Annotated in this window: 159 protein-coding genes, 8 tRNA genes, 6 rRNA genes, 2 other RNA genes, 22 pseudogenes and 1 other annotated feature (2 of these 198 only partly in view); of the genes and pseudogenes, 81 read left to right on the top strand and 116 right to left on the bottom strand. The window is 39.6% G+C overall.

Annotation, left to right across the window (positions count from 1 at the left end):
• The 3 genes from map to AAFX60_010905 all read left to right on the top strand — a co-directional run.
• Positions 1-103: the 3' portion of a type I methionyl aminopeptidase gene (gene map / locus AAFX60_010895; GenBank protein XDF77203.1), read on the top strand. It extends 725 nt beyond the left edge of the window; only the last 103 of its 828 coding nucleotides appear in the window; the start codon falls outside the window, past its left edge; its stop codon occupies positions 101-103.
• Positions 104-166: 63 nt separating this feature from the next.
• Entirely contained in the window at positions 167-2,782 is a 2,616-nt protein-coding gene (gene glnD / locus AAFX60_010900) for a bifunctional uridylyltransferase/uridylyl-removing protein GlnD (protein ID XDF78931.1), read from the top strand.
• A 139-nt stretch (positions 2,783-2,921) separates the two neighbouring features.
• Positions 2,922-3,302, top strand: coding sequence for a DUF3461 family protein (locus AAFX60_010905; protein ID XDF77204.1), 381 nt, complete (start codon positions 2,922-2,924; stop codon positions 3,300-3,302).
• Between the two features lie 69 nt (positions 3,303-3,371).
• Here the strand turns inward: AAFX60_010905 and secF are convergent, their stop codons facing one another.
• The 5 genes from secF to queA all read right to left on the bottom strand — a co-directional run bounded on the left by secF (position 3,372) and on the right by queA (position 9,069).
• A complete protein-coding gene (gene secF / locus AAFX60_010910; protein ID XDF77205.1) occupies positions 3,372-4,322 on the bottom strand; it encodes a protein translocase subunit SecF in 951 nt (316 codons plus the stop codon).
• A gap of 12 nt (positions 4,323-4,334) precedes the next feature.
• Positions 4,335-6,191, bottom strand: coding sequence for a protein translocase subunit SecD (gene secD, locus AAFX60_010915; GenBank protein XDF77206.1), 1,857 nt, complete (start codon positions 6,189-6,191; stop codon positions 4,335-4,337).
• Positions 6,192-6,244: 53 nt separating this feature from the next.
• Positions 6,245-6,580 (bottom strand): preprotein translocase subunit YajC, encoded by a 336-nt coding sequence (gene yajC / locus AAFX60_010920; GenBank protein XDF77207.1) that lies wholly within the window; start codon positions 6,578-6,580, stop codon positions 6,245-6,247.
• Between the two features lie 94 nt (positions 6,581-6,674).
• On the bottom strand, positions 6,675-7,802 hold the full coding sequence (gene tgt, locus AAFX60_010925; protein XDF77208.1) for a tRNA guanosine(34) transglycosylase Tgt: 1,128 nt from the start codon (positions 7,800-7,802) through the stop codon (positions 6,675-6,677).
• A gap of 214 nt (positions 7,803-8,016) precedes the next feature.
• Positions 8,017-9,069: a tRNA preQ1(34) S-adenosylmethionine ribosyltransferase-isomerase QueA gene (gene queA, locus AAFX60_010930; GenBank protein XDF77209.1), complete on the bottom strand. Its 1,053-nt coding sequence runs from the start codon at positions 9,067-9,069 to the stop codon at positions 8,017-8,019.
• Positions 9,070-9,301: 232 nt separating this feature from the next.
• Between queA and AAFX60_010935 the strand changes: the two genes are divergently transcribed.
• Complete coding sequence (locus AAFX60_010935; GenBank protein XDF77210.1) at positions 9,302-9,745, top strand: CBS domain-containing protein; 444 nt, start codon at positions 9,302-9,304, stop codon at positions 9,743-9,745.
• Between the two features lie 80 nt (positions 9,746-9,825).
• On the opposite strand, the pseudogene aceA reads toward AAFX60_010935, so the two are convergent.
• From aceA to AAFX60_010950, 3 pseudogenes are all read right to left on the bottom strand, one after another.
• Positions 9,826-11,153: pseudogene (gene aceA, locus AAFX60_010940) on the bottom strand (isocitrate lyase).
• A gap of 14 nt (positions 11,154-11,167) precedes the next feature.
• Positions 11,168-12,771 (bottom strand): annotated as a pseudogene (gene aceB / locus AAFX60_010945) (malate synthase A).
• Between the two features lie 574 nt (positions 12,772-13,345).
• Positions 13,346-14,243 (bottom strand): annotated as a pseudogene (locus tag AAFX60_010950) (hydrogen peroxide-inducible genes activator).
• Positions 14,244-14,387: 144 nt separating this feature from the next.
• On the opposite strand from AAFX60_010950, the gene AAFX60_010955 reads away from it, so the two are divergent.
• Together AAFX60_010955 and AAFX60_010960 are read left to right on the top strand one after the other, a co-directional pair.
• Positions 14,388-14,996, top strand: coding sequence for a peroxiredoxin C (locus tag AAFX60_010955; protein XDF78932.1), 609 nt, complete (start codon positions 14,388-14,390; stop codon positions 14,994-14,996).
• Between the two features lie 281 nt (positions 14,997-15,277).
• Positions 15,278-16,021 (top strand): copper homeostasis protein CutC, encoded by a 744-nt coding sequence (locus tag AAFX60_010960; protein XDF77211.1) that lies wholly within the window; start codon positions 15,278-15,280, stop codon positions 16,019-16,021.
• A 57-nt stretch (positions 16,022-16,078) separates the two neighbouring features.
• Here the strand turns inward: AAFX60_010960 and AAFX60_010965 are convergent, their stop codons facing one another.
• Together AAFX60_010965 and AAFX60_010970 are read right to left on the bottom strand one after the other, a co-directional pair.
• Complete coding sequence (locus tag AAFX60_010965) at positions 16,079-16,441, bottom strand: NirD/YgiW/YdeI family stress tolerance protein (protein ID XDF77212.1); 363 nt, start codon at positions 16,439-16,441, stop codon at positions 16,079-16,081.
• 56 nt (positions 16,442-16,497) lie between these two features.
• Positions 16,498-17,133 carry an AcfA family outer membrane beta-barrel protein gene (locus AAFX60_010970; protein ID XDF77213.1) on the bottom strand — a complete coding sequence of 212 codons (636 nt, stop codon included), beginning with the start codon at positions 17,131-17,133 and terminating at the stop codon, positions 16,498-16,500.
• 307 nt (positions 17,134-17,440) lie between these two features.
• On the opposite strand from AAFX60_010970, the gene AAFX60_010975 reads away from it, so the two are divergent.
• Positions 17,441-18,370 (top strand): LysR family transcriptional regulator, encoded by a 930-nt coding sequence (locus AAFX60_010975; protein XDF77214.1) that lies wholly within the window; start codon positions 17,441-17,443, stop codon positions 18,368-18,370.
• 529 nt (positions 18,371-18,899) lie between these two features.
• Complete coding sequence (locus AAFX60_010980) at positions 18,900-19,394, top strand: hypothetical protein (protein XDF77215.1); 495 nt, start codon at positions 18,900-18,902, stop codon at positions 19,392-19,394.
• Positions 19,395-19,641: 247 nt separating this feature from the next.
• On the opposite strand, the gene AAFX60_010985 is transcribed toward AAFX60_010980, so the two are convergent.
• From AAFX60_010985 to phoB, 9 genes and pseudogenes are all read right to left on the bottom strand, one after another.
• Positions 19,642-20,202 (bottom strand): phaC PHA synthase, encoded by a 561-nt coding sequence (locus AAFX60_010985; protein ID XDF77216.1) that lies wholly within the window; start codon positions 20,200-20,202, stop codon positions 19,642-19,644.
• A gap of 188 nt (positions 20,203-20,390) precedes the next feature.
• A complete protein-coding gene (phoU, locus tag AAFX60_010990) occupies positions 20,391-21,089 on the bottom strand; it encodes a phosphate signaling complex protein PhoU (protein XDF77217.1) in 699 nt (232 codons plus the stop codon).
• Between the two features lie 39 nt (positions 21,090-21,128).
• Positions 21,129-21,947, bottom strand: a complete 819-nt coding sequence (gene pstB, locus AAFX60_010995) for a phosphate ABC transporter ATP-binding protein PstB (GenBank protein XDF77218.1) — start codon at positions 21,945-21,947, stop codon at positions 21,129-21,131.
• Between the two features lie 4 nt (positions 21,948-21,951).
• Positions 21,952-23,473, bottom strand: a pseudogene (gene pstA / locus AAFX60_011000) (phosphate ABC transporter permease PstA).
• A gap of 22 nt (positions 23,474-23,495) precedes the next feature.
• Positions 23,496-23,693, bottom strand: a complete 198-nt coding sequence (locus tag AAFX60_011005) for a hypothetical protein (protein ID XDF77219.1) — start codon at positions 23,691-23,693, stop codon at positions 23,496-23,498.
• Positions 23,675-25,702, bottom strand: coding sequence for an ABC transporter permease subunit (locus AAFX60_011010; protein XDF77220.1), 2,028 nt, complete (start codon positions 25,700-25,702; stop codon positions 23,675-23,677). Before AAFX60_011010 ends, AAFX60_011005 begins: the two co-directional genes overlap by 19 nt.
• A 109-nt stretch (positions 25,703-25,811) precedes the next feature.
• Positions 25,812-26,800, bottom strand: a pseudogene (locus AAFX60_011015) (phosphate ABC transporter substrate-binding protein PstS family protein).
• Between the two features lie 14 nt (positions 26,801-26,814).
• A pseudogene (phoR, locus tag AAFX60_011020) lies at positions 26,815-28,109 on the bottom strand (phosphate regulon sensor histidine kinase PhoR).
• A 26-nt stretch (positions 28,110-28,135) separates the two neighbouring features.
• Complete coding sequence (gene phoB / locus AAFX60_011025; GenBank protein XDF77221.1) at positions 28,136-28,828, bottom strand: phosphate regulon transcriptional regulator PhoB; 693 nt, start codon at positions 28,826-28,828, stop codon at positions 28,136-28,138.
• 214 nt (positions 28,829-29,042) lie between these two features.
• On the opposite strand from phoB, the gene rdgC reads away from it, so the two are divergent.
• Positions 29,043-29,954, top strand: coding sequence for a recombination-associated protein RdgC (gene rdgC, locus AAFX60_011030; protein ID XDF78933.1), 912 nt, complete (start codon positions 29,043-29,045; stop codon positions 29,952-29,954).
• Between the two features lie 94 nt (positions 29,955-30,048).
• Here the strand turns inward: rdgC and AAFX60_011035 are convergent, their stop codons facing one another.
• Positions 30,049-31,590 (bottom strand): sodium/solute symporter, encoded by a 1,542-nt coding sequence (locus AAFX60_011035; protein ID XDF77222.1) that lies wholly within the window; start codon positions 31,588-31,590, stop codon positions 30,049-30,051.
• Positions 31,591-31,927: 337 nt separating this feature from the next.
• On the opposite strand from AAFX60_011035, the gene AAFX60_011040 reads away from it, so the two are divergent.
• The 5 genes from AAFX60_011040 to AAFX60_011060 all read left to right on the top strand — a co-directional run bounded on the left by AAFX60_011040 (position 31,928) and on the right by AAFX60_011060 (position 37,509).
• The gene (locus AAFX60_011040; GenBank protein ID XDF77223.1) at positions 31,928-33,223 is read left to right on the top strand and encodes an MFS transporter; all 1,296 of its coding nucleotides are present in this window, start codon (positions 31,928-31,930) and stop codon (positions 33,221-33,223) included.
• A 127-nt stretch (positions 33,224-33,350) separates the two neighbouring features.
• A complete protein-coding gene (locus AAFX60_011045; GenBank protein XDF77224.1) occupies positions 33,351-34,367 on the top strand; it encodes a nuclear transport factor 2 family protein in 1,017 nt (338 codons plus the stop codon).
• A 243-nt stretch (positions 34,368-34,610) separates the two neighbouring features.
• Positions 34,611-35,624, top strand: coding sequence for a LacI family DNA-binding transcriptional regulator (locus AAFX60_011050; protein XDF77225.1), 1,014 nt, complete (start codon positions 34,611-34,613; stop codon positions 35,622-35,624).
• A 238-nt stretch (positions 35,625-35,862) separates the two neighbouring features.
• Entirely contained in the window at positions 35,863-37,251 is a 1,389-nt protein-coding gene (gene yegQ, locus AAFX60_011055) for a tRNA 5-hydroxyuridine modification protein YegQ (protein ID XDF77226.1), read from the top strand.
• A gap of 3 nt (positions 37,252-37,254) precedes the next feature.
• Complete coding sequence (locus tag AAFX60_011060; protein XDF77227.1) at positions 37,255-37,509, top strand: YfhL family 4Fe-4S dicluster ferredoxin; 255 nt, start codon at positions 37,255-37,257, stop codon at positions 37,507-37,509.
• Positions 37,510-37,592: 83 nt separating this feature from the next.
• On the opposite strand, the gene AAFX60_011065 is transcribed toward AAFX60_011060, so the two are convergent.
• The 5 genes from AAFX60_011065 to grpE form a co-directional block, all read right to left on the bottom strand.
• Positions 37,593-38,687, bottom strand: coding sequence for a DUF3541 domain-containing protein (locus tag AAFX60_011065; GenBank protein ID XDF77228.1), 1,095 nt, complete (start codon positions 38,685-38,687; stop codon positions 37,593-37,595).
• Positions 38,688-38,865: 178 nt separating this feature from the next.
• Positions 38,866-40,005, bottom strand: a complete 1,140-nt coding sequence (gene dnaJ, locus AAFX60_011070; protein ID XDF77229.1) for a molecular chaperone DnaJ — start codon at positions 40,003-40,005, stop codon at positions 38,866-38,868.
• Between the two features lie 323 nt (positions 40,006-40,328).
• Complete coding sequence (gene dnaK, locus AAFX60_011075; protein XDF77230.1) at positions 40,329-42,233, bottom strand: molecular chaperone DnaK; 1,905 nt, start codon at positions 42,231-42,233, stop codon at positions 40,329-40,331.
• 220 nt (positions 42,234-42,453) lie between these two features.
• On the bottom strand, positions 42,454-43,413 hold the full coding sequence (locus tag AAFX60_011080; protein ID XDF77231.1) for a hypothetical protein: 960 nt from the start codon (positions 43,411-43,413) through the stop codon (positions 42,454-42,456).
• A 226-nt stretch (positions 43,414-43,639) separates the two neighbouring features.
• Positions 43,640-44,224, bottom strand: a complete 585-nt coding sequence (gene grpE, locus AAFX60_011085) for a nucleotide exchange factor GrpE (GenBank protein XDF77232.1) — start codon at positions 44,222-44,224, stop codon at positions 43,640-43,642.
• A 177-nt stretch (positions 44,225-44,401) separates the two neighbouring features.
• On the opposite strand from grpE, the gene nadK reads away from it, so the two are divergent.
• The 3 genes and pseudogenes from nadK to bamE all read left to right on the top strand — a co-directional run bounded on the left by nadK (position 44,402) and on the right by bamE (position 47,646).
• Positions 44,402-45,286 (top strand): NAD(+) kinase, encoded by an 885-nt coding sequence (gene nadK / locus AAFX60_011090; GenBank protein XDF77233.1) that lies wholly within the window; start codon positions 44,402-44,404, stop codon positions 45,284-45,286.
• A 122-nt stretch (positions 45,287-45,408) separates the two neighbouring features.
• Positions 45,409-47,075: pseudogene (gene recN / locus AAFX60_011095) on the top strand (DNA repair protein RecN).
• A gap of 215 nt (positions 47,076-47,290) precedes the next feature.
• Positions 47,291-47,646, top strand: a pseudogene (gene bamE, locus AAFX60_011100) (outer membrane protein assembly factor BamE).
• Positions 47,647-47,726: 80 nt separating this feature from the next.
• On the opposite strand, the gene AAFX60_011105 reads toward bamE, so the two are convergent.
• Together AAFX60_011105 and AAFX60_011110 are read right to left on the bottom strand one after the other, a co-directional pair.
• Complete coding sequence (locus tag AAFX60_011105; protein ID XDF77234.1) at positions 47,727-48,038, bottom strand: RnfH family protein; 312 nt, start codon at positions 48,036-48,038, stop codon at positions 47,727-47,729.
• Complete coding sequence (locus AAFX60_011110; GenBank protein XDF77235.1) at positions 48,025-48,462, bottom strand: SRPBCC family protein; 438 nt, start codon at positions 48,460-48,462, stop codon at positions 48,025-48,027. The genes AAFX60_011105 and AAFX60_011110 overlap by 14 nt, the downstream gene beginning before the upstream one ends.
• 99 nt (positions 48,463-48,561) lie before the next feature.
• Between AAFX60_011110 and smpB the strand changes: the two genes are divergently transcribed.
• The 11 genes and pseudogenes from smpB to AAFX60_011165 all read left to right on the top strand — a co-directional run bounded on the left by smpB (position 48,562) and on the right by AAFX60_011165 (position 60,524).
• Entirely contained in the window at positions 48,562-49,047 is a 486-nt protein-coding gene (smpB, locus tag AAFX60_011115) for an SsrA-binding protein SmpB (protein ID XDF77236.1), read from the top strand.
• A 73-nt stretch (positions 49,048-49,120) separates the two neighbouring features.
• Positions 49,121-49,487: a transfer-messenger RNA gene (ssrA, locus tag AAFX60_011120) on the top strand.
• 77 nt (positions 49,488-49,564) lie between these two features.
• Positions 49,565-49,864 (top strand): annotated as a pseudogene (locus tag AAFX60_011125) (methyl-accepting chemotaxis protein).
• A 422-nt stretch (positions 49,865-50,286) separates the two neighbouring features.
• Positions 50,287-51,420: an extracellular solute-binding protein gene (locus tag AAFX60_011130; protein XDF77237.1), complete on the top strand. Its 1,134-nt coding sequence runs from the start codon at positions 50,287-50,289 to the stop codon at positions 51,418-51,420.
• Positions 51,421-51,532: 112 nt separating this feature from the next.
• A complete protein-coding gene (locus tag AAFX60_011135) occupies positions 51,533-52,831 on the top strand; it encodes a sugar ABC transporter permease (protein ID XDF77238.1) in 1,299 nt (432 codons plus the stop codon).
• Positions 52,831-53,745 (top strand): sugar ABC transporter permease, encoded by a 915-nt coding sequence (locus AAFX60_011140; protein XDF77239.1) that lies wholly within the window; start codon positions 52,831-52,833, stop codon positions 53,743-53,745. The genes AAFX60_011135 and AAFX60_011140 overlap by 1 nt, the downstream gene beginning before the upstream one ends.
• Positions 53,745-54,881, top strand: coding sequence for an ABC transporter ATP-binding protein (locus AAFX60_011145; GenBank protein ID XDF77240.1), 1,137 nt, complete (start codon positions 53,745-53,747; stop codon positions 54,879-54,881). The genes AAFX60_011140 and AAFX60_011145 overlap by 1 nt, the downstream gene beginning before the upstream one ends.
• A 91-nt stretch (positions 54,882-54,972) precedes the next feature.
• Positions 54,973-55,596, top strand: a complete 624-nt coding sequence (locus tag AAFX60_011150; protein ID XDF77241.1) for a hypothetical protein — start codon at positions 54,973-54,975, stop codon at positions 55,594-55,596.
• An 89-nt stretch (positions 55,597-55,685) separates the two neighbouring features.
• Positions 55,686-57,653, top strand: coding sequence for an amylo-alpha-1,6-glucosidase (locus AAFX60_011155; protein XDF77242.1), 1,968 nt, complete (start codon positions 55,686-55,688; stop codon positions 57,651-57,653).
• Between the two features lie 33 nt (positions 57,654-57,686).
• On the top strand, positions 57,687-59,519 hold the full coding sequence (locus AAFX60_011160; protein XDF77243.1) for a glycoside hydrolase family 13 protein: 1,833 nt from the start codon (positions 57,687-57,689) through the stop codon (positions 59,517-59,519).
• Positions 59,520-59,588: 69 nt separating this feature from the next.
• A complete protein-coding gene (locus AAFX60_011165) occupies positions 59,589-60,524 on the top strand; it encodes a LysR family transcriptional regulator (GenBank protein ID XDF77244.1) in 936 nt (311 codons plus the stop codon).
• Positions 60,525-60,568: 44 nt separating this feature from the next.
• On the opposite strand, the pseudogene AAFX60_011170 reads toward AAFX60_011165, so the two are convergent.
• Positions 60,569-61,194, bottom strand: a pseudogene (locus tag AAFX60_011170) (magnesium transporter).
• Between the two features lie 368 nt (positions 61,195-61,562).
• On the opposite strand from AAFX60_011170, the pseudogene AAFX60_011175 reads away from it, so the two are divergent.
• Positions 61,563-62,611: pseudogene (locus AAFX60_011175) on the top strand (hypothetical protein).
• Positions 62,611-63,684 (top strand): hypothetical protein, encoded by a 1,074-nt coding sequence (locus AAFX60_011180; protein ID XDF77245.1) that lies wholly within the window; start codon positions 62,611-62,613, stop codon positions 63,682-63,684. The pseudogene AAFX60_011175 and the gene AAFX60_011180 overlap by 1 nt, the downstream one beginning before the upstream one ends.
• A gap of 46 nt (positions 63,685-63,730) precedes the next feature.
• Here the strand turns inward: AAFX60_011180 and AAFX60_011185 are convergent, their stop codons facing one another.
• From AAFX60_011185 to cadB, 4 genes and pseudogenes are all read right to left on the bottom strand, one after another.
• Positions 63,731-65,116 carry a cytochrome-c peroxidase gene (locus tag AAFX60_011185; GenBank protein XDF77246.1) on the bottom strand — a complete coding sequence of 462 codons (1,386 nt, stop codon included), beginning with the start codon at positions 65,114-65,116 and terminating at the stop codon, positions 63,731-63,733.
• A 318-nt stretch (positions 65,117-65,434) separates the two neighbouring features.
• A complete protein-coding gene (gene pdxY, locus AAFX60_011190; protein ID XDF77247.1) occupies positions 65,435-66,304 on the bottom strand; it encodes a pyridoxal kinase PdxY in 870 nt (289 codons plus the stop codon).
• A 76-nt stretch (positions 66,305-66,380) separates the two neighbouring features.
• Entirely contained in the window at positions 66,381-68,519 is a 2,139-nt protein-coding gene (locus tag AAFX60_011195; protein ID XDF77248.1) for a lysine decarboxylase CadA, read from the bottom strand.
• Positions 68,520-68,639: 120 nt separating this feature from the next.
• A pseudogene (gene cadB / locus AAFX60_011200) lies at positions 68,640-69,973 on the bottom strand (cadaverine/lysine antiporter).
• Between the two features lie 658 nt (positions 69,974-70,631).
• Here cadB and AAFX60_011205 point away from each other — a divergent pair.
• Complete coding sequence (locus AAFX60_011205; protein ID XDF77249.1) at positions 70,632-72,101, top strand: alanine/glycine:cation symporter family protein; 1,470 nt, start codon at positions 70,632-70,634, stop codon at positions 72,099-72,101.
• Between the two features lie 93 nt (positions 72,102-72,194).
• Here AAFX60_011205 and cadC read toward each other — a convergent pair whose 3' ends face one another.
• The 3 genes from cadC to AAFX60_011220 form a co-directional block, all read right to left on the bottom strand.
• Positions 72,195-73,820: a lysine decarboxylation/transport transcriptional activator CadC gene (gene cadC, locus AAFX60_011210; protein ID XDF77250.1), complete on the bottom strand. Its 1,626-nt coding sequence runs from the start codon at positions 73,818-73,820 to the stop codon at positions 72,195-72,197.
• A 522-nt stretch (positions 73,821-74,342) separates the two neighbouring features.
• Entirely contained in the window at positions 74,343-74,768 is a 426-nt protein-coding gene (locus AAFX60_011215; GenBank protein XDF77251.1) for a YeeE/YedE family protein, read from the bottom strand.
• A 10-nt stretch (positions 74,769-74,778) separates the two neighbouring features.
• Positions 74,779-75,192: a YeeE/YedE family protein gene (locus AAFX60_011220; protein XDF77252.1), complete on the bottom strand. Its 414-nt coding sequence runs from the start codon at positions 75,190-75,192 to the stop codon at positions 74,779-74,781.
• Between the two features lie 203 nt (positions 75,193-75,395).
• Between AAFX60_011220 and metA the strand changes: the two genes are divergently transcribed.
• Positions 75,396-76,337: a homoserine O-succinyltransferase gene (gene metA / locus AAFX60_011225; GenBank protein ID XDF77253.1), complete on the top strand. Its 942-nt coding sequence runs from the start codon at positions 75,396-75,398 to the stop codon at positions 76,335-76,337.
• 264 nt (positions 76,338-76,601) lie between these two features.
• Positions 76,602-77,930: an anaerobic C4-dicarboxylate transporter gene (locus tag AAFX60_011230; GenBank protein ID XDF77254.1), complete on the top strand. Its 1,329-nt coding sequence runs from the start codon at positions 76,602-76,604 to the stop codon at positions 77,928-77,930.
• A 72-nt stretch (positions 77,931-78,002) separates the two neighbouring features.
• Here AAFX60_011230 and AAFX60_011235 read toward each other — a convergent pair.
• Positions 78,003-79,216, bottom strand: a pseudogene (locus AAFX60_011235) (NupC/NupG family nucleoside CNT transporter).
• A 387-nt stretch (positions 79,217-79,603) separates the two neighbouring features.
• On the opposite strand from AAFX60_011235, the gene AAFX60_011240 reads away from it, so the two are divergent.
• The gene (locus AAFX60_011240) at positions 79,604-80,167 is read left to right on the top strand and encodes a DUF2301 domain-containing membrane protein (protein ID XDF77255.1); all 564 of its coding nucleotides are present in this window, start codon (positions 79,604-79,606) and stop codon (positions 80,165-80,167) included.
• 138 nt (positions 80,168-80,305) lie between these two features.
• Here the strand turns inward: AAFX60_011240 and rpoS are convergent, their stop codons facing one another.
• The 14 genes from rpoS to rlmD form a co-directional block, all read right to left on the bottom strand.
• Positions 80,306-81,271 (bottom strand): RNA polymerase sigma factor RpoS, encoded by a 966-nt coding sequence (gene rpoS / locus AAFX60_011245; protein ID XDF77256.1) that lies wholly within the window; start codon positions 81,269-81,271, stop codon positions 80,306-80,308.
• Between the two features lie 54 nt (positions 81,272-81,325).
• Entirely contained in the window at positions 81,326-82,315 is a 990-nt protein-coding gene (locus AAFX60_011250; GenBank protein ID XDF77257.1) for a peptidoglycan DD-metalloendopeptidase family protein, read from the bottom strand.
• 13 nt (positions 82,316-82,328) lie between these two features.
• Positions 82,329-82,955, bottom strand: a complete 627-nt coding sequence (locus AAFX60_011255; protein XDF77258.1) for a protein-L-isoaspartate(D-aspartate) O-methyltransferase — start codon at positions 82,953-82,955, stop codon at positions 82,329-82,331.
• Positions 82,955-83,728, bottom strand: coding sequence for a 5'/3'-nucleotidase SurE (gene surE, locus AAFX60_011260; GenBank protein XDF78934.1), 774 nt, complete (start codon positions 83,726-83,728; stop codon positions 82,955-82,957). Before surE ends, AAFX60_011255 begins: the two co-directional genes overlap by 1 nt.
• Before the next feature lie 7 nt (positions 83,729-83,735).
• A complete protein-coding gene (gene truD / locus AAFX60_011265) occupies positions 83,736-84,782 on the bottom strand; it encodes a tRNA pseudouridine(13) synthase TruD (protein ID XDF77259.1) in 1,047 nt (348 codons plus the stop codon).
• Positions 84,783-84,793: 11 nt separating this feature from the next.
• Complete coding sequence (ispF, locus tag AAFX60_011270; GenBank protein XDF77260.1) at positions 84,794-85,270, bottom strand: 2-C-methyl-D-erythritol 2,4-cyclodiphosphate synthase; 477 nt, start codon at positions 85,268-85,270, stop codon at positions 84,794-84,796.
• The gene (gene ispD, locus AAFX60_011275) at positions 85,270-85,986 is read right to left on the bottom strand and encodes a 2-C-methyl-D-erythritol 4-phosphate cytidylyltransferase (protein XDF77261.1); all 717 of its coding nucleotides are present in this window, start codon (positions 85,984-85,986) and stop codon (positions 85,270-85,272) included. Before ispD ends, ispF begins: the two co-directional genes overlap by 1 nt.
• Positions 85,987-85,989: 3 nt before the next feature.
• Complete coding sequence (ftsB, locus tag AAFX60_011280) at positions 85,990-86,274, bottom strand: cell division protein FtsB (GenBank protein XDF77262.1); 285 nt, start codon at positions 86,272-86,274, stop codon at positions 85,990-85,992.
• Positions 86,275-86,446: 172 nt separating this feature from the next.
• Positions 86,447-87,745, bottom strand: coding sequence for a phosphopyruvate hydratase (gene eno / locus AAFX60_011285; GenBank protein XDF77263.1), 1,299 nt, complete (start codon positions 87,743-87,745; stop codon positions 86,447-86,449).
• Between the two features lie 78 nt (positions 87,746-87,823).
• On the bottom strand, positions 87,824-89,464 hold the full coding sequence (locus tag AAFX60_011290) for a CTP synthase (protein XDF77264.1): 1,641 nt from the start codon (positions 89,462-89,464) through the stop codon (positions 87,824-87,826).
• 131 nt (positions 89,465-89,595) lie between these two features.
• Positions 89,596-90,417 (bottom strand): nucleoside triphosphate pyrophosphohydrolase, encoded by an 822-nt coding sequence (gene mazG, locus AAFX60_011295; protein XDF77265.1) that lies wholly within the window; start codon positions 90,415-90,417, stop codon positions 89,596-89,598.
• A 93-nt stretch (positions 90,418-90,510) separates the two neighbouring features.
• Positions 90,511-91,644 carry a flagellin gene (locus AAFX60_011300; GenBank protein XDF77266.1) on the bottom strand — a complete coding sequence of 378 codons (1,134 nt, stop codon included), beginning with the start codon at positions 91,642-91,644 and terminating at the stop codon, positions 90,511-90,513.
• A gap of 193 nt (positions 91,645-91,837) precedes the next feature.
• Complete coding sequence (gene relA / locus AAFX60_011305; GenBank protein XDF77267.1) at positions 91,838-94,075, bottom strand: GTP diphosphokinase; 2,238 nt, start codon at positions 94,073-94,075, stop codon at positions 91,838-91,840.
• Positions 94,076-94,141: 66 nt separating this feature from the next.
• Positions 94,142-95,458, bottom strand: coding sequence for a 23S rRNA (uracil(1939)-C(5))-methyltransferase RlmD (gene rlmD, locus AAFX60_011310; protein XDF77268.1), 1,317 nt, complete (start codon positions 95,456-95,458; stop codon positions 94,142-94,144).
• Positions 95,459-95,621: 163 nt separating this feature from the next.
• Here rlmD and barA point away from each other — a divergent pair.
• A pseudogene (barA, locus tag AAFX60_011315) lies at positions 95,622-98,416 on the top strand (two-component sensor histidine kinase BarA).
• Between the two features lie 58 nt (positions 98,417-98,474).
• Here the strand turns inward: barA and acpS are convergent.
• The 11 genes and pseudogenes from acpS to rpoE all read right to left on the bottom strand — a co-directional run bounded on the left by acpS (position 98,475) and on the right by rpoE (position 107,719).
• A complete protein-coding gene (acpS, locus tag AAFX60_011320; GenBank protein ID XDF77269.1) occupies positions 98,475-98,855 on the bottom strand; it encodes a holo-ACP synthase in 381 nt (126 codons plus the stop codon).
• The gene (gene pdxJ / locus AAFX60_011325) at positions 98,855-99,586 is read right to left on the bottom strand and encodes a pyridoxine 5'-phosphate synthase (protein XDF77270.1); all 732 of its coding nucleotides are present in this window, start codon (positions 99,584-99,586) and stop codon (positions 98,855-98,857) included. Before pdxJ ends, acpS begins: the two co-directional genes overlap by 1 nt.
• Positions 99,583-100,297 (bottom strand): annotated as a pseudogene (gene recO / locus AAFX60_011330) (DNA repair protein RecO). The gene pdxJ and the pseudogene recO overlap by 4 nt, the downstream one beginning before the upstream one ends.
• 172 nt (positions 100,298-100,469) lie before the next feature.
• Positions 100,470-101,435, bottom strand: coding sequence for a GTPase Era (gene era, locus AAFX60_011335; GenBank protein ID XDF77271.1), 966 nt, complete (start codon positions 101,433-101,435; stop codon positions 100,470-100,472).
• Positions 101,435-102,106, bottom strand: a complete 672-nt coding sequence (gene rnc, locus AAFX60_011340) for a ribonuclease III (GenBank protein ID XDF77272.1) — start codon at positions 102,104-102,106, stop codon at positions 101,435-101,437. The genes era and rnc overlap by 1 nt, the downstream gene beginning before the upstream one ends.
• Positions 102,107-102,116: 10 nt before the next feature.
• On the bottom strand, positions 102,117-103,019 hold the full coding sequence (gene lepB / locus AAFX60_011345; protein XDF77273.1) for a signal peptidase I: 903 nt from the start codon (positions 103,017-103,019) through the stop codon (positions 102,117-102,119).
• Positions 103,020-103,141: 122 nt separating this feature from the next.
• Positions 103,142-104,935 carry a translation elongation factor 4 gene (gene lepA / locus AAFX60_011350; GenBank protein XDF77274.1) on the bottom strand — a complete coding sequence of 598 codons (1,794 nt, stop codon included), beginning with the start codon at positions 104,933-104,935 and terminating at the stop codon, positions 103,142-103,144.
• A gap of 89 nt (positions 104,936-105,024) precedes the next feature.
• On the bottom strand, positions 105,025-105,510 hold the full coding sequence (locus tag AAFX60_011355; protein XDF77275.1) for a SoxR reducing system RseC family protein: 486 nt from the start codon (positions 105,508-105,510) through the stop codon (positions 105,025-105,027).
• 5 nt (positions 105,511-105,515) lie between these two features.
• On the bottom strand, positions 105,516-106,493 hold the full coding sequence (gene rseB / locus AAFX60_011360; protein XDF77276.1) for a sigma-E factor regulatory protein RseB: 978 nt from the start codon (positions 106,491-106,493) through the stop codon (positions 105,516-105,518).
• The gene (locus AAFX60_011365; protein XDF77277.1) at positions 106,494-107,111 is read right to left on the bottom strand and encodes an RseA family anti-sigma factor; all 618 of its coding nucleotides are present in this window, start codon (positions 107,109-107,111) and stop codon (positions 106,494-106,496) included. It abuts the gene before it with no gap.
• Between the two features lie 29 nt (positions 107,112-107,140).
• Entirely contained in the window at positions 107,141-107,719 is a 579-nt protein-coding gene (rpoE, locus tag AAFX60_011370) for an RNA polymerase sigma factor RpoE (protein XDF78935.1), read from the bottom strand.
• A 312-nt stretch (positions 107,720-108,031) separates the two neighbouring features.
• On the opposite strand from rpoE, the gene nadB reads away from it, so the two are divergent.
• Positions 108,032-109,651 (top strand): L-aspartate oxidase, encoded by a 1,620-nt coding sequence (gene nadB / locus AAFX60_011375; GenBank protein XDF77278.1) that lies wholly within the window; start codon positions 108,032-108,034, stop codon positions 109,649-109,651.
• Between the two features lie 30 nt (positions 109,652-109,681).
• Here the strand turns inward: nadB and AAFX60_011380 are convergent, their stop codons facing one another.
• Together AAFX60_011380 and AAFX60_011385 are read right to left on the bottom strand one after the other, a co-directional pair.
• Entirely contained in the window at positions 109,682-109,963 is a 282-nt protein-coding gene (locus AAFX60_011380; GenBank protein ID XDF77279.1) for a hypothetical protein, read from the bottom strand.
• A 79-nt stretch (positions 109,964-110,042) separates the two neighbouring features.
• Complete coding sequence (locus tag AAFX60_011385) at positions 110,043-110,303, bottom strand: succinate dehydrogenase assembly factor 2 (protein XDF77280.1); 261 nt, start codon at positions 110,301-110,303, stop codon at positions 110,043-110,045.
• 183 nt (positions 110,304-110,486) lie between these two features.
• Here AAFX60_011385 and ygfZ point away from each other — a divergent pair, with 183 nt between their 5' ends.
• The 3 genes from ygfZ to AAFX60_011400 all read left to right on the top strand — a co-directional run bounded on the left by ygfZ (position 110,487) and on the right by AAFX60_011400 (position 112,525).
• Positions 110,487-111,443: a tRNA-modifying protein YgfZ gene (gene ygfZ, locus AAFX60_011390; GenBank protein ID XDF77281.1), complete on the top strand. Its 957-nt coding sequence runs from the start codon at positions 110,487-110,489 to the stop codon at positions 111,441-111,443.
• Positions 111,433-111,915 carry a YbaK/EbsC family protein gene (locus AAFX60_011395; GenBank protein XDF77282.1) on the top strand — a complete coding sequence of 161 codons (483 nt, stop codon included), beginning with the start codon at positions 111,433-111,435 and terminating at the stop codon, positions 111,913-111,915. Before ygfZ ends, AAFX60_011395 begins: the two co-directional genes overlap by 11 nt.
• 406 nt (positions 111,916-112,321) lie before the next feature.
• A complete protein-coding gene (locus AAFX60_011400; GenBank protein XDF77283.1) occupies positions 112,322-112,525 on the top strand; it encodes a DUF1107 domain-containing protein in 204 nt (67 codons plus the stop codon).
• A 44-nt stretch (positions 112,526-112,569) separates the two neighbouring features.
• Here the strand turns inward: AAFX60_011400 and AAFX60_011405 are convergent, their stop codons facing one another.
• The 3 genes from AAFX60_011405 to AAFX60_011415 are packed head-to-tail and all read right to left on the bottom strand — an operon-like array spanning position 112,570 to position 115,549.
• Positions 112,570-113,778, bottom strand: a complete 1,209-nt coding sequence (locus tag AAFX60_011405) for an FAD-dependent 2-octaprenylphenol hydroxylase (GenBank protein XDF77284.1) — start codon at positions 113,776-113,778, stop codon at positions 112,570-112,572.
• 2 nt (positions 113,779-113,780) lie between these two features.
• Entirely contained in the window at positions 113,781-114,968 is a 1,188-nt protein-coding gene (gene ubiH, locus AAFX60_011410; protein ID XDF77285.1) for a 2-octaprenyl-6-methoxyphenyl hydroxylase, read from the bottom strand.
• Between the two features lie 11 nt (positions 114,969-114,979).
• A complete protein-coding gene (locus tag AAFX60_011415) occupies positions 114,980-115,549 on the bottom strand; it encodes a YecA family protein (GenBank protein XDF77286.1) in 570 nt (189 codons plus the stop codon).
• A gap of 253 nt (positions 115,550-115,802) precedes the next feature.
• Between AAFX60_011415 and zapA the strand changes: the two genes are divergently transcribed.
• The 5 genes from zapA to serA all read left to right on the top strand — a co-directional run bounded on the left by zapA (position 115,803) and on the right by serA (position 119,145).
• Positions 115,803-116,129, top strand: coding sequence for a cell division protein ZapA (gene zapA, locus AAFX60_011420; protein ID XDF78936.1), 327 nt, complete (start codon positions 115,803-115,805; stop codon positions 116,127-116,129).
• A 31-nt stretch (positions 116,130-116,160) separates the two neighbouring features.
• Positions 116,161-116,341: non-coding RNA, 6S RNA (ssrS, locus tag AAFX60_011425), on the top strand.
• A 1-nt stretch (position 116,342) separates the two neighbouring features.
• The gene (locus AAFX60_011430; GenBank protein XDF77287.1) at positions 116,343-116,924 is read left to right on the top strand and encodes a 5-formyltetrahydrofolate cyclo-ligase; all 582 of its coding nucleotides are present in this window, start codon (positions 116,343-116,345) and stop codon (positions 116,922-116,924) included.
• 140 nt (positions 116,925-117,064) lie between these two features.
• Positions 117,065-117,721: a ribose-5-phosphate isomerase RpiA gene (rpiA, locus tag AAFX60_011435; protein ID XDF77288.1), complete on the top strand. Its 657-nt coding sequence runs from the start codon at positions 117,065-117,067 to the stop codon at positions 117,719-117,721.
• A 194-nt stretch (positions 117,722-117,915) separates the two neighbouring features.
• Positions 117,916-119,145: a phosphoglycerate dehydrogenase gene (serA, locus tag AAFX60_011440; protein XDF77289.1), complete on the top strand. Its 1,230-nt coding sequence runs from the start codon at positions 117,916-117,918 to the stop codon at positions 119,143-119,145.
• A gap of 60 nt (positions 119,146-119,205) precedes the next feature.
• Here the strand turns inward: serA and AAFX60_011445 are convergent, their stop codons facing one another.
• The 4 genes from AAFX60_011445 to AAFX60_011460 all read right to left on the bottom strand — a co-directional run bounded on the left by AAFX60_011445 (position 119,206) and on the right by AAFX60_011460 (position 123,457).
• Positions 119,206-119,898 carry an oxidative stress defense protein gene (locus tag AAFX60_011445; GenBank protein ID XDF77290.1) on the bottom strand — a complete coding sequence of 231 codons (693 nt, stop codon included), beginning with the start codon at positions 119,896-119,898 and terminating at the stop codon, positions 119,206-119,208.
• 130 nt (positions 119,899-120,028) lie between these two features.
• Entirely contained in the window at positions 120,029-120,889 is an 861-nt protein-coding gene (mscS, locus tag AAFX60_011450; GenBank protein ID XDF77291.1) for a small-conductance mechanosensitive channel MscS, read from the bottom strand.
• Between the two features lie 240 nt (positions 120,890-121,129).
• Positions 121,130-121,909 carry a peroxide stress protein YaaA gene (yaaA, locus tag AAFX60_011455; protein XDF77292.1) on the bottom strand — a complete coding sequence of 260 codons (780 nt, stop codon included), beginning with the start codon at positions 121,907-121,909 and terminating at the stop codon, positions 121,130-121,132.
• A 114-nt stretch (positions 121,910-122,023) separates the two neighbouring features.
• Entirely contained in the window at positions 122,024-123,457 is a 1,434-nt protein-coding gene (locus AAFX60_011460) for a sodium:alanine symporter family protein (protein XDF77293.1), read from the bottom strand.
• Positions 123,458-124,175: 718 nt separating this feature from the next.
• Between AAFX60_011460 and AAFX60_011465 the strand changes: the two genes are divergently transcribed.
• Complete coding sequence (locus AAFX60_011465) at positions 124,176-124,355, top strand: DUF3545 family protein (GenBank protein ID XDF77294.1); 180 nt, start codon at positions 124,176-124,178, stop codon at positions 124,353-124,355.
• A 48-nt stretch (positions 124,356-124,403) separates the two neighbouring features.
• Here AAFX60_011465 and AAFX60_011470 read toward each other — a convergent pair whose 3' ends face one another.
• The 3 genes from AAFX60_011470 to nfo all read right to left on the bottom strand — a co-directional run bounded on the left by AAFX60_011470 (position 124,404) and on the right by nfo (position 126,543).
• On the bottom strand, positions 124,404-124,931 hold the full coding sequence (locus tag AAFX60_011470; GenBank protein ID XDF77295.1) for a hemerythrin domain-containing protein: 528 nt from the start codon (positions 124,929-124,931) through the stop codon (positions 124,404-124,406).
• An 89-nt stretch (positions 124,932-125,020) separates the two neighbouring features.
• Complete coding sequence (ung, locus tag AAFX60_011475; protein ID XDF77296.1) at positions 125,021-125,695, bottom strand: uracil-DNA glycosylase; 675 nt, start codon at positions 125,693-125,695, stop codon at positions 125,021-125,023.
• Positions 125,695-126,543 carry a deoxyribonuclease IV gene (gene nfo, locus AAFX60_011480; GenBank protein XDF77297.1) on the bottom strand — a complete coding sequence of 283 codons (849 nt, stop codon included), beginning with the start codon at positions 126,541-126,543 and terminating at the stop codon, positions 125,695-125,697. Before nfo ends, ung begins: the two co-directional genes overlap by 1 nt.
• A gap of 362 nt (positions 126,544-126,905) precedes the next feature.
• Between nfo and grcA the strand changes: the two genes are divergently transcribed.
• On the top strand, positions 126,906-127,283 hold the full coding sequence (gene grcA, locus AAFX60_011485; protein ID XDF77298.1) for an autonomous glycyl radical cofactor GrcA: 378 nt from the start codon (positions 126,906-126,908) through the stop codon (positions 127,281-127,283).
• Between the two features lie 191 nt (positions 127,284-127,474).
• On the opposite strand, the gene thrC is transcribed toward grcA, so the two are convergent.
• The 4 genes from thrC to AAFX60_011505 form a co-directional block, all read right to left on the bottom strand.
• Positions 127,475-128,758, bottom strand: coding sequence for a threonine synthase (gene thrC, locus AAFX60_011490; protein XDF77299.1), 1,284 nt, complete (start codon positions 128,756-128,758; stop codon positions 127,475-127,477).
• The gene (gene thrB / locus AAFX60_011495) at positions 128,755-129,711 is read right to left on the bottom strand and encodes a homoserine kinase (protein XDF77300.1); all 957 of its coding nucleotides are present in this window, start codon (positions 129,709-129,711) and stop codon (positions 128,755-128,757) included. The genes thrC and thrB overlap by 4 nt, the downstream gene beginning before the upstream one ends.
• A gap of 1 nt (position 129,712) precedes the next feature.
• Positions 129,713-132,172 (bottom strand): bifunctional aspartate kinase/homoserine dehydrogenase I, encoded by a 2,460-nt coding sequence (gene thrA / locus AAFX60_011500; GenBank protein ID XDF77301.1) that lies wholly within the window; start codon positions 132,170-132,172, stop codon positions 129,713-129,715.
• A 115-nt stretch (positions 132,173-132,287) separates the two neighbouring features.
• Positions 132,288-132,404, bottom strand: a sequence feature (Thr leader region).
• Between the two features lie 169 nt (positions 132,405-132,573).
• The gene (locus tag AAFX60_011505) at positions 132,574-133,050 is read right to left on the bottom strand and encodes a putative 4-hydroxy-4-methyl-2-oxoglutarate aldolase (GenBank protein ID XDF77302.1); all 477 of its coding nucleotides are present in this window, start codon (positions 133,048-133,050) and stop codon (positions 132,574-132,576) included.
• Positions 133,051-133,498: 448 nt separating this feature from the next.
• On the opposite strand from AAFX60_011505, the gene arcA reads away from it, so the two are divergent.
• Positions 133,499-134,218, top strand: a complete 720-nt coding sequence (gene arcA / locus AAFX60_011510) for a two-component system response regulator ArcA (protein XDF77303.1) — start codon at positions 133,499-133,501, stop codon at positions 134,216-134,218.
• A gap of 77 nt (positions 134,219-134,295) precedes the next feature.
• Here the strand turns inward: arcA and AAFX60_011515 are convergent, their stop codons facing one another.
• The 3 genes from AAFX60_011515 to AAFX60_011525 are packed head-to-tail and all read right to left on the bottom strand — an operon-like array spanning position 134,296 to position 138,113.
• The gene (locus AAFX60_011515) at positions 134,296-134,742 is read right to left on the bottom strand and encodes a membrane lipoprotein lipid attachment site-containing protein (protein ID XDF77304.1); all 447 of its coding nucleotides are present in this window, start codon (positions 134,740-134,742) and stop codon (positions 134,296-134,298) included.
• A gap of 8 nt (positions 134,743-134,750) precedes the next feature.
• Positions 134,751-137,117 carry an aerobic respiration two-component sensor histidine kinase ArcB gene (gene arcB / locus AAFX60_011520; protein ID XDF77305.1) on the bottom strand — a complete coding sequence of 789 codons (2,367 nt, stop codon included), beginning with the start codon at positions 137,115-137,117 and terminating at the stop codon, positions 134,751-134,753.
• A gap of 54 nt (positions 137,118-137,171) precedes the next feature.
• The gene (locus AAFX60_011525) at positions 137,172-138,113 is read right to left on the bottom strand and encodes a TIGR01212 family radical SAM protein (GenBank protein XDF77306.1); all 942 of its coding nucleotides are present in this window, start codon (positions 138,111-138,113) and stop codon (positions 137,172-137,174) included.
• A gap of 565 nt (positions 138,114-138,678) precedes the next feature.
• Between AAFX60_011525 and gltB the strand changes: the two genes are divergently transcribed.
• The 3 genes from gltB (at position 138,679) to AAFX60_011540 (ending at position 145,461) form a co-directional block, all read left to right on the top strand.
• The gene (gene gltB / locus AAFX60_011530) at positions 138,679-143,226 is read left to right on the top strand and encodes a glutamate synthase large subunit (GenBank protein ID XDF78937.1); all 4,548 of its coding nucleotides are present in this window, start codon (positions 138,679-138,681) and stop codon (positions 143,224-143,226) included.
• A complete protein-coding gene (locus AAFX60_011535; protein ID XDF77307.1) occupies positions 143,226-144,698 on the top strand; it encodes a glutamate synthase subunit beta in 1,473 nt (490 codons plus the stop codon). The genes gltB and AAFX60_011535 overlap by 1 nt, the downstream gene beginning before the upstream one ends.
• Before the next feature lie 331 nt (positions 144,699-145,029).
• Positions 145,030-145,461 carry a DUF1499 domain-containing protein gene (locus AAFX60_011540; protein XDF77308.1) on the top strand — a complete coding sequence of 144 codons (432 nt, stop codon included), beginning with the start codon at positions 145,030-145,032 and terminating at the stop codon, positions 145,459-145,461.
• A gap of 286 nt (positions 145,462-145,747) precedes the next feature.
• On the opposite strand, the gene AAFX60_011545 is transcribed toward AAFX60_011540, so the two are convergent.
• From AAFX60_011545 to AAFX60_011565, 5 genes are all read right to left on the bottom strand, one after another.
• Positions 145,748-145,824, bottom strand: a tRNA-Asp gene (locus AAFX60_011545).
• Positions 145,825-145,868: 44 nt separating this feature from the next.
• Positions 145,869-145,984 (bottom strand): 5S ribosomal RNA (gene rrf / locus AAFX60_011550).
• 92 nt (positions 145,985-146,076) lie between these two features.
• A 23S ribosomal RNA gene (locus tag AAFX60_011555) occupies positions 146,077-148,965 on the bottom strand.
• A 273-nt stretch (positions 148,966-149,238) separates the two neighbouring features.
• Positions 149,239-149,314, bottom strand: a tRNA-Glu gene (locus tag AAFX60_011560).
• A gap of 67 nt (positions 149,315-149,381) precedes the next feature.
• Positions 149,382-150,933, bottom strand: a 16S ribosomal RNA gene (locus AAFX60_011565).
• Together the 16S, 23S and 5S rRNA genes with 2 tRNA genes alongside form the textbook arrangement of a ribosomal RNA operon.
• 414 nt (positions 150,934-151,347) lie before the next feature.
• Here AAFX60_011565 and mtnN point away from each other — a divergent pair.
• From mtnN to AAFX60_011585, 4 genes are all read left to right on the top strand, one after another.
• A complete protein-coding gene (gene mtnN / locus AAFX60_011570) occupies positions 151,348-152,043 on the top strand; it encodes a 5'-methylthioadenosine/S-adenosylhomocysteine nucleosidase (GenBank protein XDF77309.1) in 696 nt (231 codons plus the stop codon).
• A gap of 66 nt (positions 152,044-152,109) precedes the next feature.
• A complete protein-coding gene (locus AAFX60_011575; protein XDF77310.1) occupies positions 152,110-153,063 on the top strand; it encodes a cobalamin biosynthesis family protein in 954 nt (317 codons plus the stop codon).
• 42 nt (positions 153,064-153,105) lie between these two features.
• The gene (locus tag AAFX60_011580) at positions 153,106-153,717 is read left to right on the top strand and encodes a TRIC cation channel family protein (GenBank protein ID XDF77311.1); all 612 of its coding nucleotides are present in this window, start codon (positions 153,106-153,108) and stop codon (positions 153,715-153,717) included.
• A gap of 187 nt (positions 153,718-153,904) precedes the next feature.
• Positions 153,905-155,215, top strand: coding sequence for a peptidoglycan DD-metalloendopeptidase family protein (locus tag AAFX60_011585; GenBank protein ID XDF78938.1), 1,311 nt, complete (start codon positions 153,905-153,907; stop codon positions 155,213-155,215).
• A gap of 40 nt (positions 155,216-155,255) precedes the next feature.
• Here AAFX60_011585 and AAFX60_011590 read toward each other — a convergent pair whose 3' ends face one another.
• From AAFX60_011590 to erpA, 3 genes and pseudogenes are all read right to left on the bottom strand, one after another.
• Positions 155,256-158,354 (bottom strand): efflux RND transporter permease subunit, encoded by a 3,099-nt coding sequence (locus AAFX60_011590; GenBank protein XDF77312.1) that lies wholly within the window; start codon positions 158,352-158,354, stop codon positions 155,256-155,258.
• Between the two features lie 9 nt (positions 158,355-158,363).
• Complete coding sequence (locus tag AAFX60_011595; protein ID XDF77313.1) at positions 158,364-159,476, bottom strand: efflux RND transporter periplasmic adaptor subunit; 1,113 nt, start codon at positions 159,474-159,476, stop codon at positions 158,364-158,366.
• 133 nt (positions 159,477-159,609) lie between these two features.
• A pseudogene (gene erpA, locus AAFX60_011600) lies at positions 159,610-159,950 on the bottom strand (iron-sulfur cluster insertion protein ErpA).
• 227 nt (positions 159,951-160,177) lie between these two features.
• Here erpA and hemL point away from each other — a divergent pair.
• The 14 genes and pseudogenes from hemL to AAFX60_011670 all read left to right on the top strand — a co-directional run bounded on the left by hemL (position 160,178) and on the right by AAFX60_011670 (position 182,512).
• Positions 160,178-161,473 (top strand): glutamate-1-semialdehyde 2,1-aminomutase, encoded by a 1,296-nt coding sequence (gene hemL, locus AAFX60_011605; protein XDF77314.1) that lies wholly within the window; start codon positions 160,178-160,180, stop codon positions 161,471-161,473.
• Between the two features lie 307 nt (positions 161,474-161,780).
• The gene (locus tag AAFX60_011610) at positions 161,781-162,866 is read left to right on the top strand and encodes an AI-2E family transporter (GenBank protein XDF77315.1); all 1,086 of its coding nucleotides are present in this window, start codon (positions 161,781-161,783) and stop codon (positions 162,864-162,866) included.
• A 117-nt stretch (positions 162,867-162,983) separates the two neighbouring features.
• Entirely contained in the window at positions 162,984-164,003 is a 1,020-nt protein-coding gene (gene rsmC / locus AAFX60_011615; protein XDF77316.1) for a 16S rRNA (guanine(1207)-N(2))-methyltransferase RsmC, read from the top strand.
• 165 nt (positions 164,004-164,168) lie between these two features.
• Positions 164,169-167,549: a response regulator gene (locus tag AAFX60_011620; protein ID XDF77317.1), complete on the top strand. Its 3,381-nt coding sequence runs from the start codon at positions 164,169-164,171 to the stop codon at positions 167,547-167,549.
• A 620-nt stretch (positions 167,550-168,169) separates the two neighbouring features.
• Positions 168,170-169,842: pseudogene (locus AAFX60_011625) on the top strand (ABC transporter substrate-binding protein).
• A 148-nt stretch (positions 169,843-169,990) separates the two neighbouring features.
• Positions 169,991-170,976: pseudogene (locus AAFX60_011630) on the top strand (ABC transporter permease).
• Positions 170,977-170,978: 2 nt separating this feature from the next.
• Entirely contained in the window at positions 170,979-172,004 is a 1,026-nt protein-coding gene (locus tag AAFX60_011635) for an ABC transporter permease (protein ID XDF77318.1), read from the top strand.
• A 1-nt stretch (position 172,005) separates the two neighbouring features.
• Positions 172,006-172,989: an ABC transporter ATP-binding protein gene (locus AAFX60_011640; GenBank protein XDF77319.1), complete on the top strand. Its 984-nt coding sequence runs from the start codon at positions 172,006-172,008 to the stop codon at positions 172,987-172,989.
• A gap of 22 nt (positions 172,990-173,011) precedes the next feature.
• Entirely contained in the window at positions 173,012-174,007 is a 996-nt protein-coding gene (locus tag AAFX60_011645) for an ABC transporter ATP-binding protein (GenBank protein ID XDF77320.1), read from the top strand.
• Between the two features lie 48 nt (positions 174,008-174,055).
• Positions 174,056-175,774 (top strand): glycoside hydrolase family 9 protein, encoded by a 1,719-nt coding sequence (locus AAFX60_011650; protein XDF77321.1) that lies wholly within the window; start codon positions 174,056-174,058, stop codon positions 175,772-175,774.
• A 2-nt stretch (positions 175,775-175,776) separates the two neighbouring features.
• The gene (locus AAFX60_011655; GenBank protein ID XDF77322.1) at positions 175,777-176,652 is read left to right on the top strand and encodes an N-acetylglucosamine kinase; all 876 of its coding nucleotides are present in this window, start codon (positions 175,777-175,779) and stop codon (positions 176,650-176,652) included.
• 20 nt (positions 176,653-176,672) lie between these two features.
• On the top strand, positions 176,673-178,577 hold the full coding sequence (locus AAFX60_011660) for a family 20 glycosylhydrolase (protein ID XDF78939.1): 1,905 nt from the start codon (positions 176,673-176,675) through the stop codon (positions 178,575-178,577).
• A 43-nt stretch (positions 178,578-178,620) separates the two neighbouring features.
• Entirely contained in the window at positions 178,621-181,020 is a 2,400-nt protein-coding gene (locus tag AAFX60_011665; protein ID XDF78940.1) for a N,N'-diacetylchitobiose phosphorylase, read from the top strand.
• A gap of 80 nt (positions 181,021-181,100) precedes the next feature.
• Positions 181,101-182,512, top strand: a pseudogene (locus AAFX60_011670) (phosphoglucomutase/phosphomannomutase family protein).
• 89 nt (positions 182,513-182,601) lie between these two features.
• Here the strand turns inward: AAFX60_011670 and AAFX60_011675 are convergent.
• From AAFX60_011675 to AAFX60_011700, 6 genes are all read right to left on the bottom strand, one after another.
• Positions 182,602-183,636 (bottom strand): ABC transporter ATP-binding protein, encoded by a 1,035-nt coding sequence (locus AAFX60_011675; protein ID XDF77323.1) that lies wholly within the window; start codon positions 183,634-183,636, stop codon positions 182,602-182,604.
• Positions 183,636-185,267, bottom strand: coding sequence for an iron ABC transporter permease (locus AAFX60_011680; protein ID XDF77324.1), 1,632 nt, complete (start codon positions 185,265-185,267; stop codon positions 183,636-183,638). The genes AAFX60_011675 and AAFX60_011680 overlap by 1 nt, the downstream gene beginning before the upstream one ends.
• A gap of 67 nt (positions 185,268-185,334) precedes the next feature.
• A complete protein-coding gene (locus AAFX60_011685; protein ID XDF77325.1) occupies positions 185,335-186,348 on the bottom strand; it encodes a Fe(3+) ABC transporter substrate-binding protein in 1,014 nt (337 codons plus the stop codon).
• A 168-nt stretch (positions 186,349-186,516) separates the two neighbouring features.
• Positions 186,517-187,746, bottom strand: a complete 1,230-nt coding sequence (locus AAFX60_011690) for an ammonium transporter (protein ID XDF77326.1) — start codon at positions 187,744-187,746, stop codon at positions 186,517-186,519.
• A 17-nt stretch (positions 187,747-187,763) separates the two neighbouring features.
• Positions 187,764-188,102: a P-II family nitrogen regulator gene (locus AAFX60_011695; GenBank protein ID XDF77327.1), complete on the bottom strand. Its 339-nt coding sequence runs from the start codon at positions 188,100-188,102 to the stop codon at positions 187,764-187,766.
• 162 nt (positions 188,103-188,264) lie between these two features.
• On the bottom strand, positions 188,265-188,633 hold the full coding sequence (locus AAFX60_011700; GenBank protein XDF77328.1) for a YacL family protein: 369 nt from the start codon (positions 188,631-188,633) through the stop codon (positions 188,265-188,267).
• Between the two features lie 141 nt (positions 188,634-188,774).
• Here AAFX60_011700 and AAFX60_011705 point away from each other — a divergent pair, with 141 nt between their 5' ends.
• From AAFX60_011705 to AAFX60_011715, 3 genes are all read left to right on the top strand, one after another.
• Positions 188,775-189,920, top strand: coding sequence for a sugar diacid recognition domain-containing protein (locus tag AAFX60_011705; protein ID XDF77329.1), 1,146 nt, complete (start codon positions 188,775-188,777; stop codon positions 189,918-189,920).
• A 127-nt stretch (positions 189,921-190,047) separates the two neighbouring features.
• A complete protein-coding gene (locus tag AAFX60_011710) occupies positions 190,048-191,313 on the top strand; it encodes a GntP family permease (protein XDF77330.1) in 1,266 nt (421 codons plus the stop codon).
• A gap of 12 nt (positions 191,314-191,325) precedes the next feature.
• Positions 191,326-192,456 (top strand): glycerate kinase, encoded by a 1,131-nt coding sequence (locus AAFX60_011715; GenBank protein XDF77331.1) that lies wholly within the window; start codon positions 191,326-191,328, stop codon positions 192,454-192,456.
• A gap of 66 nt (positions 192,457-192,522) precedes the next feature.
• Here the strand turns inward: AAFX60_011715 and acnB are convergent.
• The 8 genes and pseudogenes from acnB to AAFX60_011755 form a co-directional block, all read right to left on the bottom strand.
• A pseudogene (gene acnB / locus AAFX60_011720) lies at positions 192,523-195,110 on the bottom strand (bifunctional aconitate hydratase 2/2-methylisocitrate dehydratase).
• Positions 195,111-195,329: 219 nt separating this feature from the next.
• A complete protein-coding gene (locus AAFX60_011725) occupies positions 195,330-197,600 on the bottom strand; it encodes a patatin-like phospholipase family protein (GenBank protein XDF77332.1) in 2,271 nt (756 codons plus the stop codon).
• Positions 197,601-197,826: 226 nt separating this feature from the next.
• Positions 197,827-197,903: transfer RNA gene (locus AAFX60_011730), tRNA-Asp, on the bottom strand.
• A gap of 31 nt (positions 197,904-197,934) precedes the next feature.
• A 5S ribosomal RNA gene (rrf, locus tag AAFX60_011735) occupies positions 197,935-198,050 on the bottom strand.
• Between the two features lie 114 nt (positions 198,051-198,164).
• A 23S ribosomal RNA gene (locus AAFX60_011740) occupies positions 198,165-201,051 on the bottom strand.
• Positions 201,052-201,336: 285 nt separating this feature from the next.
• A tRNA-Ala gene (locus tag AAFX60_011745) sits at positions 201,337-201,412 on the bottom strand.
• Between the two features lie 37 nt (positions 201,413-201,449).
• A tRNA-Ile gene (locus tag AAFX60_011750) sits at positions 201,450-201,526 on the bottom strand.
• A gap of 69 nt (positions 201,527-201,595) precedes the next feature.
• Positions 201,596-203,144: ribosomal RNA gene (locus AAFX60_011755) — 16S ribosomal RNA — on the bottom strand.
• Between the two features lie 665 nt (positions 203,145-203,809).
• On the opposite strand from AAFX60_011755, the gene AAFX60_011760 reads away from it, so the two are divergent.
• Positions 203,810-205,435, top strand: a complete 1,626-nt coding sequence (locus AAFX60_011760; protein XDF77333.1) for a methyl-accepting chemotaxis protein — start codon at positions 203,810-203,812, stop codon at positions 205,433-205,435.
• A gap of 140 nt (positions 205,436-205,575) precedes the next feature.
• Here AAFX60_011760 and AAFX60_011765 read toward each other — a convergent pair.
• The 5 genes from AAFX60_011765 to hrpB all read right to left on the bottom strand — a co-directional run bounded on the left by AAFX60_011765 (position 205,576) and on the right by hrpB (position 210,982).
• Positions 205,576-205,651 (bottom strand) — tRNA-Asn (locus AAFX60_011765).
• Positions 205,652-205,680: 29 nt separating this feature from the next.
• Positions 205,681-205,756, bottom strand: a tRNA-Thr gene (locus AAFX60_011770).
• Between the two features lie 52 nt (positions 205,757-205,808).
• Positions 205,809-205,884 (bottom strand) — tRNA-Phe (locus AAFX60_011775).
• Positions 205,885-206,119: 235 nt separating this feature from the next.
• Entirely contained in the window at positions 206,120-208,492 is a 2,373-nt protein-coding gene (gene mrcB, locus AAFX60_011780) for a penicillin-binding protein 1B (protein ID XDF77334.1), read from the bottom strand.
• 24 nt (positions 208,493-208,516) lie between these two features.
• A complete protein-coding gene (hrpB, locus tag AAFX60_011785) occupies positions 208,517-210,982 on the bottom strand; it encodes an ATP-dependent helicase HrpB (GenBank protein XDF77335.1) in 2,466 nt (821 codons plus the stop codon).
• A 59-nt stretch (positions 210,983-211,041) separates the two neighbouring features.
• On the opposite strand from hrpB, the gene sfsA reads away from it, so the two are divergent.
• The 7 genes and pseudogenes from sfsA (at position 211,042) to panC (ending at position 216,952) form a co-directional block, all read left to right on the top strand.
• Positions 211,042-211,749 (top strand): DNA/RNA nuclease SfsA, encoded by a 708-nt coding sequence (sfsA, locus tag AAFX60_011790; protein XDF77336.1) that lies wholly within the window; start codon positions 211,042-211,044, stop codon positions 211,747-211,749.
• Positions 211,750-211,914: 165 nt separating this feature from the next.
• Positions 211,915-212,364, top strand: a complete 450-nt coding sequence (dksA, locus tag AAFX60_011795; GenBank protein XDF77337.1) for an RNA polymerase-binding protein DksA — start codon at positions 211,915-211,917, stop codon at positions 212,362-212,364.
• A 64-nt stretch (positions 212,365-212,428) separates the two neighbouring features.
• Positions 212,429-213,322 (top strand): tRNA glutamyl-Q(34) synthetase GluQRS, encoded by an 894-nt coding sequence (gene gluQRS / locus AAFX60_011800; protein XDF77338.1) that lies wholly within the window; start codon positions 212,429-212,431, stop codon positions 213,320-213,322.
• A gap of 20 nt (positions 213,323-213,342) precedes the next feature.
• Entirely contained in the window at positions 213,343-214,770 is a 1,428-nt protein-coding gene (pcnB, locus tag AAFX60_011805) for a polynucleotide adenylyltransferase PcnB (GenBank protein XDF78941.1), read from the top strand.
• Entirely contained in the window at positions 214,767-215,252 is a 486-nt protein-coding gene (gene folK / locus AAFX60_011810) for a 2-amino-4-hydroxy-6-hydroxymethyldihydropteridine diphosphokinase (GenBank protein XDF77339.1), read from the top strand. The genes pcnB and folK overlap by 4 nt, the downstream gene beginning before the upstream one ends.
• A 15-nt stretch (positions 215,253-215,267) precedes the next feature.
• Positions 215,268-216,067, top strand: a pseudogene (gene panB / locus AAFX60_011815) (3-methyl-2-oxobutanoate hydroxymethyltransferase).
• 9 nt (positions 216,068-216,076) lie between these two features.
• Complete coding sequence (panC, locus tag AAFX60_011820) at positions 216,077-216,952, top strand: pantoate--beta-alanine ligase (GenBank protein XDF77340.1); 876 nt, start codon at positions 216,077-216,079, stop codon at positions 216,950-216,952.
• Positions 216,953-217,035: 83 nt separating this feature from the next.
• Here the strand turns inward: panC and AAFX60_011825 are convergent, their stop codons facing one another.
• The 3 genes from AAFX60_011825 to AAFX60_011835 all read right to left on the bottom strand — a co-directional run bounded on the left by AAFX60_011825 (position 217,036) and on the right by AAFX60_011835 (position 220,531).
• Positions 217,036-217,806: an ABC transporter permease gene (locus AAFX60_011825; GenBank protein XDF77341.1), complete on the bottom strand. Its 771-nt coding sequence runs from the start codon at positions 217,804-217,806 to the stop codon at positions 217,036-217,038.
• Positions 217,806-218,723 carry an ABC transporter ATP-binding protein gene (locus AAFX60_011830; GenBank protein ID XDF77342.1) on the bottom strand — a complete coding sequence of 306 codons (918 nt, stop codon included), beginning with the start codon at positions 218,721-218,723 and terminating at the stop codon, positions 217,806-217,808. The genes AAFX60_011825 and AAFX60_011830 overlap by 1 nt, the downstream gene beginning before the upstream one ends.
• Before the next feature lie 152 nt (positions 218,724-218,875).
• Positions 218,876-220,531: a SulP family inorganic anion transporter gene (locus AAFX60_011835; GenBank protein ID XDF78942.1), complete on the bottom strand. Its 1,656-nt coding sequence runs from the start codon at positions 220,529-220,531 to the stop codon at positions 218,876-218,878.
• A 292-nt stretch (positions 220,532-220,823) separates the two neighbouring features.
• On the opposite strand from AAFX60_011835, the pseudogene can reads away from it, so the two are divergent.
• Positions 220,824-221,479 (top strand): annotated as a pseudogene (gene can / locus AAFX60_011840) (carbonate dehydratase).
• Between the two features lie 120 nt (positions 221,480-221,599).
• Here can and AAFX60_011845 read toward each other — a convergent pair.
• Both AAFX60_011845 and hpt read right to left on the bottom strand, forming a co-directional pair.
• The gene (locus AAFX60_011845; GenBank protein XDF77343.1) at positions 221,600-221,851 is read right to left on the bottom strand and encodes a DUF1127 domain-containing protein; all 252 of its coding nucleotides are present in this window, start codon (positions 221,849-221,851) and stop codon (positions 221,600-221,602) included.
• 534 nt (positions 221,852-222,385) lie between these two features.
• Positions 222,386-222,916: a hypoxanthine phosphoribosyltransferase gene (gene hpt, locus AAFX60_011850; protein XDF77344.1), complete on the bottom strand. Its 531-nt coding sequence runs from the start codon at positions 222,914-222,916 to the stop codon at positions 222,386-222,388.
• A 374-nt stretch (positions 222,917-223,290) separates the two neighbouring features.
• Here hpt and AAFX60_011855 point away from each other — a divergent pair, with 374 nt between their 5' ends.
• Positions 223,291-223,896 (top strand): TetR/AcrR family transcriptional regulator, encoded by a 606-nt coding sequence (locus AAFX60_011855; protein ID XDF77345.1) that lies wholly within the window; start codon positions 223,291-223,293, stop codon positions 223,894-223,896.
• A gap of 113 nt (positions 223,897-224,009) precedes the next feature.
• Here AAFX60_011855 and lpdA read toward each other — a convergent pair whose 3' ends face one another.
• The 4 genes from lpdA to pdhR form a co-directional block, all read right to left on the bottom strand.
• Positions 224,010-225,437 carry a dihydrolipoyl dehydrogenase gene (gene lpdA, locus AAFX60_011860; protein ID XDF77346.1) on the bottom strand — a complete coding sequence of 476 codons (1,428 nt, stop codon included), beginning with the start codon at positions 225,435-225,437 and terminating at the stop codon, positions 224,010-224,012.
• Between the two features lie 275 nt (positions 225,438-225,712).
• Complete coding sequence (gene aceF, locus AAFX60_011865; GenBank protein ID XDF77347.1) at positions 225,713-227,611, bottom strand: pyruvate dehydrogenase complex dihydrolipoyllysine-residue acetyltransferase; 1,899 nt, start codon at positions 227,609-227,611, stop codon at positions 225,713-225,715.
• A gap of 27 nt (positions 227,612-227,638) precedes the next feature.
• Positions 227,639-230,302 carry a pyruvate dehydrogenase (acetyl-transferring), homodimeric type gene (gene aceE / locus AAFX60_011870; GenBank protein ID XDF77348.1) on the bottom strand — a complete coding sequence of 888 codons (2,664 nt, stop codon included), beginning with the start codon at positions 230,300-230,302 and terminating at the stop codon, positions 227,639-227,641.
• A gap of 55 nt (positions 230,303-230,357) precedes the next feature.
• Positions 230,358-230,686, bottom strand: partial view of a pyruvate dehydrogenase complex transcriptional repressor PdhR gene (gene pdhR, locus AAFX60_011875; GenBank protein XDF77349.1) — the 3' portion only. Its footprint extends 442 nt past the window's final position; only the last 329 of its 771 coding nucleotides appear in the window; its start codon lies beyond the right edge, outside the window; the stop codon is at positions 230,358-230,360.

The raw sequence follows: 230,686 nt of genomic DNA on the forward strand, positions 1-230,686 counted from the left end.
TACCGCTCAATGGGAACACACTATTTTAGTAACCGAAACGGGTTGTGAAGTGTTAACTTTACGTGCTGAAGAAACCATTCCTCGCCACATGAACAACAAATAACAAATCGCAAATAAACAGAAGGCTTCGGTCTTCTGTTTTTTTATCAGCAAGGATTGCTATGAAATATCTATCCCCCTATCCTTATCCGATACTCAGCTTAATATTACCGAACTAAAGCAACAACTTACTCTTTTCTCCCAATACCAAATTAACGCTTTTCATCAGCACAAAACCGTTTCAGATTTAGTACTTGAACGATCTCACTATTTTGATCAATTACTCTCTCGACTGTGGCAATTTTTTAAATTTGATGACATCGCAAATACATCCCTGATCGCCGTCGGTGGCTATGGACGGGGTGAACTTCATCCTCTTTCAGATATTGATATTCTCATTTTAACTGAGAACAATACCAATGATGCATTTTGCCAAAAAGTAGGAGAGTTAGTCACTCTACTTTGGGACTTAAAATTAGAAGTTGGCCATAGTGTTCGTTCAATAACAGAGTGCATAGAAATAGGTCAGAATGATTTAACTGTAGCGACTAACTTACAAGAAGCTCGCTACATCAGTGGTAATAAAGAACTGTCCCACCAACTAAAATTAAAAATACATTCAGACAGTTTCTGGCCAAGTGAGTCGTTTTATCAAGCTAAAATTGATGAACAGAAAAAACGTCACAGCCGTTACCATGACACCACATACAACTTAGAACCTGACATAAAATCAAGTCCAGGAGGCTTGAGAGACATTCATACCCTAAGCTGGGTTGCTCGACGCCACTTTGGAGCAACGTCCCTACTTGAGATGAGTCAAGCTGGTTTCTTAACCGATGCAGAATATCGCGAATTATTAGAATGCCAAGAGTTCTTATGGCGCATTCGCTTTGCGTTGCATATTGAACTGAAGCGATACGACAATCGACTCACCTTTGGTCACCAAGCTTCCGTTGCTGAGCATTTAGGTTTTATTGGTGAAGGAAATCGCGGTGTAGAGCGTATGATGAAAGAGTTCTATCGAACTTTACGTCGTGTTGCTGAGCTAAATAGCATGCTGCTCAAAATTTTTGACCAAGCAATCCTTCATCAAGGTGAGCAAGACGATGCCATTATCATCGATGATGATTTTCAACGCCGTGGACGATTAATTGAAGCTCGAAAGCCTGCTCTATTTCAAGCTCGTCCAGACACCATACTAGACATGTTTTTATTAATGGCGAACGACTCAACCATTGACGGAGTTGCTCCTCCTACAATGCGTCAATTACGAACCGCTCGACGTCGCCTTAATCGTTTTTTATGTGAAATACCTGAAGCCAAAGAAAAATTTCTACAATTAACTCAGCACCCAAATGCATTAAACAATGCCTTTAGTTCCATGCATAAATTAGGGGTTCTTTCTGCTTACTTACCTCAATGGAGCCATATTGTAGGACAAATGCAATTTGATTTATTTCATGCTTATACAGTTGATGAGCACAGCATTCGTCTGCTTAAGCATATTAATAAATTTTCGGATACTACAAACCGAGATAAACACCCTATCTGCTGTGAAATCTTCCCTAAAATAATGAAAAAAGAGTTACTTATCATAGCTGCCATTTTTCATGATATAGCAAAAGGCCGTGGGGGCGATCACTCAGAACTGGGTGCCGTAGATGCCTATGATTTTTGTATTAGCCATGGACTATCAAAACCGGAAGCCAATTTAGTTTCTTGGCTCGTAAAAAGCCACTTGCTCATGTCTGTTACGGCACAACGTCGTGATATTTACGATCCTGACGTGATCACTGAGTTTGCAAAACAAGTTAGAGATGAAGAACGTTTAGATTACTTAGTGTGCTTAACTGTTGCAGATATCTGTGCGACTAATCCGGATTTATGGAACAGTTGGAAACGCTCACTTATCGCAGATTTATATAATGCCACCCAACGAGCACTGAGAAGAGGGCTAGAGAACCCGCCAGACTTACGAGATCGTATTCGTCATAATCAACAAATGGCTTCTGCACAACTTCGTAGTGAAGGGTTCACGCAATGGGAAGTCGATGCTCTGTGGCGTCGATTTAAAGCGGATTATTTCTTACGTCATACTCATAAACAAATTGCATGGCATGCTAGCCATCTGCTTCGTCATCAAGATAAAGAAAAATCATTAATACTCATCAGTAAAAACGCCTCTCGTGGCGGAACTGAAATTTTTGTTTACAGTAAAGATCAACCGCATCTTTTTGCAACTGTAGCAGCAGAGTTAGATAGACGTAGTATTACGATTTATGATGCTCAAGTTATGTCCAGTAAAGATGGGTATGCGCTCGATACCTTTATGGTTCTTGATCAAAATGATGACCCTATTGATGAAGAACGACAACAAAGATTAATTGATCAACTTTACGACGTTAAACTAAATGACCAAGCAACGCACATTAAAACCCGCCGACCGCCACGCCAGCTTCAACATTTTAATGTAAAAACACGCATGGAGTTTTTACCAACTAAAACAGGGAAAAGGACGTTAATGGAGTTTGTTGCATTAGATACTCCAGGGTTATTAGCGACGGTTGGGGCCACATTTGCTCAATTAGGAATCAATTTACATGCCGCAAAGATCACCACAATTGGTGAGCGAGCTGAAGATTTATTCATCCTAACATCAGATGTTGGTGGTCGACTTGACGACGAAAAACAAGCAGAGCTTGAATTAGCATTAGTTAAAAATGTAGCGAGATTAAGCTCATAATACAAATAACTAAAAACAATAAGTGGGATGGATAAGATCTATCCCACAACTTTCATTCACAGCAGTTGTGATATCGACTCTCATCGTTAATGCTCATTTAGAGGAATCAGATAACTATATAATAATATTGGAGTAAGCCATGTACCCACACCTTGTTAGCCTTGGAATTTCAGAACCAGAAAAAATTGAACGTTATTCTCTACGACAAGAAGCCCATAAAGACATATTGAAGATCTATTTTTCTAAGCAAAAAGGTGAGCTCTTTGCTAAAAGCGTAAAATTCAAATACCCTCGCCAAGTTAAAAATGTGCTTGTAGATAGCGGTAGCCATCGTTATAAAGAAACAACTGAAATCAATCGAAATTTAACCCTTATCATTGATGAATTAAACAAAATTACTCGCCCAGAAAAAGAGACTCCCACCGATGTGAAAAAGAAAATTCTAAAAGATTTAAAACATTTAGAAAAAGTAGTAGCGAGCAAAATAGAAGAAATAGAAAAAGATTTAGAGAAACTTTAAAGCTTTTAGGCAGCATAAAAAAATGGACCGTAGTGGTCCATTTTTTATTCTATGATAAACAAAATACCGTTAAGGCATCTGTTCAAACTCTTCTTCGCCTTCTTTATCAATAGGCGTTGGCATTAAGTGTTCACGAGTGATACCTAATTTCAGAGCCAATGCTGATGCTACATAGATAGAAGAATACGTACCAATAGTGATACCTAACAACAATGCAAGAGCAAAGCCATGGATCATAGCCCCACCTTGAGTAAATAGAGCGATAACTACAAATAGCGTCGTTGCTGATGTAATTAATGTACGACTTAATGTTTGCGTAATCGCATCATTAATAATCTCGTTAGAATCACCCTTACGCATTTTCAAGAAGTTTTCACGAATACGGTCAAATACAACAATGGTATCATTCAAAGAATAACCCACCACCGTTAGTAGTGCTGCAATAATCGTTAAATCAACTTCAATTTGTAAGAAAGAGAAAATACCTAACGTAATAATGATATCGTGCGCCAAAGCGAGTACCGCACCAGCAGCTAAACGCCATTGGAAACGCATCGAAACATAAGCCAAGATACATAACAAAGAAACTAAGATAGCTAAACCACCCGCTTCTGTAAGTTCATCACCCACATTTGGACCAACGAACTCAATACGACGCATCTCTACTTGCTCACCAGTACCTTCTTTAATTGCACTGATGATTTGGTTGCCTAACTCTTCACCTTTTACGTTTTCACGAGGTTGTAGACGAACAATAACATCACGTGCTGTACCAAAGTTTTGAACCGTAGCATCACCAAAACCTTTCGCTTCTAATGCACTACGGATATCTGGTAATTGTGCAGGCTGTTCAAAACCAACTTCAATCAGTGTGCCACCCGTGAAGTCTAAGCCCCAGTTTAACCACTTTGTCGATAACGTTACGATAGAAGCAACAATCATCAACATTGAAAAGAAGAAGGCAGCTTTAGACCAACGCATGAAGTCGATCGTTTTCTCTGCTTTCATTAATTGAAACATAATAATGAGTCCTTAGATCGACAGCTTGTCTACGCGCTTACCGCCGTAAACTAAGTTAATCACACAACGAGTACCAACAATCGCAGTAAACATTGATGTTAAAATACCGATAGATAACGTAACAGCGAAACCTTTAATTGCGCCAGTACCAACAGCAAACAAGATAATAGCTGTAATTAGCGTTGTGATGTTCGCATCGGCAATGGTACTAAAGGCATTCGCATAACCTTGGTGAATTGCTTGTTGTGGATTACGTCCATCACGCAACTCTTCTCGAATACGCTCGAAAATAAGTACGTTAGCATCGACCGCCATACCAACCGTTAATACGATACCGGCAATACCTGGAAGCGTCATTGTTGCACCTGGGATCATCGACATAACACCAATGATTAATACCAAGTTTGCCATTAAGGCTAAGTTTGCAACAAGACCAAAACCACGGTAATAAACCAGTGTAAAGATCATTACAGCAACCATACCCCAAATACACGCCTGAATACCCATATCGATATTCTGTTGACCCATTGATGGACCAATCGTACGTTCTTCAACAATCGAGATAGGCGCAATTAGAGCACCAGCACGAAGTAGAAGTGCTAGGTTATGAGCTTCAGCTTGAGAGTCGATACCAGTAATACGGAAACTACGACCAAGAGCCGATTGAATCGTTGCTTGGTTAATCACTTCTTCCGTCTTAGAAAGAATAACGCGACCTTCAGGTGTACGACGACCACTGTCTTTGTACTCTGTAAATACCGTCGCCATTAGCTTACCGATATTTTTACGAGAGAACGCAGTCATCTTGCTACCACCTTCACTATCTAGTGAGATGTTTACTTGAGGACGACCATATTCATCAGCACTTGAGCTTGCATCTGTAATGCTTGCACCGCCAAGAATAATGCGTTTTTTAAGAACAACAGGACGACCATTACGATCTTCTTTGATTTCGCTACCCGCAGGTGCTCGTCCGCTTGCTGCTGCAGCCAAATCCGCTTTATCATCCACTTCACGGAACTCAAGTGTCGCTGTTGCACCTAGAATTTCTTTAGCACGCGCAGTATCTTGAACACCTGGTAGCTCAACAACAATACGGCTTGCACCTTGACGTTGAACTAATGGTTCAGCAACACCTAATTCATTAACACGGTTACGAATAATCGTGATGTTTTGCTCAACTGCGTAATTACGAATTTCTTGTAAGCGTTGCTCAGTAAACGTTGCAATTAACTTAAATTGACCGTTTGACTCTGATTCAACAAATGTCATATCACGGTGAGCATCAGATAACACTTTTTTCGCTTCAGCTAATTGCTCTTCATTACGAAGAACCACTTCTACAGAATCCTTACCTGAGTCACGAATGGCACGGTAACGGATCTTAGCTTCACGTAAATCAGTACGGAATGATTCTTCTTGTTGACCAATCAACTTACTCATTGCCGCATCCATATCCACTTCCATTAAGAAGTGAACACCACCACGTAAATCAAGACCTAATTTCATTGGCGCAGCACCAATAGAAGTTAGCCAATCAGGAGTTAATGGTGCAAGGTTTAATGCAACAACGTAATCTTTACCTAAAGACTCATTAATAATATCACGAGCACTGATTTGAGCATCAGTATCGTTAAAACGAACAAGAACAGAGCCATTTTCAAATGCAATTGACTTATAAGCGATGTCATTATTCTTTAAATTTTCAGCGACAACATCCAGCGTAGAGGCTTGAACCTCAGTACCACGGCTACCCGTGATTTGAACTGCTGGATCTTCACCATAGAGGTTTGGAAGTGCATAGAGAGCAGAGATTAGTAGTACAGAAACTACCATCAAATACTTCCATAAAGGGAAACGGTTTAACACAGCGATGTCCTTAACGAAAAATACCCCCTAACCGAAGTTAGAGGGTATAATTTTTATAGTGATTTCAGGGTGCCCTTTGGCAGAACAGCTGAAACAAAATCTTTCTTAATTGTTACTTCGTTGTTTGCGTTAAGCTCAATTACGATGTAATCATTTTCTTCAGATACTTTAGTGATTTTACCTACTAAGCCACCTGCAGTAAGAACTTCATCACCTTTGCTCATAGAAGCCATTAGGTTTTTGTGCTCTTTTTGACGTTTCGCTTGTGGGCGGTAGATCATAAAGTAGAAGATAACAGCAAACATACCAAGCATGATAAACATTTGCATACCACCGCCTTGTGGCGCTGCTTCACCAGCTGCGTGAGCTTGAGAGATGAAAAAACTCATTTAATAACGTCCTCGTATCTAAGTTTCTAATTTCCAGTTTCTAAAATGTGACCATACACATATCTCATTAGATATATGGGTGATTACTCTGCTTTTAAAGGTCTTTTAATGGTGGAACTTCACGATCACGACGTGCGTAGAATTCTTCTACGAACTGCTCAAAACGATCTTCTTCCAACGCCTTACGAATACTCGCCATAATACGTTGGTAATAACGTAAGTTATGAATCGTATTTAAACGAGCACCTAAAATTTCATTACAACGGTCTAAGTGATGTAGGTAAGACTTGCTGTAGTTTTGACAAGTATAACAATCACACTCAGGATCTAGTGGTGTTGTATCTGTTTTATGTTTCGCATTACGGATCTTGATCACACCACCAGTCACAAATAAGTGACCATTACGTGCGTTACGTGTTGGCATTACACAGTCAAACATATCAATACCGCGACGAACACCTTCAACCAAATCTTCTGGTTTACCAACACCCATTAGGTATCGTGGCTTATCTTCTGGTAGTTGTGGACATGTATGCTCTAAAATGCGGTGCATGTCTTCTTTTGGCTCACCAACAGCTAGACCACCAACGGCATAACCATCAAAACCAATCTTAGTTAATGCTTCAACAGACACATCACGTAGATCTTCGTACACACCACCTTGAACAATACCAAACAATGCATTTGGGTTTTCTTGGCGATCGAACTCATTACGGCTACGCTCAGCCCAACGGATTGAACGTTCCATTGAAATACGAGCTTCATCGTGAGTTGCTGGGTATGGAGTACATTCATCAAAAATCATAACCACATCAGAACCAAGATCGTATTGGATTTGCATTGATTTCTCTGCATCCATAAAGATCTTGTCACCATTTACAGGGCTACGGAAATGAACCCCTTCTTCAGTGATCTTACGTGTTTTACCAAGACTAAATACTTGGAAGCCACCTGAATCCGTTAAAATTGGACCTTTCCAGTTCATGAAATCGTGTAAATCACCGTGTAATTTCATGATCTCTTGACCAGGGCGTAACCATAAATGGAACGTGTTACCTAGTAAGATTTCAGCACCGGTGCCTTTTACTTCTTCAGGAGTCATACCTTTAACAGTACCGTAAGTACCAACAGGCATGAACGCAGGAGTTTCAACCGTACCACGGTCAAATTGAAGTTGACCACGACGAGCGCGACCTTGTTTTTTGATCAGTTCGTATTTCACGAAACCTCCAATAAGCCAGAGAAACAATCTGACGACTTGTTTAATTTGCTACATTAATAACTACAAGTTAATGCGGCACCTCCATGTAAACTGATAAAGCAGTTTACATGGTCGAAAACGTCCTGTTTTCCTTAATATTTCACTGGCTCCGTGAGTGAAATGAATAAATTATTTACCAGCCATAATAAACTAGCTGTGGCTGAAACAAGAATAACTAGGCTGTTTTTTTCGTGATGAACATTGCATCACCATAACTAAAGAAACGATATTTATTATTTACCGCTTGCTCATACGCTTTCATTGTATTCTCGTAGCCTGCAAATGCACTTACTAGCATGATAAGTGTAGACTCAGGTAAGTGGAAGTTTGTCACCAAAGCGTCAACCACTTGAAATTCGTAACCTGGGTAGATGAAAATTTCAGTATCGTCAAAAAACGGCGCTAACTCTGTACCTTGTTTTAAAGCATGCTGCGCAGCACTTTCTAAAGAACGTACTGATGTAGTACCCACAGAAACTACTCGGCCACCACGCGCTTTTGTTGCGTTGATAGCATCGATAACTTCTTGGGAAACTTCTGCGTATTCAGAGTGCATGTGGTGCTCTAAAATATTGTCCACACGAACGGGCTGGAATGTACCAGCACCAACATGAAGGGTTACGTAGGCAAATTCTACCCCTTTTGCCTTCATTTTCTCTAAAATCTCTGTATCAAAGTGTAAACCAGCGGTTGGAGCTGCTACAGCACCAGGCTTTTTGTTATAAACCGTTTGGTAGCGTTCTTTATCCGCATCTTCATCAGGACGATCGATATAAGGAGGAAGTGGCATGTGGCCAATTTCATCTAAAATATCTAAGACTTTCTTATCTGAAGTAAAACGAATCTCAAACAAGGTATCGTGACGAGCAACCATTTCAGCTTCATGTTCTTGGTTTTCACCCAATAAAAGCATGGTGCCTGGTTTTGGCGATTTAGAACAACGTACATGAGCCAAAACTGAATGTTCATCAAGAACACGTTCAACCAATACTTCTAATTTACCACCAGAAGCCTTCATACCGAACATACGAGCAGGGATCACTCGAGTATTGTTGAATACCAATAAATCACCAGCCTGAACTAAATCAAGAATATCAGTAAACTGCCCATCATTAAGTTCGCCACTATTGCCATTCAATTGTAATAGTCGGCTTGCTGTACGCTCAGGTTGCGGATAACGCGCAATAAGTTCATCAGGTAATTCAAAATGGAAATCGGATACTTGCATGGTTTACTTCTTCATCAAAAATGGCAGACAGAGTAGTATATTCACGCCCAGAGCAATAGCAAGGGATGAAGCTATATACCTCTCACTTTTTCAAAAAATAGGTCAAAATTGACCTCAAACAGAGAAAGTTTCATCAGTCTCTTTATGTAGTAAAAAATCTAGCTAGCTCGCACTTTTTTATTCTTTAGCATTCTATATTTAGATAAGGACAAAGAAATAGCAGGAGCATACTATGTTTACCGTAAAAGACATGATGACGACACATCCTCATACCCTGCTTCGTTCACACTCTTTAGAAGATGCCAAAGCGTTAATGGACGAGCACTGTATTAGACACATTCCTATCGTCGATACTGACGGCGCTTTAATTGGGCTTGTTACTCAACGAGACTTACTTTCAGCTCAATCGTCATGCTTAGAAAAGCCCACTTTTGAAGAAGTATCTACCCTCGATATCCCATTAAACAGCATCATGCATGAAAATGTCATGAGCATTGCTCCATATGGCGGATTAAAAGAAGCGGCGCTGTTTATGCAAAAACATAAAGTTGGTTGCCTACCCGTTGTGGAACGTGGCAAGTTGGTGGGAATTATTACTGATTCTGATTTTGTTTCTATCGCTATCAATTTATTAGAGTTACAAGAAGAGGTTGATCCATTAGAGCTTGACGAATAACAGCCAAAAAGAAAGGGAGACTCCATTCTCCCTTCAAATCCAGCTAGTGCTATTTATTTTAATTATTAATTACTTAATTCCTATGCACTGGTTTTAAATTGCTCTTCTTCTGTCGATCCCGTGAGTGCGGTTACTGATGATTGACCACCTTGAATGGTATTTGTCATTTTATCAAAATATCCGGTACCTACTTCTTGTTGGTGCGCTACAAAAGTATAGCCTTTCTCTGCTGCTTCAAATTCTTTACGTTGAACCATTTCAACATAGTGACGCATGCCTTCACCTTGAGCATAAGAGTGAGCCAATTCAAACATGTTAAACCACATATTATGAATACCAGCGAGCGTGATGAATTGGTACTTATATCCCATATCCGCCAACTCTTGTTGGAATTTCGCAATCGTCTCTGAATCCAGATTTTTCTCCCAGTTAAATGATGGAGAACAGTTATAAGCTAATAGCTGATTTGGGTATTTTGCATGAATTGCTTCTGCAAATTTACGTGCTTCTTCCAAACAAGGTGTCGCCGTTTCACACCACACAAGATCCGCATAAGGAGAGTAAGCTAGCCCTCTCGATATCGCTTGATCAATCCCTGCTGTTACCTTATAAAAACCTTCAGGTGTCCGCTCACCTTCAATGAACTCTTGATCGTATGGATCACAATCTGATGTCAGCAAATCTGCTGCATTAGCATCGGTACGAGCAATTACGAGGGTTCGAGTTCCGGCTACATCAGCAGCAAGACGGGCTGCCACCAACTTTTGCACCGCTTCTTGCGTTGGTACCAACACCTTACCTCCCATATGACCGCACTTTTTCACTGATGCTAACTGATCTTCAAAGTGAACGCCTGCAGCACCAGCTTCAATCATATTACGCATCAATTCGTAACCATTAAGTACACCACCAAATCCCGCTTCTGCATCCGCTACAATAGGCAAAAAGTAATCAATGCCCTCCTCAGGTGTTCCACCTGTAGACCATTGAATTTGGTCTGCTCGGCGAAATGCATTATTAATTCGTTTCACTACCGATGGCACTGAATCTACGGGATACAAAGATTGGTCTGGGTACATGGTTGATGCGGTATTATTATCCGCAGCTACTTGCCAACCTGACAGGTAAATAGCCTCAATTCCTGCTTTTGCTTGCTGGACTGCTTGTCCACCAGTCAGCGCACCAAGACAATTCACATACCCTTTTTTAGAAGAACCATTGACTAGGTCCCACAATCTGTCTGCACCCTTTTGTGCGATGGTATTTTCTGGAGCAAAAGACCACGAAGATTAATCACTTCTTCAGCCGTATAAGGACGAGTTACCCCATCCCAACGTGGATTTTCAGCCCAATCTTTTTCCAGTGCATCGATTTGCTGTTGGCGAGTTTGTGGTTTAAATGTCGTCATAATCGTTCCCTCTCTTATAGGTATTGGTAGCCAGGTAGTGTTAAAAAGTCCGTAAGTTGGTCACTGGTGGTTAGTTGCTCCATCAGCTTTGCAGCTTGAGTAAATTGGCCAGAATCAAAACGCTCTGTTCCCAATTCTTTCTCTATTACTTTCATCTCTTCCAGTAACATGGTTCTAAATAGTTCAGCAGTAACAACTGCACCACTATCTAGTGTTTTTCCATGTTGTATCCATTGCCAAATAGACGTTCGTGATATTTCTGCGGTAGCCGCATCTTCCATTAATCCGTAAATAGGCACGCAGCCATTTCCTGATATCCAAGCTTCAATGTATTGCACTGCAACTCGAATGTTATGACGCATTCCTTCTTCTGTTCTTTCTCCTTCACATGGTGCCAGTAATTCCTCTGCAGTAATTGGTGCATCAGTATCTCGTGTAATATCCAATTGATTCATTCGTTCACCTAGTACTGAATCAAACTCTGCTCTTGCTGTATCAGCTAAGCCGGGGTGAGCGACCCAAGTACCATCATGCCCGTTATCGGCTTCTAATGATTTATCGGTTTGAATTTTATTTAGTACCAGTCATTTTTTACTGGATCTTTTGATGGGATAAAGGCGGCCATTCCCCCCATCGCAAATGCGCCTCTTCTGTGGCATGTTCGAATGAGTAATCGTGAATACGCATTGAGAAACGGTTTTTCCATGGTCACCACTTGGCGATCCGGTAATACACGGTCTGGGTGATTTTTTAATGTTTTGATGTAACTGAAGATATAATCCCAACGTCCACAATTCAGACCAACAATATGTTCTTTTAAGCTATATAGAATTTCATCCATCTCAAATACAGCAGGTAATGTTTCAATAAGAACAGTGGCTTTAATTGTTCCCTGCTTTAATCCGAATTCACGTTCAGCAAAACTGAACACATCACTCCACCACGCCGCTTCTTGATACGCCTGTAACTTAGGTAAATAAAAATATGGACCGCTGCCTTTTTTTAAAGACGTTTGATAGTTGTTATAAAAATAAAGAGCAAAATCAAACAAAGCTCCAGGTATTGCAACACCATTAAATAGCACGTGCTTTTCAGGAAGGTGCAAACCGCGAACTCGACAAATCAATACCGCAGGATCTTGCTTTAGTTGATACACTTTTTGAGTTTTGGGGTTGGTATATTGAATCGTGCCATTCATGGCATCTCTTAGATTAATCTGACCATTAAGTACTGCCTCCCATGATGGTGCTAATGAATCTTCAAAATCTGCCATGAACACTTTTACATTGGCATTAAGTGCGTTAATCACCATTTTTCTATCTGTTGGACCAGTAATTTCTACTCGGCGATCTTGTAAATCTGCAGGAATGCCTTGAATACTCCACTCTGATTCTCGAATAGAACGCGTTTCACTTAAGAAATTAGGCAATTTCCCTGCGTCTATTTTTTTCTGACGCAGCTGACGAGTTTCTAAAAGCTCAGGAACCCGGTGTGCAAATTTTTCGACAACATGAGTAAGAAATCGAACAGCTCCTGCAGTTAACACCTCTTCAACTTGAGGCAAATGCGGCTTAGTAATGGTTATTTGTTGTTCTTTAATTGTCATGGTATCAGTCATAGTTTGCGCCTCCGGCAAAATTACATTTGTAACTAAAACACTACGATTTAGTATTCATGTATCATCCTGTGGGTTACTTTTCTTGCTTACGCTTATTACATTCTCGAAAGTCGGAATCAATTACAACCCCGACTAAAGGCTAATAAAGACTCGAAAAACCGATAAAATATCAGTAAAAATCCGTAAATTGAATTATGAGTAAATGCTCTATAGATATAATTGTCAAAATTTAATTTTTACAATCAAGCAACATAAAAATGGTCGCAAGATCTAAAAAATACGTAATTAAATTACAAAAAATAAAGTTGTAAAATTTAACATGTAAAATTCACAGTTTTAATTTCACAAGTAAAACAGCAGGATAGAAGTGAATATTATAAAAGGAGGTGTCACAACCTAAGCGCACAAGCCAGAAGTGATGACTGACAACAAGAAGAGATAAAACAAACTGATTTAAAGTAATATTATTTAAATATAAAGAAGTGAGAATGCGATCACGATTTTCTTTCATTATTCAAAAGTAGAAAGGCGACTATTTATAAAAATAAATAATCGCCTTGTATCAAGAAATTCACTATAAAATATCTTCTACAATATCAGCTAACTGATGAAACGCCTGCAAACGAGAAGAACTTGGGCGCCATACTAAACCAATATCACGTGATGCTTCTTGGCCTGGCGGCTCAACGACAACTAAATTTTGATTATCGAGTAATCCATGCTTAATCGCCATTTGAGGAATAAAAGTAGTACCCAACCATTAGCAACCATCTGTACTAATGTGTGCAAACTTGTCGCGGTGAATGGATTGATTTTTTCTCGCTTCGTTAACTTACACGCTGAAACCGCATGTTCTGTTAAGCAATGCTCTTTCTCTAGTAAGAAACAAACTCATCAGGCAAATCATCATAGCGAATAGGCGTAGAAATAGAACTCGCTTGGTCTTTACTAATTACCATTTTAAATGGGTCTTGACCAACAACCAGACTTTCCATTCCAGCGATATCAACAGGAAGAGCAAGAATCAATACATCTAATTGCCCTTGTCTTAATGCCGCTAATAGATTCGTCGTCGTATCTTCTCTTAGTAATAGAGTGAGTTGAGGGTATTTTTCATTCACCTCTTGCACTAAGTCACATAATAAAAAAGGCGCAATAGTCGGTATGCAACCAACACGCAATTGACCTTGCATTGAATCACCTTGACATAAAGACCCTAGCTCAATCAGGTCTTGGCCTTTTGCCAACAATTCTCGTCCTTGCTCTACGACTCTTTCACCTACTGGGGTAAAAACAAGTGTTTTTTTATCTCTTTCATATAATGTACAACCGATCAACTCTTCAAGGTTTTGTATCCCTTTACTCAGGGTTGATTGGCTAACAAAACATTTTTCTGCAGCTTCACCAAAATGACGCGTTTCGTGCAGAGTAATGAAGTAGTGTAGCTGTTTTAATGAGGGCCATTTATTCATCGCTTTTCTCGATTACATCAATCTATTTAATTCGCTTTTTTCAATCATACCTTTTGTACTATAGTTTGTCCCGTCGAAACATTTGTTATGAAAAACAAAGCCAAACAAGAAGTTTGGATATCTAACTTTTTAGGAGATTCAAAAATGGTACTAGTAGGTCGTCAAGCACCAGACTTTACTGCTGCAGCTGTTCTAGGTAACGGTGAAATCGTTGATAACTTCAACTTCGCAGAATTCACTAAAGGTAAGAAAGCGGTAGTATTTTTCTACCCACTAGACTTCACTTTCGTTTGTCCATCAGAGCTAATCGCTTTTGACAACCGTCTAGAAGATTTCCAAGCGAAAGGCGTTGAAGTAATCGGTGTTTCTATCGATTCTCAATTCTCTCACAACGCATGGCGTAACACTGCTATCGAAGATGGCGGTATCGGTCAAGTTAAATACCCTCTAGTTGCTGACGTTAAGCATGAAATCTGTAAAGCATACGACGTTGAGCACCCAGAAGCTGGTGTTGCTTTCCGTGGTTCTTTCCTAATCGATGCAGATGGTCTTGTTCGTCACCAAGTAGTTAACGACCTTCCACTAGGCCGTAACATTGACGAAATGCTACGCATGGTAGACGCACTAAACTTCCACGAGAAGAACGGTGAAGTTTGTCCAGCACAATGGGAAGAAGGCAAAGCAGGTATGGACGCATCTCCAAAAGGTGTTGCATCGTTCCTATCTGAACACGCTGACGACCTAAGCAAGTAATTCTATTAGAGCTCTTACCACAAAGAGCTCGATGCACCTAATGCTCAACGGTGCATGTGGCTAGAATATTAAAAGCATATAAATGCGACAGCCAAAAATCAGAAAGTTTGCCTAATACTAAAAGCCCTAAAGTTATCTTTAGGGCTTTTTCTTTGTTTTCAGCAAAATTACATATTTATCCCTTATTAACTCTAATATAGATTCAATTCTGACGCCCTCTTCACACTACTTTCTTGGTTTATCCCTTACACTACAAGTATCTTTCTTTATCTTTTTATATCATGTCTATTCAAATTGAAGTCTGTATCGACAACCTAGAATCTCTACATAACGCAATAGCAGGTGGAGCAGATCGTATTGAACTTTGCTCTTCTTTAGCTCTTGGTGGCTTAACTCCAAGCTTTGGTTTTATGAAAAAAGCCGCTGAAATCTCCCCTATTCCTGTCTATGCAATGATAAGACCTCGCCAAGGTGATTTCTTATATGATAACGATGATATATCAGCCATGATTTCTGATATCCAAGCGGCTAAATTAGCAGGCTTACAAGGCGTTGTATTTGGCGTATTAAAAGCCAATGGCGACATTGATATGCCACTTTCAGCTCGTTTAATGAAAATAGCCAACGATAATGATTTAGGCGTGACTTTTCATCGTGCTATAGACCAATGTTCTAACTATAAAAAAGCGATTGAGAATATTGCAGAACTTGGCTGTGAACGCATTCTGACCTCAGGATTAGCAGCGAATGCCTATGATGGGATAAATGTATTAGCAGATATGGTTAAACTCACCAATGGACGTTTTGATATATTAGCTGGCGCAGGTGTCACCGCAGAAAATGCAAAAGAAATAATAGAGAAAACAGGTGTGAAAGAGATTCACTTATCAGGTAAGTCCACACGACCAAGTAAAATGAAACTGGTTTTAGATGGCGTGAAAATGGGTGCCGGTGATTTGGATGATTTTATTGTCCCAGTGACTGACTCTAAAAAAATTGATGCCGTTAAGCAGCGCATAAAATAAAAACAAAAAAGCCAGAGTACAAAAAACTCTGGCTTTTATAAGTAAAATAACGAGTAATTATTTAGCTAATTGAACTGTATTTACGTCAATAGTTGTCTCAGTCCACTCTTTATCCACTTCACCATGAATAACTAATTTCGTTTCTGGTGTAGCTTCAATACCATTCCAGTCTTTATTATCAATCTCGATTCTCACTTCACCCGTCGCATCTTTAAATTGGTATTCTTCATTACCTAAAGAAGACGTAATGTAGCCAGTTAATACAACCGCTGCATCATCATCAGAATCAAGTGCAGCTCGAACCGTACTAACAGAAACTGAACTAGGGCCAGTAAAACCACCTTTAACTGGTGCGTTCTGAGCAGCAAAAACACTTGAAGAAGCGAAAACTAATGCACTAACTAATACGATTTTTTTCATTTTATTATGTCCAATTAACTTAGATTTGTAATCTTTAACTATTCGATGGAGCTATATTAAAAGTAGTAAGCTGAACTCAACATGAACGAAGTAGAATTAGCAATACTATCTACTTGATAGCTTGCTGAAGCACCTAAAGCAAGGTTAGGAATTACCATGTATTCAATGCCTACGCTTGCAATACCGCCGAATACGCTTTCAGATTTTGAATCACCAGCAACATAATCTTGTGTGAATTCATGATCTGTTAGGTCATTTTCATATTCAGTATTCGCAGATGAATCAAATTTATATTGAGTATAAGTCAAACCTAAGCCTGTTTTTAATTGTACTTTTTCATTGATGTTATAAAAATACACAGGTTTAAAGGTAAATTGAGTTGCATCTAAATCAGCATCCCACTCACGCTCTTTAGTATAACCAGGTTTATCAGACACTAGCATTTGACTACGAGAATCATCACTCTCAAATTTTTTGTAACCTAACTCAAGGCCAAATTCATTAAAACGATAGCCAACAAAACCACCAAAAGCAGAACTAGAATCATCAGGAGTTAATGACACATTGTCATTTGAAAAAGTTGTTGAGTAATCATGACTCATGTTTGTTAGGCCGTATTCTAAACCTACGTATGGAGCAGCAATTGTTGCTGTTGAAGTGGCAGCCATTAGCAAAAATAAATACTTTTTCATTGTAATTCAATCCTATAGTTATGATGTTGAGCTTGGTGTTAATTCGTTAATGTCGCTACTATAAAGAAGAGATCGTGAAGAAAGTGTGAAGAGCGCTTTCATATAAATTTACAGCTCATAATTACATTCATTCTGAATACTTTTACAACTGTAATAACTTACAGGTCATAATGGGGTAAAGGTTATTTTCTCTACTAATTCAATACGATAGTAATAAATTTAATCTTGGTCTTACATGATAATATAAGTACTATAGAAAGAGACCTAAAGGAAACACACCAAATTATTTATAAGGAAATAAGTAAATATGGCAAAAGATCTATTCGCAACATTGGATTTAAATTTGCTGAGGACATTTTTAATTCTTTCCCAAGAATTAAATATGCGAAAAGCCTCTGAGCGCTTATTTGTCTCTCAACCGGCAATTAGCCAAGCATTGCAAAAATTGCGAAACCACTTCAATGATGAGCTGTTTATTAAAGTTCGCCATGGCCTTAAACCAACCCCCTTTGCCGAAGAATTAGCGGAAAATATCCAACCTTATTTAGATGGTCTATCGTCGGTATTAAATGCATCACAAGAATTCCAACCAGAAAATTTAAATAAGACATTGAAAATTGCTTTAGCACCTCAAGTATTAACCTGTTTATCTGGTGCTTTATTTCATGAGGTCAGAGAAAAAGCACCCAATGTTGATTTACAACTGGTCAATTGGTCAGAATCTACTTTTGATGATTTGAGCAAGGGTAAATTAGATATCGCAATCAGTTACGAATATGACAAATTTCCTAAAGAGTTACTTTCAAAAAGTCTAATAACAATAACTGGATGCGTCATTGTTAGAAAAGATCACCCAATAGAAAAAATGATTGCAACACCATATGACTTTGAAGGATATGAACTGGCTTCTTTAATTATTCCTGGTTGGAACGATAACAAAAGTTTAGCAAGTGAGCTTCTAACCAAGATGAATATTGAACATAAGATAGGGTTTCGTTCAGAGCTACCAATGGCGCTAGTTGATGTTGTTCAGCATACAGACATGTATTTCCCTTCCACCTCCTTATTTCCAATTCATCAATACTCAGGCTTAAGACGAATCGATTTATCTCTTGATGATGTGCCATTAAATTACCCAATCTATAGCTATTTCCACCAAAGACATAAAAAAAATGCACTACACGCTTGGGTTAATCTGCTTATTACAAATTTATTATCAGAAGCAAATATCAAATAAGTATGCCTTATGAGCTACATAATGAAAGATGATTGGTTCACTCTCATCAGTACTTATATTATCTAAACCAGTCAACAGAAATGATATTCAAGCGTATTACTACTGTTACTGCGACATTTACTTTATCAAGGAGTGATGAAGTTTTTAGAATAGGCTTTATTGCAACTCTACTTTCCGTCTTTGACACTTACCGTTAGGTAACTTCGCCTCTGTTCTCTCATCCAGAGGCTTTTTTTATTCATTTCATCTAGCGATCTAATTGATTAGAACTACTAAAAATAAACTAAGATATTCAAACTATTCATTCATTTCTTTCATCTTATTTCCTGCTATTTATTCTTCTAATTTTAAGTATCAAATCAACAATAAAGAATAGAACTAATTATTTATTAATAACTAGTGATTATTACTGAAATAACGACATGTAATTAGTCTCAAATGAACAATTTTCTTACTATACCCCCATCAAAACACATTACATAAACAAAGCACGGATGCTTTTTTTAAAACAATTATGAGAGTATCCAAAATGAAAAAATTACATCTAGTTCTTACTATTGCAACCCTGTTTAGTGCCAACACTTTTGCTAACAATATCCACCTATCTCCTGAAGTTAAAATCGGCCCTTATGGCGGCTTTGGTATTCAAGCTGGTGTTACTGATGCTTTAGGTTTTGATGCTGCTTACCTTAGTTACGGTCGTACCGTTTACAGCAGTTCAACTTATGATGAAACAATCGACTCATACCGTTTTGGTGTTCAACATATGTTTGGAGCATCTCAAATTCACGGTTTACAACTTGAAGTTGGTTTTGCTGATTACGATGGCAAAAAAACGAGTAAAGGCGCAACAACAAAAGAAAGAGCTTTAGGCTCAAGTATTGGAGCATCTTATGTATTTCAAGCTACTGACCAATTAGGATTAAGAGCAGGAGTAGATCTTAACTACTTCCCGATGAGCGATACGTATATTCCTTATGACTTAGCAACTAACTTTAATCTTGGTATGACATTCACTTTTTAATGAATATCACCGTGATTAGTTATACCAATCGTAGTAAATAACTGATCGCTCTAACTTGTTAAAATGCTCGATAACTACGTTAGAATTTTTGATTGTAGAGTAACTACTTATCAAAAAATTCTGCCTTGTTCTCAAGCATTTTTCCTTCGCTATTTCTGATCACTTACTTACTGTGATTGGTATTAGATACAAAAATGGCGCTGTTTTTAAACAGCGCCATTTTTATTTAATTAGATTTTAAATCAAATTACATCGCAAAGTTTACGATTGGGAAACAAGGTAGGAAACCATTTTCAGCACAGTTAATAAGACCTACTTGAACCCCTTTAATATCAGACGTCATGTTAAAGAAACCAACTTGAACATGAGAGTCATTTGAAAGGTTAGCAACACCAACATCAACCATTGTGTAACCTTCAGAATAGTTAACTGCTGATACGTTTGCACCTTTCACGTTATTAGTCAGGTTAACAAAACCTAGGTTAGCACCTAAGTCATCACCTTTGTGCCAGTTAAACAGACCAAAAGATGCACCAGTCATATTACCGTTAACTTTGTTAGCACCGATAAATAGCGGGAAGTTTACACCTGTTAGGTTATCACTTTCAGACATACCGATTGCAAAGTCTACACCAGTTACATCACCCGTTTTACCGTAAAGAGCAGCTAGACGTACACCTTTTACTTCACTTGCTGCTGGAGCATTAAAGCCATTAAGTGATGAAAACATAACAGGAGTGCTATCTGCCATCGCAAATGATGAAACCATAGATAGAGCAGCGCAAGTACCAACTAAAATCTTTTTCATAATATTTCCTTTATTACTTAGTTTATGATTCTTTGAATCAATTGTTTTATCTATTATTAATCGCACAGTAAATGCAATAACTCACAATATACTCGTATTAAGTAATAAATAAAGCATAGTTCAAAAAGTTAGTATGTGATTACTATTTTTAAGTCAAACGCTTATCTAACCTAAATCTAGAATAAAAATCATTTAATTACATCATCAATATTTTGCTCACCAATATGACGGACGTCCTTTCCTTTCACAAAATAAATGATGTATTCACAAATATTCTGGCAACGGTCCCCGACTCGTTCAATAGCGCGAGCGGCCCACATCACTTTCATAACACTAGGAATTGAGCTTGGGTCTTCCATCATATAAGTCATTAGTTGACGCACAACCGCTTCATATTCTGCGTCGATTTTATCATCAAATTTATACGCTTCAGTGGCTGCTTTTACGTCCATACGAGCATAAGCATCTAAAACTGAATGCATCATCTTAACGGATTGACGTCCTAACGACTCTAAAGATACCAATAACGAATGCTGTTTATTCGTGAAATTCTCCAGTGATACTTTTGCAATTTGAGATGCTACATCACCAATTCGCTCTAAATCAGTAATCGTTTTAATTATTGCCATTACAAGGCGTAAATCACTCGCCGTAGGCTGACGTTTGGCGATGATGCGGGTACACGCTTCATCAATAGCAACTTCCATTGCGTTGACTTTATGATCTTCATGCATGACACGTTTAGCTAGCTCTGCATCGTGATTATGCAAAGCCTCTAAAGCATAAGTAAGTTGTTGCTCTACCATTCCTCCCATAGTTAAAACATGAGTACGAATCGCTTCAAGCTCAGAATTGAATTGGCCAGAGATATGTCGACCAAGATGCATGATATATCCTTATCTTATAAATGGCCTATCATAGGAAAATTACCCATAACGACCTGTAATATAGTCTTCTGTTTGTTTATGTATTGGAGAAGTAAAAATGGTATTTGCATTACCATATTCCACTAACTTACCTTGGTTAATAAAAGCGGTGTAATCACTAACTCTTGCAGCTTGCTGCATGTTATGTGTAACAATAACAACGGTATATTTACTTTTTAATTCGTAAATAAGCTCTTCAATAGTTAATGTTGATATTGGGTCCAAAGCTGATGTAGGTTCATCAAGTAATAACACTTCAGGCTCAATAGCGATGGCTCTGGCAATAACTAAACGTTGTTGCTGACCACCTGAAAGACCAAATGCATTTTCATGTAAACGATGTTTTACTTCATCCCATAACGCCGCAGCTTTCAGAGCTTCTTCAACGGCTTCATCTAATACTCGCGCTTCTTTAATCCCTTGTAAACGTAAACCGTAAACTACGTTTTCATAAATTGACTTAGGAAACGGATTTGGGCGCTGAAATACCATTCCAACTCTTCGACGCAAGGAAGGAATATCCGTATCAGGGTGATAAATATCATCACCAAATAGCTTAATTGAACCTTTAATTTTGCAGTTATCTACCAAATCATTCATTCGATTAATACAGCGTAATAATGTTGATTTACCACAGCCGGATGGCCCAATGAAAGCCGTTACCTGCCCTTTTGGTATTCGCATATCTATATTTGATAGTGCCGATGTCTTGTCATAATTTAAGCAAAGATTATTAATTTCTATCGCGGTATTCTCATCAGACAGGTGATTAACATCCATCGGTGATAGAAAAGAAAGATCAGGAGATAATGAATACATATAACTATAACTCCAAAGTTCGGTATTTTTCTCGTAAGTTATTACGAATAGCAATAGCCGCAAGGTTTAATCCGATGATCACTGTGACAAGTAAAAAAGCCGTTGCATACACAATTGGACGAGCAGCTTCTACATTTGGACTTTGAAAGCCCACATCATAAATATGATAACCAAGATGCATGAATTTTCTATCTAAATGCAAATATGGTGCGACACTATCAACAGGTAAAGACGGCGCTAATTTAACAACACCAACCAACATTAAAGGGGCAACTTCTCCAGCTGCACGAGCAACCGCTAAAATTAATCCAGTCATGATAGCTGGACTTGCCATAGGTAAAACGATCTTCCATAAAGTTTCAAACTGTGTAGCACCTAATGCCAGTGAACCATGTCGAACCGAGTTTGGAATACGACTTAACCCTTCCTCAGTGGCAACAATCACAACCGGTAAGGTTAATATTGCTAATGTTAATGCTGACCACAATAAACCAGGTGTACCAAATGTTGGGGTTGGTAATTCATTAGAATAGAACAATTGATCAAGAGTTCCCCCCACCACATAAACAAAAAGCCTAATCCAAATACACCATAAACAATTGATGGTACACCTGCTAAGTTAATTACAGCGATACGGATCAATCGAGTTAATACATTTGGTTTGCGTATTCATGTAAATATATGGCTGCGATTACCCCTAGAGGCATGACAATCACCGACATTAACAACACTAATAAAATAGTGCCAAATATTGCAGGAAATACTCCGCCCTCAGAGTTTGCTTCTCGCGGAGGTTCGGATACAAATTCATAAACAGACTCAAGCCAATGATATACTTTCTCTTTAACCGTCATTGCATTTGGAAACCAAATATCCAATACATTATCACTGCTTAATTGATAACGAGAACCTTGGCTATCTTCTAGTACTAAATAACTATGACTCAATTGCTTTGAAATGGCATTAACTTCATTGTTCAATGCTTTTTCTTTAATTAATATTTCATCTTTAGAGAGTGTTGATTTTGGCAGAGCATCTAATAAACGATAAAGTTTATATCTTTCTTGCTCAAGCAAATCGATTTTCGCCTTTTCACTACGAACCCAAGACTCTACTTGCTGTCGATTTAATTCAAGACCATTTGATGTTTCTACAATTTTACCGAAATACTTACCATGCTGAACTCGATCGACAACAACCAATTCATCAGGTTTACTCACGGTTTTAATTTGGTCTTGATCGATATTAATAAAATCGAAACCATTAATATCTCGATTACCGACCTTAATAACTAATCGTTCTTTTTTATCTGCATTCGCATCATGTACTTTTTGTACATCATATAACTGACCAACAATGACCTTACCATCAACAGTTTGCCATTGCTGTAATGGCGTTGGCCAAAAATAAGAGAGGCCTTTCCAACCAATAAGCAATAATATCCCGAGTACCGAGATCATACTGATACTTACGGACCCTGCTGTAAGCCATATCCATGGTGAACCTGATTTAATCCATGTTTTCATTTTTATTTTCATTCAGATACACCTACAAACTACGATACTTTTCACGTAACCCTTGGCGGATCCATTCCGCCAATGAGTTAACAAAAAAGGTGAAAACAAACAATAAAAATGCAGCTAAAAACAACATTCTAAAATGCGTACTACCCATTTCCGATTCAGGCATTTCAATAGCAATATTTGCAGCCAGCGTTCTCATGCCCTCTAAAATATTACCATCCATAATTGGGGTGTTCCCGTGGCCATTAATACAATCATGGTTTCGCCAACAGCACGACCTAGCCCCATCATCACAGCAGAAAAAATACCAGGACTTGCAGTTAATAACACAACTTTAGTTAGCGTTTGCCACTGAGTTGCCCCTAAAGCTAATGATCCTTCAGATAAATGTTTTGGTACAGAAAAAATAGCATCTTCAGCAATAGTATAAATAGTTGGAATGATTGCCGCTCCCATTGCAATGCCAACAACTAGCGCATTCCTTTGATCGTACGCAACGCCTTTATCACCTAAATAATTACGTAAATCACCGCCAAACAACCAATCTTCAATTACATAACCATATTGAAAAGTAAAATAACCTATAACAATCAGTGCCGGTATTAATAAAATAGCATGCTGCCCACGAGGCAACTTACGCATAATATGAGCAGGTAAAATGTGCCATACAAACGCGATAATAATCATACTAAATGGGAAGAACACCAATATACTAAAGACCGCAATTAAGTTATTTTCGACTATCGGGGCTAACCAAATACCAGCTAATAACCCAATAATAACTGTCGGTAACGCTTCCATAATTTCAATGGTTGGTTTTACATAACGACGCACATTGGCAGACATAAAATAGGCGGTATAAATCGCACTGCCAATGGCAATAGGCCCAGCAAAAATCAACGCATAAAACGCCGCCTTTAATGTACCAAACGCCAAAGGCATTAAACTAAATTTTGATTCAAAGTCATCGTTTGCAGCTGTTGATTGCCAAATATAAGCAGGTTCTGGGTAGCCTTCATACCACACCTTTCCAAAAACAGATTGCATACTGACTTCTGGGTGAGGGTTTGTGACGTTAAAACACTGCCATCCAGATTGAGTCAGTACAATTAATTTTTCACCATTGGGTGGTTGTGTCGCCGCCAAAACAGAATCATTAAATACATGCTGAGTAAATAATGCTTTTTCGGTCGTAGTATGAATTAACGTTAAATTGCCTTTTTCATCAATCACACTTACCCCTTTCCGGTAAACTTCAGGAGAAAGTAACTCGATAGGTGCATCAAAATTAAACGTCCTAATTAAAGTGAGTGAACGTTTTTCATTATTAATGGTATCGAACCATTGAGAAAAGCTGCCATTATCAAACTGAACAAGTACCGAATGAGCACCAGCTAATAACGTGAGTTTTTGTGCCGATTCTTTCAAAGGGATACTTTCACGTAATGAAGCCTGATGATCATTTAAGCTCCACACTTGCAATTCATGTTGGTACAGTAAATAAAGAAAATCATTATTTGGAGTGATCACCATAGATAATAAATTCTTCACTTTATTTGTTCCATTAAAGTGAATAGGAATTGCTTCCCAAAGTGTCTCACCCGTCATCTGATTTATACTGGCATCTAACTCTAAACCAAGAAGACGATTATCTTCTGTTTTCCCTAATACCACCCCCTCATTCGGAGTCAAACTTAATGCTAGCTGGGTCAAGGCTTTCTTATCTTCATCAAGTTGAAGTGAAGGGAAAGGAACAAATGACTCTACATAAGGAATAAGTTGACGATTTCCTTTGGAATAATTTGTTTGAAATCCAATTTGAGCAAATTGAACACGACCTTTTTCATCACCAAATGCAAACCAATCTTGGCTTTCAATTGTCGTGGTAAAGGCGGTTGGATTACTTATTATTTGCTGCTCACTCACCTGTCGTTTATTAAGAAGATCAATAAACTGCACTTTTCCTGATTCATCAATACGATAAACCATTTTACCTTGCTCATCAGAGCCGATAGCAAGAGTGGCGTGAGTGTACTTTGTTTTATATTGATTTATTGGCTCAACATTAACAGAGGTGAAGATAGGAGAGATCACCGCCAATAAATAAAAACAAATAAGCAAAAGGGCTGCAATGATCCCAACCCCACTAGACTTAACCCAGACACGCATAATCAGATCAACAACACGACGCTGTTTATCTCGAGCTCTCTGATTAGGTTTGGCGTATGCCATGATGGGTTAACCTCTATTTTTATAATGTGGATAAAATGTATTCTTCATTATAGGAGTGACACTATAATGACAAACAAAATCAACCGACTTAAATCGGCCAAGTTTCATATTAGTGCAAATCTAATTTAGATAATTCTTGTAAAACAAATCGTTCAGGCAAAGCAATATAGCCATCTTGCTCAACCCTATCTTGCCCTTCTCTAGATAACATATAGCGAATAAACTCAGCATCAAGAGGGGCAACTTTGCGGTTGGCGGTTTATTTATGTAAATATATAAGAAACGCGCTAATGGGTATTGCCCGTTAATAATATTGTCTGTGGTTGGTTCAATATAATCGGTTCCAATTCTACTTATAGGTAAGAGTTTTACCCCTGACATTTGATAACCAACACCAGAGTAACCAATACCATTTAAAGAGGCTGAAATTCCTTGAACCACAGAAGCTGAACCTGGTTGCTCATTAACGTTAACTTTAAAATCACCATTACATAGTGCGTTATTTTTAAAGTATCCATAGGTGCCAGAGACTGAGTTTCGACCAAATAGCTGAATTCGATGTTTTGCCCAACTGGTATGTATCCCAAGCTCTTGCCAGCGGCTGATCGACTTTAAAGCACCACAACGCAAAGTGGCAGAAAAGATAGCATCAAGCTGAGAAAAATTGAGTCCTTTAATTGGGTTATCCTGATGAACAAAAATTCCGAGGGCATCAATTGCGACTCGGATTTCAGTTGGAGGATAACCAAATTGTCTTTCAAATGCGGCTTTTTCGCTTTGCCGCATTTTTCGGCTCATGGGTCCAAATTGCGCAGTACTTTCAATAAGAGCTGGCGCTGCGGTCGAAGAACCTGATGCTTGAATTTGTATATGAACTCTAGGGTAAATACGTTGAAAATCTTCAGCCCATAGCGTCATCATATTTGCTAACGTATCAGAACCAATTGAAGATAAATTGCCAGAAATACCCGACACTCTCTCATAAGGAGCAAGTTTCCCATCATAAGCCAAACCATTATTTGCAAAGCACAACCAAAGTAATCCCACAGGGAAGAATCCCTTAAACCACTTTGTAATTCTACTTTGCATATTAATCATGATTCTGTACTTACTTAAAGAATGAGTTTTTTAGGTAATGTAAATGAGAAAGTACTGCCTTTTCCTAACTTACTTTTTATTTCAAGCTGAGAGTCATGATGACTAAGCGCATGCTTAACAATTGCTAGCCCTAATCCACTACCACCTGTTTCTCTAGAACGTGCTTTATCTACACGATAGAAACGTTCCGTCAAACGAGGAATATGCTGCGGCTCTATTCCTTGTCCACTATCGTAACTTTTAACTCAGCACCACTGAATGTTGATTGCCAATCAACAATAATTTCAGCACCATCTGTTGTGTGTTTTACGGCGTTATACACTAAATTTGAAATAGCACTACGTAATTGATCTTCATCGCCTTTAACTTTGAGATTATGATCAACATTAAAGGTGATTTTATGATTTCTTTCGCCGCTTAGCGCTACGGCTTCTTTCTCTAAAATATCCAACATTGAAGGAACATCTACACGATCTTCTAGCATTGATGTTGCTGCTGCTTCTATTTTAGATAAGGTTAATAGTTGTTCGACTAAGCCTTCCATACGAGACAGTTGCTCAGTCATTACACCATGCGCACGATTCCACATAGGCCCAACTAACATGTCAGGATCTTCCGACATTTCCAAATAACCGCGAAGAACCGTCATTGGTGTACGTAATTCATGAGATACGTTAGCAAAGAAGTTACGACGCATACCTTCAAGTTGCTTAATTTGAGAAACGTCACGTACCACCATTAAATATTCACCATCACTGTATGGTGCAATACGTATTTCTAACGTTTTATCACTATTGATTGGTGATTTCATATCCAATGGAAAATCAAAATGTTGATCCATCAAATACTGCACAAAATCAGGCGTTCTAATTAAGTTAGTGATCGGTTGACCAGAATCATCAGGCCAACGGAAACCAAGAAGAGATTGTGCTAATGTGTTACACCAAACGATATTTCCTTCGTGGCGAAAAACCACTACTGCATCGGGTAAGGCTTCTGCACCTTGACGGAATCGACGGATCAAACCGGATAACTCTTTGCGACGCTTCTTATGTCTTTTTTGCAGACGATACGTCTCATCAAAAATAGGTTCCCAACTACCAGATGCTGATGGAGGTGTCGCCTTTCGGCCTTCATGTAACCAACGTGACATCTTAATTTGGTTATGAAGATGCCAAATTAATAAAATAAAGGAGGCAAGGAACAGCAATGGCCATAGCGCATCAAATAGATACCCTACAATAACCCAAGGAACATAGAAAAAAACCAATTCTCCAATCAATTTTTTCCATGAAAGACGCTCAACCATTACCTTTATACCTTACAAAAATTAAATTATGACGCTTGTACAGAGAAGCGATAGCCCGCACCACGAACCGTTTGAACTAAACGATCATGACCTTCTACTTCCAACGCTTTACGTAAACGACGAATATGAACATCTACCGTTCTATCTTCTACATACACATTCGTGCCCCATACGTTATTTAATAACTGTTCACGACTGTATACACGTTCTTGGTGTGTCATAAAGAAATGCAGCATTTTAAACTCAGTCGGTCCCATATCTAGCGGCTTATCATTTGCCGTCACACGATGAGATACAGGATCAAGTTTAAGACCTTGTACATCAATCAGCTCTTCGATTGATGTTGGAGAGACACGACGAATTACCGCTTTTAAACGTGCCATTAATTCCTTTGGTGAAAATGGTTTGGTGATGTAATCATCCGCGCCCACTTCTAGGCCACGAACCTTGTCTTCTTCTTCACCACGAGCGGTTAACATGACCACAGGGATCTTTTTTGTAAACTCATCACGCTTAAGGTGTTTTATTAAATTAATGCCTGAACCACCAGGTAGCATCCAATCTAGCAAGATTAGATCAGGATAAGGTTCACAAAGTAGGGATAGCGCAGAGTCATAATCTTCTGCTTCGATAGGTTCATAACCTTTTTGCTCTAGTACAAAACACAACATTTCACGAATTGGTGCTTCATCTTCTACAACAAGGATCCTTCTAGCCATTCTCTTTTACCTAAGTTAACCAACAAAAATTGTGAAGCTATTATTAAAGCTAATTATGACACTTTTGTGACTATTGAAAAGAAAAGTTCATATTCTATGCAATGAAAAGTCACTTCGTAGGGATTTATTTAAGATCCTAAAAACTCTACAAGCATAATTGTTCAAAATTTCATATCATAGGCACACTAAAAAAAGATAGGAATTCAGCATCATGATGTGGTTTAAAAATTGTTTAATTTATCGTTTTACTAAAGAGATTGACCTCAATCCAGAACAACTTGAAAAACAACTGAACGATTTTCGTTTCACGCCATGTGGCAGCCAAGATATGCAAAAATTTGGCTGGGTGACAGCAATGGGCCGACACGGTGATATGCTGACTCACGTAGCAAGCAATAATATTCTTATCTGTGCCAAGAAAGAAGAAAAAATGCTTCCTGCATCTGTCATTAAAGAGTCAATGAATGCAAAAATTGATGCGCTTGAAGCAGAACAAAGTCGCCCACTAAAGAAAAAAGAAAAAGACGCAATTAAAGACGATATCGTGGTTGATTTGCTTCCTCGCGCATTCAGCAAACACCAACAAACGTATGCGTTAATCCTCCCTGAATCTGGCTTTATCATTATCGATGCTGGCAGTTACAAAAAAGCAGAAGACGTTTTAGCACTACTTCGTAAATCTATTGGTAGTCTACCTGTTGTTCCTCTAACATCGACTCAACCAATTGAGAATGCATTAACGGAATGGGTGAAAACAGGCACTTGCCCTCAAGGCTTTGAAATGGGTGAAGAAGCCGAACTAAAAGCAATTTTAGAAGATGGCGGCGTGATCCGTTGTAAACAACAAGAACTTGTATGTGATGAGATCCATGCTCACATTGATGCGAACAAAGTAGTTACAAAATTAGCGCTAACTTGGCAAGAACGTTTAGAGTTTATCCTTGCCGATGACCTGTCTCTAAAACGTTTAAAATTCAGCGATGAAATTAAAGATCAAAACGAAGATATTGGTTTTGAAGACAAAGCTGCACGCTTTGATGCAGATTTCTCTCTAATGAGTTCTGAGCTTGATGCACTTCTACCTGATCTTTTCAAAGCACTTGGTGGCATTGAAGAGAAAGAGTAAAAGTTGATAGTGCCAAATAAGTAAATCACTTAATTGGCACTTACTTTTTCTATATAATAAAAATAACAAGCTAAACCACTTAGTTTGTTTTCACCTAAGAAAGAACAGCATAAAGCCAATCAGGTATAACAATACAAGCAGCAATCGTCACACTAGCAAACACCAACAAACCGTAGTGACTTACGGTTGGCTTAGCGAACAAATCTTTTTGCTTATCTATAAATTCATTTTGCTGTTGTGTCACCTCTCCCCAAAAGCAACTCACAACAACACCTAAAACTAAAAAAGCAACCGTACCAATCAAAGCAAACCACGGCCAAGCAATACCACTATATTTAGCAATAAACACCACAACTACGCTACCAATACTACCTACTATCACTCCTTTTTCATTTGCTTTTTTGAAGAATAAACCAAGAAGGAATGACCCTAGACGAATACCAACAAAAATGGAGGTTAGACTAGCAATGGTTTTAAGTACCGACTCATTAGATACTGCAAGCAAGGCAGGAACAACAACCGAAGCCGCGGCAACAAGACTCATCTTTCTTGCCACTGATTCATAATGTGCATCAGAAGCAGATTTGCGGAAAAAGCGTTTATAGAAATCGAATGTCGCAACGGTTGCCATTGAATTGTAGGTTGAATCCAATGTAGACATTGCTGCCGCCGATAACGCAGAGATCACCAATCCAACAATTATTGGATTAGTGTGGTTAAACACGAAATCGAGAATAACTTCATTACTGTTTTCAAAACTATGATCTTGATAAAAGATGCTTAATAACACCCCCATTACAGCAAAAAACAGATAGATAAAGAATGCACCATAACCGCAAAGCAGCATGGATTTTTGAGCGGTTTTAACGTTTTTAGTCGCTAATGTTCTTTGGATAATCAGTTGGTTAGTACCGTATACACTCAAGTGCAAGAAGCTTACCGCTACCACCCCCGCCCATAATGTAGTGTCTACGCCCAAATCAAAGTCGAGATCGATAATATTTAAATGCTCTGGAGACAACACCTCTCCAGCATCAATCTTTATCAGCAATAAACAAAAGATCGCAATGCTACCGATAATTAGCACTGCCGACTGCAGCATATCTGTCCATATAACCGTTGAGATACCGCCGGCATAAGTATACAGAGCGGTAAATAGAGTGATGTAGATAATTGCCTCTGAAATACCAATAGGTAACACTTGTACCAAAATCAATGCCACCGCATACAAAATTACCCCCGCAGAAATACACTGCACAACAATGAATACGATAGAGTTGATCGTGCGAGCAACAACGCCAAAACGGAACTCTAGATATTCATAAATTGAGGTTAAGCCAAGTTTGTAAAAAACTGGAACAAAGAAAACCACAGCGAAGAAGATCACTATCGGATAGTTTAAATGAACGCTCATCGCTTCCATGCCAGAGCTATAAACCCAGCCAGGCATACCCACGAACGTCATAGCACTAATATAAGTTGCTAGGATCGACACACCTGCCGTAAACCAGCCAAATTGTTTTCCACCTGTTGAAAAATCGCCACTAGCGCTATAGCGATTATTAACTAAGTAACTGATAAATATGGTAGCTAGCACATAAAGAGCAATAACAACAAAGCTTGAGTACGTAACCATTTTTAGATTCCGTTTATTATATTATGCACTGCTAATATTACTCAAGATTGGATATTTTCCTTTAAAAACTCCCTGCAAGTGTGAGTATTGTCACTAAGATAAATAAATAACGTTAAAAATAGTTGTATAAATGTAAATCACGCACCAATGAGATCAAGATCACCAAAAATAACCAAATGGGTACGCATTCATTTTAAATTCGACATTGATCACGGATCTTTTAACCAAAAAAACTCTATTATCTTTCGAGATATAAAGGTGGCGTGCTAACTAATAATAAGTACTACACTGCAATAAAAACCAAACATATTTCATATAAAACAAAGGCTTATTATTCATGAATACAAAAAAACACATGAGTGAGGTTCCTGTAGTTCAAAGGGTAGCTGCTTACCTTGCAATTTTAGTAGGCTACTTTTTTTATTGTTACAACTTTGTAATTATTGACTACGTACGCCCATACATCATTGAAGCATATGACGGTATTAGCTTAGCGGATACCGCTCAATTCTATACATGGCAGTCCGTTGGTGCACTTATTGGTGCCCTAAGCTGTGCATGGGTGGCATCAAACTTTGGTAAGAAATCAACTCTTATTGTCATCACTGCACTAAACGGCGGCGCAACCATCATCAACATGATGTTTACTGACTACGCAATGTGGGCAGCCATGCGTTTCATCATAGGTATTTCTTTAGGTGGTTACTTCACGGTAGCAGTAAGTCTAATGATCGGCCTATTCACGCCAACGGTTCGCGGTAAGTTAACAGCATTCGCTTCTTCTATGTTCTCAGTTGCCCTGATGGCAATGGGTGCCTACGCAGCGTTTATCTCAAGCATTGATGCTCCTTGGCAGAGCCTAATGTGGGTTGGTGGTATACCTCCTTTAGTAGCTGCTGCACTGATGGTCTTTATTCTTCCAAGCGACAAAAAAGTGATCGCTTACGGTGAAGAAGATCAAGCAGAAGCTGAAGCATCAAATGCACCTTCGAAGAAAGGTTCTTGGGGCGAGATGCTTAGCGCACCATACCGCAAGCTAACCATCACTTGTCTATTACTGGCTGGTCTTAACTTCTATGGCTATCAATTTTTCTCTGGCTTCGTGACAACATATCTAAAAGAAGTTCGTCAATTTGACGGTGCAACTATCGGTATCATCTTCTCTATCTCGGCATTCGGCTCTCTATTCGGTGCTTGGGTGTGGGGTGCAATCGCGGATAAATACGGTCGAAAGGTAAACGCATTCGGTTTCATCCTTGCAGGTGTTATGGCTTCAGTATTCTTCGTAGCTCCGAGCGACGTGATGATCGGCAGCCTTAACATGCTGGCTATCCTAGGTCTTATCTACAACTTCGGCCTATCAGCTTCAGCGGTATGGGGTGGCTACTTCTCAGAACTGTTCCCAGCTCACCTACGTAGCTTCGGTGCAGCTCTATTCCACGGTGGTCGTATCATCGGTATGTGGGCACCAATGGTGTTGGTATTCATCCAAGAGCACAGCGACCTTGCAACAGCAATGTGGGGCTCACCAATCGTATGGATTGTAGCTGGTCTACTGTGGCTATCTCTACCAGAAACATTGAAAGGCGGCATCTTCGACAAGAGCAAAAAAGCGGAAGCAGCTAAGGCTTAATCCCCTTTCGCTAAAGGTCTTTCAAGACAACGAATAAACACTATTCCGGCTGAACAGTCAGCCGGTAACAAAATCCAAATCGAGTCCTGTTCCGAATGTTGACTCGACAACAAAAAGAGAATGAATTATGTCTAAATATCAAGAAGCTAAACGCATTGTTCGCGAATACTTTGATGCAATGGAAAACGCAACTCATGAGAACGTTGCTGAAGTACTAAAAGCACACACTTCTGAAGATTACTTGTGGCGCGGTGTTTACCCATTCCGTGAGCAAGAAGGCGCTCAAGCGGCAGCTGACGTATTCTGGGTTCCAATGATGAAATCAATGACTCGCATGCAGCGTCGTCAAGACATCTTCATCGGCGGTAACAACGAAATCAACCCAGATGAAATTTGGGTAATGAGCATGGGTCATTTCATGGGACTATTCGACGCTGAATACCTAGGCATGCGCCCTACAGGAAAAATCATGAACGTTCGCTACGCAGAATTTAACTGTGTTGTTGACGGCAAAATCACTAAGACAGGTCTATTCCTAGACCTACTAGGCATGATGGACCAAGCGGATTGCTACCCACTACCACCGTCAACAGGTAAGCACTTCGTATACCCTGGCCCACGTAACCACGACGGCCTACTGTTTGAAGATGCAGCGCCAGAAGAAGGCGTTGCTACGCTTGCTCTAGTGAACAAAATGGTTGATGACCTATCTGCACTTAACGACAGTGGCGCTATGGGTTGCCCACCTGAAGTGCTAGAGAAAAGCTGGTCTAAAGATATGATCTGGTACGGTCCTTGTGGTATCGGTGCATCTTACACCATTCCTCGTTACCAGAAGCAACACCAACTTCCTTTCCGTAATAACCTAAAAGACAAGAAGTTTAATGGTCACGTTTGTCGTTTCGCTGAAGGCAACTTCTCTTGCTTCTTCGGTTGGCCAAACCTGTCAAATACGCCAACAGGTGGCTTCCTTGGTATGACTGGTGGCGAAGTTCGTGCAGACATGCAAGTGGTTGATGTTTACTACCGTGACGGCGACAAACTATCTGAGAACTGGGTACTAATCGACCTTCCTTTCTGGCTAAAACAACAAGGCTTAGACGTATTTGAACGTACTTCTACCATCATGAACCCAACCCTGTAGAACAAATTATTTAAACCGAAAAATAAAAACAAACGGTAGTATTCAAAGTAAGACCTTACTTTGGGGCTATGACTTGCTAGGAGGATCTTTTCTTCTCCTAGCAAGTACATCTACCAATAATTAACTGTTCAATAAATAGTATTTATATCCTTAATTTTCATAACATTCTAAGCATTGCTTTATTGAATACCTACCCATTCATGATATCCTGTAAACAGTTTACTTGGCTAAAAAGCATGCTCTATGAATTCACCAAAACAAACAGTAACTTCAAAAGATGTCGCTAAATTAGCTGGCGTTTCTCAATCTACCGTTTCTCGTGTATTTATCCCGGGTAGTTCTGTATCTGAAAAAACTAAACAGAAGGTATTTGAAGCCGCAAAAGCATTAAACTATCGTCCTAACGCATTTGCAAGAAGCCTTACGACTAATGAATCTAAGTTGATTGGTTTAGTTTTCCCTGATGCTGACTACCCAATTCATATGAAAACCCTTCAACTCATTTCTACTGAGTTACAAAAGCAAGGATATTCAGCAGTACTTATTCCTTGGCAAATAGACGATAACGATAACCATTCTATTCCTAACATCTTCCAATATCGTGTTGATGGTGTCATTGCTGCATCTGCTACATTTAACAAATCTCTTTATGAAGAATGTGAAGAATTCAATATCCCAATAGTTCAATATGCACGTGTAGTTAAAGATACTAAGAGTAGTCATGTGGTTAGCGATAATTACGCAGCAGGCCAACTCGCAGCTCAACACTTTTATCATGTAGGAACGAAATCAGTTGTTTACTTAACGGGCAACGTGCCTACTTACACCAACGGTGAACGCGAAGCAGGTTTTTGCTCAGAATTCGAAGAGCTGACCGGCAAACAAGCTCGTGTTATTGAAGCTGATTATGATTATCTTGATTCACTTGACACTATTCGAGCTCTCTTTTTAGAATCGACACAACCTCAAGCGATTTTCTGTGCGACAGATAATTTAGCTATGGCTGTAATGGATATTGCACGCTTAGAATTCAATCTTCGAATTCCAGAAGATCTTCAAGTTATTGGTTTTGATGATATTCCACAAGCCCAATGGTTAAACTACCAGCTCACGACTTTCAAGCAAGATTTCAAACGACTTGCTCGTGAATCAGTAAAAATTGTGGTTAATCAGATTCAAGAGCGAAATACCAGCTTAGTTAAGTTAATGATCCCCGTTCAATTTATAGAGCGTAACACGACACAAAAGATTAAGTAGAAAGATCAATTTAGCCTAAATCTAAAACAATATATTTTTGACAACTAACCATAGCCTATAAAAAACATACGTTAATTAATCATGTACAAATAAGTAGGCTTGAATCATAAGTAAATATTTATAAGGTTCTTCCTCAACCCTAGCACTTCCCTCACTTTCCATGTAAAATCCGGCCTCCTTCATATCTTCAGTGATATGAACTGACTTGAGATCAGAATACTAAAATTGGGAAGCAATCATGTTTAAACCAGAACTACTTTCGCCTGCGGGCAGCCTTAAAAATATGCGTTATGCGTTTGCCTACGGTGCAGATGCGGTATATGCAGGCCAACCACGTTACAGCCTTCGTGTTCGTAACAACGAATTCAACCATGAAAATCTGCAAATCGGTATTAATGAAGCGCACGCATTAGGTAAAAAACTGTATGTGGTATGTAATATTCAGCCGCACAACTCAAAGTTAAAAACCTTCATTCGTGACTTAAAACCAGTTGTTGATATGGGCCCAGATGCTCTAATCATGTCAGATCCTGGTTTAATCATGATGGTTCGTGAAGCATTCCCTGAAATGCCTATCCACCTTTCAGTACAAGCAAATGCTGTAAACTGGGCTACGGTTAAGTTCTGGGCTACTCAAGGTGTTGAGCGTGTGATCTTATCTCGTGAATTGTCACTAGAAGAAATTGAAGAGATCCGTGAACACTGCCCTGATACTGAATTAGAAATTTTCGTACACGGTGCATTATGCATGGCGTACTCAGGTCGTTGTCTGCTATCTGGCTACATGAACAAGCGTGACCCTAACCAAGGTACATGTACTAATGCATGTCGCTGGGAATACAAAACAGAAGCAGCAAAAGAAGACGAAAATGGTCAAATCGTTGAAGCTAATCCAACTGGTGTTGAGATCCAAGACGTTGAAGTTCAAAACGAACGTCCAGACAACACTCTAGGCTTAGGTAAACCAACAGACGAGGTAGTTCTTCTTTCTGAATCTCACCGTCCTGAAGAGAAAATGGCTGCATTTGAAGATGAGCATGGTACTTACATCATGAACTCTAAAGATCTTCGTGCAATCCAACACGTTGAGCGTCTAACTAAAATGGGTGTTCACTCTCTTAAAATTGAAGGTCGTACTAAGTCTTTCTACTACTGTGCTCGTACAGCTCAAGTTTACCGTAAAGCGATTGATGATGCCGTTGCAGGTAAACCATTTGATGAAAGCCTAATGGGTACGCTAGAAAGCCTAGCTCACCGTGGCTACACAGAAGGTTTCCTACGTCGTCACACACACGATGCATACCAAAACTACGATTACGGTTACTCTATCTCTGATTCTCAACAATTCGTTGGTGAATTCACAGGTAAACGTCGCGGTGATTTAGCTGAAGTTGATGTTAAGAATAAATTCCTACTAGGTGACTCTGTTGAGATCATGACACCACAAGGTAACCTAACACTGACTCTAGATGTAATGGAAAACCGTAAGAGTGAAGCGGTTGAAGAAGCAAAAGGCAATGGCCACTTTGTTTTCATTCCAGTACCTGCAAATGTGGATCTAGAATACGGTCTTCTAATGCGTAACTTACATACGGGTGAAGATACTCGTAACCCACACGGCAAGTAAGTAATGGCGTTATTGATCAATAAAAAATGCATTAACTGCGATATGTGTGAACCTGAATGTCCAAACGAGGCAATCAGTATGGGTGATGAGATTTACGAAATTAATCCAGACCTTTGTACTGAATGCAAAGGCCACTACGATGCGCCAACGTGTCAGTCAGTTTGCCCTATCAGTAACTGCGTTATTTCAGATCCAGATAATGTAGAAACAGATGAAGAGTTATTAGAAAAATTCGTTAAGATCCAAGGTCTAGCGTAAATCAAATAATCTAATTTGTTCCCAATAAAAAATACCCAAAGATATCGCTATCTTTGGGTATTTTTGTATCAGGCTTACAGAACTTACTTTTTCACAAGACCGTATGGTTTATTAATGAATATTTTGGGTTGATTTTGAATCGTTGGTGCAGCATTAGGTGTCTGCCAATCCAGTAACATGATCGCTAATACGTTCCTATGCTCACCCTCTTTAAGATTAGTGCTGTTCGACGTTGATGGCACCATGTTCTTTTCACGATTAATCGCATTTTGAATGTGCTTTTGTGTTTTATAGACCACAGGATCATCTTCTAACCCTGCAAGTAAAAAAGTAATACCAACTTCAGCAATAATATCTTCTTTCGCTCTTTTTAAAATCGTATCGGCATTTTTACGCAGATAATCGTATATCCATTGATGATCGGACTCTTTAATTGAATGCTGATAATACTGAGAATCAGCTAATAAGATATGAGTTAATCCATAAATCTTATTGCCAAATTGCTGAGCAGATAGTTGCTCATCTTGAGCATCAGGATAAGTTAATCGAAACGCATCAACAAAGTCATTCACCACATCCTGCTCACCCAATTGGCGTAGCCAGTATACTTGATTAGCTAACTGAGCCGCCCACGCTTTAATCATCGCAGGATCCGTTGCATATTTTTTAAAATCGTAACGACGAATGATATCTCTTAGCTGTTTATCATTCTTATGCTTCAACCCATACTCATCTGCTCTAGCCATAGAACCCAGTAAATCGACACCTAAGTATAAATATTCCGGCATCACTTTAGTTGCGTTATAACGCAAAACACTTCGCTCATCCGTATCATCAATATACGTATTTAAACGTTTTTGAGCATAAACTTGGATTTGCTCTGGTGTATGAACTTCTGAAGAAAATAGATTCAAACGACTTGCGACACGAGCCATATCTGACCAAATTGCAGCAGTATATTTTGGATCCATGCTTTGACGGTACATACGCAACCCATAATGACCCGATTTAAAAGCGGGTAATGTATAGAGTTGAGTCTCATAGGTATAGCGGATTGAAGCAGCATCTTGAGCAAAACTAGGGACGGTTTTACCACCTTCCATGATTTCAGCATTTACAAATGTTGAGCTCAACAGCACCAACATACATAAATAAATCGTTCTTTTGAATAACGTCATATATCCCTCTTTATTCAATTCCACCATAACTTACTGGTTAGATATTAAGCTAAAGAGAACAAAAATAGTCAATTTGGTGTCAAAGAATTGAGACGTTAATTAATAGTAGGCATAAAAAAAGAGCAATGATACTGACTAGCATCATTGCTCTTTTTTAGTATTTAACTAATAAACTGAATTATTTAGTTAAATCATCAAAGAAGTTTTTCACTCCAGATAAGAAGCCTTCTGATTTTGGATTATGCTTTTTCGCATCTTTACCATCAAAAGATTCTTGGAACTCTTGCAGTAATTCTTTTTGGCGTTTAGTTAACTTAACTGGCGTTTCAACAATAAGTTTAACGATTAAGTCACCCGCGCTGTGTGTACGAACACCTTTTACACCTTTACCACGCATACGGAACATACGGCCCGTCTGTGTTTCTAGTGGCACTTTTAAGCTTACGCGACCATCAAGAGTAGGAACTTCAACTTCGCCACCTAATGCAGCCATCGTAAAGCTTACAGGTACTTCACAGTATAAGTTGTTGCCGTCACGCTCAAAAATATTGTGCTCTTTTACGTGAACTTGTACGTATAGATCACCTGCTGGAGCGCCGTGCTCTCCCGCTTCACCTTCGCCAGATAGACGAATACGATCACCGGTATCAACGCCAGATGGGATCTTAACGTTAAGTGTTTTCGTTTTGTGTACTCGACCTTCACCATGACATGAATTACATGGGTCTTTAATGATCTTACCTTTACCGTGACACGTTGGACATGCTTGCTGTACAGCAAAGAAGCCTTGACGCATCTGAACTTGGCCTTGACCGTGACAAGTACTACATGTTGTTGATGATGTGCCTTTCTTAGCACCTGTTCCTTCACATGGATCACAAGAGACTAAAGTCGGTACTTCAATTTCTTTATCACAACCACGAACTGCTTCTTCTAAAGTCAGTTCCATGTTGTAACGTAAATCAGAACCACGCTGTGCACGTTGCTGGCCACCACGGCGACCACCACCGAAGATATCACCAAATACATCACCGAAGATATCACCAAAATCTGCACCGCCGCCACCAAAGCCGCCGCCGCCCATACCACCTTGTTCAAAGGCTGCATGGCCATATTGATCATAAGCTGAACGTTTTTGAGCATCAGTTAAGATTTCATATGCAACTTTAACTTCTTTAAACTTCTCAGCAGCTGTATCGTCACCCTGATTGCGGTCAGGGTGGAACTTCATTGCTAAGCGCTTATAGGCTTTCTTAATATCACGCTCTGAAGCATCACGGCTTACGCCCAACACTTCATAAAAATCACGTTTAGACATGCTTTGGTCACCAATTCTTTTGATACCGCCGGTTACAAGCACCATCGGCATGAGTTCAATCTAGATAATCAGGTTCAGGTTCGAGAATGATTATCTAGATTGACCTAATAATTACGAATTTGCGGGCGGTAGAGAAAACTCCAACGCCCGCAATATATTTTCCATTCGAAGCATTCAAGATATAGGGCTTTTGCTCTTTTCTTAAATGGCTAAGGCAATGATTTCTTTAAGCTAGAAGTGTTAAGTTCAAGGAGAAAGCACGGAGTTTACGTTAGTAAATGAGTACTTTCGACGCAGGAATTAACCCTTCTAGCGACAAGAAATTACTTGTCTTTTACTTCTTCGAATTCAGCGTCAACAACATCGTCATCTTGCTTAGGTTGCTCACCTGCGTCAGCACCTTGTTGTGCTTGAGCTTTCTGTTGAGCAATTTCCATTAGCTTTTGCGCTGCTTGCATTAGCTCTTGAGTTTTCGCATCAATCGCTTCTTTGTCGTTACCAGATTTAACTTCTTCTAACGCTTTGATTGCTGCTTCAATTTTCTCTTTCTCATCAGCTGGAAGTGCATCACCTGCTTCTTCGATTTGCTTTTGAGTACCGTGAATCATTTGGTCTGCTTGGTTACGTGCTGTTACTAGCTCTTCGAACTTTTTGTCCGCGTCTTTGTTAGCTTCAGCTTCTTGTACCATTGCTTCGATTTCTTCGTCAGTTAGACCGCCTGAAGCTTGGATAGTGATCTTCTGCTCTTTACCTGTCGCTTTATCTTTTGCTGATACGTTTAGGATACCATCTGCATCTAGGTCGAATGTTACTTCGATTTGTGGCATGCCACGTGGTGCAGGTTGGATACCTTCTAGGTTAAATTGACCTAGAGACTTGTTGTAAGTCGCTTGCTTACGCTCACCTTGAAGTACGTGAATAGTTACCGCACTTTGGTTGTCTTCAGCTGTTGAGAACGTTTGATCTGCTTTTGTTGGGATTGTTGTGTTCTTCTCGATTAGCTTAGTCATCACGCCACCCATCGTTTCGATACCGAAAGATAGAGGAGTAACGTCTAGTAGTAGAACGTCTTTAACGTCACCAGCTAGTACACCACCTTGAACTGCAGCACCCATTGCTACTGCTTCATCAGGGTTTACGTCACGACGAGCTTCTTTACCGAAGAACTCAGCAACTTTAGCTTGAACCATAGGCATACGTGTTTGACCACCAACTAGGATAACGTCAGTGATTTCGTCTACTGATAGGTCAGCATCTGCTAGAGCTACTTTTAGAGGCTCAAGAGAACGCAATACTAGGTCTTCAACTAGAGATTCTAGTTTTGCACGAGTAACTTTAACGTTCATGTGCTTAGGACCAGTTGCATCAGCAGTAACGTAAGGTAGGTTTACGTCAGTTTGTTGTGCAGAAGAAAGCTCGATTTTTGCTTTTTCAGCAGCTTCTTTAACACGTTGCATCGCAAGAGGATCGTTCTTAAGGTTGATGCCTTGCTCTTTTTCAAACTCAGATACTAAGTAATTGATTAGACGGTTATCAAAGTCTTCACCACCTAGGTGTGTGTCACCGTTAGTTGCAAGAACTTCGAACGTTTGCTCGCCATCAACATTGTCAATTTCGATGATAGAGATATCGAATGTACCACCACCAAGGTCGTAAACAGCGATAGTGCGATCGCCACCTTTTTTGTCTAGACCGTAAGCTAGTGCTGCTGCTGTTGGTTCGTTGATGATACGTTTAACATCAAGACCTGCGATACGACCAGCATCTTTAGTTGCTTGACGTTGAGCATCGTTAAAGTAAGCAGGAACAGTAACAACTGCGCCAGTTACTTCTTCGCCTAGGAAGTCTTCAGCTGTTTTCTTCATTTTCTTAAGAACTTCAGCAGATACTTGAGGAGCAGCCATTTTTTGGCCTTTCGCTTCTACCCATGCATCACCGTTGTCAGCTTTAACGATTTTGAATGGCATGATTTCGATATCACGCTGTACTTCTTCATCTTCAAAACGACGACCGATAAGACGCTTAATAGCAAATAACGTGTTTTGCGGGTTAGTTACCGCTTGACGTTTAGCTGGTTGACCTACAAGAGTTTCGCCATCTGTGTATGCAATTACCGATGCCGTTGTACGTTCACCTTCTGCGTTCTCCAAAACACGTGGCGTATCGCCATCAAGAACAGCAACACAAGAGTTAGTAGTACCTAAGTCAATACCAATGATCTTACCCATCAGGTTATCTCCAAATTTATCTATTCAAACTTACCCAAAACAACTTGAGTAAGGGTTGGGAGTGAATCCCATAATTCATTCTATGACTAATTAATAAGGGCGCTAAATCACAATTCAAGGGATGAAATAAAAAAAATTCAATTTTATTTCCATCTGAACAAAAAAAAGCCTAACAATCATATCAGGCTCAATCATTCTAGATATTTTCAGTTCATATTAACTAATAAGAATCATTACAACTCATTGGTTCAAAATGAATGGGAGGCGGATTTTTATGCCATTCTTCTTTTGTTAAATAGGTTTTACCACCAGATTTAATGTATGGACTGTTATCATCAACAATGGATAAATCATCAGGAGCTACCGTGCCCATATAATACCAAGTTGGTGTTGTGGTTAAATATTGGAAACGGCTTCCACCAGCACCTGGAAGGTAATTGGCATTTGATAAATCGCCATGTGAAACTGAAGTGTTTACTGTTGGATAATAATCGGCACCAGTACTAATCAATACTTTTGCTGTAGCAACATCTTGTTTGCCTTGCGGCTTATCAGGTACAAGCCAAGCTTTCATTCGAACAAATGCAGCAAGAACGTTTTCTCCATCAATTTCAACTTTACTGGTTCCACCGTGTAATGGGTAATGCTCAGTGTGTAATTCATATTCTTTAAACCCTTCAGCATTACGACGATAAGGCACATCTTCAATATACTTAATGATGTTATGAGAATAGTAAGCAGCCCAGTTAACTTGTGCTTTAGTTACCGTAACATTTACCCACTCAGCAGTCAGTGGGTCCATCGAACCATCGGTAGATTGAAGCAGCCACATGTCCGCATCACCAATCACCACTCGAACGTTTCTTGATGTGTTTTTTTGGTCTTCAAAAACCGTAAACCATTGAGTCATTCCACTCCATGGCTCAGACGTTGTCATGCTTTTATCTATGATCTCATCAGCCCAATACGAAGGTGCAGCATCACCTCTAGGGATCCCTTGAACTATCGTTGCCCCATTTGCCCACCCAGAGGTTGTAGGTGCATTGTATAATTTAGCATCATTGGGTAATGCCATTGATGAATAGGTATCAGACGCAACAACATGCTCAGCCAAGCTCAATGGGCTATATAAGCATAATGCGCTAAGAAATATCGATGCTAATTTCATATTCTTTTTCATATCCTTTAGGTTAACTCATATCATTCCATGATGATTAAAATGTAGTAAAAAACAAAAGAAATAACGACACCAATAACGACAAATATACAAACCTTTGAAGCTCATTCCTTATTTATAAGGCACATTCTAAAAACAGAGACGTCACATCTTAAAAAAAACAAAAAAAAGCGATCCCAAACTCGGAACCGCTTGATTTTTAATCATAATTTGAATTACAAAATGATGATTATTGAGCAACCATTACCATTGCTGGACGTAATACTTGATCATTTAATGTGTAGCCTTTTTGCATCACGATCATAACTGTATTTGATTCATGATCTGGGCTTGCTTGCATACCAATCGCTTGGTGAAGTTCAGGGTTAAACGCTTCACCCATTGGGTTAATTACCGTTAAGCCGAATTTCTCAACCGTCGATACAAACGTTTGAAGTGTCAGTTCAACACCTTCAAGTAATGCTTTTGCAGCTTCGTTTTCTTTATCACCGCTTTCAAGAGCACGCTCTAAGTTATCTAGAACAGGAAGAAGCTCACCAGCAAATTTCTTCAGTGCGTATTTACGCGCTTTATCAACGTCTTCTTCAGCACGACGACGAACATTTTGCTCTTCAGCTTTTGCTCGTAGAACCGTATCTTGTTGTTCTTTAACTTGTGCTTGGCTAGCAAGTAGTGCTGCTTCTAGTTCTGCAATTTTTGCTTCTTGGCTGTCTTCAGCAGATTCATTCCATTCCACATCGGCTTCTGTGCCAACTGCTTCAACTTGCTCTTCTACTACTGCTTCTTCGTTTACTTTGTTTTCTTCGTTACTCATTACTGCTTTCTCCAGAATGCTAATGACTAGCTATATAAAGCGATCTTAATACAAACCAAGGCGTCGCTCTATACGCAAATTAAAACTTTGACATTATTATGGGGACTAAATAGTGCGATTCAAGCATAATAGTACGAATTGTAACATTTGTTCCCCATTTCATGATGGATGATGGATATGAAAAGAGCCTTTAACGTTATTGCTATCATTGGTAAACCAAGAGATCCTAATGCGATAAAAACGCATTTATCGATTTATCACTGGCTTACTGAACAAAATTATACGGTCCTTCTCGATGACCGTTTACGTGAAGCCCTGCCTGAAATTCCAGTTGATCGTTTCAATCATCTATTAAAATTAGGGGAATTAGCTGATCTTGCCATTGTTGTAGGTGGTGATGGCAATATGCTAGGTGCTGCGCGTGTACTCTCTCGATTTGATATTTCAGTCATTGGCGTTAATAGAGGTAATCTTGGTTTCTTAACTGATCTTGATCCAGATAACTTTGAAGAACCTCTGCAAGCGGTATTAAATGGTGACTTTGTAAAAGAAGAGCGCTTTTTATTAGAAGCTGAAGTTCATCGCCATGGGCAAGTTAAAAGCCATAATTCAGCCTTTAATGAAGTGGTACTTCACCCTGGCCAAGTCGCACACATGATTGAATTTGAAGTGTATATTGATGACACTTTTGCTTTCTCTCAACGCTCAGATGGTTTGATTATCTCAACACCTACAGGATCAACGGCCTATTCACTCTCTGGCGGCGGCCCTATTCTGTCTCCAAACTTAAATGCCATCTCAATTGTACCAATGTTTCCACATACACTTTCAAGTCGCCCCTTGGTGGTCGAAGGAAAGCGTCACATTAAGTTGTATATATCTCCAGAGAACCGCACCACGTTAGAAGTAAGCTGTGATGGGCAAGTTTCTCTGCCTGTTAGTCCGGGTGATGAAGTGCATATTTTCCAAAGTCCATCAAGACTAAAGCTGATTCATCCTAAAGATTACAGCTACTATCATATACTTAGAAATAAGCTAGGGTGGTCAAGTAAGTTGTTCTAACGAGTAAAGTAAAGTTAAGTTAGTCACAAAAAATTTAAATTCACTTTACTGTATAAAGAAACAGTATATACTGTGTCTATATACAGTGTTTTTCGTATTTTAAATTTCGCAGAGACTGACTTATGTTGGCACATATTAAAATTACTCATTTTGCTATCGTAAAATCTTTAGAGCTTGATCTAACCAAAGGCATGACAACCATCACTGGTGAAACTGGTGCAGGTAAATCCATCGCCATTGATGCCCTTGGTTTGTGTCTTGGTGATCGTGCAGAAGCTTCCATGGTTCGCCAAGGGGAAGAAAAAGCGGAAATCACCGTTCTTTTTACTCTAGAAAACAACATTAATGCCAAACGTTGGTTAGAAGATAACGAACTTTATGATGGCAATGATTGTATTTTACGTCGTGTCATTACCAAAGAAGGCCGCTCTCGTGGTTTTATCAATGGTAGTCCTGTCCCTGCAGCTCAGCTAAAAACATTAGGCCATTTGTTGATTAACATTCATGGCCAACATGCTCACCATGAACTAATGAAACCTGAATACCAACTCAATATGTTGGATCAATATGCAGGACATGTTTCATTATTAAATAAAACTCGCAGCCGTTATCAAGCATGGCGACAAGCTGACAATGCGTTAAAACAAATGATTAAGCATAGTCAACAAAACGAAGCTCAAAAACAGCTGATCGAATATCAAATAAAAGAGCTGAATGAACTTGCATTAGGTGAAGAAGAATTCACTCAATTAGAAGAAGACCACAAACGCCTTTCTAATTCTGGTGAATTAGTTGAATGCAGCCAACAAGCCATCTCTATTTTGTATGAAAATGATGAAGTGAATGCGCTTCAATTACTGCAATATGCCAATAATCATATTCAACAATTAGGTCAATTAGATCCTCAACTTGCTCCTTTATCTGAAATGTTGAATGAAGCCATGATTCAGGTTGAAGAAGCCAATCATGAAATCAAAAACTACCTTGATAATATTGATGTTGATCCTGAGCAAATTGCTTTTGTTGAAGAGCGCTTTAGTCGAGTAATGTCGATGGCAAAAAAACACCATGTTCTTGCTGACGAATTATATGAACATCACCAACAGTTATTAGCAGAATATGATCGCCTTGATTGCTCTGATGAAAAACGTGAACAGCGTGAACAAGAAGTAGAAGAACTAAAACAACACTTCTTAGAAGCAGCACATAAGTTAACGAAAAGTCGTCAACGTTATGCAAAAGAATTAAACAACAAAATTACCGACAGCATGCAAACTTTAAGCATGGAAAAAGCGGTATTCGATATTCAAATTGAAAGTGATGCACATACGAAGATTTCACCTCTCGGCATCGATACCTTGTGCTTTAAGGTATCCACAAACCCTGGGCAACCACTACAACCAATTGCTAAAGTGGCTTCAGGTGGTGAGTTATCACGTATTTCACTGGCTATCCAAGTGATTACGGCGCAAAAAGTTGATACACCAAGCCTGATTTTCGATGAGGTTGATGTAGGTATCAGCGGACCAACTGCAGCAGTAGTAGGTAAAATGCTACGCACTCTAGGAGAATCAACTCAAGTGTTATGCGTAACTCACTTACCTCAAGTTGCAGGTTGTGGTCATAACCAATTGTTTGTTGCTAAGCATACAAAATCAGGTAAAACTGAAACCAAATGCGAGCATTAAACTTAGAAGAACGTGTAGAAGAGCTAGCTCGCTTACTTGGCGGAACTCAAATTACTGCTCACACATTAGCCAACGCAAAAGAATTACTAAACGCAGCTTAATATCTACAGCACTCGTTTATCGACTCAAAAAGCCAATATTATTTTATTAATATTGGCTTTTTTAATGAAAGTAATCACTAAAATCGAAAGAATCAATGCAACTAGATTCAAAATTTAGGGTCAAAACACACTAGAACACGCTTAACCTTTTTACTTCTTAGGTCAGCTTGTTTATCATCTGTTTAATTATTTAAAAGGCTAAAGCTGTACGAACTATGCAATTCAAAAAATGGATCATTGCTCTACCCCTCGCTGTTGGACTACTGGGTGGTTGCTCGTTATTAGAGCCATTGGTATATCGAATCGATATTGCCCAAGGTAATTACGTTGAACAAGAAGCTGTCGACAAACTGCGATTTGGCATGACCAAACAACAAGTACAGTTTGTAATGGTTCACCAATGCTTGTTGAGTCTGGTTATCCAAATACGTGGTACTACATTTATCACTTTACTCATGGCCACGAAAAAGCCATTCAAAAGAACTTAATCGTTCACTTTGATGACAATGGTAACCTAACCAATATGGAAGGCGACTTCCCGATGAGTGACAGTTTCTTCGAGAAACTTTAATTTCCTCACCGTATTTCAAACACAAAAAAACCGGATCTCGTTTAACGAAATCCGGTTTTTTATTTTCTTTAACTAAGAGATTACTTTTTTGCCGCTTCTTTCTTAGCTTGCTCAGCTCTTTTACGACGAATTTCTTTTGGATCAGCTAATAGTGGGCGATAGATTTCAATGCGATCTTTATCTCGAATTGTCGAATCTAGTTTAACGTTACGGCTAAACACACCGACTTTATTCACTTTTAAATCAATCTCAGGGTAACGTTCTAATACGCCAGATTGAACAATGATCTCTTCTACGGTTTGTTCTGCTTTTACCGCTAATTTAAATACAACTTGTTCCGTTGGCAGAGCATAAACAACTTCTACGTGGATCATTTCGTTAATTACAGTCATATACTTGCTTCGCTCTTTGAGTAAATGAATTCACCATATTATTAGTTAATTCTTGAAACACTTTCCCAAATGCCATCGCAACTAACGCATTGGAAAATTCAAAATCTAACTTTAACTCAACCTTACAAGCGGTTTCATCGAGTGCCATAAAATGCCAACCGCCGGTTAATGATTTAAATGGGCCATCAACAAGATTCATTCCAATCATTTCAGAGTCAATTAAGGTATTTTTGGTTGTAAATGTTTTCTTTATGCCCGCTTTTGCGACATCAACAGACGCTACCATTGTACTTTCTGTTTGCTCTAAGATCTTAGAACCTGAGCAACCAGGTAAAAACTGAGGGTATGACGCAACATCATTGACTAAATCGTACATCTGCTTTGCGCTAAACGGCACTAATGCAGATCGGCTAACCTGAGGCATAAATTATCCTTTACATTATAGAGGTAAGCATCATACCATCTTGAATTAGCTTGAGTATATATAGTCAAACCACTTCCCTATCAGTATAATGTGGGCATTATGGCAAAGAAAAAATCAAAAGATAAAGCGGGCAGTAATACCATTGCTATGAACAAGCAAGCTCGCCACGAATATTTCATTGATGATGAAATCGAAGCTGGGATTGAACTCCAAGGCTGGGAAGTTAAATCTCTTCGTTCTGGTAAAGTGAACATCGCTGAAAGTTACGTTTACGTACGCGATGGCGAAATTTTTATTAGTGGTATGACAATCACACCGCTACAAGCAGCATCGACTCACGTTATTGCGAATCCAACTCGTATTCGTAAATTACTAATGAGCCGTAAAGAAATTGATAACCTTATTGGCCGTGTAAATCGTGAAGGTATGACACTGGTTGCAACGACAATGTATTGGGTTCGTTCTTGGGCGAAAATCAAAGTTGGCGTAGCTAAAGGTAAAAAACTGCACGATAAACGTACAGATTCAAAAGAAAAAGACTGGAACCGAGATAAAGCACGAATTATGAAGAGTAGTTTGCGTTAATTTCAACCAGTTAGATTGATACTAACTAGACAGACGCTGTTTTTCTGTTAGTATCATCTGGTAACAAAACTTTGGGGCTGATTCAGGATTCGACGGGAATTTTGAAACCCGAGGAGCATGTCGTGGGGCGGTTGGCCACGTAAAAAGCCGCAAAAAAATAGTCGCAAACGACGAAAACTACGCACTAGCAGCTTAATAACCTGCTGAGAGCTCTCCTGCCCTAGCTTCCGCTTGTAAGACGGGGAATAACAGGGGATCAAACCCAAACGAGCTAGAACGGATTCTCCCGCCTGAGAGATGAACTTCGAATTATAATTCAGGATAGCCATAAGATAGCGTGTCGGTTCGCAGTTTTACGGTGAAATTAAAGATCGACTAAACATGTAGCGCCAACGGTGAACGATTTTCGGACGGGGGTTCAAATCCCCCCAGCTCCACCAAACGTTTGGAAAAGCCCAACTTCGAAAAAGGTTGGGCTTTTTTGTATCTGTAAGTTGACTCCTCTAGCATCTTTCACGGTATTACAGAGCAAACTAACTTACTTGCACTTAATGCGGCTATTGAAGCTGCTCGAGCGGGTGAACAAATCAGTGAGATTGAACATACCGTGGATAGTATTGCTGAAATGAGCACTCACATAGCAACCGCATGCAGTGAGCAGAACTCAATGTCAGAAGAATTAAATAGAAGTGTTGAGTACATTAATACGGCCTCTTCTGAAATGACAGAAGGTGCGTCACAAACGGCAATTGCTTGTCAGGACATCAGTCGTTTAACTCATAATCTAAAAGCCAGACTTGAACAGTTTCAGCTGTAATTAAGTTGATTTTTCACTTATAAAAATTAAGCCCAACCGATTATCGAGTTGGGCTTTTTTCATCTCACCCTACAATCTGTTATAACCTTCACGTTTTTTAACTTATCTAACCGCTGAAATACCTCTCTTATCGTTTAGTAGATAACATTTATCTATGTGATATGCATTTTATCTATGGTTGACTCGTATAAATAGCATTTCACCCTATCACAACGACCTCCTATTATTAGCCTCAATAAACATTCAGTCGACGCTCTCAACACTCTTTTATAGATAGCGTTTAGGCATGAAATACATCGCAGGGAGCACTCTGGGGAGTATCGATTAAATCAAAGGTAACTCATTGATATAACAATAAAGCTACCTTTACTCACGTAATTTTATTGATTCAAAATACTTTATCCCTTTTCAGGAGAAATCAAATGATTAAGAAAATATCGCTTGCCGTATCAGCTGCACTACTCTTTTCAAGCACTGCAATGGCTGCAGATAATATCGTTATCGGCGTAGAAAAAAGTTATGTACCTTACTTCACTGAATTAGCTGAGCAGTTCAACAAAGGTAAAGACTTTAAAGTAGAAGTTGCTGCAACAAGTATGTTCGATTTACTGGCAGCACTACCAACGCAAAAAGGCAATATTGCTGATATTTTCATGATCCCAAATGACCGTATAGGTGAGCTTGCGGACCAACATTTGATCACTCCTGCTAACTTTACTATCAATGGCTTTACTAAAGCAGCGACGGATGCTGCAACGTATAACGGTCAAACGTACATGCTACCAATGTCGACAGATACGACTCTGTTCCTTTACAACAAAGACATGGTGACTGAAGTACCAAAAACATTAAAAGAAATCCCGCCATCAGAATGGGCTGCTAAGTTCACAGACTTCTACTTCACTGGTGGTCTATTCATGACTAACGGTGGTTACATTTTCCAAGACAATAATCCTGAAAATATTGGTCTGAACAACGAAGGCTCAATTAAAGCCGGCCTTGCAGCTCAAAGCCTTTACAAGAGTGGCGTAGGCCACTGGACACTAATGCAAGATGACACGGTTGCTTATGACATCATGATGAAATACTTCATGGAAGGTAAACTAAAAGCCATCATCAATGGTCCTTGGGCAATTGCTGATATTGAAAAATCAGGGGTAAACGTTGGTGCAGCTCCAATTCCTAGCTGGGATGGCAGTCATCCATATAAAGCCCTTACCGGCACAAAAGGCATGACAATTAACGGCTACAGCAGCAACAAAGATGGTGCAAATGCCTTTATTAAGTTTATGGCAACACCAGAAAATGCACAAAAATGGTACTCAATGACTCGTGAAGTATCACCTAGCCTTTCTGTTAAGTACGAAGAAGGCTCACTGCATAAAGCCATTTTCGATGCAACGAACATTGGTCAACCTATGCCAAGCATTCCTGAGTTCATGAAAGTATGGGGCCCGATGAAAACGGCTCTAGCTCAAATCGCTCAAGGTCAAGATACCAAAGCAGTACTTGATGCCGCGGTTGAGACAATCGAAATCGACATTGAAGATATGTAATTCACTCTTTTCAACGTACCAACCTCAACGGTGTCCCTATTAAATTAGGGCATCGTTGTCCCCTAAATCCGTTACATATCTACACTAACTTAATAAAAAAGTAGGTTATAACATGAGTCAACAGTTTGTTTTCTGGCTCTCTATGGCAATCCCAGGCAGTGGACACCTTCTGCTGCGTCGAATGCGCGAAGCCGTATTTGGTTTCTCGATGCTTGCCTTAGAGATATTGGTTTATATCCAATTTATTCTACCTAATTTCCGTCTATTAGCTGTTGAGCAGCCTAATGGAAAAATCACAATTGGTGCTGAGCGCTTTGTTGACGACTCTTTCCTTATTATGGTCGGTTCAACAATTGGCGCTTTAATGCTATTGGTCTTTTTAGCTCTACACTATGCCTTTGCTCGTGATGCAAAAGATGTGAAACGCCAAATAGAAGAGTCTGGTTTTGCGATTACCTTTACAGAAAAGGTTCGTGGTTTATCGCACGAAATCGTTCCTAATTTAATTACAGCCCCTAAATTCATTCTTCTGTTCATCTTTGCCTTACTACCTGCAATTGTGTCGATAGTGGTAGCTTTCACCAACTATAAACGCCCGATTTTACCTCCAGCGTTTTTAATTGAATGGAAAGGATTAACCAACTTCGAGCGTCTGTTTACCAGTGAACGAACAGCAGCAGCGTTTCAGGAAACATTAACTTGGACACTCACGTGGACTTTCTGTGCTTCGGCATTAACCATCATCTTAGGTACTTTACTGGCTGTTGTGGCAAACAATAAACACATTCGTGGTAAAAAGTTTTTCCGCACCGTTTACATTTTACCTTGGGCTGTTCCTGCGTTTTTAACCATCTTAGTTTTCCAACTCTTTTTCTCAAAAGTAGGCGGAATGAACACCATGGTGATTCCTTTCTTTACGGGTAATGAATATGACATTAGTACCGCTATTGGGTTCTTCCTTAATGCGGACTACGCCAAAATCACCATTATTTTGATTCAAGCGTGGTTGGGATTCCCATACGTGTTTATTTTAGTAACGGGCGTACTACAAACCATCCCAGATGATCTTTATGAAGCCAGTGGCATTGATGGTGGTAACGCTTGGACTAACTTCTTTGATATTACTCTGCCATTGATTTTAATCAGTGTTGCTCCGGTATTCATCACTCAGTTTACCTTCAACTTTAACAACGTCACCATTGTTTACATGCTAGGTGAAGCAACGGTTCAAACCGTCGGCTCTATCTACAAACCATTGGATACCATTTCATCTCTTGGTTTCCGTTTAATGATGGATGCGAAATACAACGAAGCGGCAGTTTACACCTTGATTACCAGTACGGTTGTGGGTGCGGTCGTTCTGTATTCATGGCTAAAAGCGGGCGCATTTAAAAATGAGGAAGTGATGTAATGGATAAGGCAATCAATCTTAATCATCAAACAAAAGCAACTAAGTTCAATCGCCATGTCATCACAAAAAACCTAGGGCTATTCTTTAGCTATGCGTTTTTAATTTCGATGGTAATCGTCATTATTTACCCTATTTTGGTTACGTTAATGAGTGCGTTTAACGTCAGTAACTCACTCTATTCAACCTCATTTTTTCCTGAAAACTTCAGCTTAACGGAAAACTTTGTTTCGCTGTTTACAGATATTCCTTACTTAAGCTGGTATCGAAATACCTTCTTAGTATCGATTATTACTATGGTGCTTTCTACCGCAATTGTAACCGTGTCTGGCTTTGTTTATTCACGCTACCGTTACCAATCACGTAAAAGTGCATTGATGTCACTATTAATCATTCAAATCATCCCATCGGGTAGTGGTTTGATCGCGCTTTACGCTATTGCAAGTTCGATTGGGATCTACAGCTCTGAGAATGCCACGTTATATACCTACATCTTTATGATCCTTATTTACACCACTGGTGGGATAACCATGAACACCATTTTGATGAAGGGTTACTACGATTCCATTCCTCGAGCTTTGGATGAATCAGCAAAAATTGATGGCGCAACACAAATGCAGATCTTCACTGAGATTCTACTGCCGTTAGTAAAACCGATGATCATGGTTATTGCGATCTTCTGTTTCTTAGGTCCGATTGGCGACATCATCATGCCGAAATTCCTGATCGCAAGTATGAGTGCAGAAGCGAAAACATTGGCCGTTGGTCTCATGGGGCTTATCAACAATATTAAAGAATCAAGCTACAACGTGTTTGCTGCAGGGGCGGTCTTGGCTGCAATTCCTCCTGTGGTTGTATTTTATAAATTTCAAGATTATATCGTAGGCGGCTTAACGTCTGGTGGAGTAAAAGGATAATGAGCAAGATTTCACTAAGAAACATCAATAAAAAATACCCTAATTCTGATACCTACTCAGTAAGTAACTTCAACATCGATATTGAAGAAGGTGAGTTTATTGTACTTGTTGGCCCATCGGGGTGTGGTAAGTCCACCACGCTTCGTATGATTGCAGGGTTAGAAGATATTACCGAAGGCGAGTTCATCATTGATGGCAAAGTCGTTAACAGCGTAAGCTCTAAAGATCGTGATATTGCAATGGTATTCCAAAGCTATGCACTCTACCCACACATGTCTGTTCGCGACAACATTGGTTATGGATTAAAACTGCGTAACTACCCAGCAAGTGAGATTAAAGATCACGTTGATAATATTTCAAAAGATCTGTTCTTAACAGAATACCTAGAACGCAAACCAAAAGAGCTGTCAGGTGGCCAACGTCAACGTGTCGCCCTTGGTCGTGCCATGGTTCGTACTCCAAAATTATATCTAATGGATGAGCCGTTAAGTAACTTGGACGCCAAACTTCGCACCACTACTCGTACTGAGATTTCACGTATGCATCGTGATAAAGGTGCGATCACTATTTACGTAACGCATGACCAAGTTGAAGCAATGACAATGGCTGATCGCATTGTATTAATGTCGATGGGCGAAGTTCAGCAAATTGGTACGCCAAAAGAGTTGTTTACTAACCCTAAAAATAGCTTCGTTGCGACCTTTATGGGCATGCCTTCAATGAACATTATTGAAGGGGTTTATGAGGGGGGTCAGTTCACTTGTCACTCTTTCACCATCACATTAAGTGAAGAAGACCAACGCATATTAAATAACGCTGGTTACAACGGTAAATCTGTCTGCTTGGGCGCACGCTCTAGTGCGATTCGTTCAGGCAAGAAATACGAAGAAGCCTTCCCTGATTGCTGCTTTGAAACCACGGCATTAAACAGCGAATATCTAGGTGATAGCGTCAATGTTTTCTTCGATGCGGCACCAATGAATATGTTTGTTGGTACTTTGGGTACGGGTGAACCTGACGTTGATATTGATGAAAAAATCACGTTAGTTATCGATAACACCAAACTTCACTTTTTTGATAGTGACACTCAAGAGTCGATTAAATACCCAATCAAAGCGGCTGAGTTCCAAAAATAATTGATCCCATAACCCTTCCCTCTTACGTCACATTACGACGTAGTGAGGGAAGTTCTTCACACATTTCGCCTTAACAAAAAGGAGGCATACCTTGATTTTTCGCGGACAACTTCAACGCATTCACGACTACATGTTTCATATTGCGGTTGCCATCGTTATTTTTATTTCGGGGTTTATTATCGCCTATAGCAACCTGCCAAAGCCTTCGTTTGAATTCAGCACCTTTGTTGAACAACAAGAAAAGTTCAAACAATGTGTAAACAATGAGGCGCTTTTTCTTTCTGCTAAAGGGTTTGAAAATAGCTATGCAACCCTTTCGCTCGAATCCATTCAAAACCAATTTAAAGCACTGCGTGATCAAATCCCAAGTGACTGTGGATCATTTCATGTAGAAAGCAGCTATGAACAACTTGAAGAGATGGCCTTACCAGTATTAGCAGAAGCCCAACGCTTTTATGGCTCAAAAGAGGTCAAAGCGGTCAATGCCGTTTACACCACGCCATCTCAATACAATGCATTACTTGAACAACCACAACCGTATTTATTTTTTATTTCAGATAAGCACCAAGAGCGCATTGTCGCCATGAAGGTAACACCAACCAAAGAGAGCCTTCACATCACACCACTTTGGGAATATGGACAGAGCCAAGATCTCGCGTATACCCAAGGTGAAGTACAAAAGTTATTACTCGTTTACAACGAAATTAAAAGCTAACACCAATCGCTATTTAACTTATTGGCCTATCGTAGGCCAAAAAGGCACAAGCTAGCCGATTAGGTATTTTTTGTCATAAAGGATTTCACATGAAAATCTCTCTTTCTAAAGCTAACTTTCGCGATATGAATCGCCTTGAAGAATCAAATTACTTACTAACCAACGGGTTAGGCGGTTATTCATCATTAACTCTTGCTGGTTCTTGTAGCCGAAATGATCATGCGCTATTTATGGGAAGCCTAGTGGCTCCTAATAGTCGTTTTTGTTTTGTTCGCCATTTAGATGATCGCCTTACACTGGTAAATGGCACATCACACCCACTCTCTTCTCAAGCAAAAGTGAACCCATACGATACGGTTGATTCATCCCTTTTATTTGATAATTTTAGCCAGACTTACTTACCTCAATACACCTATCGTATCGATGGTATTGAAATCACAAAGACCATCGTGATGGCACAAGGCCTGAACCGCTTAGGGGTTGAATACCGTGTATTTAATCCGTTAAAACACCCATTCACTTTAGATATCACACCGAAATATCATTTCTGTGCGAAAGGTGAGGCATTATCAAAAGAACAAGCTTTCATTCATCAAGAAGGCAAAGTGAGCAGTAACAGACAAACCCTGCATTACCGTCATAACGGTTCAAATACGGCCCTATCAGCACCAAGCTATGAGTCAGGATTGTATTTCTCTTATGACGCTCGAGACGGACGTTCGGCAAGCGATGTTCAAGTGGCGCTGCATACCATTACCTTTGATGGTACAGAGAGTAACGAATCCTTTTTTGTTATCTTCGAGGCAGAAGAAGAACGAGCGCATTACTTAGCACCAAGCTCTATTGAAACCATGATCAATGATGAAGTTCAACGTCAGCAAGCGTGTATTACACAATCAGGTTTAAAGAGTACGTTTGCTCAGCAATTGGTTCGAGCGAGTGATCAATTTGTCGTCATGCGTGATTCAACCGAATCGAAATCCATCATTGCTGGCTACCCATTCTTTGCCGATTGGGGACGCGATACCATGATTGCACTTTGGGGATGTAATTTATCCACCAACCAATTTGAAGATGCAAAACAAATATTCAGAACCTTCATCCGTTATGAGCATAAAGGGATCTTACCCAACTTATTCCCTGAAGCGGGTGTCGAGCCTATGTACAACACCATTGATGCCGCTCTTTTATTTGTGGTGAGCCTGTATGAATATTACCAAGCCAGTAACGATCTCGATTTTATTCGTGATGAAGCTTACGACTGCATGGTGAATATTTATCAGCATTATCGCAATGGCACCGATTTCGATATCAAAATGCTAGATAACGGCTTAATTAGCGGCGGCAGTGGTTTGGATCAACTGACATGGATGGACGTTCGTTATGGCGATATTCTTCCAACGCCTCGCCAAGGTTGCGCCGTTGAGATCAATGCGCTTTGGTATAACGCGTTATCTATTCTGCATTTCTTTAACCAAAAGTTAGGGAAATCAATGCCAGAATTACCGGCTCTGACTGAGCAAGTAAAAGAAACATTTAATCACGCTTTCTACAATGATAAAGGCTATTTAAACGATTGGATTAAAGGTGAGGAAGTGAATCAACAAATTCGTCCAAACCAAGCTTATGCTGTTGGTCTTCCTTTCCCTATTTTAAGTGAAGAAAAAGCGCGTTCGGTTATTTTAAATATCTACCAGCACCTTTATACCCCGCTTGGTTTACGCTCTTTAGCGATGCAAGATCCCGAGTTTAAATCGGTACATACTGGGTCTCATTATGATCGTGATATGGCTTACCACCAAGGTACCGTCTGGGGCTTTATGATTGGTCAGTTCCTGATGGGTATTTTACGTCACTTCCCTAATGACGCGTCACTCATACACATTGTCGAGCAGTTCATTACTCATAACCAAGATGCGCTATCTGAAGGGTGTATTGGTCAATTAGCTGAGATTTATGATGGCTATTCACCTAACCAATCTCGTGGCTGTTTTGCTCAAGCTTGGAGCGTCAGCGAAGTGTTACGTGTTCTTAAACATTATGAAGAACGTATCTAACCATTACGAACTTAACGCTAAACGGTATTAATAATGATTACAAAAGCAGCGATTTATCATCGATCTCACTCTAGTTATTCTTATGCATATAATAAGGACACGCTTCATTTGCGAATTCGTACCGCAAAAGGAGAAGTGGACAATGCGACACTAAGAATTGGCGACCCATACGATTGGACTTTTGGTGGCGGTGGCGGCAATTTAAATGCAGAAGACGCAAGCGGCTGGACAGGTGGAAGCAACTTACCCATGATAAAAGAGTGTGAAACAGAACTATTTGACTACTGGTTTTGTGAAGCACAACCTCGCTTTTATCGTGCACGTTACGCTTTCCTTCTTGAAGGCAAAGACAGTGAAAAATTACTGGTAAGCGAAAAACTCATCACTCAAATAACCGATGATGCCGATCCAATACTCAGTCAATTACTGAATTTTTATTGCTTCCCATACATGAACCCAACCGATGTGTTTACTGCACCTGACTGGGTTAAAGAAACCATTTGGTATCAAATTTTCCCAGAGCGTTTTGCTAATGGTGATCCATCTATCTCACCAAAAAATGTACTGCCTTGGGGATCTGAAGATCCAAAAACCAACAGTTTCTTTGGTGGCGATTTACAAGGGGTTATTGATCATCTTGATTACCTGCAAGATCTTAGTATTACTGGTATTTATTTCACACCTATCACTCAAGGTGAAACGAACCATAAATACGACACCACCGATTATTTAAAAGTAGACCCTGCTTTTGGTAGTGATGAAACGGTTCATACTTTAATAGATGAAGCACATAAACGTGGCATGAAAGTCATGCTAGATGCCGTATTTAATCATATCGGTGCTAATTCAATTCAGTGGCAAGATGTCATTAAACATGGAAAAGACTCTCAATACATCGATTGGTTTTATGTCGAGCAATTTCCACTGATCGATAAGTCAAAAAAAGCGTACCACAGTAAAGAGCAATTAAATTATCGTGCCTTTGCTTTTGCGCAAAACATGCCAAAACTCAATACAGAAAATCCAGAAGTGATTGAATACCTAATTGAAGTTGGCCGCTACTGGGTGAAAAACTTTGACATTGATGCATGGCGTTTAGATGTAGCAAACGAAGTTGATCAACGTTTTTGGCGACGCTTCCGTGATGAACTAAAAGCCATCAAACCTGAGTTATATATTTTAGGTGAAGTGTGGCACGACTCAATGAACTGGCTAGGTGGTGATCAGTTTGATGGCGTAATGAATTACCCATTAGCGGATGCCATGTTAGGCTTTTTTGCCCATGACAACCTAAGTGCAAATCAGTTTAAATTTGCGGTAAATGACGTTAATGCCAACTACCCTATTAACGTGAATGAAGTGGCCTTTTCATTACTTGATAGCCACGATACACCACGCATTATTAACCGATGCAACGGCAATAAAGAGAAAGCGAAGTTAGCCTATTTATTCCAATTCACTCACAGTGGTACGCCTTGTATTTATTACGGTGGTGAAATTGGGCTAGATGGCGGTGCTGATCCGCTTAACCGAAAATGCATGATTTGGGATGAACGTCAGCATGATATGAACATGAAACATCACATAATGCAGCTCATCAAACTACGTAAAGCTCACCCAGCGTTACGTGCTCATGCCATAAACTGGCTTGTGGTTGACGATGAACACCAGTGCTTTATCTACCAAAAAGAATATCAGGGTGAACGTATTATTATTGCTATGAACAACAGTAATGCCCCCGCTTGTATGACGCTTCCTAGTGAGTGGCGTGATCAAGAGGTCACCGATATTTATCATGAAACCGCCGTTAAATTAACGCAAAGTTTGACGGTACCTGCATTTGGCTTTGCTGTTTATCAGATTTAAACGCTATAAGTAGCAATGTATTGATAAGAAACATAAAATAGCTCTTTTCGATTAGTCTGAAGAGCTATTATGTTTAAATTAATGCTTCAATTCATACAAGTTGCAAAAGCACAAAACGTTACGCAAGCGGCGAACACCTTATGCTTAAGCCAACCGACGTTAAGTCATAATATGCAGAAGCTAGAGGAAAAGTTGGGAAGCAAGCTGTTTTATCGCAATTCAAAAGGGATCACCCTCACCTCCAGTGGCGAAGTGCTCTACGAGCAAGCCAAAATGATGCAGCATTTATACGAAAATACCCTTCATAAATTAGAAAAAAATAAGTTACGGCACCAAACGGAATTAAAAATTGGTTGCGGTGATGCTTGGTGGCATCTATTTGTTCGTGACTGTGTTCAAGATTTTAGAGATACCAACCCTCACAGTAATATCACCATTGATGTTGGTGACCATTTACAGTTAATGAACTTGCTCCTCAGTGATGAAATCAGTATTTTTGTCGGCCATGAAATATTAGGTCTGGCTCAATACGAAGATATCCTTTTCCACCCTCTATTTAGTAGTCATGAAGAAGTGTATGTTCGAAAAGATCATCCACTCTTAGAGCGAGTATGTAGTGACGAAGATATTGCCCGTTTTCCTTCAGTTGATTTAGGGGCATCAAAAAAACGCTATGCGCATCTCGTGCAGCAACAAAATAATGAATTAAGTACCTTTCAAAAACGACACTACCTGCAAGAAAAAGTGATTTACAACACCAACTCCTTATTAACGGCTCTTGATTTACTGCAAAATAGTGACGCTATTTTACCTTACCCAGTAGGCATGAAAGCGTATTTTGAAGGCTTTGGGATTGTGCCGTTAAAAATGAAAAAATGCTTTGGTAAAGCGACGATTGGCGCTTATCTGCATAAAGATGGGCAGCAAAATAAACAAAGTATTGCGCTATTAGAACAATTTAAAGAGTTAATAAAAAATAATCCTCAAATTAAAGGCAAAGAATAGAAACAAGAAAGCCCAGAGCAGTAAATCTCTGGGCTTTTACTAGATCAACCGATATCTAATAGTGCAGAAGCGATAGCAAAATAAATCAATACACCAGAGATATCAGCAATGGATGTGATCATAGGGGCACTGGCTGATGCAGGGTCCAAGTTCAGTTTATGCAAAACAAAAGGCAGAACCGTTCCAACCAAACTACCAATCAACACAATGGCTACCATACTGATGCCGACGACCATCGCGATTTCATAACCACCACGATATAGCCCCAAAAATAAACAGCGATTGCCATACTAAAACCAAGGCCTAAAGCAACAAACACTTCTCTTGCTAACATTCGCCCCCAATCATTGGGATGAACATCGCCAGTGGCCAGCGCTCGAACCATTAATGTTGCTGATTGCGATCCCGCATTACCACCGCTATCAATTAATAGTGGTAAAAAGAAAACCAACGCAACATAAGAGGTAATGATCTCTTCAAAATACGCGATTCCTGCTCCAGAAAAAATATTTCCAAAAACTAAAATAACGAGCCAAAAAACACGCTTTTTATAAAGTAAACCAATAGAAGCATTCTTGATGCTGCTCCCCAAGTTTTCTGCATGTGTTTCTTTATGCATCATCTCTGAAGTATCAGTGTGTGAAGTCGAATTTTTTTGTACAAATTCCATAATACGTCCTCTGCTCTGAAGACGTAATTATCCTCAGAACATCATTTATTTAATAGGTTAAACCACCAACTTGGAGGTTCCTGTAGATGTGTGTTCATGAGGTGTTCCTTATAGAAACGAGAAATAATCTGACCACTCTTGATTGGTTGAGTGATCTTGACGGGGGGACTCTAACGAATTCACTCTGTGGTTACCATTACGGACTGTAAGAAGAAATGTCAGAGTTTGTATTTAGTTACATTATTTGTTCTATCTTGTTGATGTTAAAGTTCATCTTATAAATGAGAACGCAATCGATTGATTGGTTTGCTTAATAAAGGTAGAGCTTATACTCTATAAACATAATTACTAAAAAAAGAATTACTTTTATGAAATTACTTTCTCAATTGTTGCTATTCACTTCATTAACCTTCCCATTAAGCAGCTTTGCCGCTCTTGGTGAACATCCGATAATTTTGATCCATGGTTTCCAAGCAGGACAATTACAAACCAAACCTAATCATGACGCTGTTGTTGCTGATGGTAAAAATTACTGGCAAGACTATTGGCTAGCCAAGGCCGATGACCGTATTGATTGGCCATCTCAAGAACGCGTAGCTGGAAAAATATCTACCGATTACATCTGGCCAAAACTCCAGGAGCTATCTAAAAATAACACCTGTAAAAATGGTTGTATTTTAGTTACTCACTCTACTGGCGATTTGGTTGCTCGTCATTTGTTAGATAATCAAGAAAATTGGCTGACTAATGCAGGCCTAACACCTTTAAAATCATTGCGACATTTGATTTTGCTGGTGCTGGCGGAGGTTCTGAATTAGGTGATCTTGCAATTAATATTTCAGAAGGCAGTGGGTATTTAAACGCCCCTCTAAAATACGCAATGTCACTATGGCTTGGGGAAGTACCATCACCTAAAAATACGGGAGTCCTTAATGATTTAAAAGTAGCGAATGCTCGTCAAATAGCAGCGCTACCTGACAACCGTATACCCAGAATTCGCTTTGTTGGTAAAGGCAGTGATTATGTTGGTTCAACAAGTCCATTTTTATTAGGTAAAGATGATGGCGTAGTAGCGAGCCACTCTTCATGTGGAGCCAGTGAAGTTGGTAACTTTAATAGTTGCTCTATCAATGTCGCTTTTGATGGGAAACTCTCACCACAAGCAAACGCAGTGACTCAATTTATGCCGTTTCATTACCCAATGCTAATGGGAGATGATTATAGTCATAGCGGTCTAATTAGCAGTAAACATCAAGGTAAAATCACGGCAGTTAATCCTACACTAACATTACAAGATGGTAGCGTTATCAAAGTAGAAACCACAGATTCTGCATACTGGTTAACAGGAAATGTCTATCGTTACGTCAATAATTCAGAAAACGCCACCATGTCAGAATTAGTCAGTGAGCTACTATAATGAATAAAAATGCGTTTGTAATTGGAACACTGCTGACTTGTTCAGCAGTGTTTTACCATTGGATAATCCAAGAAACGACACCGACCCCAGCGAAAGCTTCTCCTTTATCTCAAACGGAGAGTGAATCTGCATCGGCAACCACCTTGCTGCCAAAACCACTCCACCAAAAGCAAGAGAGCCGCACCATAAAATCAATAACACCTGAACCTATCGATTCAGAATCAACACCAGAAGAAGTGAGTCAACAGTTCGCATTATTATCTCAAATATACGAACAAGAGCTTCAATACCCTAGCTACTCTTTGCCATTAACCCCTAATAGCCATAGCTACCTTGAACCCAATCACTTCACTGAAATAGCCTTGCCTGTATTAGATGGAAGTCACTCAGCCTCACTAGGATTAAGTAAATATCGTTTTAGTTACCCTGAGCCTATTAGTGTGACCTTAAATTCTGACCTTAATGTTGACCATATTGAATACCAACTGATTGATATTGAAAATCAAAAGACGCTTTCTAACCTATATACTCAAGAGCTAAGCGTTGAATTTTCACCTAAACAGGATTGGCCACAAGAAATTCGTATAAAAGCAAATATCTCTTTTGACCAAGGTGATGACGTATTAACTGCAGATTTTCAGTTCTCTAACCCAATAGCCTTTGTTAACCAAGTATCAGCCCCTTACTCACAAGGCAGCGATATGATCATTCCTTTACAAGTTGATGTGAAAGAATCTGGTTTGTACCGAATTCGAGCTAACTTATATCAAAGTAATGGGAAACCAGTCGCTTCTCTTATGAATAAAATGCCTCTTACAACGGGTGAAGTGACATTTGAACTAAAAGCGCACCATTCTGTATTAAAAGAGAAAGGAAGTGATTTTGAGTTACGCAGCATTACCGTAGAAAAAATGTCAGGGTTTCCTGGTGAGAAAACACATTACGGTATAAGTAAAGAGCAGAACTACCCTCTCTCTTCTTTTGACGTATCTAGCTTAAATAATCAGCCTTATAAAATGTCAGAAGAAGAAAAGGAACGATTGGATTTTCTCGATGAGATCGCCCACCAATAAAAAAGGAGATCGTACGATCTCCTTTTATCATTTAATGAATCCCGAATTAATTCAGCATTTCACCTTTGTACTCACCAGTTAAGGTTTTCAAATAAGCGCTAATATCTTCAACTTCACTTTTAGATAAAGTCACACCAACTTGGTATTGCGCCATTGCAGCAACTGCGTCATCTAGTGTTTCGGCACTACCATCATGGAAATAAGGTGCTGTTAGTGCAATATTTCTTAACGTCGGAACTTTAAAACGGTTCATATCATGTGCTTTACTCGTCACATTAAAACGACCATTATCCACCTCAGATACATTACCTCGCTCACCAAAGTAATCCGCTTTTAATCCCATGACTTCAAACGTTTGTCCACCCATTGCTTGACCAGCATGACACGTCGAACATTTGTTTTGTTTAAATAATTCATAGCCGTGTTGCTCTTGCTCATTTAATGCTAATGCATCGCCTTTTAAGAATTGGTCAAATCGGCTATTCGGAGTGATCAAGGTTTTCTCAAACTCAGCAATCGCATCGGTGATGTTTTCACCCGTGATCCCATCAGGGTAAATCTTAGCAAAGGTCGCTTTCATCTCTTCATCAAGTTCAAGCTTACCTGTAATTTGCTCCCATGATGCAGAACCCATCTCGATAGGATTCATCGGTGGTCCACCCGCTTGCTCTTGTAAGTCATTCGCACGACCATCCCAGAATTGGTGGATATTATAAGATGAGTTAAACACCGTCGGCGCATTAATTGGGCCTTTTGAACCATTAATACCAGTTGATGTAGTTAATCTATCTACTCCGCCCGTTGACAGTGAATGACAGCTAGAACAAGCTACCGTGTTATCACCAGAGAGACGTTTATCATGGTATAACGCATCACCTAATGCCACTTTTTGCTCATCTACAGTGACATGTGCGTTAATCGGTTGAACCGCTTCGTATTTATATTCACTACTAGCCAATGAGTGTTTATTCTTTTGTTCCTGCTTTATCCAAGCGCGTAGAGTATGTTTTTCTTCATTAGATAAACTTGATCTCCAGTGCATCGACAAATACGCTTTTGGTGGCATTGATTCATCATTCAATACACCACTGATTTTAGCTAAGGCAACATCTGAAACTTCATTGCCAACTTGAAAACTATTTAATACATCATCAAATTGGAAATGACGTAGTCCACTCTCCACATCTTTTTGCATGATCTGTTTAGCGATTGGAAAGTTAGCATAAAAAGGCATTTCGCTATTTTCAGTATGGCAGTAACCACAGCCGTTCTCTGTTAATACTTTAAACGCAGCAGAAGAGATTGGGTCATCTTTAATCTGTGCTTGAGCTAATTTTCTTTGGCTAAGCGCTTCATCTGATGAATCAACAATGTAAACCGTTCCAAGATAAGCAACGACGCCTAAACCAACTACTAATCCTATTTTTTTCATTATTATCTCCTGCAATACGAATATGCGCACACGATAAAGTGAAAAAAAGAGGCTTACCAAGGAAGAAATATCATGAGAATCATCGCTTTAATCGATACTTCAAAAATGCAACATTAAATAACCTTACTTTTCATCATGATAAATTACACTCGGCTTTTATATGTGTAATTTTTGTTAAATTATTAGCAACCAATTCCTTATTTTAGATCAATTTTATAAATTCATTTTTTAAACTAAAAATACACAAAAAAGCCCATGATATGCATATTACACATCATGGGCTCTTCTATTTTATTTGTGATTTTTATATCGAGCTAATTACGCGACTTTTTCTGCTTTTACGATAATTTCAGGAGCATTAAAACGTTCTTGTGATGCGATAAGTTGCAGTTCATACGCGCCGCGATTGAAGGTTTCTTGCATAACAGAATCAACTGCAGCATTAGTACGTTCAAACGCATCAATTGGAGAGTAACCAGCCATTAAATTCGCAAGCATCACACCACTGATTAAGTCACCTGCACCTACTGGTTGACGCTTTGCATCAAAATCATATAAAGGACGAGAAACATGGTAGCTTCCATCTTCAGTCGTTAATAACATTTCAAAACGATCTTTTTGAATACCAGCACGGCTTAAATGTTTAACCACCACCATTTTAACGCCCTTCTCAAGTAATTGATTATTCGCTTCAATCACTTGCTCTAAGGTGTTAATTGTCATGCCAGTTAAGCTTTCTAGTTCTAATAAATTAGGCGCGATAATATCCGCAGAACTTAAAGCTGATTCTTTAAAGAAGGTTTCTACTTCAGGAGCAACAATGCAGCCTTTTTCTGGATGACCCATTACCGGATCACAGAAGTAAATTGCGTTTGGATTATCTTGTTTGATTTTGTTTACCGCAGTGACAATCTCCTGACCTTGTGCTGCTGATCCTAAGTAACCACTTAACACGGCATCACAAACTTGAGTCGCTTCAATTGCTGATAAACCATCAACTAATTCTGAAATGTGGCCAGCAGGCATTGCGATGCCTTTCCAACCTTGTTGGTATTGTGTGTGATTTGAAAACTGTACCGTATTAATAGGCCATACTTCCATTCCCATTCTTCGCATTGGAAAAACCGCAGCACTGTTGCCTGCGCAACCAAATACCACATGAGACTGAATGGAAAGAATACGTTTCATAACATCACCATAATTTAAAATAGAGTAAGGGCTTCCGTGCCCTAAAATAAACGATATTCCATCAAAACCCTAGGGCTTAATTTTGTTTTAGTACTTTCACTGTGTAACTGCCATCTTTTTGAGCATATACACCGTGAATATCAGTCTCAAAACCTGGGTAGTGAGCGCCGATTTCACATAGCATTTCTAAGAAATCAAGTACTGGGCGAGATTCAGCTGTTACCATTTCACCTGGAAGTACTAGAGGCACACCCGGTGGGTAAGGCAGGATCATATTCGCACTTACACGGTCTACCAAATCAGCTAGAGGCACTTCTTCTACGTTACCGCGAAGCTCTTCTTGCCATGCTGCATGTGGTGTTACTTTTAGTTCAGGAAGTACATCGAACGCTTTGAACATCAGCTCTGGTAAACGGTATTTACGAGTTAAATCGTGAATGCCTTGTGCCAGTTCTTGTACTCGCATACCTTCATAGAAACTTGGATCTTCGTTGTACAGTGAAGGAAGGAAATTTTTCACTGTTAAGTTAAGATCGAAGCCACGTTTAAAGTCCGTTAATGCACGTAGTAATTGCATTGCTTTTGATTTATCAATACCTATAGAGAATAGGAACAATAGGTTATATGGACCTGTTTTCTCTACTACGATACCGCGTTCATCTAAGTATTTAGCAACGATTGATGCAGGAATACCAGTCTCGCCCATTTCGCTATTTTCGTTCATTCCTGGAGTTAATAGCGTTACTTTGATTGGATCAAGGTACATGTGATCATCATCGATGTCCTTGAAGCCGTGCCATGAATCTTTTGGATCCAGTTTCCAACATTCAGTTGTATCGATGTTTTCTGGTTGCCATACATCAAAGAACCAGCTGTCACTTTCACTTTGAAGACGTTTGATCTCTTTACGGAAACGAATCGCACGGTCAATTGAGTCTTGGATCAGTTTCTTACCTGTATTACCACGCATCATTGCCGCAGCAGTTTCAGTTGATGCAACAATACCGTATTGAGGTGATGTTGATGTGTGCATCATGAACGCTTCATTGAATGATTCTTTATCAAATTCACCTTTTACGTGGATCATTGATGCTTGAGAGAACGCAGCCAGTAATTTATGAGTTGATTGTGTTTCGTAGAACACTTTACCTGGAATTGCTTCGCCACTCATACCACACTTACCTTCATAAATTTTGTTGAAGTTAGTGTAAGGAACCCAAGCACTATCAAAGTGGATGTATTTAGTATCTAGCGTTTCTTTAATGTATTGAGTGTTATACAGAAGACCATCGTAAGTTGAGTTAGTAATAACCGCATAACCTGGCATGGTTGCGTTTGGTGTTGCTGCTACTTTTTGCTCAATCACTTCACGAGTAAATTCGCTTTGTGGGATGCCACCTAAAATACCGTAAGCATTACGTGTTGGACGGAAATAAATAGGTGTTACATCACTCATCATCATCATGTGAGTCAGTGATTTGTGACAGTTACGGTCAACAAGCACTGTACTTCCTGCTGGTGCTGAGTACATGCCTACAATTTTGTTTGATGTAGAAGTACCGTTAGTTACGATGTAAGAGCTATCTGCATTAAACGTACGAGCAATGTACTCTTCAGCTTCTTTATGAGGACCAGAGTGATCAAGTAATGAACCTAGTTCAGGCATTGAGATTGATACGTCCGCTTTAAATGCGTTTGGACCGTAGAAATCATAAAATATGCTGCCCGCAGGACTTTTTTGGAAAGCCGTACCGCCCATGTGGCCAGGAGTACAGAAAGTATATTTACCCTCTTCTACGTATTTGAATAATGCCTTAGTAAACGGAGGCATGATCTGATCTTTGTACTCTTCAGTCGCTTGATTAATTTTCAGAGCGATGTCGTCAGCCATATCTAACGCATATTCGAAGAAGTGCAGATTTAGACGTAAATCAGTTAATGAAATATCTAATGTTGAATGTTGGTTTGCAAATGCATATAGCGGCAGTTTTTCATTCAACGCATTAATTTCAGAACACAAATCTAGTGAGTATTTATCCCAGTCAAATAACACACCACAAATACGTGGGTTCATTTCAATCATTTTATATAGATCTTGTGCATCTACTGGGTAAACCACTTTGTAGCCTGCTTTTTCTAAAGAAGCATGCAATTCGCGAACTGGCTCTTCTTTAAAGAAAACACCTGAGTGATTTAGGATAGCAAAAATATTCATTTTATATCTCCAAGACGAAGAGAGGCGCTCCCCATCATTTTGATGGTGAGGTAGTGGAGCGCCGCTAGGGGTAAAACTTACTAAGTTGGTAGCGTTAACTGTTTACGCTATCGAGTGACATTAATGGGCTACTGCTTCTGCAGTTACATGTTGCTCTGATTGTTTCAGACCCATTTTTTTTGCGTAGAACATAAGGATGACAAGTGACACGATAAAGGTTGCAGTTAGTGTTGCACCTTCTGCACCAGCCAGTGCAATCATGCAGAACACACAAGCAATACCTGAGAAGAACATGGTAAAGCCGCTGCGTGTTGTCATACCTTCGAAACGAATTAAGTTAATGCTTGAGTAGAAGTAAGGAAGCATTGTTAGTAGTACGGCATCAGTCGTTAACTGATTAAATAAGTCAGCAGTGTGAGCTGATTGAGAACTGAATACAGTTAGTGCAACCATCAGTGCTGTCATTTTAAGTGAAGCTAGGATTAGACCTTTTTTCGCTACACCATTTTTATCTGTTTCGCCGTAGATTTTAGGGAAGTTACCATCGTGAGCTGCACGTTTACCGGCTTCACCTACCAACATCATCCAAGAACCTAGAGAAGTGAAACACGCTAATGCTGTGAATGCTGCAACAAATGGCGCTGACCAGCTACCGAAGATCTCAGTGGTTGCTAGCGCAAATGGAGCACCAGATGCAGCTACTTCTGCAGCAGGAAACATACCGCTGATTACTTGAGTTGATAGAATGTAAATCACACCGGCAATCGCTGTACCTAACATTGTTGCTAGAGGAACGGTGCGTTTTGGATTTTTAACCATACCTGATGATACTGCTGCTGATTCAACACCAACAAATGACCATAAACAGATAAGAACAGCACTAATAATAGCGTGAGTACTTGTACCTGAAGATACATTCCAGTTTTGACTATATAGTGTCGGGTCAAAGTGTCCCCAACCAACAATCGCCGTACCAACAACAGGAATAAGGATAAGACCTAAACCTAATGTACATAGACGACTTACCCAGCTACCACCTAGTAAATTAACTAAGGTAAATAACCATACCGATGCAATCGTCGCTGCAGCTGCAGGGATAGGGTCATTCAACGCAGGGAAGAAAACGGATAAGTAAGATACACCAGTAATAGCGATAGCTAAGTTACCAATCCAGTTTGCGTGGTAGTAAAGCACACCAGTTTGGAAACCAAATACAGGAGACACTTCACCAGCATAAGCGATTGGACCACCCTCTTGAGGGTTTTTCGTTGCTAAGCGAGCAAAAACAAATGCCAAACTTAACGCACCAACCAAACAGATAATCCAACTAAAAATAGATACTGAACCAACCGCTGCTAATGAAGAAGGTAATAGTGCAATACCACTCCCATCATGTTGCCGGCAACAACACCTGTACAGGCAATTAAGCCAATTTTTTTTGTATTCGATTCCATAACATCTCCAAGGATCATCGAATGGGCAATTTTTTTACCCGTTATACGAAATTTTTTCTTTAAGGAAGCGAGATGTTATTTGAAGCAGGTCATGCAAACTCTGCTGGGGTAGATAAACAGCATCTCGCTCAAATTCTGAGGAGAAGACTACGCCCAACAAAGCGAAAAAAAATCAGGATAAAATTATCAATAAAATAATGATAAAAACATAAGCCTATTGACCTTTATTTTTTTACCCAAAATGAAAAACACACTTAAATTCAAGTGGTTAATGTTTCATTTTTATATTTATGGTGGTTTTTATAAAAAATATAAATTTATCAAGAAGGGAATTTGCGACGGGATTATAGTGAGGTTTATCTCATCATTATAAGAATATAAAACCAATTTTTGGTGCTTAACTTCTTATTGGCTACTGAAAGAAAAAGCACAACGATTATTTTGTAAATCTTTATGCTTATACGTAAAAAAAGTACGACATATTGTTTCATTATTATTGACTAATCAAACTTCGCTGAACTATATTAATCGCCGCAAATCCTTAGCAAACGATATTTTATACAACTTTATAACAAAGTTACTTATATTTCTTAAAGGATGGCGCTCGTTATCCATTATTTAAGAAAAATAAATTAACGATTAATAATAAGGAAATTTCATGACAAACACAGATTCAACGCTTATTGAATCGATGAACGAAGTATTACTTTCGATTATCGGTAGTATCAATGGGCTTCTTTGGGGACAAGTCCTTGTTTATTTATTAGTTGGTGTGGGTGTCTACTTCACTCTGCGTCTTGGCTTTATTCAAATTCGCCAACTAGGACACTCAATCAAAATCTTACGTAGCGGCCAAGAAATCGAAAATGGCATCAGCTCTTACCAAGTATTCTGTACCTCTATGGCAGCCCGCGTGGGAACGGGTAACATGGCAGGTGTTGCAGTTGCATTAACTGTTGGCGGCCCTGGTGCTATCTTCTGGATGTGGCTAATTGCTCTATTTGGTATGGCAACAGCTTTCATTGAATCAACACTAGCACAAGTTTACAAAGTAAAAGATGTTGATGGTCAATACCGTGGTGGCCCAGCTTATTACATGGAAAAAGGTTTAGGCCAACGCTGGATGGGTACGCTTTTCTCTATCTTCTTAATCATCGCTTTTGGTCTAGTATTCAACGCTGTTCAAGCAAACACTATTACTGATGCTCTTAATCACTCATTTGGTTTTGATAAAACCATTATGGGTATCGTAATTGTTGTTATCTCTGGTTTCTTTATCATGGGTGGTTTACGTCGTGTTGCTAACGCATCATCGAAAATCGTTCCTGTTATGGCGATTGGTTACTTAGCCATTGCTCTTATCATTGTAATAATGAATATCACAGATGTACCGGCAGTATTGGTTCTTATCGTTAAAAGTGCATTTGGCTGGCAAGAAGCGGCTGCTGGTGGTGTGGCGTACACTATTGCACAAGCTATGCAATCAGGTATCGCTCGTGGTCTATTCTCAAATGAAGCGGGTATGGGTTCTGCAGCTAACATCGCAGCAAGTGCTACGCCAAACCCTAACCACCCTGCATCACAAGGTTTTGTGCAAATGCTAGGTGTGTTTGTAGATACATTAGTTATCTGTACAGCCTCTGCGGCGATGATTATGCTTTCTGGCGTAATGGATCAACCAGATGCAACGACAGGTATCAGCCTACTTCAACAAGCACTAACTAACGAGTTAGGCGGTTGGACAAGCTACTTTATGGCACTAGCTATTCTTCTGTTCTGTTTCACATCTATCATTGCAAACTACAGCTACGCTGAAACAAACGTAATGTTCTTGAATGGTAATTCTAAGAAAGGCTTGTTTGGCTTCCGTATGTGTGTGCTAGCAATGGTTATGTTTGGTTCAGTTGCGTCTCTGCCAGTAGTATGGAACCTTGCAGATGCTTCTATGGGTATGATGGCTTTAATCAACATTGTTGCTCTAGTTCTACTATCTAAACTAGCAATCAAAGTTATCAAAGATTACGAAGTTCAACTTAAAGCAGGAAAAACACCTGAATTTGACAGAACTAAGTTCCCTGAACTTGATGATTTAAAAGGTGCGTGGCACCCAAAGAAAAAACAACACTAATTTAATCCACAATTAGTTAAAAAAAAGCCCGTCGAACTAAATTCGACGGGCTTTTTTATTACACCAATATACTGCATGAATCGTTAATCACGATTACCCCATCAAGCGAACTTCACTTGGATTAACGGCTCGATACATAAAATAAGCAACGGTTTCTAAATCACTGTAAAATGCAAGATTTTCAGCAAGCATATAAGTTTCAAGTGACGTATCCATAAAGAAAGCCTTGCTGTATGACTCCCCTGCTTGATCTAAGTCGCCATCTAACTCAGCAAGTTTCCCTTCTAATATATAAGAGAATGCTGACTCTCTATTCTTAAATGCTAGGTTAAGATAAGCTCTAGCATCTTCTTTGTTATCTTGCTTAATCGTTATCATAGCTAATGCTTCATAGATACGAGAAGGCAATACACCGACATCCGATAAAGCATATCTAGCTTGAAGATCCTGACTTAACTTTTCAATTTTAGCGGTGTTTTCGTCCAACTCTAATTCAGGGTTAAGCGCTGAATATGCGTTATAAGCAATGTATAACTCTGAAAGCACATAATCATTATTCGGCTCTGCTAATGCAATGTTCTCTAACAGATCTATCCCTTTTTCAAAGTTTTTTTGATCCGTTTGATTAATGAAGTGATTAGCTCGAACTAACATCTCTAATAAACCATGCTCCTTTGGTAAACCAAGCATTAATCTATTCATATCTTGTTCGGATGCCTGAACCCCTAACGCTCGCATTAAATCTTGAGATGATTGGCGCAACACATGTTCTAAATTGGCATTGGTCATTAAATATTGACGACTAAACAGCACTCGATTTGAAATATTACTGCGATACTCTACATCTAAATACGTTTTATTTTGTTGTTCTTCTACTCGTACATTCACCGCTTTTCCAGGCAAAATACCGGTAGTAAATGCGGTTTTATTTAACTGAACTCGGTAATGGCCAACACTGGCTAAATCTGCCATCAGTTTTTGACTAATGCCATCAGCCAAATATTCAGTTTCATTATTCGAGTTACGGCTTGCGTGATAGGTAAATTCAATTAAATCAGTATCAACAGCCTTGGTTATATGAGTGGTTGTTTGCTGATAAGTAACTGAAAAAATAACCGCAATTAATACGCCAACGAGAAAAAAGTCGAACGCTAATAGCTTCCAACGATGTAAAAAGCTAAAACTCTCACCCTGCTTTTTCTTTTCGTTTGATACTTGATTAGAAATATTAGTTACAGCACGAGTTAATGGACCTGCTGGAAAAGAGAGTTGTGCAGTCTCATCTTGTTCTTTTTCTTGCTCTTCGGTGTTCAATTCAACATTATGATTCTGATTTTCATCAGCTTCTGTTGAGGTAAATGTATCGCAAGGTTTCCAATAAGGCGTATCTTCTAATCTTATTTGCTTGGTTTCTGCAACCAACTTATACCCACGTTTTGGTACCGTAACTAAATAACGAGTGTTATCTAAACGACCATCACGCAATACTTTTCGCAGTTCAAATATTGATTGTGTTACCACTTGATCGGTAACAAACGCACCATCCCATACATGTTTAATTAACTCATCTCGACAAAATACTTCACCTGAATGCTGTGCTAAAAAGCGAAGTAAATTAATTAAACGTGGTTCAACCGACACTTCCCTATCTTGGCGATATAACTTATTTTCCTCAATAACTAGAGTCCAGTCATTAATTTGAAAACAGATCCCGACCATAAGATACTCATTTGTATGAATTGATATAAATATAAAAGAAGAAAGGCCTCAAAAATAATAAGGTTTATCTTATTTTCAAGCTCTCCTTTTGAAGAAGTTGGGATTATAGATAACCCTTCTTCTCATTTATATGATATTCCCATTTCAAAAATGGAATCTTAGGATCCAACCACTATCCAACGAATGAGAAAATCTCGTAACCATATGAATATAAAGATAACTGACTAATATGAAACGCACTAAAAATGGCCTAATAATTCCATTAACCATCAACAAAAATAAATGAACAGCTAGGCAATTTTCATTAATATTTAACGCGTTATATGAATACAACATAAATAGAGTATAAATAGATCAATAAATCTCAACCTATTACTTTTAAATCAACAAAAATAATATTGATATAAAAAACCTAAAACACTATTAATATCTTTATCAAATAATATCAATATACGTACTGCGATGAGATAGAAATAAAAAAGGCCAACCACTTGGTTAGCCTCTAAGAAAACGGATGAATATTTATTTTTTAACTAAAACATTGGTCATTGCTAATCCAAACATCATGGAAAATAGGAATATAAATACATCGGTATTTCCTAAAGCAATACTTGAAACGACCGGTCCTGGACAAATTCCAGCAAGCCCCCACCCAAGACCAAAGATAGCAGCTCCTGAAATCAATTTACTATCAATATGCTTATTCGTGGACAAACAAAACTCTTCCGCATTCAATGGCTTTGTTTTTGGTTTAATAAATAAGAAGTAAGCAGGCATAAATACCAACAATGCCCCTCCCATTACAAACATTAAACTTGGATCCCATACTCCTGAAACATCCAAAAATCCAATCACTTTTTCAGGGTCAGCCATTCCTGATGTTGTCATTCCAAGACCAAACAATCCACCAGAGAGTAAAGCAATAATTCGAAACATAAGATTATTCATGATCACTCCCTTAAAGAACGTGTAATCGGATAAAAACAGTTATTCCAGCCACTAGCATAAATACACAAGTAGCGACAATTGAGCGAACAGACAATCGTCCAATCCCGCAAATTCCATGTCCACTAGTACAGCCATTACCTAGGCGAGTACCAATACCAACCAGTAAACCAGCAATAATCAACAACGGTGTGTTGGTTGTATATTCAGTAGGAACATGTGCGCCAAAAAAATAAACACCTGCAACACCACCTGAAATCATGCCTAGAACAAACAACCATCGCCAAGCATAGTCCTTTTTTTTCGGTGTCATTAATCCTGTTAATACACCACTTATCCCAGCAATTTTTCCATTTAACAAAAGAAGCAGCGTAGCAGATACACCAAGAAGCATACCGCCAAATAAAGAGAGCCATGGAATCGTCATTTATCAACACCTGTCAGCTTATTTTTTGAACATACGAGATAGATTACGCAACAGTAAAAAATTAGTCAACACTTATTTAGTGTAAGCTAATTTAATTAATCCTTAAATAGCTTCAAAGGAAATAATGAACCTCGACACTCTGACCATTATGAGGTAAGTTTAGAAGTATAGACGTATGGAAACCCAAAACTTAAGGATAAGTTGTGCCGATCAAGATACCAGACCAACTCCCTGCAACTGAAGTATTACGTGAAGAAAATATCTTTTTCATGCAGGAATCTCGTGCCACCACACAAGCGATTCGACCTCTTAAAGTTATCATTTTAAATTTAATGCCAAAAAAAATTGAAACTGAAACTCAATTTTTACGTTTGCTCTCTAATAGCCCATTACAGGTAGATGTAGAGCTATTACGCATTGATAACCGCACCAGTAAAAATACCCCAACCAAACATTTGGACACTTTTTATCGTCAGTTTGAAGGTATTAAAGATCGTAACTTTGATGGACTGATCATAACAGGGGCACCTTTAGGCTTAGTACAATTTGAAGATGTTATTTATTGGGAGCATTTACAAACTATTATGACGTGGGCAAAAAACCATGTCACTTCAACTCTTTACGTTTGTTGGGCTGCGCAAGCTGGCTTAAAACTGCTTTATGATTTGCCAAAACGAACACGTAAAGAAAAGCTTTCTGGGGTTTATAAACATACTAACCTTGACCAACACCATCCTATTTTGCGTGGCTTTGATGATCAATTTTTAGCACCTCATTCTCGTTACGCTGATTTCTCTGCTGATTACTTAAAATCGCATACCGATTTAGATATTCTTGCTACCTCCAAAGAAGCCGGTGTCTATTTGGCTGCAACCAAAGATAAGCGAAATGTCTTTGTCACTGGTCATCCAGAATATGATTCATTCACATTACATAATGAATACGTTAGAGACTTAGGGGAAGGAATGGAGCCAACGATTCCTGTTAATTACTATCCTGACGACAACCCAGATATCACGCCTAAAGCAACATGGCGTAGTCATGGTCACCTGCTCTTTTCTAATTGGCTCAACTACTGTGTTTACCAACAAACACCGTATGATCTTGAGCATTTCTCAGAGCAAAATTTCACAAGAGATGAGTAACCTTAACTCATTTTGATTAGCGGGTATTATTCTTCATAAATACCCGCTATAAGCACAAAACCACCACTACAATCTGATAAATAGAGCACATTTTGTCCTTTTTTGATAAAAAATGAGCTTTGGTTTAATTCAGATCAACCCTGCATCTATTTATAAAATCAACAACAATCTAAATGAGAACAAGCTCAATAAAACCCTATGAAATGTAAGGTATTAATAGCCTTAGTTGATTTTAATTATAATTGCGTTAACGCAGGTGGTTGTATGTTGTATTTTGAATTTCTCTTTTTATTACTCGTTCTCTATATCGGTTCTCGATATGGAGGAATTGGATTAGGGGTTGTATCTGGTATTGGTTTGGTGATTGAAGTATTTATCTTCAAAATGCCACCTACCTCTCCGCCCGTTACGGTAATGCTGATCATCTTGGCGGTTGTTACCTGTGCTTCTATATTAGAAGCCGCCGGTGGTTTAAAGTACATGCTGCAAGTTGCTGAGCGGATTTTAAGAAAGAATCCAAAACGCGTCACCATCATTGCTCCATTTGTTACTTATGCGATGACATTCTTACTTGGTACAGGTCATGCTGTTTATTCAATTATGCCTATCATTGGTGATGTTGCATTAAAGAATGGTATTCGTCCTGAGCGTCCTATGGCTGCCGCATCTGTTGCGTCTCAAATCGCAATTACTGCTTCACCATTATCTGCCGCAGTTGTGTATTACCTAGCTCAACTGGTTGATATTGATGCTTCTATTACATTAATGTCGATTTTAATGGTTACTGTACCTGCAACGTTATTCGGTACTTTAATGCTGTCTCTTTATAGCTTACGTCGCGGTAAAGAATTGGAAGATGATGAAGAGTATCAAGCACGTTTACAAGATCCGGTTTGGCGTGAAAAAATCCTAAATACAACATCAACATCTCTTGATGAAGAGCTACCAACAACAGCTCGTAATGCTGTTCTGATCTTCTTAGGTGCCATCGTTTCTATCGTGATTATAGCGATGTGGCCAGAAGTGCGCACCATTACTGATGGCGGTGCACCAATCAAAATGTCCGTTGTTATTCAAATGATGATGTTGGCTTTTGGTGGTGTGATTTTACTTGCAACGAAAACCGATCCTCGTGATGTTCCAAATGGCGTTGTGTTTAAATCAGGAATGGTGGCGGCAATTGCTATTTTTGGTATCGCATGGATGTCAGATACCTATTTCCAATATGCCATGCCTCAATTTAAAGCTGGTATTGTAGATATGGTAACGCTTCACCCTTGGACGTTCGCTTTATCACTATTTATTGTATCTGTTGTGGTTAACTCACAAGCGGCAACGGCTCGTATGATGCTGCCTGTTGGTTTAGCTCTTGGTTTAGAACCTGCACTTGTTATTGGTTTAATGCCAGCAGTATATGGATACTTCTTTATTCCTAACTACCCATCAGATATTGCAACCGTAAACTTTGATAGTTCAGGTACCACCAAAATTGGTAAGTACTACTTTAACCACTCATTCATGTCAGTCGGTTTAATCGGTGTAGTTTCAGCCTGTATTCTTGGCTATGTCTTAGGCCAAATTGTGATTGGTTAATTCCACTAACCAATACAAAAAAAGCCCATGCAAATACCATTGCATGGGCTTTTATTTTCAATAAACGATGTTTTACATTGCTAAGCTAAAGAATAAGCCTGCTAAACATGCACTCATTAAATTAGCTAGTGTACCCGCTAATACCGCTTTAAAGCCCATGTTTGCAACATCAGCACGACGTTCTGGAGCCATCACACCAATAGAGCCTAATTGCACAGCGATTGAACTGATATTTGCAAAACCACACAGTGCAAAAGTAATAATTACTTGGCTGTATGCTGATAACTGATCTTTATGTTGAACAAAGTCGATAAATGCAACGAATTCATTAAGAACCACTTTTTGGCCAATGTAAGAGCCAGCCATTACCATTTCAGCTTTTGGAATACCAATAACCCATGCGATTGGAGCAAATAAGTAACCAAATACGGTTTGCAGTGTAATGCCAGCAAAACCAAACCACTCAGCAACCATTTCTAATCCGCTGTTAAGCATTGCAATAACACTCACAAAGGCAATCAACATCGTACCTACAGCAACCGCAATCTTCATACCATTCATTGCACCACTTGCAAGAGCATCAATTACGTTGCTTTGCTCACTTTTATCAATGGTTACATCATGTTGGTCAACAGGGGTTTCTTGCTCAGGAATTAAAATCTTAGCCATTAATAAGCTACCAGGAGCCGCCATAAAACTTGCAGCAATCAGATACTTAAGTTCCACACCTAAACCGGCATAACCCCCAGTACGCTACCAGCAACCGATGCCATACCACCAGCCATTACAGCGAACAGTTCAGAACGAGTCATTTGAGCTAAGAATGGGCGAATAAGAAGAGGAGATTCACCTTGAGAAAGGAAGATGTTACCTGTTGCGACGAGAGATTCTACTTTGCTGGTGCCTAAGAATTTTTGAATTCCGCCACCAAGAACAGAAATCACTTTTTGCATAATACCTAGATAATATAGAGCGGAGATTAGAGCACTGAAGAAGATAATAATAGGAAGGACGCGAATAGCAAAAATAAAACCAGAAGAAGCAAGATCACCAAAGAGGAATGCTATCCCTTCATCAGCAAAACCAAGTAAGCTAGAAACACCACTACTTAATCCCGCTAACGCTTTTTGCCCCAAAGGAAAATACAATACTAAAGCAGCAAAAGAGAGTTGTAATAAAAAGGCTTTAAATACTAATTTCCAGTTAATTGCTGAACGCTTCTCTGAAAATACCCAAGCACAAAAAATCAGTGCGCACATGCCTAATAGGCTAAATAAAATATTCATAATTATGCCTATGAGATTTTAGAATAAAATGAAGAAACAAAAGGAGCCGCCATCGTAGATGACGAGATCGGTGAAGAATGACTACACCAAGAGGAAGTTATAATAGAAATAAAGATATTCATTGTTTACCCTTTACAAGCTGTTTAACAGTAGCTGGTCCTAATCCTTGGGGTCATTCACTGTATCCCTGTGACGGCTTGTATTGGGAGAAGGAGTATACATATAGATGATTTAAAATCACGAAATATGTGACATAAATCACTAAATTTTACTTATTTGAAAAAATAGCAGCATCTATTTACTACAAAAAAATAAATTATTTTTCTCCACAGTATCCAAAAATACACATAATCAACTAAATTAATACAATAAAATAAAGGAAATATTATGGCGAGTATTGATCATATCGAAAAACTGGATGCGCTAGATAAGCTGAGTGTGGTGACATATCGTACAGGGATTACCCTTTTTGGTATCGCACTTATCCTTTTTAGTCTTGCGATAGCTGATGATATTGGATTAATCATTATAGAAAACGTCCACTTAATGGATTTTTCATTAACTTTAATCGCAATATCATCTGCGATGAGTGCGGCTAATCTTCATGTTTATGATAAAAAAGTAAGGCTGATTATTACTTGGGCTGCGTGGATAGGCTTAGTTTTACTCATCACTATTGATAGTGAACAACTGGTTTGGCTTCCTATTGGGTTTCTCTGTGCTTGCTTCTCAGGCATTGCTCTTAAAGAATCCTTTTGTTTTAAGGTTATTGGCCTAAAAGCCATCCCTTTTCTATTGTGTATATCCATTTTAATGTTAGCTATCGAAATATGGTTAATCGTTATTATTTGCTTATTTCTATCTGGAATTATCTTTATTTTTCTTGCTATTCAAAAATGGAAAATGCCCCTTCATTTTGATATCGGCAACAAAGCAAATTACCAGATTTAGTCGAACATCAACCATCAATTACCATACAAAGCGAAATTACGCCTCTCTCATGCATATCTATAAGGTTTATATCAATAAAAAAGAGCTCTAGATAAACTAGAGCTCTTTTACTAACTAAAACGGATATTAAAAAGTGAGTTAGTATTCTTCAACTGCAAATAGTGTTTCCATATTCAAGCCTTGATTCGTCATGATCTCTCTTAAACGACGTAAGCCTTCTACTTGGATCTGTCTTACACGTTCACGAGTTAAACCAATTTCAATACCAACTTGTTCTAATGTTGCAGCTTCATAACCAAGTAAACCAAAACGACGGGCAACAACTTCTTTTTGTTTAGGATTTAATTGACCTAACCAGCCCACCAATGACGTATTAATATCATCCTTTTGTGTTTCTGACTCTGGGTCACTATTTTTAGTATCAGGAAGGATATCTAATAACGCTTTATCTGATTCACCAGCCACCATAGAATCGACTGAAGCGACACGCTCATTTAAACGTAGCATTCGACTAACATCGCTCACTGGCTTATCGAGCTTTTCAGCTATTTCTTCTGGTGTTGGTTCATGATCAAGCTTTTGAGAAAGTTCACGTGCTGCACGCAAATAAACGTTAAGCTCTTTTACAACATGAATAGGTAAACGAATGGTACGCGTTTGGTTCATAATGGCACGTTCAATGGTTTGACGTATCCACCATGTGGCGTAGGTAGAGAATCGGAAGCCTCTTTCTGGATCAAACTTTTCAACGGCTCGGATCAGACCAAGATTTCCCTCTTCAACCAAATCCAATAAAGCAAGACCACGGTGATTATAACGACGAGCAATTTTCACAACCAATCGAAGGTTACTCTCAATCATTCGAGCTCGAGCGGCTTCATCACCTTTTAAGGCTAAGCGACTAAAATAAACTTCTTCTTCTGCTGTTAATAGTGGAGAAAAGCCAATTTCACCAAGATACAGTTGCGTTGCATCCATAACTTTCTGTGAACTGCTTACTTCAAGACGTTCAGACTCTTCCTCAATACTGGTTAATTCAGCATCATTAATTGTGTCTAAATCGAACTCTTCAACTTCTTTAGTTACTGCATTGCTTTTACTCATAGCGCCTCCCCATGGCGAGCCAGCAAGACATTACAACTCAGCTATGTCATCCTTTTATGGTAAATACCTCTGTGGATTTACCGATTTCCCTCTAAAGCGGATCTCAAAATGCAAACGTACACTGCTCGTACTAGAGCTTCCCATCGACGCGATTTTTTGTCCCGCTGTGACGTTTTGGCCTTCTTTCACAAATAATGCTTCGTTATGAGCATAAGCACTTAAGTAATCATCGTTATGTTTAATGATAATTAAGTTACCGTACCCTCTTAATGCATTACCTGCATAGACCACAGTTCCTTTTGCTGTTGAGATGATATCTTGACCACGTTGGCCGGCAATATCGATCCCTTTGTTTCCTTGGTCTCCTGTAGAGAATTTAGCGATGATTCGACCTTTTGTTGGCCATAACCAAGAATCCACCTTGTCCGATTTTTGTTGTACTGGTTTCGGCTTCGGTTTAGGAGTTGGTTTTGGCTTAGCAACCGGTTTAGGTTTCGAAGATGTTATCGTTTTGTTAGAATTAACATACTCCTTAGGTTTGCTGTTTTCAACCTTTTTTGTGCTTTCTTTTTGTACACTTGATGTTTTTTTAGCACTCGTTGTGGTTGGTTTTGGCTTAGGAGCAGGCTTATTTGTTGCGACAGGAACAACGGCAACCGCTGTCGCCGTCGAGCTTGAAGACGAATTAGATGGTGTGACTGAATGACCGTCACTCCCATAAGCAGGAGCAATATATTTAGGCCCCCACAATTTTATTTTTTGGCCAGGATGAATCATATAAGGCGCTTTAAGCTCGTTATATGCAATGAGCTCTTTTACGTCTTTATTTGTAACATAAGAGATAAAATAAAGAGTATCACCTTTCTCTACGGTGTAATAACTGCCGCGATAACTGCCTCGCTCGGCTCCGTTATATGCCGAACTAGAGCTATTAACACTCGACACTGGTGCAGGGCGATGTGGTCCCATAGAACAACCAGAAAGTAATAAGCTAACAACAGCAGCCATTAACCATAAGCGTATAGAAATAAGGTTGATAATCATTTTTCTCATTATATTATGCTAATTCACCCGCAACTAAAGGCACAAAACGAACCTCTTCAATCACTTCAGAGAAAAATTCCTCTCCCTGACGAGTAATTCGTAATAACTGCTGTGACTCTTCCCCTATAGGGATCACTAAGTGTCCATTATCTTTTAATTGAAATAACAAGTCATTCGGAATAGATTCCGCTGCTGCAGTAACAATGATGGCATCAAATGGACCTTTTGACTCCCATCCCTTCCAGCCATCACCATGCTTTGTTGAGACATTATATATATCCAATTGTTTCAACAATCGTTTCGCATTCCATTGTAACGATTTTATACGCTCAATAGAGTTAACATGCTCAACTAATTTAGCCAATACAGCCGTTTGATAACCAGAGCCTGTCCCCACTTCAAGTACATTTGATGTAGGTGTTAGCTCTAATAATTCAGTCATTTTCGCTACAATATAAGGCTGTGAGATCGTTTGACCCTCACCAATAGGAAGTGCGTTATTTTGATAAGCTTGATGTGATAAAGCTTCTGGGATAAAACGCTCTCTTGGTAATTCTCGAATAGCCGCTAAAATAGCTTCGTCTCTAATGCCTTGTTGGCGCAAAAATTGATCTAGTAATTCAGAACGCGAATTAAGCATTATTTAGAACTCTCTAATGATAACCAATCAGTAATCATACCTAATGAATCATGAGCCGTTAAATCGACTTGTAATGGTGTTATTGATACTCGGTGCTGCTTTACAGCAAAGAAGTCCGTTCCCTCACCTGCATCTTGTTTTTTTCCTGGAGGACCTAACCAATAGATGGTCTCACCACGAGGATCAGTATCTTTAATCATGCTCTCTGCATGATGCCTTGCACCAAGTCGTGTCACTTCCCAGCCCGTTAATTGCTCATACTCGCAATCTGGCACATTCACATTTAATACTTTTTGTGTGGTTAGTGGGGAAACTAAATGGTTATTAACTATTTTCAATGCTACTTGAGCTGCCGTATCAAAATGCTCGCGTCCAACCAGAGAGATTGCAATGGCAGGCAAACCTAAAAAGTGCCCTTCAGTAGCAGCCGCGACGGTACCTGAGTACAAGGTATCATCACCTAAATTTGCTCCATGATTGATACCTGCAATAATCAAATCAGGCAAGTTATCTTTCATTAATTCATTCAATGCAAAGTGAACACAATCGGTTGGTGTCCCTTGCACTGAATGAATGTGTTCATCAATTTGACGAACACGTAATGGGGATTCAAGAGTTAAAGAATTTGATGCACCAGAACGATTACGATCAGGGGCTACTATCGTAATATCGGCAATATCAGCTAATACACGAGCTAACGTATTTATCCCTTCAGCAAATACACCATCATCGTTACTAAGCAAAATGCGTAACTTCTTCACTCTTGTCTCCATATTAATATTAATCGTTTGAGCTATAAGTACGCTCAACTTCAATTTCTTGTAGCAATTCACGTACGATTACCGTAGCAAAACTGCCTGAAGTTAATGAGAAGTTTAGCGTTAACGTATCGCCTTCAGCTGACCATGTTAGGTTTTCAGGATGCAGTTCAATAGCACGACGTTCATGACGCATACGGTTACCACGAATTAGCGCCATTAAATCCGGTTCAGCATCTAAATGAGGTTGTTCTAATGTAAGAGCTGTGCCTGTCGTTGGTAATTGATTATCTCCAGCTAATGCTGCCGTGATAGATAATTCACCATTTTGAATACTCTCTTCAGACGTCACATTCTCATTTACGATACGATCATTGCGATCAAGTAGAATATCACCATCAACAGGTTGAGAGAAGTAACCCTCTGTTATTCTTTGAGAAACAATGTGGTTAAAAATCCAAGAACGAGCTGCTGATAAATAAAAGCTACGCTTGCTGTTATCACGAGTACGAACATTATCTCGTCCCCAACGACGAGCTTCGTTAACGTTATTACCTTCATGTCCAAAACGTTGTGAACCAAAGTAATTAGGAACACCAGTCAATTTTACTTTTTCTAGACGCGCTAACACATCTTCAATATCGGTGACTTCCGTTGCGATAACTTGAAACTGATTACCTTGTAAATCACCAGGACGTAACTTTTTGTTATGGCGAGTAACTTCTAAGATCTCAACACCTGGATGTGTAGCTTCAAATTTAGCAAAGTTTAATTCATCACTGTTAGCAACTTGAACACTTAGCCATTGCTCAGTCACGGCATGGCGATCTTTCAACCCAGCCCAACTAACATTTTTAGATTTAACACCACAGAATTTTGCCAATTCATTAGCAACATATTTGGTATTTTCACCCGTTTTACGGATTTTAACCATTAAGTGTTCACCGCTACCAGTGAACTCAAAACCTAAGATCTCTTTTACAATAAAGTGCTCAGGAAGTTGTTTTAATTTACCTGTTGCTACTGGCTTTCCGTATAACCACGAAAAATTAGACATGATGTCTGACATAAATCTATCTCTTAAGATGCTTTAACTAACAGCACTACTGCTTCACAAGCAATGCCTTCTTTTCTACCGGTAAAACCCAAACGCTCAGAAGTCGTGGCTTTTACATTAACGTTATCTAGCTCTGTTTCTAAATCTTCTGCGATTGCATTACACATCGCTTGAATATGAGGAGCCATTTTAGGCGCTTGAGCAATGATAGTGACATCAGCATTTCCCAATGCAAAACCTTTCTCTTTTACACGGCGATATACATCTCGCAGTAAAGCACGACTATCTGCCCCTTTCCACTTATCATCAGTATCTGGAAAATGGCGACCAATATCACCTTCAGCTATGGCACCAAGTAGCGCATCACATAACGCATGCAAAGCAACATCACCATCTGAGTGAGCAATTAGGCCTTGTTCATAAGGAACGCTCACTCCACCAATAATGACCGGGCCTTCGCCGCCAAATTTATGTACATCAAATCCATGTCCAATTCTCATTATTTGGTTTCCTTTTTCATTTTTTGAAGATAAAACTCAGCCAAATTGAGATCTTCTGGTTGGGTGATTTTTAAGTTATCGGCACGACCTTGAACCAGTTTAGGTTGATATCCCATTAACTCAATTGCTGAAGATTCATCAGTAATAGATAAATTTTGTTCTAACCCTGTTTGCAGGGCTGAGAACAACAACTCTGTTGTAAATAGTTGTGGTGTTAACGCATGCCACAGCACGCTACGATCAATCGTTGTTTCAATGCATTGTTCTTGAGTAGCATGTTTCATCGTATCTCGAACTGGCGATGCTAAAATGCCACCAATGTGTTCGGGGATCACTTCTGCAATTAATTTATCAATGTCAGAATGGCGAATACAAGGGCGAGCAGCATCATGCACCATCACCCACTCACTTAATTGGTGCTCTTGAACGTACGATAGACCAGACAACACCGAATCTGCACGCTCTTTACCGCCAGAAACTCGAATCACTCGGCTATCATGAGCAAGAGTTAATTCTGGAAAATAAGGGTCACCATCAGTAATAGCAACAACGACTTTATTAACTAAAGGGAAAGCTAATAACTGTTCGATTGTATGTTCTAAAACGGTTTTTCCATTTAATAATAGATATTGTTTAGGGCGGTCGGCTTTCATTCGGCTTCCTACCCCTGCGGCAGGAACAATTGCAGTAATCGACAAAGGTGTAGTAAGAGTCATTAATTACCCCTCACTATTTTCATCAATAATTCGATAAAATGTTTCGCCTTTTTTTATCATTCCCAATTCATGACGAGCTCTTTCTTCAATAGCTTCAGAACCTTTTTTTAAGTCATCAATCTCAGCAAACATCTGTTCATTACGGTTACGTAAACCTTGATTAACTTCTTCTTGCAAAGCGACGTCATTTGATACTTGCGCATAATCGGACATTCCATTCTTTCCAAACCATAAGGTGTATTGCAACCACCCTAAAGCAATCAATAAGAAAATGGCAAATGTACGCATAATGGCTCCGAAAATAGGAAATGATAAAAGAAAGCTAACTATATCAATCCAGCATTAGAACTTCACTAGCTGTCTGACAGAAATAAAAAAAACCGCCTCAAATGAGACGGTTTTATATCGAAATTCTAATCGAACGATTAAGAATTAAAAATCAAATCTTCAAAAATTGAGATTATTGACCTTTAACTTCTTTAAGACCGTTGAAAGGTGCTTTTTCACCTAGAGCTTCTTCGATACGGATTAGTTGGTTGTACTTAGCAACACGGTCAGAACGGCTCATAGAACCAGTTTTGATTTGACCTGCAGCTGTACCTACTGCTAGATCAGCAATAGTTGCATCTTCAGTTTCGCCAGAACGGTGAGAGATTACAGCTGTGTAACCTGCATCTTTAGCCATCTTGATTGCAGCTAGAGTCTCAGTTAGAGAACCGATTTGGTTGAACTTGATAAGGATAGAGTTAGCTACGCCTTTCTCGATACCTTCAGCAAGGATCTTAGTGTTAGTAACGAATAGATCGTCACCTACTAGTTGAAGTTTGTCACCTAGTAGTTCAGTTTGGTGCTTGAAGCCAGTCCAATCAGACTCGTCTAGACCATCTTCGATAGAAACGATTGGGAATTGGTTAGCTAGCTCAGCTAGGTAATGGTTGAACTCTTCAGAAGTGAAAGTTTTACCTTCGCCCTTCATGTTGTAGATGCCAGCTTCTTTGTCGAAGAACTCAGATGCTGCACAGTCCATAGCAAGAGTAACGTCTTTACCTAGTTCGTAACCAGCAGCTGCAACAGCTTCTGCGATAACTTCTAGAGCTTCAGCGTTAGACTTAAGGTTAGGAGCGAAACCACCTTCGTCACCAACTGCAGTGCTGTAGCCTTTAGACTTAAGTACTTTAGCTAGGTTGTGGAATACTTCAGCACCGATACGTAGGCCTTCTTTAAGAGTTTTAGCGCCAACTGGTTGGATCATGAACTCTTGGATGTCAACGTTGTTATCAGCGTGCTCACCACCGTTGATGATGTTCATCATTGGTAGAGGCATAGAGAATACGCCTGGAGTGCCGTTTAGTTCAGCAATGTGAGCGTATAGAGGCATAGATTTAGCAGCTGCAGCAGCTTTAGCATTTGCTAGAGAAACAGCAAGGATTGCGTTAGCACCGAAGTTTGCTTTGTTGTCTGTACCGTCTAGGTCGATCATGATTTGATCGATTTCAGCTTGGTTTTTCGCGTCTTTACCAACTAGAGCTTCAGCGATTGGACCATTTACAGCTGCAACAGCTTTAAGAACACCTTTACCTAGGAAACGTGCTTTGTCGCCATCACGTAGCTCAAGAGCTTCACGAGAACCTGTAGATGCGCCAGATGGAGCAGCAGCCATACCTACAAAACCACTTTCTAGGTGAACTTCAGCTTCAACTGTTGGGTTACCACGAGAATCGATGATTTCACGACCTAGAACTTTAACGATCTTAGACATTGTGTTTCCTCTTTACTTTTCTTTAATTTAAAAGCTAAAAATAGCCGCCCAACATTGGACAGCTACTCGTAAATCCTATTACTTTTCTAATTCACCGCGCACGCTTTCGCCTGCAGCTTTAACAAAACCTTCAAATAATGGGTGACCATCACGAGGTGTTGATGTGAATTCTGGGTGGAATTGAGCTGCCACAAACCATGGGTGGTTAGGGATTTCAATAATTTCCACCAGCTTCTTATCAGCAGATAAACCAGAAACCTTAAGGCCTGCTTTTTCTAACTGAGGAAGTAAGTTGTTGTTTACTTCATAACGGTGACGGTGACGCTCTTCAACTGTTGCATTACCGTAAAGCTCACGAGCTTTTGAACCTTTAGCAAGATGACATAGTTGAGAACCAAGACGCATTGTACCGCCAAGATCTGATTTCTCAGTACGCTCTTCAACATTACCTTCGCTGTCAATCCACTCAGTGATAAGACCAACAACTGGGAATTTCGTGTCTTTAGAGAATTCAGAAGAGTGTGCCCCTTCCATATTAGCAACGTTACGCGCATATTCAATTAACGCAACTTGCATACCTAGACAGATTCCTAAATATGGTACTTTGTTTTCACGAGCGTATTGTGCTGCAAGGATCTTACCTTCAACACCGCGGTCACCGAAACCACCAGGAACTAGAATTGCATCTAGACCTTCAAGGATTTCAGTACCTTTAGATTCTACATCTTGTGAATCTACATACTTAATAGTGACGCTTAAACGATTTTTCAAGCCCGCATGTTTTAATGCTTCGTTTACTGACTTATAAGCATCTGGTAATTCAATGTATTTACCAACCATACCGATAACAACATCACCAGTTGGGTTAGCTTCTTCATAAATTACTTGTTCCCACTCAGAAAGATCAGCTTCAGGTGCTGTAATACCAAAGCGTTGACATACTAAGTCATCAGTACCTTGTGCTTTGATAAGTTGTGGGATTTTGTAGATTGAATCTACGTCTTTCATTGAGATAACTGCTTTTTCTTGTACGTTACAGAAAAGAGCAATTTTCTTACGTTCATTTGCTGGGATAACACGGTCAGAACGACAAACTAAGATATCAGGTTGGATACCGATAGATAGTAGTTCTTTAACTGAGTGTTGAGTTGGTTTCGTTTTCACTTCACCAGCAGCGGCTAGGTAAGGAACCAGTGTTAGGTGCATAAACATTGCACGCTCACGGCCTAGTTCTACTGCTAGTTGACGAATCGCTTCCATGAAAGGTAGAGATTCGATATCACCAACTGTACCACCAACTTCTACGATTGCGATATCGTGGCCTTCAGCGCCAGAGATAACACGTTCTTTAATCGCATTAGTAATGTGAGGGATAACTTGGATAGTCGCACCTAAGTAGTCGCCACGACGTTCTTTACGTAGAACATCTGCGTATACTCGACCAGCGGTAAAGTTGTTACGCTTAGTCATTTTGGTGCGGATGAAGCGCTCGTAGTGACCTAAGTCTAGATCCGTTTCTGCGCCGTCTTCCGTGACGAATACTTCACCGTGTTGAGTTGGGCTCATTGTGCCTGGATCAACGTTGATGTATGGGTCAAGCTTCATCATAGTGACTTTTAAGCCACGAGCTTCAAGAATAGCTGCTAATGATGCTGCTGCAATACCTTTACCTAGTGAGGATACAACCCCGCCAGTTACAAAAATGTAATTCGTCGTCATACGTTACCTGAAATTGGTGTAATGAGGAATAAAAATGGATTTCATCTGGACGGGAAGTGAATATACCAGAACCGCTTTATCGCCACAACGTGAAAAGTATCACAGTTAATTGATTTATTTTTTGCTCCAAATCAATTCCGCTCACTTCGTTTAATTTTTTCCCACTCCAAATCTAGCTCATTTAAATCACATTGCTCTATTTTTTTGCCTTTTTTAGCGACGTTCGCTTCAATTTGACGAAAACGACGCTCAAATTTGTTATTTGCTTTGCTTAAAACTTGCTCTGGATTTTTTTCTAAATGACGCACTAGATTTACCGTAGCAAAAAGTAGATCGCCTAATTCTTCTTCTACTTTTTCTTCATTTCTGGGTACTTTATAGACCTCTTCTAGCACTTCCGCCACTTCTTCATTTACTTTATTTGCAACAGGTTGTAACTCATCCCAGTCAAAGCCAACTTTAGCACACTGTTTTTGTATTTTATTTGCTCTTAACAAACTTGGTAAAGCCGTTGGGATCGTATCTAAGATACTTTCTTGAGCGGTCGTTTGTTGGTTGCTTTTCTCTTTATCTAAACGCTCTTGCTGTTTTACTTTATCCCAATTAGCTGCAATTTCAGCATCAGATGAAAAATTCTCTTCACCGAACACGTGTGGATGACGACGGATCAATTTTGCGTTTAATGTTTCTAGTACGTCATTAAAATCGAACAATTGCTCTTCTTGTGCAATTTGAGCATAGAAAACCACTTGAAACAGTAAATCTCCCAACTCTTCTTTTAAATTGCTCCAGTCCTTTTTATGAATCGCATCCACCACTTCGTATGTTTCTTCTATGGTATGCGGAACAATAGAATCAAAGGTTTGTTTTTTATCCCAAGGGCACCCTTTCTTTTCGTCTCTTAGTTGAGCCATGATAGAGAGTAACTGTTCAATATTATTTGGGGTGGTCATATTTATTCCCTGTGATTGGTATAAAAACAAAAAAGCTGTGACCATTATAGTCACAGCTTTCTTAATCTCGATGAATTTTAATTTTTTGGCAAATTAGCCTAATAGACTTACTGCCGCATTTGGCGCTTGTTTAGCTTGTGCCAAAATAGATGAGCTTGATTGGCTTAAGATCTGGCTCTTAGTTAAATTTGTTGTTTCTTTAGCGAAATCAGTATCTTTAATCTGACTATTAGAGTCAGAGATATTTTCGTTGATGTTCGTTAAGTTTTTAATCGCACTATCAAAACGGTTTTGGATTGCACCTAATGAAGCACGGTTGCTATCTACGTATTCTAGAGCTGCATCGATAACGTCAATTGAACGCTGTGCACCGCCAACGGTCGTTAAATCCATTGATGCTACTGTATCATCAGATTCGCCACCCATTTTTAGTTCATTAGCTAATGAACCGCTAAATTCTAATGGAGAAGAGATCGTCTCACCTGACATGAATACTTGAAGTACACCATCTTCAGTAACAGACGCGCTTAGCTCATTTGTTTGACCGTTAATGTAAGTCGCTAACTCTTCAATATCATCACCTGTTTTTGCTGTGATATTGATTTCTTGAGCGTTACCATTCTTATCATTGTAAGACACATTGAATTGCGTATTCTCTGCACCTACTTTCCAGTTAATGTCACGACCTTCTTCAGCAAAGTAAGATTTACCGCCCATTGTTGCTTCATCAGCACGCATGTTATTAAGTGTTACTGCAACTGCTTCACCTGAATCTGCACCAATTTGGAATGATTTAGTACCAAATTCGCCGTTAATTAAGCGTGTACCCGCAAAAGATGTTGTTTCAGCAATACGGTTTAATTCATCAGTTAATGAACTTGCTTCTTCTTGCATTGCGGCACGATCAGCATCAGTGTTTGAACCGTTCGCAGATTGAAGAGATAAGTCACGTAGGCGTTGAAGAACGTTAGTTGTTTCCTTCATTGCACCTTCAGCAGTTTGCGTAATAGACATGCCTTCATGTGCATTTCGTACTGCCACGTTTAGACCACGACTTTGCGCAGTCATACGGTTTGAAATTTGTAGACCAGAAGCATCATCAGCAGCACTGTTAATTTTCGAACCTGAAGACAATTTTTCCATTGAATCAGTTTGGGCAGCAGTTGCATTGTTCATGTAACGTTGTGCTGTCATTGCCGAGATATTTGTATTTACTGAAATTGCCATTGTATTTGCTCCGGTCAGGCTTCATTTATTGTTATAGGGTTGAAGCCTATAATTCATCGTTGATACACATATTTACGGCCTACAATTTCAGAACTTGAGATTTTTTTTCAATAAAAAAGCCGAATATTTTAAAAAATATCCGGCTTCAATCTATCTTATTGATAAAACAGTTAATTTATTTTATCTATGACGATTATGACAAGCGAATGGCTTCCATCACATCTTTAACTTGTTCAACCCGTGTAATCAATCGACCAACAATATCCGCATTAAAGACCTCAAGATCAAAGTCCATGATGGTTAACTGCTTCTTGTAATCATTACGGCTCTTCATGCCTGACACTTTGACTTTTTCATTAGCAAATAGAGTCGTTAGATCCTTTAACAGCCCAGTTCGATCCATTGCTGTAATACGTAAAGTCAGGATATAAGAACCAACAAAACCACTTCCCCATACCGTATCAATAATACGTTCTGAAGCGTGATGACGAAGCTCGTTTAGCTGATCACAGTCACTGCGGTGAACTGAAATACCACGACCTTGTGTAATATACCCTGCAATTGGGTCACCAGGAATTGGCTGACAACAACGCGCTAAATGCGTCATTAAGTTATCAACCCCTTCAACAACAACCGCATCTTTACGTTGTTTGCTCTGTGCTTGTGCCTGAGCTTGCGCTTTTGCTTCTGATTCTTGAAGTTGCTCAAGCGCCTTTTGATCTTCTTGCTCTGCCGTTGGTTTATTTACTAGCGCATTGATGTGATTTACGATCTGGTTAATACGAAGATCACCACTACCAATCCCAGCAAAAAGCTCATCGGTTGAATTTACATTGAAACGCTTAAGAGCATAACGCTCAGCATCTTTCAATGTTCCACCAATTTTAGCTAATTCAACTTCAAGGATCTCTTTACCTGCGTCTAGGTTTTTCTCACGACTTTGCTTTCTAAACCACGCATTAATCTTAGCGCGAGCACGACTTGAGTTAACAAAACCCAATGTTGGATTTAACCAATCACGTGATGGGTTTGGTTCTTTTTGAGTGATAATTTCAACTTGATCACCCATTGATAATTGATGCGTGAAAGGAACAATACGTCCACCAACCTTAGCACCAATACAACGATGTCCTACTTCTGAGTGAATATGATAGGCAAAGTCGAGTGGCGTTGCTCCCATGGGTAAATCGACCACATCACCGCGAGGGGTAAAGGCATAAACACGGTCATCAAATACTTGGCTACGAAGTTCATCCAGCATTTCACCCGAATCAGACATCTCTTCTTGCCAATCAAGTAACTTACGTAACCATGTAATTTTTTCATCATAACCACTACGGCTGTTACTACCCGGACCTTCTTTGTATTTCCAGTGAGCAGCAACTCCTAACTCAGAGTCTTCATGCATGTCCTTGGTACGGATCTGAATTTCTATGGTTTTACCTTCAGGACCAAGAACAACGGTATGAATTGATTGATAACCATTGGGTTTTGGGTTTGCCACATAGTCATCAAACTCACTTGGTAGGTGTTTAAATTTGGTATGAACAACACCTAAAGCCGCATAACAATCTTGCAGTTTATCAGCAATAATTCGAACAGCTCGAACATCAAAAAGCTCATCAAAGGCTAAGCTTTTCTTCTGCATTTTTCGCCAAATGCTGTAGATGTGTTTAGGTCTACCGCTTACTTCAGCATTGATATTGCATACTTTCATCTCATCACTTAAATCAGTGACAAAATCATGGATGTATTGCTCACGAACAATTCTTCGTTCTGAAAGTTGTTTCGCAATTTTTTTATAGGTATCCGGTTGTTGGTAGCGGAAAGAGTAATCCTCAATTTCCCACTTTAATTGACCAATACCTAGACGGTTAGCAAGCGGAGCATAAATATTATTACACTCTTTCGCAGCAGCACGACGCACTTCATCTGGCTCATTTTTCACTTCACGTAAGTTACAAATACGCTCCGCTAATTTAATGATCACACAACGAAAATCATCCACCATAGCCAGTAGCATACGACGAATATTATCGACTTGGTTTGATGCTGACTCAGGCCCTACAGTAGCATTAAGTTGTCCAATTGAGTCCATCTCTTCGACGCCTTCAATTAACTTTTCAATTTCTTTACTGTAATGCTCTGTGAGGGTTTCTTTATCAAGAAGACCACTCGACACTAATGGGAAAAGTTGTGCAGCAACTAGTGTGGCTTTATCCATACTTAGAGTGATTAAAATTTCAATCATCTCTCGGCCACGCCATAGCAATAGCTGACCATTTTCATGGGACGCCACTAACTCCTGACAATGCTGGTAAACCTCTGTCAGTTTTTTTGAAGTGGGTTTATCTTGTTCGAGGCTGTCTATCCATTCAGCTAACTCGAACGTTTCATTTTCCTTTAGATGTGCTCCGCGAACTGCGACCATGTCCGTTTCCTATTAATTCTCTAATCTGTAATTCTTTTGATCCCGCCTAACGAACTCAAGAGCGAGTTAACGTTCAAACAATGCCATTGATTCTAAATGCCCTGTATGAGGGAACATATCAAGCATACCTAGCCTAGTTAGCTTGAAACCGTGTTGAATAAGTAATTGGCTATCGCGTGCAAGTGTTGCTGGGTTACACGAAACATAAACCACGGTTTGAGGTTTTAATTTTGCCACAGTTTCCATCACACCTGCAGCCCCTGCTCTAGCAGGATCCAGTAAAATTTTTGTAAACTTTGTGCTAGCCCACACTTGTTCACTCACCTCTTCTTCTAAGTTAGCTTGATAAAACGACACATTAGAAAGTTGATTTCTTTCTGCGTTCAGTTTTGCTCGCTGAACCATTTCATCAACACCTTCAATTCCCACCACTGTTTTTACTTTTTTAGCTAATGGCAGACTAAAGTTTCCTAAACCACAAAACAGATCCAAAACGCTGTCGTTTTCATTTAAATCTAACCAAGATAAAGCTTGCTCAACCATTTGCTCATTCACATTACGATTTACTTGAATGAAATCTTTCGGCGTAAAATAAATTTTGGTGCCATCAATAAGATAAAATGGTTCTTCTCCACGAACATGATTTAATACATCCGCTTCAGGCATTAGGTATAGGATCAAATTGCGTTCTTCACAATAATTAACTAATGCTTGCTGATCCTTCTCATTAAAATCTGCAACATGACGAATAAGTAAAACACTGCCATTATCTGCTTGTACAAGCTCAACATGACCTAGGTGCTTTTTACCTTTTAACTGATTTAATAAAGTAAATAATGACTCTAAATGTTGGTCTAACTCTTGAACAAGAACAGGGCAATGGCGAACATTTACAATTGCTTTGCTCTGTTTTTTACGAAAACCGAAATCAAGCTGATTGGTTTGTTTATTGAGCATCAAGCTAATGCGAGCTCGACGGCGGTAACTCAGTTCCTCACCCATAATAGGCTGAACCATCTCACCTTGTGAGACTCCTTGCTTTTTCATCAGTTCTTGCAGCTTTTCATTTTTCGCTACAATTTGTTCTTCATGTTGTAGATGCTGTAAGTTACACCCACCACATTCATGATAATGCTGGCAAATCGGTGTTTGGCGTTTTTCACTTTTCTGCGCTAGCTTAATCAGTTTTGCACGAGAAAATTGTTTCTTTTGCTCAATAAACTGAATGATCGCTTTTTCACCAGGCAATGCTCCCTCGATAAACACGGGTTTCTTATCAACAAAAGCAATTCCAGCTCCGTTGTGATCTAATCGAACCACATCAACTGATTGATGTTTTGTGTTTACAGAAGCTTTCTTTTTCGGTTTGAAGAATTGCGCCATTATTACTGCCTGGTTTACAAAAATTAGCTCCATTATACCGAAACTATATGAAGATGCAGTCTTGATTTACGTTCTATCTTGCGCTTTCGACAGAGAATAATTGAGCTTAGCCTCTAAGTTGATTAAGCTACGCCCTCAAGGAAGTTAAACGAATCGAATTTATATGAAAAAATACGGCCTACGTGCACGAGTCATAACGCTAACATTAGCGCCTACATTAATTATCGGGTTACTGCTAAGTGGCTTCTTTACCATGAACCGATACAATGACTTAGAGAATCAATTAATCTCTAGTGGCACAAGTATTATTGAACCTCTTGCTATTTCTAGTGAATACGGAATGACAGGAAAAAACCGAGAAGCGGTTCGTCGTTTAATTAGTTACGCTCACAGAAAGCATTCCAATATTGTTCGTAGTATTGCCGTATTTGATGAACATCATGAGCTTTTTGTTACCTCTAACTTCCATCCAAACTTTGAAAGCTTAACGTTTCCTAAAGATAAACCCATTCCATTACTTCTTGATATTTCCTTTCAAGAAGAATCTCTGATTTTAAGAACCCTATTCTTCCTGAAGGTAAGTTCTCAGCCAACTTCGATTCATCTCATATCAATGAGCCATTAGGTTATATTGCCATTGAACTTGATCTTTCTAGCTTACGCTTACAGCAATACCAAGAGATATTCTCTGCGTTACTTGTTCTTGCTTTAGGTTTAGGTCTATCCGGTATCTTTGCTTATCGTTTAATGCAAGATGTGACTCAACCTATCTCACACATGGTCAGTGTGGTTGATAGGATCCGCCGTGGCCACTTAGATGTTCGTATTGAAAATAAACTGCATGGTGAATTAGATACCCTAAAAAATGGTATCAACGCCATGGCTATCTCACTATCTGAATACCATGTCGAAATGCAACAAAGTATCGACCAAGCAACCTCTGATCTTCGAGAAACCTTAGAACAGTTAGAGATTCAAAACGTTGAGTTAGATATTGCGAAAAAACGTGCTCAAGAAGCAGCTCGTGTGAAATCTGAATTCTTGGCAAACATGTCACACGAGTTAAGAACACCGCTTAATGGTGTAATTGGTTTTACTCGACAAATGCTAAAAACCTCATTGTCTGAGAATCAGCAGGATTATCTACAAACGATTGAACGTTCAGCGAATAACTTACTGACAATCATCAACGATATTTTAGACTTCTCTAAACTGGAAGCCGGTAAATTACTGTTAGAAAACCTACCATTTGATTTCCAAGATAGTCTTGATGAAGTCGTTAGTTTATTAGCTCCAAGTGCTCACGAGAAAGGATTAGAGATCACCCTAAAAATTGATCAACGTGTACCATCTGGCTTAATCGGCGATCCACTACGTATTCAACAGGTTCTCAATAACTTAGTAGGTAATGCGATCAAGTTTACCGAAAAAGGCAACATTGATATTTCTGTTGAGTTAAAACACTTAACTGACGATTACGTTGACCTACAGTTTGTGGTTCGTGACACCGGTATTGGTATTTCTGAGCGTCAACAAGCGCAACTTTTCCAAGCATTTAGTCAAGCGGATGCCAGCATTTCTCGTCGCTACGGCGGTACAGGTTTAGGCCTTGTTATTACCCAGAAACTGATTTCTCAAATGGGCGGCGAGATCGGCTTAAGCAGCCGTCTGCACCAAGGTTCTACTTTCTGGTTTACGATCAGAATGAACCCAACGGATCTGCCTATGCTGAATGAACATGATATCACTCAGCTTGAAAGGAAAAAGCTGTTGCTTATCGAGCCAAATATGCAATCGGCTTCTATTTTGCAGCAACAATTTATTAGTCATGGTGTCTTTGTTACTTATCGTTCAACACTACCTGAGATTATAGAGCCACATGACTACGCGTTGATCAGTTTAAGCTCGAACTCAAAACCGAGTATTGAAACGATCCAAGAGATGACATCTCAACTTTCAGCTAACTGCTCAACGATCATCGTTGGTCTACCAAGTACAGAGCTTGCTTTAACTGACGAACTAAACCAGTTCTCGCATATTACGTGTCTATCCAAACCGTTTGCGAAGAAAAAGCTATTAGACGCTCTACTTGTTGAGAAAGATCTGCAACCCGTTCCTGAGTTGCCTGATTTAATGGCACATGCTTCTGAAGAGCAAAAATTACCAATTAAAGTCATGGCTGTTGATGATAACCCAGCTAACTTGAAACTGATTTCAGCACTATTAAGTGAGCAAGTAGAAACCGTTATTACCTGTGATAATGGTTTAGATGCTGTTCAACAAGCCACAGAGCAGCACTTCGACATTATTCTTATGGACATCCAAATGCCGAAAATGGATGGAGTAATGGCATGTAAAGAAATACGTAAAACAGCACTGAATGCACAAACACCAGTTGTTGCTGTTACTGCCCATGCAATGGAAGGAGAGCGTGAACGCTTAATTAGTGAAGGGATGGATGACTACCTAACTAAGCCAATCGAAGAGCATGTTTTACAACAAGTGATCATTCACTGGAGTCCATTAACGGACAACAGCGACGTTGAAAAAATCACAATATTAGCTGATGCAATCCCTGAACTTCATGTTGAAGAAGCCAATGATAAAGTCATGGGCAGTATCGATTGGGAAGCGGCATTAAAACAATCTGCGGGAAAAGAAGATCTTGCACAAGAGATGTTACAGATGTTGGTTGATTTCATCCCAGAAGTGAATGAGTGGATTGATAAGGCGCTAGAAAGTGACATTTCAGAAGAAGAGCTTTGTCATTATATTCATAAGCTACACGGCAGTAGTTCATATTGCGGTGTTCCACGCTTAAAGCAACTGTGTAATTTAATTGAAACGTCATTACGACAACATCAAACTATCTCAGATATTGAACCAGAGCTGTTTGAGCTGCAAGATGAAATGGAAAAAGTAACTAAAGATGCCAATCTGCTATTGAGCAATACATAACTGAGTATCTAATTAAATAATAAAACCAACCTGAGCGTAACGTTAGGTTGGTTTTATTTTAAGATTCGAAAATCACGGTTGCTACTGCATAATGACGTTCATCAGAAATAGTAAGATGAATATTCGCAATATCACTTTTTTTAGAAAGTTCTAACGCCTTTCCTGACAAAGTTAACATTGGTTTGCCATTTTCATCGTTTGAAATCGTAAAATCATGAAAAGTAACACCATGAGCAATACCTGTGCCTAATGCTTTTGATGCGGCTTCTTTAGCAGCAAACCGCTTAGCTAAAAAACGCCCTTTCTGTTTTAACTCTTGATATTTTTCAAATTCAGACTGACTTAAAATGCGCTCTGCAAACGCATCTCCTGAACGTGAAAGGGCTTTTTCAACCCTTTCAATCTCTGCTATGTCAGTACCTAAACCAACAATTGCCATTACTTGCGAGCACCTAGCATAATACGATGCATATCAGCGACTGCTTTTTCTAAACCATCAAACATCGCTCGTCCCATAATTGAGTGACCAATGTTTAGTTCGTAGATCTCTGGCAATGCTGCGATGGCTTCTACATTATGATAAGTCAAACCATGACCAGCATTTACAATAAGCCCTTTACTTGCTGCATAGCTTGCACCAGCTGCAATCTTCTTCAGCTCATCTTGCTGTGCTTCTTCTGTCTCTGCATCTGCATAAGCGCCAGTATGAAGCTCAATGAAAGGTGCACCACATTCAACAGCCGCATCAATTTGCTCTTTATCGGCATCAATAAATAGAGACACCTTAATTCCAGCTTCTGTCAGCTTTTGAGTTGCAGCTTTCACTTTTTCAAGCTGTCCTGACACATTCAGGCCGCCTTCTGTTGTTAACTCTTCACGTTTTTCAGGAACAAGGCAAACAAATTCAGGTTTGGTTTCTAGTGCGATCCCAACCATTTCATCTGTAACAGCCATTTCTAAATTCATTCGAGTTTGCAGCGTTTCACGTAGAATACGTACATCTCGATCTTTAATATGACGGCGATCTTCACGTAGGTGAATCGTAATACCGGCAGCACCAGCACGCTCAGCAATTTCTGCAGCGTGTACAGGATCTGGGTATTTAGTACCTCGCGCATTTCGAAGGGTTGCTACGTGATCGATATTAACGCCAAGTAAAATTGAACTCATTTTAGAATACTCCTTGTTCTAGGAAGAAACAGTTCCCTACTTTTTAGGGCTTACCGCCAAGATACGGCTTTAAGGCTATACGTGTAAAGCGTTTTGCCGCTTTTAATTGTTCTGGTGTTGTAAATCGTCGCTCACTAATGGCAATAAGCTCATTACCTTTAAAGCTCATTAAAGGATCATGACGAATAGACGCCATAAAACCTTGTTGCTCACGGTAACGATAAGTCATTTCAGGAGAAACCATTTCACCACTGCCTGCACAATGTAAGAAATCAACGCCGTAACCCATTGCTGATAATAAAGCCAATTCAAAACGTCGTAGTGCTGGTTCTGGTTGGTACTCTGAGCTAATTCAGTTAAAGCGGTAAGATAATCAAGAAAAAGAGCTGGATATGGGGTTTCTTGCTCTACAACTCGCACCAATAATTCATTGATATACATTGCTGAGTAAAGATTTATACCGGTAAGAGGGATGCCTAAGCTGATGGTTTCAGCTTGTCGCAGTGTACGCATGGAGCCTTTACCTGACCATTTCATGAGTAATGGCGTGAAGGCTTGTAGTACGCCTTTTAAATTAGAGCGTTTACTTCTCGCCCCTTTAGAGATAATAGATAAACGGCCATACTCTTCGCTAAACACATCTAAAATTAGACTGCTTTCACTATATGGTCTACGGTGCAGGACAAAACAGCGTTGTAAGCCTTCTTCCACGTTTCTTACCTATTTAATTAACTATACGCTTCGCTAACGATAAAGCTTCTAGAGACTATAAAAGATCTCTTTCGTTATAACAAAAAAATCCCAAACAACTTAAATTAATTCACTTAAGTTATTCAGGATCTCACTCTAGCTCTTATAGTTTCTAGTTTCTAGTTTCTAGAAATTATAAATCGTCAATGTAACCTAGAGAACGAAGTGCTCGCTCATCATCAGCCCATCCAGATTTCACTTTAACCCAAAGCTCTAAATACACTTTGCGGTCAAACAAACCTTCCATATCGATTCGAGCTTCACGACCAATAGTTTTGATCTTCTCACCGTTCTTACCAATAACCATTTTTTTCTGGCCATGGCGTTCAACAAGGATCAAACCATTAATGTGGAAACCATCCATTTTTGGATTGTAATCAAAACGTTCGATTTCAACGGTTACAGAATAAGGTAATTCTTCACCAGTAAAACGCATCAGTTTTTCACGGATAATTTCTGATGCCATGAAACGTTGAGAACGGTCTGTTACGTATTCTTCAGGGAAGTGGTGAACCGCTTTAGGTAAGTATTCACGAACTAACTTATGAACTACATCTACGTTCGAACCTGTTTTTGCTGAAATTGGCACAACATCAACAAAATCCATTTTTTCAGTCATCTCTTGTAAGTGAGTCATAACGTCTTTTTTATCTTTAACGTTATCAACTTTATTCACTAACAATACCGTTGGAAATTCAGATTTCTTCAGCTTGTTTAGAACCATTTCATCATCAGGAGTCCAGTGAGTACCATCCACAAGGAATAATACTAGGTTCACATCACTTAACGATGAGTTTGCTGCACGGTTCATCAAACGGTTAATAGCACGTTTTTCTTCGATATGAAGCCCCGGAGTATCAACATAAATCGCTTGATAATCACCATCAGTATCAACACCCATAATACGGTGACGAGTAGTTTGTGGCTTACGTGACGTAATCGAAATCTTCTGACCTAAGATTTGGTTAAGAAGCGTTGATTTACCTACGTTCGGACGACCAACAATCGCAATGAAACCACAGTGTTGGTTATCACTTACTTCTGATTTTTTTTCTGATGCGAAATACGCGTCTAAATCAAATTCTTTTTCATCTGACATTAGTTAAGTTGTCCTAATGCAATGTCAGCAGCCGACTGTTCTGCCTTGCGGCGACTGCTTCCTTTTCCGATAACCGGCTTATCCAAGCCAGCCACGATACATTCAATAGTGAACTCTTGATTATGAGCTTCACCTTTAATTTTCGTTACTGTGTACGTTGGTAATGGCTTACGACGACCTTGTAAGTACTCTTGAAGACGTGTTTTCGGGTCTTTCTGAGATACGCCAGGTTCAATTGATTCAAGGCGAGTGTTGTACCAAGATAAAATAATGCCACGTACTGTTTCAGTATCACTATCTAAATAGATAGCACCGATAATTGCTTCTACCGCATCCGCTAAAATAGAATCACGACGGAAACCACCACTTTTTAATTCGCCAGGGCCTAAGTATAGGTAATCACCTAGCTGAAACTCACGACCAAGCTCTGCTAATGTATGACCACGAACTAATGTTGCACGCATACGACTCATATCACCTTCATCCACTTTAGGGAAACGGTGGTACAAATCATCTGCAACAACAAAGCTCAAAATCGAGTCGCCTAAAAACTCTAGACGTTCATTGTGTGTACCATTAGCGCTACGGTGAGTCAGTGCTAACTTAAGAAAACTTTCATCTTTAAATTGATAGCCAATTTTCTTTTCTAAGCGTTGTAGTGAAGAATTCATATATTTTTAATCAGTCTATGCCACCGATGCGATTAAAACGAACACCAGTAGGAATAAAGGAAGGCAGCATGCTATCGCTACCACGGTCAAATTCAAAGCTGATCCAGATCCCGACCGCTTTACCAACCAAGTTCGCTTCAGGAACAAATCCCCAATAACGACTGTCAGCACTGTTGTCACGATTGTCGCCCATCACAAAGTAGTTACCTTCTGGTACTACCCATTCGTTGTAACCTGATCGAGGTTGATACATCGACACACGATCTGAACGCATAGGGTTAACCAAAATATCATGCGTTGTATCTTTTGCTAACTGTTCAGTATATTGAACTAAATTAGTGCGATCTTGCATGAATTCACTGTCTTTCATATTCGTTAATGGAATAATTTTACACTGGTCTTCACCTTTTGGCTTCACACACAATTGCTTCGATGAGCTATAAATAACGGTATCGCCAGGTTCACCTACTACACGTTTAATATAGTCGATATTTGGTTGTGGTGGATATTTAAATACAACAATATCACCACGTTCTGGTTTACCAGTTTCTACAAGTTGTGAACGCCAAACAGGATCTTTAATTCCATAAGAGAATTTTTCAACCAAGATAAAATCACCAACCAATAACGTCGGCATCATCGAACCGGATGGGATCTGGAACGGCTCATAAATAAATGAGCGCAACACTAAAACAATACCAATTACAGGAAAAATAGAGACAGACTGCTCAATCCACGCAGGTTGTGGCGCTACTTTTTCAAGTGTCGCTTCATCAACTTGTCCGTTCGCTTGTTCACGTGCCGCCGCAATTTTTTGCTTACGCTTAGGTGCCCATACGAACTTATCAATTGCCCAAATAACACCAGTAAACAGTGTTACTAGAACCAATATCAGTGAAAAAGTGTTAGCCATTACATTCCCTTAAGTTATTTAGTGTTGCATAACAAAGAAAGCGAAGACCATTGATCATCGCTTTCTTTGAGCTGTAATAAAGCTTAAATTTACAGAACTCTGAGGATTCAGAAATCAGAAAATTAATCTTTACCTACATGAAGAATCGCAAGGAAAGCTTCTTGTGGTAATTCAACATTACCAATTTGCTTCATACGTTTCTTACCTTCTTTCTGCTTCTTCAACAGTTTCTTCTTACGACTTACGTCACCGCCATAACATTTAGCGATTACGTTTTTACGTAGTTGTTTTACTGTTGAACGAGCAATAATGTGGTTACCAATCGCTGCTTGAATTGCAATATCAAACATTTGACGAGGGATAAATTCTTTCATCTTCTCAACTAATAGACGACCACGAGATTGTGAGTTGTCTTTGTGAGTAATGATAGCTAAAGCATCCACTTTGTCGCCGTTTAATAGAACATCAACACGAACCATGCTTGATGCTTCATAACGTTGGAAGTTGTAATCAAGTGATGCATAACCACGAGATGTTGATTTCAAACGGTCAAAGAAGTCTAAAACTACTTCAGCCATTGGAACATCATAAGTTACCGCTACTTGGTTACCGTGGTACTGCATGTCCACTTGTACGCCACGCTTCTCAACACAAAGTGTGATTACATTACCTAAGTAGTCTGATGGTACTAAGATATTACAACGAGCAATTGGTTCACGGATCTCATCAATATCATTAACTGCTGGTAATTTCGCAGGACTATCTACATACAGAATTTCACCATCAGTTTTTGCTACTTCGTAAACTACTGTTGGTGCTGTTGTGATTAAGTCAAGATCGTATTCACGCTCTAGACGCTCTTGGATGATTTCCATGTGAAGCATGCCAAGGAAGCCACAACGGAAACCAAAACCAAGTGCAGCTGAACTTTCTGGTTCATAGAAAAGTGAAGCATCGTTTAGGCTTAATTTACCAAGTGCATCACGGAAGTTTTCGTAATCATCAGAAGATACAGGGAATAAACCTGCATATACTTGTGGTTTTACTTTTTGGAAACCAGGTAAACGCTCTTCACACCCGCCTTTCGCGTGTGTCAATGTATCACCTACTGGCGCACCAAGAATATCTTTGATACCACAAACAACCCAACCTACTTCGCCAGTATTCAATACATCAGTATCGATTTGTTTTGGAGTGAAGATACCAATACGGTCGATACCCCAAACTTGGCCAGTACTCATTACTTTGATCTTGTCATTTTTCTTCAGTGAACCATTTTTGATTCGAACTAGAGAAACAACACCTAAGTAGTTATCGAACCATGAATCGATAATAAGTGCTTGTGTTGGTGCTTCAGGATCACCTTCTGGTGCAGGAATAGATTTAACGATAGTTTCAAGAACTTCATCAACACCTAAACCCGTTTTTGCTGAACAGCGCGTTGCGTCTGTTGCATCAATACCAACGATCTCTTCGATTTCTTCAGCTACACGATCTGGATCTGCCGCAGGTAAGTCAATCTTGTTTAAGATTGGAACTACTTCTAGGTCCATTTCGATAGCTGTATAACAGTTTGCTAGAGTCTGTGCTTCTACACCTTGACCCGCATCGACAACCAATAGCGCACCTTCACAGGCAGCAAGTGAACGCGATACTTCATAAGAGAAGTCAACGTGTCCAGGTGTGTCGATAAAGTTTAGTTGATAAGTCTCACCATCTTTAGCCGTGTAGTCGAGCGTCACACTCTGGGCTTTGATGGTGATACCACGTTCACGTTCTAGATCCATTGAATCAAGAACTTGCGCTGCCATTTCACGGTCTGACAGGCCACCACAAACTTGGATTAGGCGGTCAGATAGTGTCGATTTACCGTGATCGATATGGGCAATAATAGAAAAATTACGAATGTGCTTCATGAATGATGTGACAAACTCAATTAGTTAATAGGATTGGATCGTGAGATCAAGTTGTGGGATTCTACCCAATTTCTGAGCAAGTCGCTATCTTATCGTGCAGCATTTCCCAAGTTTGTGTCGGAAACGGGTTCTCCTAGCACTCTAAGCAAGCTAACTTGTTGCTCTGTTTTTTGTTCAATATGATGAGAAAGTCTTTTTGCTAATTGGTAACCACCAAGAGCAAATAAAACCGATACAACAATTGTTGTTAACTCTCCAAGCCCAATCATTGGACTTAAAAACCACTCGGACAATAACGCACCAAACAATAAAAACAGAAGTGGTGTTAAATAAACAATAGCAGCGGACTGCAATAAATTCTTCTCTGGTAGGCCAATTTCAACCAATTGGCCTACTGATAACTTTTTCTCAGTATGAAATGCCCAATGATGGACTTTTCCAGGTAGCGCTTTAGAAACAATCCCTGTTCCACAAGAGTCTTTTGATGAGCAGTGGTTACAACTTGTTTTTTGTTGGCATCCCACCACTACAATATCTTCTTGTACTTCAAGAACGGTAGCTAATGCAGTCATCATTTCGCTTACTTATCCTCAATAATAGGTTTTGATTCACTAAACACCACTGATTCAGCAATTCGTTTAGCCGTTAATGCTGGAATATCACCAACAACACTTATTTCATAATCGCCTTTAATATAACTATGTAATGAGCGGCGACCTTGGCGAACAAGTTGTTCTTTATGACTGAGTTTATCGGCTTCTGAGATATAAACCGAAAAATTAAATAGACCATCAGAATACATCTGACTTTCTACCGCTCTTTGATTCATCGCTAAACGATAACGGTTGAAGTGAATATTTTTAAATCCACTTGGTATCCATGTCACTTCCCATGTTGCTTTATCACTTGTCGAGCTTGGAATAGAAAGTACTTTAGGTAGCTCAGCATCACCTAATCGCTGTGTCATATACGTCGCAATTTGATCATTTACGGTATATGAAATGACACGATATTGCTCAATGATATCACCTTCTCGACTGACTAAATCAGTTCTCATAGGTAGATGACTACGCTCATCAATCCAGACAATGTAAGAATATCGATTACCGTCTTTTGAAACAATTCGCACCACTTGAGATGCCGTACCTGCTTCTCTTGCTCTACCTACAGATACAAAATCGTAATACTGTTTTAATTGTGCAATATCTTTATGTAGAAGAGGAATAATCGGAGCGACAATAGCTTCAGATTTTATAGTAAATGGCTTGCTACCTTGCTCTAAGTAACTAATTTCGTTGTTTCGACGAATCACTTCACGCATAGAACCGCTCAAATAAACTAAATGAGACAGTGTCATATCCTCTGAATGTGAATGACGATACATAAAAGGTTCTATGCTACTTTTCTTAACTAAAATATAAGAAAGTTCATAATTTAAATTATGGCTAGCCTCTCCCATCAGATGCAACAAAGCCTCAGCAGAAGGTTTTTCTTCAGCTGAGGCCATTATTGGAAAGAAGCTGACCAATGCAATAAAGCTGATCAGGATACGTTTCATCTATTCTGCCAATGTTGAATTTTGTTCTAACAGCTCTCTATCAATCGAACCATCGTGAGCATTCAAACGAAGTTGTAATTCATAATCTTGTAGCATCGCATTAATACGTTTACGTTGCTCCATTACATCAGCTTCATTCGACGTTTTATTCACTAAGGAATCACGCGTTAAACTCACAGGTTCAGCACTGCCGCTAAACGGAATGGTATCAAGCACTTGAATATCCCCACTAGCAGGAATTGCACTTGGTTCTGAACCGTTATATTGCTGAACACCAACAATAACAACCAATGAGAAGCAGGCTGCCATGGCTACTTGGCCAAATTGAGTTAACCAACTAGGTAATGTCTTCTTTGCTTCACTTGGTGTAGGTTGCGACGGCATAAATTCCGTCACCGTATCATTCATAGAATGAGCGGGTTCATCCTCAAGAGCGAGAGCAACGTTGGCAGCAATATTCCATTCTTTGCTGTCAGGCGCATCGCCTCTCATAACATCACCAATTAAATGGTAATTTTTCCAAGTCTCTGCATTTTCAGTGTTTGATAAGGATTCAATGAACGCGTTGTCCATCTCTTCATTATCTATAAACGCAGATATTTGTTCTTTATCAGTCATTGTCTTCACCGTTTGACCGTTGGAAATAATTAACGCTGCATTAGCGGTTGGATTTTTTTCTCAACAACTTCACGAGCTCGGAAAATACGCGAACGAACCGTACCAACCGGACACTCCATTACAGCAGCAATTTCTTCATAACTTAAGCCCTCTAGCTCGCGTAATGTAATTGCTGTTTTTAAATCTTCTGGCAATCCATCAATTGTTGAAAAGACGATCTCTCTTAACTCTTCTGACAACGATAAATTCTCTGGGTTCGTGATTTCCTTTAATGCACTCGCCCCTTCATAATATTCCGCCTCTTCTGCATCAACATCTGATGCTGGCGGCCTGCGTCCTTGAGCAACAAGGTAATTCTTAGCTGTATTGACTGCTATGCGATACAACCAAGTATAAAATGCACTGTCCCCACGAAAGGTTGGTAACGCACGATACGCTTTAATAAACGCTTCCTGGGCTACATCAGGCACATCACCACTGTTCTTTACGTAACGAGCAACAAGGTTACATACTTTGTTTTGATATTTTACAACAAGATGATTAAATGCTTGTTTATCGCCACGTTGAACACGCTCAATTAAAACTTGATCTGTTAACTGCTCACTCATTGGAGCGGGTACTCCCATGTTATTCTTCTTAGATGCGCATTAAGTCTACATAACGCAATAGCTTATAATGAACCAGCTATACCACGATTAACTTGAGCACTATGTATGAGTTTCTAATTCTTAGAAAGTTCCTTTATTATTACATTTTTTTATCAATTTAATATATCTATATCAATCCATGGGACTTTAAAATCCTTTTTGCTGATATTTACGAACTTTTATTCTTGATATTTAAGATTCCATTCCAAAATGTGACGCAACCGGATAGATTCTGGTAAAATGATCGGATTATCACAGGAAAATGATGAATATATGAACATAACCAATGAACACAGTTGTGACGTTTTAGTCATAGGCAGTGGTGCTGCTGGTCTTTCTCTTGCCCTTAGAGTCGCACCACATGGAAAGGTGATCGTCTTAAGTAAAGGCCCTCGAAATGAAGGCTCAACCTATTACGCTCAAGGCGGCATAGCTGCCGTATTTGATGAAAGTGATACCGTTGAATCACATGTTGAAGATACCCTTGTAGCAGGCGCGCACATATGTGACCGAGATGTCGTTACATTTATTGCAGAAAACGCAAAACATTGCGTTCAATGGTTAATTGATGGCGGCGTTCCTTTTGATCACGATGATGAAAAAGAAACCGATATCTCCGATCCTAAATTCCATTTAACTCGTGAAGGTGGACATAGCCACCGTCGTATTTTGCATGCTGCGGATGCGACAGGTAAAGCCATGCAAAATTCACTGCAAGAGAATGTGCTTAACCACCCAAACATTACGATTTTTGAGCGCCACAATGCGTTGGATTTAATCACCGAAGATAAAATTGGTGGTGATGCGGATAAAGTTGTTGGTGCTTATATTTGGAACCGTGATGCAGAACACGTTGAAACTGTTCGTGCCAAATTTGTTATTTTAGCCACTGGCGGTGCATCTAAAGTATACCAATACACATCAAACCCAGATGTATCTTCAGGTGATGGTATTGCAATGGCATGGCGTGCTGGTTGTCGAGTTGCTAACTTAGAATTTAACCAATTCCATCCAACCTGTCTTTTCCACCCTGACGCACGAAACTTCTTAATGACAGAAGCATTACGTGGTGAAGGCGCTTATTTACGCCGTCCTGATGGTACTCGTTTTATGCCAGATTTCGACGAGCGTGGTGAGCTTGCTCCTCGTGATGTTGTCGCTCGAGCTATCGATTACGAAATGAAGCGTTTAGGGGCTGACTGCATGTATTTAGACATCAGCCATAAGCCTGAAGACTTCATTCACCACCATTTCCCTACCATTAATGAAAAGCTGCTTTCATTTGGTATTGATATGACAAAAGAACCAATCCCTATCGTACCTGCTGCTCACTATACCTGTGGCGGTGTAATGGTTGATAAACAAGGCCAAACCGATATTGATGGTCTATTTGCTATTGGTGAAGTAAGTTACACCGGTCTTCATGGTGCAAACCGTTTAGCATCAAACTCACTATTAGAGTGCGTTGTGTATGCGTGGTCAGCGGCTGAATATATTATTAAAGATATGGATAAACGCGAACTGCCACCAACGCTGCCAGCATGGGATGAAAGCCAAGTTGAATGCTCTGATGAAGAAGTAGTTATTCAGCATAACTGGCACGAACTACGCCTATTCATGTGGGATTACATGGGTATCGTTCGTACTGACAAACGTCTAGAGCGTGCACTGCGCCGTATTCAATTACTAAAACAAGAAACTCATGATTATTATAGTAATTTCAGAGTTTCGAATAACTTAATTGAATTACGAAATCTTTTAGACGTATCAGAATTGATGGTACGTTGTGCAATGAAACGTAAAGAAAGTTGTGGTTTACACTATACGCTTGACTATCCAGAGGCATTGGAAGAGTCAGGTCCAACTATTTTAGTGCCAACCAACTTTAAGTAGGCGAAACCTTACTTAATAACGACAACACGACTACTTTAAGAGCACCATTAATTGATGGTGCTTTTTTTTATCTATCGCATCTGAGAATAAATAAAAGAACTGCTTAGTATAAGCATTTTCAGCATAGATGATACTTAATGAGCGACTGCTCCACAGCATCCGTTTAACCACCCAATCACGATGGTCATCGGTATCCTTCTTTGAAAAAGTATAACTGCCTTGCTGTTCTAATAGCTGATAATAAGTGGCGTTTAGTTGTTTATAAATGAGGAAGAAAAATGAGGGAAGAAGTGGAAATGGAATAATATCCATCAATAATATCGCCCACCCAAAGCAGAAGTAACTGCCATTCAATCCAAGATAGGCGATATAAGAGAAGTTCAGCGTTATTTTAACGTAACTTACTGAGGTTGTGCTCAACGATTTTATCTACCATAGATGCATGAGCAAGATTATCGCTGCGACCATGCCCCATAACCCATGTAAATAGGTCTGGATCATCACACTCTAATAATGAAACAAAAGCTTGTTGCTCTGCTTCTGTAAGCTCTTCAAAACATTCATCAAAGAATGGCATTATTACCACGTCTAATTCCAGCATTCCACGACGGCAAGCCCACTTAACTCGTGCTTTTTCTTCGGCACTGTACATACTGTCCCCTAGCGTAAAAAATAAAATAACGGCCTTGAGTTTATCAGTCTATTTCAACGACAACCATGATCTAAAGTCATAAGATGAAGAAGATGCGACATGAAACTACTTGTTTCTTTTTACTGACATTTAAAATTTAGACATTTACTATAAAGAACATAACCTAACTTAAATAAGAATTTTATGATGAGCACTCTATTCCCAGCATTAAATTTAAATAAAGATGAGCCATTACCAAGCTTCACTGTCTCCGAGTTAAATGATTGGGCATTAATCACAATGATTGGTGCAGATAAAAAATCATACCTACAAGGTCAAGTTACTTGCGATGTTGTTTCTTTAGCTCAAGATGAGATCACCTTCGGTGGGCATTGTGATGCAAAAGGGAAATTATGGAGTATCTTCCAGCTCTTTCATCACAATGATGGCTACGCTTTATTTCAGCGTAAAAGTGCTATCGAAACAGAATTAACTGAAATAAAAAAATACGCTGTATTTTCTAAAGTCGATATTTCAATTAGTGATGAAATTTTACTTGGTTTTACTGGCGATAAAGCCCTTGAGTGGATAAATCAACATACTGATTCAAATGCCAACGTCCGAGTATCTAAATTTGGTACGTTTGCCAAAGTTAGCGATACACAATGGTTACTAGTAACAACCGATGATAAAAAAGAGGAACTTCTTTCTTTATTATCAGAAGCAACACTATGCGATGAGGCTATATGGTCTTTGCACCACATTAAACACGCCTTACCACAAATAGATGCCCCACTATGTAACGAACATATTCCTCAAGCACTAAATCTACAAGCCATCAATGGTATTAGCTTTAAAAAAGGGTGCTATACAGGTCAAGAAACCGTAGCAAGAGCAAAATACCGTGGTATAAACAAACGTGCTATGTACCTACTTTTAGGTCTTTCAGAGGCACGACCATGTGCCGGTGATGCTATTGAGCGTAGTGTGGGTGAAAATTGGCGTAAAGGCGGAACCATTGTTTCGGCATACCGCTTTGAAGATGGCTATACTCTTGCTCTAGCAATCCTTCCAAATGATTTAGATGAAGATACACAATTCAAACTTCAAGAGTCTATCTGGGAAAAAGTAGAATTGCCTTACACACTTAATGATGAGTAAGTTGCAAACATCTGTGACGGATCTGCTTGATAAAGAGCAGATCCCTTACCGACTACTTCCACATAAAACTCCCGCAATCAGTGTTCAAGATGCCGCTGAACAACGTGGAGTTTCTCCATCTCAGATGGTTAAAACGATTGTTTTACGAGATATGGGTGGACGATTGGCTCTGGCTTGCGTTCCTGGAGATCAACAAGTAGATCCAAAAAAAGTACGACAATTATTAGATTGCCGACGCATGACCTGTGTTTCATCTGATGAAGTAAAGCTAATTACAGGCTTTGAGATTGGTACGATAAACCCAATAGTAACAGCGACACCAATGCCTGTTTTTCTAGATATTCATTTCCAACAACATCAATATATTAATATATCTAGCGGCGATAGAATGGCAGGAATTGAATTAACACTCGCTGACTTGTGCCATTTATGCCAACCAACTCTAGCTTCTTTGTGCCGAGAATTGGATTAATTTACATTCTTACATAACGAACTTGATCCATTACTCATTTCGCCACATCAAGAGATGAATTATTATTTATTTTTTATGAATAAGTAGCATTTTGGTTAATTTTTAGTTATTTTGATTGTGTTCTTTTCTTACGAAAGAGCGCATAAATTGTTTAACTCCAAACAATTTACTCCAATATACCTATATATATTGGAAATGCATCTGTGACTGTTTGCCCGAACTCTGTTTCGGGCTTTTTTTTAATATTTTTATCTAGATAAAGATCAAATATCAGCATATTAAAATATTAATAATATGCTCCTCCTCACCTTATCCCAATTTTGCAACATATATGTCACATAAATTTGGTTATAATGCTATCCAGAGCATAAAAGCTCGTTTGTTTTAATCACTGAAGGATAATGTGATGCGATTTTTTAAGCACTATGCACCGAGCATGATTGCGAAACATATTAGTCGACTATTTAATGGAAAGATTCATATTCACGGCATTGGCGAGTTTCGATTTAAAGATGGTCGATTAGTAGCTCCTACAGAAGCGGAGCGTGAACACTATAAAATGGTAAAAGAAATTAACTCAGAAATAACTCGGTTGAAAATGGCTTATTAAAAATAAAGGTAGCATTACGCTACCTTTTTGTTTTTAACTAAATACTATTTTTTTGCTATTTCTGGTAAATGTCCAGATAAGCCTAGCGCTCTTTTTAAGCATTCATCTTTAACAGGCGATAGCTCATTCGTTAATGACATTCCCACCCCTCGAATGAACTTCTTAACTGGATTGCTTCCAGAAAATAACTCTTTAAATCCTTGCATAGAGGCAATCATTTGAGCGGCTTCTGCTTTTCTCCATCGCTCAAAAGAACGTAAATTAACTTTTAAACCGATGTCTTTACTTTCATTTTGTAACGCTAAAATCGTTTCAGCTAATGCAGCAGCATCGGCAAGTCCAAGATTCACACCTTGCCCTGCTAAAGGATGAATAGTATGTGCAGCGTCACCAACTAATACCGCTCGCTCACGAACGAAATCTTTGGCATAACGCATCTTTAATGGAAAAGCTTGGCGAGCCCCTTCAACAGAACATAGTCCAAGTTGATTATCAAATGCCGTAGTTAAACGTTTATTGAAATCATCTTCAGGCATCGAAACTAAATCTTCGGCTTGTAAAGGGTCAAGAGACCATACAATAGAGCTTAAATTCGGTTCACCTAATGGTAAAAATGCAAGCGGTCCTTCAGGTCTAAATATTTGTCGAGCGGTTGCATTATGAGTATCTACAGTTCGAATATTTGCAACCAGAGCGCTATGACCGTAATCCCAATGTGTTAAAGGAATATCTAACTGATTACGTAACCATGAATTTGCACCATCCGCACCAACCACCAGCTTTGCGGTAATTGCTTTACCTGATTCTAAATTAATCCAAGCTTCACTTTCGCCAAACATAATATTAGTGCATCGTTCTGGCGCTAATAATGTAACGTTTTCTTGTTTTGAAATTTTATCCAAAAGAGAAAGTTGTATAACTCGGTTTTCGACAATATGTCCTAAATTATGCTGAGCGATGTCCTCTGCTTCAAATTCAATCTTAGCAAAGCTGTCTTGCTCCCATACTCGCATCGATGTGTATGGTGCTGCACGACGTAACAAGACTCCCTGCCATGCTCCAACATTATTTAAAATATTTTCACTTGCTCGACTGATCGCTGAAACTCGAATATCAGGCAAAGAGGCTAATTCCTCTTCAGGCAGTTGGCTTTCAATGACTGCGATTCTTAATCCACTGTTTTCTAATGCAGCGGCTACGGTTAAACCAACCATACCGCCACCAATAATCGCAATATCTACACTCTGCATCATAATTATCTTTTCACTCTACCCATTGCTCGTAATGTCACAGGTTTTAATAAAAAACGGAAAGTATCAACCGCATACAAACCAATATTTCGTCCAATTACCATTGGGAATGAATGAGTTGCAAAGATAGAAATTAATCCTGCAGTCATCGTTATGGTTTGCTGTTGATCTGGTTCTCGTCGATTCTGATACTCAGCTAGCACCGAATAATCACCAATATCTTGACCATTCAAAGAAGCTTGAGTAATACATTCACTTAATGAAAATACATCTCTTATTCCAAGGTTAAACCCTTGGCCTGCAATTGGATGCAGAGTTTGAGCTGCATTACCAATAGCAGCAAAACGATGGGAAACATGCTGTTTTTGACGACGAAGTAACAAAGGATAATGTGCTCGCTTACCCGTTTTTATTAACTTACCAAGGCGCCAACCAAATTCATTTTGTAGATGCGCTAAAAATTGCTCATCACTGTACTCTAATATTTCCTGCGATGCTTCAGGAGTAACACACCATACAAGTGAGCTACGACCATTAGACATCGGCAAGAGAGCGACAGGGCCATGCTCAGTAAAACGCTCAAATGCTTTTCCTTGAGGATGGAGCTCTGTTGTCACATTAGCGATGATAGCAACCTGCTCAAAATCAAACACTTCAGATTCTAATTGCATGCTTTTGCACGTGGCAGATTCAGCGCCATCTGCTGCTACAACCAAAGATGCAGAAATAACCTTTCCTGTAGAGAGCGTTATCTTAGTCAGTGCTAACTCTCGCTCAAGATGAGAAACCGATGCAGGGCAAATAAGTTCTATATCTGAAGAGTTTATTAATTTTTTATGATAAAAATCACCAATATCAGCAAGCTCAACAACATAACCAAGATCATCAACGTTCAATTCTTTTGATGTTAACTCTGTTATTCCTGCATGTTGCTGATCTGAGATGTGAATATGCTTTATTGGTGTTGCTAACGGGGCGATATCTGACCACAAAGCAATGTCTTTCAATAGCTGCGCAGTTCCATTAGAAAGAGCAATACTTCGAGAATCATAGCCTGGGTGAGAATCAAGTTTTGGTTCGACAGCTTCAATAACCGCAATCGAAAGACGCCCTTGATTCATTTTTTCTAATGCTAAAGCGAGTGTTGCTCCCGCCATCGCACCACCAACAATAACTACATCATAATGTGTCATTCTAGAATCCATTAATGCACTGTTTTAGACGCATCAGTATGTATTTGCTGACCTAATTCAGCATGAATAGTAAGAACACAAATGCGCACATGCTCTACTATTTGTTCGAAGAGACTTTCTTGTTCTTCAAGATCATCCTCTTCATCAATACCTAAACGTGCAATTTCTTCTAAATCAGCTAACGCTTCTTTCAATGCATCAGATGTTTTATCTAATTTAAGCTCAACTAAACCTAAACCAGAGATAAAATGGTTAACCCACTCACTTAACCCATCAGCTCGATTCATTAAGCTCTCTTTCTCACTAGGGATTAACAACTCTAAAGCCAGCTTTTCAGCCGTTAATTCAGCAACTGTGCATTGAAATACCGCACTTCCCACTTTAATTGCACTGTCTGGCCATCCCATACCATCGTTAGTGTAATCATAAATCAATGGCTTCCAGGTTTGATCGTCAAGAGATAGACCACCGCTTATCATGCCAACTAATAGACCATGCAATTCTGATGGTGTAACTGCAAGTCCACTGTCTTTTAAAGCTGACTCAACGGTTAAAAACTCTGGCATTTTAATTTCGCTCATATTTGACGATCTCTAGATTAGGATTAATATCTCCATGCTACCACTTCATGCATTTTCAGAAAACTCACTATCTCTCGCAATTGAGTATCTTTTCATCAGATTGTTGTTTTATTAAGAATATAGTTAACCACCATCAACAAAGCGATGCGAAATACTTGAATCTTTTTACATCATTTCTTATAGTTTCATTCACTTATCACTGGTTATTTATGAAGTCAGTGAATCTTATAGTTTAACGATGAGTAATGTATTGATGACAAGCCAAGCCGTGCAAGTCCAAATATTAGGACGAGCCATCAAGGTTAACTGCCCTGCTGGTCAAGAAGCTGCATTAAAAGAAGCCGCTCAAGATTTAGATAATCGTGTAAATGAATTATCTGAACGAACCAAAGTAACCAATACTGAACAGTTATTGACTATTACGTCGTTAAATATCTGCTACGAACTTCATGCGGCTAAAAAAGAGGCAAGTAAACACTCTTCCGATGTTTATGAACGCATGGGATTGCTTGCAAGCGCATTAGAAGCTGCAATTTCTACAGTTAAGCCTAGCCAAACAGAAGAAAGTACGGCAGAATAGAAACATCGCTAAGGATAGCAAAAGAATCAAATTTACCCTGGAGTGTTTGTAGGCGGATCTATGTCCCTGAGCCGATAAGCACAAATTAGGGTTAGTACTTGTTTGCTATTGAGCATGCTCGGCTTGTACTGAGAAGCCTACGGTAAACTTTGCTGATCCGCCTTGAACCTAGGGTTCAAGGGCTACGACCACTACGGCACTTTGGGGTATTCCATGACATCTCGTCGACTCATTCGACAATCTACACGTCAACGTCGTAACGCTTTATCTCCTATTGAACAATCTCAAGCAGCCAACGCTCTTGTCCAGCAGTGTTCTATCAACCCTGTAATTCAAAAAGCACACTCTATTGCAGTCTATTTATCTTCCGATGGTGAAATTGATACCAATCCACTCATCACTTGGTTATGGGCACAGGGCAAACAAGTCGCTTTACCTGTAATACACCCATTCTCAAAGGGTCATTTATTATTCCTTGAGTACACTGAAAACTCACCGCTTGTTCATAATAAATATCAGATCCTAGAACCCAAACTAAACAAAACTAAAATTATACCGACCTCTGAATTAGATCTAATTTTGACGCCGTTAGTTGCTTTTGATCATACCGGTAATCGTTTAGGTATGGGCGGTGGATATTATGATCGAACCCTCTCTAATTGGCACTCCCATCAGCAAGGTCCAATGCCGATAGGGTTATCACACACTTGCCAGCAAGTTTCATCGTTACCAATTGAATCTTGGGATGTACCACTTCCTCAAATCATCACACCTCAAAAAACATGGCACTGGTAAATAGTTAGCCGAAACCGTTTGCTTTGCTTGTATTTTATTCATTTTTTACGCTTTACTGACTTATTTTTTCTGACGAAGAAAAAACTCTACGCTATAATCACGCCGCTTTCATTTGCACATTATATTTCTAGGAGAAGGTCATGACTCAAGACGAGATGAAAAAAGCAGCTGGTTGGGCAGCGTTAGAATACGTAGAAGCTGGCAGCATTGTTGGTGTGGGTACAGGTTCAACCGTAAACCATTTCATCGACGCACTTGCGACCATGAAGAATGAAATTAAAGGCGCAGTATCAAGCTCAGTAGCTTCAACAGAGAAATTAAAAGAACTGGGTATTGAAGTTTTTGATTGTAATGATGTTGCTGGCCTTGATGTTTATGTTGATGGTGCCGACGAAATTAACGGCAAGAATGAAATGATTAAAGGCGGCGGCGCTGCTCTTACCCGTGAAAAAATCGTTGCTGCAATTTCTGATAAATTTATCTGTATTGTTGATGACACAAAGCAAGTTGATGTTTTAGGTCAATTCCCACTTCCTGTTGAAGTTATTCCAATGGCTCGCTCTTATGTTGCTCGTGAGTTAGTTAAATTAGGTGGCGATCCTGCATACCGTGAAGGCGTAATTACCGATAATGGTAATGTGATCCTTGATGTTCACGGTATGAAAATTACAGATGCAAAAGATCTAGAAGATAAAATCAATGCTCTTCCAGGCGTAGTAACTGTAGGTTTATTTGCACACCGCGGTGCAGATGTCCTATTAGTAGGGGCTCCAGAAGGCGTTAAGAAGTTCGACTAAATAACTACCTTAACTTAATGTTCCCTTATTTAAGAGGGAGCAAAAATGTTATTTCATTACAAACGGTGCTCATTAGCACCGTTTTTTATTAACTATTCCGTAATTTTCTTACCCAAACTGATTATTTTTTGATACTTTATAATCAGCAAGCAATAAATCACATCATAATTTTGTTTTTAAGGATAAGAACGACCATGGCAAAAGTATCTCTGGAAAAAGAAAAAATCAAAATTCTTCTTTTAGAAGGATTGCACCCATCTTGTGTTGAAGTTTTCCAAGCAGATGGTTACACCAATATTGAATACCACAAAGGTTCACTCTCTGAAGAAGAACTCTTAGAAGCAGTAAAAGACGTTCATTTTATTGGTCTTCGCTCCCGCACTCAATTAACACAAGAAGTATTTGATGCTGCAAACAAATTGGTTGCTGTTGGTTGTTTCTGTATCGGCACAAACCAAGTTGATTTAAAAGCAGCCGCAAAGCGTGGTATTCCAGTATTCAATGCTCCTTTCTCTAATACTCGAAGCGTTGCTGAATTAGTTTTAGGTCAAATTCTACTATTACTTCGTGGTATCCCAGAAAAGAATGCATTAGCACACCGTGGTATTTGGAAAAAAAGTGCTGACGCTTCTTTTGAAGCTCGAGGCAAACGTTTGGGTATCATAGGTTATGGACATATCGGTACACAATTAGGCATTTTAGCTGAAAACCTAGGTATGCGAGTTTATTACTACGATATCGAAAATAAACTTTCTCTAGGTAACGCAACTCAAATCCCGACCATGAGTGAATTATTAAATAAGTGTGATGTGATCTCTCTACATGTTCCTGAAACCGCGGGAACAAAAGACATGATGGGTGCAGAAGAATTTGCTCGTATGAAACCAGGGGCTATCTTTATTAACGCTGCACGTGGAACTGTTGTAAAAATTCAAGATCTATGTGACGCATTAGAGTCTGGGCATTTAGGTGGTGCAGCGGTTGATGTGTTCCCTGTAGAACCAAAAACAAACGCTGACCCATTTGAGTCACCATTACAAAAGTTTGATAATGTAATCTTAACGCCGCATGTTGGGGGGTCTACTCAAGAAGCTCAAGAAAACATTGGGGTTGAAGTTGCGGGTAAACTAACAAAATACTCAGATAATGGTTCAACATTATCATCAGTTAACTTCCCTGAAGTGTCACTTCCTGAACATACTGATACATCACGTTTATTGCATATCCATGAAAACCGTCCAGGTATTCTAACTCAAATAAACAGTATTTTTGCTAATGAAGGCATTAACATTGCAGCTCAATACTTACAAACATCAGCAGATATGGGCTATGTTGTTATTGATGTTGAAACCGCACGAGCAGAAGAAGCTCTAGTTCAACTAAAAGCAATTGAAGGCACTATCCGCGCTCGAATTCTTCATTAAGATAAATAAAAAATGGGCAGCTTAATTAGCTGCCCATTTTATTCATATTAAATAATGTAATCAGTTAAGTCGATATACAACAGATACAGAGTCAGAAATCACCATTTGGTTATCCTGATAACTTTCAGCTGTATTTGCAGCGCTATCCATCGCCATGCTTCTCATCAGCACAGGTTGACTGTAATTATTATGATATGAAACCTTCCAAACCCCTTTAACAGAAGTTCCAAATCCTTTAGCTAGAGATGCCGCTTTTTCATTCGCATCTTTAATCGCTTCTAAACGAGCCGCTTCAATGTATTGCTTTTCTTTGCTTGTTTTTAATTCAATATGGTTAATACGATTAATCCCCTCACCCAAGGCTTTATCTAAATAACCATTCAATTTATTTAAATCCATTACAGTAACGGTAATATTTCGAGTGGCTTTATAACCAACAAGCTCTGGCTTTTTACCTTTTGGATAACGGTATTCCGGGGTTAAACGAATATTACCACTATTAATATTCTCACGTTTAACGCCTTGTACTTCTAAGCGAGCTAAAAATCCAGTTACTGCTTTATCCGCAGCCTGTTTCGCTTTTTCTGCTGTTGCCTTACTTTCAACGACATCAACTGAGAACTGAGCCATATCTGGTACAACAAAAACCTCACCTTTACCAGAGACTTCTAGGTGAGGAAAATCTGGTGATGCAGCCATTGCTACAGGCGTTAAGAAAGCTGATAAACATAAAACACTTATTATTTTTTTCATTTTTTATTCTCAAGATAATGTCATATTGCTATGACTCTAATAACAGCAAATAATTCCTTATCATTATGCATGTTAAGGCAAAAAAAATGCTACCCGAAGGTAGCATTTAATATTTTGATTTAAATAAAAATTAATCTACTTTATTTAAATGAACATCCATTTGTGGGAATGGGATCTCAATACCTTCGTTATCTAGGCCTTCTTTAATCGCTTGAAGCGTATCAAAGTACACATCCCAATACTCAGCAGTTTTACACCACGGGCGAACAACAAAGTTTACAGATGAATCAGCTAGAGCTACAACACCAACCGTTGGAGCAGGTGTTTTCAATACACGAGGATCTGACTCAAGTACTTTTGTAATGACTTCTTTTGTTTTCTTAAGATCCGCACTATAAGAAACACCAATAACATGATCTACACGACGCGTTGCATGGCGAGAATAGTTTGTAATTGGGCTACCAATAACACCACCATTTGGTACTACAACCATTTTGTTATCAGGTGTAGTTAGGATCGTTTGGAAAATTTGAATTGAATCAACTGACCCCGCAACACCACCAATCTCAACATAATCGCCAGATTTAAATGGACGGAAAGCAACAATCAATACACCAGCTGCAAAGTTTGATAGAGAGCCTTGAAGCGCTAAACCAACCGCTAAACCAGCCGCACCAATCACAGCAACAACCGATGCTGTTTGTACGCCAACTTTACCTAATGCAGCAATTAATACGATGATGAATAAAAGGTAACGAACAAGAGTGTGAACAAAGTCAACAACCGCTTTATCCATCTTTTTCTTTTTAAGTACGTTACTTACACTGTTCGCTACTTTTTTTACGATAATGTTACCGATAAAAAGAATCGCGAGAGCTGAAATAATGTTTACACCATAAGTAATAAACAATTCAGTATTATCTGTTAGCCAATGCTCTAAGTTAGCTACGCCAGTTGTAGCTAAATCAGTTACAGCGCCTTGATCTGCCATTTGATTTGTCCTTTTATAGTTATTCTCAAAAAATTGAGAGGGTTGCCATTATTTTGACATTACGCCGATTTTAACACTTTCTGTGTTAACTTGGGGGTAAAATCCATTTTAAAACCTGATTATTTCACTACTTTCTCTTCTATAAGAAGCTGAAAAAGTTTAAATTACAACCACCTAGTTAATATAACCAGTTAAACACAAATGTGAAACACTTTATTGACATTTCATTTATTAAAATATTTATTTATTCTGCTCTTCTCGCTTAAAGACTAACGTCGTTGCTGTTGATTCCGCCTCAACAAAGTAATATCCATCACTATCAAAACTCTTTAGTTCTTCAACATTAGAAATCTTATTTTGAATAATAAAGCGAGCCATTAATCCACGAGCTTTTTTCGCATAAAAACTAATAATTTTATACTGTCCATTTTTGCAATCTTTAAATACAGGAGTAACAATATCTGCTTTTAGCTCCTTTGGCTTAACCGATTTAAAGTACTCATTAGATGCTAAATTAACTAGTGTTTCAGAACCTTGCTCTTCTAACTCTTGGTTAAGTTTATTGGTGATTAAACTCCCCCAAAATTGATACAAATTTGAACCTCGCTCATTTTCAAGTTTAGTTCCCATTTCAAGACGATAAGGCTTCATTAAATCCAGTGGCTTTAATAATCCATACAAGCCAGATAACATTCTCAAATTGGTTTGAGCGTACTCAATCTCACTTTCACTCAAACTGTTTGCATCTAAACCTGTGTATACATCCCCTTTAAAAGCAAATAAGGCAGGTCGAGCATTCTCTTGAGTAAACGTCGTTGACCACTCTTCAAAGCGAACAGCATTTAAACTGGCAATTTTATCACTTACTTTCATTAACTTAGCGATATCAACAGGCGTTAATGTTCTGCATGCCTTAATTAACTCAGCCGAATCTGAAATGAAATCAGGTTGAGTAAAAGCAGATGTTGGTAGCGGTGTTTCATAATCGAGTGTTTTTGCTGGAGAAACCACAATAAGCATGAGCAAGATATCCCTTTGTATTTTTATATATACAAGATATTAACGATTCAAATAAAAAAAAGCCACGCTCGAATGCATGGCTTTATCTATTTATTTGATGGGCAAAAACAATGACTATTTTTGCTCTTTTGTATTATCCCAAATCCCTTCCTCTAATTGAGAGTGAAGCTCTGGATAATCTTTACTATCAAAGGTAGGTAATTTACCTTCTTTAAGTTGCTTATTATAATCTTTAGCAAGCTTAATCACGGTTCCTGACAGCAATGCGATAGCTATTAAGTTTACAATTGCCATTAATCCCATTGATACGTCCGCTAATGCCCATACAGTAGGTAATGAGGATAACGCTCCAAACATTACCATACCCAGAACGATCACTCGGAAAATACCAATGCCCGCTTTATGATTATGTTCTAAGAAGATTAAATTCGTTTCTGCATAAGAGTAGTTGGCAATAATCGAAGTAAAAGCGAAAAAGAAAATCGCGACAGCAACAAAAATACCGCCCCAATCACCAACTTGACTTGTTAATGCTAACTGAGTTAATTCAATACCCGTGACTTCTCCATGAGGAACATACTCACCAGACATTAAAATGATAGCCACTGTCGCAGAACAAATCACAATTGTATCCATGAATACACCTAGCATTTGCACATAACCTTGAGATGCTGGATGCGGAGGATATGGTGTCGCAGATGCAGCAGCATTAGGAGCTGACCCCATACCAGCCTCATTCGAGAACAAACCACGCTTAATACCATTAATCATAGCTTGAGCTATTGCATAACCTAAACCACCTGCGGCAGCTTCTTGTAGGCCAAATGCACTCTTGAATATCAAGCTAATCACACTTGGTAGCTTTTCAATGTTGGTAAACATGATAAAGAAAGCAATTGCCAAGTAGGCTAAAGCCATTACTGGAACAACAATTTCAGCAGTACGTGCAATTGTTCTAAATCCACCAAAAATAACAACCGCAGATAAAATGACAATCGCAACACCAACATACAAAGGTTTCCAACCAAATGCAGTTTGCATTGCACCAACGATAGAGTTGGCTTGAACAGCGTTAAATACAAGACCAAATGCGATGATTAAAAATACTGAAAAAAGCACGCCCATCCAGCGCATTCCAAGTCCCTTCTCCATATAATAAGCAGGACCACCACGATAATTACCGTCATCGTCTTTGGTTTTATATAATTGCGCTAATGTGCTTTCTGCAAATGATGTTGCCATACCTAACATCGCAATCAACCACATCCAAAAAATAGCACCTGGGCCACCAGCGGTAAGCGCAACAGCTACCCCTGCCATGTTCCCGGTGCCAACTCGAGCCGCTAAACTCGTACATAATGCTTGGAATGATGATATACCTGATGTGTCTGACTTTCGACTGTCCTTCAATACCGAAAACATATGTCCAAAATGACGGAATTGAATAAAACCTAATCGAACAGTGAAGTAGATACCGATAGCAACTAATAAATATACAAGTACTGAACCCCATAATAGGTCATTCAATAAATTAATAAGACTTGCCACTTTTTCCCCTCAGTTACATTCGTAAAAACACATACACACTTAACTATTATTAAGTGTCCCCTTCTCGCTCTAATCTTAAGCTTACAATTCTATTAATTATGGGATTACCCCTTTATTCACTTTCATGAATTATTTATGCATTCATGCTGCTTAAGATTGGCGTGCTGAATGATGATCAGTATTTGATAAAAAATCAATAGAAAACACATGTGTTAAGGGTGACACTTTTTCTACAACCTCAGAAAAAAGTGCAATAAAGGCAACAAATAGTACGCATATTAATGACATTTCAATCAACAAAATCACAAAATAAGATTGGAGTTATGAAAAATAAATACTCATGATTTAAATGAATGCCTAATAGAAAACAACAAGATACTTGCTGCAATATTACCAATCATTTTTTAATACCTACCATAATAGCGAAACAAACGTTTGCTAATAAACCGAATGATAGCAGATAACCGTCAGTATTCTTGTTAACATAAATCAAACATAAAAAATTTAGCTATCTTTTGGTTTTTTATTACTTTATGACGCTCATTTTGAGTTTTAATCATCTATATATTGCATTTAAGTGATCGTTATCTCATAAAAAATTCATAAAAAATCAACAAATGAGAAACAGTTCAAGGTCATAATCTATTCTCTATGATACTTAATAGCATGCTAAATGGATGGTTTTACTCTTTGTAATAATTAATAAAATGAGGTGCTTATGGATGGGTACACACTAAACGATATATTAGCAACGAAAACAACAACGACAAAAAAGAAGCAAGCCAAACGTCTATGGCGTGAGATTGAAGAGATTCAAGATCGTCGTCAATTATTACATGAGCTTAAAGAGCTCGACCCTTTTTTCAACGGCAATCTAGACGATGTTTATCTAAAATAATCAATAAAAAAGGAGAGCCTAGCGCTCTCCTTTTTTATGAAATGACCTTTACCTAACTTTTTTCGCTAATTCTCGATAACGTTTATCAACGGTCTCACCAAAAACAGGGTCATCTATTTCTTTCCATCCTTTCTCAAGGGCATCCCAATCGTCCGTTGTTAAGTGCGCTTTTAAAAAAGGAAAAATCTCTTGCTCTTCTTGTTCTAAATGATCTTTTATGCGTTTAGTAAATGCCTTCAAATGAGCTTTAAATATGTCTTTAGGCACAATGGCATCATTTAGAATCATATCAATCGTAATTGAAAAGTCTTCAGTATCTTGTGAAAGAGTATGATGCGCTTCAAGCAAGTCACTTACCCCCTCATGTTTACCATAATGATCAATATAATATTGATAAATCATATCTTCTTTAGGATGATGAGTTTTTTCAGCAAAAGAAGATAAATAATCAACGCCTTCACGAATTACATTATAGTTAACTGTTTTTTCATCCTCTAATCGTTCCAACTTACTATCAAGTAATTGCACAATACGATTTATGTATCCATGCTCCTTATAAATACTTTCAATAAGCATCCTGTCCTCCTTTACTTTGTAAACTATTACAATAGATAAGTGTATATCATCAGTATGAGAGCACAGGATTTAGTTCAAATTTTATCCAGTTAACTTGATGTAACCGATCCCCAATTGATTTCAGATAAGTTTTGCTGGCGTAATAATTCATTCGTTTGTGAAAAATGCTTACAACCAAAAAAACCACGATGTGCAGATAATGGAGATGGATGAGGTGCCTGAAGAATAAAGTGGCGACTTGTATCAATATTCGCTCCTTTTTTCTGAGCGTGAGCCCCCCACAATAAAAAAATAACGCCTTCCATATCATCATTGATTTTTTTGATGATGGCATCCGTGAAGGTTTCCCAACCAAACTTGGCATGAGAATGCGCTTTTGCTTCCTCAACGGTCAGAACCGTGTTCAACAACAGCACCCCTTGTTCTGCCCATGTTTTTAAATATCCATGTTCAGGAATAGTAAAACCAGGAATATCCTCAGCCAGTTCTTTATACATATTACGTAAAGAAGGAGGAATTTTTACTCCTGGTAACACAGAAAAAGACAAACCATGTGCTTGTCCCTCTCCGTGATAAGGGTCTTGACCAAGAATAACCACTTTAACGTCATTAAAAGGAGTTAAATCAAACGCAGTAAAAATATGATCTTCTTTTGGGAAAATAGATTTTCCAAGAGAACGTTGGGCATCAATCTTTTCCGACATAGACTGATAGTAAGCCTTATTTTTTTCTGCTGATATAATAGAGTTCCAAGTTAATGCCATTATTTTTTCTCACTTAGCGTTCTTAATTGAGCTATCTCATCTTTCCAAATATCAGGATCAATCGTTTCCAAAACTAGCGGTATATTATTAAATCGGTCATCCTGCATAATATATTCAAAGCAATCCCAACCTATCGTTCCTTGTCCCAATGAATGATGGCGATCAACTCGACTGCCTAATTCGATTTTTGCATCATTGATATGCATACCTCGTAAATATTGAAAACCAACAATACGTTCGAATTCAGCGAAAGTATGTTCACACGCTTCTTTTGAACTTAAATCGTACCCAGCAGCAAACGTATGGCAAGTATCAATGCATATCCCTACTCGAGTTTTATCTTCGACCTGTTCAATAATTTGAGCCAGTTGTTCAAATTTCCATCCCAAATTGGTTCCTTGCCCTGCCGTATTTTCAATAACAGCAACAACATCGGGAACCGCTTGGTGTGCAAGATTGATCGATTCAGCAATTAAAGATATACATTCATCTTCTGAAATTTTTTTCAAATGACTTCCTGGATGAAAGTTTAATAACGTTAAACCAAGTTGATGGCAGCGCTCCATTTCATCAATAAAAGCAGCTCGTGATTTTTCAAGCTTCTCAGTTTCAGGCGCACCTAAATTAATTAAGTATGAGTCATGCGGTAGTATTTGCTCACTACTAAAGCCAAATCGCTTACAGTTAGCCTTAAAATCAGAGATGATTTTCTTTGTTAATGGTTTTGCTACCCATTGACGTTGGTTTTTTGTAAATAAAGCAAAGGCATTAGCACCAATTTGATAAGCGCGTTTTGGCGCTTGATCAACACCACCAGCAGCAGATACATGCGCACCAATATATTTCATCTCTGTTATTTCCTTTCAAAATTTATTTCGTCTTATTATTACGGTAAACACTTTATTTGTCAGTACTTCTCTGCCCTACCTACAATTGGCTATATAAATCACAAATGAGGTAAACAGCTAATTTTGTAGTAAATTCACTACAAAACGGAAAAAGACAAACAAAACCAATAACCATAAAAAATGTGCTACAAGCAAGCTATATGGAACTTTATTGATTTAGGACAAGATTTTCAATCTGAATTAATTGAAAGTTTTTGTAGTTTTTTGACATATATCAATATACAAAGTAAGGGTATCATGTATATAATGTGATCCATAAGATATTTAGAAAATAACCACAAAGTGGACTAGGAGAAAGTAAAATGATCACAGGTATCCAAATTACTAAAGCAGCAAATGACGATCTTCTTAACTCAATCTGGCTACTAGATAGCGAGAAAAACGAAGCACGTTGTGTTGTTGCAACAGCAGGTTTTGAAGCTGACCAAGTTATCGCAGCAAGCGAACTAGGTGAGTACGAAAGCCGTGATGTTGCTATCGAAAAAGCACCAAAAATTGAAGGTGGTCAACACCTAAATGTTAACGTTTTACAACGTGACACTCTAGAAGATGCTGTTAAGCACCCAGAGAACTACCCACAACTAACTATCCGTGTATCTGGTTATGCTGTGCGTTTTAACTCTCTAACAACAGAACAACAAAAAGACGTTATCGCACGTACTTTTACTGAATCTCTATAATTTTATAGTCGATTTAAAAATACGAAACGGCACTCAATGCTCATGAGTGCCGTTTTTTTATGCCAATCACAGTAAGTATTTAACTGCTAAGGTGCTCAATTATTTACTACGATTGATATTATTACTTTAGCCATATAAAAAAGTCCCTTTGATCATTAACCAAAGAGACTCATCTATTTCAATCTTAGTGCTTATTGAACTTTTCTTAATACTGCTTTAAGTGCATCAAAATCATTATCTAAATCTTCAGATAGCAATTCCATCGCATTATGCTTGGCTAATGGAGCAGGTAGCTCAATATCATTACCTAGGATATCTTCAACTACTTCTTTAAACTTAGCTGGATGTGCTGTACATAAGAAAAGGCCAGTTTCACCATCAGAGAGTTGCTCATTCAATATACGATAAGCAATGGCACCATGAGGCTCACATAGATAGCCTGCTTGATTCATCTCTTTTAATGTTTCAGCACTTTGCTCATCAGTAACTGCACCTTTACCAAGAGTTTCTAATCCCCATCCTAAACGCTGACATAGCTCTTCAATACGAGGCCAGTTATTTGGTTGACTTACATCCATTGCATTTGAAATCGTTGGGATTGTGACTTTAGGTTCCCATTGACCCGTTTCAAGATAACGAGGAACGGTATCATTAACATTCGTTGCAGCAATAAAGCGTTTTACAGGTAAGCCTAATGATTTCGCCAATAATCCCGCAGTTAAGTTGCCAAAATTACCACTTGGCACTGAAATAACGACATCATTACGTTTTTCTTTCGGTAGTTGAGATACCGCCTCAAAATAGTAGCAAATCTGTGCCATCAAACGGCTAATATTGATTGAGTTTGCAGAGTTTAATCCAACTTCTTTACGCAGTTCTGCATCATCAAAAGACTGTTTCACTAATGCTTGGCAATCATCAAAATCACCATCAACAGCAACGGTATGGATATTCTTACCTAATGTACAAAATAACTTCTCTTGCAACGGACTGATTTTACCTTTCGGGTAAAGAATGACGACCTTAATATTGTCCATACCATAAAAAGCATGAGCAACAGCCGCACCAGTATCACCCGATGTTGCTGTTAAAATCGTAATTTGTTCATCGCTATCGGTCACAGCAGCTAAAGATTGAGCCATAAAACGGCCACCAAAATCCTTAAATGCTAATGTTGGTCCATGAAATAACTCTAACGCATAGACATCATCTTTAACGGCTTTAATCGGTGCAGGAAATTGGAATGCATTCTCAACCATACTTCTTACAGTATCTTGAGGCAGCTCCTCTTTGATAAAAGCAGATAAAATTTTAGTACTACGAGAAATAAAATCCTCAGCAAGAAGTGCATCAACATCATCAAACTTAGGTAATTCTGATGGAAAAAATAGTCCTTGATTACGACCTAAACCTTGGCGAACCGCTTGGCCAAAAGAGACCTGCTCATCATTTTCTTTTATGTTATACAGCTTCATAGTTTACTTCCTGTCACTTGTGATCCTTGCTTATCTAAACGACAAACATGAACAAATCCTTCATTATTTTGAACGTAATTTTCTTGTAGCCAACGAGATACTCTATCCGCTACATCTTTATCTTTGCATATACTAAAAAGTGTCGGGCCTGAACCTGAAATCCCTGTCGTTAATGCACCTGCTGATGCTGCGTATTCACGAGCTTTAGCAAAGTTTGGTAGCAAGCGCTCTCTATAAGGTTCAGCCACCACGTCTTTAATCATCTTTGCTGCAAGTTCAGGTTGCTTTGAATAACAAGCATGAATAAAACCAGCAAGGTTACGACCATGTGCAATCACATCTTGACGACGGTATTGAGAAGGTAAAATCTCACGAGCTTCAGCGGTTGATACTTTAATTCCTGGATAAGCCATAACCCAATACCATTCATCAAAGCATGGAACTTCTTGACTAATAATACCAAGCTCTTCCACCATTAACTGTAAACCACCAAGATAACATGGAGCTACATTATCATAGTGAATACCACCTGATATCTGCCCTTCCATTTCTCCCATTAATGCCAATAGTTCCATGTCATTTAAAGGGTTATCGTGAAATTGGTTTAATGCATCTAACGCCGCAACAATAGAACAAGCACTAGAACCAAGGCCTGAACCAATTGGCATATTTTTCTCTAAAATCATGTGAACATTCTTTAATGCCACATTTTTTTTATTCAATTCACGAGAAAATACACACCAACAGTCGTAAACAATATTGTCTTTCGGGTTTTCAGGTAATTTATCCACAAAGCTGCCAGCGGTAGCTAATGTAAATGCCTCACTTCCAAGTTCAACTAAAACACGATCTCCCAATAGTGTACCGTCAATAGGTGAGACTGCTGCGCCTAATACATCAAAGCCAACACTTACATTTCCTATTGATGCAGGAGCATAAACAACAACACTCATTCTATACTCCTAATTTCCAACCAAGCGTACGCATTAAATCAGAGAACACGCCAGCAGCGGTTACTTCGGTTCCTGCGCCATAACCACGTAATACTAATGGGATAGGTTGATAATAGCGGCTATAGAAAGCCAATGCGTTCTCGCCATCTTTAATTTTAAACATAGGATCATCGCCATCTACAGCAACAATTCTTACTTTACATTTACCGTCTAAGATCTCACCAACATAGCGTAATACCTTGCCATCTTCTGCTGCAATAGCCGATTGCTCAGCAAAATACGCATCCGCTTCAGGAAGTCGAGCCATAAACTCTTCAACCGTACCTGAGTCGTCAAAGCCCGGCGGTAATGCTTGTTCAACTTCTACATCATCTAGCTCAATTTCTAATCCAGACTCACGAGCTAGAATTAATAATTTACGAGCAACATCCATACCTGAAAGATCATCTCGAGGATCTGGTTCTGTAAAGCCATTCTCTTTCGCTACGTTTGTTGCTTCGCTTAATGACATTCCTTCATCTAACTTACCAAAGATATAAGAAAGAGAGCCAGACAAGATGCCGTTGAACTTTTCAAGCTCATCACCTGCTGCAATCAAGTTCTGTAAGTTTTCGATAACAGGTAAGCCAGCACCAACCGTTGTTTCATACATAAATTTACGACGAGTACCACGAGCAGCATTACGTAACTGGTGGTAATAAGCCATTGAATCCGTATTGGCTTTCTTATTTGGTGTAATAACGTGAAAACCAGCTGATAGGAAATCAACGTATTGAGCAGCGATACCATGGTCAGACGTACAATCAACAATAACTGGGTTAATAATATGGTTACGTTGAACCAAAGCAATTAAACGAGCTAAGCTGAACTCCTCAGAGGTATTGCTCATGCGTTCACGCCAATCTTCTAGCGGAATGCCTTTACTATCCAGTAGTAATCCTCGGCTATTTGCCAAGCCACATACTCGAATTTCAATGCCTTTCTCTGCCAATTTTGGTTGCTGGCGTTTGATTTGATCAACTAATTCACCACCAACACCACCAACACCAACAACAAATACATCTAAGAAATGTTTACTATTGAATAGGTTTTCATGACATGCTTTTATCGACTCAGATACTTTATCTTCAGGAATAACAGCAGAAATCGCACGCTCAGAAGATCCTTGCGCAATGGCAATAATATTCACATTAACTTCAGTAAGAGAAGTAAAGAATTGAGATGCGACGCCTTTCGATGTACGCATGCCATCGCCAACCAAAGTAACAATGGCAACATTATCTGTAAACTCAACCGGCTCTAATAAGCCATCTTTAAGTTCTAATTCAAACGCTTCTCTTAGTACTTGCTCTGCCTTGCATTTGTCTTCAGCTTCAATACAGAAACTTATACTGTACTCTGATGAGGATTGAGTAATAAGAACAATTGAGATCCCTGTTGCCGACATAGCACCAAATACACGGCTTGCCATACCAACCATGCCTTTCATACCCGGCCCACTAACATTAACCATGGTTAAATTATTGAGTGTAGTGATGCCTTTAATCGCCAGATTATCTTCACCGGTATCTTGACCGATTAGAGTCCCTGCACCTTGAGGGTTAAAGCTATTTTTTATTAGACAAGGAATGTGGAATTGAGCAATAGGAGCGATGGTTTTCGGGTGAAGAACGGAAGCACCAAAGTAAGAGAGCTCCATAGCTTCTTGATAACTTAATGATTTTAATAGACGAGCATCATCAACTAAACGTGGGTCACAATTATAAACACCATCTACATCAGTCCAAATTTCACAACATTCAGCTCGTAAACATGCTGCAAGTACTGCTGCTGAATAATCAGAACCATTACGGCCAAGAGTTACCAACTCTCCTTTCGCATTACCAGCAGTAAAGCCAGGCATAATATTTACATGACCTTGCGGCAATGGTTCATTCTTAAAGTTTAATGTTGATACATCAACATCTACCGCACCTTCAAGGTAATCGCCTTTCGCATATAAATACTTAACAGGATCAATTAAGCTTGCTGGTTGACCTTTTGCTTCTAATACGGCTTTCATCATGACAATAGAAATGCGTTCACCTTTACTGATGATTTTTGCATATACATTATCAGGACACATACCAAGCAAGGTGATCCCATGAGCATATTGACGTAATTGAGAAATAGAATCTTTCAGCTTATTTTCAAGTAATTTAAGATCAACTTGTGGAAGGGTGTTAGAAATACCACTAAATAATTGAGTAAAAACAGATTCTAGTTCTGAGATTTGTAATTCTGCTTCACCATTGGTAAGAAGATTATCAACCACTGAAACTAATTTATTTGTTACTTTTCCAGGCGCTGATAATACGACAGAAACTTCTTGTTGCTGTGCATTATTAGCAATAATGTCTGCGGCACGTAAAAAACGATCTGAATCAGCTAATGACGAACCACCAAATTTTAATACTCGCATTTCTTCCTCCCTAAAAACGAGTGCTACTGCAATATCCTTACTGCATAACTAACATCATCATAACCTTTTCATTTGATAATAAAAGAATGCAATTAAGAATTAGTAACAAATTTGCAAAAAAAAAGCCTGCTCTGGTAATCAGAGCAGGCTTTTTCATATACTTATACGTATCAGCCCACCCCAGCAACCATGGTGCCGGTAATTGTTGTGGTAATAATCATAGAGCTGATAATAAACATATAATAAATTCTAAAGTAAATTGTTTGTCTTATGTAACATTTACCTTACTTAGAGCTAATAAGTCAATGAAAAGTTTATTTATTTACTCAATAAAATATACAAACTAATCACCAAGACCTTGAATAATAAAAACAAATATTTTATTTATTTATAAAATTTATTTAAATTAATAACTCTTTACTCATTAATAACCCATTGAGATCTGCATAAATATAATCTCCTGGAGAAATCATTTTTCCATTAATAGTGAGAGAAACTTGTTGCTCTCCTGCGCCTCTCTTCTCTGTTTTAAAAGGTGAGGTGCCTAGTGCCTTTAGGCCTAATGGCATGGTTTGTATTGCACCGACATCACGTACAACACCGTAAACAATCACTCCTTCCCATTGATTTTCAACAGCTAAGGTAGCAACTTGATCACCAAGTAACGCTTTTTGACGCGATCCATTTCCATCTATGAATAATACTTTGCCCTTTCCATTCTGCTGGAGTACTTCTCTAACCAAAGAATTATCTTTATAACAACGAACCGTTACAATCTCGCCATAAAAACACGCCTTCCCGCCAAAGTTTTTAAAATCGATATCAACTAACTGCACTTTATCTTCAAACTGATCACAAATATCAGGTAATAAATCCATTTTATGTTCTCCTTGTTTGTAAAATCGACTATACAATAACAACATTTTTCAAATTACTTAGTTAGTATTCGCATAGATATTTACAATTTCAATATAGATATGTTGCCTTATTTATTACTACACTCTATTGTTATCGGTTGCTATTGATATAAATCAATAAAATGTATGGAAATAAAAATCGCTTATTGTTAGAGTGGTGTTAAAGGATTAAAATCCTGCTTCTAATGGAGTTTCAGTAAGTAGCTCACTAAATTAGAGCTTTATCTTGTTATTGACTTTATATTCAATAACAACCACCAAGGATGGCGTACCGTTTAGGTTTGAATTCTTCTATATTACTTTTTATTAACTATTGAAGAATCTATTTTCCTATTTGTAAATTTTTTATTATAGAATTAAAATTTGTTAATTCTACTTTTGACTTTAACCAGTTAGTTAGGTACCGCCCATGCAAACCCCACAGATCCTAATCGTTGAAGATGAACACGTAACTCGTAATACGTTAAAAAGCATTTTTGAAGCTGAAGGCTACAATGTTTTTGAAGCTAGCGATGGCGAAGAAATGCATAAAGTGCTTTCTGAACAGCAGCTTAATCTTGTGATTATGGATATTAACCTGCCAGGTAAAAATGGCCTTCTTCTTGCTCGCGAACTTCGTGAACGAGGCGATATGGCATTAATGTTCCTAACAGGCCGTGATAATGAAGTTGATAAGATTTTAGGTTTAGAAATTGGCGCTGATGATTACATCACAAAACCATTCAACCCACGTGAACTGACTATTCGTGCACGTAACTTATTAACTCGTTCAATGAACCAAAACACAGTTGTTGAAGATAAGAAAATGGTTGAGCGCTATGTGTTCAACGGTTGGACTGTAGAAATCAACAGCCGTTCTCTTGTTAGCCCAAGCGGTGAGAGCTACAAGCTTCCACGTTCTGAATTCCGTGCTCTGCTTCACTTCTGTGAAAACCCAGGCAAAATCCAGACTCGTGCAGATCTACTGAAAAAAATGACTGGTCGTGAGCTTAAGCCACACGATCGTACAGTAGACGTAACTATCCGTCGCATCCGTAAGCACTTTGAATCTGTAACTGATACTCCAGAGATCATCGCTACAATTCACGGTGAAGGCTACCGCTTCTGTGGTGACCTAGAAGAGCTATAAGAATCTCTTCTATCTGACTTTAAATAAAATGCCCAGCTATCACTAGCTGGGCATTTTTTTATCTATATAGCATAGTATTAATATACTGTATCAACACTCACGTTGGTTTCAATAATCCACTCACCACTTGCTTTAATTGCAATATCTACTTTTTTGCTTGCGTCTAAGGTGTGGAATGTCTGGCCTGCCACTTCCCAATTATGATTATCTTGAACTCGTACTTCATATTCCTCTTCGGTTACTTCCCAAGAGTCGTCACCTTGACGTAGTTCAACACGTTCAATATTCAATTCAGGTGCTATGACTTGTTTTGAGCTCAAACCTAATGCAAAGTTAACTTTACTCTCATCACTATCTTCACCAATAGTTGGCATTTGATCTATCCAAATGGCTGAATTCAATTCAATTTTGGCATTCATCATTTCAATTTTATTATCTTGTTTCCAATCCGCTTCTGATTGATTCGTCATTTGACAACCAGATAAAGCTGTTATTAGTGTTGCGGCAAATAGTACCTTCTTCATATTATTCCTTACTTATCTTGCTGCTCTAACCAGCTTTTTAAAATTTGAATATCATGTTCGTATTCATTTTTGATTTCTTCAACCCAATCATCAATATTTTCCCACCACGCAGGTAAATCTGGTGATTGTGCTTTCTGTGCGACTTGTTGAATATGTTTTAACCCAATCGAGCCTGCTGCACCTTTCATTTTATGCGTTTCAAACACAATGCCATCTTGGTCTCTGGCCGTCATGTTTGTATCAAGTATTTGAATGTATTCTTTCATACTTTTTTCAAACATTTCGATATTTGCATAAATAGGTTTTGTTCCTACTATCTCAATATAAGACTCTAACATTTCTAGATCGAGTAAACATTCAATTAGCTGATCATTTTCAGTAGGTTCAGAAGATGCTTCTTGTTCTTGTGGTACGCTTGGAATATCTGTCTTCTTCTCTGACATTGAAAATTGCTCAAGTACCTCGGTTAACGCTTTAACACTCAGTGGTTTACTTAACGCTTCATCCATTCCATTTTTAAAATACTCATCTTTTTCTTTAAGTAAATTAGCCGTTAATGCAATTAATGGCGGTAAATTATCAAACTTATCACGTAATGTTTTAGCAACATCAAACCCTGTCATATCAGGCAATTGAATATCTAAAAGCGCTAGATCATACTTAGTTGGATCAAATTGCTTTATCGCATCTTCACCACACATTGCAACATCAACGGTATGACCTAAGCTTTCTAATAAAGAACACGCTACCGTGACGTTTAACTCAATATCTTCAAGCATAAAAATGCGTAATGACTTTGAGCTTTTTGTCTCAGGCATTGCCTCTTCTTCTTCTACATGATCAACTAATGGAACATTAATTGTCACTATAAAAGTACTACCAAAATCGACTTCACTCGTAACCGTGATATCACCACCCATTAAATTTATCAGCTCTTTTGATACCGCTAGCCCAATCCCGGTCCCTACAGCATGTAAGTTATCCTTGCCTTGCTTAACTTGATAATACATTGCAAAAACATTTTCTAACTCTTCTTCAGGAATACCGATTCCGGTGTCTTCTATCTCAAAGGTTATCTCTGCGCTATCCTGATGTATGTCCGCACTCACAGACATAACAACCCCACCTTCTTTGGTAAATTTGGTGGCATTACCAACAAGGTTCCATAACACCTGTCTTAATCGAGTGCTATCTACACTGATATGAGGAGGTAAGTCGGTCAAGCGCTCAAGATCAAAACGTAACCCTTTTTGTTCAGCCATAAGCCCCGAAATGTTTTCCATTTCAGTGACAAAACTAATGAAATCTAGCGGTTTAGGGAAAAGCTCTAATTTGCGGCGATCGAACTTATCCATATCGATAATATCGTTAAAAATATTGCCTAATGTAATGGCACTGACATTAATGGTTCTCATGTAATTATGTTGTTCATCATCTAAACGAGAGTCCAACAACATTCGGCTTAAACCGACAATACCATTTAATGGCGTACGTAATTCATGACTGATGGTTGAAATAAAGGTCGTTTTATCACGGCTCGCTTTTTGTAATGCATCTTCATATTCTTTACGTTCAGTAATATTTCGTCCAAAACCAACCAAGCCTAAACGACGACCATCTTTGCTATAAAATGGAATTTTACTCAATTCAAAACACGCTTTACGACCATCAGGGTAATCAAGCCATTGTTCATAGGTTAATGCTTGGTTTTCTTGTAAAACTTGCCTATCCGTATCAATAACTTTTGCAGCAACTTCGGCATCGTATACATCTTTAGGAGAGAGACCAATCAGCTCTTTTTCTAACTTGCCAGTCAGCTGCTCCATAGCTTTATTACAACCAGAGAATAGACCAAGATCGTTTCGGTAATAAATAATATCGGGAGAGGTATCTAAGTAAGATCGTAATAATGCGGTTTGTTCTGCTAATTCTAATTGTGCTTTCTCACGTTGGAATACTTCATTTTCGAGATCTTCCATCGCTTCTTGTCGTGCTTCTTCTGCTTTTTCACGTTCTTCAATTTCTTGATTTAGCTTTTTAACATTTCCTTTAAGCTTTTTATTTAAATCAAGATCTCGAGTACGCATCTCTTCAAGCTTACTCACCAATTTAGATAATCGTTGACGAGAATCTTCTAAATGTTCAACCACTACAGATAAAAAGAACACTGCCCAAGGCGTGATCAATAAACCAAAGAATACAGAACGAATAATATCAAGATCATTCACTTCACCGCTCAGAACAAGCGTCACACCAACCTGAACAATGACGGCGAGTGCAACTAAGGCAATGGCAAGTAATAGACTAAAACGGACAATGCCGAGCCTTACCATAAGATCGACATAAAATTGCGCGAGAATTTTTAACTGCTTCATAAACATACCCTGATAATATTCACATAAATAATATCAGGGTTAGATGCATTTGAGTTATTTTTTCAGCACTGGAGCAGTATATTTGAAAGGTTGATCAATCAATGAACCTTGAGGACCACTATTATTTAATGCCATACCAACATTGGTTAATCCTAACCATCTTGGTTCACACCACAATGGCGATAATAGTGTTGGTTGACGCGCGGTTGCTGACACTCGGTGATAAACCACTTCAGGTGGCGTTAAACGAATAAGCTCACAAGCAATATCAACATATTCATCCATTTCTGGCGCATCGAGCTTGCCTGCACGCCATGCTTTCGCCATTGTACTACCTTCAACGATATGCAAAGGGTGCAATTTAATACCATCAGTTCCTGTCGCTAATACTTTATCTAACGTTTGACGGTTATCATCTCTAGTATCACCAGGTAATCCAATAATTAAATGCGTACAAACTTTAATACCTAAAGAGCGAGCTTTACGAGTAATGGCATCATAACAAGCAAAATCATGTCCACGGTTAATACGTTTCAATGTTTTATCATTCGCGGTTTGTAGGCCTAACTCCAACCATACTTCATAGCCATCATCGACATAACCTTTGAGTAAATCTAATACCGCATCAGGAACACAATCAGGACGAGTACCAACACAAAGCCCGACAATATTGGCAGCTTTTAATGCCTCTTCGTACATATTTTTTAAAACTTGCACTTCAGCAAAAGTACTCGTGTAAGCTTGAAAATAAGCCAAATACTTTTTCGCACGCTGAACTTCACCCGCTCTATCGGTCAATTGATCATGAATCGATTTAAATTGTTCTTGTTCGTCAGCAAATGAAGCTACATTACAAAATGTACAGCCACCTTTACCTATTGTTCCATCTCGATTCGGGCAGCTAAATCCACCGTGCAACGTCAGTTTATGTACTTTTTCGCCATATCTGCGTTGTAAATCTTGTCCAAAAGTATTTGCTAATTCGTGAAGTTGCATGGGAGTAACCAGTATTAAATCAAGCACTTACTTCACAAACAAAAAGAAGTTTTCTTATTATTTATGAAAGTTGCTAACTCGTTTGTAAAAAAAGACCGTAAATAATAACGATATTCCGCTATCTCTATTCTAATTTATATCAATAAAAGTCGCATAAACTGGCAATTATTAGAGAAAAACACCGTTTTATATTAAATATTTATTCATTTTGATGAAAAAAAGTGAAATTTACGTGCAACTTTAGTTGGTATTTAATATGACAAAAATGTAGGATAGTTACATCGTTAATTAGTTTAATTTGCCACCAATATGGTTATTGGGGCGTTTCGATAGTGATATCTACCCTCTTTAAACAAGTACTACGGATAAAAGTATTTGATGGATATCACAATGGATTGGTTAGTTTGCACGTCACAATAAGTGATGCCAGTAAACACCAGAATGGATTCAAACTTGCAACCTCTTGAGACTAACTCACTGCAAGTTCGATTTGAAAATTAGCAAAGGACTAGACAGAAACTTACGTAGAGAAGTTGTGTCTGCATTAAACTGGAAGGAAGTATCTATGGTAGATAGAGAGCAGAATGCACAAGGCATGTATACTCCAGAACTGGAGCATGATGCGTGTGGTATCGGTTTTGTCGCTCACCTAAAGAACCGCAAATCCCATGATGTGGTAACTCAAGCACTTGATATGCTAGCTCGAATGGAGCACCGTGGTGGTCAAGGCTGTGATCCATGCAGTGGTGATGGCGCGGGTATTCTTTTACAGAAGCCACATGAGTTTTTATTAGAAGAAGCCGTTAAACTCAGCATTAAATTACCTTCTTTTGAAAAGTATGGTGTTGGTGTTGTTCTATTCCCTAAAGATGAACACAAACGTCAACAATGTAGAGATATTTTAGAACGTAATGCACAACGCTTGGATTTAGAAATCCTTGGCTACCGCATTCTTCCTGTCGATAACTCGATGTTAGGAGATGATCCTCTAAGCACAGAACCACAATTTGAACACGTATTTATTTCTGGTGGCCCATCAATGAGCCCTGAAGAACTAGAACGTAAATTATATGTTTTACGTAACTATACGGTTCGTGTGTGTTTAGAAAGCATTTCAAATATCGGTGATGATTTTTACATTAACTCTCTATCGTACAAAACCTTGGTATATAAAGGTCAATTAACGACTGAACAAGTACCACAGTACTTCTTAGATTTACAAAATCCAACGATGGTGACAGCCTTAGCGTTAGTTCACTCTCGTTTCTCAACGAATACTTTCCCACGCTGGCGTTTAGCTCAACCATTCCGTTACATTGCACATAACGGTGAAATCAATACAGTTCGTGGTAACTTAAATTGGATGAAAGCGCGTGAAGCGATCATCGAATCTGATTTATTCACTCAACAAGAAATTGATATGCTACTGCCTATCTGTCAAGAAGGCAGCTCTGACTCATCTAACTTTGACATGGCTTTAGAACTTCTGGTTCTTTCTGGTCGTAGCTTGCCACATGCACTCATGATGATGATCCCTGAAGCATGGCAAGAAAATAAAAATATGGACCCAACACGTCGTGCATTTTACCAATATCATGCAAACGTAATGGAACCATGGGATGGCCCAGCTTCTGTTTGTTTCACCGATGGTGTACAGGTAGGTGCAACACTTGACCGTAATGGTCTTCGCCCTTCTCGTTATACTGTGACAAAAGATGACTTCCTTGTCATGGCTTCAGAATCAGGTGTTGTTGACATTGCACCTGAAAACGTAGAATTCCGTGGTCGTTTACAGCCAGGGCGTATCTTTGTTGCTGACTTAGAGCAAGGCCGTATTATTTCTGATGAAGAAGTAAAAGATGGTATTGCTAATGCGCAGCCTTATCAAAAATGGGTTGAAGAAAACCTATTAAGTTTAAATAAACTGCCTGAAGCAACAAACCAATTCAGTCAACCATCTCCTGAGCGTCTACTAAACCGTCAACAAGCGTTTGGTGTGACATCAGAAGAAGTGAATGAAATTATTCTGCCATTAGCAAAAACGGCGTATGAACCCTTAACTGCAATGGGTGCCGATTGGCCATTAGCAATTCTTTCACATCAATCTCAGCATTTATCTAACTACTTTAAGCAATTATTTGCACAGGTAACTAACCCGCCGATCGACCCGATCCGTGAGCGTATGGTGATGTCTCTGAATACCTATTTAGGTAAAGATCAGAACTTACTGACTGAAACACCTGAACACTGTCAAAAAGTAGAACTTGAATCCCCTGTTCTTTCTAACTCTGAGTTAGAAAAACTTCGTGCGATTGATAACGAACACTTACAAGCTAAAACGCTTGATATCGTTTTCCAAGCAAATGAAGACGCAGGCAAACTTGAACGAGCACTTAAACGTATTTGTCAGTATGCAGAAGATGCTGTAATCGATGGTTACTCTATTATCCTTCTGACAGACCGTGCAGTGAACTCAAACCATGCTGCAATTCCTGCAATGCTTGCTGTAGGTGCTGTTCATCACCATCTAATTCGTAAAGGTTTACGAGCTAAATGTGACATCGTTATTGAAACGGGTGACGCTCGTGAAACTCACCATTTTGCAACACTCGTTGGCTATGGCGCTAACGCAGTAAACCCATACCTTGTTATTGAAACCATTGTTGAACTGCAGAGAACAAAGAAACTTGATCCTGAAGTATCAACAAAAGAATATTTTGATAACTACCGTAAAGGGGTTAATGGCGGTTTACTTAAGATCTTCTCTAAAATGGGTATTTCAACACTGCAGTCTTATCATGGTGCTCAAATCTTTGAAGCACTTGGTATTAGTAAGCCAGTTGTTGATAAATACTTCACAGGTACCGTTTCTCGTATCCAAGGTCTAACGATTGATGATATCGCAAAAGAAGTTCTTATCCGCCACCGTGTAGGTTATCCAACGCGCGAAATCCCTGTGCAAGTTCTTGATGTTGGTGGTGTATACCAATGGAAACAACGTGGTGAAAAACACTTGTTTAACCCTGAAACGATTTCACTACTACAAGAATCAACTCGTAATAAAGATTACGCTCAATTTAAGAAATATGCGAAAGCAGTAGATGATCAAGGTGATGATGCAGCAACACTACGTAGCCAACTTGATTTCATTAAAAACCCTGCAGGTTCAATCCCTCTGGAAGAAGTAGAGCCAATTGAGAATATTCTGAAACGTTTTGCAACTGGTGCAATGTCGTTTGGTTCAATTTCTCATGAAGCTCACTCAACACTTGCAGTGGCAATGAACCGCATTGGTGCTAAATCTAACTCAGGCGAAGGTGGTGAAGACCCTATCCGTTTTGAGAAGAAAAATAATGGTGACTGGGAACGTTCAGCTATCAAACAAGTCGCATCTGGTCGTTTTGGTGTTACCTCTTATTACCTAACTAACGCTGATGAGCTGCAAATTAAGATGGCTCAAGGTGCAAAACCAGGCGAAGGTGGTCAACTACCTGGTGATAAAGTCGATGATTGGATTGGTGCAACACGTCACTCTACTCCTGGGGTTGGTCTGATTTCACCACCGCCACATCATGATATTTATTCTATCGAAGATTTAGCACAACTTATCTACGATCTGAAAAACGCCAACCGTAAAGGACGCGTTAACGTTAAGTTAGTATCTGAAGCTGGTGTTGGTACTATCGCTTCTGGTGTAGCTAAAGCCAAAGCCGATGTGGTTCTTATTGCTGGTTTTGATGGTGGTACAGGTGCATCTCCAATGTCATCTATCCGTCATACCGGTCTTCCATGGGAGCTCGGTCTAGCAGAAACACACCAAACGCTACTGAAAAATGGTTTACGTAACCGTATCGTTGTTCAGTCAGATGGCCAAATGAAAACACCTCGAGATCTTGCAGTAGCAACGCTTCTTGGTGCAGAAGAATGGGGTGTAGCTACGGCTGCTCTTGTTGTTGAAGGCTGTATCATGATGCGTAAGTGTCATAAAAATACGTGTCCTGTAGGTATCGCAACGCAAAACAAAACACTTCGTGAGCGCTTTGATGGACGTGTTGAAGACGTGGTGACGTTCTTCCAATATATGGCTGAAGGCCTACGTGAAGTGATGGCAGAACTTGGTTTCCGCTCTATCGATGAAATGGTTGGTCAATCTCATAAACTTAAGGTTCGTGATGACATCGGACATTGGAAATATAAAAACCTAGACTTAACACCGGTTCTTCATATTGAACAACCACGTGCTGAAGATGGTATTTATAACCAAATTCAACAACAGCATAACCTTGAAGATGTTCTGGATCGCAAACTTATCCAAGCCGCAATTCCAGCATTAGAACGAGGCGAAGCCGTTACTGCTGAATTTGACATCATTAATACAGACCGAAGTGTCGGTACTATGCTGTCAAACGAGATTTCAAAAGTGTATAAAGACCAAGGTTTACCTCAACCGATGAACGTTAAATTCAACGGTTCTGCAGGTCAAAGTTTGGGAGCATTCCTAGCTAAAGGCGTGAAATTTGAAGTTGAAGGCGATGCGAACGATTACTGGGGTAAGGGCCTATCAGGCGGTACACTAGTTCTTTACCCAGATGCGAAATCAACGATTGTCGCTGAAGATAACATTGTTGTTGGTAACGTTTGTTTCTACGGTGCAACGTCAGGTGAATCTTACATTCGTGGTATGGCTGGTGAACGTTTCTGTGTTCGTAACTCCGGTGCCAAAGTGGTCGTTGAAGGTGTTGGTGATCACGGTTGTGAATACATGACTGGAGGGGTTGCTGTTATCCTTGGTTCAACGGGTCGTAACTTTGCTGCAGGCATGAGTGGTGGTATCGCTTATGTTTGGGATAAATCAGGCGATTTTGAATCTAAACTAAATCCTGAACTTGTTGATTTAGACCCTATTGAACAAGAAGATAAAGATCTTCTATTAGAAATGCTAACCAAGCATGTTGAATTCACAGGAAGTGAAGTTGCTCAGTCTTTCTTAGATAACTTTGAAGCTAACTTAGCCTCTTTGGCTAAAGTAATGCCGCGAGATTACAAAGCGGTACTTCAAAAGCGTAAAGCTGAAGCACAACAAGCACAAACGGAAGAAGTGGAGGCAGTATAATGGGTAAGCCTACTGGTTTTTTAGAGCATGGTCGTGAACTTCCAAAGAAGATCGACCCTAGTGTTCGAATTCAAGACAATAAAGAATTCGTCTTAAACGAAGAGTTTGGCGACAAAATTAATACTCAAGCATCTCGCTGTATGGATTGTGGTGTACCGTTTTGTCATAACGGGTGCCCTATTGGTAACATTATTCCTGAATTTAACGATGCCGTTTATCGTGATAGTTGGGAAGAAGCATGGAAGATCTTAAGTTCAACAAATAACTTTCCAGAATTTACTGGTCGAGTATGTCCTGCTCCTTGTGAAAGTGCCTGTGTTCTTGGTATCAACCAAGATCCAATCACAATTTGTAATATCGAGAAAACAATTGTAGAGACGGCATATCGTGAGGGCTACGCACAACCGAAAAAACCTCGTTCACGAACAGGTAAAACGGTAGCCATTGTTGGTTCAGGTCCTGCTGGCTTAGCAGCAGCAGAGCAACTTAATAGTGCTGGCCATTCAGTCACCGTATATGAGCGTGACGAAAAAGTAGGTGGACTACTTCGATTTGGCATTCCAGATTTTAAATTAGGAATGGACATTATTGATCGTAAAATCAATTTAATGGCTGATGCTGGTATTAAGTTCGAAGTTAACGCTCATATTGGTATTGATGTTAATGCACAGCAACTACGCCAAGATTTTGATGTCGTTCTACTTACTGGTGGTTCTACCGTGCCACGAGACCTGCCAATTCCTGGTCGTGACCTCAATGGGGTTCACTTTGCAATGGAGTTCCTAGGTCAAAATAACCGCCGTGCTAATAACATGGATTTAAAAACCAAAGAAATCCACGCTAAAGGCAAACACGTTGTAGTTATTGGCGGTGGCGATACAGGTTCTGACTGTGTTGGTACTTCTAATCGCCATGGTGCAGCAAGCATTACTCAGGTAGAGATCATGCCGATCCCACCAGAAAAACGCCCTGCAAATATGCCTTGGCCTCAATATCCGATGATCATGAAAACAACCACTTCTCACGAAGAAGGTTGTGAGCGTCATTGGAATATTTTAACCAAAGAATTTATCTCTGATGATGCTGGTAATGTAAAAGGTCTTCGTATTGCAGATATCGTTTGGCAAGATGCGAAGCCAGGTGAACGCCCAGGCTTTGATGAAGTTGCAGGCAGTGAACGAGTTATTCCTTGTGACCAAGCCTTCTTAGCTATGGGCTTCTTACATCCAGAACCAACGGGTGTATTAGCACAATTAGACATCAAGTTAGACGATCGTGGTAATGTGGCTACAGAGGGCTTTGCGACAAATCAAAAAGGTGTTTTTGCGGCAGGAGATATGCGAACAGGACAATCTCTGGTTGTTCGTTGTATTAATGAAGGTCGTGAATGTGCTCGTGAAATAGATAGCTATCTAATGGGTGGCTCTAATTTAGAAGCAAAAGCGGATTCATTAATGCTTTCTGCTTCATGATTTACTAAATTCAGGTTTCCTTCCAAACCTTTGGCCAACATTTCGATGTTGGCCTTTTTTCTGCTTCATAGCTAAAAACGACAATTTATACCATTCTGGATAAATAGTTGTTCAGATAATTGCGTAGGAAAAATCGATTATAGCAAGGCATAAATTACAGTAACTAGTGGATCTAATTACACAATTTATAACGCTGATATAATCGATTTTAACAAGCAAGAATGATCAAATACTTATGTAGATTGGTATTAAATACGATTTTTAGCTATTTTGTACTTATACTTCTTTAATAAACACCTAAATCTATAATAAAAAGTGGTTAATTATATTTATGAAAAAATTACTTCTCACTCTAGTTAGCTCTTCATTACTTGTTGCTTGTAGTCAAAGGACGGAATCAATGGAAGACAAATCAATCGCTCCTTGTGGAGATAAACCCAACTGCATATCAACACTCGACGAGCGTGAGGAGTTTACTGCAAAACCCTTTATATTAACTAGTTCAGCAAATATGAAAGCAATCAGCCATATTGCCAGTCAATTAAAAGGAGCTAAATTAGTTGATATTAATAATGATTACGCCCGCATTGAATGTACAAGCTCAGTATTCCGTTTTGTTGATGACTTAGAACTACGAATTTACGGTAATACTCTGATTGTTCGCTCTGAATCACGAACAGGTTACTCAGATTTTGGCGTAAACCGTAAGCGAGTGGAAAAGCTAAGAACACTATTAGAAGAAAAGGGACTTATTTCCCAATAAAAAACCTAACCAACTGAACTGCCACTTAGCTCTGTTTATCTCATTCAATTTTCTACAGACGTAAAAAAGCCCTAATCTTTCGATTAGGGTTTCTTCATATAAGTGGCGGAGTGGACGGGACTTTCTATCAACCTTGAAAGCAACACGTCCCCCGGCGTGATAGGCCGCTAAGCTCTCCAATAAAAAGCCTAACCAACTGAACTACCACTCCGCTCTGCTTATCTCATTCTATTTTCTACAAACGTAAAAAAGCCCTAATCTTTCGATTAGGGCTTTTTCAAATAAGTGGCGGAGTGGACGGGACTCGAACCCGCGACCCCCGGCGTGACAGGCCGGTATTCTAACCAACTGAACTACCACTCCGCAGTGGACTACTTGTCGTCGCTGACAAGTGTTCATAATTTAAAGCCTGGCGATGTCCTACTCTCACATGGGGAAACCCCACACTACCATCGGCGCTATTACGTTTCACTTCTGAGTTCGGCATGGGATCAGGTGGGTCCATAACGCTATGGTCGCCAAGCAAATTCTTTAATTCGGAAAGCTTAATTCTTAATGCACATTCAAATTCGTTTCTTGCAACTTCAAATCCGTTCAAAACCCCTTGGGTGTTGTATGGTTAAGCCTCACGGGCAATTAGTATCAGTTAGCTCAATGCCTCGCAGCACTTACACACCTGACCTATCTACGTCGTAGTCTCCAACAACCCTTTAGGATACTTAAAGTATCAGGGATGACTCATCTCAGGGCTCGCTTCACGCTTAGATGCTTTCAGCGTTTATCGATTCCGAACTTAGCTACCGGGCAATGCCACTGGCGTGACAACCCGAACACCAGAGGTTCGTCCACTCCGGTCCTCTCGTACTAGGAGCAGCCCCCTTCAATCATCCAACGCCCACGGCAGATAGGGACCGAACTGTCTCACGACGTTCTAAACCCAGCTCGCGTACCACTTTAAATGGCGAACAGCCATACCCTTGGGACCGACTTCAGCCCCAGGATGTGATGAGCCGACATCGAGGTGCCAAACACCGCCGTCGATATGAACTCTTGGGCGGTATCAGCCTGTTATCCCGGAGTACCTTTTATCCGTTGAGCGATGGCCCTTCCATTCAGAACCACCGGATCACTATGACCTGCTTTCGCACCTGCTCGAATTGTCATTCTCGCAGTCAAGCGGGCTTATGCCATTGCACTAACCTCACGATGTCCAACCGTGATTAGCCCACCTTCGTGCTCCTCCGTTACTCTTTGGGAGGAGACCGCCCCAGTCAAACTACCCACCAGGCACTGTCCGCAACCCCGATAAGGGGCCAACGTTAGAACATCAAGCATACAAGGGTGGTATTTCAAGATTGCCTCCACACATACTGGCGTACGTGCTTCAAAGGCTCCCACCTATCCTACACATGTAGGGTCAATGTTCAGTGCCAAGCTGTAGTAAAGGTTCACGGGGTCTTTCCGTCTAGCCGCGGGTACACTGCATCTTCACAGCGATTTCAATTTCACTGAGTCTCGGGTGGAGACAGCGTGGCCATCATTACGCCATTCGTGCAGGTCGGAACTTACCCGACAAGGAATTTCGCTACCTTAGGACCGTTATAGTTACGGCCGCCGTTTACTTGGGCTTCGATCAAGAGCTTCGACCGAAGTCTAACCCCATCAATTAACCTTCAAGCACCGGGCAGGCGTCACACCGTATACGTCATCTTACGATTTAGCACAGTGCTATGTTTTTAATAAACAGTTGCAGCCACCTGGTATCTGCGACTCCCGGCAGCTTAGAGAGCAAGTCTCATCACCGCTAGGAGCGTACCTTCTCCCGAAGTTACGGTACCATTTTGCCTAGTTCCTTCACCCGAGTTCTCTCAAGCGCCTTAGTATTCTCTACTCGACCACCTGTGTCGGTTTGGGGTACGATTCCTTACAATCTGAAGCTTAGAGGCTTTTCCTGGAAGCATGGCATCAATGGCTTCACTACCGTAGTAGCTCGACATCGTATCTCAGCCTAGTGTGATCCCGGATTTGCCTAAGATCACAGCCTACATACTTGAACTTGGACGACCGTCGCCAAGCCCACCTAGCCTTCTCCGTCCCCCCATCGCAATTGTAAGAAGTACGGGAATATTAACCCGTTTCCCATCGACTACGCCTTTCGGCCTCGCCTTAGGGGTCGACTTACCCTGCCCCGATTAACGTTGGACAGGAACCCTTGGTCTTCCGGCGAGCGGGTTTTTCACCCGCTTTATCGTTACTCATGTCAGCATTCGCACTTCTGATACGTCCAGCACGCTTTACAACGCACCTTCAACCGCTTACAGAACGCTCCCCTACCCAATACAGTAAACTGTATTGCCGCAGCTTCGGTGTATAGTTTAGCCCCGTTACATCTTCCGCGCAGGCCGACTCGACCAGTGAGCTATTACGCTTTCTTTAAATGATGGCTGCTTCTAAGCCAACATCCTGGCTGTCTGAGCCTTCCCACATCGTTTCCCACTTAACTATAACTTTGGGACCTTAGCTGGCGGTCTGGGTTGTTTCCCTCTCCACGACGGACGTTAGCACCCGCCGTGTGTCTCCCGGATAGTACTTACTGGTATTCGGAGTTTGCAAAGGGTTGGTAAGTCGGGATGACCCCCTAGCCTTAACAGTGCTCTACCCCCAGTAGTATTCGTCCGAGGCTCTACCTAAATAGATTTCGGGAGAACCAGCTATCTCCAGGTTTGATTGGCCTTTCACCCCTAGCCACAAGTCATCCGCTAATTTTTCAACATTAGTCGGTTCGGTCCTCCAATTGATGTTACTCAATCTTCAACCTGCCCATGGCTAGATCACCTGGTTTCGGGTCTATATCCAGAGACTGAACGCCCAGTTAAGACTCGGTTTCCCTACGGCTCCCCTAAACGGTTAACCTTGCCACTGAATATAAGTCGCTGACCCATTATACAAAAGGTACGCAGTCACACCACGAAGGTGCTCCTACTGCTTGTACGTACACGGTTTCAGGTTCTATTTCACTCCCCTCACAGGGGTTCTTTTCGCCTTTCCCTCACGGTACTGGTTCACTATCGGTCAGTCAGTAGTATTTAGCCTTGGAGGATGGTCCCCCCATATTCAGACAGGATATCACGTGTCCCGCCTTACTCGTTTTCACTGATGATGAGATGTCGGTTACGGGGCTATCACCCTGTATCGCGGCACTTTCCAGAGCCTTCACCTGTCTCATTAAAAGCTTAAGGGCTAACCCAATTTCGCTCGCCGCTACTTTCGGGATCTCGGTTGATTTCTCTTCCTCGGGGTACTTAGATGTTTCAGTTCTCCCGGTTCGCCTCGCTACGCTATGTATTCACGTAGCGATACATGCTTATGCATGTGGGTTTCCCCATTCAGAAATCCCAGACTCAAATGGTTTTTACTACCTAATCTGGGCTTATCGCAAGTTAATACGTCTTTCATCGCCTCTGACTGCCAAGGCATCCACCGTGTACGCTTAGTCACTTAACCATACAACCCCAAGAGGTTTCGTATGGCATAAACAACCAAGGTTGAACTCGTCATTGCGAGTTCTGGTTTTTCGCCGGATTCAAAATACAAGAACACTTGAATGTGTTGTTCTTCGTTTTACAAAGTAAAACAAAGGATATTAAGAACTTTTAAATTTTGATTTGAATAACTCGTAAGTTATTTAAATCAGTCAGCTTTCCAAATTGTTAAAGAGCGATTTCACGCTTATGCGTGTAACCATTTTTAAAGACTCTCAAGGAGAATACTTAAAGATGGTATCCCGTAGGGGAGTCGAACCCCTGTTACCGCCGTGAAAGGGCGGTGTCCTAGGCCTCTAGACGAACGGGACACTAAGATACTCTAAATTCAAAACCTAATTAATCTGTGTGAACACTCATAAATCGTAATCTATCGTTTAAGGAGGTGATCCAGCCCCAGGTTCCCCTAGGGCTACCTTGTTACGACTTCACCCCAGTCATGAACCACAAAGTGGTGAGCGTCCTCCCGAAGGTTAAACTACCCACTTCTTTTGCAGCCCACTCCCATGGTGTGACGGGCGGTGTGTACAAGGCCCGGGAACGTATTCACCGTAGCATTCTGATCTACGATTACTAGCGATTCCGACTTCATGGAGTCGAGTTGCAGACTCCAATCCGGACTACGACGCACTTTTTGGGATTCGCTCACTATCGCTAGCTTGCAGCCCTCTGTATGCGCCATTGTAGCACGTGTGTAGCCCTACTCGTAAGGGCCATGATGACTTGACGTCGTCCCCACCTTCCTCCGGTTTATCACCGGCAGTCTCCCTGGAGTTCCCACCATTACGTGCTGGCAAACAAGGATAAGGGTTGCGCTCGTTGCGGGACTTAACCCAACATTTCACAACACGAGCTGACGACAGCCATGCAGCACCTGTCTCAGAGCTCCCGAAGGCACTAAGCTATCTCTAGCGAATTCTCTGGATGTCAAGAGTAGGTAAGGTTCTTCGCGTTGCATCGAATTAAACCACATGCTCCACCGCTTGTGCGGGCCCCCGTCAATTCATTTGAGTTTTAATCTTGCGACCGTACTCCCCAGGCGGTCTACTTAACGCGTTAGCTCCGAAAGCCACGGCTCAAGGCCACAACCTCCAAGTAGACATCGTTTACGGCGTGGACTACCAGGGTATCTAATCCTGTTTGCTCCCCACGCTTTCGCATCTGAGTGTCAGTGTCTGTCCAGGGGGCCGCCTTCGCCACTGGTATTCCTTCAGATCTCTACGCATTTCACCGCTACACCTGAAATTCTACCCCCCTCTACAGCACTCTAGTTCACCAGTTTCAAATGCGGTTCCGAGGTTGAGCCCGGGCTTTCACATCTGACTTAATGAACCACCTGCATGCGCTTTACGCCCAGTAATTCCGATTAACGCTCGCACCCTCCGTATTACCGCGGCTGCTGGCACGGAGTTAGCCGGTGCTTCTTCTGTAGGTAACGTCAAATCCATACGCTATTAACGTATGAACCTTCCTCCCTACTGAAAGTACTTTACAACCCGAAGGCCTTCTTCATACACGCGGCATGGCTGCATCAGGCTTTCGCCCATTGTGCAATATTCCCCACTGCTGCCTCCCGTAGGAGTCTGGACCGTGTCTCAGTTCCAGTGTGGCTGATCATCCTCTCAGACCAGCTAGAGATCGTCGCCTTGGTGAGCTCTTACCTCACCAACTAGCTAATCTCACCTGGGCTAATCTTAGCGCGAGAGGCCCGAAGGTCCCCCTCTTTGGTCCGAAGACATTATGCGGTATTAGCTATCGTTTCCAATAGTTATCCCCCACACTAAGGCATATTCCCAGGCATTACTCACCCGTCCGCCGCTCGACGCCCTTAACGTTCCCCGAAGGTTCAGTTAAGTCGTTTCCGCTCGACTTGCATGTGTTAGGCCTGCCGCCAGCGTTCAATCTGAGCCATGATCAAACTCTTCAATTAAAGTTTTTTTGAACTCTTTCAGCAGAAAGAAGTTCGACTCAATGATTAATACTGATTGTTACATAAAAGTAATTTTGTGTAGTCACTCAGTTCATTGATAATTTGTTGATTATCAATTCACAAGTGCCCACACAGATTAATAGGTTTCTAATTTTTAAAGAGCTTACTAACAAAGCAGACTGTGATACGAATCACTCTCTCCGTGTCAGTGGATGCGCAGTATAGGCGTATCAGATTTTGATGCAAGCATTTTTATTAAAAAAACAATCAACCGAACAATAAATAAACATAATGTTTAAAATACAAACAAAACCACTTATTTATTTCAGAATAAACATCAAATTCCATATCTCCTAAGTACTATATACCTATGTTACAATCACCCACTACTCTAACTTTTATTGAGATATAAACATGAAAATTGGCATTATTGGCGCTATGGAACAAGAAGTTGCCATTCTTAAAGACAAAATTGAAGGTCTATCAACAGTAACTAAAGCTGGTTGTACTTTTTATACTGGTACATTAAATGGCGCTGACGTTGTTTTATTACAGTCAGGGATTGGTAAAGTTGCAGCAGCAGTTGGAACAACTCTTCTTATTGCTGAGCATAATGTTGATGTCGTTCTTAATACAGGTTCTGCGGGTGGCTTTGATTCATCATTAAATCTTGGTGACGTGGTCATCTCAACAGAAGTTCGCCACCACGATGCTGACGTAACTGCTTTTGGTTACGAAATGGGACAAATGGCTCAACAGCCAGCTGCATTTATTGCTGACGAAAAGCTAATCACAACTGCTGAGCAAGCATTAACTGAAATGAGTGATAAGCACGCTGTTCGCGGATTAATTTGTACTGGTGATGTTTTTGTTTGTACTCCTGAGCGCCAAGAGTTTATCCGTACTCACTTCCCTTCAGTAATTGCTGTAGAAATGGAAGCCTCAGCGATTGCTCAAACATGTCACCAATTCAATACACCTTTTGTTGTCGTTCGAGCTATTTCAGACGTAGCAGATAAAGAGTCGCCAATGAGCTTTGATGAATTCCTTCCTCTTGCAGCACAAAGCTCATCAGAAATGGTATTAAACATGGTTACTTTATTAAAGTAATCTTATTTAATTGAGTCAGTTTCTCTGACTCAATTTTATCTTCTTTTATATATAAAGAATCACCTCATGCTAGATAAATTAACTCTCTTTATTTCTGATTACTCTTTACTGGTATTATGGGGGGCTTTAATTTTTCACCTCATCATTCCTATTTCCCCCCAGTTTCATCCAATGTCTTTTTGGCACAAATTTGCTTTAATCCTAGCTGAAAAGGTAAATACATCTCGTCCTTATCAACAACGTTTATTATCAGGTTCCCTTGCATGGGCATTAATGATTATTCCTGTAATCATTGTATATATTGCAGCAGTGCCTCTTATTTGGAACATCCCTCTTTTTAATCTTGGGTTACTATTGTTATCGCTAGAATGGCGTGGTGTCGAAAAACTGTGTAAAGATACGATTCATGCCATAAATAAAGAAGATAAAAGCAAAGCAAAAGAAACTCTCAAGCATTGGGTAAATAGAGACGTAGAACCATTATCACTACTAGGTTTAGGTAAAGCATCTAGTGAAACAATCATTTTGGCTTATGCGAGAACCGTTATTGGGGTCTTATTTTGGTATGGTATTGCTGGTGGAATTGGAGCTTTTGTTTATCGATTATCATTAGAATTAGCAAGAGCGTGGTCTCCATCTAGAGATTCATTTCGACCTTTTGGCATCCCTGCTCTACGTATTCAATATATTTTAGATTTTCTCCCACTTAAGCTTTTCACCCTCCTTTGTTTTATAGGCAAAAACATCCGTCATTCTTTTCAACAGTTACAATTACAAAAAAAGAACTGGGCCAATAAAAATAATGCAGGGCTACTTATTATTATTGGAAAAAAGTTTGAGCTTTCTTTAGGTGGACCTGTTATTTATCAAGGAAAGAAAATCAACCGAGCAAAACTAGGTGGAAAAATAGCCCCATCAGCGATTCATTTAGCACAAATTCACCGTTTTTTAAGCTGGAGAATAGCGATTTGGCTCATTCTTCAAAGCTCAATAATGGTCATATTAAAACAAGGTTTATAACTTTCTTTCAACAACATCATGCAGTAAGTCATAGAGGACAAGATGTTAATCTATACAATTGATATGTTTGGTACTGCCATTTTCGCCATTTCAGGAGTGTTACTGGCTGGTCGATTAAAAATGGACCCATTTGGCGTCACCGTTTTAGCAAGTGTTACCGCAATAGGTGGCGGTACGATAAGGGATATGGCTTTAGGTGCAACTCCCGTTTTCTGGATTAACGACACCAATTATTTATTGGTCATTTTCATTACCTGCATTTTAACTATGTTAATCATCAGAAGACCTAGACGCCTACCTTGGTATGTACTTCCCGTTTCCGATGCTATTGGATTAGCTGTCTTTGTTGGGATTGGTGTAGAAAAAGCACTTAATTACAATGCAGATCCAATGGTCGCCGTTATTATGGGGGTAATTACAGGTTGCGGCGGCGGCATTATTCGAGATGTGCTAGCCAGAGAAGTCCCTATGGTATTAAGAAGTGAAGTGTATGCTACTGCGTGCATTCTTGGTGGCATCGTTCATACTTCTGCTCTAGAGTTCAATGTTCAAAGCTCTACAGCAATGTTACTGGGTGTAACTGCTACGCTAATTATTCGATTAGCTGCAATCCGTTGGCACTTATCGTTACCGACCTTCGCTCTTAATAAATAATTTAAATAGGCCATAGCTATATATATGGCCTCATATTTGACCTGTTTTTATTTATTTCTTTAAATTAATGAACTTTTTTTTATAAAAAGGTGACCAAACTACAAGTTCCTCACATAGTAGTTAACTTCAAAACACGATACACTTCTAGGTTGTTATTTTTATTCACTCTTTACTAACTAATCGAATGATATTATCTAAATTAACTCGCATTCCTGTAATCCATCGCATTCTGATTGGTCTTTGCAGCGCAGGAATTGTTGTAACTATTGCAACAATCCCAGACACTGTCGCTCCCGATTCAGGCTTTTATAAATTAACGGTAGGCCAAACGTACCCTATTGAAATAAGAAAAGAAGCTTTAATCTCTCATGAAAAAAACTCTTTAAATCAACAACTTTCTTGGGAAACTCATACAGTCAAATCAGGAGAGAGTGCCTCTGTTTTATTTAGTCGTATTGGTTTGGGATACAGCCAACTTCTAAAACTTACCAGTAGCGATAAAGAGATTGAAAACCAACTCACTCGTTTACGTCCTGGTGATAAATTAAAATTTGGATTTAACCAAGATCAAGAAATAGTCCAACTTATCCGCCCTATCAGCAAATTTGAAACCTATCGTATAAGTAAAGCTGGGGATGGCTATATCGGATTGTTTGAAAAACAAGATATTGAAACTCAGCTTAACTACACCAAGGCAACCATTACTTCTAACTTTTGGAACGCTTCAATTGGAGCAGGATTAAACCCTAATCAAATCATGGAACTTGCTGGTATCTTTGGATGGGATATCGACTTTGCTCTAGATATTCGAGAAGGTGACAATTTTAAAGTTCTTTATGAAGAGAAGTATGTTGAAGGTGAATATGCTGGAAAAGGCAATATTATCGCCGCTTCTTTTACTAACCGTGGCGATACTTTCACCGCGATAAGAAACGACAAAAACGGTAATTTTTACGAACCAAATGGCCGCGCAATGAAAAAGGCTTTTTTACGTTCTCCAATCAATTTCCGTTACGTAAGTTCTAATTTTAACCCTCGTCGTTTACACCCTGTTACAGGGCAAAGAAAAGCTCATAGAGGAACTGATTATGTTGCCCCTGTCGGCACTCCTATTTGGGCAGCTGGTGATGGCGTTGTTGATAAAGCAGGTTATAATCAATTTAATGGTAATTATGTATTTATTCGCCATAGTAATACCTACATAACGAAATACTTACACATGACTAAACGTTATGTTCGAGCTGGTCAAAGAGTAAAACAAGGGGATACCATTGGTACTCTTGGTGGAACAGGACGAGTAACTGGACCACATCTTCATTATGAATTCCTAGTAAATGGCGTTCATAAAGACGCTCGAACAGTATCTTTACCACAATCAAAATCACTAACAGGTAAAGATAAAAAAGAGTTTGAAGTTGTGGCTAAAGAGCGCTTAAAGCAATTAGAACAATACGGTCAATTCATTGTTGGAAACCATCCAGTAATTAACCATGAATAACTAAAATTAAAGCCCTAATTAAAGATAATTAGGGTTTTTTTTAATCAAGTAATTCTCTTACTTTTTTATCTCTTCCAAGCATTAATAAACAAGGAGTCAGTACTAGTGTTAAAACAGTTGCAAAGGCCAAGCCTCCTGCAACAGCAGTTGCTAATTGCGACCACCACTGAGTACTCGGTGCACCAAATTCCACTTTTTGATTAACTAAATCAATATTCATTTCTAACACCATTGGCATCAACCCCAAAATGGTTGTTACCGTGGTTAGCATCACAGGTCGTAAACGCTGAACGCCAGTTCGCAAAATAGCATCGACTTTTTCAATGCCTTCTTTACGTAAAGTGTTATAGGTATCAATCAGTACAATATTATTATTAACAACGATTCCTGCCAACGAAATTACCCCAATGCCTGACATAATAATTCCAAACGGGCGCTGGAAAATAAGTAACCCAGCAAACACGCCAACGGTTGAAAAAAGGACCGCACTTAAAATTAAGAATGCCTGATAAAAACTATTAAATTGAGTAACTAAAATAATTGCCATAACAGCAAGCGCAACAAGAAAAGCATTCTGCAAAAATGCTGCCGAGTTATTTTGCTCTTCATTTTGTCCTCTTAATTTAAATTCAACGCCCTTAGGTAAACCTAGATTCTTTAGCGCCATTTCAACTTTAGGTAACTCGATACTTAGGTTATACCCTTCACTCATATCTGCTTTTACCGACAAAATTCGGTGTCCGTCTATTCGGTGAATCGTATCTTGTTTATGTGTAGGAATAATGCGCGCAAAATTAGTAATTGGAACAAGCCCATTACTCGTCTTTACTCTAAGCTCATCAAATCGGCCAATATCTCGATGCTCTTCAGGAAAACGTACAAGAATATCGACCTGTTCATCATTATCATCAGGTAGGTAGTCACCAATTTTTAAACCATTAGTGACAAACTGAACGGTATTACCAACTAATGTTGCATCTGCACCAAACCTTGCAGCATCATCTCGTCGAATATCAATTTTCCAATCAATACCCTGCTTATTAGAAGTATCACTAACATTAGTAAATGCTGCATTTGAATCAACCCATTTACGAACTTGAGTGATGGATTGATTTAATAGTTCTCCATTTCTCGCACTGAGTTCTATTACTAAATCATGCTCGCTAGGAGGCCCTGCATTTGGTGTACTAAACTCCAATTCAACACCTGCAATATCTTTCGTTTTAACTCGGAGATCTTCAATTATCTCTTTTACTGGCCTTCTGTTTTGCCAATCAATTGGAGTAATTTGGATACGTCCTATTTCATCGTCACCACCCGTTCGAGTATAAATACTGTCTAACTCTTCCATTCCTAATATTTGGTTTTGAACCTGAACCATAATTTTATCTTTCTCATCAATAGAAAGATCACCATGAGAACGAACTTTTACGGTTAAAAATGGAGGATCAACATCAGGAAAGAAAACAACACCAAGTCCCGCTTTGGCGTAACTAAACCCAATACCAACAGCAAGCGTTATTGCTAATAATAAAACCTTAAAGGGGTGCTTTAATGAAAATGAAAGCGTTTGATAATACAGCTTAGTGACTCCTTCAGCTTGGGAATAATCACCTCTACTTAGTGCCTGTAATTTCACTCTCTTTTTAGGGAGGACTTGCTGCGGTTTACCAAATAAACTCCCTAGAACGGGAACAAATAGTAGAGCCATAACTAAAGATGCACTTAACGTCGCAATCAAAGTTAATGGCAGATACTTCATAAATTCCCCAGTAATATCAGGCCAGAATAATAGTGGTGCAAATGCCGCTAATGTTGTCGCTGTTGATGCAATAATTGGCCATGCCATTCGTTGTGCAGCTTCTCTATAAGCTTCTACACGATGAGCTCCCTCTTGCATTCGACGATCAGCATATTCAGTTACAACAATAGCGCCATCAACTAACATACCTACCGCCATAATTAATGAAAATAGAACGACGATATTGATGGTAAGTCCAGAAACAGCAAGTAAAAGTAGACCGGTAAGAAAAGATCCTGGAATTGATATTCCAACTAAAAGTGCGGTTCTTGCTCCTAAAATTGCAATAATAACGATAACAACCAATAAAATAGCTGAAAGAATATTATTCTGAAGATCATTAAGCATATTCTTTACATCTTTAGACTCATCCCATGTGTATTTTACTAATAAATTATTTGGCCAATCATCAAGTTCCTGAGCTCCAGATAACACTGCTTTTACAATCTCAACCGTTTCTATGATGTTTTCACCGGAACGTTTTTTGATATCAAGAACAATGGCTTTTTCACCATTTAATCGAGCATAACTATTAGGATCCCTAAATGCTTTACGAACCGTGGCAATATCACCAAAAGTGACCACTTGTTTCCCATCAACTTTTATTGGTAGCTCTAGTACATCTTTTAAAGATTCAAAAACAGAAGGGACTTTTACTGAAAACCGACCATAACCAGTATCAACAAAACCTGCTGCAACAACACGATTATTTAATGCGATTAAGTTATAGATGGCAGCCTGATCTAAACCGTAACTCTCAAGCAAAAGAGGATCGACAATAATTTCAACAACATCTTCTCGGTCTCCAGCAATATCAACTTCTAATATCTGCTTGTAACTTTCGAGCTTATCTTGCAGCTTTCTTGCGATTTGAACGGCAGTTCGTTCAGGAACCGTACCATATAAAACCACGGATAATACGGCTTGTTCAGCCGCTAACGTAACCTCATGGACAGTTGGTTCATCACTTTCTTCAGGAAGGTTTGGTTTAACCAGATCAACCGCCTCTCTCACATCCGTTAACGCTTTATCTAGATCGACACCCACACTGAACTCTAATGTCACCGAACCATGCCCTTCTCCCGCAACCGCCGTCATTTCCTTTATCCCTTCAATAGAACGCAGCTCTTGCTCCATTGGGCGTACTAATAAACGCTCAGAATCTTCAGGCGAGATACCTTGATGACTCATTGATACGTAAATAATCGGGATCGTAATATCAGGGTTGGACTCTTTTGGTATGACTAAGTATGTAGAAATCCCCGCTATGAGTAATAGGGCCAATAACATCAACATCGTACGAGAGCGACTCAATGCCGCATTAATAATAGCTAGCATATAATGTCCCTATTTACGTTGAACATGAATAAAATCACCATCACGAACAAATCCTTGCCCAACAGTAATAATGTCCACTTCATTTCCAAGTCCAGTTAACCAAACACCATCATCTTCGGCCTTAACTAGCTGAATAGGGACAAACTTAACTTTATAATTTGTCTCGCTATGCCCCTCAGCTTCTATCGCCGTTTTTACTCCTAAATCGCCACTTTCATTTAACGCCAACATAGCTGGAGTGACTTTAATTGCAGGTTGAAGAGCTAAATTAATTTCCACTTCAGAGCTGATGCCAGCGGGGATCTTCCCTCCTATATTGGGGATCTCTATTTCGACTGAAAACGTATTGGTTGATAATGATGAGATTTTTGAAATATACCGAACATACCCTTCAATTGAGACGTCATTAATAAAGCTCACTTCTGCTTTTTGTTGCTTTGTAATTTGACTGATGTGCCTTTCACTAACATTGACATCAATAACAAGTGGATCAAGGACAACGACTTTAGCAACAGGATCTCCACGACTAACAAAATCGCCAACCTCAATAAATAAGTGTTCTACAATTCCATTAAATGGTGCGGTGATTGTGGTATTTTCTAATATTAGTTCAGCATTACGAACTCTTGCTTTTGCTTCAGCAAGTGAAGCTTGTGATTGACTAAATGCAACTTCCCCTTGTAAACCTTTACGTTTTAATTCTTTTGCTGCATTAAATTCTTTCATTCGAACTGAGTAGATGGCTTTAGCTTGGCTTAACTGCAAATCAAGATCGGCCATATCTAAACGAGCGATTGGTTGCCCTTTTGTGACTCTTGCTCCTTTTTTTACTAACAACTCTTCAATTTGAGCTGCAACTTGAGCACCTAATATCGCTTGTTTATCAGGGCTAGTTCGCCCATATAGAGAAATTGTTTTATGAGTCGGCGTTGATTCAAACTGCTCAATAACCACATTGGCTAATGGAATAGAAAAAGTAGATGTCTCTTTTATCCCTGATGACTCTTCCGCTTGTGAAGGTCCACTCATAACCCATAAAAATAAGCTGAGGAATAAAAGAAAAGAGATAATCCAAGGTCTATGGATAAGGTAAGAAAGAAAAGCAGATGTATATTTGCCCATAGCAACAATCCTTAGCGCTTAGGAGACAGAAACTAACAGTAATACATCTGAACTTACTGTTATTCAAAATCATGATTTTTTTATAATAAAAAAGGTAAGTAAACTCCTCTACTTACCTTTAAATACTCAGGGTTTACACACTGAATGACGCACCACAACCACACGTTGTCGTTGCATTTGGGTTATCAATGAAGAAACGAGAACCCTCTAAACCTTCGTATAATCAACTTTACCGCCGATCAAATATTGTAGACTCATCGGATCAACAACTAGCGTAACGCCATCATTTTCAATCGTCATATCGCCTTCATTTACGTCTTCATCAAAAGTAAAGCCGTATTGGAAACCACTACAACCACCACCAGTAATATAAACTCGTAGTTTTAGATTTGGGTTTTCTTCTTCTGCAATTAACGTTTTTACTTTTGCTGCTGCAACATCAGAAAACGTTAACGGCACAGATACATCACTCATTTAAACCTCTCAGGATTGGTTTCCAATTCTATTTTATGGGCAATTATCTAATACCTGACTGTTTCATTCAAGTATTCAATCGCTCTTCTCTGCGTTCTCTATTAAATGAAGATCGCATTTATCAGTACTATTTTACTATTAGATGGGGATTAATACGATCAACACAAGCGTTTTTAGGTACAATAGCGCCCAACTGGTCCAAATTAATTACTATGAGGATATAAGTAATGACCAAATCAGCAGAACTTTTTGCAAAAGCGCAAGATAAAATCCCTGGCGGTGTAAACTCTCCTGTTCGTGCTTTTGCTGGCGTTGGTGGCTCACCAATTTTCGTTGAGCGTGCCGATGGCCCTTTAATTTTTGATGCCGATGGCAAAGCTTATATTGATTATGTTGGTTCTTGGGGTCCAATGATCCTTGGTCATAACCATGCAGCAATTCGCGAAGCAGTTATCTCTGCAGCACAACGTGGTTTAAGTTTTGGTGCACCAACTGAAACTGAAATTACTATGGCTGAATTGGTTTCTGAACTCGTACCATCAATGGAACAAGTTCGCATGGTAAGTTCAGGTACTGAAGCAACAATGAGTGCGATTCGTTTGGCTCGTGGTTACACTGGACGTGATAAAATCATGAAATTTGAAGGCTGTTACCATGGCCATGCTGATAGCTTACTTGTTAAAGCTGGTTCTGGTGCATTAACCCTAGGTCAGCCAAGTTCTCCTGGTGTTCCTGCTGATTTTGCTAAATACACATTAACAGCAACTTTTAATGATTTAGATTCTGTTCGTGAACTATTCGCTGCAAATAAAGGTGAAATCGCTTGTATTATTGTTGAGCCAGTAGCTGGTAACATGAACTGCATTCCACCAGTAGAAGGGTTCCACGAAGGACTTCGTCAAATTTGTGATGAAGAAGGTGCTCTATTAATTTTTGATGAAGTAATGACAGGTTTCCGTGTTGCTGAAAACTGTGCTCAAGGTTACTACAACATCAAACCAGACCTAACAACATTAGGTAAAGTAATCGGCGGTGGTATGCCTGTTGGTGCGTTTGGTGGCCGTAAAGACGTAATGCAATACATTGCACCTACTGGCCCGGTTTACCAAGCGGGTACACTTTCTGGTAACCCTGTTGCGATGGCTGCTGGTTTTGCCTGCTTAAAAGTATTAACTGAAGAAGGCAACGAAAAACGCCTTGCAGATACAACAAGACATCTTGCTAATGGCTTTAAAGAGTTAGCAAATAAACACGGTATTCCAATGGTTGTAAACCAAGTGGGCGGAATGTTTGGTTTCTTCTTTACTGATCAAGAAACAGTAACCAGCTACGCTGATGTTGCTAAGTGTGATATTGAAAGATTTAAACGCTTCTTCCATCTAATGCTTAAGAAAGGGGTATACCTAGCACCTTCTGCATTTGAAGCAAGCTTCACTTCTTTAGCTCATGGTCCAAAAGAAATCGAAGCGACATTAGAAGCGGCAGATCAATGTTTCGCAATCATTGCTTCAGAAGCAAAATAAAACCTGATTAAAACAGATAAAGGCTTTCATTATTGAAAGCCTTTTTTCATATAACAAACCACTATAAAAATCATAATGGCCAATAAGCAATTATTGCCAAAAATACACTACAGCCACCAATAATCCGATAGCTATCACAGGAATAATTGGAAAACTTTTTTTCTTACTTCCCGCGCATGTCTCTTTATCACAACAGCCCATCGTTACTCTCCATTAATCTTGCTATGATGATCAACTAGCTATATAACTATCTAAATTGCTATCATCTTAATTTCATAAACCGATAATCGCATCATAAGGGAATAATGTGTCTCATTTCAATAAACTGAACTCCAGTCATTGGGTTTTAATTGCCGCTTTGCTTGCTGCTGGTTACGCATGCTTCCTTTTAATTGAGCCCTACTTAAATCCAATCATCCTCGCTTTTATTATGTCGCTATTATTTGCGCCGTTGCATAATAAAATCAGTGATAGACTTCCAAATAGTCCAAACAGCGCAGCAATACTTTCTTGTATGGCACTCACTTTTATTATCGCCATTCCTCTGTTTTTTGTTTTTATCGCTATCGTGCAACAAGGTGCAACATTCTCAAAAGACGCCTATCACTGGGTAATAGACGGTGGCATACAAACGTTATTTCAGCACCCATTTGTAGCTAAGGTATTGTCTTTTATTAATAAGTACCTACCTTTTGATGCTATCGACCCTGCAGAAGTCACCCAAAAAGTAGCTCAATTAGCTTCACAAATAGGCACTCGAATTGTCGGTATGAGTGCTCAAATCGTTGGCGATGTAACTAATGTTCTAATGAATTTCTTTTTAATGTTATTTGTTTTGTTCTTTTTACTTCGCGATCAAGACAAAATTATCTCAGCATTTCGTCATGTACTGCCACTTTCTCGCAGTCAAGAAGATCGCTTATTAGATGAGATTGAACAAGTGTCTAAATCGGCGGTTCTTGGTTCATTTCTCACAGCAATAGCACAAGGTATTGCTGGTGGTTTTGCAATGTGGCTTGCAGGATTCCCGGGGCTATTTTGGGGAACAATGATGGGTTTTGCTTCATTTATTCCAGTTGTCGGTACCGCTTTAATCTGGGTTCCAGCAACCATTTATCTATTGCTTACTAATCAATGGGAATGGGCAATCTTCTTAACAGCATGGGGCGTGTTAGTTGTAGGGTCTATCGATAACATCGTACGTCCACTCTTAATGCAAGGTAATTCAGGTATGAATACCTTACTGATTTTCTTCTCTTTATTAGGTGGTATTCAACTTTACGGTCTAATTGGTTTAATTTATGGGCCAATCATTTTTGCTCTAACGCTGGTTTTATTTAACATGTATGAAACTGAGTTTAAGAGTTTTTTAGATCAACAAGATAAGAACTAAACCACAATTAAAACTCTTTAAGGCCACTGATTTTCATCATCTTCAGTGGCCTTTTCTTTTCCTTCAAAGCACTTTGTGGGACAATCCTGCCAGTTTTTATATTATTTCGAGGCCATAATGTCTTACTCTGCACCAAGTCAAATTACTCAACGCCAACTTGCTTACTTTGAAGGCAAGCATGTTCTCATTGCTGGTGAGTTAATAGATGACTTTCCTTTTGAGCTAGCAAAGCATTGTGAATCAACCTCAATTTTCACAACAAATTACTCATACTATAAGCAATTTGCTGAGCATGATTCTATTCAATGTTATTTTGGTTCTGAATTAACAGAGCCGACTAATGCCGACATGATCTTACTCTACTGGCCTAAAGCGAAAGCAGAAGCAGAATACTTACTGACTATGCTGCTAGCAAAACTAGGTAAAAACACGGAAATTGTTGTTGTTGGTGAAAACCGAAGTGGTGTAAAAAGCATTGAAAAAATGTTTGCTGATTTTGGCCCGATAAATAAATTTGATTCAGCTCGTCGCTGTAGCTTTTATTGGGGTCAGTGCACTGAAGAAGCACCAACATTCAATCAACAAGATTGGTTTAAAGAATACCAAGTTGAATTTGAAAACCACATTATAGAAGTAAGAAGCTTACCTGGTGTATTTAGCCATGGTGAATTTGATAAAGGTTCTGAGCTTTTACTACAAACCTTACCTGCACTACGAGGTCATGTACTTGATTTTGGGTGTGGTGCAGGTGTGATTGGCTCGGTAATGAAAACAATCAACCCTAAAATCCACTTAGATATGGTTGATATCAGTGCGCTTGCAATAGCCTCGTCTATTGAAACGTTAAAAGCCAATAACCTTGAAGGCAATGTATTTGCAAGTGATGTGTATTCTGATACGAAAGAGAATTACCAATTTATTGTCAGTAATCCTCCTTTTCATGCTGGTCTAAAAACACATTACTCTTCAACAGAAGAACTATTAGAAAAAGCACCACAAAATCTAACCCATGAAGGGCAATTAATTTTAGTGGCCAATAGCTTTTTACAGTACCCTCCAATCATTGAAAAAGCATTTGGTGAGTGTTTAACATTAGCTAAAAATAACAAATTTAAGATCTATTCAGCTCAAAAATAATTCTTGCCTCCCGCCGCACTTTATCACTCTGCTGCTTGATTTTTAACATGAATTAAGTATAAGAAGCAGCAGAGTTTCTCGTTAAAATCAAACTCAATAAAATTTACTGACACGTTAAATATGTCAATTTCGCTGAATGGATAACAGTGTGGACTAGGCCTTCAAATGGATAAAAAACAACACTTTAAACGTCTACAAAATACGTTGATGATTGCGTTTCTTGTTTTAAGCATAACGCCACTATCACTTATTGCAATTTTCTTTCTTCACTCTCATAGCCAAGATCTTGCAACGCAAAGTACCGCACATCTTGTGTCATTACGAGACAACAAAGAACAACAAATTACAAACTACTTTAAAGGCCGTAAATCCGAAGTATTAGGGTTTGCTCGCTCTGAACTAGCTAATGCAAGTGGCGGTCGATTTTACGGTTTGGTTAGTGCCTTTCCACACTTAGGAACATCCATAGAAGACGCTCGTAAAAACGCACAACTGCGATATATCACCGGTTCTGGCGATAAAATTAGAACCAGTGTTCTTCCTGAATCAGACTCTTATATTGGTAGTGAACGCTACCGTCTTCTACATAAACGTTACCATTGGGCATATTTAGAACTCTTAAAACGTTCAGACTTTAGTGACGTTCTATTAGTTGATATTAATGGCAACGTTGTGTATTCCAAAGCCAAAGAAGACAATTATGGTACGAATTTATTAACAGGTAAGTACAAAGACAGTACGTTAGCGGATACATATAAAAAGATCCGAACATTAATGAAAAAGCCTGAGAGCGAAGATAATATTCCTATCATTTTTTCTGATTTCAATACCATAAATAACGAAACGGTAGCATGGTTTGCAGCTCCAATAGTACAGCAAGGTTACTTACATAGCTTTGCTTTATTCAAATTACCAAATACAGGTCTAATTGAATTGATTGGAGATAATACTGATACAAGTTCCATCAAAACCTACTTTGTAGGCCAAGACTCTTATTCTCGTATCAGCAATGAAGACACTGAAAAAAACCTCTCTGAAAATATGAAGTTGGCGCTATCAGGTGAATCAAATGTCGGTAGCTTTATTGATAAGCACGGAGAAAAAGTGCTTGCCGCATTTACTTCTATTAATGTTGATGGACATTTATGGGGACTATCACTTGAGCTTCCAGAAAAAGAAGCTTTTGCCCGCATTCAACAACTTGAGCAAATCTTTGTTATTGCAATGATAATAGCGATTGTCTGTGTTGTTATTGCTTCGCATTTCTTATCTAACTCAATCACAGCACCACTTTTACGCTTAACATGGGCGGCAGAACGAGTGTCTGCTGGTGATCTTGATCAAGAGATGATCAGCACGGATAGAAAAGATGAAATTGGTCGCTTAGCGGTTAGTTTTGCACGAATGCAACGCTCAATAAGAGAAAAAATCCAACTAATTAAAGATCAAAATGAAGAGCTTGAAGCTAACTTAGCAACCATTCAATTAAAGAACAATGAACTGGAAGCGGCTGATAAGTTAAAAGATGAATTTTTAGCAACCACATCGCATGAGTTAAGAACACCATTACATGGAATGGTTGGCATTGCAGAAGCCTTATACACTGGAGCTAACGGTCCAATATCAGCATCTCATCGCCATCAATTAGAGATCATTATAAATAGCGGTCAACGCTTAACAAGCCTGGTTAATGACCTACTTGATTATCATAAAATGCGTCATGGTAACCTTGATATAAATAAACATGTTACCGATTTATCCTCTGCAACCAGTTTAGTTCTGGAGTTATCGCAACACCTTCTTGGAAACAAATCCATCCGTATTATTAACCAAGTAGATAAATCATTACCTGTTGTTTTTGTCGATGAACAACGCCTTGAACAGGTTCTTTATAATCTTATTGGCAATGCGATTAAATATACATCAGAAGGTAAAATTGTTATCTCAGCAAGTGTTGTAGATCAATTCTTGCGAGTTCAGGTCGTAGACACTGGGCACGGAATTCCGGCAGATGAATTAGAACATATTTTCGAACCATTAATTCAAGCTGGTCATGACTCAAACCGATATCGTCAAGGCTCAGGTCTTGGTCTATCAATCAGCCGACAATTAATTGAATTAATGGGCGGTTCTTTATATGTGAGTAGCCAACCAATGGTAGGAGCGACATTTAGCTTTACCCTTCCTCTTGCAACTAAAGAACAAATTCAACAACACAAATTGCTTGCTCAAGAAGGTATTACTCACTATCAAACGCCTGAAAAACTTGAATATAATTTAGATGAGATTGATGAAGAATTACCAGAAAACCCTGAGGGCCCACTTTTATTAGTTGCGGATGATGAACCCGTCAATCTACAAGTACTTACCAGTTTCTTAAAACTCGAAGGGTACCGAGTGAAAGTGGCTAATGATGGACCTGAAACATTAAAAGTATTTGAAGAAGAAAAGCCTGAATTATTATTGCTTGATGTCATGATGCCAGGAATGAGCGGCTATGAAGTATGCCAATCATTAAGAGAGACTTATAGCCACTCTGAACTGCCTATTATTATGTTAACAGCCTTAAATCAAACTCAAGATAGAATTCGAGGTTTTGAGTCAGGCGCTAACGACTATTTAAGTAAGCCTTTTAATAAACAAGAACTAGCAGCTCGAATAAAAGCGCACCTTAAAGCAAGTAAGGCTGAATTATTCTTAAGTGAAAATGATCGCCTACAGCAGGAAATTCGTCATAGAGAAAAAGTAGAAGCCAGTTTACTTGAGACACAGGCTCATATATTAGAGCAACTTAATCATGCACAAGAAGCCATTATATGCGCAAAGAGTGATGGAAAAATTAAGTATGTAAATAACTCTGCTGCAAAACTATTTCAAAGAACAGAAGAACAACTTTCACGTTATTCTATTGATGAGCTAATAGCTAAACGTAGCCTTATTGAAAGTAAACAAAACCACCGTGGCAATATTGATGTTTATATTGATGGTGAAATAACACAAATAAACGCTGATTTATTACATCTTCCTGCTGAATCCGGGCTATCCCTTATTCTTGTAGTTAGCCATAAACACGAGGCAAGCGAACAACGAATTCATGACTTAGAAAGTGCAGTAGAAGCACTATCTGCATTTGCATTCGAAGGCGATAAACAAAAGCTAAACTCGCTATCGCTAGTTGGTGGGGATATTGCTCAACTAGCCACTAAGGCCAATGAAAATAAAGAAGACAAAGGCACTATCATGCGAGAACTCATTGTTGACGGCATGATCTCAGGCCTTTCTTATTGGGAAGAGTCTACAGGGCAAACCAAATACACTCTCGCTGAAGAGAGTGGGTTATGGCGAGTGTATTTAGATAGAAGCACACTACAAACACGTACACTTGATAAATACTTACGAGTAGAAACTCTGCCAAAAACACCTCGCTGGAGAACCGTAATTAGTACTTTAGAGTACATTTTAGAACATTGTGAGCAATACAATGACCAACGTGACAAACTGGTTAGAATTAAAGATAAACTACAAATACTCATATCCAACAACTAATATTTACCATCGTAACTCAACTAAAAGCCCGTAATATTTACGGGCTTTTTTTTCACCACTACCAAATTCACGGTTCAAAAAAAGCACTTAATCAGCACAGTAATTTGACTGTATTTAGCTATTTTTTAATGGAAAAAACTCATCTATTATATATTTGTCATAATTATGAGAAGCGACTCACAACAAACCTTGTCCAATAATTTTAGCGATAAAATTAACGATAGAGATCACAGGTGATCAAGGTCACCACTATAGAATAAAAAAAAATAATGCATATTTAAAAAGGTTAAATTGGTAAGTGGTCACTAACTTAACAGCATACAGAATGGTGTATATGAGATAAAGGTCACACCACTAGAATAGAGTAAAAAACACACACAATTACAGAAAATAACGTTTTTGACGTTAAAAAAAGTTATTTTGCCGTTTTTAACGGTAATCCAAATTGACGTTTTGAGCCGAAAACGGTTTCCTATACATGCCCAAGGCCTACAGACCACTCAAAAACCATTAGAAAGGCAATTTGGAAAAATGGATTTGAGGTAAGCCTTTAATGTGTGTTTATCAAATTGATAAAGACGTATATATCGTGAAACTAAAGCAAAGAGTAAGGAACAGCTATGCTTGCCAATATTAAAAAAACTACATTAGCTGCTGCAGTACTTGCAGCAACAACGGGTTTTGCAGCTACAGATGCAGCGGCACGAAGTGAGCTAACAGTAGTACCAGATTTCTACCCTACAATGATCCAAAACTTTAACCCATACCTTGCAACTAACCTTCGTACAACAACAGATTTTGTTTACGAACCACTAGTTATCTTTAATGAAATGCATGGTAACAAACCAGTTATGCGTCTTGCGGAAGATTTCCGTATGTCTGATGACCTTATGAGTGTAACTTTTGACATTCGTAAAGGTGTTAAATGGTCTGATGGTGAGAAATTCACAGCTGACGACGTAATTTACTCTTATAACCTACTAAAAGATAAGCCAGAGCTTGATCAACGTGGTATCAATAAGTGGGTTACAAACGTTGAACGTGTAAATGAATACCAAGTTAAATTCAGCCTATCTGAAGCTAACTCAAACGTTCCATACGAAATTTCACTAGTTCCAATCGTTGCTGAGCACATTTGGTCTAAAGTGAAAGATCCAACAACATTTACAAATGAAAACCCAGTAGGTACAGGTCCATTTACTGAGATCGATACTTTTACACCTCAACTTTACATTCAGTGTCGTAACCCTAACTACTGGGATAACGATAACCTAGATGTGGACTGTTTACGTGTACCTCAAATCGCAAACAACGACCAATTACTAGGTAAGATTGTTAACTCTGAACTAGACTGGACTTCTTCTTTCGTTCCAGATATCGATCGTACATACGCTTCAGCAAGTCCTAACCACCAATACTGGTACCCGCCATCAGGTACACAAGCATTCATGGTTAACTTCAAAAACCCTGATGCAGCTAAAAACGAAGCGTTAACAAACGTTGAGTTCCGTCGTGCTATGGTATGGCGCTTGACCGTCAAACAATCATTGATATCGCATTCTACGGCGGCGGTACTGTGAATGATTTCGCATCAGGTCTTGGTTATGCATTTGAAGCATGGTCTGATGAAGATACTCATAACAAGTATAAGAAATTCAACACATACAACGTTGAAGGCGCTAAAAAGCAACTAGCTAAAGCTGGCTTTAAAGACGTAAACGGCGATGGATATGTTGATACTCCATCAGGTAAACCTTTCGAGCTTCTAATCCAATCTCCAAACGGCTGGACTGACTTTAACAACACAGTTCAACTTGCTGTAGAGCAATTAGATGAAGTTGGTATCAAAGCGAAAGCTCGTACTCCTGAGTTCGCGGTATACAACCAAGCAATGCTAGAAGGTACTTATGATGTAGCTTACACAAACTACTTCCACGGTGCCGATCCACACCTATACTGGAACAGTGCTTACAACTCAGCACTTCAAGAAGGTGATGGTATGCCTCGTTTCGCAATGCACTACTTCAAAGATGCGAAACTTGATGCTCTACTTGATAGCTTCTACAAAACAGCTGACCGTGATGAGCAATTAGAAATCGCTCATGGCATTCAGAAAATCATCGCTGAAAACCAAGTAACACTCCCTGTGATGTCTGGTGCTTACATGTACCAATACAACACAAAACGCTTCAGCGGTTGGTGGAACGAGAAGAATCCTAAGGGCCGTCCAAATATCTGGGCTGGTATCCCTGAGCGTCTTCTACACGTTCTTGACCTAAAACCTGTTAAGTAATATGTAACTGTCTTTGCGGTGCACCCTTTGTGCACCGCCTATTCCCCCCCTTCCCTACTAGCTAAAGGAATGGCGCTCGTCGTCAGGGGATTTTATGTCCTGATTTCCAGGTCAGGCAAACAATATCTGGATGAGTAAGGTGTGAGTTATGGGATTTTTTCTAAGACGTTTATCGTTCTATTTTATTGCGTTGGTCGTTGCTGCAACGATTAACTTTATTATTCCGCGAGCAATGCCAGGTGACCCTGTTGTCATGATGTTCGCTAATGCAACCACTCAGGTAACTCCTGAGCGTATTGAAGCAATGAAACAATTGCTTGGCTTTGTTGATGGCCCTCTATATGAGCAATACTTTATCTACATCAAAAACATCCTAACTTGGGAATTAGGTACTTCTATCAAATTCTATCCGCTAAGTGTAAATGATTTACTTGGTGGTGCATTTGGTTGGTCATTGTTCCTAGCAGGTACTGCGGTAATTTTATCATTCTCTCTAGGTTCCATTCTTGGCATCTTTGCAGCATGGAAACGCGGTAGTGCTTACGATACCTTCATCTCTCCAGGGATGCTGGTTATCCAAGCGGTACCTCAAGTAGTTATTGCTATGTTAGCTATGTTTACCTTTGCTGTCGGTTTGAAATGGTTCCCTACTGGCTACGCATATACTCCAGGCACCATTCCTGATTGGACAGACTGGGCATTCATTAAAGATGTTGCTTATCACGCTATTCTTCCACTTTTTTGTGCGTCTATCGTTCAAATTGGTGGCTTCCTAATTAACATGCGTAACAACATGATTAACCTACTTGGTGAAGACTACATCACCATGGCTAAAGGTAAAGGCTTAAGCGAAAACCGCGTTGTATTTAACTATGCAGCACGAAACGCAATGCTTCCGAGTGTTACCGCTCTATCAATGTCATTAGGTATGGCAATTGGTGGTCAGTTAATCGTTGAAATTATCTTCAACTACCCAGGTCTTGTTCTGTACTATTTAATGCAATCACTTCTCGTGACTACCAAGTTCTTCAAGGTCAGCTGCTTATCATGACTCTGTTCATGCTGTTCTTTAACCTTCTTGCTGACATGTTATACGTTGTTCTAGACCCTCGCCTACGCAAGGGAGGAAAATAATAATGAAAGGCTTAATTAAACTACTTTCAGGTAACCCTAAATCTCTGTTTGGTTTAGGTATCCTATTCATGTTTATCTTCATTGCTGTATTCGCACCATTCCTTAGCGACCATGCTCCAGATAAACGTACTGGTAAACCACATGAATACCCAAGCTTTGTGGTAAACGCTGCTGAGAATAATCCTGAAGGATGGGTTGCCGAAAACCTAGCAACCGACCGCCGTACATTACTGATGTCTAAAAAAGCAGATCACGTAATGGGTACAACTCGTATGGGTCGTGACGTTTGGTCTCAACTTGCACACGGTGCACGCGTATCACTTGCTGTTGGCTTTGGTGCTGGTGTTGTTGTTTGTTTCTTAGCAACCATCATCGGTGTTTCTGCGGGTTACTTTGGCGGTAAAGTTGATGATGTATTAACAGCAGCAATGAACATCATGCTTGTTATACCTCAATATCCACTACTATTCGTTCTTGCAGCATTTATTGGTGAGGCAGGGCCAATGACCATTGCCCTCATTATCGGTTGTACCTCCTGGGCTTGGGGCGCACGTGTAATTCGTTCTCAAACCTTAGCACTACGTGAAAAAGAATTCGTTAAGGCAGCAGAAGTTCTTGGTGAATCAGCATGGCGCATCATCTTTGTTGAGATTCTTCCAAACCTTATCTCTATCGTTGGTGCAAGTTTCATCGGCTCAGTGATGTACGCAATCATGATGGAAGCAACCATCTCGTTCTTAGGTCTTGGTGACCCAAGTACAATCAGTTGGGGCATCATGCTTTACAACGTACAAACATCATCATCAATTCTAATTGGCGCATGGTGGGAACTGATTGCTCCTTGTATGGCTCTGACGCTACTAGCAATTGGTCTAGCAATGCTTAACTTTGCGGTCGATGAAATTGCGAACCCTCAATTACGTTCTCATAAAGGTATGAAACGTTGGAAGCAAATGGCTGCACAAGATACCGAAGAGCGTAAGCCAGATTTAGGTAAACCAGAATTAAATTGGAACAGGGAAGATTAATATGACTGACCCACAAATTTCTATCCGCAATCTGTGTGTGGATTACATTACTGACGCAGGTGATGTACGAGCTGTAAACAATGTGAGTTTTGACATTGGTAAAGGTGAAGTCTTTGGTCTAGCAGGCGAATCAGGTTGTGGTAAATCAACCGTAGCATTCTCTTTAATGCGCCTGCATAAGCCGCCAGCATTCATTACCGGTGGTGAAGTGTTCTTCGATGGTAAAGATATTTTAAAGTACAGCGATGCTCAAATGCAGGCATTCCGTTGGAGTGAAATGTCAATGGTATTCCAAAGTGCCATGAACGCATTGAACCCAGTACTAACGATGGAAGAACAATTTTGTGACGTAATTATGCGCCACACAACCATGACTCGTGAACAAGCAATTTCTCGTGCGCAAGGTTTACTTGAAATTGTTGATATTCACCCTAGTCGTTTGACTGATTACCCACACCAGTTCTCTGGTGGTATGCGTCAACGTTTAGTTATTGCAATTGCGTTAGCGTTAAACCCGAAAATGATCATTATGGATGAACCAACTACTGCTCTTGATGTAGTTGTTCAACGTGAGATCTTACAAAAAATCTATGCGCTTAAAGAAGAATTTGGTTTCTCTATTCTGTTTATTACGCACGATTTATCGTTAATGGTTGAGTTCTCTGATCGTATTGGGATCATGTATTCAGGAGAATTAATCGAAGTTGCTTCTTCTAAAGAAATCTTAACTTCGCCTTATCACCCATATACAAAAGGCCTTGGTAGCTCATTCCCACCGTTAACAGGACCAAAAACGAAATTAACAGGGATCCCAGGAAACCCTCTAAATTTACTAGAGATTCCACAAGGCTGTCGCTTCCAAGCTCGCTGTGATCGTGTACATGAAGCATGTCGTTCGATTCCAACACAGCTTCGTCAGATCGAGCCTGGACACTTGTCAAACTGTCACCTTTACGGTGAAACCATTGCACAAGTAAAAGCATAAAACGGATTTTCTGGAGTAAATTATGAGCAAAGAATTTGGCGAATTACTGATTGAAGGTAAGAATCTGGTTAAAGATTTCCCTGTAAGCAGTAACGCACTTAAAAACCCAATGATGCGTGCGATTAATGACGTATCTTTCAAAATGTACAAAAGCCGTGGTCTTTCTGTTGTAGGTGAATCTGGTTCAGGTAAATCCACCACAGCAAAAATGATAGCAAAAATGTATGCACCAACAGATGGTGTTATCGAATACAAAGGTCGTGATATTCAAACTATCGTTAAGAAAAGCGATTTAATGACTTATCGCGAAGGTGTTCAAATGGTATGGCAAGATCCGTTTGGTTCTTTAAACCCTACTCACAACATCTTCCACCATATTGCTCGTCCTCTTCTTATCCATAAGAAAGTGACTCCAGGCAATAAAAAGGAATTAGAAGAGCGCGTTTACGATCTTCTAGAACAAGTTGGCTTGATCCCACCTAAAGAAACTGCGGCAAAGTTCCCGCACCAACTTTCAGGTGGCCAACGTCAACGTGTAAACCTTGCAAGAAACATTGCTGTTGGTGCTGAAGTGGTATTAGCTGACGAACCAACCTCAATGCTTGATGTGTCGATTCGTGCTGGTGTTCTAAACCTAATGGAAGAGATGAAGTTCGAGAAAAAAATGTCTCTTCTTTATATCACTCACGATATCGCAACTGCACGTTACATTGCAGAAGATCTTGCAGTTATGTATGTCGGTCATATGGTTGAATGGGGTGATACGGATGAGATCATCCACGATCCACAACACCCATACACTCAACTACTTGTATCAGCAGTTCCAGATCCAAGTAAGTCGATCCATACAGAACTAAAAGGCAACAAAGGTGAAATTCCATTATGGACACCTGAATCAGTAGGCTGTCCTTTTGCTGGCCGTTGTCTTCACGCAAGTGCTAAATGTAAAGAACAAATGCCTGGCGTAACAAAACTGTCAGACAACCATTTTGTTCGTTGTTACTTATACGAAAATTAATTTCATTTGTAATTCTGAACAGCAGTAATTGGTATTTTGGAGAAATAGATGCAACTGTTAACTAACCATATTGGATATGAAACAAACGGACCGAAATCAGCAGTATTATTGGCTACCACTGCCCTTACGCAGCCAATATCAGGTCATATTGTTTGTACTCAAACACAAGAGGTCAAATACCGTTTTTCTATTTCTTCATCAGACCAAGTCGCTCATTGGCATCAAGGTTATTTTGCTGAGATAACATTTACTGATTTTACTGAAGAAGGTGAATTCATTCTTGTTATCGAAGGTGCAATGTCTCACTCTTTTGTTATCAAAACCAACTTATTAATGGCGCACACATTTTCTGATGTTATGCACTATTTTAAATCACAACGATGTGGTGGGATTTTCGATAAACAAGATAAACAAGCTCCTTTATTAAATAGCAACGAAACCGTCGATGTTCATGGCGGTTGGTATGATGCATCCGGTGATGTGAGTAAATACCTTAGTCACTTATCTTATGCTAATTACCTTAATCCTCAGCAAATTCCGATGGTTGTTTGGAATATGCTCAAAGGATTAGAACTAACACAAAACCTATCGGATTTTGCCGCTTTCTCTCGCACCCGTCTTACGGAAGAGGCGTTATTTGGTGCAGACTTCCTAGTTCGAATGCAAAATCCGGCAGGTTTCTTTTATATGACCGTCTTTGATAAGTGGAGTAAAGATATCAATCAACGTGATATTTGTGCTTATGCCACTCAAGAAGGTCATAAATCCGATGATTATCAAGCAGGATTCCGTCAAGGTGGGGGCGTATCTATCGCAGCTCTAGCCGCTGCATCTCAATTAACACTTGATGGCGAATTTACTCGCGAAGAATACTTAGCCGCAGCAACTAAAGGCTACTGGCACTTAAAAGAAAACAACCTTAGTTATTTAAATAATGGTGAAGAAAACATTATCGATGAATATTGTGCTCTTCTTGCTGTTATTGAACTGTTTAAAGCAACACAAGAAAATAGCTTCTTAATTGAAGCTCGAATTTGGGCCGATAAACTTTCTGCTCGTCAACAAAGTGATGATAATTTCGCACACTTCTGGTCAGCGACTGGTAATGGCGAACGTCCATACTTTCACGCTGCAGAAGCGGGCCTTCCCGTTATTGCTCTCTCTCAATACTTAGAAATAGAAACAGATAATAGTCGAAAAGCTCATACTCAATTAGTTATCAATCAAGCGGTTGAATTTGAACTGGCTATTTCATCTGAGACATTCAATCCATTTGGCTACCCAAGACAATACGTTAAAGCCGTTAATGGTCAAAAACGCAGTGCTTTCTTTGTTGCTCACGACAATGAATCCGGCTACTGGTGGCAAGGCGAAAATGCTCGACTCGGATCTCTAGCGAGTATGAGCTACCTTGTGTTACCACACCTAACCTCTAACGAGTTAAAACAAAGACTAGCCGCATTTGCTCAACATAATCTGAATTGGGTACTAGGTCTAAATCCTTATGACATGTGTATGTTAGACGGCCATGGCCACAATAACCCTGATTACCTTCCTCATCTTGGTTTCTTTAATGCCAAAGGTGGTGTTTGTAATGGAATTACTGGTGGTTTTGAAGACGAAGAAGATATTGCATTTAATCCTGCACCACATGGCGATGATATGTTGCAAAACTGGCGTTGGGGTGAGCAATGGATCCCTCATGGCGCATGGTATCTGTTAGCGATTATGTCTCAATCCGCTTATTACTCAGTTCAAGGAGCATAATCATGACGCATTTATATGTCGGTATTGATGGTGGCGGTACGTCTTGTCGAGCTCGTATTCGCAATGAACAAGGTAAATTATTAGGTGAAGCAAAAAGCGGAAGCGCTAATATCCTACTTGGTGTTGATGTAGCAATGAATTCAATCATTGACGCCATCACCCAAGCTGCTGCACAACATAATTTAACGGATGCGGATTTCTCTCGCATGCACCTTGGTTTGGCTCTTGCTGGCGCTGAACAAAAATCAGCTTGGCATAACTTTATGCAACAAGCTCACCCTTTTGCCTCAATGGTTCTTAATACCGATGCCTACGGCGCTTGTCTAGGTGCTCATAACGGTGAGAATGGCGCGATAATGATCGCAGGCACAGGCTCTTGTGGCATCTATATTAGCAACGGTCAACAACATGTTGTTGGTGGGCGCGAGTTCCCTATTTCAGATCAAGGCGGCGGCGCTATTATGGGACTTCGTTTAATTCAATATACCCTATTGGCCTCCGATGGTATTAAACCTACCACCGCTCTTACCGAACACGTATTAGCGCACTTTGAGAATGATATCGATAGTATCGTTGATTGGTCTAAAACGGCTCGTCCTTGTGATTATGGTCAGTTCTCACCTGCTATTTTTGAACTTGCATTAAAAGGAGACACGCTTGCTATCGATATGCTGCAACAAACAGCAAGCGATATTGAAATGTTTCTAACCGCACTAAACAAAAAAGGAGCAACAAAAATCGCTCTTATGGGAAGTATTGGTGAACGCATTGTTGAATGGCTATCGCCTTCTATTCGTCAATATTTAGTACAGCCGCAATTTGATGCCATTGAAGGTGGCATTATGATGGCAAGAAACAAAGAACATAACCTGTTCTAGTCTTTTATAAGGAAAAGATGATGGATTATCGTGTAGACCTTGTTGTCTTATCAGACAAAGAAAAGTTAAACCGTTTTGGCTTAACCTTACATAATTTAAGCGATGTGGATCTTCATCATTGGCAATTACAATTTACTATTGATCGTTTTATTGCACCTGAAAGTAATTCCCAAGGAACATTAGAACAAGTCGGTAGTTTTTGTAAATTAACTCCAGATGCCAACCAAGTACTAAAAGCAAATAATCACTATTATGTTGAATTTAGTATTGGTACCGCCCCTTTTCGCTTTATCACCGATGGTTTAGATGATGCCGCTATTTTTGTTGATGATGGCAAAAATACTCATTTTTTAGATGTATCGATCTCACCGATTGTTTTGGCTTCACCATACTCAGAGAGAACGTCTATCCCTAGAGTTGCTCCTTCTGAACTGTCTCTTATTCCAAAACCAGAATCAGTACAACGTTTTGATGGCCAATTTAATCTAAAAGATAAAATCTTTCTAGAAACACAAACCCATTTAGCACAAGGTGCCGCACAGTGGTTAAGTGATGAATTAGAAAATATTACTTCTTTAAAGTATCCGATTAAATCACAAGGTCAAATCCAATTCATTGCTAATCCAACATTAGATAAAGGTGCATATCAACTTTCGGTATCTGAAGATATCATCACTCTTACAGCAGGCTCTAATGAGGGATTCGTTCACGCATCTGCGACGCTTTTACAATTAATAAATGAAAATACACACTTGATCCCGTGTGCAAAAATCAAAGACCAACCACGCTTTCACTATCGTGGAATGATGCTAGATTGTGCAAGACACTTCCATCCACTAGAGCGTGTAAAACGTTTAATTAATCAATTAGCTCATTATAAATTTAACACTTTCCATTGGCATTTAACGGATGACGAAGGATGGCGAGTAGAAATAAAAGCCTTTCCTGAATTAACGCAAATTGGTGCATGGCGTGGGCCAGAAGAAGTGATTAAGCCACAATACACTCATATAGCAGAAAAGCATGGTGGTTATTATTCTCAAGAAGAGATTAAAGACGTCATTGCTTATGCAGAACAGCGTGGAATAACAGTAATACCTGAAATCGATATTCCAGGCCATTGCCGTGCAGCTATTAAATCACTACCTCATTTGTTAATTGATTCTGACGATAATTCGGTTTATCGCAGTATTCAACACTACACAGATAATGTGCTATCACCGGCAATCGAAGGTACCTATCAATTTATTGATACTGTGCTCGAAGAAATTGCAGATCTTTTCCCTGCACCATACGTTCATATTGGTGCAGATGAAGTTCCAAAAGGGGTTTGGACTGATAGTGAAAAATGTCAAAAATTAATGGAAGAGCAAGGTTATAGCGACCCTGTTGAATTGCAAGGTCACCTACTTCGTCATGCTGAAAACAAATTAAAACAACTAGGCAAACAGATGCTTGGTTGGGAAGAAGCTCAGCATGGTAATAAAGTCAGCAAAGATACCGTTATTTACTCTTGGTTAAGTGAAGAAGCAGCATTAAATTGTGCCAAACAAGGTTTTGATGTCGTACTCCAACCCGGTCAAACCACCTATTTAGATATGGCACAAGATTATGCTCCTGAAGAACCTGGAGTAGATTGGGCAAATGTTCTTCCTCTTGAAGAGGCTTATAACTACGAACCTCTTGCTGAATTAGCTGATAACGACCCTATTCGTAAACGCATTCTCGGAATTCAATGTGCACTTTGGTGTGAAATCATCAATAACCAAGAGCGTATGGATTACATGATTTTCCCACGTCTTTTAGCAATATCTGAAGGAATGTGGACACAAAAACAACACAGAAACTGGACAGACTTTTTAGCAAGGTTAAATGGACGATTACCAACCCTAACACGTCAGGGTATTAATTTCCGTCAACCATAAGTCACCCATTTATTAGTATTTTAGTTAAGGATAAAAAAATGAAATACGGTTTTTCGATAACGACAATCGTGAATATGTCATCACACGCCCTGACGTACCAGCACCATGGACTAACTACTTAGGTACAGAAAAGTTCTGTACGGTTATTTCTCACAATGCTGGCGGTTACTCTTTCTATAACTCTCCAGAGTACAACCGTGTTACTAAGTTCCGCCCAAATGGCACATTTGATCGCCCAGGACATTATGTTTATTTACGTGATGATGAAACTGGTGATTACTGGTCAATCTCATGGCAACCAGTAGCAAAAAGCTTAGACGAAGCAAACTATGAAGTTCGCCACGGTCTTTCTTACTCAAAATTCAAATGTGAGTACAACGGTATTGAAGCAACAAAAACGTTATTCGTACCAAAAGGTGAAGATGCTGAAGTATGGGATGTCGTGATTAAAAACACGAGCGATAAACCACGCACTATTTCAACGTTCTCATTTGTTGAGTTTTCATTTAGCCATATTCAATCTGATAATCAAAACCACCAGATGTCTCTTTACTCTGCGGGTACAGAATACAAAAATGGCGTACTTGAATACGATCTTTACTACAACACCAATGACTTTGAAGGCTTCTACTACCTAGCTTCAACGTTTGATCCTGATTCATATGATGGCCAACGCGATACCTTCTTAGGTCTATACCGTGATGAAGCAAATCCGATTGCCGTTGAAAAAGGACGTTGTTCAAACTCAGCGCAAACTTGTTATAACCACTGTGGTTCTCTGCATAAACAATTCACAATTCAACCAGGTGAAGAAGTCCGTTTTGCTTACGTACTAGGTATTGGTAAAGGTAATGGCGAACGTCTACGTGAAAAATATCAAGACGTAGCAAATGTGGATGCGGCATTCCAAGAAATTAAAAATCACTGGAATGAGCGCTGCGAAAAATTCCAAGTATCATCACCAAACGAAGGCCTAGATACGATGATCAACACATGGACGCTATACCAAGCTGAAACGTGTGTTGTATGGTCTCGCTTTGCTTCTTTCATTGAAGTTGGTGGTCGTACTGGTCTTGGTTATCGTGATACTGCTCAAGATGCGATTTCTGTGCCTCACGCTAACCCAGCAATGACTCGCAAACGTATTGTGGATTTACTACGTGGACAAGTAAAAGCAGGTTACGGTCTACACCTATTCGATCCAGATTGGTTTGATCCAGAAAAAGCAGATGTTAAACCATCTAAATCACCGACAGTGGTTCCAACACCATCAGACGACGACAAGATCCACGGTATTGAAGATACGTGTTCTGATGACCACTTATGGATCGTTCCTACTATTATCAAATACGTAATGGAAACTGGTGAGCATTCTTTCTTTGATGAAGTGATCCCATATGCTGATGGTGGCGATGCAACAGTCTACGAACACATGAAAGCAGCATTAGATTTTTCTGCTGAATATGTTGGTCAAACAGGTATCTGTAAAGGGTTACGAGCTGACTGGAATGACTGTCTAAACTTAGGTGGTGGTGAATCATCAATGGTTTCATTCCTACATTTCTGGGCACTTCAAGAGTTCCTAGATTTAGCTAAATTCCGTAATAACGATGCTGACGTAACGAAATATACAGAAATGGCAGCAAATGTTCGTGAAGCGTGTGAAACACACCTTTGGGATGACGAAGGTGGTTGGTACATTCGTGGCCTAACAAAAGATGGCGACAAAATTGGTACAGCGCAACAAACCGAAGGTCGAGTGCATCTTGAGTCAAATACATTAGCGGTACTTTCTGGTGCGGTATCTCAAGAACGCGGTGAGAAAGCGATGGATGCAGTTGATGAAAACCTATTCTCTGAATACGGTCTTCACCTAAATTCACCATCATTTGCAACACCAAATGATGATATCGGTTTTGTTACTCGTGTTTATCAAGGCGTAAAAGAAAATGGCGCAATCTTCTCTCATCCAAACCCATGGGCTTGGGTAGCAGAAGCGAAACTTGGTCGTGGTGACCGTGCGATGAAGTTCTACGATGCACTTAACCCATATAACCAAAATGACATCATTGAAAAACGTATTGCTGAACCATACTCATACGTTCAATTCATTATGGGTAAAGATCACCAAGATCATGGTCGTGCAAACCACCCTTGGTTAACTGGAACATCGGGTTGGGCTTACTTTGCAGTAACTAACTTTATCTTGGGTGTTCGTACTGGTTTTGATGGATTAACAATTGATCCATGTATTCCAACAAACTGGCCTGAATTTACCGTTACTCGCCAATGGCGTGGCGCCACTTACCACATTCAGGTGAAAAACCCGAACTCTGTAAGTAAAGGGGTTCAAAGCATTACGCTTAATGGTGCAGACGTTGTGGGTTCAGTACCGGTTCAAGCTGAAGGTTCTATTAACGAAGTTGTCGTAATTATGGGCTAAGCTCGTTTAATGATGAGCTAAGTGTTATAGACAAAAGTAAGGCACCTTATTCTGGTGCCTTACTATAAAAGGAATTTACTATGATTCAATTTGGTACAGGTGGTTGGCGCGCATTTATTGGTGAAGAATTTACCAAAGATAACGTACGTCTTGTTGCTCAAGCACTATCAAATATTATGATTAACGAACAAGTCCAAGATAAAGGGTTTGTTATTGGTTATGACCGTCGTTTCTTATCAGATAAAGCAGGAAAATGGTTTGCAGAAGTGGTTGCAGCCAATGGCATTAAAGTAAGTTTTATTGATAAGTTTGTTCCAACCCCTATCGTTATGTTCCAAACAAAAGAGATGGGTTGTATCTATTCAGCTTGTATCACTGCATCTCATAACCCTGCAGACTACAACGGTGTGAAAGTGTTCATCGAAGGTGGTCGTGACGCCGATGAAATCATTACCCAAAAATCGAACAACAAATTGCTCATTTAACTCAACAAGATGTTAATGCATTAGAATTTGAAGAAGCGGTTACTGCGGGAAAAATTGAAATCATTAACCCAATGAACGCATTTGTTGACTCAATCATCGACTTTATCGATATCGAATCAATTAAAAAAGCCAACTTACGTGTACTTATCGACCCAATGTTTGGTGTAGCAAAAAATGCGCTTCAAACGGTTTTAATTAATGGTCGTTGTGATGTTGACGTTATCAACGATGGTGAAAACCCTGCATTTGGAGGCTTAATGCCATCGCCAAGTGCCGCTACTTTGTATCGCTTAAAACACTTAGTTGCACACGAAGGTTATGACATTGGTATTGGTACTGATGGAGATGCTGACCGTCTAGGTATTATCGATGAAAAAGGTAATTTTATTCACCCTAATGAAGTCCTAATTCTCCTTTACTACTACTTACTTGAGTACAAAGGCTGGAAAGGGTCAGTGGTTCGTAATATTGCAACGACTCACTTGCTTGATAAAGTCGCAGCAGATCACGGCGAAAAATGCTTTGAGGTACCTGTAGGCTTTAAGCACATCAGCTCCCAAATGGAAGCCGATGATTCTTTAATCGGTGGGGAAAGTTCAGGTGGTTTAACCATTCGTGGACACATTAAAGGTAAAGATGGCGTATTCGCTTCCAGCTTATTAGTTGAAATGATCAGCGTGACAGGTAAAAAACTATCTGAAATGCTTGATGAGATTTACGCTAAATATGGTTACGCCTATACAGCGGAAGGCGATTGCACCTTTAAACCAGCAGAAAAAGAAACACTGTATAATAAAATTTATGTAGAGAAGCAACTACCTGAATTTGAATATGAAATAGAAAAAGTAAGCTATGAAGATGGTGCAAAAGTTTACTTTAAAAATGGCGGTTGGGTCATTGCTCGTTTCTCTGGTACCGAACCATTATTACGTATTTTTGCTGAAATGGAAGACAAACCAACTGCAGAAAAAGTACTTAATGAAATGAAAGCTTTCCTTTCTCTTTAGTTTCTACGTTTTAACAAAACAAAAGTTCTAAAGAATTAACCCAGCTAATATAAGAGTCTGTTAGCTGGGTTCTTTTTATACTACTGATATTAATCCTGAACAAAAACAATTGGACAGTGTGGTTTGATTTCAAACTTCACTTTTTCACCTATCGTTAATGAATCATTAGAAACGGCGATTAATTCCACACCTTCACTATCGATAACATAACGACACGTATCTCCCATAAATTGCAGCTCTTTCACTGTAGCTTCACCATTTACATCACGATATAACGTAATATTTTGTGGTCGCAGTAGCACTTCCGCTTTTTTATCCGCTTCCGTTGTGCTTCTACCACAAGAGATGAAACCAACTTGAGTATCTATATTTCCGTTTTGGTTAATCGTACCTGATACGTAAGATCCACCACCTAAAAAATCAGCTACGAAGCAACTATTAGGGGAGTAATATAAATCGTTAGAGCTACCAAACTGTTCAATCACGCCATGATTCATTACTGCTAATTTATCTGAAAAAGCGAAGGCTTCTTCACGACTGTGAGTAACAAAAATAGCTGTCACACCTTGTGCCTTAAAAATTCGACGGATCTCTTTAATCAAGTCATGACGTACTTGTGTATCAATATTTGAAAATGGCTCATCAAGTAAAAGTAAATCAGGTTCACTTGCCAACGCTCGTGCAATAGCTACACGCTGTTGTTGCCCACCTGACAATTGATGAGGATAACGGTCACCAAATCCGCTTAAATGAACTAGGTGTAACATCGACTCAACTTTATCGTCGGCTTTTTTCTTATCCCAACCTTTTAAGCCAAAACCAATATTTTGAGTCACCGTCAAATGAGGGAAAAGTGCATAATCTTGAAAAATCATGCCGATGTTTCTTTGTTCTGGTGGTAACCAAGTATTGTTATCCGTTATCACCTTACCATTTAAGTTCATCTCACCAGACGATAAAGGCAACAGACCTGCAATGGATTTTAATAACGTCGTTTTTCCACACCCACTTGCACCAAGTAAACAAACGATCTCACCTTGTTCAACATTTAATGAAAGCTGAGATAAGATATCTTGATCGTGATAGCGACAAGTCAAATTTGAAATAGATAATGCAGATTTCATTAATGATGTTGCTCCAAAGAACGGTTAACAATAATTAATGGAATTAACCCCACTAAAACCAATAGCACCGCAGGCATCGCTGCGATTTCTAGTTGCTCATCAGAAGCAAAATTAAACACGTAAGTTGCCAGTGTTTCAAAATTAAATGGACGCAATAATAACGCTGCATTGAGCTCTTTCATGGTTTCAATGAATACTAGAAGCCCCGCAATTAAACACCCTCGACGAATCAGTGGAAAGTGCACTCGACGCAGCATAGACCAAGTCCCACATCCCAATGTGCGAGAAGCCATATCTAATGAAGGTGGTATCTTATTTAAGTTACTTTCAATAGAACCGATAGCGACCGCTGAAAATCGAGTTACAGAAGCAAAAATTAACGCAAAAATAGAGCCAGAGAAAATTAGACCAATAACCCCAAAACCAAGTTGTTTTGATACATCATTAATAAAATGATCCAAACCAATCATAGGTAGCATAACGCCAATCGCTAACACCGTTCCTGGCACAGCATAACCTAATGAAGCTAAACGCATAGGAACAACGCTCCATTTACTAGCAGGCTGTAAGCGACGTAAAAAATTCACCACAACAGCAATGATTACGGCAATGACAGCAGAAATACTAGAGACATATAAACTATTGATGGCGTATTCTTGAAACTCAGCAGTCCAGCTTTGCTCAAAGTAATCAATTGCATAACTGATTAACTGCATTAATGGAAAAATAAAAGCGATTGAAACAAGTCCCCAACACCAAATTAATGCTCCCCACTTTTTCCAACCATGCAATTGATATTGAAATTCCTCGCTCGTATTAAATTTTTCTTGGAACATTTTTTGTTTACGACGGCTATAACGTTCACCACTGATCAATAATAAAATACCCATCAGCATAAAAGCAGAAACCTTAGCCGCCGCATTTAAATTTGAATAGCCAAGCCAAGTATCATACACCGCCGTCGTTAACGTATTCACCGCAAAATAGCTAACGGTACCAAAGTCCCCTAGTGCTTCCATTGCCACTAATGACAAGGCAACAGCAATCGATGGTCTAGCAAGAGGTAAAGAGATACGTTTAAAACTCTCCCAAGGAGTACATTTTAGTAATCGAGCCGACTGCAACAGACTGATGTTCTGCTCCATAAAAGCAGCACGAGCTAATAAATAAACATAAGGATACAAAACTAAAGACATGACTAAAATGGCTCCAGCTAATGTACGAATATCTGGAAACCAATAATCGCTGTATGACTGCCAGCCAAAAATATCACGTAATAACACTTGTATTGGGCCAGCAAAATCTAACCAATCTGTGTAGATGTACCCAACGATATAAGCAGGCATAGCAAGAGGCAAAACCAAAGCCCATTGCAAAATAGAAGAGCTAGGAATGCGGCACATTGCCATAAACCAAGCTGAAGGGACACCCAAAATAAGAGAGAAGAACATCGCACCAAACACTAATAAAACCGTATTGAGTGTGTATGTAGGAAGCACAGTATCAAACAGATGAGTAAATATATCGTCTGTATTACCGAGCGCTGTATATAGGATCGCTAAGATCGGCAAAACCAGTAGTAGAGAAAAACTCCAACTACTGGTTTTCCAAAATAATAATTTTTCTTTCATTGCCTAAACTGCAAGGCTCTTATAAAAATGATGAGGTATTGTTACCTCACCATTTTTAAATATCAAATTAAAGATCGAATTTAACTTCATCTAAAAGCTTAATTGCTTTTGTATGATTGTCAGCGATTTCGTCTAAAGAAAGTGTATCGGCTTTAAAGTCACCCCAAGAAGCAACTAACTCAGAACGTTTAACTCCTGGTTTTACGGGGTATTCATAGTTCACTTCAGCGTACATACCTTGTGCTACATCACCAGTTAAGAACTCCATTAATTTTAATGCGTTATCTTTATTTGGTGCGTATTTTGCCATCGCCATACCACTCACATTCACATGTGTACCGTCAGTATTTTGATTTGGGAAGTTAATGTATACCGACTCAGCCCAAGAAACTTGTTTTGGATCGTTAACCATTTTACCTAAGTAGTAACTATTACCTAAAGCAAGATCACAAAGCCCTTCTTTAATTGCTTTCACTTGCGCACGATCATTACCTTGTGGTTTACGAGCAAGGTTCGATTTTACGCCTTCTAACCACGTTTTCGCTTCTGCTTCACCATGATGAGCAATCATTGAAGAAACAAGAGATACATTATATGGGTGCTTACCACTACGAGTACAAATCTTACCTTTCCATTCTGGCTTAGCTAAATCAGCATAATCAAAATCAGCACCTAATTTACCCACACGGTCACGAGATGAATAAACGTTACGAGCGCGAAGTGTTAGAGCAAACCACTCATCTTCAGCATCACGATATTGTGCAGGAACATTTGCATCAATAACTTTACTATCAACAGGTTGAACTAAGTTTTTATTAGTTAATTCAGCTAAACGGCTAATATCAGTTGTTAAAATAACATCTGCGGGGCTTAATTCCCCTTCTTGAGCCAATTTCTCAGCTAAGCCTTTTTTAGCAAACTTAACATTAACCTGAATACCAGTCTCTTTTGTGAACTCTTTGAACATTGGCTCAACTAAGAAAGGTTGGCGATAAGAGTAAACGTTAACTTCTTCAGCAGCCATAACACTTGGTGCAAACATACCTGCAATTAAAGCAGAAACTGATAGTAATTTTTTCATGTTATTCCTTTAAAATCTTTACTTATAAATGGTAATAATAATAATTATCAATAACGGTATTATACGAAGAGATTTAGAAAAGACAATGATCCAATTTTCTTTTTGATAAAAAAGAGCCCCAATACTTGCGCATTAGGGCACTTGAATTTGTAAGGAAATATTAACTTTCTATTTTACACTTACAAACTCTGGGTAAGCATCGATACCACAATCATGTACATCCATGCCTTCAAGCTCCTCTTCCTCTGTTACTCGAATGCCGACTGTTGCTTTCAATACCGCCCATACAACTAAACTTGCGCCAAATACCCATGCGAAGATCACGACAGCACCAAGTAGTTGCGCTCCAAATGTGGCATCAGAGTTACTCAAAGGAACCACCATTAAACCAAAGAAGCCACACACACCATGAACAGAAATAGCACCTACAGGATCATCAATTTTAATTTTATCAAAACCAACAATACTAAATACAACCAGAGCTCCAGCGATTGCACCAACACTTACAGCAGCTAATGGTGACGGTGATAACGGATCTGCAGTGATAGCAACTAAACCTGCTAATGCCCCATTTAATACCATGGTTAAATCAGCTTTACCCCATGTGCTCTTACATACAAATAATGCCGTAATTGCTCCTGCCGCCGCTGCTGCATTCGTATTCAAAAAGATCTGGCCAACCGCAGTTGCATTCTCAAAGTCAGAAACCATTAACTGAGAACCACCATTAAAGCCAAACCAACCAAACCATAAAATAAAAGTACCCAGTGTAGCCAAAGGCATGTTTGAACCTGGAATTGGATATATTTGCCCTTTCTTACCGTACTTACCTTTACGAGCCCCTAGTAATAGAACTCCTGCAAGCGCAGCAGATGCACCAGCCATATGAACGATACCTGAGCCAGCAAAGTCACTGAATCCTGCTTCTGATAGGAAGCCACCACCCCATGTCCAATAACCTTCCATTGGATAAATAAAAGCGGTTAAAATCGCTGAAAAAATAAGGAATGACCATAGCTTCATACGCTCAGCAACCGCACCTGAAACCACTGACATTGCAGTAGCTACAAACACCACTTGGAAGAAAAAGTCTGATTCTAATGAATGATCAGCACCTTCAGCCTGTGTACCAATTAAGGTTCCTATAGAGGGTAAAAAACCACCAGAGCCGTTATCAACATACATAATGTTATAACCAACGACTAAATACGTAGTACAAGCGATTGCATATAAACAGATATTTTTAGTTAGGATCTCTGTTGTATTTTTTGAACGAACTAAACCAGCTTCTAACATGGCAAACCCTGCAGCCATCCACATAACTAATGCACCTGACATCAAAAAGAAGAAGGTATCTAACGCATAACGAAGTTCTGATACTGTTGTTGAAAGTTCCATAATATTGTCCTCTATCCTTAAAGTGCTTCGGTATCGGTTTCACCAGTACGAATACGCACTGCTTGCTGAAGGTCATAAACAAAAATCTTTCCATCACCAATCTTACCTGTGTGCGCCGCCTTGCTGATCGCTTCAACAATACGGTCAACCCCTTCCGCTTGAACGGCTATTTCTAATTTTACTTTTGGAAGAAAATCGACTTGATACTCAGCTCCTCGATATAGTTCAGTATGACCTTTTTGACGTCCAAATCCTTTCACTTCTGAAACGGTCATGCCATCTACTCCAGCATCGGCAAGCGCTTCTCTAACGTCGTCTAATTTAAATGGTTTAATTATGGCGTTAATTATTTTCATAGCTCAGTCCCTTGAATTTATTTGTTACTTATTCTTAACAATTCAATCGGTGTGCCAACATTAAAAATAATTATTATTCAATAAGATAGAAAAATGCAGAGTAACAAAACAAAAAAGGCCGCACTAATATAGTGCAGCCTTTCCCTATCAATGAGCATTAAATTAAAAACGATTTATAAATGCTTCCCAACTTTGAAGCATAGTTTCAAAGTCTTCTAATCCACATACAGATATACATTCATCATCATACATATGAATATCCTCTTCGAACTCTTCATCAGATTGTTCAAACAATGCGTTCTCCTGAACAATGACTTCTTGATCGCTCAATACTAATGTCATCACCTTGCCTGATAACGTCCACTCATCCTGTGTATTTTTAATTAAAGCGATGTGCTTATATATTTCTGCGAGTAAATCCGTATTTTTCGCTACATCTTCAACTAACCAACGTCCCATGGCTTCATGCCCCATGGAAAAATTCGCATGGTATGTACCCTCAAGGGTATTTTTCTTAAATTCGTAATCCATCGGATATCCTAACAATTATATCGGCGTTAACTCACACGTTTTGGATCAAAGACAATGCCGAGCTCTTTTACTCCAGTATAATCTTATCCCTATTTTTTTATAGCTAACTCCCTCCTTTCTTAATAGCTAAAAGGTTTAAAGATGCAGTTAACCACAATGATCGCCAAACAAATTGTCGAGCGTTCAATGAAAATTATCAAACACTCTGTCAATGTGATGGATGAGTATGGTGTGATTATTGGTTCAGGGGATCCATCAAGATTAAACTGTCGTCATGAAGGGGCAATACTTGCTATTAATGAAAATCGAGAAGTTGAAATCGATTACTCTACGGCTCAACAATTACGTGGTGTAAAAGCTGGAATTAACTTACCCATTGTGTTTCAAAATAAGGTTATTGGGGTTGTTGGTATTTCGGGAAAACCTTCAGAGATCCAACAGTACGGAGAGTTAGTAAAAATGACCGCCGAACTTATCATTGAGCAAGCCGCTTTAATGACTGAAATTCAATGGTCTAAACGCCACAAAGAAGAATTAGTTCTACAATTAATTCAACCATCAGACTTAAATACACAGCAACTTTATTCTATTGCTGAACGACTAGAGCTCGATCTTAATCAACCACGAATCGCAACCATCATTAAGGTAGATTCTTTTAATGGTGAAAACCTTTCTCTCAGCCATCTTCAAAAATTAGTTCATTTATTAGAATATCCAGAGCGCGATAATTTAGTGGCAATCAGCTCCGTGACCTTAAACGAAGTTGTGGTATTAAAGCCAATTACATTAACGGATATCGGATGGAATAGAAGCCATGAAGAAAAAAGGATCCGCCAATTATTTCAACGTATCTCCCATGATGAGAAATTCACAATAAAAATAGCATTGGGTGATTACTTTCCGAATCTAGAAGGACTAGCGCAATCTTATATGACAGCAAAAGCGACCATGAGTACTGCTAATGCTAAAAATCGCATTTTATTTTTCCAAGATAACAAGCTACCCGTTTTAATTAATGGACTAAAATCCGATACTTGGCGCATGGAACAATTAAAGCAACCTATCGTTAATCTTCAAAAAGCAGATCCTAAAGGGATATTACTCAAAACCCTTAAAGCCTTTTTTAATCATAATTGTGATTCAGCTCAAACCTGTAAATCATTACATATTCATCGGAATACTCTTCGCTACAGGCTGGATAAAATAAACAAAGAAACAAGCTTAGATATCAATAAGATAAATGATTCTACCTATTTGTACCTTGCTTCATTAATGAGTAATAAATAATACTCAATTTATGCAATTGCACAATGATTTAAATATTTAATCCATAAAATTTGGGCATTCGACTAAAGCATATTGATAACGATAACGTTAGATTACCGACATCTTAATTATTAAATGGAACGTTAATATGATCGAAGTATCTACCCTAGGCGCTATTTCAGCGCTCGTTGTTGCTATCGCCCTCATCCTTAAAAAGGTCCCGCCTGCTTATGGCATGATTATTGGTGCTCTAATTGGTGGTATTGTCGGTGGCGTTTCATTAACAGATACAGTTAACTTAATGATTGGCGGTGCTCAAGGAATTGTTACCGCAGTTTTACGAATTCTTGCAGCTGGTGTTCTTGCAGGTGTATTAATTGAATCAGGTGCGGCAACCTCTATTGCAGAAACCATAGTTAAAAAAGTAGGCGAAACCAGAGCACTGTTAGCATTAGCAGTTGCAACTATGATCTTAACGGCTGTGGGTGTTTTCGTAGACGTTGCTGTAATTACTGTTGCTCCTATTGCACTTGCGATTGCTCAGCGTGCTGACCTATCTAAAATGGCTATCTTATTAGCGATGGTTGGCGGCGGTAAAGCAGGTAACGTAATGTCACCTAACCCAAATGCGATTGCGGCAGCCGATGCTTTTAACGTGCCTTTAACTTCAGTGATGGCAGCTGGTATTATCCCTGGATTATTTGGGTTAGTCTTTGCTTATTTCATCGCTAAAAAACTCGTTAATAAAGGCAGCAAAGTCCAAGCTCATGAAGTAGTTTCTGTTGATCATTCTCGCCTACCTAGTTTTACGACTTCTATCGTGGCTCCTCTTGTTGCTATCAGCCTTTTAGCCCTGCGCCCAATAGCAGGTATTAATGTCGATCCTCTCATTGCACTTCCTTTAGGTGGCCTACTGGGTGCTGTTGCAATGGGACGCTTTAGAGATACCAATCATTTTGCAGTATCAGGTTTAACTCGTATGGCTCCTGTTGCTGTAATGTTACTTGGTACAGGTACATTAGCAGGTATCATTGCAAACTCCGGGTTGAAATCTGGCCTTATCGATATCTTAACTGCTTCAGGTCTTCCATCTTATCTACTTGCTCCGATTTCTGGTGCCATGATGTCGTTAGCAACAGCATCAACAACAGCTGGTACTGCCGTTGCAGCAAGTGTATTTAGTCACACAATTCTAGAACTTGGCGTTCCTGCTCTTGCTGGTGCTGCAATGATTCACGCTGGTGCAACCGTATTAGATCACATGCCACACGGTAGTTTCTTCCATGCCACTGGCGGTGCTGTACATATGGATATTAAAGAGCGTTTAAAGCTTATTCCATATGAATCAGCGGTTGGTCTCATGATCGCAACTGTTTCAACTCTCATCTTTGGCGTCTTCGGTTTATTTGTTTAATAAGGCTATATTATGAAAATCGTTATTGCTCCTGACTCTTACAAAGAAAGTTTAACGGCGATGGAAGTCGCTACAGCCATTGAAGCTGGATTTAAACAAGTATTACCTCATGCTGAATATATAAAATTGCCTATGGCCGATGGTGGTGAAGGTACGGTTCAATCACTGATTGATGCAACTGGTGGCTCAATTATCGAGCACACAGTAACAGCGCCTCTTGGTGAACAAATTACCGGTTTTTATGGATTATTTGGCGATGGTCAAACAGCCATTATCGAGATGGCAGCTGCATCAGGTTTACACCTTGTTGAACCAAGTTTACGTAACCCTCTAAATACCACCACTTATGGTACTGGCGAACTAATTAAAGCGGCACTTGATAAAGGTGTAAAACACATAATTGTAGGAATCGGTGGCAGCGCTACGAATGATGGCGGGATTGGAATGGCTCAAGCGCTTGGTATCAAACTTCTGGATAAAGATGGTAATGATCTTGCTTTTGGTGGAGGTTCGTTAGCACAGCTTGTAACGATCGATACATCAAATAAAGATCCTCGCCTTGACAAGATTACACTTGAAGTTGCATGCGATGTTGATAACCCATTATGTGGTCCTAAAGGCGCCTCTTTCGTATTTGGCCCACAAAAAGGGGCAACTCCTGAGATGGTTAGCACATTAGATAACAACCTAAACCATTATGCCGATATAATGAAAGATCAACTGGGTAAAGATGTAAAAGACACTGCCGGAGCTGGTGCTGCTGGTGGGCTTGGTGCCGCCTTACTTGGTTTATTTAATGCGACTCTGCGTCCTGGTATCGAGATCGTAATGGATGCCGTAAACCTATCAGATGTTGTATCTAGTGCCGATCTTGTTATCACAGGAGAAGGTCGAATTGATAGCCAAACTATCCATGGAAAAACACCGATTGGCGTAGCAAGAACAGCGAAAAAATTTGATTTACCAGTTATTGGTATTGCAGGTTGTCTATCTGATGATTGTGCAGTCGTTCATGAGTATGGAATTGATGCGGTATTTAGTGTTGTCCCTCGCTCAGTATCTCTTGAGCTAGCATTAAAAGAAGCCGCTATTAACGTAGAAAATACCGCTCGTAATATTGCAGCAATATATTCAATGAAATAGTTAATCATCTAACGTCCTAAATAAAAAGCAGCCAATTGGCTGCTTTTTTAATTAAAGAAGATAAGGTTAAGCTGGCTCTTGGAAAATAACCGTATCCGCTTTCTCTGTATATGCTCCCATTTTATGGAAGTTCAGATAACGGTAGGTATCTGCAGCGGTTGCATTAATCCTATCAGCGTACTCTAGATACTCTTCCTTCGTCGGGATACGACCAAGAATTGCACCAACCGCAGAAAGTTCAGCAGATGCTAGGTAAACATTCGCACCTGTACCCAAACGGTTCGGGAAGTTACGAGTAGACGTAGACATTACTGTCGACTTGTCTGCCACACGTGCCTGATTACCCATACATAGTGAACAACCCGGAGTTTCAATACGAACCCCAGCACGGCCGAAGATGCCATAGTAGCCTTCTTCTGTTAGCTGATCTTTATCCATCTTAGTTGGCGGAGCCACCCATAGACGAGTGCTTAGCGAGCCGTTGAACTCTTCAAGCATCTTACCAGCAGCACGGAAGTGACCGATGTTCGTCATACAAGAACCGATGAACACTTCTTGAATCTCAGTGCCTTGAACGTCAGAAAGAAGACGAGCATCATCTGGATCGTTTGGTGCACATAGGATTGGCTGATCGATGTCAGCAAGGTCGATCTCGATAACGTGAGCGTATTCAGCATCTGAATCGGCAGACAGCAACTCAGGGTTCGCTAGCCACTCTTCCATTGCAGTAATACGGCGTTCGATAGTACGAACATCACCGTAGCCTTCAGCAATCATCCACTTAAGCATAACGATGTTTGAATTCAAATATTCTTCAATGGACTCTTGAGACAACTTAACTGTACAACCTGCAGCTGAACGCTCAGCAGATGCATCAGAAAGTTCAAACGCTTGCTCAACAGATAGGTGCTCAACACCTTCGATTTCTAGTACACGACCAGAGAATTCGTTGATCTTACCTGCTTTCTCTACTGTTAGTAGGCCTTGCTTGATGCCGTATAGAGGAATCGCGTGTACTAAATCACGTAGCGTGATACCTGGCTGCATTTCACCTTTAAAGCGAACCAAGATAGATTCAGGCATATCAAGAGGCATAACACCTGTTGCTGCCGCAAATGCTACTAGACCAGAACCCGCAGGGAATGAGATACCTAGAGGGAAACGAGTATGCGAGTCACCACCTGTACCTACAGTATCAGGTAGAAGCATACGGTTTAGCCATGAATGAATAACACCATCACCAGGGCGTAGTGATACACCAGCACGGTTCATGATAAAATCAGGTAGTGTGTGGTGCGTATTAACATCAACTGGTTTTGGGTATGCAGATGTGTGACAGAAAGATTGCATCACAAGATCCGCAGAGAAGCCAAGACAGGCAAGATCTTTAAGCTCATCACGCGTCATAGGACCCGTCGTATCTTGAGAGCCTACCGTAGTCATCTTAGGCTCACAATATTGACCTGCACGAACGCCTTCAACACCACATGCTTTACCTACCATCTTCTGAGCTAGCGTGTAGCCTTTATCAGATGCAGATGGATCAATTGGCTTAGCAAATAGATCGGTTTCCTCTAAACCAAGAGAAATACGAGCACGACTTGTTAATCCACGACCAATAATCAGTGGAATACGGCCTCCAGCACGAACTTCATCAAGCAACACTGCGCTTAATTTAAAGCTAGAGATCTCTTCATTATTTTTACGAACTACACCTTCATAAGGGAAAATATCAATAATATCTCCCATATTCATGTTTTGAACATCAAGTTCAATCGGTAGTGCTCCTGAATCTTCCATTGTGTTATAGAAGATTGGGGCAATTTTACCACCAAGACAAACACCGCCAGTGCGCTTATTTGGTACGAATGGAATATCTTCACCCATGAACCAAAGCACTGAGTTAGTTGCTGATTTACGCGAAGAACCAGTACCAACAACATCACCCACATAAGCTAATGGGATGCCGTCTTTTTGCATTTCTTCGATTTGAGTAATAGGACCAACACTACCCTGTTCATCTGGAGTGATACCATCACGTTCCATTTTCAACATTGCTTTTGCATGTACAGGAATATCAGGACGTGACCATGCATCTGGTGCTGGAGATAGGTCATCGGTGTTCGTTTCACCTGTGACTTTAAATACTTTTACTGTGATCTTTTCAGCTACTTTATCTTTTGATGTAAACCATTCTGCATCAGCCCATGATTGAAGTACTTGCTGCGCAGAACTGTTACCCGCTTTCGCTTTTTCTTCTACGTCATAAAAAGCATCGAACATCAAAAGTGTATGAGAAAGCGCTTTAACTGCAATAGGTGCCAGTTCAGTGTCATCTAATAAAGAAACAAGAGGCTCTATATTATAACCACCTTGCATTGTGCCAAGTAATTCTGCTGCTTTTTCTTTACTAACAAGTGGAGAAGAGACTTCTCCTTTAGTAACTGCTGTTAAGAAGCCAGCTTTAACATAAGCTGCTTCATCAACGCCTGGGGAATACGATTCTCTAGTAAATCAAGAATAACTTCTTCTTCGCCTTGAGGCGGATTTTTTACTAATTCAATTAATGCTGCTACTTGCTCAGCATCCAGTGGTCTTGGGACCACGCCTTCTGAAGCACGTTCTTCGACGTGTTTACGATAAGCTTCAAGCACGACTTAATTCCTCACATTTTGGCTAACTCTTGATAAGTTAGCATCCTTGGAAACGATTCAGTTTATATTCGTTAACTTTTTAATTCTGTTATAAATCTCAATAAAACAAGAGAATATGTATCGATATAGACTAAATTTGTGGCGAGATGATATCAAATTTAACTTAAAATTAAAATCTACCCACAACAAACAACATACGACTTATGGCGCATTTTTGAACTATAAAACAGCGCCAATACTTAAATATACTGATTCATGATTCTGCTCTGTTCGACCATAAGCCAAGACAATAGGACCAATTGGACTATCAACACCAATAAAAGCAGAACCTGCAGTATAGAGTGGCGCGTCCTTAATACTATCCTGATTCCAAAGACCACCATTTTCTAATGAAGCCCCTAAATAAATAGGCGATTGGAACAAACCAAAATCGTTATCCATCAAGCGGTAACGATAAACCAAACTACCGAAAATCAAGTTTTGACCAGTTAAACTGTCTTTAGGTGTACCAGATAAGCGTAAGAAACCACCAAGAGATTTAGGTTCTAACTGTAAATCTCCCTTTTTATTCTCAACAACACCATATTCAAAATTACCGACGAAAGTATGACGAGAATATGTCCATGCAGCTCTTGTATTCAATGATATTTCTATGACGGAATCTTTGGTTGCCTCAATATCAACAACACTATCTTCAACATTATCATGCGAATAAAGATATTCAGCCTTTACATAAAAACCCTTAGTTGGGAAGGTGAAATTATCTAAGGTATCTAGTCTATATTGCGCAAAGATCCCCTCACGGCTGTAGCTTGCATTCAGATCTCTTATACTAGTAAATGCCACTTTACCTTTTGTATAACGACCACCAATACGAAAATCGCTCCACAAATGACCTTGTAGTCCAACAGCACCTTCAAATACTAAGTCACTGTATTCCAGAGGGAAATCATTATCAATTGATCCTAATTCATTACCGGACAAAGAGAATTTCTTTTGCTCAACACTATAAACAGATTTAAAAGAAGTGAATAATAATTGATTAACTAAGAATGGAGTATACAACTCAGCTGAAACCAATTTATCAGTACCTAATTCAAAGTTGGTTCGTAACTCAGAACGATTATCTCTTAATCCAGTTAATTCAATATCTGTAAAGTTAATCGACATCCCAAGAGAATATTTACTTTGATTATCAAAATCATCTTCTAAAGCAAAACGGAAATCCAAATAATTTGGTCCCCAACTTTTTTCTTTAACTTCAACGATTAGATCATGTGTGCCTTCTTCATTTTCTTGATAGTAATAATCTACTCTTTCAAAGCGATCGATCACATAAAGATCTCGAATATGTTCTTCGAGTTCGTCGGCACTATAAGATCTCCCTTCTTCTAAATTTAAACGATCTAAAAGCATATTCTCTGTATACAAACTATCATTTTTAATGGTTATCTTATTTACATACAGGTCTTCACCTCTAAGCAAAGTGGACGCTTTTATCTCTTTTTCCTTTAAATATTCTTGGTACTTTTCATCAGATAATACTAATTTATCTAGTGCTTTATGTTTTTCGTAAGCGATATCATAGCCTTTACCATAAGCAAAGGGCATTTTGTCGAACTCGGCCGTTTCCATTTTTCCTACATGTGGCGCTAATAAAATATCTTTATCACCAAGAAGCTTTTCTTGTTGTTTGGTACTATTTTTCACCATAAAGTTCGTCAATTGCCCCATGACAGAAAGGTAACTAGAAATGTCATCAGCTTCTAAATAATCAGAACCAATATCTACAGCTATAACGATATCTGCTCCCATTTCTCTAACAACATCAACAGGCATATTATTTACAACACCACCATCAACAAGAAGTCGGCCGTCATATTCTGCAGGTGGAAGTGCGCCAGGAACCGACATGCTTGCCATCATAGCTTCTGCTAAGTTGCCTTTATCTAAAACAACCGGTTCAAGTTTTTCAATATCTGTTGCAACAGCACGAAAAGGGATCGGTAACTGATCGAAGGAATTTAAGTAAGGAATATTATCTGATGTAGTTCTGAGTATTTTGGCCATTGTCTGGCCTTGTACAAAACCTTTTGGGGCTTTTAATTCTGTAAATGAAAAACCAATATCCGTACCTATTTGATAACGGTCTTCATATTCTTTATCTCTGATCTGTCTTTCACTACGCTCAACCTTATCAACAAAGCCACTGTTCCAGTCAACTGTATCAATAAATGCTTCTATTTCATCAGCGCTCATTCCTGATGCATATAATCCACCAACATAGGCTCCCATACTGGTACCGGTTATATAATCAACAGGTATGTGCATCTCTTCTAATGCTTTTAAAACACCAATATGAGCAGCACCTTTCGCTCCCCCACCAGCAAGAACAAGACCTATTTTGGGACGAGATTCATCACTAGCAACAGCAGTAGAAGAAAATAGATAGAGAAATACAGAAGAAAAAATGAATGGCTTGAAGCGCATAATATCATCCTTGAAATATTGATATAAAAAGAATACAGGATGATGAGGGAGATAAAAAGCCTAACTAGCAAGAACTGACAATGAGCAAACTCTATTTTCACATTCAATTTTCTATAGATGTAAAAAGCCTAACCAACTGAACTACCTCTTCGCTCTGCTTATCTCATTCAATTTTCTACAGACGTAAAAAAGCCCTAATCTTTCGATTAGGGCTTTTTCAAATAAGTGGCGGAGTGGACGGGACTCGAACCCGCGACCCCCGGCGTGACAGGCCGGTATTCTAACCAACTGAACTACCACTCCGCAGTGTCTATTCAGTGTATCTTAATTTAAAGCCTGGCGATGTCCTACTCTCACATGGGGAAACCCCACACTACCATCGGCGCTATTACGTTTCACTTCTGAGTTCGGCATGGGATCAGGTGGGTCCATAACGCTATGGTCGCCAAGCAAATTCTTTCTCTTTATTTAATAAAGAGTATCTGGAAAGCTATATTGTGTTCTTAATCACATTCAATTCGTTTCTTGCAACTTTAAATCCGTTCAAAACCCCTTGGGTGTTGTATGGTTAAGCCTCACGGGCAATTAGTATCAGTTAGCTCAATGCCTCGCAGCACTTACACACCTGACCTATCTACGTCGTAGTCTCCAACAACCCTTTAGGATACTTAAAGTATCAGGGATGACTCATCTCAGGGCTCGCTTCACGCTTAGATGCTTTCAGCGTTTATCGATTCCGAACTTAGCTACCGGGCAATGCCACTGGCGTGACAACCCGAACACCAGAGGTTCGTCCACTCCGGTCCTCTCGTACTAGGAGCAGCCCCCTTCAATCATCCAACGCCCACGGCAGATAGGGACCGAACTGTCTCACGACGTTCTAAACCCAGCTCGCGTACCACTTTAAATGGCGAACAGCCATACCCTTGGGACCGACTTCAGCCCCAGGATGTGATGAGCCGACATCGAGGTGCCAAACACCGCCGTCGATATGAACTCTTGGGCGGTATCAGCCTGTTATCCCCGAGTACCTTTTATCCGTTGAGCGATGGCCCTTCCATTCAGAACCACCGGATCACTATGACCTGCTTTCGCACCTGCTCGAATTGTCATTCTCGCAGTCAAGCGGGCTTATGCCATTGCACTAACCTCACGATGTCCAACCGTGATTAGCCCACCTTCGTGCTCCTCCGTTACTCTTTGGGAGGAGACCGCCCCAGTCAAACTACCCACCAGGCACTGTCCGCAACCCCGATAAGGGGCCAACGTTAGAACATCAAGCATACAAGGGTGGTATTTCAAGATTGCCTCCACACATACTGGCGTACGTGCTTCAAAGGCTCCCACCTATCCTACACATGTAGGGTCAATGTTCAGTGCCAAGCTGTAGTAAAGGTTCACGGGGTCTTTCCGTCTAGCCGCGGGTACACTGCATCTTCACAGCGATTTCAATTTCACTGAGTCTCGGGTGGAGACAGCGTGGCCATCATTACGCCATTCGTGCAGGTCGGAACTTACCCGACAAGGAATTTCGCTACCTTAGGACCGTTATAGTTACGGCCGCCGTTTACTTGGGCTTCGATCAAGAGCTTCGACCGAAGTCTAACCCCATCAATTAACCTTCAAGCACCGGGCAGGCGTCACACCGTATACGTCATCTTACGATTTAGCACAGTGCTATGTTTTTAATAAACAGTTGCAGCCACCTGGTATCTGCGACTCCCGGCAGCTTAGAGAGCAAGTCTCATCACCGCTAGGAGCGTACCTTCTCCCGAAGTTACGGTACCATTTTGCCTAGTTCCTTCACCCGAGTTCTCTCAAGCGCCTTAGTATTCTCTACTCGACCACCTGTGTCGGTTTGGGGTACGATTCCTTACAATCTGAAGCTTAGAGGCTTTTCCTGGAAGCATGGCATCAATGGCTTCACTACCGTAGTAGCTCGACATCGTATCTCAGCCTAGTGTGATCCCGGATTTGCCTAAGATCACAGCCTACATACTTGAACTTGGACGACCGTCGCCAAGCCCACCTAGCCTTCTCCGTCCCCCATCGCAATTGTAAGAAGTACGGGAATATTAACCCGTTTCCCATCGACTACGCCTTTCGGCCTCGCCTTAGGGGTCGACTTACCCTGCCCCGATTAACGTTGGACAGGAACCCTTGGTCTTCCGGCGAGCGGGTTTTTCACCCGCTTTATCGTTACTCATGTCAGCATTCGCACTTCTGATACGTCCAGCACGCTTTACAACGCACCTTCAACCGCTTACAGAACGCTCCCCTACCCAATACAGTAAACTGTATTGCCGCAGCTTCGGTGTATAGTTTAGCCCCGTTACATCTTCCGCGCAGGCCGACTCGACCAGTGAGCTATTACGCTTTCTTTAAATGATGGCTGCTTCTAAGCCAACATCCTGGCTGTCTGAGCCTTCCCACATCGTTTCCCACTTAACTATAACTTTGGGACCTTAGCTGGCGGTCTGGGTTGTTTCCCTCTCCACGACGGACGTTAGCACCCGCCGTGTGTCTCCCGGATAGTACTTACTGGTATTCGGAGTTTGCAAAGGGTTGGTAAGTCGGGATGACCCCCTAGCCTTAACAGTGCTCTACCCCCAGTAGTATTCGTCCGAGGCTCTACCTAAATAGATTTCGGGGAGAACCAGCTATCTCCAGGTTTGATTGGCCTTTCACCCCTAGCCACAAGTCATCCGCTAATTTTTCAACATTAGTCGGTTCGGTCCTCCAATTGATGTTACTCAATCTTCAACCTGCCCATGGCTAGATCACCTGGTTTCGGGTCTATATCCAGAGACTGAACGCCCAGTTAAGACTCGGTTTCCCTACGGCTCCCTAAACGGTTAACCTTGCCACTGAATATAAGTCGCTGACCCATTATACAAAAGGTACGCAGTCACACCACGAAGGTGCTCCTACTGCTTGTACGTACACGGTTTCAGGTTCTATTTCACTCCCCTCACAGGGGTTCTTTTCGCCTTTCCCTCACGGTACTGGTTCACTATCGGTCAGTCAGTAGTATTTAGCCTTGGAGGATGGTCCCCCATATTCAGACAGGATATCACGTGTCCCGCCTTACTCGTTTTCACTGATGATGAGATGTCGGTTACGGGGCTATCACCCTGTATCGCGGCACTTTCCAGAGCCTTCACCTGTCTCATTAAAAGCTTAAGGGCTAACCCAATTTCGCTCGCCGCTACTTTCGGGATCTCGGTTGATTTCTCTTCCTCGGGGTACTTAGATGTTTCAGTTCTCCCGGTTCGCCTCGCTACGCTATGTATTCACGTAGCGATACGTGCTTATGCACGTGGGTTTCCCCATTCAGAAATCCCAGACTCAAATGGTTTTTACTACCTAATCTGGGCTTATCGCAAGTTAATACGTCTTTCATCGCCTCTGACTGCCAAGGCATCCACCGTGTACGCTTAGTCACTTAACCATACAACCCCAAGAGGTTTCGTATGGCATAAACAACCAAGGTTGAACTCGTCATTGCGAGTTCTGGTTTTTCGCCGGATTCAAAATACAAGAACACTTGAATGTGTTGTTCTTCGTTTTACAAAGTAAAACAAAGGATATTAAGAACTTTTAAATTTTGATTTAGATAACTCGTAAGTTATTTAAATCAGTCAGCTTTCCAAATTGTTAAAGAGCGATTTCACGCTTATGCGTGTAACCATTTTTAAAAACTCTTAAAGGTTTAACCTAAAAGAATGCTTAAAGATGGTGGAGCTATGCGGGATCGAACCGCAGACCTCCTGCGTGCAAGGCAGGCGCTCTCCCAGCTGAGCTATAGCCCCGAAATATAATGTTATCCAATACTTTCTGGAGAAGTATTGGTGGGTCTGAGTGGATTTGAACCACCGACCTCACCCTTATCAGGGGTGCGCTCTAACCAACTGAGCTACAGACCCAACATTAAGTCTCTTAATTTTTTAACCTAATCAATCTGTGTGAACACTCATAAACCGTAATCTATCGTTTAAGGAGGTGATCCAGCCCAGGTTCCCCTAGGGCTACCTTGTTACGACTTCACCCCAGTCATGAACCACAAAGTGGTGAGCGTCCTCCCGAAGGTTAAACTACCCACTTCTTTTGCAGCCCACTCCCATGGTGTGACGGGCGGTGTGTACAAGGCCCGGGAACGTATTCACCGTAGCATTCTGATCTACGATTACTAGCGATTCCGACTTCATGGAGTCGAGTTGCAGACTCCAATCCGGACTACGACGCACTTTTTGGGATTCGCTCACTATCGCTAGCTTGCAGCCCTCTGTATGCGCCATTGTAGCACGTGTGTAGCCCTACTCGTAAGGGCCATGATGACTTGACGTCGTCCCCACCTTCCTCCGGTTTATCACCGGCAGTCTCCCTGGAGTTCCCACCATTACGTGCTGGCAAACAAGGATAAGGGTTGCGCTCGTTGCGGGACTTAACCCAACATTTCACAACACGAGCTGACGACAGCCATGCAGCACCTGTCTCAGAGCTCCCGAAGGCACTAAGCTATCTCTAGCGAATTCTCTGGATGTCAAGAGTAGGTAAGGTTCTTCGCGTTGCATCGAATTAAACCACATGCTCCACCGCTTGTGCGGGCCCCGTCAATTCATTTGAGTTTTAATCTTGCGACCGTACTCCCCAGGCGGTCTACTTAACGCGTTAGCTCCGAAAGCCACTCCTCAAGGAACAACCTCCAAGTAGACATCGTTTACGGCGTGGACTACCAGGGTATCTAATCCTGTTTGCTCCCCACGCTTTCGCATCTGAGTGTCAGTGTCTGTCCAGGGGGCCGCCTTCGCCACTGGTATTCCTTCAGATCTCTACGCATTTCACCGCTACACCTGAAATTCTACCCCCTCTACAGCACTCTAGTTCACCAGTTTCAAATGCGGTTCCGAGGTTGAGCCCCGGGCTTTCACATCTGACTTAATGAACCACCTGCATGCGCTTTACGCCCAGTAATTCCGATTAACGCTCGCACCCTCCGTATTACCGCGGCTGCTGGCACGGAGTTAGCCGGTGCTTCTTCTGTAGGTAACGTCAAATCCATACGCTATTAACGCATGAACCTTCCTCCCTACTGAAAGTACTTTACAACCCGAAGGCCTTCTTCATACACGCGGCATGGCTGCATCAGGCTTTCGCCCATTGTGCAATATTCCCCACTGCTGCCTCCCGTAGGAGTCTGGACCGTGTCTCAGTTCCAGTGTGGCTGATCATCCTCTCAGACCAGCTAGAGATCGTCGCCTTGGTGAGCTCTTACCTCACCAACTAGCTAATCTCACCTGGGCTAATCTTAGCGCGAGAGGCCCGAAGGTCCCCCTCTTTGGTCCGAAGACATTATGCGGTATTAGCTATCGTTTCCAATAGTTATCCCCCACACTAAGGCATATTCCCAGGCATTACTCACCCGTCCGCCGCTCGACGCCCTTAACGTTCCCCGAAGGTTCAGTTAAGTCGTTTCCGCTCGACTTGCATGTGTTAGGCCTGCCGCCAGCGTTCAATCTGAGCCATGATCAAACTCTTCAATTAAAGTTTTTTTGGTTGCTCTGTCTTTTCTATAAAGAGAAGCAGAAACAAAACCGACTCAATGATTAATACTGATTGTTACATAAAAGTAATTTTGTGTAGTCACTCAGTTCATTGATTAGTTATTTGCTTTCGCAAATAGTGATTATCAATTCACAAGTGCCCACACAGATTGATTTGGTTAAATTGTTAAAGAGCTTTCTTCTACTTTTAAGCCATTAAGGCTTTCTTTCGAAGAGGATGGTCATTTTATTCATTTAAGCTTCAGTGTCAAGCACTTATTTGAAACCAACTTTAAAAAACCATCTAGACCAACCTGATTGCAAACCCTTACTGGACATGCTCTCCGTGTCAGTGAGGTCGCATTATAGAGACCTGATTCATATTGGCAAGCATTTTATTTAAGATTTAATTCAAATGCATAGAATATAAACAAAACGTTCAATATGAAGTCATAAAACTTATTAAAACATCCTAAAGATGATTAAAATCTAGGCTCTCAATCATAAATACCAATGATATTTAATAAATAGTGAACTTGTTCTTGTTATTTATTCCCTTCTTATTATATAAAGCGCCAAAATTCCACTCTAAAGTGGTATTTATTAAACTTATAAATCATTCTGCCGATACATATACATCAGACTAATAATCAAGGATCACAAGGCATGAAGCTAAAAAACCAATCTTACGTTCTGGCTACCATCATTTTTTGTTCTCTTATATTAATGACAGCAACAGGTTTATGGACTTTACGAGTTGCAAGTACAATAGACAACAAATCTCGAGTAACTGAGATTTTTCAAACTACCTATAACTTAATTACCAATATGGAGAATATGGTAGAAGAAGGAAAGATTGAAGAATCAAAAGCGAAAGAACTTACTATTACTATATTACGTAATAACATCTATAAAGATAATGAATACGTTTATGTTGCTGATGAAAACTTAACTTTTCTTGCTGCACCTTTAGATCCTCAGCTACACGACACAAGTTTTCATGAATTTAGAGATAGTGAAGGTCGTAGCGTAGGACAAATTTTAGAAAATGCCATTAATCAAAACCCAAATGGTATGGCTGAATATACTTGGTCCTTAAAAATGCCAGATGGCAGCATTGATAAAAAACTATCTATTGCTGAAAAAACACATAAGTGGAATTGGATTGTCGGCACTGGTATTGGCGAAACAGAAGTAAATGAACGCTTTTGGGCAACAGCACAATGGCAATTCGGGTTAGCTTTTATCATTGCTAGCTTAATACTTAGCATTTTAATGATTGCAATTAAACGTATGCTTGCCCTGCTTGGTGGCGAACCTCACGATGTACGATCTGCAATTCAAACAGTTGCAGCAGGACAAATCGTCACTCAATTTGATACTAAAGCCCCTGAAGGCAGTATTTATCAAGCGGTTCAAACAATGAATCTCTCTTTAGCTGAACTGGTTGAACATTTAACCCAATCAATGATTGCATTAAAAGACGAGTTATCTGATGTGCATTCTCGTTCAGGTACCGTAAGTCAACTGACTGAAGATCAGCACCAATCAACAGAAATGATTGCTACTGCTATAACTGAAATGGCATCTTCTGCAAATAATGTAGCAGAATCAGCACAGCAAACGGCTATCAATACAGATAATGCAGATAAACAAAGTGTACGTACACAAGAGTTAATTAATGCTACCGTATCAAACATTGAAGGTTTAGCAGAGCAATTAAGTACTGCAAGTACAGCCGTAGCTGAGCTAGATAATGAAGTAAATAGTATTGTTAAAGTGCTAGATGTAATTGGTGATATTGCTGAACAAACAAACTTATTAGCATTAAACGCAGCAATTGAAGCAGCACGAGCAGGTGAACAAGGACGTGGGTTTGCTGTTGTTGCAGATGAAGTTCGTAACCTTGCAGGCCGAACTCAAGGCAGCACTAAAGAAATTCAGCAAATGATTTCTAACCTTCAAGAAGGTTCACATAATGCTATTTCTACTATGGAAGTATGTGCTGAAACGAGTAAGAGCACAGTATCTGAATCTAAAAATGCTTCTGATGCTTTACAACAAATTGTAACGGCTCTTGAAACTATCTCTAGCATGAGCCATCAGATAGCAAGTGCATCTGAAGAGCAAAAATACGTTAGTGAAAATATTACACAGCGAGTGAATATCATTGAAGAAAGTGGTCAACAACTAGCGAAAGTTGTCGCTGATAGCCAGAACAGCACTCAAACATTAACAGAACTTGCTGATGACCTTGAGACTTGGCTAAATAAATTCCAAGTTAAACATTAAGTTTAAAATCCATCGCCACTCTTTGAAAGCATGCTACTACAGCATGCTTTTTTATAGTACCAATTTACTCAAGACGAAGTAGGAAATACAAATTTCAAATATAAAAAAAGCCTCGTCATTTCTGACAAGGCTTTAAAAAGTGGCTCCCTTTGCTGGACTTGAACCAGCGACATACGGATTAACAGTCCGCCGTTCTACCGACTGAACTAAAAGGGAACAGATTTTTATTCTCAAAAGAGAAGAGATGGTGCCGACTACCGGAGTCGAACTGGTGACCTACTGATTACAAGTCAGTTGCTCTACCTACTGAGCTAAGTCGGCACACTTAATTTCATTGCTCGTGCTAATCATGTTAGACACCAACAAATTAATATGGTGCCCGGAGGCGGAATCGAACCACCGACACGAGGATTTTCAATCCTCTGCTCTACCGACTGAGCTATCCGGGCAACGAGGTGTATTAGAATGCTTTTTAGTTTCAGGGTCAACAACTAATTACAAAAAAAGGATTGTTTGGTGAAAATATACTCGCAACGGTCGATTTTATAACATTTTCATCAAAAGATAATCGACTTTATTCAATATATCCTCTTTAAACTCTCATTCAATAATTAGTAAAATTGTATGCCTCTCTTAATTATCTAGCATGATTTGATAATTAAGAGAGGATCTCTTTGTTAACAGTTAAAAACCAAAAATATCAGTTAACCAAGCTGCAGGCTTATTCTTTTCACACTCAGCTTTATACTGCCCTTTTTGATCCCAAATAGGTAACTTCACTCGACCTGAACAATCTGGTTCTAGTGTTTTATTACTTTGTAAATCAAATCCAGCGGTTGTCACTTCATTTGGCCACGGTAATTGAAGCACTTCAGGAGAGCGCATACTTAGATAATCAGCGTAAACTCGTAACGCACCACTTGAACCTGTCAATTTCATTGGTTTGTTATCATCACGACCTAACCAAGTAATAGCAACCTCACGACCATCAATACCTGCATACCAACTGTCTCTTGAATCATTACTTGTTCCCGTTTTACCAGCTAAAGCCGCCCAACTATATTTACTATTTAAGAAGCGAGCCGTTCCTTCACTCACCGTTCGTTTCATTCCATACACAGTTAACCACGTTGCTTGTTCAGGAACTACTGCGGCTGATTTTGGGAAGTTTTCATAAAGTAAGTTTCCATCATTATCTACAACTGCCTTAAGTGCTGTTAAAGCAGCTTTTCTCCCACCATTACCAATCGTTTGATACATTTGAGCTACTTGATATGGAGATAAGTTGATGGATCCTAATAGCATTGATGGCACTTGATTAATCTCATTTGCATCAACCCCTAATTTAACTAGAGTGTCGGTCACTTTGCTTAAGCCAACCATCAAACCAAGATTTACTGTTGGTACATTTAAAGAACGAGAAAGAGCATAATAAAGAGGAACCTCTCCTCTGAATTTACGGTCAAAGTTTCTTGGCGTCCATGTTGTACCTTTACTTCCTTTTAATGCAATCGGTTTATCATCTAACGTTGTTGCTAATGAAAACTTATCCGGTGTTTCTAATGCACTCAAATAGATAGCAGGTTTAACTAATGACCCAATTGGTCGTTTAGCATTAATCGCTCGGTTAAATCCATCAAATCCAGTTCGGCTGCCACCAATCATTGCTCGAATTTCACCACTTTGACGATCAACAATCACCATTGCAGCTTCCAAGCCCTTCCCAGCCCTTTTTTCTAACTGAGGTACTGTTCTCTCAACGGCCTGCTCTGCTTTTTGCTGAGACAGAGGATCCAGAGTAGTGAATACTCGTAGCCCTTCTCCTTTCTGATATGCCTTACCCGCTTTCTCTTTTAACTCCCATTTTAATTGCTGGAAATAAGCCGGTTGTCTTGTCGCTATAGTTGCTCGTTTTTTTACATCGAGTGGACGGCTAGCTGCCATTTCATATTGATGAGGCGATAAGATCTCTTCTTGCATCATTAATCGAAGAACTAAATCTCGGCGCTCTTTTACTCGTTCAGGGAAACGCATCGGATTGTAATAAGACGGGCCTTTCACCATACCAACTAACATCGCTAGTTGATCAATACGCAACTCTTCTATTGGTCGACCAAAATACACCTGTGCAGCCAAGCCAAAACCATGAATGGCCTCTCCCCCAGTTTGCCCTAAATACACCTCATTTAAATACGCTTCTAAAATACGGTCTTTGCTGTAACGATAATCTAAAATTAATGCAAGATACGCTTCTCGAACTTTTCGCCATAATGTACGTTCACGAGAAAGAAATAAGTTTTTCGCCAATTGTTGAGTCAGCGTACTACCACCTTGCACGGTTCGTCCTGCCTTAGCATTCACAACCATAGCTCGAGCTATAGCAAGAGGAGAAACACCATCGTGCTGATAAAAATCACGATCTTCTGTTGCTAATAAAGCATCAACCATCACCTCTGGAAATTGCTCTCTACGTAAGAATAAACGCTGTTGATCATCATCAGCATCCAACATACCTAAGAACTGAGGCTCTATTTGTAAAAAGCCCATTTGTTTCATTACGCTTCTATTTTCAATTTTCTGAAGTCCTTCAGAATTAAAATAAAGCATGACATGACGATCTGGCTCTGGTCCTTGTTGAAATTCAAAAGGACGACGAATTAATTCAATTTTTGTTGATGATGATGAATATTCACCAGGGCGTTGAGGTTGACGTACTTTTTGATATTTAAGTAAATCCAACTCATTTTGAACCGTTCTTAAACTGATATTTTGCCCAGGAGATAACGTTAACACTCGGCTATAAACAACCGTTGGTAAGCTAAATAATTGACCATCAAAACGTTTCTTAACTACGGTATCAAGATAAATACCGGCGATAACAAGAATAGCTAAAACAACCAAACTTAATTTAAAGCCTAAAATCATCAAACTCTTCCAAAAAGGACGAGACGATTGCGCTTTTTTCTTAGATGATGTTTTTCTTTTCGCTGGTGCTTTCTTCTTTGCTGCCGTTTTTTTAGGGGCAGCTTTTGTTGGTGTTTTTTTCTTTTCAGCCATGAGAAATCTTTTTAATTATGAATATTAGTTAAAGTGACGTTTTGTTTTTTTGGTTGCTTGATGTGTTGCAGGATCATCTGGCCAAATATGCTTTGGATAACGCCCTTTCATCTCTTTTTGTACTTCTTTATAAGAACCTTGCCAAAAACCAGCAAGATCGCTTGTTGTTTGTAATGGTCTTTGTGCTGGTGACAATAGTTCCATCATTAGTTTTTTTGTTCCTTTTGCTAATAACGGCGTTTCAGCCTCTCCATATACTTCTTGCATTCGAACTGAGATCTTAGGTTCTGACTGTAATTGATACTGTATCTTTGCTTTTGTTCCTGTCGGTAATACGTAATGGCTAGGTAAATATTCATTAATTAACTGCATATTATTCCAACCAACATAAGCCTCTAACGCTTCCATAATATTCAGTTCTTTTAGTTGTTTATCACTTTTGATGTGATGCATAAAAGGTTGCAGCCACTTATCGACATCATTTAATAAATGGGTTTCATCTAACAAAGGTAAACCCAATTCAGGCAACCATATCGATGCACATAGCAAACGAGAATGAAATGCTTCTACTGTGTCACTCCAATTTAAGCTAGATAATCCTTGTCTCTGAACCATGCGTAGCAATGCTTCTGATATTTTACTTTCATCTGGTGACTTTATTAGTTGACGCTTAATCACCAACGCCCCTAATTGAGTCCGTTGTTCGGCAAGCATGCGACCATTTTTTTCATCCCAATCAACATACTCTACTTCAGATAGTAAATCAGAACAGGAGTCTAAAAGTGATGACAGTGTTAAAGAAGCACCAAGTAAAACCTGACTGCGGTTATTTACGCCTTTTAATAAATCAACCACCACCAAATAATCACTTTGAGCAAGATTTTCTAGTTCATCAACTTGAACCCCATGCCCATTAGATAATTGAAATTGACCAGAATCACCTTTGGCCATTGCAAGTCGATCTGGGAAACCATTAACTAATACTTCTCCTACATAAGTAGGTGATGCCAATTCTTTATCTTCATTAACTAAGAGCATTTTAGCTAATCGGTGAGCTCTTTGATGATAATAATTTGATTTCGGATACTTCCCATCTAGCAGCAAAGAAAGGTGGTAACTTACGTCTTTTGACTTTATTGACTTAGCTGGTTCTTCAATAATCGGCAAAAGAAATAATGCTGTATTTAGATGAGCCAATGACATTTCCTTTGCACGAAGCAATATCGTAGAAAGTCGAGGATCCATGCCTAAGTGTTGTGACTGTTCACCAAAAACTGTTAATTGTCCTTGAGTATCAAGCTGCCCCAATTGTTTTAATAATTCTTTTGCTTGTTGAACATTAGAATTGGGTGGCACTGTTAACCACTGTAAATCCGAAGGTTGTGTCACTCCCCACTTAGCTAACTCTACAATCAAAGAACTAAGATCTGACGATTCAATTTCAGGGGTAGGAACTAATGCTTGTTGTTTGAATTGCGACTCACTGTACAATCGAATGCAGATACCTGATTCTAAACGTCCTGCTCGCCCTTTTCTTTGCTCTGATGCTGATTGTGCTATACGCTTTTTTTCTAATTTTGTAATTCCTGTTTTCGCATCAAAGCTCGCCTTATTTTCATACCCACTATCGATAACAACTCGAACACCTTCAATCGTTAAACTGGTTTCAGCGATATTCGTTGCAAGTACAACTTTTCTTTGTCCTATTGGTGCTGGCATTAAGGCTTGTTGTTGCTTTCTTATTTCCAGTTGACCATACAAAGGAGCAAGAATCACCTCTGATGAAAGATCACTTAACCTCTCTTCCAGCTGTTTAATCTCCCCGACGCCAGAAAGAAAAACCAAAATTGAGCCTGTTTCGTTAATCAAGGTTTGTCGAATAGCATTCTCTGTTGCATCAAGTAGCTTTTGATTCTCCTTTAATGGCTGATAACGTGTTTCAACTGGAAATAAACGACCGTCTGACTCTAAATAGGCTGCATTAGGTAATAATTTTTGTAACGCTGCTTGTTCTAATGTTGCCGACATCACCAATAATTTAAGATCTTCCCTCAAAGCATCTTGAACTTCCAGAGCAAAAGCTAAAGAAGTATCTGCGTGAATGCTTCTTTCATGGTATTCATCAAAAATAAGTAACCCTACGTCTGATAATTCAGGATCAGACTGAATCATACGTGTCATGATCCCTTCTGTCACAATCTCCAAACGAGTTCTAGAACTGACTTTTGCTTCACCACGCACTCTAAAACCAACTTGCTCACCCACCTTTTCACCTAATTGAGATGCTAAGTAATTCGCAATATTACGGGCAGCTAAACGCCTTGGCTCTAACATTATAATTTTGCCATCAATCAGATTCTCTCTTAACAAAGTAAGCGGCAAAAAAGTAGACTTACCAGCACCTGTCGACGCTTTTAAAATAAGCTGAGAGTGATGCTTTAATTTCTCAATCAGTGATGGGATCACTGTTTCAATAGGTAACTGTGACAATGGGTTCGCCTTATGGCATTATCTCGAATTAAACCATTGTACAAAAAAACAGTAGTTAAATGAAATTTGAACCTGAATTAGAATCTGGGAAGCTAATAAAACGTTATAAACGCTTTTTAGCTGATATTAAACTTGACGATAATAGTGAGCGCACAATTCATTGCGCTAACACTGGAGCAATGACTGGCTGTGCAGAACCTGACAGTACGGTGTTTTTTTCAACATCCAGTAACCTCAAGCGCAAATACCCTAACAGTTGGGAGCTCAGCGTCACAGAAAACAATCACACAATATGCGTTAATACCCTTCGAGCTAATCAATTAGTTGTCGAGGCGATTCAAGATCAGAACATAAAAGAGCTGACTGAATATGACGAGCTAAAAACCGAAGTAAAATACGGCTCAGAGAACAGTCGAATTGATATTTTACTTACTGGTAAATCGTTACCTGACTGCTATATTGAAGTGAAGAGCGTCACATTATTAAGTGAATCGGGTCAAGGTTTCTTTCCAGATGCCGTTACAACCCGTGGCCAAAAACACTTAAGGGAATTAAGCGAAATGGCACAACTTGGCCATAAAGCCATATTATTTTTCGCTGTTTTACATTCGGGTATTGAAAAAGTCTCAATCGCACACCATATAGACCAGCAATATCATTCTTTATTAATTGATGCGATTGAAAATGGGGTCAATATTCTCTGCTACCAAGCAGAGATGTCATCAAAAGAGATGAAGATCGTACGCAAGCTACCTTTTAGTATTTAGTCACTTCATTCGTGTAATAAATACATTCTTTTTAAGAAAAGTGCTACGTTCTTGCTACTGGATCTCAATTGATGAAATCAATATTTGATTGCCTCTTTTCTTTCTGCTATAGATAGCGCCCTCATTTGGCTAGTGAGAGTCAAAGACGTTTTAGGAGAAGCTGTAATGCCAGAGAGCAATACAAAAAGAACGCTAGGAATTCTAGCTATCGCTGGTGTTGAACCTTATCAGGAAAAAGCCGGTGAGGAATACATGGGCCCAGCCCAAGTTGAACACTTTACAAAGATTTTAGAAGCTTGGCGTAACCAACTTAGGGAAGAAGTTGCACGCACTGTGAACCACATGAAAGATGAAGCAGCGAACTTTCCAGATCCAGTTGATCGCGCAGCTCAAGAAGAAGAATTTAGTTTAGAACTGCGTAATCGTGACCGTGAGCGCCGTTTAATTAAGAAAATTGAGAAAACACTAACAAAAATCGAAGAAGAAGAATTCGGCTTCTGTGATTCTTGTGGTATTGAAATCGGTATTCGTCGATTAGAAGCACGTCCAACTGCTGATCTTTGTATTGACTGTAAAACTCTTGCAGAAATCAAAGAAAAGCAAATGGCAGGTTAATACCTATCAAATCATAAAAAAGGGAGCATTCGCTCCCTTTTTTACGTTTAAATAGTGAATATTTATGACAACTCAATACATTGGTCGTTTTGCACCATCACCTTCTGGTCCATTACACTTTGGCTCTCTTGTTGCAGCGCTAGGGAGCTACTTACAAGCTAAATCTCATCAAGGAAAATGGCTCCTTCGTATTGAAGATCTTGACCCTCCAAGGGAAGTACCAGGCGCCGCTTCCTTAATCATTCAAACCATAGAGAATTACGGTCTAGAATGGGACGAAGAAATTGTATACCAAAGTCAACGACACGATTTATATCAATCTCAAATAGATAAATGGCTGCAAGAAAACAACGCTTATTATTGCCAGTGCACACGTAAACAAATAAAAGAAGACGGTGGTTTTTATTTAGGCCACTGCAAAGATAAGCACCATTCAGAAAAAAATTCTGCTGTTCGTTTGGTTATGCAACATCCTGTTGAATCATTTAATGATATTAAACATGGCACGATTACAATCCCAAGCAAACTTGCACACGAAGACTTTATTATTAAACGTCGAGATGGACTATTTGCTTATAATCTCGCCGTGGTTCTTGATGATATCGACCAAGGAGTTACCGAAGTGGTTCGCGGTGCCGATCTCATTGAGCCAACAGGACGCCAAATATCACTTTACCGTCAATTGGGTGCAAATGAAGTTAACTACCTTCATTTACCCCTTGCTGTTGATGAAAAAGGCAATAAACTTTCTAAACAAAACTATGCACCCGCTATTGATAATAGTAACCCTAAACCAACACTATTAGCTGCATTAACGTTTTTAGGGTTTATAATTCCATTAGAAGTAAAGCAAGCTACATTGAATGAAATTCTTCAATGGGCAATCCAACATTGGCAATTAAATCAGCTTCCAACTGGGCTCGAGATCACTACCCCATTCTCAAAACCCTCAATTTAAGCTATGATGTGCGCCTATTTTTGACTGCTCACTTGAATATCGAGGTTATTATCTTTAATCAAGTTGCCCGTTTTTGTCGTAATTTACTCAAAAACAACAGTGATATTTGCTCAACAGAGGATTTGAAACTGAACGTTATCACACGCCAAGAACATAATATTTCACGTAAAGATTTAAGTGATAATGCACTTAAAGTTCTTTACCGTCTAAGCAATGCTGGATATGACGCTTATCTGGTAGGCGGAGGTGTGCGCGATATTCTATTAGGTCAAGAACCTAAAGACTTTGATATTGCAACCAATGCAACTCCAGAGCAAATCAAAAAACTATTCAGAAATTGTCGTTTAATTGGTCGACGATTCCGTCTTGCTCATATTCTTTTTGGTCGAGATGTTATTGAAGTTGCTACCTTCCGTGGTCACCACAAAGAAGATAATGAGAAAAAGAATATCTCAGCGCAATCTGACGAAGGGATGTTACTACGCGATAACGTATATGGCACAGTAGAAGAAGATGCTGAACGTCGTGACTTTACGGTTAATGCGATGTACTACAATATCGCAGACTACTCGATACACGATTACGCCAACGGCATTGAAGATTTAAAAAATGGCATTATCCGCTTAATTGGTGATCCAGAAACTCGTTATCGCGAAGACCCAGTACGTATGCTTCGTGCAGTTCGTTTTGCTGCAAAATTAGATATGACTATTTGTGATAAAACAGCGGCACCTATTGCTGAGCTTTCACCTCTACTAAGAGACATTCCTGCCGCACGTTTATTTGAAGAGTCATTAAAACTACTGCAAACCGGTAATGGATTAAATACTTACTGGATGCTACGAGACTTTAATCTTTTCCAACAATTGTTCCCTGTTCTCACTCCTTTCTTAACGGAAGAGGGAAACAGTCCAGCAGAACAAATGATTGAGCTTGTATTACGCTCTACAGATAAGCGAATTAACAGCGGTAAGCGTGTAAACCCTGCGTTTATGTTTGCAGCAATGCTTTGGTACCCACTAACAGCAAAAGCGCAAGAAATCCAAGATGACAATCCAAAATTTGATCACTACGAATCAATAATGGAAGCATCTAATCTAATTCTTGATACTCAAGTAAGAAGTACTGCGATCCCACGTCGCTTAACTGCAACGATTCGTGATATTTGGCAACTTCAATTACGCTTACCTCGTCGCACGGGTAAACGAGCTTTTGTACTTATTGAGCAACAGAAATTCCGTGCAGCTTATGATTTCTTAGAAATGCGTGGCAAAGTTGAAGGCGGCGAAACCAAAGATTTATGTGACTGGTGGACTGAGTTCCAAGATGCACCAGCACCACATCGTAACAATATGGTTCAAAATTTAAACGGTGGTCGCCGTTCTGGTGGTCCTCGTAAGCGTCGCAGCCCATATCGTAAGAAAAAAAGAGCAAATAACGACTCATGATCAAAGTAATTATTGCGATTGGGAGTAACCTTGGAGATCCCGTAGCTCAAGCAAAAGTGGCTATCAATGCCCTGCACCAGCTCCCGGACTCTAAAGTAACAGCGGTATCATCGCTTTACAGCAGTTCACCTATGGGTCCTCAAGATCAACCTGACTACATTAACGCAGTTGTTGAGATTGAAACCAACCTTGCTCCAATGGAATTACTGGATCTCACTCAAAAGATTGAGCTTGAGCAAGGTCGCGTGCGTAAGGAAGAGCGCTGGGGACCAAGAACTTTAGATCTCGATATTATTTTATTTGGCGATCAAACGATCGACAATGAGCGATTAACCGTGCCTCACTATGGCATGAAAGAACGTGAATTTGTTCTTTATCCGCTCGCTGAAATTTATAATGATTTAACTTTACCTGATGGCACAACCCTTTCTCAGTTACTAAAAACTGTAGATAGAAATGGTTTGTCTATTTGGGAAGATTAATCGCTTCTAGTAAGGATGTTTTATGAAAAAATCTCTATTCATGACTTAATGAAGTGGAAGCAAGAAGGCAAAAAATTTGCCACTGTTACAGCATATGATGCTAGCTTCGCACAACTATTTGAACAGCAAGAAGTCCCTGTTTTATTAGTCGGTGATTCATTAGGTATGGTTTTACAAGGTAAGAGCGACACTCTACCTGTAACCACTGAAGAGATCGCTTACCATACTCGCTGTGTACGTGCAGGCAGCCCAAATAGCCTATTAATGGCAGATATGCCATTCATGAGCTACGCAACTCCTGAGCAAGCGTGTGAGAATGCTGGAAAGCTAATGCAAGCAGGCGCTAACATGGTGAAGATTGAAGGCGGTGAATGGATAGCTGAAACAGTTCGAGTCCTTGCAGAGCGTGCCGTCCCAGTTTGTGCGCACCTTGGTTTAACACCTCAATCAGTTAATATTTTTGGTGGGTTCCGCATTCAAGGTCGTGATGAAGCTAAAGCAGAGCAAATGATAAAAGATGCCTTAACGCTTGAAGCTGCTGGTGCTCAAATTATCCTACTAGAATGCGTTCCAGCTTCTCTTGCTGAGCGTATTACAAAAGCATGTACAGTTCCTGTTATTGGTATTGGTGCAGGTAACGTGACTGATGGTCAAATCCTTGTAATGCACGATATGTTTGGTATTTCAGCTAACTACATGCCTAAATTCTCAAAAAACTTTTGGCAGAAACTGGTGATATGCGTAAAGCGGTCACTAAATACATTCAAGATGTTGAGCAAGGTGTATTCCCTGCTGCTGAACATACATTTAACTAAGGAAACGTAATGGACATTTTTTCTGAAATTTTACCATTACGCGAGCAGATCAAAGCTTGGAAACGCGAAGGTAAACGTATTGCTTTCGTTCCAACAATGGGAAATCTACACGAAGGTCATTTAACTCTAATTCGTACAGCTCGCGAGCATGCGGATATTGTAGTTGCTAGTATTTTTGTTAATCCAATGCAATTTAACAATGCTGATGACCTAACAAACTACCCAAGAACAATAGACGAAGATGTTGAAAAACTGACTTCTGAAAACGTTGATCTTGTATTCACACCAACTCCTGAGATCATGTATCCAGAAGGATTAGAGAAACAAACAACTGTTGACGTTCCTGTTATCTCTATTATTTTAGAAGGCGCTTCTCGTCCAGGTCACTTTAAAGGTGTCTCGACGGTTGTTAATAAGCTATTCAATATTGTTCAACCTGATGTTGCTTGCTTTGGTGAAAAAGACTTCCAACAGCTTGCGCTTATTCGTCAAATGGTTATCGATATGGCATTAGATGTTGAAATCGTTGGCGTACCAACCGTTCGTGAGATGGATGGATTGGCAATGAGCTCACGCAATAACCTATTAACACTTAATGAGCGTCAGCGTGCACCAGTTTTAGCTCGTACTATGCGTTGGATCAGTAGCCAAATGCGTGGCGGCCGTAATGATTACCTATCTCTAATTGAAGATGCCAGTGATCAATTACGCGCAGCAGATCTGCAACCGGATGAGATCTTTATTCGTGATGCAAGAACGCTACAAGAGCCAACAGAAGAGACAACTCAAGCCGTTATTCTAATGGCAGCGTTCCTTGGTCAAGTTCGTTTAATTGATAACTTAGTTGTTGAATTAGCAGCGGCATCGAACGACGAAGAAGAGTAATCTTTTCTAAAAGAAAAATAAAAGGGCTGAAGATAATCACTATCTTCAGCCCTTTTTTCATCTATGATTTACACATATGGTATCTAACTTCTTAATCCAATCCCCTTAGAAACCAAGTGCCAAGCAATACTATATAAAGCAATAATAAATACAGACAACACAGCAAATGCCGTACCGATCCCTACATCAGAGACACCTAAGAAACCGTAACGGAACGCATTTACCATATAAACTATCGGGTTTAACTTAGAAACCCCTTGCCAGAATTCAGGTAATAGACTTATCGAGTAAAAGACACCACCTAAGTACGTTAATGGCGTTAATACAAACGTTGGAATAATACTAATGTCATCGAATGTTCTAGCAAAAACGGCATTAATCAACCCGCCTAATGAAAAGACAATGGATGTCATTAATACCGTCAACATGATCACGCCAAGATGAACAATTTGAATATCAACGAAAAATAGAGACACGCAAGTAACTAACGCACCAACTAACAAGCCTCGAACAACACCACCACCAACAAAACCAGCGATAATTATGTAGTTAGGTACAGGAGCAACAAGTAACTCTTCTATGTTCTTTTGAAACTTAGAACTAAAGAAAGAAGAAGCTACGTTTGAATATGAGTTAGTAATAACTGACATCATGATCAAACCAGGAACAATATATTCCATATAACTAAAGCCACTCATTTCACCAATGCGTGACCCAATTAAATTACCAAAAATAATAAAATAGAGCGTCATGGTTATTGCTGGTGGAACTAATGTCTGAACCCAAATACGAACAAAACGGTTTATTTCTTTTGAGATAAGACTTTTAAATGCTGTCCAATATAAATTCATCATTATTTTGCTTCTCCTGAACGAACAATACTGACAAACAATTCTTCTAAACGATTTGCTTTATTCCTCATAGAGAGCACATTAATACCTTGATGATTTAATTGCTCAAAAAGGTAATTAAGCCCCTGAGATTTATCAATTTCAACTTCGATAGAACCGTCTTTGCAACTGGTTATTTTTGCACCATCTAAAACAGGAACAGGGCTATTTTCAGCAAGATCCAAAATAAAGGTTTCAACTTGAAGTTTATTCAATAATGACTTCATTGAAGTATTCTCTATTACCTCACCTTTATTAATAATTCCGATATTTCGACAAAGCATTTCAGCTTCTTCAAGATAGTGCGTAGTTAATATGATCGTCACACCTTGCTCATTAATTTGCTTTAAAAATTCCCACATAGAACGACGAAGCTCAATATCAACACCTGCTGTCGGTTCATCAAGAATTAACAATTTAGGTTCATGCATTAAAGCACGAGCGATCATTAAGCGGCGTTTCATACCTCCAGATAAGTTACGCGCACGATCATTTCTTTTTTCCCATAGATCCAACTGAGTTAAATATTTTTGAGCTCTCTCTTTTGCTAATGAGCGGGAGACACCATAATAACCAGCTTGTTGCATTACAATTTGCAACACGGTTTCAAATGGATTGAAATTAAACTCTTGTGGTACTAAACCTATTTGCTGCTTTGCCTGTACTAGCTGGGTATCAATGTCATAGCCAAATACTTGTACTTTGCCTGATGTTTTGTTTACCAAAGAGCTAATCACACCTATTGTCGTCGACTTTCCTGCCCCATTAGGACCAAGTAAGGCATAAAAATCGCCTTTTTCAACGGTTAAACTCACTCCTTTAAGCGCCTCAAAACCACCTGAATAGGTTTTTCTTAATTGTTCAATTTCTAATGCGTACATTTGTTTACCTATTATCTGGAAGCAAATATCTAATAATCAAACCAGATTATCGTTAAATTACGATGAATGCAAATTGGTGTCGTTAATAGATAATAAAAAACCGCAGAGTAATTCACTCTACGGTTTGATTTATTTCTATAATAATTAATCACTTAATCTTCACTAGGTGAAACATATTTAATTGCAGACTTAAGTGCCTCATAACGAAATTTATACGTATTCTCACCCGGAATTAAATCCGTAACATGAAACTTATCTAATTGCTCTTTCGTCTGCTCATTTGGACACAGTAAATACACTTTACAGTTTGCATCTAGTGCATCGTTAATCGCATTCTCTAACGCTAAACCAACGGTCACATCAATCATGGGAACATCGGTTAAATCAAGTATCATCACTTCATAATCAGAAATACTGCTATGCTGCCTTGATATTGCTTTAGATACACTGAATATCATTGGACCTGATAAATAAAAGAAAAGCACCTTACCATTAGCTTTATCTAGTAGAGCTCTTTCACTGTCAGTTAAAGGAACATCATCTTCATCCGCATCACTGATCGCTTTTACTTGCCTTGCCTGTTCTCGGCTTAAACGCTCAATAATAATAATGTTAGAAATAAAAACACCAAGACCAACAGCGACAATTAAATCCACAAAAACAGTCAGCAACATCACACCATACATAATAGCCATGCCTGCAAAACTGACTTTATGTGCGCGTTGAATAAAACTCCAATCCAAGATATTAAAACCAACATACACAGCAATACCTGCTAATACCGCCATCGGAATAGGTTCTGTCAATCCACCAGCAACCAATACGACTAAAGCGAGCATTGCTGCTCTAAACACACCAGATAACGGTGAGCGAGCGCCAACTTGAATATTGGTTACCGTTCCCATCGTGGCACCTGCACCAGGTAAAGCACCAAATAAACCAGAGATCATATTTGCTAAACCTTGACCTCGTAGCTCTTTATCTGAATCGTGCTCCTTACGTGTTAATGAGTCACCAATCACGGCAGTCAATAAGGTATCTATACAACCTAATGTTCCAAGAACCAAAGCGTCAATAACCATGGTGGTGAACATTTCAAAATTAATGGTTGGAATAACAAGCGAAGGTAGACCAGCAGGTATCTCACCAATTCGGCGAATAGATTCCATATCAAAAAAAAGAACAGAGAGCAGAGTCACCGCAACAAGGGCCACTAATTGAGCTGGCACGTATTTTCGATATTTATCAGGAAATAAAAATAACACCCCAAGAGTTAACCCGCCAAGGAACAGCTCTTTAATATCTAAATTAGACAAAGTATCAGGTAAAGCAGATAAGGTTCCAATGACGCCTCCCGGTGGAGCCGCATGCCCTAATAAAGGAGAGAGTTGAAGAATAATAAGAATGACACCAATACCAGACATGAAACCAGAAATTACACTATAAGGCATTAATGTAATGTATTTACCAAGCTTTAATGTACCGAGTAAAATTTGGAATGCACCGGCCATCATTACAACAGTAAACGTCATTGCCATACCCGTTTCAGGATATTTCGCTACCATGCTAGTTAAAACAGCAGTCATGATAACGGTCATGGGACCTGTTGGCTCAGAGATTAACGTTGAAGAGCCTCCAAATAATGAAGCAAAAAGCCCCACCATTATCGCCCCCCAAAGACCGGCCTCAGCTCCAGCACCAGATGCCACACCAAACGCCAGTGCGAGAGGAAGCGATATTATGGCCGTGGTAACCCCACCAAAGAGGTCCCCTTTTAAATTAATATTGTCAAACCGTTGACCAAACACCGTTAGCTCCTTGTTTATAAACACGTTAACCTCATTAATTTAACAAATGTTATTCATCTCTCATAATAGTTAATTAGAACTAATCACTACTAGTTATGTTCTAACTATAAATAAAGACTAAAAAGCCATTTTTAAAAGCATGAACTCGTCAGATGAGTACTTTTAAAAGCATTTTTTAGCAGATTGAAATTGTAACATTGTGTATAGTAAATAAACCTGTTGAGGTTTTTAACAGAAAGAAGTTTAGGTAATACTCTTCCTTCTTATGTATTTAAGGGATGAAAAATTTAAAATGCCAGAAATTAAAGAACTTTTTGAGAATAATTCTAAATGGGCTAAATCAATAAAAGCAGAACGCCCTGAATATTTTGCAAAATTAGAAGAAGGTCAACACCCAGGTTTTTTATGGATAGGTTGCTCAGATAGTCGAGTACCAGCAGAACGCCTAACTGGGTTATATTCCGGCGAACTATTTGTGCATCGAAATGTAGCAAACCAAGTTATTCATACAGATTTAAACTGCTTATCCGTTCTTCAATATGCTGTCGATGTTTTGAAAATCAGACATATTATTGTTTGTGGCCATTATGGCTGTGGTGGTGTAAATGCAGCTATCGATAATCCTCCTTTAGGCTTAATCAATAACTGGCTACTTCACATTAGAGATTTATTCCTAAAACACAGAACTGTATTTGGTAAATTACCTCGTGAAGAATGGGGGGATAAGCTATGTGAAATTAACGTCGCAGAGCAAGTATATAACGTAGGTAACTCAACCATTATGCAAAACGCATGGGAACGTGGACAAGACGTTCAAATTCATGGTGTTGTGTATGGCATGGGGATGGTGTTTTAAATGATCTTGGCGTAAAAGGTCATAGTCGTGAATCATTAGAAATATCATATCAAGCAGCAATGTCTAATATTACTAATGTTGGTGATGAATGATAAAAGGGAAATAATATCGTTCCCTTTTATCATAATAAATATATACACTGCATTATAACAAACACAGATAATATAAGTTGCCAGAGAAAGCATTCACCATTTACTTTCTCTGGCTATTTATTACGTCGCTATTCTCAAGCGTATGAGTCGACGAAGATGACGTACTTTGCGCTCGGCTTTAAATACAGGCTGTTCAAGATCGCTGATAGTTCGACCATCAAGATGCAAACCTATATCTTTTAGTAAATATTCATTTCCCCATGGAATTTCATATTGCACTTTACGTACGGCACGTTTCCACTCTCGCTCTTCACGAGCTAAATCAGCTTTAATAAATAAAGTCGCTAAACGTAGGTATATTGAATGACGCATAATATTTCTCCAAATATTGATATGTGAGAGATATTGCGACTAATGCTAGAGGAATATACAAAAGAACCCTTCTAAAGATAGCCGCAATATTCGCAGCCTTAGAAGGTTACGAATTAATTAATCGTTTCGAACACTTGCAAATGCAGGCGAGGTATTGGTGGTACAACATTGTTTGTACATATGAATAACCATCATGTTGACCTCCTAAAACGTAAAATTAATTCTTTAAATGGGTAAGATGTAAATTTTATTTACGGTTAAATTGTAACCGCCAGTGATTATTTATCAACCACAATTTTGAAACATTTCAAAAACAAAATAAACACATTGAAATACTTTATTTGCTTAAGGTTCATTCTAATATTGGAATAAAAAAATGTTTCTAACCGAAGTTTTCGCTATATGAAATAGCTAACAGTTATATCAATAAAAAAGCCAAAGAACATAAAGGATCTTTGGCTTTATTCTTCTACTTAATAGCATGATTAAGCGTCAATATTAAAAAACGGTAATGCGTGAACATCCGTTCTCAAATTATTCTTGCGGTACAACTTTTCCGATATACGATAAGTTACGGTACTTCTGAGCATAATCAATACCCACACCAACAACAAATTCGTCAGGAATTGAAAAACCAATCCAATCCACATTTACTTCAACTTCACGACGAGAAGGTTTATCAAGTAATGTACAAATCGTAATTGAGTTTGGTTCACGAATAGATAAAATCTCGCAAACTTTACTTAGCGTATTACCAGTATCAATAATATCTTCTACTAGAAGAACATCCTTACCTTTGATGTCATCATCTAAATCTTTTAAGATTCGTACATCACGAGTACTTTCCATACTGTTGCCGTAACTTGATGCTGTCATAAAGTCTACAGTCATTGGCACATCAATAGCTCGCGCTAAATCAGCCATGAATACGAATGAACCTCGTAATAAGCCAACCATTACTAATCCTTCAGAATCTTTATAGTGTTCTGAAATTTGTTGACCTAGTTCTTTTACACGTTGGTTGACCTCTTGCTCAGAGATCATTACCTCTACTGTATGTTTCATACTATCTCACTTATTCGTTGAACCTACTAAGAGTAGGATTAGACCTGCACAGTTTACAGCAAAATAGAAAATGAAACGTGAGTAATTATAAAAGTTTTTCTGAACTGAGATTAAGGAAGAGCTGTTAACGGATTTATAGTGACATAAAAAGATAATCAACACTTGGCAATAACTACATTCAAAATGTAAACTTCACTTTCTATTTATTGCGTAAATATATGCAATACTGAAAAAAATTCTTTAAGTTCGTCATAAATTTCATTGATCAGCTGAATAACTGTTGAATATATAAGCAGCCTTATGTAAAGTTATTGAGAATAATAATAATAAAACCCTATATAAAATAATAATTTGTTGGCAAGGATATAAATATAATGGATACAATCCAAAAAAGGCCTAGAACAAGGCTATCTCCAGAAAAGCGCAAAGAACAATTACTTGATATCGCAATTGAAGTGTTTTCACAACGTGGCATTGGTCGCGGTGGTCATGCTGATATTGCAGAAATCGCTCAGGTCTCTGTCGCTACCGTGTTTAATTACTTCCCAACAAGAGAAGATCTTGTTGATGATGTATTAAATAAAGTCGAAAACGAATTTCACCAATTCATCAATAACTCAATTTCTCTTGATCTTGATGTTCGTTCTAACCTTAATACTCTTCTTCTGAATATCATTGACAGTGTTCAAACTGGTAATAAGTGGATCAAAGTATGGTTTGAATGGAGTACCTCTACTCGTGATGAAGTATGGCCTCTTTTCTTAAGTACTCACTCAAATACAAATCAAGTTATCAAAACTATGTTTGAAGAAGGTATTGAACGTAACGAAGTATGTAACGATCATACCCCTGAAAACCTAACAAAAATGCTTCATGGTATTTGTTACTCTGTTTTCATTCAGGCTAACCGTAATAGTTCATCTGAAGAAATGGAAGAAACGGCAAATTGCTTCTTAAATATGTTGTGTATTTATAAATAGTTTCAGGATTCAGGATTCAGGATTCAGGATTCAGGATTCAGGAAATGATAATAATAAAAAACCGCTGATTTCTCAGCGGTTTTTTTATGTCTGAACAAATGCGTTGTTCAGAATTATTTTTTCTTTTTAACTGCTTTTTTGTTTGGAAGGTCAGTGATTGAACCTTCAAATACTTCCGCAGCTAGACCCACAGACTCATGTAGAGTTGGGTGAGCGTGGATAGTAAGAGCGATATCTTCTGCATCACAACCCATTTCGATTGCTAGGCCGATTTCACCAAGAAGTTCACCACCGTTAGTACCAACGATAGCACCACCAATTACACGGTGAGTTTCTTTATCAAAGATAAGCTTAGTCATACCATCAGCACAATCAGATGCGATTGCACGACCTGATGCAGCCCATGGGAAAGTAGCAACTTCAAAGTTTAGGCCTTCTTCTTTTGCTTCTTTCTCTGTTTTACCAACCCAAGCAACTTCTGGCTCAGTGTAAGCAATTGAAGGAATTACTTTAGGATCGAAGTAGTGTTTCTTACCAGAGATAACTTCTGCTGCTACGTGACCTTCATGCACACCTTTGTGAGCAAGCATTGGTTGACCAACAACATCACCGATCGCATGAATGTGAGCAACGTTAGTACGCATTTGCTTATCAACATTGATGAAACCACGCTCATCAACTTCGATGCCTGCTTTTTCAGCATCGATAAGTTTGCCGTTTGGTACACGACCGATAGCAACAAGAACTGCATCGTAACGCTCAGCTTCAGCAGGAGCTTTTTTGCCTTCCATTGAAACATAGATACCGTCTTCTTTTGCTTCAACTGCTGTTACTTTTGTCTCAAGCATTAACTTGAATTTGTCTTTAATGCGTTTTGTGTACACTTTAACGATGTCTTTATCCGCAGCAGGGATAACTTGATCAAACATCTCAACCACTTCAACTTTAGAACCTAGAGAGTGGTAAACCGTACCCATTTCAAGACCGATGATACCACCGCCCATGATCAGTAATTTTTCTGGCACTTCTTTTAGTTCTAGCGCATCAGTTGAATCCCAAATACGTGGGTCTTCATGCGGGATGAACGGAAGTTTAATCGGACGAGAACCAGCAGCAATGATAGCGTTATCAAAAGTAACTGTTGTGTTTTCTTCGCCTTCAACTTCGATTGTGTTAGGGCCTGTAAATTTACCGTAGCCATTTACTACAGTAACGTTACGCATCTTAGCCATACCACCAAGACCGCCAGTCAGTTGAGTTACAACTTTATCTTTCCAGATACGGATCTTGTTAATATCAGTTTGTGGTTCACCAAAAACAACACCGTGTTCAGCCATTGCTTTTGCTTCTTCGATTACTTTAGATACGTGAAGAAGAGCTTTCGATGGAATACACCCCACGTTTAGACATACACCACCAAGAGTGCTGTAACGCTCGATTAATACTGTTTCTAGACCTAAATCTGCGCAACGGAAAGCAGCAGAGTAACCAGCAGGACCTGAACCAAGTACAACTACTTGGGCTTTAACTTGTTTGCTCATTTTGACCTCGTTATAGTCATTTCCCTAACAGGCTGACAGATGTTCTATTATTGTTTTCAAACCGCATTCATTTTACATATATGTTAACAGTGTGAAAGCAAGTTGGGGTTAGCCTGTGAGCTAGACAACAATTCACATTCAGCATGCTCCTATTGGAACATTAAAAAAAACTGCAAATTGCTTTAATAAATATAATGTAAGGAATAAATCCTTAAGCTTATTAAGCAATAAGGTGACCTATTAGCCACCTTATTGTTTGTTTCAATAACCGCTAATTACAGTACTAGACGACGAATGTCTGATAATGCACTGTTTAAGAAAGTAATGAAACGAGCACCTTCTGCGCCATCGATAACACGGTGGTCATAAGACAGAGACAGTGGAAGTTGTAGACGCGGAGCGAACTCTTTGCCATTCCATACAGGTTTAATCTCAGACTTAGAAACACCTAGGATACCAACTTCTGGTGCATTTACGATTGGTGTAAATGCAGTGCCACCGATACCACCAAGGCTTGAGATTGTGAAACAACCGCCTTGCATATCAGAAGCTGTTAGTTTACCAGCACGTGCTTTCTTAGAAACAGCCATTAGCTCTTCAGATAGCTCGTAAATGCCTTTTTTGTTCACGTCTTTAAATACAGGAACAACTAGGCCATTTGGCGTATCAACTGCGATACCTACGTTTACGTACTTCTTAAGAATGATGCTTTCGCCATCTTCAGATAGAGAAGAGTTAAACGCTGGGAACGCTTCAAGTGCTTTAGCAACCGCTTTCATAATGAATACAAGTGGCGTGATCTTCATGCCTGTGTCATTTTTAGCTTCGATTGCATTTTGCTCTTTACGGAATGCTTCTAGCTCAGTGATGTCAGCGTTATCCCACTGTGTAACGTGAGGGATCATTACCCAGTTACGGTGTAGGTTTGCACCTGAAATCTTCTTGATCTTAGAAAGTTTCTGAACTTCTGTTTCACCAAACTTGCTGAAATCAACTTTTGGCCAAGGAAGTAAACCAAGAGCTGAACCGTCACCACCTTTACCTGATGCAGCTGCACCAGATTCAAGACGTTTAAGTGCATCTTTCACGAAGCCTTGAACGTCTTCTTTAAGGATACGGTTCTTACGGCCAGTACCTTTAACTTTCGCTAGGTTTACACCAAATTCACGAGCAAGACGACGTACAACTGGAGACGCATGAGCGTAATCGTTGTTCGCTTCAAATTCACCTGTTGATGCAGGAGCAGAAGTTGCTGCAACTGGTGCTGGTGCCGCTGCAGGAGCTGCTTGTGCAACTGGTGCTGCTGCCGCTTGAGGAGCTGCTGGTGCTGCACCTTCAACAACAAATGTCATGATTAGAGAACCAGTCGATACTTTATCGCCTGCAGCAATCTTAATTTCTTTTACTGTACCAGCAAATGGTGCAGGAACTTCCATTGATGCTTTGTCGCCTTCAACAGTAATTAGAGATTGCTCTTCTTCTACTGTATCACCAACGGCAACCATGATTTCAGTTACTTCTACTTCATCACCGCCGATATCTGGAACGTTCACTTCTTTCTCTGCAGATGCTGCAGGAGCTGCTGCAACTGGCGCTGCCGCTTCAACTGCTGGTGCAGCTGGTGCTGAACCTGCCACTTCAAAGATCATCACTAGAGAACCCGTTGATACTGAGTCACCAGAAGCAATTTTGATTTCTTTTACCGTACCTGCGAATGGAGCTGGAACTTCCATAGACGCTTTGTCGCCTTCAACAGTTAAAAGAGATTGCTCTTCTTCTACTGTATCGCCAACAGCAACCATGATTTCAGTTACTTCAACTTCATCACCACCGATATCAGGAACGTGAACTTCTTTAAGCTCTGCAACTGATGCTGCAGCAGGAGCAGGAGCAGCAACTGGTGCAGCTTCAACTGCTGGAGCAGCTGGTGCTTCTGCAGCACCCTCTGCTTCAAAGATCATAATAAGAGAACCAGTTGTTACTGAATCACCTTCAGCAATTTTGATCTCTTTAACGATACCCGCTTGAGACGCAGGAACTTCCATAGAAGCTTTATCGCCTTCAACAGTGATCAGTGACTGCTCTTCTTCAACTCGGTCACCGACCTTAACTAGAATCTCAGTTACTTCAACCTCATCTGCACCGATGTCAGGTACATTAATTTCGATTGTCATTGTTTGTTTCCTTAATTAATGGAAGTCTTATGCGTATTGCGGGTTAGTTTTTTCTGTATCGATATTGAATTTAGCAATTGCTTCTGTAACAACAGATTTCTCAATATCACCACGTTTCACTAATTCAGTTAGAGCAGCAACAACTACGTAGCCTGCGTTAACTTCGAAGTGACGACGTAGGTTCTCACGGCTGTCTGAACGACCAAAACCATCAGTACCAAGTACTTTATAAGATTCAGTTGGCATGTACGCACGCACTTGTTCAGCGTAGTTCTTCATGTAATCAGTCGCAGCGATTGCTGGTTCGTTACCAAGAACGGTTGTGATGTACGGTACTTTCGCTTCTGCTTCTGGGTGTAGCATGTTGTAACGCTCTGCATCTTGACCATCACGAGTTAGCTCGTTGAAAGACGTTACAGAGAAGATATCAGATGCTACGCCGTACTCTTCACTTAGAATTTGTGCTGCTTTACGCACTTCATTCATGATAGTACCAGAGCTCATTAGCTGAACTTTACCTTTAGCACCAGCGTGAGATTCAAGCTTGTAGATACCTTTACGGATGCCTTCTTCAGCGCCTTCTGGCATTGCTGGCATTGCGTAGTTTTCATTCATTACTGTTAGGTAGTAGTAAATGTTCTCTTGGTTCTCACCATACATACGACGGATACCGTCTTGCATGATTACCGCTAGCTCGTAAGCAAACGTTGGGTCGTAAGAGATACAGTTAGGAACTGTGTTTGCCATGATGTGTGAATGACCGTCTTCGTGTTGTAGACCTTCACCATTTAGCGTTGTACGACCAGCCGTTGCACCTAATAAGAAACCACGAGCTTGTTGGTCACCTGCTAACCATGCCATGTCACCAATACGTTGGAAACCGAACATTGAGTAGTAGATGTAGAATGGGATCATTGGTAGATCGTTTGTGCTGTAAGAAGTCGCAGCAGCAACCCAAGATGCCATTGAACCTAATTCGTTGATACCTTCTTGAAGAACTTGACCTGACGTTGCTTCTTTGTAGTAAGAAACAATGCCTTTATCTTCAGGAGTATATTCTTGACCGTGTGGGTTATAGATACCAATCTGACGGAACAGACCTTCCATACCGAATGTACGAGCTTCATCACAAATAATAGGAACAATGTTTTTACCGATGTTCTTATTTTTAAGTAGGATGTTTAACGTACGAACGTAAGCCATCGTTGTAGAGATGTCACGCTTTTGCTCACCTAGTAGAGGAGCAAATTCTTCAAGCTCAGGAACTTTGAATTCTTGAGTAAATTTAGGTAGACGCTGAGGCGTGTAACCTTGTAGCGCTTTACGACGAGCGTGTAGGTATTCGTATTCAGCAGAACCTTCTTCCAGTTTCAAGTAAGGTAGTTCAGCTACTTTCTCGTCAGAAAGAATGTCTTGTAGACCTAGACGATCACGTAGGTATTGTACGTGAGTCATGTCCATTTTCTTAACACCGTGTGCGATGTTTTTGCCTTCTGCAGCATCACCCATGCCGTAACCTTTAACTGTTTTAGCTAGGATTACTGTTGGCTTACCACCTGTTTCTTTTGCATTGTTAAATGCAGCAAACAGTTTAGAAGAGTCGTGACCACCACGCTTCAATTCGAAGATTTGGTCATCAGTCATATCTGCAACTAGTGCAGCTGTTTCAGGGTACTTACCAAAGAAGTGCTCACGTACGTATGCGCCATCTTTAGATTTAAATGTTTGGTAATCGCCATCGATAGTTTCATTCATAAGCTGAAGAAGCTTACCTGATGTATCTTTAGCTAATAGAGCATCCCAGTTGTTGCCCCAGATAACCTTAACAACGTTCCAACCAGCACCTTTGAATAGACCTTCAAGTTCTTGAATGATCTTACCGTTACCCATAACAGGGCCATCTAGACGCTGTAGGTTACAGTTGATTAGGAAACATAGGTTATCTAGTTTTTCACGTGCAGCGAAAGAAATCGCACCGCGTGATTCTGGCTCATCCATCTCACCGTCGCCTAGGAAAGCGTATACACGTTGAGCTGAAGTATCTTTAAGACCACGACCTTCAAGGTACTTAAGGAAACGTGCTTGGTAGATAGCAGAAATTGGACCAAGACCCATAGATACTGTAGGGAACTGCCAGAATTCAGGCATTAGTTTAGGGTGCGGGTATGAAGGAATACCTTTGCCATCAACTTCTTGACGGAAGTTATCTAGCTGCTCTTCAGTTAGACGGCCTTCAACGAATGCACGAGAGTAGATACCTGGAGAGATATGACCTTGGTAGTAAACTAAATCACCGCCATCTGTCTCATTAGGAGCACGGAAGAAATGGTTGAAACATACTTCGTAGAATGCAGCTGCAGATTGGTAAGAAGCCATGTGGCCACCTAGATCCAAATCTTTCTTCGAAGCACGTAGAACGATCATGATTGCGTTCCAACGAATAATTGAACGGATACGACGTTCAAGAGTAACATCACCTGGGTAAGCAGGCTCTTGTGCCGCAGGGATGGTATTGATGTAGTTGGTATTAATACCTGTTGGCATATCAACGCCATCTAAACGAGCTTTATCAAGAACTTGCTCTAATAGATACTGGGCGCGTTCAACACCTTCTTCACGTACAACAGACTCAAGAGCTTCTAACCAATCCTGAGTTTCTAGTGCATCAACGTCATGCTTCATGTCAGACATGCGAGCTATCCTTTTATTTGTTGGTTCAAATAGGGTATCAACGATATTCTTTTACTTAATTCATATCGTTATTTTGCTGAATTCGACGAAGTGAACATTCACGTCGTGATTCCTCTTTGGTCAATTCCAGCAACGTTTCTTCAATATAAGCGAGATGAGAGTGTGAGGCTAAACGTGCTTCTTCAGGCTTACCTGACACGATGGCTTCTACAATTTCAGCTCTGTGCTCTCTTACCTTCTCCACCACCGATTCTCGACGATTTAATAAGGTAAAATTTTGTAATACGTTTTGTTCAAGCAAAGGTTCCAGACTACGAACCATATGGAGCAGCACCACATTATGTGCTGATTCGGTTACTGTTATAAGATAGTGCATAACCGCAG

This window comes from Aliivibrio fischeri, assembly GCA_038993745.2.
GTDB lineage: Bacteria > Pseudomonadota > Gammaproteobacteria > Enterobacterales > Vibrionaceae > Aliivibrio > Aliivibrio fischeri_B.

Bases quoted from the DNA above. Each gene is read 5' to 3' on its own strand.
- secF (XDF77205.1), bottom strand. From the start codon at position 4,322: ATGTTTCAATTAATGAAAGCAGAGAAAACGATCGACTTCATGCGTTGG.
- AAFX60_011855 (XDF77345.1), top strand. From the start codon at position 223,291: ATGGATACAATCCAAAAAAGGCCTAGAACAAGGCTATCTCCAGAAAAG.
- ubiH (XDF77285.1), bottom strand. From the start codon at position 114,968: ATGACACATTATGATGTAGTTATTGTTGGTGGTGCGATGGCGGGAGCA.
- lepA (XDF77274.1), bottom strand. From the start codon at position 104,935: ATGAAGCACATTCGTAATTTTTCTATTATTGCCCATATCGATCACGGT.
- AAFX60_011760 (XDF77333.1), top strand. From the start codon at position 203,810: ATGAAGCTAAAAAACCAATCTTACGTTCTGGCTACCATCATTTTTTGT.
- AAFX60_011180 (XDF77245.1), top strand. From the start codon at position 62,611: ATGAATAAAAATGCGTTTGTAATTGGAACACTGCTGACTTGTTCAGCA.
- AAFX60_011575 (XDF77310.1), top strand. From the start codon at position 152,110: ATGCTAGATAAATTAACTCTCTTTATTTCTGATTACTCTTTACTGGTA.
- AAFX60_011155 (XDF77242.1), top strand. From the start codon at position 55,686: ATGAAAATCTCTCTTTCTAAAGCTAACTTTCGCGATATGAATCGCCTT.
- dksA (XDF77337.1), top strand. From the start codon at position 211,915: ATGCCAGAGAGCAATACAAAAAGAACGCTAGGAATTCTAGCTATCGCT.
- ispF (XDF77260.1), bottom strand. From the start codon at position 85,270: ATGAGAATTGGACATGGATTTGATGTACATAAATTTGGCGGCGAAGGC.
- AAFX60_011680 (XDF77324.1), bottom strand. From the start codon at position 185,267: ATGAAAGAAAAATTATTATTTTGGAAAACCAGTAGTTGGAGTTTTTCT.
- ftsB (XDF77262.1), bottom strand. From the start codon at position 86,274: ATGCGTACATTTGCCATTTTCTTATTGATTGCTTTAGGGTGGTTGCAA.
- AAFX60_011415 (XDF77286.1), bottom strand. From the start codon at position 115,549: ATGAGCGAAATTAAAATGCCAGAGTTTTTAACCGTTGAGTCAGCTTTA.
- AAFX60_011725 (XDF77332.1), bottom strand. From the start codon at position 197,600: ATGCGCTTCAAGCCATTCATTTTTTCTTCTGTATTTCTCTATCTATTT.
- mscS (XDF77291.1), bottom strand. From the start codon at position 120,889: ATGGCAGATCAAGGCGCTGTAACTGATTTAGCTACAACTGGCGTAGCT.
- AAFX60_011845 (XDF77343.1), bottom strand. From the start codon at position 221,851: ATGCGTCATTCAATATACCTACGTTTAGCGACTTTATTTATTAAAGCT.
- cadC (XDF77250.1), bottom strand. From the start codon at position 73,820: ATGGTCGGGATCTGTTTTCAAATTAATGACTGGACTCTAGTTATTGAG.
- AAFX60_011635 (XDF77318.1), top strand. From the start codon at position 170,979: ATGAAAGGCTTAATTAAACTACTTTCAGGTAACCCTAAATCTCTGTTT.
- gluQRS (XDF77338.1), top strand. From the start codon at position 212,429: ATGACAACTCAATACATTGGTCGTTTTGCACCATCACCTTCTGGTCCA.
- AAFX60_011065 (XDF77228.1), bottom strand. From the start codon at position 38,687: ATGACGTTATTCAAAAGAACGATTTATTTATGTATGTTGGTGCTGTTG.
- phoU (XDF77217.1), bottom strand. From the start codon at position 21,089: ATGCATCTTGGTCGACATATCTCTGGCCAATTCAATTCTGAGCTTGAA.
- AAFX60_011215 (XDF77251.1), bottom strand. From the start codon at position 74,768: ATGAATAATCTTATGTTTCGAATTATTGCTTTACTCTCTGGTGGATTG.
- ispD (XDF77261.1), bottom strand. From the start codon at position 85,986: ATGACTCTTACTACACCTTTGTCGATTACTGCAATTGTTCCTGCCGCA.
- AAFX60_011650 (XDF77321.1), top strand. From the start codon at position 174,056: ATGCAACTGTTAACTAACCATATTGGATATGAAACAAACGGACCGAAA.
- AAFX60_011185 (XDF77246.1), bottom strand. From the start codon at position 65,116: ATGAAAAAAATAGGATTAGTAGTTGGTTTAGGCGTCGTTGCTTATCTT.
- serA (XDF77289.1), top strand. From the start codon at position 117,916: ATGGCAAAAGTATCTCTGGAAAAAGAAAAAATCAAAATTCTTCTTTTA.
- AAFX60_011130 (XDF77237.1), top strand. From the start codon at position 50,287: ATGATTAAGAAAATATCGCTTGCCGTATCAGCTGCACTACTCTTTTCA.
- sfsA (XDF77336.1), top strand. From the start codon at position 211,042: ATGAAATTTGAACCTGAATTAGAATCTGGGAAGCTAATAAAACGTTAT.
- AAFX60_011195 (XDF77248.1), bottom strand. From the start codon at position 68,519: ATGAATATTTTTGCTATCCTAAATCACTCAGGTGTTTTCTTTAAAGAA.
- AAFX60_011205 (XDF77249.1), top strand. From the start codon at position 70,632: ATGACAAACACAGATTCAACGCTTATTGAATCGATGAACGAAGTATTA.
- surE (XDF78934.1), bottom strand. From the start codon at position 83,728: ATGGAGACAAGAGTGAAGAAGTTACGCATTTTGCTTAGTAACGATGAT.
- AAFX60_011165 (XDF77244.1), top strand. From the start codon at position 59,589: ATGTTTAAATTAATGCTTCAATTCATACAAGTTGCAAAAGCACAAAAC.
- era (XDF77271.1), bottom strand. From the start codon at position 101,435: ATGTCAGATGAAAAAGAATTTGATTTAGACGCGTATTTCGCATCAGAA.
- AAFX60_011645 (XDF77320.1), top strand. From the start codon at position 173,012: ATGAGCAAAGAATTTGGCGAATTACTGATTGAAGGTAAGAATCTGGTT.
- AAFX60_011035 (XDF77222.1), bottom strand. From the start codon at position 31,590: ATGGTTACGTACTCAAGCTTTGTTGTTATTGCTCTTTATGTGCTAGCT.
- pstB (XDF77218.1), bottom strand. From the start codon at position 21,947: ATGTATTCATTATCTCCTGATCTTTCTTTTCTATCACCGATGGATGTT.
- AAFX60_011080 (XDF77231.1), bottom strand. From the start codon at position 43,413: ATGAAAAAGAATATGAAATTAGCATCGATATTTCTTAGCGCATTATGC.
- AAFX60_011365 (XDF77277.1), bottom strand. From the start codon at position 107,111: ATGACTGATAAAGAACAAATATCTGCGTTTATAGATAATGAAGAGATG.
- AAFX60_011515 (XDF77304.1), bottom strand. From the start codon at position 134,742: ATGAAGAAGGTACTATTTGCCGCAACACTAATAACAGCTTTATCTGGT.
- phoB (XDF77221.1), bottom strand. From the start codon at position 28,828: ATGGCTAGAAGGATCCTTGTTGTAGAAGATGAAGCACCAATTCGTGAA.
- grpE (XDF77232.1), bottom strand. From the start codon at position 44,224: ATGAGTAACGAAGAAAACAAAGTAAACGAAGAAGCAGTAGTAGAAGAG.
- AAFX60_011050 (XDF77225.1), top strand. From the start codon at position 34,611: ATGAATTCACCAAAACAAACAGTAACTTCAAAAGATGTCGCTAAATTA.
- lpdA (XDF77346.1), bottom strand. From the start codon at position 225,437: ATGAGCAAACAAGTTAAAGCCCAAGTAGTTGTACTTGGTTCAGGTCCT.
- AAFX60_011715 (XDF77331.1), top strand. From the start codon at position 191,326: ATGAAAATCGTTATTGCTCCTGACTCTTACAAAGAAAGTTTAACGGCG.
- AAFX60_011710 (XDF77330.1), top strand. From the start codon at position 190,048: ATGATCGAAGTATCTACCCTAGGCGCTATTTCAGCGCTCGTTGTTGCT.
- rdgC (XDF78933.1), top strand. From the start codon at position 29,043: ATGTGGTTTAAAAATTGTTTAATTTATCGTTTTACTAAAGAGATTGAC.
- AAFX60_011355 (XDF77275.1), bottom strand. From the start codon at position 105,510: ATGATGACTGCATTAGCTACCGTTCTTGAAGTACAAGAAGATATTGTA.
- gltB (XDF78937.1), top strand. From the start codon at position 138,679: ATGGTAGATAGAGAGCAGAATGCACAAGGCATGTATACTCCAGAACTG.
- AAFX60_011045 (XDF77224.1), top strand. From the start codon at position 33,351: ATGTCTAAATATCAAGAAGCTAAACGCATTGTTCGCGAATACTTTGAT.
- AAFX60_011005 (XDF77219.1), bottom strand. From the start codon at position 23,693: ATGGATGGTAATATTTTAGAGGGCATGAGAACGCTGGCTGCAAATATT.
- rsmC (XDF77316.1), top strand. From the start codon at position 162,984: ATGTCTTACTCTGCACCAAGTCAAATTACTCAACGCCAACTTGCTTAC.
- AAFX60_011470 (XDF77295.1), bottom strand. From the start codon at position 124,931: ATGCTTATTGAAAGTATTTATAAGGAGCATGGATACATAAATCGTATT.
- AAFX60_011430 (XDF77287.1), top strand. From the start codon at position 116,343: ATGACATCTCGTCGACTCATTCGACAATCTACACGTCAACGTCGTAAC.
- mrcB (XDF77334.1), bottom strand. From the start codon at position 208,492: ATGGCTGAAAAGAAAAAAACACCAACAAAAGCTGCCCCTAAAAAAACG.
- pdxY (XDF77247.1), bottom strand. From the start codon at position 66,304: ATGAAACGTATTCTTTCCATTCAGTCTCATGTGGTATTTGGTTGCGCA.
- AAFX60_011160 (XDF77243.1), top strand. From the start codon at position 57,687: ATGATTACAAAAGCAGCGATTTATCATCGATCTCACTCTAGTTATTCT.
- AAFX60_011240 (XDF77255.1), top strand. From the start codon at position 79,604: ATGGCGAGTATTGATCATATCGAAAAACTGGATGCGCTAGATAAGCTG.
- AAFX60_011380 (XDF77279.1), bottom strand. From the start codon at position 109,963: ATGGATATTATTCCATTTCCACTTCTTCCCTCATTTTTCTTCCTCATT.
- AAFX60_011595 (XDF77313.1), bottom strand. From the start codon at position 159,476: ATGGGCAAATATACATCTGCTTTTCTTTCTTACCTTATCCATAGACCT.
- hemL (XDF77314.1), top strand. From the start codon at position 160,178: ATGACCAAATCAGCAGAACTTTTTGCAAAAGCGCAAGATAAAATCCCT.
- AAFX60_011135 (XDF77238.1), top strand. From the start codon at position 51,533: ATGAGTCAACAGTTTGTTTTCTGGCTCTCTATGGCAATCCCAGGCAGT.
- lepB (XDF77273.1), bottom strand. From the start codon at position 103,019: ATGGCTAACACTTTTTCACTGATATTGGTTCTAGTAACACTGTTTACT.
- AAFX60_011230 (XDF77254.1), top strand. From the start codon at position 76,602: ATGTTGTATTTTGAATTTCTCTTTTTATTACTCGTTCTCTATATCGGT.
- AAFX60_011400 (XDF77283.1), top strand. From the start codon at position 112,322: ATGCGATTTTTTAAGCACTATGCACCGAGCATGATTGCGAAACATATT.
- thrA (XDF77301.1), bottom strand. From the start codon at position 132,172: ATGCGAGTATTAAAATTTGGTGGTTCGTCATTAGCTGATTCAGATCGT.
- AAFX60_010935 (XDF77210.1), top strand. From the start codon at position 9,302: ATGTTTACCGTAAAAGACATGATGACGACACATCCTCATACCCTGCTT.
- AAFX60_011300 (XDF77266.1), bottom strand. From the start codon at position 91,644: ATGGCAATTTCAGTAAATACAAATATCTCGGCAATGACAGCACAACGT.
- AAFX60_011825 (XDF77341.1), bottom strand. From the start codon at position 217,806: ATGATGAATTTATATTGGACAGCATTTAAAAGTCTTATCTCAAAAGAA.
- AAFX60_010905 (XDF77204.1), top strand. From the start codon at position 2,922: ATGTACCCACACCTTGTTAGCCTTGGAATTTCAGAACCAGAAAAAATT.
- rseB (XDF77276.1), bottom strand. From the start codon at position 106,493: ATGAAACGTATCCTGATCAGCTTTATTGCATTGGTCAGCTTCTTTCCA.
- dnaJ (XDF77229.1), bottom strand. From the start codon at position 40,005: ATGTCTAAACGTGATTTTTATGAAGTGTTGGGCGTAAGCCGTGATGCT.
- AAFX60_011640 (XDF77319.1), top strand. From the start codon at position 172,006: ATGACTGACCCACAAATTTCTATCCGCAATCTGTGTGTGGATTACATT.
- nfo (XDF77297.1), bottom strand. From the start codon at position 126,543: ATGAAATATATTGGTGCGCATGTATCTGCTGCTGGTGGTGTTGATCAA.
- AAFX60_011140 (XDF77239.1), top strand. From the start codon at position 52,831: ATGGATAAGGCAATCAATCTTAATCATCAAACAAAAGCAACTAAGTTC.
- yaaA (XDF77292.1), bottom strand. From the start codon at position 121,909: ATGCTTATTGTGGTTTCTCCAGCAAAAACACTCGATTATGAAACACCG.
- thrC (XDF77299.1), bottom strand. From the start codon at position 128,758: ATGAAGCTGTATAACATAAAAGAAAATGATGAGCAGGTCTCTTTTGGC.
- rnc (XDF77272.1), bottom strand. From the start codon at position 102,106: ATGAATTCTTCACTACAACGCTTAGAAAAGAAAATTGGCTATCAATTT.
- AAFX60_011830 (XDF77342.1), bottom strand. From the start codon at position 218,723: ATGTACGCATTAGAAATTGAACAATTAAGAAAAACCTATTCAGGTGGT.
- AAFX60_011540 (XDF77308.1), top strand. From the start codon at position 145,030: ATGAAAAAATTACTTCTCACTCTAGTTAGCTCTTCATTACTTGTTGCT.
- nadK (XDF77233.1), top strand. From the start codon at position 44,402: ATGAAAAGAGCCTTTAACGTTATTGCTATCATTGGTAAACCAAGAGAT.
- aceE (XDF77348.1), bottom strand. From the start codon at position 230,302: ATGTCTGACATGAAGCATGACGTTGATGCACTAGAAACTCAGGATTGG.
- AAFX60_010965 (XDF77212.1), bottom strand. From the start codon at position 16,441: ATGAAAAAAATCGTATTAGTTAGTGCATTAGTTTTCGCTTCTTCAAGT.
- eno (XDF77263.1), bottom strand. From the start codon at position 87,745: ATGTCTAAGATCGTTAAAGTTCTAGGTCGTGAAATCATCGATTCTCGT.
- AAFX60_011655 (XDF77322.1), top strand. From the start codon at position 175,777: ATGACGCATTTATATGTCGGTATTGATGGTGGCGGTACGTCTTGTCGA.
- pdxJ (XDF77270.1), bottom strand. From the start codon at position 99,586: ATGAGTTCAATTTTACTTGGCGTTAATATCGATCACGTAGCAACCCTT.
- ygfZ (XDF77281.1), top strand. From the start codon at position 110,487: ATGATGAGCACTCTATTCCCAGCATTAAATTTAAATAAAGATGAGCCA.
- thrB (XDF77300.1), bottom strand. From the start codon at position 129,711: ATGAGTGTTGTTGTTTATGCTCCTGCATCAATAGGAAATGTAAGTGTT.
- hpt (XDF77344.1), bottom strand. From the start codon at position 222,916: ATGAAACATACAGTAGAGGTAATGATCTCTGAGCAAGAGGTCAACCAA.
- AAFX60_010970 (XDF77213.1), bottom strand. From the start codon at position 17,133: ATGAAAAAGTATTTATTTTTGCTAATGGCTGCCACTTCAACAGCAACA.
- AAFX60_011535 (XDF77307.1), top strand. From the start codon at position 143,226: ATGGGTAAGCCTACTGGTTTTTTAGAGCATGGTCGTGAACTTCCAAAG.
- mtnN (XDF77309.1), top strand. From the start codon at position 151,348: ATGAAAATTGGCATTATTGGCGCTATGGAACAAGAAGTTGCCATTCTT.
- AAFX60_010960 (XDF77211.1), top strand. From the start codon at position 15,278: ATGTCTATTCAAATTGAAGTCTGTATCGACAACCTAGAATCTCTACAT.
- rpoS (XDF77256.1), bottom strand. From the start codon at position 81,271: ATGAGTAAAAGCAATGCAGTAACTAAAGAAGTTGAAGAGTTCGATTTA.
- ung (XDF77296.1), bottom strand. From the start codon at position 125,695: ATGGCATTAACTTGGAACTCTATTATATCAGCAGAAAAAAATAAGGCT.
- zapA (XDF78936.1), top strand. From the start codon at position 115,803: ATGACAAGCCAAGCCGTGCAAGTCCAAATATTAGGACGAGCCATCAAG.
- AAFX60_010975 (XDF77214.1), top strand. From the start codon at position 17,441: ATGGCAAAAGATCTATTCGCAACATTGGATTTAAATTTGCTGAGGACA.
- panC (XDF77340.1), top strand. From the start codon at position 216,077: ATGGACATTTTTTCTGAAATTTTACCATTACGCGAGCAGATCAAAGCT.
- AAFX60_011620 (XDF77317.1), top strand. From the start codon at position 164,169: ATGGATAAAAAACAACACTTTAAACGTCTACAAAATACGTTGATGATT.
- folK (XDF77339.1), top strand. From the start codon at position 214,767: ATGATCAAAGTAATTATTGCGATTGGGAGTAACCTTGGAGATCCCGTA.
- AAFX60_011105 (XDF77234.1), bottom strand. From the start codon at position 48,038: ATGACTGTAATTAACGAAATGATCCACGTAGAAGTTGTTTATGCTCTG.
- smpB (XDF77236.1), top strand. From the start codon at position 48,562: ATGGCAAAGAAAAAATCAAAAGATAAAGCGGGCAGTAATACCATTGCT.
- AAFX60_011290 (XDF77264.1), bottom strand. From the start codon at position 89,464: ATGACGACGAATTACATTTTTGTAACTGGCGGGGTTGTATCCTCACTA.
- AAFX60_011705 (XDF77329.1), top strand. From the start codon at position 188,775: ATGCAGTTAACCACAATGATCGCCAAACAAATTGTCGAGCGTTCAATG.
- aceF (XDF77347.1), bottom strand. From the start codon at position 227,611: ATGACAATCGAAATTAATGTACCTGACATCGGTGCAGATGAGGTTGAA.
- yajC (XDF77207.1), bottom strand. From the start codon at position 6,580: ATGAGTTTTTTCATCTCTCAAGCTCACGCAGCTGGTGAAGCAGCGCCA.
- acpS (XDF77269.1), bottom strand. From the start codon at position 98,855: ATGGCAATTGTTGGTTTAGGTACTGACATAGCAGAGATTGAAAGGGTT.
- AAFX60_011695 (XDF77327.1), bottom strand. From the start codon at position 188,102: ATGAAAATAATTAACGCCATAATTAAACCATTTAAATTAGACGACGTT.
- AAFX60_011405 (XDF77284.1), bottom strand. From the start codon at position 113,778: ATGATGCAGAGTGTAGATATTGCGATTATTGGTGGCGGTATGGTTGGT.
- AAFX60_011445 (XDF77290.1), bottom strand. From the start codon at position 119,898: ATGAAAAAAATAATAAGTGTTTTATGTTTATCAGCTTTCTTAACGCCT.
- grcA (XDF77298.1), top strand. From the start codon at position 126,906: ATGATCACAGGTATCCAAATTACTAAAGCAGCAAATGACGATCTTCTT.
- AAFX60_011580 (XDF77311.1), top strand. From the start codon at position 153,106: ATGTTAATCTATACAATTGATATGTTTGGTACTGCCATTTTCGCCATT.
- rpoE (XDF78935.1), bottom strand. From the start codon at position 107,719: ATGAGTGAGCAGTTAACAGATCAAGTTTTAATTGAGCGTGTTCAACGT.
- rpiA (XDF77288.1), top strand. From the start codon at position 117,065: ATGACTCAAGACGAGATGAAAAAAGCAGCTGGTTGGGCAGCGTTAGAA.
- AAFX60_011525 (XDF77306.1), bottom strand. From the start codon at position 138,113: ATGCAACTTCACGAATTAGCAAATACTTTTGGACAAGATTTACAACGC.
- dnaK (XDF77230.1), bottom strand. From the start codon at position 42,233: ATGGGTAAGATCATTGGTATTGACTTAGGTACTACTAACTCTTGTGTT.
- truD (XDF77259.1), bottom strand. From the start codon at position 84,782: ATGTCAGACATCATGTCTAATTTTTCGTGGTTATACGGAAAGCCAGTA.
- rlmD (XDF77268.1), bottom strand. From the start codon at position 95,458: ATGGCGCAATTCTTCAAACCGAAAAAGAAAGCTTCTGTAAACACAAAA.
- nadB (XDF77278.1), top strand. From the start codon at position 108,032: ATGAACATAACCAATGAACACAGTTGTGACGTTTTAGTCATAGGCAGT.
- queA (XDF77209.1), bottom strand. From the start codon at position 9,069: ATGCAAGTATCCGATTTCCATTTTGAATTACCTGATGAACTTATTGCG.
- AAFX60_011590 (XDF77312.1), bottom strand. From the start codon at position 158,354: ATGCTAGCTATTATTAATGCGGCATTGAGTCGCTCTCGTACGATGTTG.
- AAFX60_011690 (XDF77326.1), bottom strand. From the start codon at position 187,746: ATGGAACTTTCAACAACAGTATCAGAACTTCGTTATGCGTTAGATACC.
- AAFX60_011040 (XDF77223.1), top strand. From the start codon at position 31,928: ATGAATACAAAAAAACACATGAGTGAGGTTCCTGTAGTTCAAAGGGTA.
- AAFX60_011010 (XDF77220.1), bottom strand. From the start codon at position 25,702: ATGGCATACGCCAAACCTAATCAGAGAGCTCGAGATAAACAGCGTCGT.
- AAFX60_010980 (XDF77215.1), top strand. From the start codon at position 18,900: ATGAAAAAATTACATCTAGTTCTTACTATTGCAACCCTGTTTAGTGCC.
- AAFX60_011220 (XDF77252.1), bottom strand. From the start codon at position 75,192: ATGACGATTCCATGGCTCTCTTTATTTGGCGGTATGCTTCTTGGTGTA.
- AAFX60_011685 (XDF77325.1), bottom strand. From the start codon at position 186,348: ATGAAAAAATTACTATCAGTTTCTGCTTTAATTGCAGGTATGTTTGCA.
- arcB (XDF77305.1), bottom strand. From the start codon at position 137,117: ATGAAGCAGTTAAAAATTCTCGCGCAATTTTATGTCGATCTTATGGTA.
- AAFX60_011700 (XDF77328.1), bottom strand. From the start codon at position 188,633: ATGGATTACGAATTTAAGAAAAATACCCTTGAGGGTACATACCATGCG.
- mazG (XDF77265.1), bottom strand. From the start codon at position 90,417: ATGACCACCCCAAATAATATTGAACAGTTACTCTCTATCATGGCTCAA.
- AAFX60_011395 (XDF77282.1), top strand. From the start codon at position 111,433: ATGATGAGTAAGTTGCAAACATCTGTGACGGATCTGCTTGATAAAGAG.
- AAFX60_010985 (XDF77216.1), bottom strand. From the start codon at position 20,202: ATGAAAAAGATTTTAGTTGGTACTTGCGCTGCTCTATCTATGGTTTCA.
- AAFX60_011255 (XDF77258.1), bottom strand. From the start codon at position 82,955: ATGCTTAATTCGCGTTCTGAATTACTAGATCAATTTTTGCGCCAACAA.
- AAFX60_011110 (XDF77235.1), bottom strand. From the start codon at position 48,462: ATGCCTCAGGTTAGCCGATCTGCATTAGTGCCGTTTAGCGCAAAGCAG.
- arcA (XDF77303.1), top strand. From the start codon at position 133,499: ATGCAAACCCCACAGATCCTAATCGTTGAAGATGAACACGTAACTCGT.
- AAFX60_011660 (XDF78939.1), top strand. From the start codon at position 176,673: ATGGATTATCGTGTAGACCTTGTTGTCTTATCAGACAAAGAAAAGTTA.
- AAFX60_011060 (XDF77227.1), top strand. From the start codon at position 37,255: ATGGCGTTATTGATCAATAAAAAATGCATTAACTGCGATATGTGTGAA.
- AAFX60_010955 (XDF78932.1), top strand. From the start codon at position 14,388: ATGGTACTAGTAGGTCGTCAAGCACCAGACTTTACTGCTGCAGCTGTT.
- AAFX60_011145 (XDF77240.1), top strand. From the start codon at position 53,745: ATGAGCAAGATTTCACTAAGAAACATCAATAAAAAATACCCTAATTCT.
- yegQ (XDF77226.1), top strand. From the start codon at position 35,863: ATGTTTAAACCAGAACTACTTTCGCCTGCGGGCAGCCTTAAAAATATG.
- AAFX60_011385 (XDF77280.1), bottom strand. From the start codon at position 110,303: ATGTACAGTGCCGAAGAAAAAGCACGAGTTAAGTGGGCTTGCCGTCGT.
- relA (XDF77267.1), bottom strand. From the start codon at position 94,075: ATGGTCGCAGTTCGCGGAGCACATCTAAAGGAAAATGAAACGTTCGAG.
- AAFX60_011465 (XDF77294.1), top strand. From the start codon at position 124,176: ATGGATGGGTACACACTAAACGATATATTAGCAACGAAAACAACAACG.
- AAFX60_011250 (XDF77257.1), bottom strand. From the start codon at position 82,315: ATGATTATCAACCTTATTTCTATACGCTTATGGTTAATGGCTGCTGTT.
- AAFX60_011675 (XDF77323.1), bottom strand. From the start codon at position 183,636: ATGAAATCTGCATTATCTATTTCAAATTTGACTTGTCGCTATCACGAT.
- AAFX60_011505 (XDF77302.1), bottom strand. From the start codon at position 133,050: ATGGATTTATTACCTGATATTTGTGATCAGTTTGAAGATAAAGTGCAG.